Genomic DNA, 220,142 nt, shown 5'->3' on the forward strand with positions numbered 1-220,142 from the left:
AGCGTGGTCTTCCCCGCGCCGTTGGGCCCGATGAGGCCGACCAGTTCCCCGTGTCGACGTGCAGGTTCGCCTCGTAGACGGCGGTGAGACCGCCGAAGTTGCGGGTGAGTTTCGTGACCTCGAGCAGGCTCATGAGGCCACCTCCGCCGTCTTGTTCCGCTTGAACACCCTCCCGAGGATGGTGTCGCTGACCTCCTTGGAGCCCATCAGGCCGCCGGGGCGGAAGATCATGATGAGCACCAGCACGAGCGAGTAGATGATCATGCGCACGTCGGAGAACTGGGCGAGCAGCATGGAGACGATGGCGAGCAGGATCGCGGCGATCACGCTGCCCGACATCGATCCGAGGCCGCCGAGCACGACGATCACCAGGATGTCGATCGACTTCAGGAAGCCGAACTGGTCGGGCTTGAGGAGGAAGAAGTAGGACGCGTAGAGGCCGCCGCCGATGCCAGCGAAGAAGGCACCGATGGTGAACGCCTGCACCTTCGCCGCGGTGGTGTTGACGCCGATGGCCTCGGCCGCGATCTCGTCCTCCCTGACGGCGATGGCGCGGCGCCCCTGGGAGCTGCGGATGTAGTTCCACAGCACGATCAGGGTCACCGCCGTGAACAGGAACGCCCAGTTCCAGTCGACCACCTGCGGGATGCCGGAGAGGCCGGCCGCCCCGTTCGTGATGGGCAGGTTGAGCAGCGCGACGCGGATGATCTCGGCCATGCCGAGGGTCGCGATGGCCAGGTAGTCGCCGCGGAGCCGGAGCGTCGGTAGGCCGACGAGGGCGCCGATCAGGGCGGCGGCCGTGGCTCCGGCGAGCATGCCGATCAGGAATGCGGGAACCTGCCCGACCACAGGGCCGAGGTGGATGCAGATCAGCGCGCACGTGTACGCGCCGACCGCCATGAAACCGGCGTGGCCCAGCGAGAACTGGCCGGTGAATCCGGTCACCAGGTTGAGGCTCGTGGCGAGGATGATGTTGACGCAGATCGTCACGATGATCGCGAAGATGTAGTCGTTTATCACGCCGAGGTTCATCAACGCCAGCACGACGACGTAGACGGCCACGAACGGCAGGGCGCGGAGCCCGATGCGCTTGAAGCTCTCCATCACACCTTCTCCTTCCGGTTCTTACCCAGCAGACCGGCCGGCTTGATGATCAGGATGAGGATCAGGATGGCGAAAACGACGCCGTCCTTGAACAGCGAGAGGCCGATGCTGGACACCAGCGTCTCGGCGCCGCCGATCACATAGCCGCCGATGAGGGCGCCCGGGATGATGCCGATGCCACCGAACACCGCCGCCACGAAGGCCTTGAGGCCGGGGATGATGCCCATCAGGGGGTTGATCGAGTTGTAGTAGACGCCCACCAGGACGCCAGCGGCGCCGGCCAGCGCCGACCCGATGGCGAAGGTGAAGGAGATGGTCCGGTCGACGCTGATGCCCATCAGCTGGGCCGCGTCCGGATCCTGCGACACGGCACGCATGGCCTTGCCCATCCGGGTCTTCTTCACGACGAACTGGAGCACCAGCATCAGGAAGACGGACACGCCGATGATCATGAGCTGCTGGTTCTTGATGATCACGCCACCGATGTTGAACGACCCGTTCATGAAGTCGGGCATCGCCGGGTAGGCGCGCGGGTCGGCGCCCACGAAGAACATCATCGTGTACTCGATCAGGAGCGAGACACCGATCGCGGTGATCAGCGCCGCGATGCGCGTCGAGTTACGCAACGGCCGGTAGGCCACCTTCTCGATCACCACGCCGAGGACCGCGCAGATCAGCATCGCGAGGATCAGCGACTCGAAGAACCCCAGGTGCAGGAACGACATGCTCGCGTAGCCGACGTAGGCGCCGACCATGTAGACGTCGCCGTGCGCGAAGTTGATCAGCTTGATGATGCCGTAGACCATCGTGTAGCCGAGCGCGATCAGTGCGTAGATGCTGCCCAGCGAGAGGCTGTTGATGAGTTGCTGCAGGAACTCGGTCACAGGCTTTCACCCCTTTCACCGGCGAGGCGCGGCACGGAGGATTCCCGCGCCGCGCCCGCACACGGGAGTATGTCAGCCGATCTTCTCGCTGGAGGCCTGCACGCCGTCCTTGAGGCCGATCACGACGATCGACTTGACCGGGTTGTGGTGCTCGTCGATGTCGAAGGTGCCGGTGACGCCGACGAAGCCCTTGGTGGAGGCCATCGCCTGCTGGACGGCCGACCCGGTGAGCTCGGAGGCCCGGCCGATCGCGTCGGCGACGAAGTGGCCGAGGTCGTAGCCCAGGGCGTGGAACGCGTTCGGCTCCTCGCCGTTCTTGGCCTTGAACGCCTCGATGAACGCGGTGACCTTGGGGTCCTTGTCGATCGAGGAGTAGTGGTTGGTGAAGTACACGTCGTTCAGGGCCGCGGCGCCGCCGAGCTCGAGCAGCGTGGGGAGTCGAAGCCGTCGGCGCCGAGCACAGGGGCGGTGATGCCGAGGTCGCGGGCCTGCTTGATGATGAGGCCGGCCTCCGAGTAGTAGCCGGGGAGGAACACGACGTCGAAGCTCTGGCCCTTGATGCGGGTGAGGATCGTGTTGAAGTCGGTCTCGCCGGCCACGAAGGCCTCTTCGCCGACGATCGAGCCGCCGAGCTTGCCGAACTCCTCGGTGAACGCCGCGGCGAGGCCCTTCGAGTAGTCGCTCGAGTTGTCCTTGATGATGACGGCCGTCTTCGCCGACAGGTTCTCGGCGGCGAACTTCGCCATGATGGTGCCCTGGAACGAGTCGCTGAAGCAGATGCGGAAGGCATACTCCTGCAGCGTCTTCCCGTCCCATGTGACGTCGTCGGCGGTGGCGGAGCCGGAGACGACCGGCACCTTGTTCTTGTTCGCCACGGGGATGGTGGCCTTGAAGTTGCCGGACGTCGCGGGGCCCATGGCCGCGATGACGCCGTCGTTGGTCATCAGCTTGGTGGCGAGCGTGGTGGCTTCGGCCGCGTCGGACTTGTTGTCGTATTCGACCGGCTCGATCTTCTTGCCCGCGACGCCGCCGGCCTCGTTGATCTCGTCGATGGCCATCTTGATGCCGAGGACCGAGGCCTGGCCGTAGGTGGCGACGCCGCCGGAGAGCTCGTAGTTGAGGCCCACGCGGATCGTGTCACCGGCGGCCTTCCCGCCGCCTCCGCCGGGTGTGGCGGAGCAGGCGGTGGTGGCCGCGACGGCGGCGACGGCGCTGGCACCCAGCAGGGTGCGGCGACTGAGGTTCATGTGTCATTCTCCCAGGTCGGTGGGTGGGGATCTGTCACGCGGGGCGTGACGTTGGGGACATCTAAGCACCCGGGAGCCGGGTTCCGGACTGTGGTTACCAAAGCGAGACAACGCGATCCGATGTAACCAAACCCGTGTACCGGGGTTATGGGGCGCGTCCCGGGGGCCTCAGCTGAGGGCCGGGCCTCCACCGTGACACCGGCCTCGCGCAGCCGCAGGTGCACGGCACCGGTGGAGGCCGCGTGCACCGCGGCGGTCAGCGACGTCAGGACCGTGGTGCGGAAACCCTCCGAAGCCGCGTCCGTTGCGGTCGCCGCGACGCAGTAGTCGGTGGCGATCCCGCACACGTCGACGTCGGTGATCCCACGCAGGCCGAGCCAGCGGGCGAGCGGGACGCCGTCGGCGGTGGCGCCCTCGAAGCCCGAGTAGGCCGCCTCGAAGGTGCCCTTGTCGAAGACGGCATCGAAACCGAACCCGGCCAGCGCGGGGTGCAGTTCCTGGCCCGGGGTACCGACGACGCAGTGCGGTGGCCAGCTGTCGACAAAGTCGGGGGTGGCGGAGAAGTGGGCGCCGGGGTCGATGTGGTGGTCGCGCGTCGCGACGACAGCGTCGTAGCCGTGGCCGCCCGCGAGCAGTTCCGCGATGTCGGTCGCGACCCGGATTCCGCCGTCGACGCCGAGGGCGCCGCCCTCGCAGAAGTCGACCTGCACGTCGACCACGATCAGTGCCCTGCCATCGATACCTCCCGCTCCGGTGTCGCCCCAGCCTATCCGGCAGGGGCGCAGCGCCGGGGCGGCGACGCGGTAGCGTCACCCGGGTGACCCCTCAGATCCACGTTTCAGCCGTCGTCCTGACCGACCAGGTGGGCCGCGTGCTGCTGGTGCGCAAGCGCGGCACGGGGATGTGGATGAACCCTGGCGGCAAACCTGAGCCGGGGGAGTCCCCTGAGCGGTGCGGGGCGCGGGAGGTGGCCGAGGAGCTCGGGCTCACCCTCGACCCGGCCGAGTTGGTGCCGCTCGGGGAGTATGCCGCCCCGCCGCGAACGAGCCCGGCCACACCGTCGTGTCGCAGTGCTTCCGGTGGCCCACGCCGATCGGGCCGGACGTGCGCCCGGCGGCCGAGATCGAGGCCCTCCGGTGGGTCGGCCCCGAGCAGTTGGGCGACCCCACGCTCGCGCCGCTCTTCGTGGACGCGATCGTGCCTCTCCTGGGTGGGGTGTGGCTAGTGTGATGCCCATGCAGACAGTCAAGGGCGTCGTCGCCCGCGCAAAGGGTCAGCCGGTTGAGCTCGTCGACGTCCATGTGCCGGATCCCGGGCCGGGGGAAGCGGTCGTGGCCATCCAGGCGTGCGGCGTGTGTCACACCGACCTCCACTACCGCGAGGGCGGCATCAACGACGACTTCCCGTTCCTGCTCGGCCACGAGGCGGCAGGCATCGTCGAGGCCGTAGGGGCGGGTGTCACCAATGTGAGCCCCGGCGACTACGTGGTCCTCAACTGGCGGGCGGTGTGCGGCGACTGCCGGGCGTGCCGCCGCGGCGAGCCGCAGTACTGTTTCAACACCTTCAATGCCACGCAGAAGATGACGCTCACCGACGGTACCGAACTCACCCCCGCGCTCGGCATCGGGGCGTTCATCGAGAAGACCCTCGTCCACTCCGGCCAGTGCACCCCGTCGACCCGGCGGCCAGCCCCGCGGCCGCAGGGCTCCTCGGCTGCGGCGTGATGGCGGGCCTCGGGGCCGCGATCAACACCGGCTCGGTGACCCGCGGCAGGTCCGTCGCGGTGATCGGCTGCGGCGGCGTCGGCTGCGCGGCCGTGGCCGGCTCGGCGCTGGCTGGCGCAGGCACCGTCATCGCCGTCGATCTCGACGACCGCAAGCTCGAATGGGCCCGCGGGATGGGCGCCACCCACACCGTGAACTCCCGGGACACCGACCCCGTCGAGGCGATCAGGGAACTCACCGGGGGTTCGGCGCCGATGTGGTGATCGACGCTGTCGGCATCCCCGAGACCTGGAAGCAGGCCTTCTATGCGCGCGACCTGGCGGGCACCGTCGTCCTGGTCGGCGTCCCGCACCCGGACGCCAAGGTGCCGGACATCCCGCTGATCGACGTGTTCGGGCGCGGCGGCTCGCTGAAGTCGAGTTGGTACGGCGACTGCCTGCCCTCGCGTGACTTCCCGATGCTGATCGACCTGTATCTCCAGGGGCGGCTCGACCTGGATGCGTTCGTCAGCGAGGAGATCGGCATCGGCGACATCGACGCGGCGTTCGAGAAGATGCACCGTGGTGAGGTCCTCCGCTCGGTGGTGATCCTGTGATCACGCACGCCGTCACCAGCGGCAGCTTCTCCCTCGACGGGCAGACGTTCGACGTGGACAACAACGTGTGGCTCGTCGGCGACGAGCGTGAGGTGATCGTCATCGACGCCCCGCACGATGTCGACGCCATCCTCGCCGCGGTCGGCGGCCGCCGTGTCCAGGCGATCGTCTGCACCCATGCGCACGACGATCACGTGCGCTACGCCCCGAACTGGCCGACCGGACCGGGGCGCCGATCTGGCTGCACCCGGACGATGCGCCGCTGTGGGAGCTGACCCACCCGCACCGGCGGTGGGACCACGACCTCGCCGACGGGCAGGAGTTCGCCGTCGGCCCCGTGACACTGCAGGTGATCCACACCCCCGGCCATGCGCCCGGCGCAGTGTGCCTCTACTCGCCGACGCTCGGCTGCGTCTTCACCGGAGACACCCTCTTCAACGGGGGCCCCGGGGCGACGGGTCGGTCCTTCAGCAGCCGGCCCCAGATCGAGGACTCGGTCAGGAGGCGGCTCTTCGTGCTACCGGACGACACCGTCGTCCACACGGGCCACGGCGACGACACCACCATCGGTGCCGAGGCGGAGCTGCTGGGCAGGGGCTGAGCCCCGTCAGCCAACCGAGATCGTCATCGAGAGCCGCCTGTCGCCGCCGGCGGGCAGCTCGACCGGGTGGCCCTTGACGCAGCCGTACTCGACGCAGACGAAGCGTTCCCACTCGTCGCCCGGTACCTGTTTGTTGGCGGGGCCGGGGTTCCACACGATCAGCGACTCCGCGCCCTCCGACGAGAGTGAGAGGCGGCCCTCGGCGGAGTCGACCGTCGCGGGGCAGGCCGCGTCGTAGACGCGGTCGAGGTAGCCACCGAGCACAACCGGTGGGTCGGCCGCGCCACGCGAACCGTCCGTGAAGTCGGTGAACGGCACCCCACCCAGACCGTCGACGCGCCCCGAGCGCGTGTCGGTCAGGAGGTAGGGGTGCAGCGCCATCTCGACGGTGGCCGCCACGGACGGCGAGGTCACCGTCAGGTCGAGCCTCAGCCGGGTGGCGTCGGCCGCCACCTCGAGCTCGTAGCGGAGATCGGACGGGAACCGGTCGGCGCCGGGCAGGTGCGCGGTGGCGGTGGCGTCGGTGGCGTAACGCAGCCGGGCACCCGCGTCGTCCCCCGACGCGTCCAGCAGCCGCCACCTCACCCTGGGTACGACGCCGTGCACGAACGGGACCGCCCAGCCCCGGGGCCGCCCCGAACCAGGGAGCACACACGGGATGCCCCCGTGCCACATGTCGGCCGTGTCGATCACCGCGTCGGATGCGGTGAACAGCACCTCCCGACCGGCCGGCCGCCAGGACGTGACGGTCGCTCCGATCTCGTGCGCCGACACGTCGCCCCATGCGCCGCTGAGCATGGTGCAGCCCTCAAGCATCGTCATGGCGAAACGGTATCGCCCGAGGGTGCGTCGCGGTATCGTGCCGTGGCCAGCGCTCACTTAGGATTGCTCACATGCCTACGATCCGACCTGCCAACGCCAAGGACATCGAGGCGATCACCGCCATCTACAACGAGGCAGGAGTGGGCACGACGGCGTCCTACGCGCTCGAACCCGTCACCGTCGACGACCGCCGCGCCTGGTTCGACCGCCTCGCCGGCGGCAACTTCCCCGTCCTCGTCTTCGAGGACGGCGGCGTCGTGACGGGATACGCGAGCTACGGACCCTTCCGGTCGCTCGGTGGCTACGCCAACACCGTCGAGCACAGCGTCTACATCGCCTCCGGACACCGGGCCGCCGGGGCAGGACGGATGCTCATGATGGCGCTGATCGACGTCGCCCGCGGCGCTGGCGTGCACGTGATGGTGGGGGTGATCGACGGCGCCAACACCGAGTCCATCGCGTTCCACGAGCGGCTCGGGTTCGAGGTGACGGGGCGGTTGCCCGAGGTCGGCCACAAGTTCGGACAGTGGCGCGACGTGGTGTTCGTCACGCGGATCCTCGCCTGAGGCCACCGCTTTCCCGCCGGATCGGCGGCACACTACGATGGCACCCATGGCTTATCACGCGGACGCGACCGACCTCGACGAGAAGGAGATCCTGACCTGGGAGGTTTTCGGGTCCGCGACGCGGGAGCTCTCCCAGGATGTGGTCGATTCCGGCTTCACGCCGCAGATGATCATCGCGGTGGCGCGCGGTGGACTCACGCTGGCCGGGGCCATGACGTACGCGCTCGGAGTCAAGCTCAGTGACGCCATCAATGTCGAGTTCTACACCGACGTCAACGAGACCCTCGCCGATCCGGTGCTCCTCGCCCCGATGCTCGACACCGAGTCCATCGCCGGGCAGCGGATCCTGGTGGTCGACGACGTCGCCGACTCAGGCCGCACGCTCGGCCTCGTCATGAAGCTGCTGCGCGGGTTCGGGGCCGAGGTCCGCTCCGCGGTGCTGTACGCCAAGCCGCGCTCGATCGTGCGCCCCGACTTCGTGTGGAAGTCGACCGAGCAGTGGATCGTGTTCCCATGGTCGGCGCAACCGCCAGTCGTGAAGGGTGAGTGATGGCAGAGATCAGGAAGTTCGACCCCGACAGCGCAGACGAGTTGCAGCGGCTCGTCCGCGAGCAGATCGGCGACACGATGATGCCCCGCCCGGCGGGCGCCCCGCAGACCGACGAGGCGGAGCCGGAACCCCAGCCCGAGGCCGGGCCCGCCGCCGCAGAACTGGGAACGTACGGGTCGTTCCTGTCCTACGGAGGCGACTCCGCACCGTGAGACTGCCGAGGGCCACGTCCCGGCCCCGGCAGCTGACATGTAGGCTCACGCCCGTAAACGCCGCCCACGAACATTCCGCACAACAAAGTAGTTAGGACAAACTGTGACTCTCGAGTGGACCGAACAGGACGCCCGCGCGGTCGACACGGCACGCATCCTTGCCGTCGACGCGGTCGAGAAGACCGGAAACGGGCACCCCGGCACCCCGTGTCGCTCTCCCCGGTGGCATACCTGCTCTACCAGAAGGTGATGAACACCGACCCCGCGACCCGTCGTGGCTCGGTCGTGACCGGTTCATTCTCTCCGCCGGCCACGCGTCGGTCCTGCAGTATGCGCAGCTGTACCTCGGCGGCCTCGGCCTCGAGCTTGAGGACATCGAGAACCTGCGCATCTGGGGCTCCAGGACGCCCGGCCACCCCGAGTACGGCCACACCGACTTCGTCGAGTGCACCACCGGCCCGCTCGGTGCGGGCATCTCCAACGCCGTCGGCATGGCGATGGCCGCGCGCCGCGAACACGGCATCTACGACCCCGGGACCCCGCTCGGCGAGTCGGTGTTCGACCACTTCGTCTACACGATCGCCGGCGACGGCTGCATGCAGGAGGGCGTCGCCTCCGAGGCCTCCTCGCTGGCCGGCACGCAGAACCTCGGCAACCTCGTCCTCATCTACGACGACAACCGCATCACCATCGAGGGCGACACCGACATCTCCTTCAACGAAGACGTCGACGCGCGCTACGAGTCGTACGGCTGGCACGTCCAGCACGTCGACTGGACCGGCGGCGGCACCGCCTACGAGGAGAACATCCAGGCGCTCCACGACGCCATCGAGGCCGCGAAGGCCGTCACCGACAAGCCCAGCTACATCCGCCTCACCACTGTGATCGGCTGGCCGCTTCCCAACAAGCAGGGCCACCACTCGATCCACGGCTCCAAGATCGGCGGCGACGAGATCGCCGCGCTGAAGGACCTGCTGAAGTTCGAGCAGAAGCCGTTCGCCGTCGACGCCGAGGTCGTCGCGGCCTCGCGCGCCAACCTCGCCACCCGCGGCGCGGCCGCCCGCGAGGCGTGGGACGCGAAGTTCGCCGCGTGGGCAGCCGCCAACCCGGAGCAGGCGGAGCTCCTGCGCCGTGTCCAGTCCCGCAAGCTGCCCGAGAACTTCAGCCTCCCCGTCTTCGAGGAGGGCAAGAAATCGACCCGCGCCGCCTCCGGCGAGGTGCTGAGCGAGTTGGCCGACCAGTTGCCCGAGCTGTGGGGCGGCTCCGCCGATCTTGCTGGCTCGAACAACACCACCATGAAGGGTCAGCCCTCCTTCCTGCCCGCCGAGCGGGTCACGAAGGACTGGGCGGGCAACCAGTTCGGGCGCACGCTGCACTTCGGCATCCGTGAGCACGCCATGGGCGGCATCATCAACGGCATCAACCTGTCGGGCCTCACCCGCGCCTACGGCGGCACGTTCCTCGTGTTCGCCGACTACATGCGCCCCGCGGTCCGCCTCGCGTCGCTGATGAACCTCGACTCCATCTTCGTGTGGACCCACGACTCCATCGGGTCGGCGAGGACGGCCCCACCCATCAGCCGATCGAGCACCTGGCCTCGCTCCGCGCGATCCCCGGCCTGTCCATCGTGCGCCCTCGGACGCCAACGAGACCTCGGTCGCCTGGGGCGAGATCCTGCGCCGCACGGACCGTCCCGCCGGCATCATCCTGTCGCGGCAGGACCTCCCGACGATCCCGCGCGGCGACCGCTTCGCCTCGGCGGAGGGCGTCGCCCAGGGCGGCTACGTCGTCAGCGAGGCGTCCGGTGACGTCCAGGTGATCCTGATCGGCACCGGCTCGGAGCTGTCCGTCGCGCTGGCCGCGCAGGAGAAGCTCGAGGCCGACGGCATCCCGACCCGCGTGGTCTCGATGCCCTGCCAGGAGTGGTTCGACGAGCAGAGCGCCGAGTACCGCGAATCGGTGCTGCCCGCCGCCGTGACGGCGCGCGTCAGCGTCGAGGCAGGCATCGCGATGGGCTGGGCCAAGTACGTCGGGGCCAGGGCGCGTCCGTGAGCATCGAGCACTTCGGTGCCTCGGCCGCCGGCGGCAAGCTGTTCGAGGAGTTCGGCTTCACCGCCGACAACGTCGCGGCGACCGCGAAGGGCCTCATCGCCTGAGTTCGTTTCCGAACACAGAAGGCCCCTCCCTCGGGAGGGCCTTCTGCGTTCGGCGCGATCCGCAGCCGGGCGGCCCGGGGCATTGTGTCGATCCGTAAGCTGGACGAATGGGAATCAGCGACATCCTCAGCAGGGTCACAGGTGACAAGCCGATCGTCCTCGAACTGGACATGGCGCGGGCGTCCTGGTGGCCCGACCGTCCAACCCGCTGCAGGCGGTGCAGCTGATCAACTCGCCGACGCTCGGGGGCTCCGCGACCACCTCCGGGTGGCCGCCGACGACGACCGCGTCGTCGGCCTGATCGTGCACGCCGTGCCCTCGGGCACCGCGCTGGCCCACCTCGAGGAGATCGGCGGACTCGTCGAGGAGTTCGGCACCCGCAAGAAGACGATGGCATGGGCCGAGTCGTTCGGCGAACTGGTGCAGGGCCTCAGCTCGTACCACCTGGCCACCGCCGCGCAGGAGATCTGGCTGCAGCCGACCGGGTTGATGTCGATCGAGGGCGTCGAGCTCTCCATGACCCTCTACAAGGGCCTGCTCGCGAAGGTTGGCGTCGTGCCACAGTTCGGGCAGCGCCACGAGTACAAGACCGCCGCCAACACCTACGCCGCCGACGAGATCACCGGGCCGCAGCGGGAGATGACCACCAGGCTCGGCCAGTCGATCGTCGACTCGCTCGTCGGTGACATCGCGCGGCGCAGGGGACTTACCACCGAACAGGTGTGGGAGGCAGTCAACGCCTCGCCGGTCACCCCGGAGCACGCCCTCGAGCTCGGCCTGATCGACCACATCGGCTACCGCGACCAGGCCTACGGGTCGGCCTTGGAGAGGTGGGGCGTCGAGGCCGGGTCGCTCCTGTTCGCGCACCGCTACACCAACAAGGCCGAGCTCGTGAAGCGGCTGCGCGCGAGGCAACCGAAGGTCGCCGTCGTGCAGGTGCGCGGTGGCATCACCACCGGCCGTGGCAACCGGTCCATCGGCGGCGGTGCCTCCGTCGGCTCCGACGTGGTGGATGAGCACCTCCGCGCGGCTCTCCGCGACGACGACGTCAAGGCCGTCGTGCTGGCGGTCGACTCGCCCGGAGGGTCTGCCGTCGCCTCCGACTTCATCCGCCGCTCGGTGCTGAGGCTCCGGGAGGCGGGCAAGCCGGTGGTGGCGCACATGGAGACCGTGGCGGCCTCCGGCGGCTACTACGTGGCGATGCCCGCCGACGAGATCGTGGCCCATGCGACCACGCTCACCGGATCGATCGGCGTGCTCGCGGGCAAGATGGTCACCGAGGGCCTCTACGACAGGCTCGGCCTGCTCCGCGAGACCGTCGAGATCGGCGCGGCGGCCGGCACCTTCTCGTCGGCCCACGAGTTCTCCGACTCCGACTGGGAGCGGCTGAACGTGTTCCTCGACCGCGTCTACCGTGACTTCACGACATTCGCTGCCCAGGACAGGGGCATGGACCTCGACGACCTGGAGAAACTGGCCCGCGGCCGGGTCTGGACCGGGGCCGACGCGCTCGAGCGGGGACTCGTCGACCACATCGGCGGACAGCACCTCGCCGTCGAGCGGGCCTGCGCGCTCGCAGGCCTGCAACGCGACCGGACGCGGCTCACCCACATCGGCGATCCCGGCTTCGTGGCCATGCTGCGACCCGCCAACTCCTCCGAGCAGGCGGTCGGCGGGGCCAACCTCCCCACCCCCGAATCGATGCTCGCGGGCATCGCGGCGGGGCTCGGCATCAACGCCCCGGGGCCCTCACGATGCCCTGGTCGGTGCGCGTCAGGTGAGGCGCACGATTGGGACGACGACCCCTGCGTTCCGTACCATGGGTACGTTTTGGGTCGGTGGGGCAACGAGGAGAGCGCAGTGAAAAGGACCGGGAAGATCGTCCTCGGGTGGTCGGAGGTGCCGTCGTGCTCGTCGGTGGGGCATACGTCGCCTCCTATTTCGTGGCTGGCAGCCAGCTGCCCGCGAAGGCGGAAGTGGCTGGGGTGGCCATCGGCGGGATGAGCACGGAGGAGGCGATCGCGAAGCTGCAGGCCGAACTCGCACCCGCGGTCGACGCCCCCATCAGCGTCAGCGCCGGTGAGCGGTCCATCACCCTGACTCCCGCGGACTCGGGTCTCACCGTCGACTATGAGGCGACCGTCGCCGCAGCCGGCGGTGGCTACAGCTGGAACCCGGTTGAGATCTTCGAGTCGCTCACGGGCGGCGGCCCCGTCGACCTCGTCCGCGTCGTCGACCGTGGCACACTCACCACCGTCCTCGGTGACAATGCGACCACCTTCGCGGTTGACGGTGTCCCCGCCACCGTGGCCTTCGATGGCGAGAAGGTCGTGCGGACCCCCGCCGCGAAGGCGGAGGAACTGAACATCGACGAGACCGCCGACGACGTCTCCTCAGCCTTCGCTGAGGGGAAGGGCAACGTCGAGGCCACTCTCGACGAGTCCGATCCGGCGGTCACCGATGCCATGGTCGATGAGGTCATCGCCACCTTCGCGGCCCCGCTCGTCAGCGGACCCGTGACCCTGACCCACAACGACACCTCCATGGAGATCAGCCCGCCGCCCTGGCCGGGGCGGCCACGTTCGTCGAGGAGGGCGGGAAGGTCGTCGGGAAGCTCGACGCGGACAAGCTGTTCGAGTCGACGGCCGAGGCTCAGAAGTCGCTGAAGTTGAAGGCGGCCAAGGACGCCAGCTTCGCCTTCTCCGGCGGCGCGGTGAAGGTCGTTCCTGCCGTGGTCGGGGAGGAGCTCGACAAGGCGTCGTTCGTCGCCGCGGTCGAGAAGGCGGCCACCGCCACCGGCGAGGCCAGGACCGCGGCCGTCACCGTGACGACCAAGCAGCCGGAGTACACCACCGAGCAGGCCGAATCGCTCGGCGACCTCGTCAAGATCGGCTCGTTCACCACGCAGTACCCGCACGCCGCGTACCGCAACAAGAACCTCGGCAGGGCCGCGGAACTCGTGAACGGGACCGTCCTCATGCCGGACGAGATCTTCTCGCTCAATGACGCTCTCGGCGAACGCACCGCGGCCAACGGGTTCACCGACGGTTACGTGATCAACGGCGGCAGGCTCGTGAAGGAGTCGGGCGGTGGCATCTCGCAGGCCGCGACCACGCTGTACAACGCGGGCTTCTTCGCCGGCTACAAGGACATCGAGCACAAGCCCCACAGCCTCTACTTCGACCGCTACCCGGCGGGCCGCGAGTCGACGATCTACTACGGCTCGCTCGACATGCGCTTCCAGAACGACACGGAGTACCCCGCTGTCATCCGCGGTTACATCAGCCCTTCCAGCAGTGGGAAGAGGGGTTCGCTCGCCTTCGAGATCTGGTCGAAGCCGACCTGGGACAAGGTCACCTCGACCGACATCACCAAGTCCGGCTTCTACTCCGGCACCACCCGCACCATCAAGGGCGACCCGAAGTGTGAGGCGCAGGCACCCATCAAGGGCTTCACCGCCTCCTGGAAGCGCCTCTTCTACAAGGACGGCGTCGTCGTCAGGTCCGAGCCGTACTCCTGGAAGTACAGCGCCGGTGACCGCATCGTCTGCGAGTGAGTGAAGCGGTAAGCTAGCCGACGTCCAGCACCTCTGAAGGAGAAGAACAGTGACGTACATCATCGGTCTGCCATGCGTCGACGTGAAGGATCGGGCCTGCGTCGAGGAATGTCCCGTTGACTGCATCTACGAGGGCAACCGGATGCTGTACATCCATCCTGAGGAGTGCGTCGACTGCGGCGCCTGTGAGCCCGTCTGCCCCGTCGAGGCCATCTACTACGAGGACGACGTCCCCGAGGACCAGGCCCAGTTCTACGACGTGAACGTCCAGTTCTTCGACGAGATCGGTTCGCCCGGCGGTGCCGCGAAGCTCGGCGTCATCGACAAGGATCACCCCGTCGTCGAGGCTCTCCCGCCCCAGGGCGAGTGAGATGGGCCTCAGCTCCCGTCTGCCCGATTTCCCCTGGGACACGCTGAGCGAGGCCAAGCGCACCGCAGCCGCGCACCCCGGCGGCATCATCGACCTGTCCGTCGGTACACCTGTGGACGACACCCCCCAGTTGGCCGTCGACGCGCTCACGGCGCACGGGATTCCCCCGGCTACCCACGGTGTGGGGGCACCTGAGACGCGGCGCGCCATCGCCTCCTATCTTGAGCGCCGTTGGGCCTCCCTCCCGCTGACCGACGAGTCGGTCCTCCCGGTGATCGGCACCAAGGAGATCGTCGGCTGGCTGCCGACCCTGCTCGCCGTCGGACCGGGTGCCTCGGTGGTCTTCCCCGCGTGCGCCTACCCGACCTACGAGGTGGGGGCCCTCACCTCCGGGCGCGCCCCGTCGCGCTGGACGACCCCGCCGCCATCCCCGACGATGCGCGGATCGTGTGGATCAACTCGCCCGCCAATCCGAGCGGCAGGATCCTCGACCTCGCGGAGATGCGTGCCTTCGTGCAGGCCGCCCGCCGCGTCGGCGCGGTGCTGGCAAGCGATGAGTGCTACGGGGAGTTCGCCTGGGAGGCTGAGCCGTACTCCGTGCTCGACCCGAGGGTCAACGACGGCGACCTCACCGGGCTGCTGGCGGTCCACTCACTGTCGAAGCGCTCGAACGCCGCCGGCTACCGCGCCGGTTTCGTCGCCGGAGACCCCGCCGTCGTGCAGGAGCTCGTCGCGGTGCGCAAGCACCTCGGCATGATGGTGCCCCGACCGATCCAGGGAGCCATGATCGCCATGCTCGGCGATCAGGCCCACGTGGAGCTGCAGCGGGACCGATACCTGGCGAGGCGGGCGCGGTTGCGTCCCGCCCTGGAGGCGGCCGGTTTCCGGATCGACCACTCGGAGGGGTCGCTGTACCTGTGGGCCACCCGCGACGAGCCGTGCCGCGAGACCATCGACTGGCTCGCCGGACTCGGGATCCTCGCCGCCCCCGGTGACTTCTACGGACCCGCGGCGGCCCGCCACGTCCGGGTCGCCCTGACGGCCTCCGACGAGCGCATCGCAGAGGCCGCCGCCCGCCTGAGGGCCTGACGGTCGGCGGGCGGCGAGGGCGCTCAGCGGCCCGGGTCATCCCGCCAGCGTGACCGTCGCCGTCCGATCGGCCGCGGGGTGCGCGCGTCGTGCCAGCCCTGCGCGGAACGTTTCCATTCCTGGCCGCCGACCACCACGGACAGCACGCCTGCGTCGTAACTGTTGGCTACGACGTGTTGCGCGGCCGCCCACAGGCTGGTCTCGTCGGCCGCGGTGATGACGAGGGTGGTCCCGTCGGGCCTCGTGGTCACCGTGTCGCCGAAGGCGGCGAGGACCCGCTCGAAGGACGCCGGATCCGAACTCGTCGGGTCGTCGAAGCTCAGGCATGACAGCGACGCCGGTGCCGTGCCGCGCAGGGCGGCGGCGACGGCCCGTGCCTTGGCCTCATGCTTCCGGTACGCCTCAGGATGGCCGCTGCGCTGAACCTTCTGGGCGATGTCGTTGACGTCGGTGGTCTCCCAGTTGTCGAACTTCACCAGCTCCTCGTAGAAGCGGTTCGAGGAGTACCACGGGTCCTGGATCTCCTCCTCGGTACCCCAACCGTAGGAGGGCGCTGCTGGAAGAGCCCGAGCGAGTCACGGTCACCGTAGTCGAGGTTGCGCAGCCCCGACTCCTGGTAGGCCGTCGCGAGGGCCACCACGGCGGCCTGCTCCGGCAGCCCGCGCTCGAGCGACACGGCCACGATGATGGACGCGTTGACCGCCTGCTCACGCGTCAGGGTGGTCGGGTCGGAGCCGGGGACCAGAACCTCGCAACGCTCGGGGTCACCCGCTCGTAGACGTAGCGGTAGGCGCGCCAGCCGCCGTAGCCCAGGGCGCCGAGCAGGATGGCGACGACGAGGGTGATGACGACGGGTCGCCTCATCAGTTCTTGTGCAGATCTGAGTTGAGCGCGACCTTCGAGCCACGGCGGTGCTTCACGACGACCGCGCCGGACTGGGAGTCACGCAGGAACAGCAGGTCGTTCTGGCCTGCCAGTTCGCGGGCCTTGACGATCCCGCCGTCGGTCAGCAGCACCTTGGTGCCCGCCGTGACGTACAGGCCGGCCTCGACGACGCAGTCGTCGCCCAACGGGATCCCGATGCCGGAGTTGGCGCCGAGCAGGCAGCGCTCGCCGAGCGTGATGACGTGCTGGCCTCCGCCCGAGAGGGTGCCCATGATGGAGGCACCGCCGCCGACATCGGTGCCGTCCCCGACGGTGACGCCAGCCGAGATGCGACCCTCGACCATCGAGGTGCCGAGGGTTCCGGCGTTGAAGTTCACGAAGCCCTCGTGCATGACGGTGGTGCCCTCCGCGAGGTGGGCTCCGAGGCGGACACGGTCGGCGTCGGCGATCCGGACGCCGGCGGGCACGAGATAGTCGACCATGCGGGGGAACTTGTCGATCCCGTAGACGGTGAGCTGTTCGCCACGGGCCCGCAGCAGTGTGCGGACGCGGTTCACGTCGGCCACCCGCACCGGGCCGGCGGTGGTCCACGCGTTGTTCGGGAGCACCCCGAAGAGGCCGGTGAGGTTCTGGCCGTGCGGCGCAACGAGACGGGCGCTCAGCAGGTGGAGCCGCAGATAGGCGTCCTCGACGGTGGCGGGTCGGCGTCCAGGTCGATCTCGACCCGCACGATCTTCGTCTGGACCTGCCGGATCTCGTCGACGTACTGGGCCTCGGCAAGCAGCGACGGCGGCTCATCCGTGACCTCGGTGCCGAGGTGGGGCTCGGGAACCAGGCGTCGAGCACGGCGCCGGTGGTGTGGACGGTCGCCAGGCCCAGGCCCAGGCGTTGCGGGTCTCGTTGGTCATGCGGGCAAGTCTAGTGTTTCCGTCAGTCGACGACCTTCGCGGTGGAACGGGGGCAGCGGGAACCCGTCAGGTGAGGACCTTCTCGGCGGCCGCCTCGATGGCCATCTCGACGGCCGACTTGCAGATCGCCTGCGCGGGTGGGATCCAGCCGAGCGATGCGCCGTAGGTGGCGGGGATGGCCGCGATCGCCGACCAGTACTGGGCGCAGAACACGGACAGGTCGACGATCGAGATGATCTTCAGCACGAGGATCGCGGCGCCGATCACGAGCAGGCAGGTGCCGGTGACCTTCGCGGCCTTCGACAGGTTCCGGGAGACGTCGAGCGGGGAGGAATCGCCCTCGAAGTTGGCGCTGAAGGCCTCGCGCGCGGCGCCCTGGTTGTGCTCCAGGACGTGGTCGGCGGCCCTCTGGGTGGTGTCGACCAGTTTCGTCACCGCGTCGGAGAACCGCTGCCACTTCACGGCCCACTCCATGATCTCGGTCTCGCGTCCCTCGGGAAAAGTGAAGCCGATCAGCTGCGTGAACATGGTCAGCGCGCCGGGCAGGTTGATGCTCACCTCAGTAGTCCTTTCCGATGAGGGAGGCCAGCGACGTCGCGGCCTCGGATGTGTCCCGGTAGAGGTCGCCGACCATCCGCAGGGTCTCCGACTGGTCGAGCAGGCCGTCGACGAGGCCGTGGACGATCTGGCGGAAGGCCTCGATGAAGGCGCGGTACAGCTCGTTGGCGAGCCGCCCGACGATGTCGTTGGTGCCGAGCAGCTGGAAGTCGGTCACCGAATCGAGGAGCCTGTCGATCTCATCCTTGATGAACCGGGTGGCCTCCTCGATGATCCCGCCGGCCCTGCGGTACGACTCGGGCGAGAAGACGATGTCGCTCATCGGGCCTCCCGGGCGGCGGTCGACTCCATCATCTCGGTCATCAGGTCGAGATAGTCCGTGAGCGTGCGCTTCGCCTCGCCCGCCACCTCGTCGAGCTGGGTGCGTAGGCTCGCGGGTCGGGGCCTCCTCCCGCATGGCATGCATCAACGCGGTCGCGTGCGCCTCGAGCGCGGCGTTCATCGCGACCCGGATGTCGTCGGCGAGTTCGACGCTAGACCGGCGCATCGAGCGTGGATCGATCGTGATGTCGGTCATCCGGCCGCCCGACACGGTGATCCGTACCAGCGAGTCCTCCGACTCGCCACGGCCCTCCACGGTGGGGATCTGCGGGGTGGGAGGGGCTGTGCGAGTTCCCGGCCGAGGCGGCCGAGGAGTTCTTCGAGTTCGTTCATGGTCCGTCAGGTCCTTACTGGGTGGTGGCCAACACGGCGTCGAACAGGTCGCCGAAGCTCTGGAAACGCAAGACGGTGTGCCAGCCGTAGCGCGACACCGCCTTCCACTGGCGCTCGCCGGTGTCGTAGGCGAACAGCAGGTCGCCCGTCTCGCCCACGAAGCGCAGGGCGGTGTCGACGGAGGCGACGCCGTGGATGAGCCGCTCGTTGGAGTCGAGGAGGCCGGGTAGGAAGCCGCCCGCGTCGTCGCGGTCCCGGAGCCCGAAGATGACGATGCCGTCGAAGTCGAAGCCGTCGCTGACGCGCAGGAGGTCCGCGTAGTCGCCGGGCAGGTCGATCCCGAACTGACGGGTGAAGGCGGGCGGATCTGGTTGAGCCCCGCCTCGGATGCGCCGCCGCGCTGCGGGAAGCCCCGGGCCTCCGCGTGCCGGACCCAGTCGCTCATGGTGCGCATCTCAGGCCACCATCGCGGCGCCGCCGAGCACGATCGTCACCTGGGTGCCTCCGATGGGCAGCGTGATCACCGTGACGCCGCCGCTCTGCGACGAGCGGAGCTGGTCGTTGACGGCGTTGCAGTTGCACTGGGACTGCGCCGTCGTCGGGTGAGCTGGTAGTGCGACGGTGCCGCGGCGGAGGCGGGCACCCGTTCCATCTGGTAGCCGGCCGGCACCCGGCCGTCGCCTGCCTGGCTGACCTGACGCTCGTCCATGCCGGCCCCGCGGAGGACCCCGGATCGGCGGCGCGGAGGGCGTCGGCGCGGGTGGCGCGCTCGTGGCTGGTCCACATCGCCGCGAGACGGGCCTCGAGGCCGGCCGGGTCGTAGGTGGCCGAGGTGCAGGGCAGGCCTCGGTGGTGACGCCGCGGTGCGCGCCGAAGTCGTCGCCGACGATGGCGGTCGCCCCGCGGGGGCCTCGACGGTCCGCGCCTCCCCGGCGCCGCGGTGCGCGCCGGCCGTCTCGCGCGACCGGTCCCGGTCGGGGCGCCCGGCGACGTCGCCGGGCACGGGGAGAGGGCCGGGGTCGCGGACGACCCCGTGTCGATGGTCCTGCGGACCCACTGGACGAGGAACTGGGAGACGAGCCGCGCGAAGATGCCGGTCCCGCCGCTCGGGCCTGAGGTGCTCACGCAGGTGATCCTAGGTAGCGAAGGGGTCCAGCCCGGGCGGTTTGTGACCGCTCTGGGTACCGCTACCTAGATGGGTGCTGAGCCTCCACCGCGCAGCCCCGTGTGACGGCCGTGTTACGGCCGCCCACAAACCGGTGGTTCCGGGGTGCGGGGTCGCCGGGGCACCGTAGGCTCGCTCCCATGACCGGACTGTTCGACGATTATCTGCGGGGTCAGGCCGCCTACGACGAGATGATCGACGGCAACGGGTGAGGCCGGAGCTGCGCTCCGTGGCAGCCGAACTCGAGCGACTCGGCCTTGAGGAGGTACGCACCCGGGCCGAGTATCTGCGGTCGGTCTACATCGACCAGGGCGTCACCTTCGACATCGGAGGCGAGGAGAGCCCTTCCCGCTCGACATCGTGCCGCGGGTGATGCAGGCCGCCGAGTTCGCCCACGTCGAGGCCGGTTGCCGTCAGCGGGTGAGGGCCATGGAGGCGTTCCTCGACGACATCTACACCGAGGGGCGCTGCTTCGTGGAGGGGGCCATCCCCCGCCATGTCGTGGCCTCCTCCCCGCACTTCCACCGGGTGATGGCCGGGCTCTCCACCGCCAACGGCGTGCGGATCCACATCGCGGGGATCGACCTGATCCGCGGCGACGACGGCGTGTACCGCGTGCTCGAGGACAACGTCCGCAGCCCGTCCGGGGTCAGCTACGTGATGACGAACCGGCGCGCCCTCAACTCGGCGCTGCCCGAGGTGGCGGGGAAACACCGGATCCGTCCGGTCGAGGACTACCCGAGCGAGCTTCTGAAGGCGCTGCGCGCGGCGGCGCCGTCCGGCATCTCCGAGCCGACCGTCGTGGTGCTCACCCCGGGCGTCCACAACTCCGCCTACTTCGAGCACGCGCTGCTGGCCCGCATGATGGGAGTGGAACTGGTTGAGGGGCGCGACCTCGTCGCCCACGGCGGTCGCGTGTCGCTGCGCACCACCCGTGGCCTGCGCCCGGTGCACGTGATCTACCGGCGCATCGACGACGAGTTCCTCGATCCGGCCGTTTTCCGCGCCGACTCTCTGCTCGGCTGCGCCGGCCTGCTCAACGCTGCGCGCGCGGGCAACGTCACCATCGCCAACGCCGTCGGAAACGGCGTGGCCGACGACAAGCTCGTCTACACCTACCTGCCTGACCTGATCCGCTTCTACCTTGCCGAGGAGCCGATCCTGGCGCAGGTCGACACGTGGCGCCTCGAGGAGGCGGCGGCGCGCGAGGAGGTGTTCGACCGCCTGCACGAACTGGTCGTCAAGCCCGTCGACGGCTCCGGCGGCAAGGGGATCGTGATCGGACCGCGCGCGTCGCAGGAGCAGCTCGACAAGCTGCGGCGCCAGATCCTCAAGGACGCGCGCGGCTGGATCGCGCAGCCGCTGATCCAGCTCTCCACCGTCCCGACGATGATCGACGGGCAGCTCCGGCCCAGGCACGTCGACCTGCGACCGTTTGTCGTCAACGGCGGTGCTGAGGGATCTACGTGCTCCCCGGCGGGCTCACCCGGGTCGCGCTGCCGGAGGGGAGATGATCGTCAACTCATCCCAGGGGGCGGGTCGAAGGACACCTGGGTGCTCGCCCGCTCCCGACCCACGCCCGGCAGGGCTGAGGTCCGGCCGCAGGCACGCCCCGCCTCGGTGCCCCTGAGCGACCAGATCGTCGACCGGGTGATCCGCCACCAGCACGAGCAGCAACAGCAGTCCGGCAGGGAGGAGGCGCCATGCTGAGCCGCATCGCCGACGCGCTGTTCTGGATCGGCCGGTACCTGGAGAGGGCCGAGGACACCTGCCGCATCGTCGAGGTGCACCTGCACCAGGGCCTCGACGACCCGACGCTCGACAAGACCCAGGCGGCCAACGACCTCCTGCTCCTGATGGGGCTGCCTGCCGAGGAACACCCCGACGTGCTGCAGCGCCTCTGCTACGACGAGACCTCGCCGGTCAGCTTCCTGGCGGCGCTCGGCCACGCCCGGGAGGCCGCACGGCGTGCGCGGGAGACAGTCTCGACGGAGGTGTGGGAGTCGATCAACACCACCTGGCTCGCGGTGCGCGGAGGCCGGCTCCAACGGATGCGCCCTGCCTCGATGTTCAAGTTCGTCCGCGAGCGGTGCGCCGTCATCGCCGGCCTCGCCGACGGCACCATGAGCCACGACGAGGGCTGGCTGTTCCTGACGCTCGGCCGCAGCATCGAACGGATCGACATGACCGCGAGGCTGCTGTCCACGCCGTCGTTCGCCTCGAATTCGCAGCGGGCCTGGGACCACGTGCTCAGCGGCTGCGGCGCGCACCACGCGTTCGTGCAGCGCTACGGGGCGCTCGCCTCCGACCGTGACGCGGCCGAGTTCCTGCTGTTGGACCGGTTGTTCCCGCGCAGCCTCATCTACACGTTGAACTCGGCGGTGACCGCGCTCTCGCAGCTGGGGCCGAGCAACCTGCGGATCCGCCCCGACGACCCGGCGCTGCGGCTGCTGGGCGCCGCGCAGGCCGGGCTGGAGTTCCTGCCGCCCGACGAGTTCCTCCGCGACCTGCCCGCCGAGATGGCGAGGCTCCAGGCCGTCTGCTCCGAGGCCACCCAGGCCATCTCCGAGCGCTACTTCGAGGGCTCCGCCGCCGCGGAGTGGGTTGGGGTGCCTGGTGAGCCAGTACCGCATCGTGCACACGACGGGCTACCGCTACGACGGCGGAGCCACCGACTCCTTCAACGAGGCGAGGCTGACGCCGCTGACATCGCGTCGCCAACTGGTGCTCTCCTCAAGGCTCGACATCAGCCCCGTCGCGTGGACGCACAGCTACCGCGACTACTGGGGCACGTCGGCCGTGGCGTTCGAGGTCCACGAGAGGCACTCCGAGCTGAAGGTCGTCGCGACCTCCACCGTCGACATCCACGAGGTGGAGCGCTCCGAGGAGCCCATCGGCTGGGAGGGCCTCGCCCAGCCCTGGCTGCAGGACCGCTACGGCGAGCTGCTCGCCCAGACCGACTATGTGCGGCCCCACCGTGACGTGCAGCGGATCGCGGACCAGGTGCGCCGCTCCGTGGACACCCGGGCGACGCCGTCGCCGAGCTGACGGCGCGGCTGCGCGGCACCGTCGGCTACGTGCCCGGCGTCACGCAGGTGCACACGCTCGCCTCCGAGGTGTGGGAACACGGGGCTGGCGTCTGCCAGGACATCGCCCATCTCACACTCGGCGGGCTGCGGGCGATGGGCATCCCGGCCAGGTACGTCTCCGGCTACGTCGTGCAGAAGGCCGAACCGGAGATCGGCGAGGTGCTGGTGGGCGAGTCGCACGCCTGGCTGCAGTACTTCGACGGCGAATGGCTCGGCTACGACCCGACGAGTTCGTCGGTACCGCGCGGCACCCACGTGGAGGTCGGGTTCGGTCGCGACTACTCGGACGTGCCTCCGCTCAGGGGCATCTACACCGGTTCCGGCGGATCGGAGATGTACGTCTCGGTCGAGATGACGCGCCTGACCTGAGCCGGGACCGGGGCCGGCGCCGTCCGGCGACTAGGGTTGCCTGCATGACTGAAGTTGGCCGTGACTCCGCCTCCCACGAGCTCGTCTGGGCACCCTGACGACGCCGGTCGACGGCGACGCCGGTTCCGTGGTGCTGCAGCGCTGGCTGCGGGGCGGGGCGTGGTCGCGGGCGTGCGCTCCGTCGACGAGGGGAGCTGCTGTTCCTCGTCGCCGTGGACGGTGACGATGTGCTGGTCGTCGACGGGAGGGGCGCTCACGCCCGGCCCTTCGGTCGATGACCTGGGTGCCGAGCTTGAGGCGGCGGGCCTCGCCGCCGACGTCACGCTGACCCGTGAGGACGACGACCTCGGAGACGACCTCGATCTCGACCTCGAGGTCGAGATCGAGATCGAACTGGGCGCCGACGGCGATGATGTCGACGACGTCGAGTGGCCGGACGAACCGGACTGGGCGACCTGGCGGTTCTCCGCCCAGGGTGAGGGCTGGGCGCACATCGTGGCGGCCGCCAGCCCGGGCCCGGTCACGTCCGCGGTCTGGGCGGCTGGTCCGCCATCGGTGGGATCGACCCTCTGCTGGAGATCGGCGATGTCGACCGCCGCGATCTGCCGGCGGTGATGCTGAGCCTTCCCGTCGAAGGGAGGGGCGTGGCTGGCTGGAGATCCGCTCGGCCCTGCTGGGGCGCGGCGATGCCGCCTACTTCCTCCAGGCCCGCCGGTCACCCGGGTCACGTTCGCGCCCGAGGAGGTGGACGCCTCGGCGGCCGACCTGCTGCGGGTGCTCGCCGACCCGGAGGCCGATGCCTCCTCCGACCTGAACCGCCTGTTGTCCGACCCGACGCTGGCCATTGATGCGGACGCACTGCGCGCGGCGCTGGCCCCGACCGACGACCCGACGCCCGGGTCGGTCGTCGCGGCAGCGGTCGCGATCGGAGTGCCGCCCAGCTCGCGCGCCTTGCGCTGCATGAGACCTCCGGCGTCGCCGCCGCCACCATCCTCGAGGGCGGAAGGGACCATCCCTGTTCGGCCTGCTCGACGGCGGCCTCGCGGGGCTCGCCCCGCGCAACCGCGACCTCAAAGCCGTCGAACGGGCGGGGATGTGGATCACGGAGCGACCCGTCGCGTCCCTTGCGCTGGCCGCCGCCGAGGCTCTCGCCGGCGCGCTGCTCGTCGGGCGCGGGCGGCGTCGGGTCGCGCGACTGGGCGGCGCGCTGCTCATCGTCGACGCCATGGCCGATGCGGCGCTGGCCGGACGGCGCCTGCTGCGGGCCCGCAAGGCCGGTTCCGCCGCCGTCGACGCCCGCTAAGCTGCCGCACATGACCCAACCGCTCGCGGCGCTGCTGCAGGAGATCATCGACGTCGAGTCCGTGTCGGGAAATGAGCGGGCCCTCGCCGACATCGTCGAGCGACGGCTCTCCCGCAACCCCACCTCAGCGTGCACCGCGACGGCGACTGCGTCGTCGCCCGCACCGACCTCGGCCGCCCGAGAGGGTCGTGATCGCCGGCCACCTCGACACCGTCCCCGTGCTGGACAACCTGCCCTCCCGATACGTCACCCGCGACGACGGCGACGTCGTGTGGGGCCGCGGCGCCTGCGACATGAAGGGCGGCGTCGCCGTCATGCTTGCGCTGGCCGACGAACTGGTCGCTCCCAACCGTGACATCACGTGGATCTTCTACGACCACGAGGAGGTCGAGGCGGCCCGCAACGGCCTGGGTCGGCTGGCGCGGAACAGGCCCGAGCTCCTCGTCGCCGACTTCGCCATCCTGATGGAGCCCACGTCGGCCCGCATCGAGGGCGGTTGCCAGGGCACCATCCGGGTCGAGATCGGCACCACCGGCGTCGCGGCGCACAGCGCCCGCGCCTGGATGGGCGTGAACGCCATCCACGACCTCGCACCTGCGCTGGCGACCCTGGCCGCCTACGTCTCGGAGGAGATCGAGGTGGAGGGCCTCGTCTTCCGCGAGGGGCTCAACGCCGTCGGCATCTCCGGTGGGGTCGCCACCAACATGATCCCGCCGGCCGCGAAGCTGACGGTCAACTACCGGTTCGCCCCCGACAAGTCGAGCGCCGAGGCGCTGGAGCGGGTGCGGGGCTGGTTCCCGGGGTTCGACCTCGAGGTCACGGACGTGTCACCGGCGGCCCGTCCGGGGCTCGACCGGCCCGCCGCGATGGCGTTCGTCGACGCCGTGGGCGCCGGTGCCGGGCCGAAGTACGGCTGGACGGACGTCGCGCGGTTCAGCGAGCTCGGCGTGCCCGCGGTCAACTTCGGGCCGGGCGACCCGTCCTACGCCCACCGGGCAGACGAGTTCTGCCCGGTCGCCGACCTCGAGACCTGCGCGGCGGGCCTGCGCCGCTTCCTCGCCTGACAACCCAAGGAGACCAACACTCATGACCGAACCGAAGCGCAGGCAGGGCGCAGTCATCCTCGGAGGACGGGAGCATGCGCAGCCGATGGCCGACCAGGCCCTCCTCGAGGGCAGGGAGAAGCACCACTGGAGCCAGCGCGACCCGTGGCGGGTGCTCCGCATCCAGTCGGAGTTCGTCGAGGGCTTCGACGCCCTGCACAAGCTCGACCCCGCCGTGTCGATCTTCGGGTCGGCCCGCATCCGGCCGACCGACCCCATGTACAAGGTGACCGAGGACATCGCCCACAAGCTCGTCGACAAGGGATTTGCCGTCATCACAGGCGGTGGCCCGGGTGTCATGGAGGCCGGCAACAAGGGCGCGTACGAGGCGGACGGCTGCTCGGTGGGGCTCGGCATCGAACTGCCCCATGAGCAGGGCATGAACGACTACATCAACATCGGCGTGAACTTCCGCTACTTCTTCGCCCGCAAGATGATGTTCCTCAAGTACAGCCAGGGCTTCATCACCATGCCGGGCGGGTTCGGCACCCTCGACGAGTTGTTCGAGGCGCTCACACTGATCCAGACCGGCAAGGTGACCCACTTCCCGATGGTGCTCTTCGGGAAGGACCACTGGGCCGGCCTCCTCGACTGGGTCCGGGGGAGCCTCGCGGGGAGCGGCTACATCTCGCACGAGGACCTCGATCTGATCACAGTCACCGACGACCCGGACGAGGCTGTCGAGGCGATGGGCGCGCCCGGCCAGTTCGACAAGGACTGACGCGCATGTGGATCGCGATCGTCGCCGTCGGGGTCGTGGTGCTCGGCCTGGCCGCCTACGCCGCGCTCGGCAACCTAGGCGAGATGCCCGCCGGGCCGGTGACAGACAACCCGAAGGGCCGAGTGCCTGAGGGCCCGGTGGACGGGGAGTTCCTGGCCTCCGCGGTGCTCCCGAGGCGGGTCAACGGGTACGGCCGCGACGAGGTCGATGCCTACCTCGCCTCCGTCGTGGCAGGCGAAGCGGCGCCGCCCTCGGAGGTGACGTTCCCCGTCACGTTCGCAGGCTACGACATGGCCGTGATCGACGAACTGCTCGAGCGGATCGAACAGCAACGGGCCTCCGACGCGCTCGGGCACGAGGCGTCCGACCTGGGCTCCGGACCCACGACCGGAGAAGGGGCGGCGCCGGAGCAGGGGCCGCCGAGGCGGCTCCCGGGGCCCGTCAGAGGACGCTCCCGGGGCGCCGGAGGCCTGATCCGGTGAGGCATCTTGGTCCCGTCCGCGCCGGGGCTTGGCTGGATAAGGAATAATGGGCAGAACCACAGTTCGGCAACACAAGAATGAGGGTGGCAGATGGCAGCGATGAAGCCCCGCACGGGTGACGGTCCCATGGAGGTCACGAAGGAGGGTCGCGGCATCGTGATGCGCGTCCCCGTCGATGGTGGTGGTCGGCTCGTCGTCGAGATGAATGCCACCGAGGCCACCGACCTCCTGAACGCACTCAAGGACATCGTCGGCTAGTTCGACGTCCCAAGCTCAGACGCCGGACGGGCGGCCCTCGAAAGGGCCGCCCGTCGGCGTCTCCGGGGTGGGTCAGCGCGAGGCGTGGGCGCGGACGGCCGCCTCGTAGACCCCGACCGTCTCCCGTGCGATCTTCGCCCACGAGAACTCGTCGATGCAGCGCTGCCTCCCGGCGAGGCCGAACGCGCGGGCCAGCTCGGGATCACGGGTCAGTGCGTTCACCTTGCCCGCGAAGTCGGCCTCGAAGGCCGCGACGAACGCGGGATCGCCGGCGCGCGCCGGGTCGTAGGCAACCAGGTAGCCGGTGCCGCCGTCGACGACGACCTCCGGGATGCCGCCGACGGCGCTGGCCACCACAGGCGTCTCGCAGGCCATGGCCTCGAGGTTCACGATGCCGAGCGGCTCGTAGATCGAAGGGCAGGCGAACACCGTGGCGTGCGTGAGGACCTGCCGCACCGCGGCCCGCGGGAGCATCTCCTGGACCCAGATCACCGGGGCTGAACGCTCGGCCTGGAGATCGGCGAACGCCTCCTGGAACTCGGCGGCGATCTCCGGGGTGTCCGGGGCACCGGCCAGCAGAACCACCTGCGTGTCGGCGTCGAAACTCTTGGCCGCCCGTACGAGGTGGACGAGGCCCTTCTGGCGCGTGATGCGCCCACGAAGGCGACCGACGGGCGGGTCGGGTCGATGCCGAGGTCCTCGAGCACGTCGGTGCCGTGGTCGGGCGGAACTCGTCGGTGTCGATGCCGTTACGCACGACGTGGACCTTTGCGGGGTCGAGGTCGGGGTAGCTGGCCAGCACGTCGCGTCGCATCCCCTCGCTGACGGAGATGACGGCGTCGGCCGCCTCGTAGGCCGTCTTCTCAGCCCAGGACGACACCCGGTAGCCGCCGGCGAGCTGCTCGGCCTTCCAGGGGCGGTGCGGCTCGAGGGAGTGGGACGTCACGACGTGCGGCACGTCGTGCATCAGCGCGGTCAGGAGACCGCCCATGTTGGCGTACCAGGTGTGTGAGTGGACGATCTCGACATCGTCGCCCACGGACGCCGCCATGGACAGGTCGGCGCCCAGCACGCGTAGTGCGGCGTTGGCCCCGGCCGGGTAGTCCTCGGCGTGGGCGGTGGCACCCTCGCGCGGCTCGCCCATGCAGTGGACCTCGACGTCGATCAGCTTCCTCAGCTGCGGAACCAGCTGGGCCACATGGACCCCGGCGCCACCGTAGATGGAGGGCGGATATTCGCGCGTGAGGAGGGCGAGCTTCATCGTCATGTACGGAATCGTCCCATACCGCTCAGGGACCCTCTGGACATTGGGCCACTATTTCGTGGATTAGCTTGATGGGCGGCCTCAAAAGGCAATAGGTTCGGGTCATGTCTTCACGTCCCGAGATTCTCTCCATCGTCCTGGCGGGTGGCGAGGGCAAGCGACTGATGCCACTGACCGCGGACCGGGCAAAGCCTGCGGTCCCGTTCGGCGGCACCTACCGGCTGATCGACTTTGTGTTGTCGAACCTCGCGAACTCCAACCTGCGGCAGATCGCGGTTCTGACCCAGTACAAGTCGCATTCGCTCGACCGGCACATCTCGAAGACCTGGCGCTTCTCCACAATGCTCGGCAACTACGTCGCGCCGGTTCCCGCACAGCAGCGGCTCGGACCCCGCTGGTACCAGGGAAGCGCCGACGCGATCCACCAGAGCCTCAACCTGATCCTCGATGCGCAACCCGACTACATCGTCGTGTTCGGGGCCGACAACATCTACCGGATGGACATCGGGCAGATGCTGGACGCGCACATCGACTCCGGCCTGTCCGCCACCGTCGCCGGGATCCGCGTGCCGCGCAAGGAGGCGTCGGCGTTCGGCATCATCGATGCGGGTGCGGACCACAAGATCAAGAAGTTCCTGGAGAAGCCGGCCGATCCGCCCGGTCTGCCCGACTCGCCCGACGAGTCCTTCGCGTCGATGGGCAACTACATCTTCAGCAGCCAGGCGCTCATCGAGGCGCTCAAGGCGGACGCGGCCGACCCGACCGCCCGACATGACATGGGCGGCGACATCATCCCGTGGTTCACCGACCAGGGGCAGGCGCAGGTCTACGACTTCAAGGACAACATGGTGCCGGGCGCCACCGAGAAGGACATCAACTACTGGCGTGACGTGGGCACCATCGACGCGTTCCACGAGGCGCACATGGACCTGGTCAGCGTCGACCCCGAGTTCAACCTGTACAACCGCGACTGGCCGATCTTCACCGACCAGGTCCAGGCACCCGGCGCGAAGTTCGTGATAAGGGTCGGGCGGAGGACTCGATCGTGACCCCTGGCTGCATCATCTCCGGCGGCGAGGTCGACCGGACGGTCCTCAGCCCCAACGTGCGGGTGGACAAGTGGGCCCAGGTCTCCGACTCCGTCCTGATGGACAACGTGTCGATCGGCCGCGACGCAGTGGTGCGCCGCGCGATCCTCGACAAGTTCGTGGTGATCCCCGACGGGGTCCAGATCGGCGTCGACCACGAGCATGACCGGGCCCGAGGCCTCAGCGTCTCGGAGGGTGGCATCGTCACGGTGGGCAAGGGCGTGACCGTCCCGCGCGACTGACCGTGACCAGGAGACATGACAGGAGCCCCGCACGTGGTGCGGGGCTCCCTGCTGTTTCCGTGGGCCCGCCGGTGAGCTGGAGCGCGGCAGCGTCACGGACCACCGGTCACGCAGGTGACCGGTGGGTGGGTGGTCCGCTCAGTCCTTGACCGCGACCAGCACGCCGTTGCCGACCGGGAGCATCGCCTGCGTGTAGGACTCGCTCCCTGTGATGGCCTCGAGCGCCTCCCGGATGATGATCCCCTCATCCGACTGGTCGTCGGGGTCGGCCACGTGGTCGTTCCACAGCACGTCGTTGACGATCAGCAGCCCGCCGTGGCGCAGCAGCCGCAGGGCGCTGGCCACGTACTCCACGTACTCCAGCTTGTCGCCGTTGATGAACACGATGTCGTAGGCCCCGTCGCGCAGCTTCGGCATGATCTCGATGGGGGCGCCCGCGATGAGGCGGAACCGCGAGGACGAAAAGCCTCCGCGGACGAACAGGGCGCGCGCCGAGATCTGGTTGTCGGCCTCCGCGTCGATCGACGTCAGGATGCCGTCGGGACCCATCCCCTCCAGGAAGGTGAGCCCGAGGCGCCCATCAGGGTGCCGACCTCGACGACCGCCTTGGCGTCGATCGCACGTGTCAACATCTTCAACGTGGCGGCGATGCCGGTCGAAATCGGGGTCAGGGTGTGGACGATGGCCTCATCACGGGCCTCGGCCACGTCAGGGGAGGGGCGATGTAGTCCTCCGCGAAGGACCAGCTCGCCGCGTTCGGGGAATGCACTGGGTTGCTCACGCGGCCAGCCTACTAAGGCCCAAGCGGTCTTGACCTAAGATGTCGGGCATGAACGACGACGATATGTCGCCCGTGTTCGGACGGGTGCTCTCGGCCATGGTCACTCCCATGACTCCCGACGGCTCCGAGGTGGACTATGCGCAGGCCGCGAGGCTGGCCGCCCACCTCGTCGACGACCTCGGCCACGACGGCCTCGTCATCAACGGCACAACGGGCGAATCCCCACCACCAGCGACGTGGAGAAGCGTGCCCTCCTCGACGCGGTGGTCACCGCTGTGGGTGACCGGGCGAGCATCGTCGCCGGCGTCGGCACGTTCTCCACCGCGCACACCATCGAGCTTGCCCGCCAGGCCGCCTCCGTCGGCGTCGACGGCCTGCTCGTGGTCACGCCGTACTACTCGCGGCCCCGCTCGACGCGCTCGAGGCCCACTTCCTCGCCGTCGCCGACGCCACCGATCTGCCCGTGATGCTCTACGACATCCCGCACCGGGCCGGTATCCCGATCCTCGAGGACTCGCTCATCCGCCTGTCCGACCACCCGAACATCCGTGCGGTCAAGGATGCGAAGGGTGACGTCGCCTCCTCCTCGTATGTGATGGCCAACTCCGGGCTCGCCTACTACGCGGGCGACGACGCCATGTTGCTGCCGCTGCTCGCCGTCGGAGGTGTGGGCGTGGTCGGTACCTCGACCCACTTCACCGGCCTCGCCGCACGGGAGATCATCGAGCACTTCCTCGCCGGAAGGGTCGACGAGGCGGTCATGGCCAACCGGCACGTACTCAACGCCTTCCGTGGGGTGTTCGCCACCCAGGGCTGCATGATGGTCAAGGCGACGCTCGGGCTGCGCGGCTTCGATGTCGGCCCCTGCCGGGCCCCGATGGGGTCGTCGCCGACGGCGTCGCCGAGGCCTACGCCGAGCTGCTCGAGAACCTGGGGTACGGCGCCTGAGGGAACAATTCGGCGCCGCCACTCGTTGAACGTGTGAACGGCTTCACAGCTTCCTCACAGGAGGATCTGTCAGCCTTGAGGCATGGAGAGGCGAAACGTGTTCAGAGGTGGCAGGACGGCGAAGCCCGTCAGCGACGCTTCATGGACCGCGCCCACGTGGCAGGAGCTCGTCCGCGACCACTCGGCCCAGGTGTACCGGCTGGCCTACCGGCTGACCGGTAACCGGTACGACGCCGAGGACCTGACGCAGGACGTCTTCGTGAAGGTGTTCAAGTCGATCCACACGTTCCAGCCGGGCACGCTCGAGGGTGGCTGCACCGCATCACCACGAACCTCTTCCTGGACCAGGCCCGCCGCAGGCAGCGGATCCGGATGGACGCTCTGAGCGCCGCGCCCGAGGGTGTCTGGGGCTCGGCGACCGGCCCGGCCGAACTGCACGACGACCTCGAGTTGGACGCCGACGTCGCGGCCGCGCTGAAGGCGCTCAACCCGAGCAGCGGGTCGCCGTGGTGCTGTGCGACATCGAGGGACTCAGCTACGAGGAGATCGCGAAGGTTCTCGACGTCAAGCTCGGCACCGTCCGCAGCCGCATCGCCCGAGGCCGTGCCGCCCTCCGTGAGGCCCTCGCCCACCGTGCGCCCACCGAGGGCGCACCCGCTACGCCGGGGTCAACTAGATGGCCTCACCCACCTGCGAACGTTTCCGCGACGACCTGTCGGCCTTTGCCGACCGCACGCTGGCGCCGCGCAGGTGGGATCAGGTGGCCTACCACCTGGCGGGCTGTCCCGATTGCCGCTCCGAACTCGCCGCGATCAACGCCGTCTGCAGTGAACTCAAGCGGTGCCGCGCTGCCGACCCGTCCGACACCCTCGCCGCCCGGCTCGAGTCGATCGCGGGCGAGATACCGGAGGCCCCGCTCTACATGGCCTCCGGAGTCGGTGACCTGCCCTCGGCGCGCCGCACCAGGAGCCGCAGGGTCGCTCAGGGCTCCGTCGCCGCCCTCGTGGTGATGATGTCGGCCGTCGTGATCGCCGTGCTCATCGCGCCCGAACCCGCGCGCCTCACCAACGCCGTCAAGGCTGCCCGTGAGCAGTTCTCGATGGCCTCGTCCGCGATCAGCGTCAGCGACGCGATCGGGCGGTGCTCCTCGCCTCCGAGCGGGGCGCCGACCTCGGTGAGTCCATCAGCTACGAACCCCGATCCTCTGACGGTGCCATGGAGACCGTCAGCGACGCCCGCGCTGCGGCGCTGCTTCTGCGTGCCACGGAGTCCGAATCCAGCTTCACCGGGATGCAGCGCGTCTGGATCTCGGACGGCGAGGGCCGGTACCGCACCGCGGAGGTCCGCACCACCAAGGTCGCAGGCGACGGCGCAAAGCTCGAGGTCTTCGACGCGAGGGCGGCCGCTTCCTGGCGAGCTTCCTCCCGTCGTTCGGGTCGCGTCCGGTCGAGGCCCCGATGGTTGGAGCTTCTCCGAGTCGGTCGCCCCGAGGCCGTGGGGAGCGCACCGCGCACCACCTCACCGCCTGGCAGGATGGGCGCCGCGTCGCGGGCTGGTGGTTCGACACCGAGACGGGGGTGCTGCTGTGGGCCGAGCGCTACCAGCCGACGGGCGACGTCTCGATGGCCATCGGGTTCAAACAGTTGAGCTTCGGGACGGCGACGCTCGACCACTCGGACGCGCAGCTGATCGCCCTGCAGCCTGCCAGGCGGGATGACGGTGGCGGTTGGTGTGTCGGACTCTCGGAATGTCCCTCGGAGCTCGCGGGCTGCCCCTCGTCGCGCACTCCTCCTCGACCAACGCCGGAAGGCGGTCGATGACGCTCGTCTACTCCGACGGATTCGAGTCAGCGGTGGTCGGCTGGTCTGAAGGCATCCTCGATGAGGGTGAGAGCGGCACGCTCAGCCAGGCCATCGGCGCGCCGACCGTCGCCATGTGGCAGTGCGGAGACGCGGCCATCTGGGTGTCGACCAACGGTTCGCCGGAGCTGGTTGCCGAGCTGCAGGACGGGCTGCCGAGGGAACTTCCCTACAGCGTTTCGATGCTGGACAAGGTGGTCGCGGGATCGACCGACTGGTCCCGGGCGACTGATCCGATGAGTTACAGGTAACCTGTCCTCCGTGTTCGGCATCGACGCTATCGACCTGGTCATCATCATCGTGCTGGCCGTCGTCCTATTCGGCCCAGAGAAGCTTCCGCAGTACTCGCGGAAGGCGGCGCGCGTCTTCGTGTACCTCCGTGACATCGCAAACAACGCCAAGAACACCATCGGAACCGAGCTCGGGCCGGAGTATGCCGACCTCGAGCTGAAGGACCTGAACCCCAAGGCGTTCCTCGCCAAGCAGCTCCAGAACGAGGTTGCCCTCATCGATGAGGCCAAGCGGGAGCTGAAGGACGCCGAGCAGCTGCTGAAGTCCGGGTCAAGGACGTCAAGGACGCGGCCTCGGTGGATGCCACCACGGCTGGTGTGCCTGCCCTCGAGGCGGCGGGCCCGAAGCACTCACCGTTCGACCCTGAGGCGACCTGACTCAGAGGTCCTGCAGGGTGAGGGTCTCGTAGCAGTGCCAGGCCGGCTCCTCGTATGGGTGGGCCGCCAGCAGCGCCTCCACGGCCGCCCTGGCCCCCTCGCGAGGGCACACACACTCGATCCGCACCTCGTCGACGACGCTGAGGCCACCCACCGCGCCGATGAACGGTGTGGCACCGTCTCCCGGCGGAACCGCCCTCACCCGGTGAGGTGAAGCTGCACGCCGTGTAGGCGCCCAGGGCGCCCGCCCCGGCCCCGCCAACGCCGCACGCACGGCGTCGGCGTGGTCGAGGGGCACGAAGCAGACGATGACCAGCATGGGTCAGCTGGTCGCGAGCCGCAGCCGTTGACCGACGAGGCCACGCTTGCGGTCGACGACCTTGACGGCCAGCTCGGTGAGGGCGACGGCCGCGGCGTGGTCGGGGCCGAGTCGACGATCGGGGTGCCCCGGTCGCCGCCCGCCAGCAGGCTCTCATCGAACGGGATCTGCGCGAGCAGCGGAACCTCGTAGACGAGGCGCTCGGTGAGGGCCTCGGCGACCGTCTCGCCGCCGCCGGCGCCGAACAGCTCGATCCGGTGCGTCTCGTCGCAGCTGGGGCACGTGTGCTCCAGCCAGCTCATGTTCTCGACGACACCCAGCACCCGCTGCTCGAGGATGTGGGCCATGGTGCCGGCGCGCTCGGCAACCTCTGCGGCCGCCGTCTGCGGGTGGTCACCACGATCACCTCCGACTCGGGATCTTCTGCCCCAGCGACATGGCCACGTCGCCGGTGCCGGGCGGGAGGTCGAGCAGCAGGTAGTCGAGGTCGCCCCAGTAGACGTCGGCGAGCAGCTGGGTCAGCGCACGGTCGAGGATCGGGCCGCGCCAGGCGACGACCTGGTCGCGGGAGGGCTTGAGCATGCCGACCGAGATCACCTTCAGGCCGCGGGCCGCGGGCACAGGCATGATCATGTCGTCGACGACGGTGGGGCGTGCGTCGCCCAGGCCGAGCAGGTCGGGCACCGAATGGCCGTAGATGTCGGCGTCGAGGATTCCGACGGAGCGGCCCTGGGCCGCGAGTGCCAGCGCGAGGTTCACGGTGACGGACGACTTGCCCACGCCGCCCTTCCCCGAAGCGACGGCGATCACCCGGGTCAGGTTGCCCGGCTGGGCGAACGGGATGACGCGCTCGGCCACGCCGCCGCGCAGCATGGTGCGCATGGCGTTGCGCTGTTCGTCGTTCATGACGCCGAGCTCGACGTCGACCGAGGTGACGCCGTCGACCTTTGACACGGCATCTGTCACCCGGGTGGTGATCTCGGACCGCATGGGACAACCGGACACCGTCAGCAGGACGCGGACAAACACCGCGCCCGAGTCGTCGGCGCGCAGGTCATCGACCATGCCGAGCTCGGTGATGGGCGGCGGATCTCCGGGTCTTCGACCTCGTGGAGGGCCGCGCGAACGTGGGGCAGGAGGGGTTTTCGCTCACGGGTAACGACTCTACCCGCCGTCCGGCGGAATGCTGCCCCGCCCGGAGCGGCGATCAGGCCTGGGAGCGGACGTTCAGGGCATCGCCCAGCAGCACGATGCTGAGGGCAAGCAACCCCGGCAACCACAGGGATGCGAGGCTGCCGAGCACGATGACGGCGGGACCGACCACGACGTTGGCGGTGAACCGTTCCCGGTAGCGCAGTCGACGCGGTGATCCCGGAGCGAGCCAGACCCACCACATGGCCGCGAAGGCGAGCACGAAGAGCCCGGCCGCCGCGGCGCCGACCCACCAGCCGCCCGCGATCCGCCACAGCGAGACGGCGCCGATGATGAGCAGCGCGAGGTGGCCCACGAACAGCAGCAGCCCGAACCAACGGATGCCGCCGACCTGCCCGGCGCCGTCAGACGCCTCGTTTTCGACGTTGGTCACGCGCCCTCCTCCGGATCCTCGGTTGATTCGAGTCGCTCCGCCAGTTCGCGCAACTCGTTGCGCAGTTCACCGCGCACGAAATCGCGGGTGGCGAGTTCGCCCAGGTGCATACGGATGGCGGCGATCTCGCGGGCAAGGAAGTCCATGTCGGCCCGGGACTGCGCCGCGATCCGGCGATCCTCGTCGAAGCTCAGCTTGTCGCGCCGCTCCTGCCGGTTCTGTGCGAGCAGGATCAGCGGCGCCGAGTACGACGCCTGCGTCGAGAAGAACAGGTTCAGCAGGATGAACGGGTAGGGTCCCAACGGAACCCGAACAGCCCGACGAGGTTGAAGGTGATCCACAGGATCACGAAGACCGTCATGTAGACGAGGAACTTCGCGGTGCCCATGAAGCTGGCCACACCCTCGGCGAAGCGGCCGAACGTCTCGGAGTCGACCGAGACCTTCGGCAGCCAGCGACGCTCACCGGGCTGCGACAGCGGGTTGCGCTCAGCCATCACTCACCTCGACCTCGTCCATCTGGTCGCCGCGCCAGTCGGCGGGCAGCATGTGGTCGAGCACGTCGTCGACCGTGACCGCGCCGAGCAGGTGGTTGTCGGGGCTCACCACCGGCGCCACGACGAGGTTGTACGTCGCGAAGAAGCGACTGACCTGCGCCAGCGGGAGTCAGGCGCCATGGCCTCCAGATTGTCGTCGAGGAGCGTCGCCACCAGTGTCGTGGGGGCTCACGCAGCAGCCGCTGCGTGTGGACGGCGCCGACATAGCGCCCGGAAGGGGTCTCCAGTGGCGGGCGACACACGAAGACCATTGACGCGAGCGCCGGCGTGAGCGACTCCTCGCGCACATTGGCCAGCGCCTGTGCGACCGTCGCGTCTGTGTCGAGGATCACCGGCTCGGGGTCATCATGCCGCCAGCGGTGAACTCCGCGTAGGTGAGCAGCCGGCGCACGTCAGAGGCCTCCTCCGGCTCCATCCGCTGCAGCAGGTCCTCGGCCACGTCGCTCGGGAGGTCGCGGATGAGGTCGGCGGCGTCATCCGGGTCCATCTCCGCGAGCACGTCCGCGGCGCGGTCGGTGTCGAGTTGCGAGATCAACTCGATCTGCTCGTCCTCGGGCAGTTCCTCCAGCGCCTCAGCGAGCGTCTCGTCATCCAGGGCCTCGACGACGGCGGCCAGTGACTCCGGCTCGAGGTCGTGCAGTTCCTGGGCGATGTCGGCGGCCTTCATGTCGGAGAACTGCGCGATCAGATGGGCCGGGTCCGGCCGGTCCGCAGGATGAGTTCGGGGATCTCGCGCCAGGAGACGACCCGCGCCTCTACCCGGCCACCGAAGCCGAACCGACCGACCCGGGTGGAACTGCGTAACGCCACCGACGCGAGTTCCCACTCGCGGTTGCGCACCTGATGCATGGAGATGTCGGAGATCCGGGTGCGCTGCTCGTGGCCCATGCTCCGGTCGAGCAGGTCGGCGGCGACGAGGAGCTCGGTCTCCCTGCGCTGGAACCTGCGGGTGTCGACCTGACCGAGGATGGCCACCTGGTTGGGGAGATGTTGTGCACGCGCACCATGGGCACGAAGATCCGTGCCCTGGCGAACAGCTCGATGACAAGCCCTTGACCCTGGGTGCGCGGCCCTCGGCGCGCAGATGGCACACCACGTCCTTGACGCGGCCCACCTGGTCGCCCGCTGCATCGACGATCGGTAGACCGACGACACGTGAGATGAAGACCTCGGAGTCCTTGGCGACCATGCGCCCAAATCTAGTGGGTGAGACCGCGGCCCGTCCTCGTGCGTCGGCGTAGAGTTGACCGGACCCGGTCGATCACCCTAGGAGGATGTCCGTGAGCGAGTCGCCGTCCGCAGGCCCGAAGGCCTTCCGGCTCGAGTACCCGCAGCATCTCGCCGAGTACTCCTCGTATGAGGACGCGCAGGCCGCCGTCGACTTTCTGGCAGACCAGAAGTTCGCGGTTCAGAACCTGCTGATCGTCGGCACCAACCTCAAGCTCATCGAACGCGTGACGGGGCGCCGCACCTGGGGAACGGTCCTGCTGCAGGGAGCCGTCTCCGGCATCACCACCGGCCTGCTCGTCGGGTTCATGCTCGTGCTGTTCTTCCCGAGCGGCTCGATGTCGATGCTGTTCGTCGGCCTCGCGCTCGGCATCGTGTTCGGCATCATCGCCGCAGGGCTCGGCTACGCCATCAGTGGAGGCAAGCGCGACTTCAACTCGGCCAGGCAGACCGTCGCCACGAGCTACGAGATCCTCGCCGAGCACAAGGTCGTCGCGCAGGCGAGGGAACTGCTAGCCAAGCGCCCCGGCGCGAGGGCGGCGTTGTTCGAGTGAACTCCGAGTTCTGGGACGACCGCTACTCGCACCCCAACTACGTCTTCGGTTACCGGCCCAACGACTTCCTGAAGGCCCAGGCGAGGCTGCTGAGGCCGGGCACCCGCGTGCTGTGCCTCGGCGACGGTGAGGGACGTAACGGCGTGTGGCTCGCCGAGCAGGGCACGACGTGGTGAGCCTCGACTTCTCCCGGGTGGCCCTCGACAAGGCCGAGGCGTTGGCGGCGGAGCGCGGCACCTCCATCGAGACCTGGCAGGTCGATCTGGCCGAATGGGTGGATCATCCCGATCCTGAGCGTCCGTGGGCGCGGTGGTGGCGATCTTCGTGCACCTTCCCGGGCCCTGCGACGCAGGGTCGCGGAGGTGGCCACGAGACAGTCGGCACCCGGCGCCAAGCTGATCCTCGAGGCGTACACGCCCGCCCAGCTCGCGCTCGGTACCGGCGGGCCCTCCGACCCGGCGCTGCTGATGACCCGCGAGGACGTGCTCGCGGACTGGCAGGGTTGGAAGCTCGACGTGCGTCTCGTGGAGCGTCGCATCTTCGAGGGCATGGGGCACCAGGGTCTGAGCTCGGTGGTGCAGGCCCTCGGATTACGGTGACCGGTGGACCGCGCGCCTGCCGCGTCGGGTAGGTTCGTGCACGTACCTGCACAGCGAGTCGAGGAGGATCCCATGGAGCTGAACACCACGATCTACAACCGCACCCTGGCGGCCGAGCGCGTGCTCCTGGTCGGGCCGAGTCTCGGCGGCAACGCAACCCACCAGTGGACCAAGGTGGCGGCCGCGCTGATCGACGACGCCCGGGTCGTCTTCGTCGACCTGCCCGGCTCGGGACTGAGTGAGCCGTGGAACGACGGTGACGAGGCCACCCTCGACACCGTCGCCGCCGCGATCGCCGATGTCGCCCGGGCGCAGAAGGCAGAGCTCGGTGATGTCCCCGTCTACTACGCCGGGCTGTCCATCTCGGGCGCAACTGGCCTGCACCTGGCCCGCGACTACGACGACCTGTTCGCGGGCATCATCGTCGTCGCCTCGGCCGCGACCGTCGGTGAGCCGGCCCGTTGGATTGCGAGGGCCGAGCAGGTCGAGGCGACCGGAACCCAGCAGTTGGTCGACGAGACCACCAAGCGCTGGTTCACCGCCGACTTCCGCGCGGAGCAGGCCGACACCGTCGCGATCATCATGGAGGGCCTGTCCTCGAGTGAGGATCACTCGTACGCGCAGCTGTGCCGCGCGCTGGCTGTCCACGACATGCGCGCCGACCTGCCTTACATCCAGACGCCGGTCATGATGATCGCCGGTGAGCGCGACTCGTCGACCCCATCGAGAACGTCGAACTCGTGGCCGAGACGGCGCCGCGCGGCGAGCTGCACATCGTCGAGGGCGCCGCCCACCAGGTGCCGGTGATGCGCCCGCTCGAGGTGGCCGCCCTGATCCGCACGATGCTGGACCGTCCGCGCTGGAACCGCGTGGTCAGCGAGTCCGGCGACTGAGCCTCACCACCCGAGACGCGAGGGAGAGGGGTTCCGGCTTTCGAGCCGGGGCCCCTCTCTGCACGCGCTCCGCTGGGCCTTCTCGACGAGGAACGAGTCGTCGCCCGTGTCGACACGACCCCGGTCGATGGGCTGGTGCTGGACCGGTGCTCCTGGTCTTTTGCCGAGGTGGGGCTTCCTGCGGTGCATGCGCTTCTGCGGTGCACGGCTTCTTGTTGTGGTCGGGTTCTTGCACCGGGTCGGGCTGTTCGTCGGGGTCTGCCATCAGCAGTCGGTTGAGCCGGGCCGGCGGCGAGGAACGAGACGTCGCCCGTGTCGAAGCCACTCCGGTCGATGGGCGGGTACTCGACCTGCGCTTTTAGTCTTCTGCTGTGGTGGGCCTCTGCGGTGCCCGGGCTCCTTGCTGTGCCCGAGCCTCCTGCTGTGGTCGGCTTTCGGCTGTGCCCAGGGTTCCTGCTCTGCCCGGTTCCTGATCGTGGTTGGGATCCTGCACCGAGAGAGGGACCCCGGCGCGATGCCGGGTCCCTCTCATCTCGTGGGGCGGGTCAGCCCATCAGCTCGGCCATCCAGGCCTCGACCGCGTCGGGGTCGCGGGGAGGGCGGCGGACAGGTTGACCGGGTCGCCATCGGTGATCAGGATGTCGTCCTCGATCCGGATGCCGATGCCGCGGTACTCCTCGGGACGAGCAGGTCGGTGGCCTTGAAATAGATGCCCGGCTCGACAGTGATCACCATGCCCTCATCGAGGTTGCCCTCGCGGTACAGCTCCGAGCGGGCCTGTGCGCAGTCGTGCACGTCGAGGCCGAGGTGGTGCGATGTGCCGTGCACCATCCAGCGGCGGTGGAAGCCACCTGTCTCCGGGTCGAGGGACTCGGCGGCGGTGCCGGCAGGATGCCGAGCTCCTCGAAGAAGTCGGCGAGCACGGCGATGGCGGCCTGGTGGGATCGGTGAACGCGTTGCCCGCGCGGCACGCCTCGATGCCGGCGGTCTGCGCGGCGAGGACGACCTCGTAGACGCGACGCTGGGCCGGGGTGAAGCGGCCGCTGATCGGCATGGTGCGCGTGATGTCGGCCGTGTAGAGGGAGTTGACCTCGACGCCGGCGTCCATCAGCAGCAGGTCGCCCTCGGAGAGTGCGCCGTCGTTGACGATCCAGTGCAACGTGTTGGCGTGGTCGCCGCCGGCGGCGATCGTGTCGTAGCCGACCGCGTTGCCGAGGTGGCGGGCGTGCAGGCCGAAGATCCCTCGACCCAGCGCTCGCCGCGGCCCTGACGCACTGCCTCGGGCAGCTCGGCGACAACGGCCTCGAAGCCGACCTTGGTGGCGGCGCAGGCCAGCTTCAGCTCGCCGACCTCGAACTCGTCCTTGCGGAACCGGGCCTCGGAGGCGGCGCGAGCCAGAGCGGCGTCGCCGTCGTCGTCGATGGAGCCGCGGATCCGGTCGACCAGCCCGGCCACGTCGTCATCCGCCTCGCGGATCACGAGAAGGTCGTGGCCCTGCAGCTCGGCCTCGACGTCGAGGATGGTGTGGCAGTCGAAGCCGACGGCGGCCGCCATCTCCTCGAGGGAGTCACGCTGGCCGACCCACATCTCGCCGTAGCGGGCGTCGGCGTAGAACTCGCGGTCGGTGCGGGGGCGCGAGGCCGGAAGTACAACGTTGCGGCTTCGTCCCTGAGCACCAGAACCGCGTCGGGTTCGCGGTCCTCACCGAGGCCCGTGTAGTAGGCGAAGGCGCTGTGGGGACGGAACCGGTAGTCGGTGTCGTTGGACCGCGTCTTCAGCGGGCCCGCGGGGATAACCAATGTCCTGCCGGGGAAGGCGGCCGCGAGGGCCGCCCGGCGGTGGCGGCGTAGCCGGCCGACGGCAGCCGCTCAGGCAGTTCCTCGGAGTACGGCGCCCAGTCGCGCACGATGAAGGTCTTGAAGGCTTCGGAGAACGGATCCCTCCGGTTTCCGTTGCGGTCGTTGTTTTCGCTCATGGCGTCAACCTTACGCCGCCGCTCCTGGAAGCCTCCTGCCGGGCGTGGTCGGCATGAGCGTTCAGGACCAGCCGGTGAGGAACCAGCAACCGAGGGCGACGATAACGAGCCCGCCGAACATCAGCATGGAGAGGAACGTGCTCTCGATGCTGCTGGGGGTGTGTGCTGGGCCTGGTAGGCCTCGACATCGAACTCGGGTTCAGGGGTGGTGGTCATGAGATGGCTCCTAGTCGGCTGAGGTCGGATACGAGGGCGACGGTGAGGATCGCGAAGATCACAGCCATGAACAGGGTGTAGGTCCAGCGCTGCGGATGGTCCGCCCGCCAGAACCGCCGCATGCTGATGACGCCGTTGACCACTGCCACGACGCACAGGGCGATCCCGACCGGCGCCGCCACCCAGCCGGACAGGCTGAGCAGCGGGACCAGGACCGGGATGAGCAGGTAGGTGATGAGACAGCGGACGGCTGAGATCAGCACGGCGACCCGGAAGGCTCGGTGGGCCCCGCCTCGCCGTGTCGGTCGGGCGGCCCGACCCGGAGGAGTCGGCGCATGAACCGGTCGGCGGCTCCATCGGAGCGGAATCCGGCGCTGGAGACGCTCGGAGGTGCGGCCCGCGAGGAAGTGCGGTGTCGTTGCTCACAGCTCGGCCTCCGTCCGGCGGTCACGGCTGCTCCGCCAGAGCCGCACGCCGCCGAGGACGGCGCACAGCACCCCGACGGCGCCGATGATCACCCCGCCGAACAGTCCCCAGTAGAGGGGATCGATCGAGACCTCGCTCGCGGGGCGACCCAGCATGGAGCCGGTGAGGAACCCGAACAGCGGGCCAGGGCGGCCAGGGCGACGCCCAGCACCGTCATCCAGAAGCCGGCAGGGTGGGCACGAGCCGCACCGGACGCCCGGGCATGACGAGGTCGGTTTCGGAGTCGGTCATCGGGATTCACCTTCCACATTGCGGTCGACGACGGCCAGCCCGGTTTGCGGTGGGGCCGGGGCGGTGCCCTCCGGGGATGGGAGGTCACCTGGTCGACGGCCCGCACCAGCGGGCCGATGATGTCCATCGGGAGCGGGAAGACGACCGTCGAGTTCTGGTCGGCCCCAACTCCAGGAGGGTCTGCAGGTAGCGTAGCTGCAACGAGGCCGGGGCCTCGCTCAGCGTCAGGGCGGCGTCGCGGAGTTCGTGCGAGGCCTGCAGCTCGCCGTGGGCGCTGATCACCTTCGCACGTCGTTCCCGTTCGGCCTCCGCCTCCCGGGCCATGGCGCGCTGCATCATCTCGGGGATCTCGACATCCTTGATCTCGACGACCGGAACCTCCACGCCCACTGGGCTGCCTGCTGCGCGATCGAGTGTGCCAGGTCCTCGTTGAGATCGGCGCGGTGGGCCAGCAGCGTGTCGAGGTCGGCGCGGCCGACCACTGAACGGAGGGTGGTCTGGGCGAACTGCGACGTGGCGACGGCGTGATTCTCCACCGACATGACCGCCTGGACGGGATCGGTCACCCTGAACATCACGACCGCGTTGACGCGGGCCGTCACGTTGTCCTTCGTGATGACCTCCTGCGGGGGATCGTCAGCGTCACGACGCGCAGGTCGACGCGCACCATCCGGTCGAGGAACGGCAGCATCACGACGACGCCGGGTCCGAGCGGGCCGCGGAGCCGGCCGAGGCGGAACGCGACGACCCGCTCGTACTCTCGCACCACCCGGATGGACGCGATGGCCAGCGCGAGCAGCACGAGCACGATGATGAGGATGACGACGACCTCAGTCGGCATGGGTGGGCCTCCTGTCGGATGCGTAGGTGGTGCGGCGCCTCGCAAGAGCGGCGGCCGCCGCCTCCCGCTCGACGATCGTCTCGTCCGCCGTGCGCACCACCGCGCCGAACGGGTCGGCGGGGTGCGGCGCAGGTGCGACCACAGCGGCAGGGAGCCCGCCGCCACGGCCACCGCCGTCACAAGCAGCAACAGCTGACCCGCCCACCCCGCGACGGTCAACGCCGTCGCGGCGGGCCACGCCACCGCGAGCACGGTGACGGCGCAGGCGATGCCCCGGTGGAACCTGGCAGCCTCGGACGCGGGCCAGGAGTCGACCAACCGCTGCATCTCACGGCCGTCGTTGGAGCTGGTGCACGAGTCCTTCACGGGGCACGAGTTGCACACCGTCGGGCTGCCCCGGTAGCGCATCACGCGGTTGTCCGGGTCGAACGACTGTGGCCACAGCCACTGGTCCTCCGGACACAGCCAGGCATCGTGGTCCTCGTGGTAGACGAAGCCGCCGCTCCGCTGCTCCTGGAGCCGGGTGTGGGCGCGCCGCGCCAGCCGGTCGATCCCGTAGGCAACCACCAGCAGCACCACGCCGTACCCGGCGGCGAGCCACGCTGTGATCGGGATGATCATGTGCCGGCCCCGGCGACTCATCCCGGCGTCGGTCGGACGCGTAACGGCTGGGCGGCAGCTCGTCGGATCCCTCGACCACGGTTGCCGCGAGCCCGGTGCGGTCCTCGCGGGCCTCCTCGTGCTCGATGACGAACAGGGTCTCGGGCTCCATCACCGTGACGGTGGGCTTGATCCCGTGCCGGATTCCGAGCCACGTCAGCCAGACGAACGGGAGGATGCCTGCGATGAACACCAGATCACCCGGCATGCGCATCCACTCCAGGACGACATTGCCGGGGTGGCGATGTAGCCGAGGGTCCGCGCCTCGTAGTAGCCCTCGTTGACCGAGTGCCACAGCTGCAGCACGCCGAGCGGCAGCAGGGTGGCGAACACCATCCACGCGAGGCCGATGTTCAGACACCAGAAGGAGAACTTCGCCAGCCGGTCGGACCACTTCTCCGGCGGGATGATGTAGCGCAGCGCGAACAGGGCCAGGCCGACCGCGAGCATGCCGTAGACGCCCATCATCGAGGCGTGCGCGTGATTCGCGGTCAGCGCGGTGCCGATCTGGTAGTAGGAGACGATCGGCAGGTTGATGAGGAAGCCGAACACGCCCGCCCCGACGAAGTTCCAGAAGCCGACGGCCACCAGGAACATGACCGCCCAACGGTGCGGGAACGGGGCGCTGCTGCGCGACTCCTGACGGGCACCGAGCTGCAGGAACGTCCAGGCCTCCACCGTCAGGAACGTCAGCGGGATCACCTCGAGGCGGAGAAGAACGCGCCCAGTGCCATGTGCTCCACCGGAGTGCCGGAGAAGTACAGATGGTGCATCGTGCCGATCACGCCGCCCACCGAGTACAGGATCACGTCCATGAAGATGATCTGGATGGCGATCTTGCGTCGCACCACGCCCAGCATCACGAAGATGTAGGCCACCATCACGGTGGTGAACAGCTCGAGGAAGTCCTCCACCCAGAGGTGAACCACCCAGAAGCGCCAGAACTCGGCCACCGTGACGTGGGTGTCGTTGGTGGCAAGCAGGCCGACGCCGTAGAACGCGGGGATGGCGAGGCCGGAGTAGAAGAACAGCCACGGCAGGTTGAACTTCGACTCGGTGCGCAGCCGCGACCGGATCGCGCGGAAGATGATCGCGATCCACAGGAACAGGCCGATCACCAGCAGGATCTGCCAGAAGCGCGGCAGGTCGAGGTACTCCCACTGCTGGGAGAAGAAGATCGAACCCTGTGCCCAGGAGGGCCGAAGATCGACACGGCGGTGCCGACCACGGTGCCGAGCACCACGATGGCCAGCGCACCGAGGAGGCCGTACGTGAGCCAGTGCTGCCTCTTCGGCTCCCGGCCCGAGATGATGGGAGCCAGGAAGATGGCCGCGGCGAGGAAGGAGGCCGCGGTCCACAGCAGCGACAACTGCAGGTGCCAGGTGCGGGCCAGGTTGTACGGCAGCACTTGTGCGAGGTCGAGGCCGAAGAAGCTGGAGAGCTCCGCCCGGTAGTGCTCGACGGCGGCCCCCAGCAGGGTCTGGCCCAGGAACAGCACGGACACCACGAAGAAGAACCACGCCGTGGCCTTCTGTGCCTTCGTGATGCCGACCTCGCCGGGCTGCTTGAACGACAGCGAAGGAACCTCGCTGCTCTTCCAGCCGATCTTCCTGCTCCAGCGGCCGTACACGGCGAACAGTGCACCCAGGCCTGCGAGCAGCGCGATGAGCGACATGGCCGACCACACGAGGATGTCGGCGGTGGGCTTGTTGTCCACCCGCGGTTCGGCGGGCCAGTTGTTCGTGTAGGAGTAGTCCTGGTTCGGTCGGTCGGTGGAGGCGGCCCACGCCGTCCAGCTGAAGAAAGCGGTCAGATCGTGGATCTGCTGCGGGTCGGTGATCATCGATGGGAGCAACCCGTACCTGGTGGTCGGGGTGCCGAAGTAGTCGGCGTAATGGGTGACGATCTCCCGGAAAGCACTGATCTGTTCGGGCGTGTAGACCAGCGTGCCGGAGGCCTCGTCGTAACGGTTGGTCCGCATCATGTCGACGGTGGCCCGTGCCGGGTCCTGCACCCCGGCGTCCGCGAGGGCCGTCGTGACGTGCTCACTGGCCAGGCGGAGATACTCGGCGGTGTAATCGGGCCGAGGTAGGCTCCGTGGCCGAGGATCGACCCGTACTGCTGAAGGCCGCGGCTGAGGAAGACTTCCTGGCCGGCCGTGATCTCCTCGCTGGTGAAGATCACCTCACCGCTCTCGGAGGTGACCTTCGTCGGCTGCGGCATCGCGTCGGTGTAGGTGCGATAGGCCAGGAAGCCCATCACGAAGAAGCCGAAGAGCAGGACGAGGGCAACCCCTGGACCCAACCCTTGGAGATGACCAACTCGGCCTTGGCCGGTTTGAGGTCTGGATTGTCGTTGATGAGACTCACTTGTGACACCACCTGTTCCGTCGTTGGAGCCTGGCGATCGGACGTGTTCCTATTTCGGGACACTAATCACAGACGGTTTGGGTTTTCCGGGGTCACTCGAAGTGCATCATCGCGTGATTCCCGGCGTGTCGCGCTCAGATCGGGGCGTCCGGCCTGCTCGAGGGGACGGATCAGACGGCGGGGAACAGGCCGAGGGCCCGGTCCAGGCACTCCCTGCCGTGGGCCTCGAACGCCTCATTGCCCGTCTGGAATGCCCAGGCGGCTGTGCCGACCGCCTCGCGCAGCAACTCGACCGGCCAGCGTTCCCGGTCCCTCGGATCGGAGCCGTACCCGTCGAGGAAGGCGTCCTCCAACTCGGGGTGTCCCGCCACTGCTGCGTGGCGAGGCGGCACAGGTCGGTGGAGGCCGGACGGAACGCAAAACGTCCGAAGTCGATTACGCGCAGCCAGTTGCCGTCGGCGAGCCAGTTGCGTGGCTGCCAGTCGCCGTGCGTGGGAACGACCCGCACCGGCACCGGGTCCAACCCGCCCAGGATGTCGCGGATCCGCGCAACGGCTTCATCCCCGATCCGATGCGGCGTGTCCAGCCAGGCAAGCGTGCGGGCGGTGGCGCGGCGCTCATGCTCGTCGTCGACGAGGCAGGCCTCGGAATGGAAGGCGCTCAACACCCGCCCGGCCTGACGGTGGAAGTCGGGGAGAGCTCATGTGTGGTGCCTGCCGACAGCTCGCCCGGCTGGTACCGGACAACGAGGACGTTGGCCTGCTGGTCCCAGCCGACGACCGGTGCCGTGCGGTCGAGGTGCACGAGCGTCGTGGTCCAGGCGCCGTGGGCATTGATCTCGCGGCTGATGTGATGGTTGCTCTGCGTCCCGGCCTTGACGATGTAGCTGGTGCCGCGCGCGGTGACGTGCAGGACGCGCGAGGTCTCCTCCTGCCAGGTGTGGTCGGCGATGAGGGTGAAGGGGCCGATCAGGGCGATGACGAACTGCTCCTGGGCGGCATCGAGGCCGTCCATGCCTCAGACCTTGCGGATCCGGATCGACTCGACCATGTGGTCGGGGCCCTTCACGAGGATTGCCGTCGCCCTCTCCCTCGTCGGGGCGACGTTCTGGCGCAGGTTGGGGCCGTTGATGGTCTCCCACACCGTCGATCCGTACTCGAGGGCCTCCTCGTCGGAGAACCGGGTGAAGCTCTTGAAGTAGCTGCGGGAATCGGTGAAGGCGGTGCGTCGCAGTTCCATGAAGCGGTGCAGGAACCACTCCTTGATGTGGGCCTCCTCCGCGTCGACGAACACCGAGAAGTCGAAGAAGTCGCTGACGGCGAGGCCTGCGGTGCGGTCATGCTCCGCCCGCGCAGGCTGCAGGACGTTGAGGCCCTCGATGATCAGGATGTCGGGGCTCTCGACCACGATGTGCTCGTCCTCGACGATGTCATAGACCATGTGACTGTAGACGGGCGCCAGCACGCGGGCTGACCCGACTTCACCGCCATCACGAACTCGAGCAGGGCCCGCCGGTTGTACGACTCGGGAAGCCCTTGCGTTCGAGGAGGCCGCGCCGCTCGAGCTCGGCATTGGGGTAGAGGAAGCCGTCCGTGGTGATCAGGTCGACCTTCGGTGCCCCGGCGCCCGGCGCAGCAACTCCTGCAGCACACGGGAGACGGTCGACTTGCCGACGGCCACCGAGCCTGCCACGCCGATCACGAAGGGGGTGCGCCGCACATCGAGGTGCAGGAAGTCCCGGTTCTGGGCGAACAGCCGCCCCGTGTTGACCATGTAGAGGTGGAGCAACTGGCACAGGGCCGATAGACCTCCTCAACGTCGAGGCCCGACGTCGGGTCACCGATACCGCGGAGCCTGGTGAGGGTCTCTTCGTCGAGGTCGATGTCGGTGGCGTCTGCCAGGGCCGCCCATGCGCGACGTTGCAGCGAGACGTACGGTCCGGACACGGGCTCCTTCTGTGCTGGTCACGCACGTGACTGGTGCGAGGACTCCGAGAAGCCTAACGGAGGTCGGCATGGGCCGTGGCGGCGGGGCGCAGGGTTTTTCGGCATGGCACGCTCCGGCTTCGGACGCAGATCGGATCCATGCCGAGTCGAATGTCAAGAAGTGCGCACTGGTCATGTACATTTCTCGCCGTGTGCGGAATTGTTGGATACCTGGGTGAACGTGACGGACTCGACGTGGTGCTGAGCGGCCTGCGTCGGCTCGAGTACCGCGGATACGATTCCGCGGGAGTGGCGATGCCGGTTGACGGCGCGATCGAGTGGCGCAAACGCGCGGGCAGGATCAGCAACCTCGAAGAGGAGATCGCGCGACGCCCGCTGCCGTCGTCGCGCACCGCGATCGGCCACACCCGTTGGGCCACCCACGGGGCGCCGACCGACGCGAACTCGCACCCCACGTGGCGGGCAGGGTCGCGGTCGTGCACAACGGCATCATCGAGAACCATGATCAGCTGCGCTCCGAGTTGGACGGCGCCGTGTTCGCCTCCGAGACCGACTCCGAAGTGGCGGCCCACCTGCTGCGACGCGAGGTCGACGGCGGTCTGCCGCTGACCGAGGCCATGCGCAAGGTCGTCGCCCGCCTCGAGGGAGCCTTCACCCTTGTCGCCGTGGACGCCGACGACCCCGACCGGATCGTCGCCGCGCGCCGGAACTCGCCGCTGGTGGTCGGCGTCGGTGACGGCGAGTACTTCCTCGCCTCCGACGTGGCAGCCTTCATCGCCTACACCCGCGACGCCATCGAGCTGGGCCAGGACCAGATCGTCGAGCTCACCCGTGACGGCGTCACCGTCACCTCGTTCGACGGCGGGCCCGCCGAGACGCAGGACCTGCATGTCGACTGGGATCTCGAGGCCGCGCAGAAGCAGGGCTTCGACTGGTACATGCGCAAGGAGATCTTCGAGCAGCCGAAGGCCGTGGCCGACACGCTCCTGGGCCGCCTCAACGACCGCGGCGAGCTGCAACTCGATGAGCTGCGGATGAGCCCGGAGCTGCTGCGTCGGGTCAACAAGATCGTCATCGTGGCATGTGGCACCGCCTTCTATGCCGGCCTCGTTGCCAAGTACGCCATCGAGCACTGGACCCGCATCCCCTGCGAGGTGGAGCTCGCCTCCGAGTTCCGCTACCGCGACCCGATCATCGACCCGATGACGCTCGTCGTGACGATCTCCCAGTCTGGTGAGACGGCCGACACCCTGATGGCGATCCGGCACGCCCGCGAGCAGCACGCCAAGGTGATCGCGATCTGCAACACCAACGGCGCCACCATCCCGCGCGAATCCGACGCCGTCATCTACACCCACGCCGGCCCCGAGATCGGGGTCGCGTCCACCAAGGGCTTCACCACCCAGCTCGTCGCCTGCTACCTGCTCGGCCTCTACCTGGCGCAGGTGCGCGGCATGAAGTACGGCGACGAGATCGCCGCACTGCTGGCTGAGTTGGAGCGGATGCCCGACGCGATGCAGGCCATGCTCGACGGCAAGGACTCGATCTACTCACTGGCCTCCGACCTCGTTGACGCCACCTCGGTGCTGTTCCTCGGCCGCCACGTCGGCTACCCGAGCGCGCTCGAGGGGGCGCTCAAGCTGAAGGAGCTGGCCTACATCCACGCTGAGGGGTTCGCGGCGGGGAGCTGAAGCACGGCCCGATTGCGCTGATCAGTGAGGGCCTGCCGGTGTTCGTGGTGGTCCCCCCAAGGGCCGCGACCAGCTGCGCGACAAGGTGATCTCCAACATCGCCGAGGTGCGCGCCCGCGGTGCCCGCACGATCGTGCTGGCAGAGGCCGACGACGAGGAAGCCCGCGCGGCGGCCGATACCCTCATCGAGCTGCCGAGGGTGTCGACCCTGCTGCAGCCGATGGTGGCGATCATCCCGTTGCAGTTGTTCGCCTGCGAGTTGGCCACGGCGAAGGGCCACGATGTCGACCAGCCCCGGAACCTGGCGAAGTCGGTGACGGTCGAGTGATCGCTGGCCAGGGTCGGCTCAACTGAGCCCTGTCGCGACGAAGCCTCTCGGGTGCGGAGCGAGGTTCCCGGGCTTTGGTTCCGGGCTGCCGCGGTCGGTCGCCCGGCGGCGTTGCGCCCGGGTTCGGTTCCTTGTTGCTGGTCTTGCTCTGGTTGGGGTGTTGAGGCCGCCGGTCGTCCGTCCGAGTCAACCCTCGTTGCCCGGTTGTGCGTGGTCGGGGCGTGGCCAAGTCGCCGCGGCCCTGCGGGCCCGGCAAGTAGGGTGGCGCCATGATCGTTGGTATCGGCACCGACCTCGTCGTGATCGAGCGGTTCAGGGAGATGCTGGCCAGGCGGCCCCGACTCGCCGAGCGGCTCCTCACCGATGGGGAGCGGGCGCTCTCCATCGAGTCCCAGGCCGCCCGGTTCTCGGCGAAGGAGTCGCTTGCCAAGGCCCTGGGCTCACCCGGCGGCATGCGCTGGCTCGACTGCGAGGTCGTCAAGACCGACGACGGGTGCCCTCCTTCCGCAACACCGGCACGGTGGCCGCGCGGGTCGAGGAGCTCGGCATCGGCCGCATCCACCTCAGCATCAGCCACGACGGCGGCTACGCCACCACGATGGTGGTGTGTGAGAAATGAGGCATATCCTCACCTCTGCCCAGATCCGCGCGGCGGAACAGCGCGTCTTCGACACCCGGGAGGACGTCGACCTGATGGGCCGCGCCGCGGCCGGCGTCGCCCGCGTGACCTCGACCGTGGCGCCCGAAGGCACCGTGCTGGTGGTCGTCGGCCCGGGCAACAACGGCGGGGACGGTCTCTTCGCGGCCGCGCTGCTCGCCACCCGCCGCCCCGTCCTGCTGTGGCTCGTCACCGGGGCCGCACACGAACCCGGGCTCAAGGCCGCCGTGCTCGCGGGCGCGCAGGAGGTGGGTGCCGTGGCCGCGATCTCCGCGCTGTCCGAGTGCGCAGTCGTGATCGACGCCTTCACAGGGTTGGGCTCCAGGCCCGGGCTCCCGCGACGGTGGAGACCTTCGCGGCCGCCTGTGAGGCCGAGGGGTGACCGTGGTCTCCGTGGACCTGCCGTCGGGTCTCGATGCGGACGACAACCGGCTCCATCGCAGCTTCCGCGCCACCCACACCGTCACCTTCGACTCGCCCAAGCCGTGCCACGCCCAGCAGCCCGCCTCCGGCCGTTGCGGCGCGGTGCACGTCATCGACATCGGCCTGGAGAGGGACGCCACCAACCTGCGCATCGCGGAGGAGTCCGACGTCGCGGCATGGTGGCCTACCCCGATGAGGGCTCCGACAAGTACTCCCGCGGCGTCGTGACCCTCGACACCGGGTCCGAGACCTACCCGGGGCCGCGCTCCTCAGCTGCGCCGGGGCCCTGCACGCGGGCGCCGGCATGGTCCGCTACACCGGCCGGGCCCCGTCCGGGCTCATTCTTTCACGGTTCCCCAGCGTCGTGATCGGCGACGGCAGGGCGGAGGCCACCGTCCTCGGCTCCGGTTGGGGCGACGCGGAACACTCCGCGTCCCGCGTCGAGTGGGCGAAGCTGCACCGGATCCCGGCCGTCGTCGACGCCGACGCCCTCTACGCGCTCCCACCGGGCGGCTCGACGGCTGGCTGCTCACACCCCACGCCGGGGAGTTGGCCAGGATCCTCGGCTGTACCCGGGCCCACGTCGAGCTCGAACCGCTGTCCTGCGCCCGTGAGGTCGCCCGCGCAACAGGGGCTGCCGTGCTGCTGAAGGGGCGACCCAGTATGTGGCCGAACCCTCCGGCCGGGTGACCATCGCGGTGGCGGGGCCCGCCTGGACGGCGCGTGCCGGGTCGGGTGATGTGCTGGCCGGAATCTGCGGGGCGCTGCTGGCGGCCGGGATCCCTGCCTGGCGGGCGGGCGTCCTCGGCGCGAGCATCCAGGCCATCACCGCACGGCGCAACCCCGGCCCGTACACGCCCGACGAGTTGTCCGCCGGATGCCGGCCGTGATCGCCGATCTGACGCTGCGGCGCTGAGCCCCGCTCAGGCCGCGAAGCTCTCGTCGCGCACGGAGAGCCCGATCGCCTTCTCGTAGTGGCCCATCAGCTCCGAGCACACATTGTTCCAGGTCCGACTGAGCGTCGAGGCGCGGGCAGCGCGGCCGAAGGCCTCCCGTTTCAGCGGATCGCCGACCAGGTCCTCGACGCTGGCGCGCAGGCCCTGCAGATCGCCGGGCCGATAGAGCCAGCCGGTGCGCGACGGATCGATGAGATCGATCGGGCCGCCACGGCGCGGCGCCACCACAGGCAGGCCCGAGGCCTTCGCCTCCTGGATCGCCTGGCAGAACGTCTCCAGTTCGCCGGGATGCACGAACAGGTCCATGCTCGCCATCGCCCGGGAAGCGCCTCCCCTCGAGCTGGCCGAGGAAGAGCGACCGGGGAGCGACCGCTCCAGCTCCTGGCGCATCGGACCATCACCGATGACCACGAGTCGGGTGCCCGGGATGTCGGCGACGGCCGCCAGGTCCTCGACCCGCTTCTCGCTGGCGAGGCGCCCCATGTAGCCGATCACGGTCTCGCCCCTCGGCGCGAACCAGGCCCGCAGCCCTTCGTCGCGCTTCGCAGGGGTGAACCGCACCGAGTCGACGCCGCGGCCCCACACCCCGACGCGGGGATGCCCTGGGAGACCAACTGGTCGCGCGCGAAGGTTGACGGCGCGAAGTTGAGAGACGCGAGTGTGTGCACCCGGCGCACCCGGCTCCACAGCAGCGGCGTCACCTGGGGAACCCGTAACGGGCCGCGTAGGTCGGCACCTCGGTCTGGTAGATCCCGACGATCGGAATGCCGAGCTTCGCCGCGACGGAGGCTGCCTTGTAGCCGACGATGAACGGGGCCGCCAGGTGCACCACGTCGGGCTGGAACGTGGTGAGGATCTTCTCCACGGTGGAGGCGGAGGTCATCACGACGCGGACCTGACCGTAGAAGGGCAGACCGATCGACTGGACCGTCTCGACGGGGAAGCCGCAGTACTGCGTGGGGGTGCGGTCGCCGTCCTGGGGAGCGATGACAAGGGCCTCGTGCCCGTTGGCCTTCAGATACTCGAGGATCCGTAGGACCGAGTTCGTGACTCCGTTCAACTGTGGGAGGAAGGACTCCGCAACAATGGCCACACGCACGGCGCCCATGTTACTCCGCAAATAGCGTTGCCCCGGCCACGTGGGTGCCAACAGGGGGTGACCACCGGGTGACGTTTAGTTTAATCCGGCCACACCGCGTACACTCATATGGCCCGGCCGAGGCGATTCACGCCTGAGTGACACATGAGCGGGCACGAGCCTGCGACATTTTGCGGGCGGAATCCCAGTGTTTAGGACACCTACATAGATGAATGCACCACGCCGCAAGGAACGTTGGTCAACAGAGAAGCGCGCAGCCAAGGGCAATGCCCCTCAGCGCAGGCGCCCAGAAGCCCCGTCGGGCATGAACCGCAAGCAGCGCCGCGCGCTGCAGTTCGGTGAGGCGGCACGAACAACCGGGCAGACGCCCAGACCCGCGACGACAGCCGCGGAAACGACAACCGCAACGAGTCGAGCCGCTCCACCGAGCGCGGCGACGACCGTCGTGGCGGTGACCGCTACTCCGAGCGTCGCGCCGACGACCGCTCCTCGGGTCGCAGGGACGACCGGTCCCAGGGCCGCCGGGACGACCGCGGCCCCGTGACGACCGCTGGTCGGGGCGCAGAGACGACCGCTACGCGGATCGCCGCAGGGAGGACCGTCCCTCGGACCGATCAGACGATCGCGGCCCCCGCGACAACCGCTGGTCGGACCGCCCCCGCGACGACCGGTCCTCCGACCGTCCCCGCGACGACCGTTACTCCGAGCGTCGCAGCGACGACCGTTACTCCGAGCGTCGCGACGACCGCGGCCCCGCGATGACCGTCGCCGCGACCAGTCGTACCGGCCCGCCAACCGGTTCGACTCACGCCGCACCCATGAACCCCACGGACGCGAGGACCGTCGCCGTCGCGACGACTTCCGTGGCGGCGACCGCGACCCGCAGCGCGGGGCGCACAACAGCTTCGAGGACGACAGCGACCAGATGAGCTGGACCGGCACGACTGTCGAGGCCGTGCAGGGCGAGGTCACCTCCGGCTTCTTCGAGCTCGGCGTTGCCGAGCCCCTCGTCCGGGTCCTTGCGGGCCAGGGGATCACCAACCCTTCCCGATCCAGGCCGCCACCATCGGTGACGCCCTCGAGGGCCGTGACGTGCTCGGCCGCGGACGCACCGGCTCGGGCAAGACGCTCGCGTTCGGTCTCCCGATGCTGACCCGTCTCGCCAAGGGCACGCCGGTGGGGTCGCCCCGGGCGATGATCCTCACCCCGACCCGCGAGCTCGCGCTCCAGATCGCCGACAACCTGTCGCCCCTGGCGGCCGCCGTCGGGATCGACCTGACGCTGATCGCCGGTGGCATGTCGTATGGCCCGCAACTGCGCGCCTTCGAGCGTGGCGTCGACGTCATCGTCGCCACCCCGGCCGCCTGATCGACCTGCTCGAGCAGGGCGCCGCCGACCTCAGCCAGGTCGACATCGCCATCCTCGACGAGGCCGACCACATGGCCGACCTCGGGTTCATGCAGGACGTGCGCACGCTGCTCGACGCGTGTGGCGACGGCCAGCGCCTGCTGTTCTCGGCGACGCTCGATGCCGCCGTCGACAAGCTCGTCAAGCAGTACCTGCACGATCCCGTCACCCGCGAGGTCGACTCCGAGAAGGCTTCGGTCACCACCATGGTGCACCGCCCCCTGATCGTGAAGCCGCACCACAAGAACCAGGTGACGGCCGAGATCGCCAACCGCGAGGGTCGCACCGTGCTGTTCGCCCGCACCCAGATGGGCACCGACCGCATCGCGGCCCAGCTGCGTGAGCAGGGTGTGATGGCCGGTGCGCTGCACGGCGGCCTGACGCAGGGCGCACGCGCCCGCATTCTCGGGCCTTCCGCGAGGGTCGGGTTCCGGTGCTCGTCGCCACCGATGTGGCCGCCCGTGGCATCCACGTCGACGACGTCAGCCTCGTGCTGCAGGTCGATCCGCCGCACGACCACAAGGACTACCTGCACCGCGCCGGCCGCACGGCCCGCGCGGGCAACGAGGGCGTCGTCGCGACCGTCGTGCTGCCGCACCAGCGCAAGCTGGCAAGGCGCCTGCTCGGCCAGGCCGGCGTCGGCGCGGAGGGCATCGAGGTCGAGCCGGGCACGCCTGAGTTGCGTGAGGCCACCGGAGCGCGCCCGACCTCGGGCGTGGCCATCGCCGAGTCCGATTACCAGAAGCTGATCGCGCCCAAGCAGCAGCAGCGTCGTCCCCGCCCGGACGGTCAGCGCGGCGGCCAGCGTGGACACGGTGGCTACCGTGGGCAGCGCAGGGGTCCGCGCTACTAGTATTCAGTTTCGCTATGGATACTGAAGCTGTGACCCTGAGGGTCGCGACACCCGCCGACGCGCCGGAACTGCTGCGTGTGATCCGCGCAGCCTTTTCGGCGCGTCGGCCGGTCGATCCCCCTGCGGATGCCCTCTCGGACGACGTCGCCGACATCGAACGCGCCCTCACCGAGGGGCAGGCGTGGTGGTCGAGGCCGACGGGGAGCCCATCGCGGGCCTCCTGCTCGACCTCGACGGCGACGTGGTGACGCTGCGTCGCGTCTCGGTGCTGCCCGACGCGGCGGGTAAGGGCGTCGCGAAGGACATGATCGCCGCCGCCCTGACGCTCGCCGCCGACCTCGGCGCCGCCCGGGCGAGGCTCACGGCGCGGGCCGAGTTCCCCGAGCTGATCTCCTGGTGGCGCGAACACGGCTTCGAGGAGCTCGAGCCGGCCGTCAACGGCGTGTGGATGGGGCGTGACCTGCCCGTGATCGTCGACGTGCCGACGGCAGAGGACATGCACGAGCTGGGCCGACGCATCGCCGACCTGCTCCGTGCCGGTGACGTCATCGTCGCCACCGGTGACCTCGGCGCGGGCAAGACCACCCTCACGCAGGGCATAGGGGAGGGGCTGGACGTCGAGGGCCCGGTGATCTCACCGACCTTCGTCATCTCCCGGGTACACCCCAACCGAGGTGCAGGGCCCGCGCTGGTCCACGTCGACGCCTACCGGCTCGGGGCGGCCTCCGAGCTGGCCGACATCGACCTCGACGCGTCTCTCGCGGACGCGGTCACCCTCGTCGAGTGGGGCAGCGGCCTGGCCGAGTGGCTCGCCGACGACCGCTTGGACATTGACATCGTGCGCGGCGTGGACAGCGATGCGCGCACCGTATATCTGACGGGCACCGGCGGCCGCTGGGTCGGGGCCCTCGAACCGCTGAGGAGGCGGCCGTGACCTGGACCCTGGGAATCGACACCAGCCACCACGTCGCCGTCGGCATCGCCGAGGACGGCAGGGCCGTGGCCCGGGAGGTGGTCGAGGACACCCGCGCGCACGTCGAGGAGTTGATGCCGACGGTGCTGCGCGCCTGCGCCGCCGCGGGCATCGCCCTGACCGACGTCGACGAGTTCGTGGTCGGCATGGGCCCAGGCCCGTTCACCGGCCTGCGGGTCGGGGTGGCGACCGCCTGGAGCCTCGCCCATGCCGCGGGAAGACCCCGCACGGCGTCTGTTCGCTCGACGTCGTCGCCCGGCAGTTCGCCGATCAGGGCGCGCCCGAGCGGTTCATCGTTGCGGCCGACGCCCGCCGCAAGGAGCTCTACTGGCGCGTCTACCGCGCCGACGGGGCCCCGAGGGCGAGCCGCAGGTCAGTGCGCCCACGTCACTGCCCGACCTGAGTGTCGCTGGTGCGGTGCCCGAGGCCTTCCGCCCGCTCGTGCGACTCGAGGGTCCTGACCGCCTCGACCCCGCGGCCCTCGCGGCCTCGTGGCGCTCGCTCGAGCCCGCAGGAGACGAGCCCTACTACCTGCGCCCCGCCGACGCGACCGTGCCGGGCAAGCCCAAGTCGGCCCTGCCCCGGTTGCGCGCCCGATGATCGTCGAACCGGCCCGGCCGGAGGATCTGGGAGGCATCGTCGCGCTGGAGGCGAACTTCGGGGTGCCCTGGTCCGAGGACTCCTGGCGCGCCGAACTCGAGGGCGACTCCCGCCTCGTGCTGGTGGCCCGCCGTGACTCGGGTGAGCTGGTCGGGGTGGCGGGCTTCCAGCTCGTCGACGACGTGGCCGACCTGCACCGCATCGTGGTGTCTCCGCAGCAGCGGCGCCTCGGCTTCGCCCGGGTGATGCTCGTCTCGGGCCTCCGCTGGGCCATCGCCCAGGGCGCCAGCCGGATGCTGCTGGAGGTCGAACACGACAACGATCCGGCCATCACGCTGTACCGCGGCTACGGCTTCCGTGAGGTCGCCCGCCGCTCCGACTACTACGGCCCCGGCGCGCACGCGCTGGTGCTGGAACGCTTCCTGGAAGGCGTCGACGCCGATTCCGTCGGCATGTGGGACATGGAGGACACACATGAGTGAGCCACTGGTTCTCGGGCTCGAATCCTCGTGCGACGAGACGGGCGTCGGGATCGTCCGCGGCCGTACGCTGCTCGCCAACGAGGTGGCCAGCTCGGTCGACCTGCACGTCCGCTTCGGCGGCGTGGTTCCCGAGGTGGCCAGCCGGGCGCACCTGTCGGCGCTGGTGCCGGCCCTCGAGCGGGCCGCTGCCACGGCGGACGTGGACCTTGCCGACGTCGACGCGATCGCCGTGACCGCGGGCCCCGGCCTGATGGGCGCGCTGGTCGTGGGAATCGCCTCGGCCAAGGCGCTCGCCACCTACCTCGGCAAGCCGCTCTACGGCGTCAACCACCTCGTGGGCCACGTCGCGGTCGACCTGCTCGATCACGGTGCGCTCCCGATGCCGTCGCTCGCGCTGCTGGTCTCCGGCGGGCACACCTCGTTGCTGTACGTAGAGGACATCGCCACGAGGATCACCGAGGTCGGCTCCACCATCGACGACGCCGCGGGGAGGCCTACGACAAGGTGGCCCGCATCCTCGGGCTGCCGTACCCCGGGGCCCGGTCATCGACCGGGCGGCCGCCGACGGCGACCCGACGGCGATCCGGTTCCCGCGCGGGCTCACCGCCCGCCACGACATGGAGCGGCACCGCTTCGACTTCTCCTTCTCCGGCCTCAAGACGGCCGTCGCCCGGTGGGTGGAGCAGCGTCGCCTCGACGGCCTCGACGTGCCGGTCAACGACGTCGCGGCCAGCTTCCAGGAGGCCGTCTGCGACGTCCTGACCGCCAAGACCGTCGACGCCGCACAGGAGTACGGGGTCAACTCGATCCTCATCGGCGGGGCGTGGCCGCCAATTCCAGGCTCCGGACCCTGCTGGAGGAGCGGGCCGCGGCCGTCGGCATCGAGCTGCGACGCCCGCGCCCGGCCCTCTGCACCGATAACGGCGCGATGATCGCGGCCGTTGCCAGCGAGGCAATCACTGCGGGCGTAGGGCCGTCCGGGTTGGGGTTCGCCGCCAACTCGGGCTTCCGGTCTCCACCATCGTGGTGCCGTAGCTCACCCGCTAGCACGGATCGGGTGTTGCTGCAACTAGGTAACGATCTGGTGTCAAAACCCGCTGGACCTTTCAGATTTGAACGTGTTCTCGCTAGGGTCCGTAATCACTGCGGCCCGTAGGGCCCTTACGTCGTGCAACGACAAGGAGATTCAATGAAGTTCAGGAGGACGAGCGCCGGAATCGGCCTCGCGCTGAGCGCCGCGCTGCTGTTCGGCGCGTGCACCAGCCCCGAAGCCGAGAACACCTCGGCACCCACCGCCGGAGGTGAGCAGACCGGCACCGCCACCCAGTCCGCTGCGCCGACCGGCCCGCGAGCTGCCTGCAGGACGTCGGCATCACCGAGACCAAGGCCGGGCAGGTTGCCTACACCGGCGGCCCCGGCGCCTGGAACGGGTACAACTCGGTCACGTCGAAGACCTACTCGACCTACAACTCGGGCGTCGCAGCCCACATGTTCTCGAGCTTCATCTACTTCGGCACCGACGGCACCGTCTGTAACAACTCCGACTTCGGCTCCTTCGAGGTCACCTCGGAAGACCCGCTGACGGTGAAGTACACCATCTCCGACGAGGCCGTCTGGTCGGATGGCACCCCGGTGACCATCAACGACTACCTGCTCGACTGGGCCGCCCAGAACCCCGAGTTCCTCGTCCCCGGCTACGCCAACGGTGAGGACCCCGAGGCCAAGGCCGTCTTCGACCACGTGTCGTCCTCCTTCGCCGAGTACGTGCTGAACGGCCCCGAGGGTGAGGTCGGAGGCAAGACCTTCACCGTCGTGTACAAGGAGGCCTACCCCGACTTCAAGCTGATGATCGGCTCCGCGCTCCCGGCCCACGTCGCCGCGACCAAGTCGGGCCTGACCCCGAGGCACTCGCCCAGGCGATCCTCGACAAGGACGCCACCACGGTCGCCAAGGTCGCGGAATTCTGGAACAACGGCTGGATGTACGACGAGGGCCAGCTTCCTGACCTCACCGAGACCCCGTCGTCCGGCCCTACAAGCTCAAGGAGGGCGGCTGGATCGCCGGCAACTCCCTGACGCTCGAGACCAACGACAAGTACTGGGGTACCCGGCGGGCACCGAGAACCTGATCTTCCGCTTCATCGAGGACGCCGGCATGGCGCAGGCCCTCCAGAACGGCGACCTCCAGGTCATCAGCCCCAGCCGACCGTCGACACCCTCGGTCAGCTCGAGGCGATCGGTGACTCGGTCAACGTCCACACCTTCGAGACCCTCACCTGGGAGCACCTCGACTTCAACTTCCGCTCCGTCAAGGATGCGCCGAAGAACGTGTTCGCAGACGACGCCGGCGGCCTTGCGCTGCGTGAGGCGTTCGCCTACTGCGTGCCGCGTCAGGAGATCGTCGACAACCTGATCAAGCCGATCAACCCCGACGCCGTCGTGATGAATGCCCGCGAGGTCTTCCCGTTCCAGGACAACTACGCTGACGTCGTGGCCGCCTCCTACGACGGTCGCTTCGACGCGGTCGACATCGAGAAGTCCAAGGCGAAGATCGCCGAGTCCGGCGTCGCCACCCCGATCGATGTCCGCATCGGCTACCGCGCGGGCAACCAGCGTCGCGCCGACCAGGTCGCCCAGATCGCGGCTTCCTGCAAGGACGCCGGCTTCAACATCATCGATGCCAACTCGGCCACGTTCTTCGACACCGAGATGCCCAACGGTGACTACGAGGTTGCCCTGTTCGCGTGGGCCGGTTCCGGCCAGATCGCCTCGGGTCAGAACATCTACGTGACCAACAAGGGTCAGAACTACGGCATGTACTCCAACGCCAAGGTCGACGAGGCCTGGGGCACCCTCGCGGGTACCCTCGACACGGCCGTCCAGCAGGAGCAGGTCAAGGTCATCGAGAAGGAACTCTGGGACACCCTCTTCGGTCTCCCGATCTTCGCGCACCCCGGTGTCGCGGCCTCCGACGCAAAGATCCAGAACGTCCGTCCGACGTCCACCCAGGATCAGATCGTCTGGAACGCCCCGCAGTGGGTCATGAGCTGACCAGCGACTCACCGAGTCACTGATCAACGCACAAAGGGGCAGGTGGCGCCAGGCCACCTGCCCCCTTTGCGTTGGCGGCTCGTCACATATCCACCCCTGGCGTATGATCGGCCGTTGATTGGCCTCCTCAAGGAGAGGCCGTCAACTGTGTTAACCGAAGGACCATAGTGATCAGATACATCGCGAAACGGCTGGGGATCTCTCTGATGATCCTCGTGCTCGGCTCGTTGCTGATGTTCGTGCTGACCATCAACTCCGGCGACCCGCTCGCCGAGTACCGCGAGTCGAACGCACAGAACCGCGAGAACCTCATCAAACAGCGGATCGAGCACATGGGGCTCGACGATCCCTGGTACGTGAGGTACTGGAACTGGCTCAGTGGGGTGTTCAGGGCGATCTCGGGCAGGACATCAACGGCCGCAACGTCAATGATCTGGTCGCCCAGGCGGCGGGTTCGACCCTCCGCCTCGTCGTCATCGCCACCGTCCTGGCCATCGTGCTGGGCGTGGTCCTCGGTATTCTGACCGCCATCCGCCAGTACAGCGGATTCGACTATGCGGTCACCTTCCTTGCGTTCGTGTTCTTCTCGCTTCCCGTGTTCTGGGCGGCGGTGCTCCTGAAGCATTACGCGGCCATCGAGTTCAACAACTGGATCGTGGACGCGACCTTCACGCCATTGCAGGTGGTGGCGATATCCGTTGTGCTGGGCTTCATTCTGATGGCGGCGCTCGGCGGCTCGATCAAGCGGCGCCTCATCACATTCGCCGTGTCCACCGCCGTCTTCGCCGGTGCGCTCTTCTACTTCTCCGCCGTCGCCTGGTTCCGTCGCCCGATGCTCGGAGTTCCGCTGTATGCGGTCGTCGTCGTGGCTGCCGGGGTCATCGTGTTGATGCTCACCGCCGGCTTCGACAACAAGCGGGTGCGTAACTCGATCGGCGTGACGGCGCTGCTCGCGATCGTCGGCTACGCCGTCATGCGCGGGCAGCTCATGGCGAACCCGTCGACCCTGATGCTGTTCCTGTGTCTCCTCGCGGCCGTCGCCATCGCGGTCGGCAGCGGATTCGCCTTCGGTGGGTTCAGCAGGAAGCAGGCGATCTCCACATCGGTGACCGTCGCGGTGCTGGCCTCCGCGGTCGCTCTCGTCGACCTGATGCTCAGCAACTGGAACGCCTACCTCAAGCAGAACCCGCGCCCGATTCCCACGATCGGCTCCGCGAGCCCGAACTTCACGTCCGACTACTGGGGCCACTTCATCGACGCGGCGACGCACCTGATGCTGCCGACGATCGTCCTGACGCTGGTGTCGGTCGCGAGCTACACGCGCTACACCCGCGCCTCGATGCTCGACGTCCTCAACCAGGATTACATCCGCACCGCCCGCTCGAAGGGTGTCTCGGAGCGCAAGGTCATCACGAGGCACGCCTTCCGCAACTCCCTGATCCCGCTCGCCACCATCGTGGCGTTCGACTTCGCGGGCCTCATCGGCGGCGCTGTCATCACCGAGACGGTGTTCGGTTGGCAGGGCATGGGCAACATGTTCAAGGTGGGCCTGACAGCCGTCGACCCACCACCGGTCATGGCGTTCTATCTGGTGACGGGCACAGCCGCCGTGGTGATGAACCTCGTCGCGGACATCGCCTACGCCTTCCTCGACCCGCGGATCGCGCGCTAGGAGCCGGCCATGACTGATCCCAACAACACGATGCCCTCCATCGAGCCCGAGGCAGATACGAAGTTCTCCGTGGAGGAGGACGTCGACACCACGAACACCAGGTCGTACTCCCAGGGCCAGCTGGTCCGTAGGCGATTCCTCCGGCACAAGGCCGCGATGGTCTCCATGCTCGTTCTGGTCTTCATCGTCCTGCTCGCCATCACGTCGATCGGCTACGGCCCGATCCCCGGCTGGTGGGACAAGACCTTCATCGACACCTACCCGAAGATCGGCAACGGCGAGCCCACCATCAAGCTGTGGCCACCGTCGCTGGGTGAGCACCCGTTCGGGCAGGACACCACAGGCAAGGACTACTTCGCCCTGGTGATGCGGGGCGTCCAGCAGTCGCTGCTGATCGCGTTCACCGTCGGCATCCTCGCCACCATCATCGGCACCACCATCGGCGCCATCGCAGGGTTCTACCGCGGCATCACCGAGGCCTTCCTGATGCGGATGACCGACCTGTTCATCATCATCCCGACGCTCGTGCTCGCTGCCGTGCTCGGCCGCATGACCGGCGGCAACATCTACATGCTGGCCATCGTGCTCGCGCTCGTGTCCTGGACCGGCCTGGCCCGCCTGGTGCGCGGTGAGGTGCTGTCGCTGCGTGAGCGGGAGTTCGTGATGGCGGCCCGCGCGCTCGGCACCCCCGGCCCGAGGATCATCTTCCGGCACATCCTGCCCAACGCGCTCGGCACGATCGTCGTCAACGCGACGCTGCTCATCTCCTCGGCGATCCTCATCGAGACCTCACTGTCGTTCCTCGGCTTCGGTGTCAAGGCCCCCGACACCTCGCTCGGTCTGCTCGTCAGCACCTACCAGACAGCGCTGACCGGCCGGCCGTGGCTGTTCTGGATCCCGGCATGTTCATCCTCGTGTTCTCGCTGTGCGTCAACTTCATCGGTGACGGCCTCCGTGACGCGTTCGATCCCCGCCAGCAGATGGACTGAGGTAGCCCGACATGACCGAAAGCAAGACCTTCACCGGGGAGAACCCGGCGCTCAAGTTCGACAACCTCGACGTCCAGTTCCGGACAGAGTTCGGCATAGTCCACGCGGTCAAGGGCCTGACGCTCAGCGTCGAGCCCGGTGAGGTGATGGCGCTGGTCGGCGAGTCCGGTTCCGGTAAGTCCGTCACGGCCACCACCGCGCTCGGCCTGCTCCCGAAGACCGCCCGCATCACCGGAGACACGGTCGTCAATGACCAGGTGATCGGCGACCTGTCGCTGCGCGACCTGCGGGCCATCCGCGGCCGCAAGGTCGCCATGGTCTTCCAGGAGCCGATGACCGCGCTCAATCCGGTCATCAAGATCGGCGAGCAGCTCACCGAATCCATGGAGGTGCACGGCGTCGCCTACGGCCGCGAGGCATGGGCGCGGGCGATCGACCTGCTCGCCGCCGTCGGCATCCCGGCGCCCGAGCGCCGCGTCACCCAGTTCCCGCACGAGCTGTCCGGCGGCATGCGTCAGCGCGTCGTGATCGCGATGGCGCTGTCGTGTGACCCTGACGTCATCATCGCCGACGAGCCGACCACCGCCCTCGACGTGACCGTGCAGGCCGACATCCTCGACCTGCTGCGCTCGCTCAAGGACAAGCTCAACACGGGCATCCTGCTCATCACGCACAACATGGGTGTCGTCGCCGACATGGCGGACAACGTCGCCGTGATGTTCAAGGGCAACGTCGTCGAGCGGGGACCGGTCAACGAGGTGCTGCTCAAACCGCAGCACCCCTACACCAAGAAGCTGCTGGCTGCCGTGCCGCACCTCGGCGAGGGCCCCGGCCAGTTCGGCATCGCGCCGGCCCCCGTCGCCGAGGGCGCGGAGACCGCGCTGGAGATCGGCAACCTCGTCGTCGAGTACAAGCGCACGGGCAAGAAGCCCTTCCGCGCCGTCGACGACGTGAGCTTCGACGTGAAGCGCGGCGAGATTGTCGGGCTGGTGGGCGAGTCCGGTTCCGGCAAGTCGACCATCGGCCGCGCGCTGCTCGGGCTCATCCCGTCGGAGTCAGGCTCCGTGTCGGTGCTCGGCGAGGACCTGCTCTCCATCCGTGGGGCGCAGCTGAAGCAGCTGCGCAAGCGCATCGGCGTGATCTTCCAGGATCCCGCCGCTTCGCTGAACCCGCGCTTCCCGATCGGCGACGTGATCGCCGAGCCGCTGAGCGTTCACGGGGTGGGGACGAAGAAGGACCGCGAGGCGCGCGTCCACGAGCTCCTCGAGGCCGTCCAGCTGCCCCGCTCCACGTACAACCGCTACCCGCACGAGCTCTCCGGCGGCCAGCGGCAGCGTGTCTCGATCGCCCGTGCGCTCGCGCTGCGTCCGGAGATCCTGATCGCCGATGAGCCCACATCGGCACTGGACGTGTCGGTCCAGGCCTCGGTGCTCGCGATGTTCACCAGCCTGCAGCGGGACTTCGGCTTCGCCTGCCTGTTCATCTCGCACGACCTCGCCGTGATCGATGCGCTGGCACACCGCGTCGTGGTGATGCAGTACGGCAAGATCGTCGAGCGCGGCACCCGTGATCAGGTGCTGCTCAACCCGCAGGAGGAGTACACCAAACGCCTCCTTGCGGCGGCTCCGGTGCCGAACCCGATCGAGCAGAAGGTGCGTCGCGACGAGCGGCACGCGCTGCTCAAGTCGCTCGGCGACACGGTCGCGGAACTGGACACCCGCGAGCTGCATCAGTAGTTCCCGGCACAACAACCGGGCGCCGACCGACAGGTCGGCGCCCGGTCGTGTTCCGGGTCGGTAGCCTGCAACTCATGAACCCGAAGCCCTCGAATCGGCCATGGCGGAGGCCGACCCGTCGTCACTGGCGGCGGGGAGCGACTGCGCCGTCGCTTCGGCCCGACGACGCGGCCTGGGCGCTGGGCCAGGCCACGCTCCGTCGCAGGGCGGCGGCGAAGTTCTCGCGGGCCGGCGAGATGCTCTTCACCCGCGACGGCCTGGAGCAGGCGAGCCGGGAGCCGGTCGCCCGCTGGCGCGCTGCCAGGTTCGCGGCCGCGGGCGTGCGGGAGGTCTGGGACCTGGGTGCGGGATCGGCTCGGACGCGATGGCGTTCGCGGAGGCCGGGCTGCGGGTGGTCGCGATCGATGCCGACCCTGAGACGGCCGCCGTGGCGGCGCACAACCTCTCGCTGGTGGGTGGCGGCGAGGCCCGGACGGGGCTCGCGGAAGAGGCCGGAGTGTCGGAGGGTGCCGCGGTCTTCCTCGACCCCGCGCGCCGCACCGCGAGGGGACGCACCTGGAACGTGGCCGACTTCACGCCTCCCTGGGAGTTCGTGCTCGCCCAACTTGCCTCAGCGCGGTTCGTGGCGGTCAAGCTCGGCCCCGGCATCCCGAAGGAGCTCATCCCCGACGGTGTCCTCGCGGGCTGGGTGAGCGAGCACGGCGACGTGGTCGAGGCCACCGTGTGGAACAGGCTCGGCACCGGCACCGAGGCCGTGGTGCTCCCGCACGAACTGCGTCCGCGGGTCGCCGTCCGGGCGCTCGACGTGCGCCCCCTCGGCCGTTACCTGATCGAACCCGACGGGCCGTCATCAGGGCAGGCCTGATCTCCGAGGTCGCTGCGGAAGCCGACGTGTGGCTGCTCGACGCCCACACCGCCTACCTGTCCTCAGACGCGCCGGTGGTCACGCCCTTCGCGACGACGTTCGAGATCGACGAGGTGCTGGCCTACGACGTGCGGGTGCTGCGCCGCTGGGTGGCCGACCGTGGGATCGGGACGCTGGAGATCAAGAAGCGCGCCATCGACGTCGACCCCGCCGAGTTGCGCAGGCGCCTCAAGCCGAAGGGGAGGGCCTCTGCAACGCTGATCCTCGCGCGGACCACCGCGGGCACCGTCGCGATCGCCGCGCACCGGCTCGGCCGGTAACGTGGCGCCCATGCCCTACTCGCCCGAGCTCACCACACTGGCCTACGTCACCGATCCGTCCCGCACCAGGGTGCTGCTGGTGCACCGGAGCGCCCGTGACACAGACGAGCAGCTCGGCAAGTACAACGGGCTCGGCGGGAAGGTGGAGCGTGACGAGGACGTCGTCGAGGCGATCCGCCGCGAGCTCCGCGAGGAGGCGGGCATCGAGGCGACCGGGCTCGAACTGCGCGGCACGGTGTCCTGGCCCGGGTTCAACGGCCGGGACGTGTTCGGCTTCGTGTTCCTGGTGACGTCCTTCACCGGAGAGGTCCCGGAGGCAAACGAGGAGGGCACCCTCGCCTGGCATGACGTCGCCACCATGATGGAGCTGCCCATGTGGGACGGCGACCGCCACTTCCTGCCGCTCGTGTTCGACGGGTCTGTCACCCAGTTCCACGGCACGATCCCCTACGACGGCGGGCACAGCGTCGGCTGGCAGGTCAGCCGACTGTAGCCGTGGCGCCGGACGTCGCAGACGACAACGGCCGGCCGATGGGGAGCGCCTGAACCGTCGCGGAATCCCTGTCACCGGCAGCCCGGTCAGGCGGCCGCGCCGGTGGCCTCCGCGAAGGTGCCGCGTCGGTTGGCCCGCCGCAGGATCCGCAGCATCGGCAGACCCACCACGCAGAGAGTGAGGATCGTCGTCACGGCCCGCCCGAGGTTCCAGGCCATGCTGGTGGCCAGGTTGAACAGCGCGAACCGGTGCAGGTTCTCGAGTACCGGGGCTCCGGCCACGTAACTGAGGTCGGTGGCGAGCCCCAGCGAGAAGGGCCACATCGCCAGATCGACCAGCGCGCCGTACAGGAACGCCGTGACGGCGGCGTAGGCGCTGAGGAGCGCGATCTCGGCCCACCCCTTCGCCCGCGGCAGGGCCCCGGCGCCCATCGCCACGAACGACGCGGCCAGCAGTTGGTAGGGCAGCCATGGGCCGACGCCGCCGGTCAGCACCGCGGAGGTGAACAGCGTGGTGCTGCCGAGCAGGAATCCGAACGTCGGCCCGAACACCCGCCCTCCGAGGATCAGCGGCACGAACACGAACTCGACCCCGCCGGTGCCCGCGCCGAGCGGGCGGGCCAGCGCCCCGAGCGCCGACAGCACTCCGAGCATGGCGAGGCTCTTGACGTCGATGGTGCCCCGGCTGAGTTCGGAGACCACGATGCCGAGCAGCACGGGAGCAGGATGGCGAACACGAACGGGGACTGGCTGTTGCCGTCCAGCGCGGCGGAGGGGACCACCAGGAGAGGCCAGGTGAAGGCCAGCAGCCCGGCGATCGCCGCCACCGTCAGCATGGTGGCCGAGACCCGGTCGATGCGGGTGCTCACGTCGGCACCATCTCGGCGGCGAGCGCCTCGCGCACCTCCGCCACCGTCAGCACGTCATGCGGGTGGAAGACCTTCGCGACCTGCGGGGAGAAGGCGGGTGAGGCGCAGCAGACGGTGCGGGTGGGGCCGTCTGCGACGATGTCGCCCTCGGCGAGCACGATGCAGCGTTCGGTGGTCTGGGCGGCGAACTCCACGTCGTGGGTCGAGATGAGGACGCAGGCACCCTCGGAGGCCAGCCGCCTGACGATCCCCGTCAGCTCCGCCTTCATCTGGTAATCGAGGCCGCGGGTCGGCTCGTCGAGGCAGATCACGGCCGGGCGCGCCGCCAACTGGATGGCCAGCACCAGGGCGAGGCGCTGCCCCTCCGACAGGTCGCGCGGGTTGCGGTGATCGGGCAGGTCGGCGCCCAGCCGGGCCAGGATCGCCCGCGTGGTGCCAGGCTCCGCATGGGATTCCCGGTCGGCCTGGCGCAGCTCCTCCCCGACGGTGGGCAGGTACAGCAGGTCGGCGGCCGACTGCGGCACCAGGCTGACCAGGCGGCGGGCCTCCTGGTCGGGCACCGTGCGGGGATCGGCGCCGGACACGTCGAGCCGACCGGAGCTCGCCACCGCACCCTGGAGCGCCCACATCAGCGACGACTTCCCGGAGCCGTTGCGGCCCATCAGGGCGACGACCGTGCCTGCCTGCAGCTCGAGGTCGACCTTGACGGCGCACAGGTCGCCGTAGTGGACGGCGAGGTCGGTCGCGGTGAGGACCGGCGTGAGTCCGTCCGTGCGCCAGGAGACCGACTCCTTCGGCAGATCGGGCAGGCGCACCCGTGGCCCTCGTCCGCCACCTTGCGGCGGGCGTTGCGCACGCTGGTGGCGACCGTCGGCCAGCCGAGCACCTCGGAGAGCTGGGCCAGCGGTGGCTTCACGTCGGCGATCCCCAGGATCTCGTCGGTCGGCCCGAACACGGCCCGACCGTCACCGGGCAGCCAGATGGCCGAGTCTGCCGCGTGCATGACGCGTTCCAGCCGGTGCTCGGCGAGCACCACGGTGAGGCCGACGTCGTGCACCAGGGTGGTGATGGCCGCGAGCACGTCCTGCGCCGCGGTGGGGTCGAGCGCGGACGTCGGCTCGTCGAGCACCAGCACCCGGGGCTGGGCCGCCAGCACCGCCGCGATCGCGACCCGCTGCTGCTGCCCGCCCGACAGTTCGACCAGCGGCCGCCGCCGCAGGTCGGCGATGCCCATCAGGTCGAGGGTCTCCTCGACCCGCTTGCGCATCGTCACGGGGCCGAGGCCCAGTTGCTCCATTCCATAGGCCACCTCGTCCTCGACGACATCGGTGACGAATCCGGAGAGCGGGTTCTGGCCCACGAAGCCGACGAGGTCGGCCAGGTCGCGGGGGCGGACCCCGGCCACATCCACGCCGCCGACCCGGACACCTCCGCTCATGGTCGCCCGGTGGTCATGGGGACCAGCGCATTGATGCAGCCGAGCAGGGTCGACTTTCCGGTGCCCGTCCGGCCCACCACGACACACAGGTCGGACTCACGGATGCGGCCGGTGACGTCGTGGAGGATGGGTTCCCCGGCGTCCGGCTGGGTGAGCGTGACGTGGTCGAACTCGATCATCGGGCCCTCCTCGGGGCGGGGTGGCGAAGCCTGGGACGGCGAGCGCGACGGCGGCGAGCACCGCGAGGGGCGGCAGCGTCGGCCACCTGACGGGAATCTGGTTCGCGTTCATCTCCGCGGGGACGCCGAAGCGTGAGATGAGCCAACCGATGATGCCGAGCGCAACGGCGCCACAGGCGAGGGTCAGCGTCTCGGGCACGCCCCAGGGGGCGGGCGGTACCGGGTGACACCCATCTGCCGGCCGGAGGAGTGCAGGCCCAGGCCGCGAGCACGAAACCGGCCGTGAGCAGGCCGAGGGCGAGCCAGATCGGCGTCGGGATCCCCAACGGGCCCGGCCGGGTGGCGGGACGGCCAGCAGCACGTAACTACCGAAGAGCACCGCGAGCAGGGCGCAGAGCAGCTGCCAGGTGCCCTTGCGCCCACGGTCGGCACCCCGGGTGCGGCCGTATCCGCGTGACTCCATCGAGGTGGCGAGTTGGAGCGATCCCTCGACAGCATCCTCTATCACCGGCATCAGGGTGCCGGGCAGGGCACCGAGCCCGCGCCGTCGCCCGCCGCGGAGCCGCTGGCCGCGCCGCACGCGGTGGATTGAGGCGATCAGCTGGGGGATCAGGGCGAGCGCTATCACGACGGCGGTCGAGATGTCACGCAGCGCCGCGGGGACCGACTTCAGCGCGGTGCGGGGGTTGGCCAGCGAGTTCGCCGCGCCCACGCACAGCAGCATGGCGGCCAGCCGGATCGCATCGAACATCGCCACCGCGATCGCGTCGACCGTCACAGGGCCACCCAGCGTGACGCCGGCCGCCCAGGCGGGCAACTCGATCGATGGCAGGGTGAAGAGCACGGTGCCGGTGCGCACTCCGCCGATGGTGAGCTGGAAGAACAGTCGCATCCCCACGATCACCAGGGCGAGGACCAGGTAGATCTTCAGCGAGCGGGCCCAGGGGGCATCCGTCCGGCGGAGCAGCACCACCGCTACCACCGACGCCACGATCAGGCCGATGACGAGGGGGTTGGTGGTGAGGCTGACCGCGGCGCTCGCGCACAGCGCCCAGCCCCACCAGGCCCAGGGTGGAGCTGTCGCTCGGGCCGGCCGGGATCGATCCCGGTCACGGCCGCATCGGGTTGGGCCACCCGGGCGACTAGGCGCGACATGGTTGCTCAGCGACCGCCAGCGGTCTTCGGAGCGCCGGAGCGGCGGGTGCGCTGCCACAGCAGCAGGCCCACGGCGGCGAGCGCCACGACAACGCCACCGGCGATGAGCCCCACGGGGTTCCGCCCCCGTTCGCGTCGTCGGCCGGTGCGTCGTCGGCCTGGCTCTGGCCCGTCAGTTCCACATCGACCGCGGTGGCGCCGGCCGGGGGAGCGACCTGCGCGCCGCCCTGGATGATGTTCAGCTGCGGGGGCATGCACTCGCCGGCCTCCGCGGTGGCGAAGCACCAGGCCTCGATGGTGCCGCCGACAGGCTTCGATTCGGTGGGGCCGACGGTGGCGTAGGTGTACTCCTTGCCGGGGCGCCCTGGTAGGAGGACCAGTAGGAGCCGTCGAAGACGGCGGGGCAGGTCTCGGGGTGGCCGTCCATGGTGCAGATCATCTCGCCCTTGCCGAACTGCAGCGTGATCCCCGCATTGGTGAGTGCCTCCACGCCGCTGGCGGGGTTGCCGACGCACTCATTCGCGATGGGGGCGCCGTCGTCCTTCATGACGAGGAGCCACACCTGGTCGGCGGCGAGGCAGGCGCCGATCTCGTTGCTGTCGCCGTCGGCGTGGGCAGGGAGGGCGCCGAGACCGACGAAGGTGAGCAGACAGACTGTGAGGAGGGAGAGGATGCGGCGCATGGGGCCTGGCCTTCGATGAGGGTGGCGGGAGGGCCGGTGCCACCGGCACCTACCAGAGCCACGCTGGGTATGTGGTGCGTCACACAGGGAGCGGCGTTCCGACTTGGGGCGTGGTCGCCCTCCACGGTTGCGGGTCAGTTCCGGGTTCACACCGGATTCCCCGACCCCTGCCCGGCCGACGCTATCACAAGGGGTATCGGCGCCGATCGGGGAGCCCCGGGCCCTCCCGGAACCGCGTGTGCGGCGCCCGACGTCACGCGGCCCGCCCCGGCGCGGTGTCGCCGGGCTAGGCTCGCGCCATGCGGATCGACCTGAATGCCGACGTCGGCGAGTCGTTCGGGCGGTGGCGGCTCGGCGACGACGAGGCCCTGCTCGACGTGGTGAGCAGCGCCAACGTGGCCTGCGGATTCCATGCGGGCGACCCCCTCACCATGACGAGGACCGTGCACCTGGCGGCCGCACGCGGCGTCCGTGTCGGCGCCCACGTCAGCTACCGCGACCTGGTCGGGTTCGGGCGCCGGTTCGTCGACGCCTCGCCTGCGGAACTCGTCGCCGACGTCGTCTACCAGATCGGTGCGTTGGCGGCGATGTGCCGCCGCTTCGATCTGCGCGTCGCCTACGTCAAGCCCCACGGAGCCCTCTACAACACCATCGCCCACCACGAAGGCCACGCCGCCGCCCTCATCGACGCGGTCCTCGCCTACGACAGGTCGCTCCCGGTGGTCGGGGCGCCAGGGTCGGTGTTCCTACGGCTCGCCGCCGAGTCGGGCCTCACCTGCGTGCGCGAGGGGTTCGCCGACCGCGGCTACCGGGCGGACGGCACCCTCGTGCCCCGTGACCAGCCGGGCGCCCTCCTCAACGACCCCGACAAGGTGGCCGAGCGGGTGCTCGCCATGGTGCTCGACCGCTCCGTCGTGAGCGTCGACGGCGGCCGGATCCCACTGGAGATCGAGACGGTGTGCCTGCACGGCGACACGGACGGGGCCACCGAACTCGCGCGAGCGGTGCGGGCGAGGCTCCGTGCGGAGGGCGTGCGGATCGAGGCATTCGCTCCGTGAGGCTCCTCCCCTGCGGGGAGCGGGCGCTGCTGATCGAGGTCGCCTCGCTCGACGACGTGCTCGCGGTCGAGGCGGGCCTCCGCGCCGCCACCGCCGAAGAGGGCTGGGGCCCCGCCGTCGACGTCGTTCCCGCCGCCCGCAGCGTCCTCGTCTCCGGCCCGCCCGTGGAGCGGTTGCGACCGCTGCTCGAGGCCGTGCTGCGCAGTGGGGTCGCCCCCGCCGCGGCCCGACCCGGGCGCGAGGTGGTGATCCCCGTCCGCTACGACGGTCCCGACCTGGTAGAGGTGGCGCGGATCACCGGGCTCTCCGAGGGGAGGTGGTGGCGCTCCACACCGGCGCGGCGTGGCGCGTCGCGTTCGGGGCTTCGCGCCCGGCTTCGCCTACCTCGTCGGCGGCGACCCGCGGCTGCGGGTGCCGAGGCGGCCGAGCCCCGGACGCGGGTGCCCGTGGGCGCGGTGGGGTTGGCGGACGGGTTCAGCGGCATCTACCCGCGCGCCTCACCGGGCGGCTGGCAGCTGATCGGAACCACCGACGCGGTGCTCTTCGACGCCACGGCCGAGCCCCGGCGCTGCTGTCACCGGGCACCAGGGTGCGGTTCGAGGCGACCGATGCCCCGCAGAGGCCCCACGGTGACCCAGCCGCGGCGCTCCCGCCCGTGCGGGCCCGGTGGCTCACCGTCGAGAAGGCACTCCTGCCGGTCCTCGTACAGGACGAGGGGCGCCCGGGCCTTGCCTCGGTCGGGGTCGGTGATGCGGGCGCTGCCGACCGGGAGTCCTACCGGCTCGGGGCGCGGCTGGTGGGCAACGGAGACGGGCAGGCGGCTCTCGAGATCACGATGGGGCAGGTGGAGTTGCGCGTCGAGGGGCCGCGCTCCTGGCGGTGACGGGGGCCGTCTGCCCCATCCGGGTCGACGGCCGGGCCGTGTCGGCCGGGGTCGCGATCCCCGTGCCCGACGGGGCGCTGGTGTCGATCGGCGCGCCGTGGGACGGCCTGCGCAGCTACCTGTCGGTGCGGGGAGGGATCGACGCCGTGCCGGTGCTCGGCTCCAGGTCCCGCGACACGCTCGGGGCCTCGGCCCCGCACCGCTCCTCGGGGAGACCGGGTCGCGCTCGGCGAGCCGACGACGCCCTGGATCCCCTCCATCGACTGGACGCCGCTCTCCGCGGAGCGCCGCGAGGTCGTCGAACTGCGCTACCTGCCCGGCCCGAGGCCCGACTGGGTCGCCGGGCTGGACAGGTCGGCCTGGCGCGTCGGATCCGCCGTCGACCGGGTGGGGGCCCGGCTCGTCGGCGCCCCTCTCCGCAGGCGGGCGGGGGAACTGCCGAGCGAGCCGATGGTGCGGGCGCCATCCAGGTGCCGCCGTCGGGCGAGCCGGTGCTCTGCCTCGCGGATCACCCGGTCACCGGCGGCTACCCGGTGGCGGGTGTGTTGACCGAGAGGGCGGCCGACAGAGCCGCCCAGCTGAGGCCGGGGCAGCGCTGCCGGCTGATCGCCGTCGGGCAGGTCAGCTGAAGCGCACGATCCCGTTGAACACCCACCCGTCGCGCCGCGGGAACGCTCCCCTCCGCCGGGTGCGGGGCGGCGGACAGCGTTGTGGCCGGAATGCAGGGTGCGGCAGCGGCTCCTTCCCGTGGCGGGGCGGCAGGGACGCGTGGGGCGGTAGGGAGTCCCGGATCCATTGGCACTCGGCTTGATTGAGTGCTAACGGCGCGATAGTTTAGGTGTTGGCACTCGACCACGTCGGGTGCTAACCGGCTGGGCGGCACCCGCGACGACGCCCAACCACCCCGATAACGAAAAACGAGCCGGGCAACCCGGATTCTGTAAAGGAAGGTGTTGACGTGGCAACCACGATCAAGCCGCTCGAGGACCGCATCCTCATCCAGCCCCTCGAGGCCGTTCAGACCACCGCTTCCGGCCTTGTCATCCCTGACACGGCCAAGGAGAAGCCGCAGGAGGGCAAGGTCATCGCCACCGGCCCCGGTCGCATCGACGACAAGGGCAACCGTGTTCCCCTCGATGTCGCCGAGGGCGATGTCGTCATCTTCTCCAAGTACGGCGGCACCGAGGTCAAGTACGACGGCCAGGAGTACCTCCTGCTGAACGCCCGCGACATCCTCGCCGTCGTCAGCAAGTAAGGACTCCAGATGCCTAAGACTCTCGCCTTCGACGAGGACGCCAGGCGCGCGCTTGAGCGCGGCGTCGACGCCCTCGCCAACACCGTCAAGGTGACGCTCGGCCCCAAGGGCCGCTACGTCGTTCTCGACCAGAAGTGGGGCGCGCCGACCATCACCAACGACGGCGTGACCGTCGCCAAGGAGATTGAGCTCGAGGATCCCTACGAGGATCTCGGCGCCCAGCTCGCCAAGGAGGTGGCCACCAAGACAAACGACGTCGCAGGTGACGGCACCACCACCGCCACCGTGCTCGCCCAGGCCATGGTCCACACCGGACTGCGCGCCGTCGCCGCCGGGGCCAACCCCGTCGGCCTGAAGCGCGGCATCGACAAGGCCGTTGAGGCCGTCGTCGAGAAGCTGCACGACATCGCCCGCCCCGTCGACACCACGGCCGACATGGCCTCGGTCGCCACCATCTCGTCGCGCGACGAGCAGATCGGCGACCTGATCGCCGAGGCGTTCGACAAGGTCGGCAAGGACGGCGTCATCACCGTCGACGAGTCGAACACCTTCGGAACCGAACTCGAGTTCACCGAGGGCATGCAGTTCGACAAGGGCTACCTGAGCCCCTACTTCGTCACGGACGCCGACCGCATGGAGGCCGTGCTCGAGGACCCGTACATCCTCATCAACAGCGGCAAGATCTCGTCGATGAACGAGCTGCTCCCGCTGCTGGAGAAGGTCATCGCCGCCAAGGGCACGCTGTTCATCGTGGCCGAGGACGTCGACGGCGAGGCGCTGTCGACGCTCGTGGTCAACAAGATCCGCGGCACCTTCACCTCGGTCGCGGTGAAGGCCCCGGCCTTCGGCGACCGCCGCAAGGCCATGCTCGAGGACATCGCGATCCTCACCGGCGGCCAGGTCGTCGCCCCCGAGGTCGGCCTCAAGCTCGACCAGGTGGGCCTCGAGGTGCTCGGCCGCGCCCGCCGCATCGTCGTCACCAAGGACAACACCACCATCGTCGATGGCGCCGGTGAGTCCGACGAGGTTTCGGCCCGGGTGGCGCAGCTGCGCGCCGAGATCGAGCGCACCGACTCCGACTGGGACCGCGAGAAGCTGCAGGAGCGGGTCGCCAAGCTCGCCGGTGGCGTCTGCGTGATCAAGGTCGGCGCCGCCACCGAGGTGGAGCTGAAGGAGAAGAAGCACCGCATCGAGGACGCCGTCTCCGCGACGCGCGCCGCGATCGAGGAGGGCATCGTCGCCGGTGGCGGCTCGGCCCTCATCCATGCGGGTGCGGTGCTGGCCGACAACCTCGGTCTCGTCGGTGACGAGGCCGCGGGCGTGCAGGTCGTCGCCAAGTCGGTCGTCGAGCCGCTGCGCTGGATCGCAGAGAACGGCGGCCAGGCCGGCTACGTCATCACGACGAAGGTGGCCGAGATGGAGGTCGGTCACGGCTACAACGCCAAGATCGACGAGTACCAGAACCTCATCGAGAACGGCGTCATCGACCCCGTCAAGGTGACCCGTTCGGCGCTCGCCAACGCGGCCTCGATCGCCTCGCTGCTGCTCACCACCGAGACCCTCGTGGTGGACAAGCGCGAGTCGGAGGACGACAACTGATCAGCTGAACCGTCAGCGCAGGCGGAGGCCCCGGACCCTTTGGTCCGGGGCTTTCCCGTCCCCGGACGGCCCCGGTGCAGGGCGGGACGGAACTGTCGGAGGCACGGGTTAGCCTCCCTTCCCATGGATGACACCCGGGCCGAGGCAGCACTGGACGACGCGCAGCGAGAGGCGGTCGAGCACGGCGAGGGGGCGCTCGTGGTGGCCGCCGGCGCTGGCACCGGGAAGACGCGCACCCTCACCGCGCGGGTGGCCCGCCTGATCGACTCCGGGGTTCCTCCCGAGCAGATCCTGCTCCTCACCTTCACCCGGCGGGCCGCCGCGGCCATGACCAGCCGTGCGGCGGCGCTGTGCTCGGACCCGTCGGTGACGCAGCGGATGTGGAGCGGCACCTTCCATGCGGTGGCACACAGGATCGTCGCCGAGCACGCCCACCACCTGGGGCTCGGGAGGTCACCGTCCTCGACCCGGGCGACGTCACCGACCTGATCGACCTGCTCCGGGAGGAGCACGGGCTCGGTGGCACGGAGCAGCGCCTCCCGACCAGCCAGACTCTGGCGGACATCTGCTCGCGCGCCGTCAACACGGGGGTGCCGACGCGGCAGGTGATGGCGGAGCAGTTCCCCTGGTGCCTGGACCACGCCGACCGGATCAACGAACTGCTCAAGGCCTACGTCGGGCGTAAGCGCGCCCGGGGGCTCCTCGACTTCGACGACCTGCTGCTCTACTGGCGGGCGCTGCTGGCCGACCCTGAGGTCGGCGACCGGTTGCGTGCCCGCTGGGACTGGGTGCTCGTCGACGAGTACCAGGACGTCAACCAGATCCAGGTCGACATCGTCCGGCTCCTCCGCCCCGACGGCGACGGGCTGACGGTGGTGGGTGACGACGCGCAGGCCGTCTACGGGTTCCGTGGCGCGACCTCGGAGCACCTCCTCCGGCTGCACAGGGACCTGCCCGGCTCGACGCTGGTGCGGCTGGAACGCAACTTCCGCTCGACCGGCCAGATCCTCGACCTCGCGAACATCATTCGTCCCGGAGAGTTGAGGCTCGATCTCGTGGCCGACCGCGGCCCGTCCGGACCCCGTCCCGTCCATGTCCGGTGCGCCAACTCCGACGACGAGGCGCGGGAGGTCGCCGACGCCGTCCTCGCCGCGCACCGCGACGGCCTCGCCCTGCGTGACCAGGCCGTGCTCTTCCGAACGGGGACCCACAGCGCCCAACTCGAGATCGAACTCCGGGTGCGGGGCGTCCCCTTCCACAAGTACGGAGGCATCGGGTACCTGGAGACGGCACACGTCAGGGATCTCGTGGCCGCCTTCCGGGTCAGCCTCAACCCGGCCGACGAGATCTCCTGGTACCGGATCCTCACGCGGCACCGGGCGCTCGGCAAAGTCACCGCCCGCAGGCTGGCCGCGTTGCTCGTCAAGGGCGTCGACCACGCCGAGGTGGTGGCGGAGGCGCCACCGAAATCGCGGACCACGCTTGCCAGGACGCTCGAACTGATCAGGGCCGCGAGCGCGGCGGGGGAGACGGCTCCGATGGTCGAGGCGTGCCACCTCGCCGTCGAACCGCTGCTGCGTCAGCACTACGTCGACTGGTCGCGTCGCGCCGCCGACGTGGAGGGGGTCGCCCGCGCGGCGGCCCTCCAGCGCGACCTGCGCACCTTCATCGCGGAGGCGACCATCGACCCCACCTCGGTCGCGGGGGACTGGGCGAAGAAGCCGCACCTGGATGAGGATCACCTCGTGCTGTCGACGATCCACTCGGCGAAGGGCCTCGAATGGAGCGCGGTGCACCTGCTCCGCGTGACCGACGGGTCGCTCCCATCGGACATGGCGCTCACCTCGGCCGAGGGGCTCGCCGAGGAACAGCGCCTGTTCTACGTCGCCACCACCCGGGCCCGTGAGAGCCTCCGCGTCTACACGCCGATGCGGCTGCCCGTGCATCCGACCAGCATGGGTTCGCGTCATGTCCTCTGCAAGCCGAGCCGCTTCCTGACCGGGGCCGCCCTGCAGGTGATGGACCAGGTCGCCTCTGCCGCGGTGCTTGCGCAGCCCGTGCCGCCGACGGGGACGCTGCCACGGCCACCGGCGGCACCGCTGATCGCGGTGCCCGACCTCGGCGGGCTCTTCGGGTGAACCCAACCCGAGCCGCTTCGCCGACAGGGGGTATCGGCGAAGCGGCCGCCTCGGGTGCGCATCGGTCGCGATCTGCTCGTGACGCGCACGATCTTCCCATCCACTGACCGACGGGTCGCGGATGTTGCACTGATGGCACATTCTTAGACGCGATCGGTTCACCGGACAAGGAACCGGGGCCACCGGTTGCACGCCACGCCGGACCGTCGTGACGGGTCGCTCCCGGCGGGGTTCCGCCCCGGGGAGGCCCGACGGAACCGTCAGGCGATCCGGTGCATCCAGCCGTGCCGGTCGAGGGCCAGCCCGTACTGGAGGGCGGTGAGCGTGTCGCGCAGGGTGAGCGTCACCCGGCCCGGGCTCCCGTCGCTGACGGTGTGGGAGCCGTCGACGTCGCGGAGGCTCCCGATCGGGGTGATGATCGCGGCGGTGCCGCAGGCGAACACCTCGCTGAAGCGCCCCGAGTCGATCCCCTCGAGCAGGTCGTCGAGGGCGATCCTGCGCTCCTCGACGCTCAGCCCCTGTTCGGCGGCGAGTCGCAGTACCGACGCGCGGGTCACGCCCTCCAGGATCGAATCCGTGAGCGCGGGGTGCTGAGCGTGCCGTCCCGGCCCACGACGAACAGGTTCATGCCGCCCAGCTCCTCCACATAGCGGTTCTCCACCGCGTCGAGGAACCCCACCTGGCTGCAGCCGTTGGCCTCGGCCTCCTGCTGGGCGACCATCGAGGCGGCGTAGTTGCCACCGCACTTGGCGAATCCGGTTCCCCCTGGGCGGCCCGCGTGTAGTCGCGCGTGAACCAGATGTCGACCGGTTGCACGCCGTCGCCACCGAAGTAGGCACCGGACGGGCTTGCGATGACGGCGTAGGTGACCTGCGTGGACGGCTTGACTGCGAGCACCGGCGAGCGGGCGAACATGAACGGCCTGAGATAGAGGCTCTGCTCGGCGCCGGTCGGGACCCAGTCCCGGTCGATGGCGACAAGCTCGTCGACGCTTGCGAGGAAGTCCTCGGCGGGAAGCTCAGGGAGCCCGAGCCGACGGCAGGAGCGGCGGAACCGCTCGGCGTTGACCTCGGCGCGGAACCGCCAGATCGACCCGTCGGCGTGCGCGTACGCCTTCAGCCCCTCGAACGCCTCCTGCGCATAGTGGAACACGGCGGCGGCGGGATCGAGGGCGATCGGGCCGTAACCGACGATCCGGTGATCGTGCCAACCGACCCCGGCCGTCCAGTCGATCAGCGCCATGTGGTCGCTGAACGTGGCCCCGAACCCGGGGTCGGCGAGGGCCGCCGACCGGTCGGCGGCGGAGGCCCTGGGGCGGGCTGGATGGCGAAGCGGGGCATGGTTCTCCTGCGTGTCCGGTGTGTCAGAGTGCGCCGCCGCCGGCGACGTCGATGGAGGCGCCGCTGACGTAGCTGGCGCGGTCACCCGCGAGGAACGCGACCACCCCGCAACCTCGTCCGGCTCGCCGAAGCGGCCGAGCGGGATGCCCGCGGCCTGGTCGGCGAAGAACTGCTCTGCGCTCTGCCCGGGCGCCCTCTTCGCGTGGATGTTGGCCCACTGCGGGGTGCGGACGCTTCCGATGTTGACGCAGTTGACGAGGATGCCGTCGGGTGCGAGCTCCTGCGCAAGCGCCCGCGTCAGGTTCAGCCCGGCCGCCCGGTTCACCGATGTGGAGAGGAAGCGGTGGTCGGGTGAGTGCGCGAACACAGAGCCGATGTTGATGACGCGTGGCGCAACCGACTCCCTCAGCCAGGGCAGCGCGGTGCGGACGGAACGGAACCAGCTGAGCACCTTGATGTTGAAGTCGGCCAGCAGGGCCTCCTCGGTCAGCGTCGCGAAGGTGCCCGGGTGGGCGCCGCCCGCGTTGTTGACCAGCACATCGAGGCCGCGCATGTCGGCGGCCGCCCACGCGATGAACTCTGCGAGCTGCCCGCCGTCGCGCACGTCGACGACCCGTCCGGCCGCGCCCGCCCCGAGGTCTGCGACAGCGGCGTCGACCTCCTCAGGGTTCCGGGCGCAGATCCGCACCGTCGCACCCTCGGCCAGAAGCTCCCGCGCGATGGCGAAGCCGAGGCCCTTCGAGGCACCCGTGACGATGGCGCGACGGCCACTGAGACCAAGATCCATGGTCCTCTCCTCTCCCTGCCCCGACCTTAGCGCCGGGAGGCGCCGGCCGAGGGTCACGGGCGCGTCTCACGGCCGCGATCCGACTTTGGGGTGACGCGGGCGATGAGTTAGGGTTTCCTCAGTCGCAATACCGCAATGCCCGTGTTGTCTAAATCGCGGGTGCTGCCGGGATGGAGGAAGCGCCGCATGACCATGTCGTTCGAAGCGCCACCGGTTGACGTGTCGGAGCGGGCCGGATCGCTCGCCCGGAGGCTGCTCGGGGTGCCGGGGCGGCCTCCCTGGACGCCTATCGACTCGGCCTTTCTCTCCCCTTCGTGGCGCACGGCATGACCTCCGACGGCGTCCTCGTGGTCGCCGCCCACGCCGGCGCCCTGCGCGGGGCGGATGGTCCAACCGATGTCCGGCTCGACGTCGTGCGCCAGACGGGCGACGCGACGTTGCCCGTCATAGCGTCGTCGATCCATGTGCTCGGAAGGTTGACCTGGCTCGATGAGGAGGCGGCCCGGTCTCTCGGCCTGCCGGACCTGGTGGCCGACCTCGTGGGGTGCCCGGGGTGTCGCTGGGGCGATCGCAGTCGGGCGCGCCGTCCTGCATGACATGCACGGGGCGACCGTGATCGACCCCACCGACCTGTTCCGGGAGCCTCGGCTCGACGATCATGCCGGCTACACCGCCGTCGCCTCGCACGACCAGGCGGCGCTCAGCGATCTCTGCTGGGCGGTGATGGTCGGCGCAGTTCCCGGCGAGGTCGTCTCGAAGGGGCCCCTGCCAGGGGTCTGCGCACACACCGCCGAACGGGTCCACTGTGTCGACGTCGACCCGTACGGCGTGACGCTGATGCTGGCAGGCGCCGAGGAGACCCTGATCGTGTTCGCGGCCTTCGGCGCCGGAGCCGGGGAGCCGACCGTACGGGTGGCGCGGCTGCTCGAGGGCGTGGCCGTCGCCGCCGCCTGAGTGGTCGCTCAGGCGATCTCGTAGGCCAGGCAGGTGGCCGAGTCGGATACGTCGATCCCCTCGGCGGTGCACATCAGGTTCGCGTTGTGCGTGCACTCGAGGCGCTGGCACGCGCCGACGTGACCGTCGGCAACCGGAAGGCCACCCGTGCGTCGAGGGTGATGAAGGTCGCGCAGGTAGCCTTCTCCCCGCCCGCGATGGTCACCGCGAACGCGGTGCAGCCCGACGAGTTGTAGGCGCACGAGGTGGTGGCGCAGGAGCGGACGGCGGTGACGGTGCTCATAGCGAACTCCAAAGGGTGGTATCCGGATCAATTTCGCAACATCCTAAGCGCCGTCCTCCCGCCGGACAAGGGTTTCCGGAAGGTCGATCCTGACGCCATGCACGCTTGTCAGGCCGGATGTGAAGCAGTCGCGTGTTGGCAAATTCCATATTGCGTAAATCGACGCGTCTTTCCCGCTGCCGGTCAGGGGCCCCGCGTGGCGCGGCCCCGCCTCCCGTCCCGGCGATGCCCGTAGTTAGGGCGCCCACGCGTGGCGGGGTTAGACTTGGGGCACGCCGCCCCACCCCTTTACGAGAGGTATCACGTGCACGACGAGCTGACCGGAGCAGGGTACCAGCCCCCTTTGCCGCACTGGGCCTGACCTTTGACGATGTGCTGCTGCAGCCGAACCAGTCCGACGTCATCCCTCCCAAGCCGATACCTCGACCCAGCTCTCGAGGAACATCAGGTTGAACATCCCGCTCGCGTCCGCCGCGATGGACACGGTCACCGAGTCGAGGATGGCCATCGCCATGGCCCGTGAGGGTGGCATCGGCATCCTGCACCGCAACCTCAGCATCGAGGACCAGGCGCACATGGTCGACCAAGTGAAGCGCTCCGAGGCGGGCATGGTCACCGAGCCCATCACGGTCGGCCCGGACGCGACGCTGCGTGAGGTTGACGAGCTGTGCGCCACCTACCGCATCTCGGGCGCCCCGGTCATCGATGCCGGGGTGCCCTCGTCGGCATCATCACCAACCGCGACATGCGCTTCGAGGACAACCCGAACCGCCCCGTCCACGAGGTGATGACCCGGATGCCACTGGTCACCGCCCGGTGGGCGTGTCCAACGACGGCGCGCTCGCCCTGATGGCCGAGCACAAGATCGAGAAGCTCCCGATCGTCGACGGCGCGGGCAAGCTCAAGGGCCTCATCACCCTGAAGGACTTCGTCAAGGCCGACAAGTACCCGAACGCCTCGAAGGACGGTCAGGGTCGCCTTCGCGTCGGTGCCGCCGTCGGCTTCTTCGGTGACTCGTGGGAACGGGCCATGGCGCTGGTCGCCGAGGGCGTCGACTGCATCATCGTCGACACGGCCCACGGGCACAGCAGGGCGTGGTCGACATGATCAGGCGCCTCAAGGCCGAGCCCTCGGCCGCGGGCGTCGACATCATCGGCGGCAATGTGGCGACCTACGCCGGAGCCAAGGCGCTCGTCGAGGCCGGCGCCGACGCGGTCAAGGTCGGGGTCGGCCCCGGCTCCATCTGCACCACGCGCATCGTGGCCGGCGTCGGCGTGCCCCAGGTCACCGCCATCTACGACGCGGCCCGCGCGGCCCGTCCCGCCGGCGTGCCGGTGATCGGCGACGGCGGCCTCCAGTACTCCGGCGACATCGCGAAGGCCATCGTGGCCGGCGCCTCGACCGTCATGCTCGGGTCACTGTTGGCCGGCTGCTCCGAGAGCCCCGGCGAGCTGGTCTTCATCAACGGCAAGCAGTTCAAGAGCTACCGCGGCATGGGCTCGCTCGGCGCCATGGCGGCCCGTGGGCGCAAGGCCTCCTACTCCAAGGACCGCTACTTCCAGGGCGATGTCACCTCGGACGACAAGCTCGTCCCCGAGGGCATCGAGGACAGGTCGCCTACCGCGGCCCCTCGCCGCCGTCGCGTACCAGCTCGTCGGCGGGCTGCGTCAGTCGATGTTCTACTCCGGTGCCGCTACGATGGCGGAGCTGCAGGAACGGGCCGGTTCGTCCGCATTACCAGTGCAGGCCTGCGTGAATCGCATCCCACGACATCCAGCTGACCGCGGAAGCGCCCAACTACTGGGCGCGGTAAAGGACGAGATTTGATGTACGAGCTTGGCTTGAGCAAGCGCGCCTCGCGCGCCTACAGCTTCGACGATGTAGCGATCGCTCCCACCCGTCGCACCCGCGGCGAGGACGAGGTGGATCTCACCTGGAAGATCGACGCGGTGACCTTCGACCTCCCGATCGTCGGGCCCCGATGGACTCGGTGATGTCGCCCACGACCGCCGTGAGGATGGGTGAGCTCGGCGGCCTCGGCGTCCTCAACCTCGAGGGCCTCTGGACCCGATATGAGGACCCGCAGCCGAAGTATGAGCTCCTCACCCAGGACTGCGACCAGGTGACGGCCACCCGCCGCCTCCAGGAGATCTATGCCGAGCCGGTCAAGGCGGAGCTGATCCGCGACCGCCTCGCCGAGCTGCGCACCGCGGACGTGCCCGTGGCCGGGTCCCTCTCGCCGTCGCGCACACAGGAGTTCGCCCCGGTGCTCGAGAAGGCGGGGATGGACTTCTTCGTCATCCGCGGCACCACCGTCTCCGCAGAGCACGTCGGCGGCGCAGACACGCTGAACCTCAAGGAGTTCATCTACCGCTTCGACACCCCGGTGCTCGTCGGCGGCGTCGCCACCTACCGCGCGGCCCAGCACCTGATGCGCTCCGGCGCGGCGGGCGTCCTCGTCGGGTTCGGCGGCGGTTCGACCCACACCACTGCCGATGTGCTCGGGATCGAGGTGCCGATGGCCTCCGCCGTCGCCAACGTCGCCGAGGCCCGGCGCGACTACCTGGAGGAGTCCGGGGCCGCTACGTCCACATCATCGCCGACGGCGCAGTGGTCGTTCCGGCAGCATCGCGAAGGCGATCGCCTGCGGCGCAGATGCCGTCATGGTCGGCTCGCCGTTGGCCCGCGCCACCGAGGCCCGGGTCGTGGCTGGCACTGGGGTCCGACGCCTGGCACGCGAGCCTGCCGCGCGGCGAGCGGTCGTTCTTCGAGCAGGTCGGCACCCTCGAAGAGGTCATCCACGGGCCGTCGAGCGTGCCGGACGGCACGATGAACCTCGCGGGCGGGCTCCGCAAGGCCATGGCGCTGACCGGCTACACGGACATCAAGTCGTTCCAGCGCATCGACCTCATCCTGCACTGATCATGACGCAGGACGAGGCCCGCGCTGAGCTCCTCCGCCTCCGGGGAGCATCGACAACATGGACTCCGCCCTGGTGCACCTGCTCGCGGAGCGGTTCAAGGTGACCAAGCGGGTCGGGGAACTGAAGGCCTCCGCGGGCTTCCCGCGGCGGACACCGAGCGTGAGACGCAGCAGATCGCGCGGCTGCGTGCCCTCGCTCTGGAGGCGGAGCTCGACCCCGAGTTTGCGGAGAAGTTCCTGACGTTCATCGTGACCGAGGTGGTCAGGCACCACGAGAAGATCGCGGCCGAGCAGGGGAGTGAACCCCGCCCGGCCGCGTCCGGAAGGGCTCAGGCGCGCGTGAGCGTGCCGATCTCGGTGCCCGCGGCGTCGTAGATGACGAGGCTGTCGCCGTCGACCCTGCCGGTGTCCAGCCGCTTGAGCCATTCGTCGACGCCCTCGCAGAACATCATGGTCGAGGCGATCCGTTCGAAGTGCACCGTGTCGCCCTCCAGGCTCCAGCCGCCCATCAGCCGGTTGCAGCCGTCGGTGCCGGTGAGCCGTCCGTCCTCGGCCAGATCCAGGGCGGGTGGCCGGTCGCCCTCGCCGCTCCAGGTGCCGATCGGCGCGGGGTTCCCGGGCGCGACCTCGGCATCGCTCTCTTCGTGCGCGTCGGCCTCGTCGTGGGCATCGTGCGGGTTGTCCCGTCCGGCAGCGTCATGCGGGTTGTCCCGTCCGGGAGCGTCCTGTGGTTCCTCCCGGGGCGCCGGCCCGTCGGCCGGGCCGACCATGAGCGTCGAGATGCCGATGCAGGCGAGGGCGATCCTGAGGGGTCGAAGCGGCTTCATGCCTGGTGCCTCCTGGGTTGAGCTGGTCCTGCCGCCACGATAGTGGTCCCGTGCCCGGGGCGCGGGATCCGTGCGCCGATTCCCGTGCCGGGTGTGGGCCGGGGCTGGCCCGGCCGGGTCGTCCACTACGACATGAGCCACAGCGGGATCCACCCTGCTCGATGTGTCCGGCAACAGCAGGCACGCATCCCTGACCGGAACTCGACGACGCGTCGTTCGTCGTCGCCGGGCGGACGACATCCTCCGCTTCCGCCGCGACGGGTACGCGCAGCTTCCCAAGGGCCCGTCACCGGAGCCGACAACAACTTCACGGTCGAGTACACCGTCGCCACCCGCACGGCGGCCAACCAGTTCGGCTGGGTGATCGGCGACGGTATCGGCAACTGGAACACGACCGTGCTGGGGAACTACGTCTTCGTCAACCCGCGCAGCCCTGAAGGGTCGCACCAGAACCAGGTGCTCGCGGGCATCCGGGTCAAGACCGACGCCGGCAACGGCGAGGTCAGGATGCCCGCGGGTGGGGCCTCAACGCCGGCCTGACCACGCTGACGCTCGTCGGTGAGGCAACCGGCTCACGCTCTACCGCGACGGAGCGCCCATCTCCACCGTCAGCCACGACCGCTCCATGAGCGCCATCGTGCCCACTGGGTCGACCCTCGGCTACCTGGGCCGCTCGCTGTACAACGGCGATGCCCTCTTCACCGGAGATGTCACCGACGTGAAGTTCTGGGACGAGTCGCTGACCGTCGCCCAGGTGATCGCCTCGATACCTGACGCAGGCGAGAAGGCCGCGTCCTCCGATGCCCTCGTCCGGCTCGACCTCGAACCGCTGCTGCTCGCGGACAACCGGTCCCTCGACGATGTCCGGAGCGACCTGTTCCTCCCGGCCCCGTCTCCGGCGTCCCCGTCACCTGGACGACGTCCGACCCCACGGTCGTCTCGCACACCGGCACGCTCACCCGCCAGGCCGCCGATGCGACCGTCGTCGTCACCGCGCTGCTGGATAGTGGGTCCGTGGTGCCCTTCACCGTCGACGTCAAGGCCTCCAGCGCCATCGATCACCTCGACCGTCGACGCCAAGGGCCTGCGCGATCCCTACATCCTGCGTTCCGCCCAGGGCGACAAGTACTACATGGTCGCCACCGACCTGTGCATCGGGTGCGGCACCGTCACCTTCACCGGTGAGGGCTGGAGCGCGACCGTCGGGCTCGTCGACGGTGTCGCGACCGTCGAGGTGCCCACGGGTGTCCCGGGATCACCGCGGCCTACGACGGCTACGGCGACGCCCTTGTCGCCGCCTCGGTCTCCGACAGTGTCGCGCTCGGAGGCGGGCGGCGTTGACGGTGGACGTCGCGAACCGCTGCGTGGCGGGAAAGGTCGTCCAGATCGTCTCGGTGACCGCCGACGAGGCCGCCACCGCCGTGAGGATCGCGTCGGACCACGGCTCCAAGACGATCGCCTCGATCGCGGAGGCCGGCGTGCCTCGACGAGCTTCTCCAGCCGCCTCACGGAGGTGCCCGCCGGGCAGGTGGTGGTGACGGCGACGCAGGACGGCGCGCCCGTCTCCGTCACGGTGGAGGCTCCGGGCTCCAGCTGCTGATCCGGTCGCCCGAGGCCGGGCGTCGTCACCCGTCCGGGTGACGACGCCCCTCGTCGCAGCGGGTCGGGAGGCTCAGTCGGCGTTGACCATGAAGTCGGCGGCGCGCACCAGGTACTCGCGCATGGTGTCGTCCTGCCCGGCATCGAGGTCGAGCGTGTCGACGGCGGCCATCATGTGGCGCACCCAGCGGTCGCGCATGTCGGGCGTGATGGCGTAGTGGACGTGCCGCATCCGCAGCCGCGGGTGGCCGCGCTGCTCCTGGTAGGTCCTGGGCCCGCCCAGTACTGCTCGAGGAAGAGTCGCAGCCTGTCCTCGGCCGGGCCGAGGTCGTCCTCCGGGTACATCTCCCGGAGCGGCGGATCCCCGGCCACGCCCTTGTAGAACTCGGCGACGAGCCTCCGGAAGACGGGGCTCCACCGACGGCGTCGTAGAAGGTCGGCTCGCTCATGCGCCGGTGATCTCCTCGCGCCAGGAGTGCCGCGGACGGAAGCCGAGGACACGGCGCGCGGCGGCGTTGCTCAGCAGCGTGCCGTACTCGCCCACGGTGGTGGGTACCTGCAGGTCAGGGTGGATGACGGCGAGGGCGTCGCGGGTGGGCAGGTCGAGGATGGTGTCGTCCGCCGCGATGATGAAGGCGTGGGCGCCTGTCAGGTGCGCGTTCAGGGCGTCCTCGCAGGCCTGCGCGACATCGCGGGCGTCGATATAGCCGAAGAGGTTCCAGCGCCTTGCCTCGGGGTCCTTCGCGAACCCGGCTGTGCGAGGTAGTCGTCGACGGTGAAGATGTTGGACAGGCGCAGCCCGATGAACGGGATCCCGGCCCACCGCGAGACCTGCTCGGCCATCGTCTCGGTCAGCACCTTGCTCAGGGAGTAGGTGGAGTTGGGGAACGGGTAGTGCCCCTCATCGACGGGACGTAGCCGACCTCGTCGAACGGCAGGCCCAGCGTCGTCTCGCTGGACGCGTACACCACGCGCGTCAGGCCGAGCTTCCAGGCGGCGAGGAACACGTTGTTGTTCATCGTCATGTTGGTGGTGAGGGTCAATGAGTCGGTGTGGATCCGGTCGGCGGGATGTTGGCCAGGTGGATCACCGCATCGGCATCGTGCAGCACCTCGACGGCCTCGCCGTAGTTGGTGAGGTCGGCCCGGTAGTACGTGCCCGAGAACCAGGCCGGGCGCGCGGCCACATCGGTGGCGATCACCTCGTGTGGGTGTGGTCGACGAAGTGGCTGAGGGTGGCCTGGCCTGCCTTGCCGGCGGCCCGGTGATGACGATCCGCATGGCCAGATCCTACCCAGCCCACGTCCCTATACGTCCGTATAGATTCTGATACGCTCGTATCATGAGCGATCCGAGGGCGAGGACAGGACGGCCGCCGCCCGCCTGCGTGACGCCGCCGTCCGGCTCATCGCCGGGGCGGGACGAAGGCCATGACGGCGCGCGCCGTCGCCGACCTCGCCGGCGTCTCGCAGGGCCTGATCCGGCACCACTACGGCTCCATGGCGGGCTGCTGCAGGCCTGCGACGAGTACGTCGCCGACGAGATCCGCTCGGGCAAGCGCGATGCGATCAGCCCGTCGCCCGGCTTCGACCCGCTCGCCTCCATCCGTGCCGAGGGCGCGAGCACATCGTCGGGTACCTCGCTGCGCGACTCTCCGAGCAGAGCGCCCACCTCGACGCGCTGGTCGACGCGCTCATCGCCGACGCGACCGGTTACCTCGCCGACGGGGTGGGGCCGGTGTCCTGACGGCGACGGCCGACGAGCACCGCCGGGCGGCCATGCTGACGATCTTCTCGCTGGGAGCGGTGTCGCTGCACAGGCACCTGGCGCGCCATCTCGGCGTCGACCTGAGCTCGCCGGACTTCGCGGTCGGCGACGCCTACCTGGAATACGTGCGGATCCAACTGGAGGTGTTCGCCTCCGTCTTCAATCCCGCGGTGCTCGAGGAGTACCGCGGCTACCTCGATTCCCTGGAGGACGAGTCATGAACGCAATCGAGACACGGGGCTCACCAAGCACTACGGGAGCTTCCCGCGCTGAAGGACCTGGACCTCGAGGTGCGACAGGGGGAGGTGTTCGGCTTCCTCGGCCCCAACGGTGCGGGCAAGTCGACGACCATCCGGCTGCTGCTCGGCGAGCTCCGGCCGACCGCAGGCACCGCCACGGTGCTCGGAGCGACCCCGCGGGAGGTGGATCACCGGCACACCATCGGCTACGTGCCCGCCGACCTGTCGCTCTGGCCGGCCATGACGGGCCGCCAGACGCTCGCCTTCTTCTCGAAGCTGCGCGGTGGTGTCGACCGCCGGCAGATCGACGCCCTCTCGGAGCGACTCTCGGCGGACCTCGACAAGCGCGTCGGGAACTCTCCAGCGGCAACCGGCAGAAGATCGGCCTCATCGCCGCCTTCATGCACCGGCCGCACCTGCTGATCCTCGACGAGCCCAACGCGGGCCTCGACCCGCTCGTCCAGCACGAGTTCTGGGCCATGATGCGCGAGGCCGCCGACGAGGGCGCTCCGTCTTCCTCTCCAGCCACACCCTCTCGGAGGTCGAGCGGGTGGCCGACCGCGTCGGCATCATCCGCACCGGGGAACTGATCACGGTCGAGGAGGTGGCGGCGCTGCGCCGCAAGCGGATGCGCCACATCGAGCTCGAGGTGGACGGCCGGCTGGAGGCCGCCGACCTGGAGAGCGTCGCCGGTGTCCGGGACGTCTCCGTGTTCGACGGTCGGGTCGAACTCAACTTCGACGGTGACATGGCGGCGCTGCTCGCGGCCGTCTCGGCGCGCGCCCGGCTGCGTGACATCCACACCTCGGAGGCCGAACTGGAGGACATCTTCCTCACCTACTACAAGGACGAGTCGTGAGCGCGGTCATCTTCGCCCGCGGGCTCGTGGAGAGCTGGCGGGGTTCGCCGTGACGGCGGTCAGCGTGGGGCCATGCTGTTCCTGGGGCTCTACATCTACCAGGGCATCGACCTGTCCATCTATGACGCCCTACCTGAGGCGGTGCGGGCCGTGATGGGCATCCCGGAGCACGCCGACGCCTCCGTGATGGCGTACAACGAGATGCTCGCCGCCATCGGGCACTCGCCTTCACCGGGGTGTCGCTGGCATCGGGGCCGCGTGCGTGACGGCCGACGAGGAGGCGGGGCGGTCGTCGCTGATCCTGGCGACGCCGACGTCGCGCGTCAGGTACGCCGTCAGCAGGGCGCTCGCCTTCGTGGCCGTGGTGATCCTGGGTGGGCTCGCCCTGTGGGCATCGCAGAGGTCGCCCCATCCTGTTGTCGGTCGACACGGGTGAGGCCCACGTCGGGCCCTCATGACGCACCTGGTGGCGAGCGGGCTGTTCCACGGGGCGCTGGCGTTCGCCATCGCGCTCGCGAGCGGGCGGCGCTCGCTCGGGTCGGGGATCGCCGCGACCGTGATGGTAGGCGGCTGGCTCGCGTCCGGGCTCCTGCCACTCTGGCGCGAGGGGCGGCCGACTGGGTGCCGTGGACGTGGTTCAACGGCAGCAAGCCGTTGGTAAACGGCATCGAGAGCGGGCAACTCGCCCTTCTGCTCGGCGGGCCCTGCTGCTGCTGGCGCTGGGCATCCTCGCCTTCTCGTTCAGGGAACTGCGCACCCGGGCCGCTGCGCCCGGCCTCCGTGAGCGGCTGCAGGCCATCCCCGGTGTCGAGAAGATCGTCCGGCCGACGGGGCGCGGCGCCTCGCTGCTGACCATCCGGCTGGCCGCCCACCAGGTGCTGGTCGGCTACGTCACCCTGCTGGCCGGCCTCGTGATGGGGCTCGCCATGCCACCGATCTACCACGTCCTGATGGGCGCGGTGGGCGACTTCGCCATCACCTTCCCCAGTCGATGGCCGACATGTTCGGCGGCGGTGACCTCACGACGCCGCCGGGTTCCTGCACCTCGAAACCTTCGGCATGGTCGCACCGCTGTGCGTGATCCTCGTCGCGACGGCGGCGTCCTCGGCGGGCATCGCGGGGAGGAGCGCGCCGGCCGGTTGAGTGTCCTGCTGGCCCAGCCCATCAGCCGCACCCGGATCTACCTCACGGTCGCCCTGACGGCCGCGGTGTACAGCCTCATCGTCGCCGGCGCCATGTTCCTCGGCACCTGGGCGGGCATCGCGCTGGCCCGCCTCGACGTTTCGGTGGCCAACCTCGCGGCCACCTGCCTGCTGCTCCTGCTGCTCGGCTGGTTCTTCGGGGCGCTGGCCCTCCTCCTGTCGGCGGCGACCGGACGTCCGTCGGTGGCCGTGTGGGTCACGACGGGCGTTGCCGTGGTCGGCTACTTCGGGTACACGCTGCTGCTGGCCGCCGGCGGCCCGAACTCGGGATCTGGTCGCCCTTCGCGGCGTACCTGAACGGCCCGGTCCTCTCCGAGGGCATGCGCTGGTGGCAGCCGGTGTGGCTAGGCGTCGGGCCCTCGTCCTGCTGCTCATCGGCCTGCCCATGTGGCTGCGCCGCGACATCAGGAGCGCCCGCGGCTGAGGCCTGGCGCGACTCGATCTCGGCCTTCACCTCCGAGACCGGGTCGACGAGCGCGTCGGCGTAGAAGTGTCGCGCCCTCCTCCCAGGGTGCGTCAGGGCGACGATCTCCTTGCGGGTCACCGTGACGAGCTCGGCGGTGGTGCCCTCCAACGGCCAGTCGTCGGCGGGGTCGTCGAAGGACTCGGGGAAGTGGATGACGGTGTCGCTCACGCTGAGCGGGTAGGGGCCCTGCATGGAGACGGTGTCGCCGTCCGCCCGGCGGAGGCCCCGGCGCTGGCTGTCGGCCTTGCGGAACGCCATCACGGCCGCGCCTCCGAGGATGATGAGGCCGGCGAGGAACTGCAACTGGAGCGGCTGCGTGGTCACCAGCACGACGAAGCACAGCGCGGCCAGCACGCCGAGCGCGGCCGTCATGATGAAGCCGAGCCTGATCCGCTGCTGCACCTCGGCGACAGACGTCTCCGGCGTGGCATTGACCCAGTCCCGGTACTCGAACACCCGTGGTTCCATGCGGCAAGCCTATGGCCTCCCCGTCATGGACGCGCGCCGGGCCTTCCGTGCGTCGTCAGGGTGGCATCACCCTGCCGTGGGGAGCCACCCGCCCAGGGCGGCCGACCGGAGCCGACGCGGACACGCCGAGGGCCCGGAACCTCCATAGGTCCCGGGCCCTGAGGTGCAGGATCAGGCGTCCAGCAGGCCCTCGAAGAGGACCGTCGACAGGTAACGCTCGCCGAAGTCCGGCACGATCGCCACGATGGTCTTGCCCGCGTTCTCGGGGCGGGCGGCGATCTCGGCGGCGGCCGACAGCGCGGCGCCCGATGAGATGCCCACAAGCAGGCCCTCCTCGGTGGCGGCACGGCGGGCGAACTCGAGGGCCTGGTCGATGTTGCGCGGGAGCACCTCGTCGATGATGCTGCGGTCGAGGATCTCGGGATGAAGTTCGCGCCGAGGCCCTGGATCTTGTGGGGCCGGGCTGCCCGCCGCTCAGCAGGGGCGACTCCGCGGGCTCGACGGCGACGATCCTGACCTCGGGCTTGCGCTCCTTGAGGATCTGGCCGACACCGGAGATGGTGCCGCCCGTGCCGATGCCTGCCACGACGATGTCGATCCCGCCGTCGGTGTCGTTCCAGATCTCCTCGGCGGTAGTGCGGCGGTGGATGTCCACGTTGGCCTGGTTGGCGAACTGGCGGGCGAGGACGCCGCCGCGCTCGGCCGCGATCTCGGTGGCCTTCTCGACGGCGCCCGCATGCCCGCCGGGCCGGGGTGAGGACCAGTTCGGCGCCGAATGCCTTCAGCAGGGCGCGCCGCTCGAGCGACATGGTCTCGGGCATGGTGAGGACGACGTTGTACCCGCGGGCGGCGCCGACCATGGCCAGCGCGATCCCGGTGTTGCCGGAGGTACCCTCCACGATGGTGCCGCCCGGCTTCAGCTCTCCGGAGGCCTCAGCGGCATCGACGATGGCGACGCCGAGGCGGTCCTTGACCGAGTTGGCCGGGTTGTAGAACTCGAGCTTGGCGGCAACGGTTGCGTTGTCACCCGCGATGCGGTTCAGCTTGACAAGGGGAGTGCGGCCGATCAGGGCCGTCACGTCGGGGTAGATGCTCATGACTCGGGCAACCCGGCCCCATGGAGGTTTATTCCCGGCCGTAGGAGATTTCTCCGACGGGGCGGTCGCGCGGACCCGCTGCGCACGCATGTGGCCTTTCGCCCGGAGACAATAGACTCCCTCCCATGACTGCCCATCAGACGGTTCTCGTCGTCGACTTCGGCGCCCAGTACGCGCAGCTGATTGCCCGCAGGGTGCGGGAGGCCTCGGTCTATTCCGAGATCGTCAGCTCCAAGATGCCCGTTGAGGAGATGCTCGCCAAGGAGCCCGCAGCGATCATCCTCTCCGGGGCCCGTCGTCCGTGTACGAGGACGGCGCTCCCCAGATCGATCCCTCGCTCTTCGCGGCCGACGTTCCGGTGCTCGGGATCTGCTACGGCTTCCAGGTGATGGCCAAGGCACTCGGAGGCAACGTCTCCAGAACCGGCCAGCGCGAGTTCGGTCGCACGTCCCTGTCCATCGGTGATGGTGGCACGCTCCTGCAGAGCATGCCCAACACCCTCAACGTGTGGATGAGCCACGGCGACGCCGTCGCCCGCGCCCCAAGGGGTTCCAGGTGCTCGGCCGCACGGCCGGCGCGCCGGTGGCCGCCTTCGAGGACGTCAACCGCAAGCTCGCGGGTGTCCAGTGGCACCCCGAGGTGCTGCACACGCAGTGGGTCAGCAGGTCATCGAGCAGTTCCTCTTCGAGATCGCGGGGCTGTCCCCGAGCTGGACCCCGGAGAACATGGTCACCGAGGCCATCGACGACATCCGCGCCAAGGTGGGCGACCGCCGCGTGCTCTGCGCGCTGTCCGGCGGCGTCGACTCCGCCGTCGCGGCGGCCCTGGTGCAGCAGGCGATCGGTAAGCAGCTCACCTGCGTGTTCGTCGACCACGGGCTGCTCCGCGAGGGTGAGGCCGAGCAGGTCAAGAAGGACTTCGTGGCGGCCACGGGCGTCGACCTTGTCGTCGCCGACGAGACCGACCGGTTCCTCGGCGCGCTCAAGGGCGTCAGCGACCCCGAGGAGAAGCGCAAGATCATCGGGCGCGAGTTCATCCGCACCTTCGAGTCCACCGCGCGCGACCTCGCGGGCGAGCGCGGCATCGACTTCCTCGTCCAGGGCACGCTGTACCCGGACGTCGTCGAGTCCGGCGGCGGCGAGGGAGCCGCCAACATCAAGAGCCACCACAACGTCGGCGGGCTCCCCGACGACCTGCAGTTCACGCTCATCGAGCCGCTGCGCGCCATGTTCAAGGACGAGGTGCGCGCCGTGGGCCTGCAGCTCGGTCTCCCCGAGGAGATGGTGTGGCGCCACCCGTTCCCCGGCCCGGGCTCGCGATCCGCATCGTCGGCGAGGTGACGGCCGAACGGCTCGACATCCTGCGCCAGGCCGACGCGATCGCGCGTGCGGAGCTGACCGCTGCCCGGCTCGACCGGGAGATCTGGCAGTTCCCGGTGGTGTTGCTCGCCGATGTCCGCTCTGTCGGAGTCCAGGGTGACGGCCGCACCTACGGACACCCGATCGTGCTGCGCCCCGTCACGTCCGACGACGCGATGACCGCCGACTGGGCCCGCCTTCCCTACGAGGTGCTCGAGAAGATCTCCAACCGGATCACCAACGAGGTGCCCGAGATCAACCGCGTCACCGTGGACATCACGAGCAAGCCCCGGGCACCATCGAGTGGGAGTGAGCTGAAGGGGCCGGCCCGCGAGGAGAGATCCTCGCGGGCCGGCCCCTTTCGGCTGTGCCCGTCCGACGACAGGGCTGGTGCCGCGTGTTCAGGAAGGTGTCGGCAAGAGGGCCGGTGTCGGCGACCTGACGGTCACCTGCCCGGGTTGTGCTTCCGGTCGTCGTACCAGTCGCGGGCCTTGCCGAGGCCGTCCTCGGCGAGGGTCCTGCTCTCGCCCTCCTTGGGATGATGATCCACAGGAGCCCGTAGATCAGGATCCCGCCGCCCGCGAACAGGGCCACCAGCACGAAAACGATGCGCACGATGGTGGGATCGACCTTGAGGTACTCGGCGATGCCCGCTGCGACGCCACCGATCATGCCGTTACGGCTACGGGTGAGACTCATGAAAGTTCCTTTCGGTTTTTCTTCTTGTTGGTCCGGCCACGGCTGAGTAGGAGTCCGATCGTGCCCGCCGCGGCCAGGATGAGGGCGAGTATCGGTTGGATGGCGGGTGCGGCGATGTACCGGGAGACCAGCAGCACCGTTGCGAAGCCGAGGGTCGCGAGGCCCATCGAGACCATCGCGAGGTCGACGGGTGGTCTATTCATCGGAGCCCTCCACGAGGTTGACGGTGGACGCGAGCGCCGTGACGTGGACGGAGACCCCGGGCCAGTCGGCCGCACCGTCACCGATCGTCGAGACGGTGCTGACGGTCCGCGAGACGTCGACGCCGTTCCCGGGGCACCGGGAGCAGGACGTCGACCGTGGAGGCGATGGCGAGGATCTCCACCTTGTCGATGCCGCTCAGATCGGTGTCACGGAGATCGACGGTGGTCGTCTGGGCGATCACCCGCACGGAGTGGGTGCCCACCTCAGGAGTGAGGGCGCCAGCAGTGCCGGCAGAGAGCCAGCCGCAGGCGACGAGCGGCACCAGCAGCAGCCCCAGGAACGACCGGGGAAGCCTGCGCCGGCGGCCGACGATCGCGAAGACCACGACCGCGAGGCCGAGGGTCGCGCTGCCGATCGCGATGGCGACGAACGGGTCGACCCCGAGCAGGAGGCCCGGGATCAGGCCGGCGGCGATGGAGCCGAGAGTGATGAACAGCCCCGCCAGCCATCCCGACTTCACCGGTTCGGTCGCGGCCGGCCGGGCACGGGCAGGGGCCGGGGAGAAGAGGTCGACGACCGGCAGTTTCGGAGCGACCTGGTGGGCCCCGGCGGCTGTCGACATCCGTCGCCGCCAGTCCTCGACGAGCGACTCCTCGTCCATGGGTACCGACGGATCGGCGACCTCGGGGCTGCCGAGGAGTTCGCGGTGCCGCGCCAGCCACCACAGCAGCAGGGCGCCCGCGATCAGCGCGAGCCCCACGGCAGCGACGTGAGCGACCCGACCAGCGCCACGAAGGCGATGGTGGTGCCGATCACGACGCCGAGCCGCGCGCCGTTCGACCAGGCGCGCATCGTCGGAAGGACCTGATCGATGGGCGCCGTCCGGTCGGGCCGGGCTCAGGGCGGTGCCCCAGGCGTAGAGCGCAACGCCGAGGCCCGAACAGAAGGCGAGCACCACGAACGCGACCCGCACCAGGACGACGTCGATGCCGATCCGGGTTGCCGTCGCGCGGCTGAGTCCGGAACCGAATCCGGAGGAATCGCGACGCCACAGCGAGTCGAGGCTCTGATCGAGCCAGCTGGGTTCCAGGCGTTGCGTCATGCATCCAGTGTGTCGTGTCGCGGGGCTCCAGGTATCGGGAGTCTCCCTGAAGGGTCCCTGGTGTCGGCCCCGGGGACTGGTCCGGAGCCGGTGCGCGTGTCAGGCTGGTTGGCATGACCGATCTTCCGGTGCCCCAGAGCGCGCCCCCGCGCGTGCCCCTGCGCCGCACGCACGACGGCAGGATGATCGCCGGGTGGCCTCCGCGCTCGCCCGGCACCTCGGGATCTCGGTCGGCCTCGTGCGGATGGCCTTCGTCATCTCCGCGCTGTTCTCCGGGTCGGGGCGATCGCATACGGCGCCCTGTGGGTGCTGGTGCCGCGGGACGTGGGGCTCCCGGTTGAGGCCCCGGCCTCGAGAGCGCCCGCCGCAAGGGCATGCGCCCTGCGCTCACCTCCCTGGCGCGCCCCGACGACGGGTGCTGGTCTCCGGAGGGCTGCTCGTGGTCGGGCTCCTCTGGCTGTTCGTGTCCGGGGGACCGTCCCGTCGGGACTCTTCTGGCCCGTCGTGATCGGTGGCGCCGGTGTGATCGTGATCTGGCTGCAGGTCGATGAGGGGCCGCCGCCGACGCCGCCCGGGGTCGCTGTGGCAGCGGGTCACCCGGGCGGTGGTGCGATGAGCATCGTGCGCCTCGTCGGCGGCCTCGTGCTCGTCGTCACCGGCATCGCGCTGATCCTCGCCACGCAGATCGGCCTCACGCAGCTGCCGGGGTGCTCGGCGCCTCGGCTGTGCTGATCGCGGGCCTGCTCGTGGTGGCCGCGCCCTGGCTGTACCAGCAGCGCGCCCGGGTGCGGCGCGCCGACGCCGACCGGCTCCGGGCCGAGGCTCGCGCCGACATGGCCGCGCACCTTCACGACTCCGTCCTCCAGACCCTCGCCCTCATCCAACGCCAGGCGGACGACCCCGCCACCGTCGCGCAACTCGCCCGCCGGCAGGAGCGCGAGCTGCGCACGTGGCTGTACGGGGAGACGACGCGGGCCTCGTCGCTGCGTTCGGCGCTGCGCGAGCTGGCCGCGGATGTCGAGGGCCGCTTCGAGGTCGACGTGGAGGTGGTCTGCGTCGGCGACGCGCAGGTCGACGACGCGCTGCAGGCCCTCATCCAGGCCACCGGTGAGGCGATCACCAACGCCGCCAAGCACTCGGGGCCCCCGGGTCGACGTCTACGCGGAGGTTGAGGGCACGCGGGTCGAGGTCTTCGTTCGCGACCGGGGCAAGGGGTTTGACCCTCAAGTGTTCCCCGGGTCGCATGGGCGTGCGAGAATCGATCTCGGCACGGATGGAGCGACACGGGGGCATGCGTCGATCCGGTCCGGGCCCGGCAATGGCACCGAGGTGAAACTGGAGATCGGCTGATGAGCGAGCAGGCGCCTGAGGCGACCGCAACCCCCGAGGCGAGCGACCTGCGCGTCGTGATCGTCGACGACCATGCGATGTTCAGGGCGGGGTCCGCCACGAGATCGGTCAGCTCTGCACCGTGGTCGGCGAAGGGAGGACGTCGCCACCGCCGTCGCCACCATCATCGAGACCGAGCCGGACGTGGTCCTCCTCGACGTGCATCTCCCCGGCGGCGGCGGCGCGGAGGTGATCAAGCAGGTCCTCCCGGTCAAGCCCGAGGTGAAGTTCCTGGCGTTGTCGGTCTCCGATGCGGCGCAGGATGTGATCGGTGTGATCAGGGCCGGTGCCCGCGGGTACGTCACCAAGTCGATCAGCTCGGAGGAGCTGATCGAGGGCATGACCCGCGTCGCCGGCGGTGACGCCGTCTTCTCCCCGCGGCTGGCGGGTTCGTGCTGGACGCCTTCTCCGGTTCCGTGGACGTGTCATCCATCGATGAGGATCTCGACAAGCTGAGCGCCCGCGAACGCGAGGTGCTCAAGCTGATCGCCAGGGGCTACTCCTACCGGGAGGTCGCGAAGGAGCTGTTCATCTCCATCAAGACCGTCGAGACGCACGTCTCCAGCGTGCTGCGCAAGCTGCAGCTGTCGAACCGGCACCAGTTGACGAAGTGGGCAACGGACCGGCACCTGGTCTGATCGGGCTCAGCCCGCAGGTCCGGGCGGGCTCCGCAATCCGGCACACCCGCGTGTCCGCGGGCGGTGCTCCGTCACGTCCTTGACAGCCCCCTGCGGTCTCGTACGATCAGGGCACCGGTGGATCCAACCGCCGATCCACAAGCACGATCGTGCTTCTCTCCCGGGAAGCCAGGGTAAAGATGAGACATCACAGGGCACTCATCGCGGCGCTGGTCGCCGCCATGTTCATCTCGGGGTTGAGCCCCAGGTCAGCCTCGGCCGCGGCGCCGGACGGGGCGCAGCTGGTCGCACCGGCCGACGGCGCGACCGCACCCGCCGTCGACATCCCGCTCTCGGTGCGGGCCACCGATCCGGACGGCGGCACCGTGCAGGTGCGGTTCGAGGGTCGCCCGTTCGGGGCGACGGTCCCCACACCGGGATCGGGAGACCCGTTCACCCTTGTCGCCCTGCCGGACCTGCAGAACTACACCTACAACAACCGTCAGGGACCATCCGCCAGCAGGCCGAATGGGTGGTCAGCAGCCGCGGCCAGTTGAACACCGCCATGGTCGTCCAACTGGGTGACCTGGTGAGTGAGGAGGAGAACCACACGCAGTGGGCCACACCTCCACCGGGCTGAAGGTGCTCGACGACGCCCAGGTGCCCACCACGGTGGTCGCAGGCAACCACGACTTCTACACCGCGACCGGCGCGTTCGCCGAGTACGACCAGTACTTCCCGCCGAGCCGGTACGCGTCGGCCACCTGGACGCCGGGCACGGCCCGCTACGGGGCTACCTCGGGCAGAACCTCTTCGGGCCGGACCCGGTCGACCGCCGCAACATGGACAACTTCGCCCTCTTCTCCGCCGGCGGGCGCGACTTCCTTGTGCTCAACCTGGAGTGGGAGGCGCCGCAGTACGCCCTGGATTGGGCGACCAAGGTGCTTGCCGCCTACCCCGACCGGATCGCCATCGTGACGACGCACAGCTTCCTGGGGCTCAACGGCCTTCGGCGCACGACGCCGGAGCGACCCGGCGGCACGGCCGCGAACACGGTGTGGACCGAGTTCATCTCGCAGCAGTGCTCCATCAAGCTCGTGCTCAGCGGCCACTTCCACAACGGCGACGCCGGCGAGGCCAACCGCTCCGACCTCAACCGGTGCGGACAGCCCGTGCAGCAGGTCCTCACCGACTACCAGGACCGGGCCAACGGTGGGGACGGCTGGCTGCGCTACTACACATTCGATCCGGCCGCCAACACCATGACCGCGCACACCTACTCGCCCAAGCTGAACCAGTTCGAGACCGACGCCGACTCCGCGTTCACCGTGCCCTTCAGCCTGGCGGGCACCCAGCCGGCCCCCTTCACCACCATCGGAGAGGCCTCGGTGACCTCGGGCGACACGGCGCAGCAGACCTGGACCGGGCTCAACCCCGACACGCTCTACGAGTGGCGCGCGGTCACCAGCGACGGCACCGGCAGCACCGTCTCCAGCACGTGGCGGGTGCGGACACCGCCGAGCACCGAGGTGGTCGACGACACCTTCGCGCGCAACGTCACCAACGGATGGGAGCCACCGCGGCCGGGCAGGCGTGGCAGTTCACCTCGGGCGCCACCTCCTACTCCGTCGACGGCAACGTCGGCCGGATCGTCGCGCCGGCGGGCTCCACCCGTGGGGTCCGGCTGGCGGGGGTCACCGTCGCGGATGCCGGCATCGTCACCGACCTCGCCGTTGCACCCGTGGCAACCGGCTCGGGGACCTACGTCTCCGTGCACGGCCGGATCGTCGGCTCGTCCAGCTACCGGGCGAAGATCCGCTACCTGGCCGGCGGTGGGGTGAACCTCTCACTCATCCGCTACACGGGCACCGAGGTCTCCCTGGCCTCCACCACCCTGCCCGGCATGACCGTGGGCAGCGGCCAGTACCTCCGGCTACGGTTCGAGCTCGAGGGCTCCGCCCCCACCCAGCTGAGGGCAAGGCTCTGGCCCGCGGACAGGCCGAGCCCACGGGCTGGACGACCACGGCGACGGACACGACGGCGGCCCTGCAGACCGGGGAGGCCTCGGCATCGACGTCTATCCATCGAGCTCGGCGACCGGCCCGGCCACCACGACCTTCGACCGGTACACCGTCACGAGGCTGGACGCGACGCCTCCGCCGGCGAACCAGGCTCCGACCGCCGTCATTGCCGATCCGACGGTGGATGGGCGTGCCGTCACCCTCACAGGCAGCGGTTCCACCGATCCGGACGGCACGATCGCCGGGTACAGCTGGGAGTTCGGTGACGGCCAGTCGGCCACGGGGCGACGGCGAGCCACACCTACGCTGCCGACGGCACCTACACCGTCAGGTTGACCGTCACCGACGATGACGGTGACACCGGGACGACCACCCGTCAGGTCACGGTGGCTGCGACGCCTCCGCCGGCGAACCAGGCTCCGACCGCCGTCATTGCCGATCCGACGGTGGATGGGCGTGCCGTCACCCTCACAGGCAGCGGTTCCACCGATCCGGACGGCACCATCGCCGGGTACAGCTGGGAGTTCGGTGACGGCCAGTCGGCCACGGGGCGACGGCGAGCCACACCTACGCTGCCGACGGCACCTACACCGTCAGGTTGACCGTCACCGACGACGACGGTGACACCGGGACGACCACCCGTCAGGTCACCGTGGCTGCGACGCCTCCACCAACCGCCGAGATCGCGGCCGATTCCTTCGGCCGCTCGGTGAACAACGGGTGGGGCGCGAGCCAGACCGGCGGCGCCTGGACCCTGCTGGGCAGCGCCAGCCGGTACTCGGTGGCCGACGGCACCGGCAACCTCCTGCTGGCCACCCCCGGCACCACCGCGGAGTCGGTGCTGCGTTCGGTCGCGGCGCGCGACGTGGACCTGCGGACCACGCTCTCCTGGAGCCGGTCGGCATCGGCGGGCGCGCTCTACGCCACGCTCGTCGCCCGTCGGCAGACCAACGGCAGCGACTACCGGGTCAAGGTCGTCACGGCGACCTCTGGCGCCATGCAGCTCGTGCTGGCACGGAAGGTCGGCACCACCGAGACCACCCTGCGGGCGGTGAGCGTCCCCGGCCTCACGATGAGCGCCGATGTGGCGTACCGGGTGGCCTTCCGCGTGGTGACGACCGGCGGCGCCACAACGCTGTCGGCGAAGCTGTGGCGGGTCGGCACAACCGAACCGGCGGCCTGGACGACGACGGCGAGCGACTCCACCGCCGCCCTGCAGAGCGTCGGATCGGTCGGCATCAACACCTACGTGTCCAGCGGTTCGGCCTCCGGCGTGACCGTCCGGGTCGACGACCTGCTCGCGGTCGACCCGGACGGGGCCTGACGGGCGGGCGTCGGCGGCCGGAACGGAGAACGTGAAAGGGCGCCGACCCCGCGGGGGTCGGCGCCCTTCCGGGCCGGGGTCAGGCCTTGCGCTTGTTGACCAGCCCGTAGATGAACAACACGAGGAGGGCGCCGACGACGGAGAAGATCAGTCCCTCGAGCGAGAAGACCTTCGTATAGCTGACGCCGAGGAGCGCGCCTCCGAGGAAGCCGCCCACGAGTGCGCCGACGATGCCTAGCAGCATCGTGGCGACCCAGCCGCCACCCTGTGAGCCGGGCATGATGGCCTTGGCAATGGCCCCACCGAGGAGGCCGATGACGATGTATCCAATGATCGTTCCCATGTGTCCACTCTGCCCTGTCATCGGGTCACGCACAATGGTTTCGTCCCTGAACGACCCCGGCCTCCCTGGTCACGGTGGTCAGGGGATACCCCTAATAGGTATCGTGCAGGCATGGAAATCGTGATTCAGGTCCTTGTCCTGCTCCACCTCGTCGGGTTCGCGGCCCTCTTCGGCGGCGCCTTCGTCCAGCTGAAGGGGCCCGACCGCGTCATCAACCCGGCGATCCTGCACGGCACCCTCACCCAGGTCGTTTCCGGCCTGCTGCTGGTCGGCGCCCACGAGATGAGCGACGGTGAGGTCAACAACATGAAGATCGGCGTGAAGACGCTCGTGCTCATCGCGATCCTCGTGCTCGTGCTGATCAACCGGAAGAAGGGCAACGTGCCTTCCGGCCAGTTCTTCACCATCCTCGGCCTCACGCTGCTGAACGCGGGCATCGCCGTCTTCTGGTGAGTCGCACAACCTCGGGAGGGCGGCGTCGGGCAACCGCCGCCGCCCTGTTTCCTGCCCGCGGTCAGAAGAGGGGGCGCCAGGGGAGAGGAACGCCTCGGTCGCCTTCGCGACCAGCGAGCGGGCCCGCCAGCGCTCCTCGTCAAGCTCGAAGCAGTTGGAGAGGTCGACCCGGTAGATGTCCTCCATCTGGGCCGCGAGGCCGGGGTCGGTGATCTCGAGGTTCACCTCGTAGTTGCCCCACAGGCTGAGCCGGTCGAGGTTCGCTGTCCCGATCGTGGCCCAGTGCCCGTCGATCGTGCCGGTCTTGGCGTGCACCATGGCGTCCTGGTACAGGAACAGCCGGATCCCTGAGCGAAGCAGCAGGTCGTAGAAGCCGCGCGACAACCAGTCGGCCACCACGTGGTTGGACCGCTCCGGGACGATGATCCGCACGTCGACGCCCCGCCTGGCTGCGTCGCGGAGGGCGGCCACGAAGTCGTCGTCAGGCAGCAGATAGGCGTGGGTGAGCCAGATCCGCTCCTGGGCGCGGTCGATGGCCTCCAGGTACATGTTGCGGATCGGGTACACCTGGATCCGCGGGTGTTGCGGTGCACCAGTAGGTGGTTGGCCCAGGTCCGGCTCGGGTTGTCCCCGATCGGGCTGCGGCGCCTGCCGGTGTTCTGGTTCCAGAGGTCGATGAAGGCATTGTCCAACTCCGCGGCCTCGGGACCGACGACCCTGGCGTGCGTGTCACGCCAGCCTGTCGCGTACAGGTCACCGATGTTGTATCCGCCGATGAAGCCGACCTGGCCGTCGACGCAGAGCAGCTTGCGGTGGTCGCGCCCCAGGTCTTCGGTCGCCACGGCACCGGGAAGACCGGGTACTCCATGGCACGCACCCTGGGGAGAGCCCGCGGTAGAACGACCGGGGCACGACCAGGTTGGCGAAGCCGTCCCACACCGCGTACACCGCGACGCCGCGGTCGGCGGCCCTGTTGAGTGCGTCCAGGAATCGCTGGCCTATCCGGTCGCCCTTCCAGATGTAGGTCTCGAAGTAGACGTGACGCTCGGCGGCGTCGATCGCCTCCAGCATCGCTTCGTAGAGGTGTTCCCCGAAGGTGTAGACGGTCACCTCGTCGCGCTCCACCTCGAGCGGGGGTTGCGGGTGATGGGGAAGCGCCGCAGCCTGCGGTGCTTCTTGCGCAGCGACTCGAAGAGCGTCATGGTGAGCATCGCGAGGATCTGCAGCCCGAGAACACCGGCCGTCACCCGGTTCAGGACCCGACCGGCTTTCGCGAGGGAGGAGCGCATGGCCTCATCGTAGCGACGCCGTCGGCGCGAAGCGGGTTCCGGGGTGGGGACAGGTAGGCTTGGCCCTCGACATGAGCGACTCCCTTTTTCCCGATCTCTTCGCAGCTTTCCAGCCGACGACGACGCCTCCGCCACCGCAGGACTCCGAGCGCCGTGAGGTGAGGTCCACCGCGAAGAAGGTGCCGGTCGAGGAACTGCTCGAGGGCCTCAACCCGCCTCAGCGGCAGGCCGTACTGCACACCGGAGGGCCGGTGCTTGTGGTGGCGGGTGCCGGATCGGGCAAGACGCGCGTGCTGACCCGGCGGATCGCCTACCTCGTCTCCGAGCGCAACGTGCACCCCGGCTCCATCCTCGCCATCACGTTCACCAACAAGGCCGCGGCCGAGATGCGCCAGCGGGTGATCGATCTGGTGGGCAACCGCGCGAAGCTGATGTGGGTCTCCACGTTCCACTCCGCGTGCGTGCGGATCCTGCGCGCCGACATCGACCGCTTCGGCATCTCAAAGACCTTCTCGATCTACGACGACGCCGACTCGAAGCGGCTCATGTCGCTCGTCCTGCGCGACATGGAGGTCGATCCCAAGCGGTTCCCGGTGCGGGCCGTGATGAACGCCGTCAGCAACTTCAAGAACGACCTCGTCGACCACGAGACGGCCGCCGCCGATCCGGGCGGCCCACAGAAGCAGGTGTACGCCGAGGCCTACTCCGAGTACCAGCGGCGGCTGCAGGCCGCGAACGCGCTCGATTTCGACGACCTCATCATGACAACGGTGTTCCTGTTGCGCGCGTTTCCCGACGTGCGGGAGAAGTACCGCCGCCGGTTCCGTCAGGTGCTCGTCGACGAGTACCAGGACACCAACCACGCGCAGTATGCCCTCATCCGCGAGCTGTGTTCGGACGACATCGGTGGCCCCGTCGTCGAGGGCACGCCGCTGGTCGAGGGGCCGAACTGATGGTGGTCGGCGACTCCGACCAGTCGATCTACGCCTTCCGCGGCGCCACCATCCGCAACATCCTCGACTTCGAGCAGGACTTCCCGGCGCCGAGACCATCGTGCTCGACCAGAATTACCGTTCCACGCAGAACGTGCTCACCGCCGCGAACTCCGTCATCTCCCGCAACCAGGGCCGGCGCGAGAAGCACCTGTGGTCCGACCTGGGGAGGGCGAACTGATCGTCGGCTGGGTGGCGGACACCGAGCATGACGAGGCCCAGTTCGTCGCAGACGAGATCGACCGGCTCTCCGACCAGGGCGTCAGCCAGTACGGGGACACCGCGGTGTTCTACCGCACCAACGCCCAGTCGCGCGCCTTCGAGGAGGTGTTCATCCGGGTCGGCATGCCGTACAAGGTCGTCGGCGGCGTGCGCTTCTACGAGCGCCGCGAGATCCGCGACGCGATCGCCTACCTGCGCGCCATCGTCAATCCCTCTGACGACGTGTCGGTGCGCCGGATCCTGAACGTGCCCAAGCGCGGCATCGGCGACCGCGCAGAGGCCGCGATCTCGTCGCTGGCCACCGCCGAGCGGTCCTCGTTCTTCGACGCGCTGCAGAGGGCCTCCGATGCCCCGGGGCTCGCCACCAGGTCGCTCAGGCAGATCCAGGGCTTCGTGGACGTGCTGAACATGCACCGTGCGATGGTGGCGCAGGGCAGGCCTGCCGACGAGGTGCTCACGTCGATCCTGAAGGAGTCGGGCTACCTGCCCGAGCTCGAGGCCTCCACCGATCCGCAGGACCTCACCCGGATCGAGAACCTCGTCGAACTCGTGTCGGTGGCCGCCGAGTTCGTGGCCAACGCCAACACCGTGGACCTCGACGAGGAGACGGTCGGCCTGGCCGCAGGCATGCCGGAGCCCGACGACTCCCTGGCCGCCTTCCTTGAGCGGATCGCGCTGGTGGCCGACTCCGACCAGGTGCCCGAGCACGAGGAGGGTAAGGGCGTCGTCACGCTCATGACGCTCCACACCGCGAAGGGCCTCGAGTTCGACACGGTGTTCCTCACCGGCATGGAGGAGGGCATGTTCCCGCACATGCGGGCACTCACCGACCCCGACGAGTTGGAGGAGGAGCGGCGCCTCGCCTACGTGGGCATCACGCGTGCGCGCAGGCGGCTCCACCTGAGTCGCTCCCAGGTGCGGGTCACGTTCGGCCAGCCCGCCTACAACCCGCCCTCGCGCTTCCTGGACGAGATCCCGCAGCATGTGCTCGACTGGCGCCGCACCTCCGCGGCGACCACCACCTGGGCGGGCCAGAGCGCCACGCGTAACCGTCAGACCACGGCGTCGCTGCACTCGTTCGGTAAGGGGAAAGCCCCCGTCAAGACCGTTGCGAGCCTCGCGGTGGGCGACAGGGTGCTGCACGCGAGCTTCGGGATGGGCACCGTGCTCGCCGTCACGGGTTCCGGCGACGCGACCAAGGCCGACGTCGACTTCGGATCGGCGGGCAGCAAGAGGCTCAGCCTCAAACACGCCCCCATGGAGAAGCTCTGAGTCGCTGAAGGGCGTCGACTCCTCAGAACCGGACAACGTGTGAGGGCGGGTGAACCGGGCAACGCGCGAGGGGCGGGCCGATGGCCCGCCCTCACGCGTTGTCGAGTGCTGTGTCGCTCGTCAGCGGACGCCGAGCGAACGCAGGAACGTCATCGGGTTGGAGGCCTGGTAGACCTTGCCCGGGTGACGCCCGCCTTGTAGTACTCCATGTGCAGGTGTGCGCCGAAGCTGCGGCCCGAGACGCCCACGTAGCCGATGAGCTGGCCCGCCTTGACGGTCTGCCCGGTGCTGACGACCTTGCGGCTCATGTGCGCGTACAGGGTCGAGCCACCGTTCGCGTGCCGGATCACGACGTTGGTGCCCGCCCAGCCGCCCGCGGTGGGGCTCAGGATGACGCCGGAGGCGACCGCGTAGATCGGGGTGCCGATGGGGCCGGGAAGTCCTGGCCGGTGTGGTAGCGCGACCAGGAACCGGTCTGGCCGAAGCTGGCGCCGATCCGGTAGTTGCTCTTCAGGGGCATCGAGCCACCGGTGGAGCTGAGGTTTGAGATGTCCTCGGCCGAGAGCTCGGTGGAGCCTCCCGCGCCGTTGGCGGCCGCGGCGGCGGCGCGCTTGGCCTCCTCGAGCCTGCGGGCGGCCTCCTCGGCCTCCTTCTTGAGCTTCGCGCTCTGCGCCTCGACCAGTTGCATGTCCTCGTCCATGAGGCGCTGGCGCTCCTCGGCGCTCATCTCGGCATAGGCCTTGACGGCGTCCTCGGAGGAGACGCCCATGTTGGCGGCGCGGTCCTTGGCCTTCTCATCGGCTACGGCGGCGCTCAGGTCGGAACGGACCTGGTTGCGGCTCGTCTCCTCGCTGCGGTCGGCGAAGCCCTCCTCGACGGCGGACACGGCGGCCGCGGGGACCGCCACACTGGCGTTGGGCGAGTCGGACGCCTCCAGGTTGGTGTCGCGGCTCGCGAAGGCAAACGTGAACAGGGTCGCGGCGGCGACCGCGCCGGAGACGCTGAGGGCGAGAAGCTTGCGGCTGAACCCGAAGGCGGCTGCTCCGCGGCGCGCCCTGGTGGGGCGCTCACCCCGAGTTCGGCAACGTCGTCGATTTCGACCTCGGCTGCACGCCGTGCGGGGCGCGATGCGGTGTCGTTCACCTGTCTCCTGACGTCTGTCGTGGGGTCCCAGTCGGGAAGTCCCCCGAACCTTAACAACTTCTCAGGATTCTCTCAAACTCGGGTCCCCGGTTGTGGACAAGTGTCACCCCTGAAACCCTGTCGGGCTGCTTGAGCCGGGCGGTAGTGTGTGCGGCGTCAGTCATCGCACAGACCCAAAGGAACAACGTGGATCTCTTGGAGTATCAGGCGCGCGACCTGTTCGAGCGGAGCGGGGTGCCCGTGCTGCCAGGCAGGACGGCCACCACCCCGAGGAGGCGGTAGTTGCGTATCGCGCCCTCGGCGCGGACCTCGCCGTGATCAAGGCGCAGGTGCGCACCGGTGGACGGGGTAAGGCCGGGGAGTCAAGCTCGCCCGGGTGAGGAGGCGGTCGCGAAGACGGCCGCCGAGATCCTCGCCCTCACGATCAAGGACCACCCGGTCGAGACGGTGATGCTGAGCCCCGGAGCCGACATTGCGGAGGAGTTCTACTTCTCGATCCTCCTCGATCGCGCCGCGGCGGCTACCTCGCCATGTGCAGCATCGAGGGGGTGTCGAGATTGAGACCCTCGCCGTCGAGCGCCCCGAGGCGCTCGTGAAGGTCGCGCTGGACCCCGGCGAGGGCATCACGCCCGCCGTGGCCCGCCGCATCGTGGACGAGGCCGGGTTCCTGCCCGGCGACCACGAGTCCGTCGGCGTGGTGCTCCAGAAGCTGTGGCGGGTGTTCACCGACGCCGACGCCACCCTCGTCGAGGTCAACCCGCTCGTCAAGACCGGCGACGGCCGCATCATCGCCCTCGACGGCAAGATCACCCTTGACGGCAACGCCGGGTTCCGGCATCCGGAGTGGGAGGCCTACGACGAGGACACCGGCGACGTCGACCTCGAACGTCAGGCCCGTGAACTCGATCTCAACTACGTGAAGCTCGACGGCACCGTCGGCGTGATCGGCAACGGAGCCGGGCTCGTGATGAGCACCCTGGACGTCGTGGCCGCAGCGGGCGCCGACCTCCCCGGCTCACCGAGGCCCGCCAACTTCCTCGACATCGGAGGCGGCGCGTCCGCCGCCGTGATGGCCAACGGGCTGCGCATCATCATGGGCGACCCCAGGTGAGGTCGGTGTTCGTCAACGTCTTCGGCGGCATCACCGCCTGCAGCGACGTGGCCAACGGCATCGTCAACGCCCTCGACATGCTCGGTGACGAGGCCCGGCTGCCGATCGTGGTGCGCCTCGACGGTAACTCCGTGGAGGTGGGCAAGGCGATCCTCGCGGAAGCGAACCACCCGTTGATCACGGTCAAGAACACCATGGACGAGGCCGCCCGCACCGCGGCCCGACTCGCGGCCGAAGGGAACTGAGCCACTCATGTCGATCCTCATCAACGCGTCCTCGCGCGTCCTCGTCCAGGGCATGACAGGCAGGGAGGGGCGCAAGCACACCCAGCGCATGATCATGTCCGGAACCCGCATCGTCGGGGCGTCACCCCCGGCCGGTCGGGTGAATCGGTCCTCTTCGAGGAGGACCCGGTGCCCGTGTTCGGCTCCATGGTGGAGGCGGCCGCGGCCACCAACGCCGACGTCTCCGTGGTGTTCGTGCCCCCGAAGTTCGCGAAGGCCGCCGTCCTCGAGGCCGTCGAGGCCGAGATCGGGCTGTGCGTCGTGATCACCGAGGGCATCCCGGTGCACGACTCGATCGAGTTCCTCGCCGCGGCCAAGGAGTCCGGCACGCGCATCATCGGGCCGAACTGCCCGGGCCTCATCTCTCCCGGCAAGTCGAATGTCGGCATCATCCCCGCCCACATCTCCGGGCCGGGCGGATCGGGCTCGTGTCGAAGTCGGGCACCCTGACCTACCAGATGATGTATGAACTGCGCGACCACGGCTTCTCCACCGCCATCGGCATCGGCGGCGACCCCGTCGTCGGCACCACGCACATCGACGCGCTGCAGGCCTTCGAGGACGACCCCGACACCGACATCATCGTGATGATCGGTGAGATCGGTGGCGACGCGGAGGAGCGGGCCGCCGACTACATCAGGGCGGGGATCACCAAGCCAGTGGTCGGGTACGTCGCCGGGTTCACCGCGCCCCCGGCAAGACGATGGGCCATGCCGGCGCCATCATCACAGGGTCCGCGGGCACCGCAGCGGCGAAGAAGGAGGCCCTCGAGGCGGCGGGGTGCTGGTGGGGAGACCCCGTCACTCACCGCCCAGTTGGCCCGTGACGCCATCGCGCGCCTGCGTGGCAGCCGCGCCTGAGCGCACCCTGACACACGGTGAGGCGCCCCACGGTGACCCGTGGGGCGCCCACGCATGCGCTCCGGTGGGACGTCGAGGCTCAGGGGCCTGGGTGAGCCGGACGGCGGTCCGGTCGGCCAGCGCGGTGAGCTCTGCATCGGTGAACTTGTACGTGGCGTCGACGGTCACCAGCGAGTAGGAGACGCGGGTGCCCGCGATGCTGACGATGGCCTGCCAGGCGTTCTTCGTCGACGACGACTGCTCGCGGTTGATGGCGAAGATGCGGGAGGATCCCGCATGCCGTCGGCGCCGGTGGATGCGACGCCGGGAAGCTCGGTGATCGTGGAGCCGAGGAGCCGGGACTTGCAGCTGGCGATGTTGCCGCCCAGCTTGTTGACGAACGCCGCCGCATCCTCAGCGGAGGCGAACGTGAACACGGCCTGGTCGACGCCGAACAGCGAGGGGCCTGGTCGTCCTGCGTCAGCTGGAAGCGGGTCACCTGACGCTCGGTCGGACCCGCCTCGCTCGCCAGCGTCATATTCTCGCAACCGGTGCCGAACGTGCCGAGCGCGGACTGCGCCGAGGCGGACCACAGCCCGGCGCCCTCCCGGATGCGGGCAGGTCGGAGGCGATCAGCCAGCCGGGGGCTCAGCGGCGGGAACCACCGTGGGCGTGACCACCGGGCCACCTCGGCGGTGGTGCCCTGGGCCTCGTTGATGGCCTTCTGCGGCCTGGTCAGCGCGGCGGCCAGCGCATCCGCGGTCACCGGCTCCCCGACCCTGCGTACGTCGAGCAGCTGGAGGGTCGCGCCCTCCTGGGTCAGCAGCAGGGTGTGGAAGTCGCCCGCGACGTCGTCGCTGGCGAGGTTGATCTCGAACGCGCGGGTCGCGAGGCCCGTCACGGAGCTCGCCCCGACGATCCGCGCGGGCACCAGCTGCGCGGAGCAGTCCGACAGGGCCGCGATCCGCTCCTCCATCACAGATCCGGCGGCGGTCTCGTCGGCGTAGGCGTCGATCCGGTGCAGGGCGGCGAGCTTGTCGTCGGTGGCGGTCGAGAGCGTGCGCTGGAGGCTGTGGGTCGGGTTCACTTCACCCTTCAGGGAACTGAGGCAGAACGCGAAGCTCTTGTGGTCGGCGACGGCCTCGGTGGTGGCCACCTCGCTCCAACCGGAGGCGGCGGCGATCGGGGACAGGTCCTGCGGGGTGACCAGATCGTCCGTGGTGACGGGCTCCGCGATCGGCGACGCGCTGGCGCTCGGAGTTGCGGACGTGGAGACAGACGGGCTGGGACCCGGTCCGCCCTCGCGGACACCCCGCGCGATGAAGAAGGACGAGAGGCCGAGCACGAGGGCCGCGGCGAGTCCGCCGACCGCCCAGGCCGTCAGCCTCGGGCGGTGGGCCTCCAACCAGGACCCGTCAGGCGCGTGGTCGGCCTCGGCGGGCGTCGTGCCCGACAGGGCCGAACGGCGCGGCGCGGGGCTGGGGATGGCGGACGAACGGGGGAACACGGGCGCGGGAATGGGGGTCGACGCATCGGGAGCAACCCCACGGGCGCCCGACGGGGCCGGGCCCGACGCGGAGTCGCTCCCGGGCCGTGCGAAGGGGTTCGCGGCCGCACCGGAGGTCGGCTCATCGCCGAGACCGGGCTCGGGTTCATCCGGCGAGCCGCGTCGCGCGCTCTGTGCCGCCCCGGCTGGGGTATCGTCAAAGCCGTCGGTCTCCGGCTCATCGGACGTCCAGGCCCGGCGAGGTCGTTTCGCCTCACCATCTTCCATGCCGTCCACCTCCCATCGACCGGGGTCAGATCTCTTTCGTTGGGCAAGACTACCGTCGGAGCAAAAGAACATGCGAGACCTTCAAGGGGAGATTCGGGTTGGCAAGGACATCCACTAAGCCGAGAACCGTCGCTGTCGATGTCGACGAGGCCAGGTTGCGCACTCCGCGGCACTCGCCGGTGCCCTGGCAACTGGCCACGGTGGTCGGCCCCGTCGCGGTGCTGCTCGCCGGTTGGCTCGTCCTCGCCTCGCTCAGTGCGGTCGGCTGGTTGACCTCCCCGACGTGGGCATCGGCGAGGCGCTCGAGCTCGCCACCCGGGTGCTGCTGCTCGCCAACGGCGCGCCCACCGTCATCGGCGGCCTCCCGGTGGGGATCGTCCCGCTCGGCATCTCGGCACTCCTGATCCTGCTCGCCGTCCCCGTGGCCTCGTTCGCCGCCCGGCAGGCCGCCGGGCACGGTGGGGAGCCTGATGACACGGGAAGGCTGTGGGTCGATGGTGAGGCCATCACGCTCCGCGTCGGCGGTGCCTTCGCGGGCTCCTACTCCGTCTCCGTGCTGATTCTCGCGGCGATCATGGGTTCACTGTCTGCGCAGGCGGTCTTCGGGCGGTGGCGATCGGGGTCGTGTCGGGCCTGTGGGGCGCCGCCCGCGGCGTCGGCTACGACCCGACGCGCGGGTGGCCCGAATGGCTCCGCAGCGTCCCCCGCGCGATGGGCGCCGCCCTGCTCACCGTCCTCGCGGGAGGAGCTGTGCTGCTCACGGTCGCGCTCATCGCCGGCGGTGACCGGATCTCCGCGATCACCGACGGCCTCGGTGGGGGACCGGCCGCGGTTTTCCTGCTGACGGTGCTGCACCTGGCCTATCTGCCAAACTTCGTGCTCGCGTGCGTCGCGTGGCTGCTCGGCGCGGGGATCACGGTCGGCGAGGGGTCGCTGGTGACCATGGCCGCCTCCGACGCGGGCCTGCTGCCCGCCATCCCGATCTTCGGAGCGGTGCCACCCCCGACTCGGGATCCACCGCCAACTTCTGGTGGCTGCTGGTCGGGGCCCTCGCCGGCGCGGTGGCCGCCGCCGTCGTGACGCTCGCACGTCCGCGGGCCCGGTTCGACTCGACCGCACTGGTCGGCGCCCTCGCAGGCGTGCTGGCCGGGCTGCTCGTCGTGGTGGCGTGCGCCCTCGGCTCCGGATCGCTCGGGGCGGACCGACTCGCGGTGATCGGCGCCCGGACCGGCCCGCTCGCGGTGTTCGCGCCGACGTTGCTCGGGCTCTCCGGGCTCACTGTGGGCCTCGTGCTCGGGCTGCTCAGACGGCCGGACACCGCCCGGAGGCTGACGCATCCGCCGCCGCGGCGGAGGCCGTAGAGTTCGGGGAGTGAAAACCAAGGTCGTCGTTCTGCTCTCCGGCTCGGGCACTCTCTTCCAGGCTCTCCTCGACGCGATCGACGCAGGCGGGGTGGATGCGGAGGTCGTGGCCGTCGTGTCCGATCAGCCGTCGGCGCAGGGTCTGGAACGTGCCCGCACCCACGGGATCCCGGCCATCGCCCACCCCCTCGGGAAGGGCGGCGACCGGGCAGCCTGGGACCGTCGACTGACCGACATCGTCGCCGAATTCGAGCCGGATCTGGTCGCCTCGGCCGGCTTCATGAAGTTGGTGGGCGACGCGTTCCTCGATCGCTTCGGCGGCCGCACCATCAACACCCACCCGCGCTGCTGCCCAGCTTCCCCGGCATGCACGGCCCGCGTGACGCGCTCCGGGCAGGGGTGAAGGTGTCCGGGCCACCGTCTTCGTGGTCGACGCAGGCGTCGACACCGGTAGGATTCTGCTCCAGGGGCCGTCGACGTGTTGCCCGAAGATGACGTCTCGTCCCTCCACGAGCGCATCAAGGTGGTGGAACGCCGCCTCCTCATCCAGGCCGTCTCCGAATGGAAGAAGGAACACCAGTGACCGATCTGATCCCCTGCGCCGAGCGCTCGTCTCCGTCTACGACAAGACCGGGCTCCTCGAACTCGGCCGCGACCTCGCCGCCGCGGGTGTGGAGATCGTCTCCACGGGCTCCACCGCCGCAAAGCTCGCCGAGGCCGGCGTGCCTGTCACCCCGGTCGAGGCCGTCACCGGCTTCCCGGAGTGTCTCGACGGCCGGGTCAAGACCCTCCACCCCATGGTGCACGCCGGCATCCTCGCGGACCGCCGCCTTGAGAGCCACCGCAACCAGCTCGACGAGCTCGGGATCGCCCCGTTCGACCTCGTGATCACCAACCTGTACCCCTTCGAGGCCACCGTCGCCTCGGGCGCCACCGAGGACGAGTGCGTCGAGCAGATCGACATCGGCGGGCCGACCATGGTGCGGGCCGCGGCCAAGAACCACCCGTCGGTGGCCGTCATCACCTCGGCTGACCAGTACCGGGGCTGCGCGACGCGCTCGCCGCAGGCGGTTTCACGCTGCAGCAGCGCAAGGAACTCGCCGCCGCCGCGTTCGTGCACACGGCCACCTACGACGTCGCCGTCGCCAGCTGGATGGGCAACGTGCTCACCGATTCCTCCGACGGCACCGGGTTCCCGGCCTGGGTCGGCGGCACGTGGCGCAAGGTCAACGACCTGCGCTACGGCGAGAACTCGCACCAGGGGCCGCGGTCTACCGCAGCAACGGCATGCCCGCCGGGTTGGCGGAGGCCACCCAGCTCCACGGCAAGGAGATGAGTTACAACAACTATGTCGACGCCGACGCGGCCCGCCGCGCCGCCTACGACTTCGCCGGCCCGCCGTCGCCATCATCAAGCACGCCAACCCCTGCGGCATCGCGGTGGGCGCCGACGTCGCGGAGGCGCACCGCAAGGCCCACGCCTGCGACCCCGTCTCCGCCTTCGGAGGCGTGATTGCGGCCAACCGCGCCGTCACCGTCGCCATGGCCGAGCAGGTCGCCGAGATCTTCACCGAGGTGATCGTCGCCCCGGGTACGAGGACGGCGCCGTCGAGGTGCTGCAGCGCAAGAAGAACATCCGCATCCTGGTCGCGCCCGACGCCACCAACGCCGGCATCTCGCTGCGCCAGATCGACGGCGGCATGCTGCTGCAGCACAGCGACGCGATCGACGCCGACGGTGATGACCCGGCCAACTGGACGCTCGCCGCCGGTGAGGCGGTCGACGGGGCCACGCTCGCGGACCTCACCTTCGCCTGGCGCGCGGTGCGCGCCGTCAAGTCCAACGCCATCCTGCTCGCGCACGACGGTGCCTCCGTCGGCGTGGGCATGGGCCAGGTCAACCGTGTCGATTCCTGCCACCTCGCCGTCGACCGTGCGGGTGAGAGGGCCAGGGATCGGTTGCCGCCTCGGACGCGTTCTTCCCGTTCGCCGACGGACCGCAGGTCCTGCTCGACGCCGGGGTGCGCGCCATCGTCCAGCCCGGCGGGTCGGTGCGCGACCAGGAGGTCGTCGACGCCGTGAAGGCGGCGGGAGCACGATGTACTTCACCGGCACCCGCCACTTCTTCCACTGAGGAGCTGACGCATGACCGCAAGCAGGCTCGACGGCAAGGCCACCGCCGCCGCGATCAAGTCCGAACTCACGGCCCGCGTCGCGGCGCTCCGCGCAAGGGGGGTCGTTCCCGGCCTCGCCACCGTCCTGGTGGGGAGCGACCCGGCAAGCCAGAACTACGTCCGGATGAAGCACCGCGACTGCAACGAGGTCGGCATCGAGTCGATCCAGGTCGAGCTGCCCGGCGACGCCACGGCCGACCAGCTGCGTGAGGCGATCGGGGGCTGAACGCCGACCCCGCCTGCACCGGCTACATCGTGCAGCTGCCGATCCCGCGCCACCTGGACGAGAACTGGGCGCTGAGCCTGATCGACCCCGACAAGGACGCCGACGGGCTGCATCCGATCAACCTCGGCCGGCTCGTGCTGAACGAGCCGGCGACGCTCCCCTGCACCCCGCGTGGCATCGTCGAGCTCCTCCGCCGTCACGGTGTGCCGCTGAAGGGCGCGGAGGTGGTCGTGGTCGGCCGCGGCATCACCGTCGGGCGTCCACTCGGCCTCATCCTCACCCGGCGCAGCGAGAACGCCACCGTCACCCTCTGCCACACCGGAACCCGCGATCTCGCGGCACACACGCGGGAGGCCGACATCGTGGTGGCGGCGGCAGGCGTGCCCCACATGATCACGGCCGACATGATCCGCGAGGGCGCCGCGCTCGTCGATGTGGGGGTCAGCCGGGTCGACGGGAAGACGGTCGGAGACCTGGCCCCGGACGTCTGGGAGAAGGCTGCCTGGGTCACGCCGAACCCCGGCGGGGTCGGTCCCATGACACGGGCCATGCTGCTCAGCAACGTGGTTGACAGGGCTGAAATCCTCGATGGCCGATAGACCCGACAAGCCGGCGGAGTCGTATCCGCTGAACCCGTGGCCGCTGGTGGCGGTCGTGGGGGTCCTGCTCGCTGGGGTGGGCGCGGCGGTGCTCGGCCACTGGCGGACGGCCTCGCTGATGGCGGCCGCGGCCCTGCTGCTCGGCGCCCTGCTGCGCCTGATGCTGCCACGGCGCATCGCAGGCCTGCTGGTGATCCGGCGCCGGTGGATCGACGTGACGGTGATGGCGGTGCTCGCCGTGGCGACCTCGGCCGTCGCGGTCATCGTGCCCGCCGACTGACGCCCGGCCCCAGCGGAGACGTAAGAGAAAAAGGGGAGAGGCCCGTCGCGATGCGACGGGGCCTCCCGTGTCTGCTGCCGGAGGGGTGATCAGCCCCCGACCGGCAGGTACCAGGCGTTGACGCCGCCGCTTCCGGCCTGCCAGGACATGACGAGCGATCCACCGTCGCGCAGGGCCGCCGAGGCCTGCTTCGACAGCTTGAAGTGGACCTTGGAGTTGCCCGTCCTGACGTTCTGGGTGAGGCTCGCCAGCAGGTGGCCGCCCATGTCGTCGCCCCACGGGGCCGCGGTGATGTCGTCCGGCGAACAGGTGGAGAAGCCGAGCGTGTCGCCCGCGCAGCTGCTGACCCACACCGGGACCATGCCGAAGTCGCCGTGCCATGCGAAGACCCGCAGGGTCCCCGCCTCGGTTGCGCGCAGGTCGAACATCGCCTGTGCCGGGTTGACCTTCAGGTTGCTGACGGTGAGCGCCCGGTTCGGCTCGAGGCCGGAGATCGGGACGCCCCTGGTGGCCGACTGGAAGATCGTCTGCGGCGACTCCACCCCGCTCAGCGCGGTGTCGGGCACGATCGGCGTGGCCGGGGTCGTCGAGCGGTCGGCCGGGCCGTGTAGCCGTCGAGGTACGCGTGACCCCAGCGGTAGGGCTCGGACTGCTGGCTGCCGAACGGCGACCATGCGGTGCGGGTCTTTCCGATGTAGGTGTCGACGTCGGAGTCGTACGGCGTGACGTTCAGGCCCAGGTAGTCCGGGTCGACGTCGTTGGTCGCCTGCACGCCCGTCGGGGCGGTGCCGGTGACGACCGCGGCGGGCAGGTTGGCCAACGGGATCTTCGTCTCGATGGTGTAGCTACCGCCTGCGTAGGTGCCGTCCGCGTTGCGGGTCACCTGGACGGCGACCTGCTGCCCGGGCGAGTTGGGGGCGTCTTCGATGGTCGCTGCGAGCGGCCCCGACGAGAAGCCCTGGTGGTTGTCCGCGTCGCGGCTCCAGCAGGGCCGTCCACGCCGTTGCCCGCGGTGTTGCCCGGGTCGGTCGTGTACGGCATGATGCCCGACTTGAACGTCGTCGACGTGTCGCGCGACCCGCCGACGGGATCCAGCAGCACCTCGACGGAGTCGACGAGCCAGTGACCGAAGCACCGCTCCGGCGGCGCCGCGGCGCTCACCTTGTCGTCGACCACCTTCGCGATGACGTACAGGTCGTCACCGTTCCACGACATGCGCAGCGTGCTGCCCGCGCCGCAGTCGGTGCCGTCAGGGTTGCAGACCGCTCCCTCCCAGCGGCGACCGATGTTCAGCTCGGGACCGTAGGAGGCATCGGGCATGCCGTCGACCGTCGGCGCGGTCGCGGACTGTGGGATCACGGTGGTGGGCACGACGTACAACCCGAGGGTCTCAGTGCTGGTCGATCCTGCCGCCGTGGTGGTGATCGCCATGTTGGCGACGATGCCGCCCAGATCGGCGGGGTTTGTGTGGGTGATCACGAAGTCGACCGTGGTGCTCTGCCCGGCGGCGAGGCCGGTGTAGGCCTTCGTCGTCGCGTCCGCGGTCATGCCTGCGGGCAGCGTCAGGGTGACGTCGCCGGACTGGGTCGCCTCGGTGCGGTTGCTGACCACGACGGGCACGGTGATGGACTCGCCCGCGCCGATCTTGGTCACGGCGGCGGACCGGCCGCCGACCTGGGTGAACTGGGCCGCCCAGTCGTCGTACTCGGAGAAGTTGCCCCAGCGCTGGAAGCGGCCCTCCACGCCAGCGACGACCTCGACGCGGGTGTCGGTGTAGGCGGTGACGGAGCCGTTGTCGAACTGGGCGCTGATGGGAAGCAGTGCGAGGTCGGCGTCAGGGTGACCGACAGGGTGACGCTCGCGGTGCTGCCAGCGGTGATAGGCCCAAGCGTCGCGTCACCGGAGACGGTCCAGCCGGCGGCAGGCCGAGGGTGACCTGACCGGCGGGATGGTCCCCGCGCCGGAGCGTGCGCTGACGGTGACGTCGAAGGGTACGCCGGGCGCCTGGAAGTAGTCGTCGACGCTCAGCTTGTACGTGGAGCCGAGCGGCATGCCACCCGGGTCGGGCAGCACCGCGCCGTAGAGGATGGCCTCATCCTTGCCGTTGGCAGCGGAGCCGTTGGGCTGGAACGGGACGTTCGACTGGGCGATGCCGTAGCGCAGGCACTGGGGTGCGTAGACGCCGGTGAACTTGGGCCGGGCCTGGGTCGCGTGGGCCATGAAGCCCTCACGGCCCACCTGCGCCCAGGTCATCGGGCTTCCCGCAGGCAGCCCCTGGATGTTGCCGTCGAGCCACTTGTACGGTGAGTCGTAGCCGCTCCAGGTGCCGACCACCGTGTACGGGTTGTTGGCGGCGGGCACGAAGCCCGTCTGGCAGTCGGGCGTCGTGGTGCTTCCTCCGGTGCCGGTCGTGGATGCCCCGAGGTGATCGTCTTGACCTGCCACGGCTGCACCGCGTCGGGGCCGACCAGTTGCTCCGGGAACTTCGTCGGGTCGGCCGCCATGGCGGAGGCCTCCCAGATCACGCGCCCGGCGTACTGGTGGTTGCCGTGGCCGACGGCCATGGAGGGGAGAAGCCGACGAGGACGTCGGGGCGGGTCTCGCGGATCACGCGGACCACCTGGCGCTGGATGCGCTCGGAGCCCCACAGCTCCTCCGTCAGCGCGGCGCTGGTGTTGTAGAAGAAGTCGACGGCATCGATGTTGTAGATGTCGACGGTGCCGGAACGGTAGTGGGAGGCGCGGTCCTCATTCTCGCGTCGCAGGCCGAGGGCGGGACCGGCCTCACTGCCGACCGAGTTGGATCCGCCCTCACCGCGGGTGAGCATGATGATGCCGCAGGAGATGTCGTACCTGTCCTGCCAGACGCCGCACGGTGTGATGAAGCTCGCGTCGTCGTCGGGATGCGCCCAGAGGCCCATCACGTTGATCTTGGTGGCCGGAGCCTCGGTTGAGACCGAGCTGCCGGTTGTTGCGGCCTGGTCGGCGGTCGCCGGCAGGGCCAGCGACAATCCGAGCCCGATGGCCCTACGAGGGCGAGGAGACGCCTGCCCTGTGAGTGTTTCTGCATGGATGGATCCACCCTTCCGAACCCGGACTGCATCGTCCGCTTCAGCCTGTCTTGGACGTGTTCACCCTAGGCTGGGCATGCATGACAAAGCAATGGTTTGCACGGATTTGATTGAAAAAGTGTTATGCCTTGTCGGAGTGGGGTTCGGTCAGGCACCGGTGCCTGACAGGCGCTGCGTTGACGGCCTCCGGCGCGTCATGGTCGCAGAGCCGCATGCGGGGCCGTGCGCGACAAGGCCCGCCCCGGCTGAACGGTCGCGCGGGGCGGGTCGGCGGGGACGGTTGCGCCCCGCGGCCAGGGGGTTCCCCTCAGGCGCCCTCTGGCCGTCCGCGTCGGTAGCCGAGGTGGGAGGCGAGCGCGAAGGTGCCCTCGGCGCGACGCACCCCGTGCACCTCGTGGGTGGGGATCAGGTCGGCGAGGAAGGCGTAGTCGCGTGCGATGTAGGCCGCACGGAGGTCGCCATCGGTGGCCCGCTTGGACACGTCGCGCCACCAGTCGGCGATGTCGCCCCAGCCCGGGGCCGCGAGTGAGCCCCGAAGCGGCGAACCGCCATCGAGGCGCTGAGCGAAGCGAAGCGGAGCCTCATCTCCAGGGCCACCTGGCGAGCGTGCCGAGCACGATGGAGGCGGCGAACACGTCGCCGGCGCCGGTCGGATCGATCGCCTCGACGGGGACGGACGGGCAGTAGGCCTCCTCACCCGTGGTGCCGTCGATCGCGAAGCTGCCCCGACGCCGTCGGTGACAACGGCGAGCGGTACCCGCTCGGCCAGTTTGCGGACTGCGTCGGTGGGTCGTTCGGTGCGCGTGTAGGCCATCGCCTCGACCGCGTTGGGCGTGAATGCGTGGCAGAACTCCAGAGGGGCGAGCCTCGCCTGGTCCCACTCGCCGGTCTCGTCGAAGCCGATGTCGGCGAACAGGAGCGTGCCCCGCTCGCTGAGGGTGCGCCAGTGCGGGCCCTCGGAGTTCAGGTCGATGGCGGCCGCACGGGCCTGCGGAGCGGCCAGCAGGGCGTCCTCCAGCGATTCGGGCAACCCGTGGGCGTGTGTGACCATGCCGCGGTCGCCCCGGAAGGCCATCGAGACGGTGATCGCCGAGTGGAAGTTGTCGAAGCGGCGCGACGCGGACAGGTCGATGTGTTCATCCTCGGAGAGCACATCCCACATCCAGTCCGCGTAGGCGTCGTCGCCGAAGCCCGTCACCAGCCCGGTGCGCAGGCCGAGGCGTGCCGTGGCCGTTGCGAGGTTCGCGATCCCGCCGGGGCACGATCCCATGCCGGTCGAGTACAACTCCTCGCCCGGCTCGGGAAGCCGCGGCAGGCCCGAGAAGATGAGGTCGAAGAACAGCGGGCCGGTCGTCAGGACGTCCAGCGGTGGCTCCGACCCGGTACGGGTCGCGGCAAGCGGATCCCAGGTCCAGCACTCCTCGCACTGGATGTCATCGTGTTCGTGATCGTGGTGTCCGGTCATTCCTTCGCAGCCCCTCGAGCATGCCGTTGATGAAGTAGCGCTGCAGGAAGAGGAACGCCACGATGATCGGGGCCGCGATGATCACGCCGCCGCGGAGAGCAGGGCATGGTCGGCGGTGTACTGACCCTTGAAGATGGAAAGGCCGAGCGGTGCGGTGCGCCACACCCCGGACGGGCTCATGATCAGCGGGATGAGGAACTCGTTCCACGTCCACATGAACATCAACACGGCGACCGTCGCCACGGACGGCAGGGCGGGTGGGAGCATGATGCGCCGCAGGGTGCCGAACCCGCTCGTTCCGTCGATCGCGGCCGCCTCCACCAGGTTGGGTGGCATCGCCCGGAACTGGCTCCGCATCCAGAACGTGCCGAATGCGACGGACTGGGCGATCTGCGGGAGCGCTACCGCCCAGATCGTGTCGGTCAGCCCGAGCGAGCGCAGGTCGAAGAACAGCGGGATCACGATGGCCTCGGCAGGCACCATCATGCCGAGCAGGAAGAGGTAGAACAGCAGCGTCGAGCCGCGGAACTTCATGGTGCCGAAGGCGTAGCCAGCGAGGATCGACAGGGTCAGCGCCACGCTGACCACCAGGATGGCGACTAGCAGGGAGTTCAGCAGCGCGGGGCCGAACCTGCCCAGCTGCCAGGCCTCGACGAAGTTCTCGAAGTGGAGGCCGCCTTCGGTGACGCCGATGGCGGGGCGCACCGCGGTGATGGCGATCGTGAGGATCGGGGTGATCGCGTACAGGGCGAACAGGGACAAGATGACGTAGTTGAGCGTCTTCTCACCGGTCGAGACCTTCATCGCTTCTCCTCCCCGATCCGGGACACGACCACGTTGATCAGGAACACCAGGAGGGTCAGAACCACGGCGACCGCGGAAGCCGAGCCGACCTCCTTCAGGTTGAAGGCCCGGTTGTAGACCTCGTAGCTGGGCACGGTGGTCGCCGTGCCCGGGCCGCCACCGGTGGTCACGTAGACCAGGTCGAACGTCTTGAGTGCCGAGATGATCGTCAGTACCAGCGCGGTGGTGATCTCGGCCTTCACGGAGGGAAGCGTGATGGCGAAGAACTCGGAGATCGGGCCTGCTCCGTCGAGGCGCGCGGCCTCGTAGAGGTCGTTCGGGATGCGGCCCATCCCCGCGAGCAGCAGGAGCATCACGAGACCGGTCTGGAGCCAGAAGCCCACCATGCCGACCGCGGGGAGCGCGAAGATCGGGTCACCGAGCCAACCCGTGTCACGCTCTCGAGGCCGATCGCCTTGAGGGCCGCGTTCAGGAAACCGTTCGGCGCGTAGATCTGGTACCAGGCGACCGCGACGACCACCAGGGCGATCACCTGTGGCATGAAGATGACGGCGCGGAAGAAACCGAGCCCTTGACCTGCCCCTCCGCAGGATGGCGGCGAGCACCAGCCCGACGATCAGGGCAGGACCGAGTAGAAGATGATCAGGATGAGGGCGTGTGTGACGGCGGCGATGAAGCGGCGGTCGTCCAACAGGGCGACGTAATTGTCGAACCCCACGAAGGTCGATGGGCCGAAGCCCGGCCAGTCGTACAGGGAGAACTGCGCGGCCCGCAGCAGCGGGTAGAGCAGGAACCCTGCGTAGATCAGAAATGCCGGTAACAGATAGAGGTACGGCGTGAACCGCCCCGGACCACTGCCGAGGGCGATCCCCGTCGCTTCCGCGCCGCGTCGCTCACTATCCGTGAACCCCTTGTAGTCGGCCTCGAAGTCACCGAGCACCTGCTCGGGGTCCTCTGACCGCCGAGCACCTCCTGGAGGCCCTGGCCCGCGGTGTCCGAGAAGGTCGGCGTCGCGTAGTCGAGGTAGGGGAGCAGGGTGCCCTCCTGCGAGACCTTGTCGAAGGCCTCGAAGATGTCCTTGTTGACGCCGCTCGCCGGGGCGAGGGCCGCGGTGTCGAGGACGGGGAACCCGCCGTTCTGGGCGATCAGCTTCATGGCCTCCGACGTCGTGATGAAGTCGATGTAGGCCGCGGCTGCCGCCGTGTTCTTCGCCTTTGCCGGGATCGAGAACGGGATGCCGGTGCCGCCGGTGGTGGCGAGCTTGCCGTCGATCGCGGGCGGCGGGCCATGAACCGCAGGTCGTCGCCCATGACCTTCTCCATGTCGGTGCCGAGCCACGAGCCGCCAGGCAGGAACACGCCGGTGCCCTTGGTGAACTCGTTCCAGGCCGCGTCGTAGTCGGTGCCGTTCGGCGAGGAACCGAAGTAGCCCTTCGAGCCCCAGTCGGCGAACTTCTGCATGGCGGCCTTGTTTCCGTCACTCAGCCAGGAGGCCCCGCGTTGCCCATGCCCAGCTTGACGACGTCCGCCGGGTCGACGTAGTTGGCCTGGAGGGGCCGAAGACGTGCAGCGCGGGCCACTTGTCGATGTTGCCGAGGATCATGGGCTGCTCGCCCTTTGCCAGCGCGGCGTCGAGCTGGGAGAAGTACTCGTCCCACGTGGTCGGCACCTTGATGCCCAGTGCGTCGAGCTTCTTCTGCGAGTAGTAGATGCCGACGACCTCGCCGGTCTGGGGCAGGCCGTAGAGGTTGCCCTCGCCGAACGTCTTGCCGTCGGCGCTGTAGCGCACCTTCGACAGGACGGAGGTGGGGAAACGATCCTCCCAGCCGAACTGCGTCGCGTAGGCGGACAGGTCGGCGAGCTGGCCGGCCTTGACGAACTGGCCCATGTCGGCGCGCGCGTTGTTGACCTGCACGACGTCAGGCACGTCGTTGCCGCTGAGGGCGAGCGACACCTGCGCCTTGAGGTCGTCGAACGACTGGCTCTTGCGTTCGATCTTGATGTTGGGGTACTTCTCCTGGAACGCCTTGTTCAGCGCCTCGAGCGCGTCGTTCTGGCTGCCGCGGACCTCCTGGTCCCAGACGACGAGCGTGATGTCGCCCAGTGCACCCGGGTCCTGTGACGCTGCGGGGCGGTCGGGCTGTTGGTTGCGCCCGGGGTAGGGGCGCTCTCTCCGGGCGCGCAGGCGGACAGGGCGCCTGCGCCTGCCACGCCGGCCACGCCGAGCACGAAGCTGCGGCGGGTAAACGGACGAGATGACATGGGTGGTCCTCCTTGACGACTCTGGTGGCTTGATTCTGCCATGAATTGGCGGATTGTGCTCGAACTTTGTCCATCTTGCTTCAAAAACGCTGATAAGGTCGACGCATGCTGACCGATGTCCGTCAGCGACGGACGGTCGAACTCGTGTACCAGCAGGGGTCGGCATCCGTTCCGGAGCTGGCAAAGATGCTTGGTGTGTCCGAGGCGACCGTGCGTCGTGACCTGGACCAACTCGCCGGGAGCGGTCTTGTGGACCGTGTCCGGGGAGGTGCCTGTCGACCCCGCAACGTGCGCGCCGAGGCCGACGCGGCGGCCTTCAATGTGGTGGCGACGCAGGAGCCCGCCGAGAAGCAGGCCATCGCCCGCGCCGCGGCGCGGCTCGTCAATGACGGCGACGTCATCGCCCTCGACATCGGAACCACGGTGCACGCCATGTGCCAGTACCTGCGCACCCGGGAGATCACGGTCGTGACCGCTTCGCTCGCGGTGGTGCGTTCGCTGGCCGACGCGCCCGGTGTGGACCTGGTGGTGATGGGCGGTGTCCTGCGCCCCAACTACGAGTCGATGGTCGGTGTGCTGACCGAGTCGTGCCTGCGCCAGGTGCGGGTCGACATCGCCTTCCTCGGAGGAGCCGGTGTGCGCCCCGACGGTTCCGTCGTCGACTCGACACCCAGTGAGGTCCCCATCAAGCGGGCCATGATGGACATCGCCTCCGCGAAATGGCTGCTGGTCGACCACGCCAAGTTCCCGGGCGTCGGGTTCCTCGAGGTGAACAACATCGAGGCCTTCACGGGACTGATCACCGACCGTCCCTTTCCCCGGAACAACTCATCCTTCCGCCCTCATCCACCTTGGAGGTCCTCGTCCCATGAAACTCGTGATCCTGGGAGGCGGGGGCTTCCGCGTCCCGCTCATCTACGACGCCGTCGCGTCCAACGTCCTCGGCGAGGGCTCAGTGGCCATCGACGAGATCGTGCTGCACGACAACTCGTCCGCGCGGCTCGAGGCCATCGCGAGCGTGATCGACCGGCACGCGGCCGACTTCGACGACCCGCCCCGCGTCGGCTATTCGACCGACCTCGCGGAGGCGCTGCAGGGCGCCGACTTCGTGTTCAGCGCCATCCGCGTCGGCGGCACCGAGGGCCGGATCCGCGACGAGAAGGTCGCGCTCGACCTCGGGCTGCTCGGCCAGGAGACCATCGGTCCCGGCGGCCTCGCCTACGCGCTGCGCACCATCCCCGTGATGCGCGAGGTGGCCCGGACGATCGCCAGGGTCGCTCCCGACGCCTGGACCATCAACTTCACCAACCCCGCCGGCATCGTCACCCAGGCAATGCGCGAGTTCCTCGGCGACCGCGTCGTCGGGATCTGCGACACGCCCATCGGGCTGGTGCGCCGCGTCTCCCGCGTCCTCGGCGTCTCGCTCGAGCGGGAGCACAGCCGCGTCGACTACGACTACGTGGGCCTGAACCACCTCGGCTGGCTGCGGTCGGTGACCATCGACGGCGAGGAGGCGCTGCCGCGCGTGCTCTGCGATGACGCCCTGCTCGATCAGATCGAGGAGGCGCGCGTCGTAGGCAAGGACTTCGTGAAGGCGATGGGGTCGCTCCCCAACGAGTACCTCTACTACTACTGGAGGACCGAGGAGGCGATCCAGAACATCCTGGCCGCCGACGAGACCCGCGGCGAGTACCTGGCGCGGCAGCAGGCCGACTTCTACCGCATGGTGGAGGAGGCAGGCTCCCCGCTGGACGCCTGGCGCGAGGCCCTGCATGAGCGGGAGTCCACCTACATGGCAGAGTCGCGGGACGGGGATGAGGAGCGCCGCGAGGAGGACATCGCCGGCGGCGGCTACCAGGAGGTCGCGCTGCGGCTGATGAACGCGCTCGCGACCGGCCGACCCGAGCGCATGATCCTCGACGTCGGCAACGGGGCACCCATCCGCGGTGATCCCGGAGTTTCCAGATGACGTCGTCGTCGAGGTTGGCTGCATCGTGGACGGCGACGGTATCCACCCCATCCCGGTGGCCCCGCTCGGGCTGCGGGAGCTCGGCATCATGGCGCGGCTGCGCGGCTCCGAGCAGGCGATCGCCGACGCCGCCGCCTCGGGAAACGAGGAGCTGGCGTGGGTCGGGTTCTCGCTGCACCCGCTCGTCGACTCGCCGCGGCTGGGGCGCCAGCTCCTCGACGGCTACCTCGAGGCGCACCCGCAGCTGAGGGAGATCTTTCCTCGGGAGAGGTAGGGATCGGGTCTCTCCGGCGGGCTGACGGTGCCTCCGTCAGGAGCGGTGCGGATAGGTCCCGAAGTTGTCGCCGGGGCGGCCCGCAACGGGCCGCCATGACGGCGACGGTCCGAGGGCGCGGTCGACCTCGCCACGCTGGGCGATGATGAGACCGACCAGTTCTCGGTGCAGCTGCAGCCACTCGGATGGCGGCTGGCCCGAGCGGTCCCGGCCGAGCCGTCCCCGCAGCAGCGCAAGCTCGGTCGTGTTCTGGACGAACCCGGTGAGCTGCGCCCTCGCGGGACCCGCCTCCGCCAGCACCGCCTTCCTCGCGCCGAGGTCGGCGAGCCATCCCGCCTCGAACGGGGTGAGCCAGCCGAGGTGCACCATGACCGGCAACTGCTCGCGCACCGTTGCCCGCTCCCAGTTGCGTGAACTCACCCCGATGACGATCAGCCCGGTGAAGAGGAGCACCTCGATGCCCGCGGTCATCAGGAACCCGGAGCCGCCGAACAGTGTGGTTGATGCGTTGTGCAGGAAGTGCAGCGCGACCGCCAGGCACCAGAACGCGAAGGGGAACACAATTCGCATGGCGCCGCGGACGTTGAGCCCGAGCCAGATGCCGATCGAGACGACGATGGTCAGCATCGGGTGGAGGAACGCGACCAGCAGCAGCCGCACGACGATCATCTGCAGGCTCTCGCCGACCGTCCCGGGTTGCAGCGCGTATCCGATGTTCTCGATCCAGGAGAACCCGAGCCCGACCATGCCGCCGTAGACGATGGCGTCGGTGAGCGAGTTGAACTCCGCCCGGCCCCTCCTGGAGGTGAGCAGCACCAGCACGAGGAACAGCGCCTTTGTCGTCTCCTCGATGAAGGGTGCCGAATACATGGCCGTCGCCTCCATGTCGCCGGTGGCGGCGAGGTACACGGTGTTGACGATGCCGCTGATCAGCGCGGACACGCCCGCGCCCCAGAGGAACGCGCCGACCGTGAAGAGCGGCGGCTCGGGCTCCCACCGGTCGAGCCAGGTCAGGAACCACACGCCGAGCAGCGCCACCAGGGAGAACACGCTCACCGAGAGGAACGAGGCCACGGGCGGCCGGTCGAGCACGACGAGCATTCCGATCAGCGTGCCGAGCGCGCCCAGGATCACAGCGATCAGCGGGACGACGAACGCCTGTGCCTTGCGTCGTGGCGCAACCCGCGGGGCGGTGCCCATGACGGCACGGAAGGTGGCCCTTGCGGGGCGGGACCGGCTGGTACGGGTGAGTCACGCGGCACAGCCTACGGCCGGTCGATGCCACGTTTGAGCGGCGCAACGGGCCCACTAGGATTGCGCCATGTCATCTGCCACCCCCGGTCCGGTGCTGCGACGACGGGCCGGGGCGACGAACGCCCGATGCCGTCCGACCGGTCCCGCTACATCCTCTTCGGCGAGATGCTCGTGTTCGCGACCATCAGTCTGATCGCCTCGTTCGTCCTCGCCTACGATGCGCTGATCCTCGCGGCCGACCCGGACGCCGTCCTCGCCTGCTCGATCAACGCGATCTTCGACTGCGCCAAGGTGGGGTCCACTCCGCAGGCCAACGTCTTCGGGTTCCCCAACGCGTTCCTCGGCCTGATCTCCGAGCCGGTGGTGATGACGATCGCCGTCGCGTCGCTGTGCCGGGTGCGGTTCCCGAAGTGGTTCATGTTCACCGCGAACGTCGTGTACCTGCTCGGCGTCATCTTCGCCTACTGGCTGCTGTTCCAGTCGACCTTCGTGATCGGGGCACTGTGCCCTGGTGCCTGACCGTCACGCTGGCTACGACCTTCGTGTTCTTCTCCATGACGCACTGGAACATGCTCGAGGGCAACATCTACGCCCCTCCCGCCGTCCAGGAGAAGCTGCGCGGCTTCGCGCGCGGCGGTTGGCTCACCATCATCCTGATGGTGTGGCTCGTGATCGTCGTGCTCCTCGAGGTGCTCAAGTGGGGTTTCCGGCTGTTCTGACCATGCCCTGCAGGCCGCCCCGACCCCTGGGGTAAAGTCCTTCGCACAGGACCTATGAGAGGAAATGAAGTGAGCACTGAGGCTCCCGTCAAGATCGCCGTCACCGGCGCGGCAGGTCAGATCTGCTACAGCCTGCTGTTCCGCATCGCCAGCGGTTCGCTGCTCGGCGACCGTCCCATCGAGTTGCGTCTCCTCGAGATCACGCCCGCGCTGAAGGCGCTCGAGGGTGTGGTCATGGAGCTCAACGACTGCGCGTTCGGCAACGTCGTCAACATCGAGATCGGCGACGACCCGCGCAAGGTCTTCGACGGGGTGAACCTCGCCATGCTCGTCGGCGCCATGCCCCGCAAGGCAGGGATGGAGCGCGGCGACCTTCTCTCGGCCAACGGAGCGATCTTCACCGCGCAGGGTAAGGCCCTGGGCGACGTGGCCGCCGACGATGTCAAGGTGCTGGTGACCGGCAACCCGGCGAACACCAATGCGCTGATCGCCATGAAGAACGCCCCCGACATCCCGGCCGAGCGGTTCAACGCGCTGACCCGCCTCGACCACAACCGCGCCATCTACCAGTTGGCCGCGAAGGTGGGCGTGCCCGTCACCGACGTCAAGCACATGACCATCTGGGGCAACCACTCGGCCACGCAGTACCCCGACCTGTTCAACGCGCTCGTCAACGGCGAGAACGCCGCCGAGAAGGTCGCGGACCAGGCCTGGATCGCCGACACGTTCATCCCGACGGTCGCCAAGCGCGGCGCCGCCATCATCGAGGCCCGTGGTCTGTCGTCCGCGGCCTCGGCAGCCAACGCCACCGTCGAGCACATGCGCGACTGGGTCCTCGGCACCCCGACGGTGACTGGGTCTCGATGGCCGTGCCGTCCGATGGTTCCTACGGCGTGCCGGAGGGGCTCATCTCCTCGTTCCCCTGCATCGTCAAGGATGGCAGGTACGAGATCGTCCAGGGCCTCGAGCTGAACGACTTCTCGCGAGCGAAGATCGACGCCTCGGTCGCCGAGCTGGTCGACGAGCGCAACGCGGTCACCGAACTCGGCCTCATCTGAGTACCTCCGGTCTCATCTGAGTACCTCCGGTCTCATCTGAGTACCTCCGGTCTCATCTGAGTACCTCCGGTCTCATCTGAGTACCTCCGGTCTCATCTGAGCCGGTCCCAACCCACCGCACGCAGGCGGCCCGCCCCGAAGGGGCGGGCCGCCTCGCTCTGCAGCGACTCAGTGGTCGAGGGCGCCCTCGGCGCCTGCGCCGGTCATCGACCGGACCTCCATCTCGGCCGCCTGATCGGCGTAGGCGTCGCCGTCGGGCTTCAGCACCGAACCGAGCCAACCGAGGAAGAAGCCGACCGGCACCGACACGATCGCGGGGCTGTCGATCGGGAACCAGGCGAAGTCCGCGTTGGGGAACATCGACGACGGCGTGCCGGACACGGCGGGGAGAAGACGATCAGGACAACGGCGGTGATGAGGCCGCCGAAGATCGACCAGACGGCGCCGGCGGTGGAGAACCGACGCCAGTACAGCGAGTACAGGATCGACGGCAGGTTCGCCGACGCGGCCACCGCGAAGGCGAGCGCCACCAGGAAGGCGATGTTCTGCCCGTTGGCGACGATGCCGCCGACGATGGCGAGCAGGCCGATCGTGACCGACGTGGCCCGCGCGACCTTCACCTCCTTCTCCGGCGAAGCCTTACCGTCGCGCAGCACGGAGTTGTAGATGTCGTGCGCGAACGAGGCTGACGCGGTGATGGTGAGGCCCGCCACGACGGCGAGGATCGTGGCGAACGCGACTCCCGCGATGACCGCCATCAGGACGGTGCCACCCAGTTCGTAGGCGAGGGCGGGGCGGCCGCGTTCGCGCCACCCGGCATGTCCTTGATGGCCTCCGGGCCGACCAGCCAGGCCGCGCCGTACCCGAGCACCATCGTGAACAGGTAGAACCCGCCGATGAGCCCGATGGCCCAGGTCACCGAGCGGCGGGCCTCCTTCGCGGTGGGCACCGTGTAGAAACGCATCAGCACATGGGGAAGGCCGGAGGCGCCGAGCACGAGCGCGATGCCGAGTGACACCAGCGCCAGCGGATCCTTGTACCGCTCCATCGGGGCGAGCAGGTTGATCTCCGAGCCGTCGGCCTTCGTCGTGGCCATCGCCTGGGTGAGCAGTTCGGAGAAGTTGAAGCCGACCATGGCGAGCACCCAGATCGTCATCACGGCCGCGCCGAGGATCAGCAGGATCGCCTTGATGATCTGCACCCACGTCGTGCCCTTCATGCCTCCGATGAGGACGTAGCCCACCATCAGCAGGCCCACGATGGCGATGACGATGTTCTGGCCGATGGGCGATGAGATACCGAGCAGGAGCGACACGAGCGCGCCGGCGCCCGCCATCTGGGCCAGGAGGTAGAACAGGGAGACGGCGAGCGTCGAGATCGCGGCCGCGAGGCGCACGGGCTTCTGCCGCATCCGGAAGCTGAGCACGTCGGCCATCGTGTACTTGCCCGTGTTGCGCAGCGGCTCCGCCACGAGCAGCAGCGCGACGAGCCAGGCCACGAGGAAGCCGACGGAGTAGAGCAGGCCGTCGTAGCCGTAGAGGGCGACGGCGCCGACGATGCCGAGGAACGAGGCGGCCGACAGGTAGTCGCCGGCGATGGCGAACCCGTTCTGCCTGCCGTCGAAACGGGCGCCACCGGTGTAGAAGTCACCCGCCGTCTTCTTCCCGCCGCGGGTCACACGGATCACCACGAACATGGTGAAAACGACGAAACCGGCGAAGATGCTGATGTTCAGGACGGGGTTGCCCAGGCGGGTCTCGAGGAGTTCGATCATGCCCGTCCCTCCTCAAGCTCGGTGCGGATCTGCTCGGCGATCGGATCGACCCGCTTGTTGGCGTGCCAGACATACAGGCCGGTGATGACGAAGGTGCTGATGAACTGGCCGATGCCGAGAAGCAGGCCGAAGGTGACCTCCCCGATGACGGGGTCATCATGAGGTCCCTCGCGAAGATCGAGCCGAGGACATAGAAGAGGTACCAGGCGAGGAAGACGGCGGTCATCGGGAAGGCGAAGGAGCGGAACCGACGCTTGAGTTCGGCGAAGTCCTTGGACTGCTGGACCCTGTGGAACTCGGCTGCGCTGATGGGGGCTCGGAACCGCCCACGCTGTGATCGGACATGTGTGGTCTCTTTCCTGTGCTGCGCGACGCTGCGCATGCGAGACATTAACCCTATCGCGGCCGATTCGGCCGATTGCGACCGATTTGCGCGTTCCGGTGGCCGAACGGCCAACGCGCTGGTGCCGCTAGCATTGCGCCCATGTCGCAACTCGTCGTGACCCTCGACTGCCCTGACCGCCCCGGCATCGTGCATGCCATCACGGGGGCCATCATCGCCTTCGGCGGCAACATCACGGAGCTGCAGCAGTTCTCGTCGCCCGACTCGGGCACTTCTTCACCCGCATCGAGGTGGAGGGCTCCGAGAAGGCTCCGCTGGAGGCCGGCATCCGGCAGGCGACCCAGCGGTTCGGCGCGCACCTGCGCGTCGACGACGCCGAGCGACCCGTGCGCACGCTCATGCTCGCCTCGAAGGCCGGACATGCCCTGAACGACCTGCTGTTCCGGTGGCAGGGCGGCGAACTGCCGATCGACGTCGTCGGCATCATGGCCAACCACGACGTGCTCGCGCCGATGGCCCAGTTCTACGGCGTGCCGTTCGAGAGCCGCCAGGTCAGCCCGAGACGAAGCAGGAGTTCGAGGCGGAGGTGCGCAGGGTCGTCGAGGAGCAGGACATCGAGCTGGTGGTCCTCGCCCGCTACATGCAGATCCTCAGCCCTGAGCTGTGCGAGTTCCTGGCCTGGCGCGCCATCAACATCCACCACTCCTTCCTGCCCGGCTTCAAGGGTGCGAACCCTACCGGCAGGCCCACACCCGCGGCGTGAAGCTGATCGGCGCCACCGCGCACTTCGTGACCAGCGATCTCGACGAGGGCCCGATCATCGAGCAGAACGTGGTGCGGGTCGACCACTCCATGAGCGTGGCCAAGCTGATGCGCAAGGGCCAGGCACAGGAGTCCCAGACGTTGGCCGAGGCGGTCCGGCTGTTTGCGGAGCACCGCGTGCTCACCGACGGTGACCGCACCGTCATCTTCCGATAGGGGGCATGCCACCCGTGTGGAGCGACATCGCGCTGATCTTCGTGTTCATCCTGATCGGCGGCACCTTCGCCGCCGCGGAGATGGCGCTCGTCACGCTGCGCGAGAGCCAGGTGCGGCAACTCGCCACGAAGGGTAGCCGCGGAAGGGCGATCGAGCGCCTCACCGGCAACCCCAACCTGTTCCTCTCCGCCGTGCAGATCGGCGTGACCGTCTCCGGGATGCTGTCCGCCGCCTTCGGTGGAGCGACGATCGCCGACCAGCTCTCGCCGGTCCTCGTGGCGTGGGGGTGCCCGCGGCCTTCGCACGCCCGGTGGCGCTCGTCGTGGTGACGGGCATCATCTCCTACTTCTCCATCGTGATCGGCGAGCTGACGGCCAAGCGGCTCGCGATGCAGCGGGCCGAGTCGTTCGCGCTGGGCCTCGCGCCTCTGGTGTCGGGCATCGCGACGCTCGCCCGCCCGCTGATCTGGTTCCTCGACGTGTCCACCAACTTCCTGGTCCGGCTGCTGGGTGGGGATCCGGAGCTGGCGCGCGACGAGGTGACCGACGAGGAGTTGCGCGTCATGGTCTCGAACTCGTCGACGCTCGGCCTCGAGGAGCGGACGATCCTCGACGAGGTGTTCGTGGCGGGGGAACGGTCGCTGCGCGAGGTGATGGTGCCCCGCACCGAGGTCGACTTCCTGCCCGCCGACATGCCCATCGGGCTGGCCTACCGGGAGGTTCGGGGTGCCCGCGTTCCAGGTATCCGGTCACCGACGGATCGACCGACAGCATCGTCGGTTTCATCCACGTGCGGGACCTGATGGACGTCGAGGGCGCGGCCCGCAAGGGCGATGTCCGCTCGCTCGCCCGTGACGTGCTGTTCCTTCCGGAGACGGTCAGGATCCTGCATGCGCTGAGCGTGATGCGCGGCGCCCGCTCGCACATGGCCATCGTGCGCGACGAGTACGGCGGCACCGCAGGCATCGTCACGATCGAGGACCTCCTCGAGGAGCTGATCGGCGACATCACCGACGAGTACGACGTCGATGCCGACGCCGCGCGCCGCGAGGTGAACGAGATCGACGGCCTCACCACCATCGAGGAGTTCGCCGAGCTCACCGGCTTCATGATGCCGGAGGGGCCCTACGACACCGTCGCCGGCTACTTCATGGCGGAGTCCGGCAGGGTGCCCGTCGCCGGGGACACGGTCTCCTTCAGCCTTCCGCCGGAGCGCGACCCGGAGGGCCCGCACGCGCGGTTCACCCTGCGCGTGAGCGCCGTCGAGGGCAGGCGTGCCGCCTGGTTCACGCTGCGCCGCGAGGCGGTTGTGGAGGGGGAGCCCGATGCCTGACGACGGTGCGAGGCTGCTCACCGGACCCGAGGTCGAGCCCCTCCTGCGGGCGGCCGTCGAGCATCAGGGTGGCGTGCTGCAGAGCTGGTCGCTCGACCATGTCGACGCCGCGCCCGAGCATTCGACCACCGCCACGTATGTCGCGATGGTGCGCTGGCCGCACGGGGACAGGACCGAGCTGCTCGGCGTCTCGGCGCGCACGGGGAACTGCTGCCGACCGACGGCCGGGCGCTGATCTTCGAGGACGGGCACCGCAAGGTGGCGGTGTGGCTCTACCCCAACGACCCCGACCTGCTCGGTCTGCCCCGCGCGGCCTTCCCCGACCAGATGGCCGAGACGCTCAATGCGGGGCGGTGCTTGCGCGCCCCGTCACGGCCGGGCAACTGTCGCTGTCGATGATCGCCTACCGCCCCCGACGGCGCGCGGTGGTGAAGGTGGTCGTCAACGACCCACGCGAGGTGTTCTACGTCAAGGTGCTCCGGGAACGGGTGTTCTCGGAGATCCACCACAAGCACCTGCTGCTGCGACAGGCGGGTCTCCCCGCGCCCGAGGTGGCGCTGACCACGCCCGACCACCTGCTCGTCACCCGTGAACTGCCGGGCATGGCGCTCGCGAGGGCGCTGTTCGAGCCGGGGACCCGTGCATCGCGGAGGACCTGATAGCGCTCCTCGACGCCATGCCGCCGGCGGTCGCGTCGCTCGAGCGACGACCCCGTGGTCCGATGCGGTGGCGCACTATGCACGGATGGTGTCGGCGACCCTCCCCGAACTTGCCGACGAACTCACATGGCAGTCGTCACGCATCGCCGCGGGGCTCGCGGTCTTCCCGCCCGGGAACGAGCCGACCCACGGTGACTTCCACGAGGGCAGTTGCGGGTGGCAGGGGCCGTATCGTCGGCGTGCTGGATGTCGACACCATCGGCCCGGGCCGCCGCGCCGACGACCTCGCCTGCCTGATCGGGCACCTGTCGACCATCCAGCGGATGAACCCGCAACAGGAGGCCAAGGTCCGCGACCTGCTCGCCCGTTGGGTGCCGGTGTTCGATCGCAGGGTCGACCCCGTTGAGTTGAGACTGCGGGCCGCTGCGGTGGTCATCTCGCTTGCCACCGGGCCCTACCGGAGCCAGGAGATCGACTGGCGGCAGCAGACGATCGCGATGGTCCGCTCGGCGGGTGCCCTGGTGCGCCAGGTGACGACTTCCTGAGTGATCTCAACGAGGCCGAATCTCATCCACTGGGATCGTCGACGAAACTGAAATTCGTCTGCCTATTATTTCAGGTTCATAACTTTCTGTCCTCCGATGTGCGTTGCGCGGGCCCACAGGTAGGGTCACTGTTGCCAACGTCATCTCCTAGGAGGATCCTTCGTGAAGAAGTCCCTGCTGAGCATCCTGGCGGTCGCCAGCGCTTCCGCCCTCGCGCTCTCCGGCTGCGCCCAGCCGCCGAGCACCACCAGCCCTTCGGCCACCGGGGGCGCGTCGGCCCCGGCCACGTCCGCGCCCGCAGCCACGGAAGGTGCCGGAGCCAGCGACTTCCTCGCCTGCATGGTCTCCGACGCCGGCGGCTTCGATGACAAGTCGTTCAACGAGACCGCCTACAACGGCATGATGAAGGCCAAGGACGAGCTCGGCATCCAGACCAAGCAGATCGAGTCCAACGCCGAGGGCGAGTACGCCGGCAACGTCCAGTCGATGATCGACGCCAAGTGCAACATCGTCATCACCGTCGGCTTCGCCCTTGCGACCGCCACCGAGGCCGCCGCGAAGCAGAACCCCGACGTCCAGTTCACCATCGTCGACAACGGTTCCTTCGAGGGCGTCGACAATGCCCGTGGCCTGATCTTCAACACCGCCCAGCCCGCGTTCATGGCCGGGTACGCCGCCGCCGCAATGTCCACCTCGGGCACCGTCGGCACCTTCGGTGGCGCGAAGTACCCGACCGTGACGATCTTCATGGACGGCTTCGCGCAGGGCGTTTCGTACTACAACGAGACCAAGGGCGCCTCCGTCAAGGTCATCGGCTGGGACGAGGCCGCGCAGGACGGCCAGTTCGTCGGCGGCAACAACCCGTTCGGTGACATCCCCGGTGGCAAGAACACCGCCGCCACGCTGATCGCCCAGGGCGCCGACATCATCATGCCGGTTGCCGGCCCCGCCGGCCTCGGCGCGCTGCAGGCCGCCCAGGAGTCCGGTGGCAAGGTCAACGCCGTCTGGGTCGACACCGACGGCTTCATCTCGGCCCCGAGTTCGGCCCCAGATCGTGACCTCGGTCACGAAGGCCATGGACCTCGCCGTGTTCGACTCGATCAAGGCCTCGCTCGAGGGCACCTTCAGCTCCGACCCGTTCGTCGGCACGCTGGAGAACGACGGCGTCGCGCTCGCCCCGTTCCACGACTTCGAGTCGAAGATGCCCGAGGCCTGCAGGCCGAGCTCGATCAGATCAAGGCCGACATCATCAGCGGCACGATCGCGATCACCTCGCCGTCGCAGCCCAAGTGATGCACGCACACAACTGAAATCACACAGCCGGAGGAGGGCGCTGGGGACAGCGCCCCTCCTCCACTGTCTGACAACGCGGGTCACAGCCGACCCGCTACGCTGGCCCCAACGGAGGGCTAAGGGAGGACAAACCCGTGAGCACAACTGAACCGGCGACCGGATCCGCGGTGCTGTCGCTCCGCGGCATCACCAAGAGATTCGGGACGCTGACTGCCAACGACCAGATCACCGTGGATGTGGTCCCGGGCCGGATCCACTGCCTGCTGGGTGAGAACGGCGCAGGCAAGTCGACCCTGATGAACATCCTCTTCGGCCTGCTGCAGCCCGACGAGGGTGAGATCACGCTCGGTGATCAGCAGCTCGCCCTCACCAACCCGAAGCAGGCGATGGCCGCGGGCATCGGCATGGTCCACCAGCACTTCATGCTGATCCCGGTCTTCACCGTCGCGGAGAACATGGTGCTCGGCCACGAGCCGAGCCGGGCGGGCATCCTCGACCTGGAGTCGGCGCGTCGCAAGGTCCGTGAGCTGAGCGAACGCTACAAGCTCGACGTCGACCCGACGCGCTCGTCGAGGACCTCCCCGTCGGCATCCAGCAGCGGGTCGAGATCCTCAAGGCGCTCGCACACGACGCCAACTACCTCATCTTCGACGAGCCCACCGCCGTCCTCACCCGCAGGAGATCGACGAGCTGATGCTCGTGATGAAGTCCCTGCGTGACGAGGGCCGGGCGATCGTGTTCATCACGCACAAGCTCCGCGAGGTCCGTGAGGTCGCAGACGACATCACCGTGATCCGCCGCGGGAAGGTGGTCGGCATGGCGGAGCCGGGTACCTCCGAGGGTGAGTTGGCGGCCATGATGGTCGGCCGCTCCGTCTCCCTGACCGTCGACAAGACACCCGCCGTGCCCGGCGCGGACCGCATCGTGATCGAGAACCTCACGGTCGCCTCGCCCTCCGGTGCGGTCGCCGTCGACGACCTCAGCCTCACCGTGCGCGGGGAGAGATCCTCTGCATCGCGGGCGTGCAGGGCAACGGGCAGAGCGAACTGGCCGAGGCGATCCTCGGCACCATGTCGCCCAGCTCAGGCCGCGTTTCGCTCGACGGCGTCGACATCACCCACGCCAAGCCGGCCAGGACGATCAAGGCCGGTCTCGGTTACGTGCCCGAGGACAGGCACCGTGACGGCTTCGTCGGCGAGTTCTCCATCGCCGAGAACCTGGTGCTCGACAACCTCGACGAGTTCTCGAAGTTCGGGTCGCTCCACCTGCGGGCCATCGCCGACAACGCCGTGGCGCGCATCGAGGAGTTCGACATCCGGTCGAGCTCGCATACCCAGCCTGTGATGTCGCTCTCCGGCGGCAACCAGCAGAAGGTGGTGCTGGCCCGCGAGCTTTCGCGGCCCCTCTCGCTGCTGCTCGCCTCGCAGCCCACCCGCGGTGTTGACGTCGGCGCCATCGAGTTCCTGCACACGCGCATCGTTCAGGAACGCGACCGCGGCACCGCCGTCATGATCGTCTCCACCGAGTTGGAGGAGGTCGAGTCGCTCGCCGACCGGATCGCCGTCATGTACCGCGGCCGTATCGTCGGGATCGTCGACCCGGACACGCCGCGTGACGTGCTCGGCCTCATGATGGCAGGCGTGCCCTACGAGGACGCCGTCGCAACCACCCAGGAGGGAACCCATGTCTGAGCGCTCGACAGGCAGGCCGGCCTGGGTGCAGAACACGATCATCACGATCGCATCCCTCCTGCTTGCGTTCCTCGTCGGTGCCATCGTGATGGTGTTCGCCGACGCCGAGGTCGCCGCGAAGTGGACCTACTTCTTCACCCGCCCGGGCGACGCGCTCTCGGCGTCGTGGGACAAGATCGCCACCACCTTCCACGCCATGTGGGTCGGCTCGGTCGGATCGTGGGGCGCCATCACCAACACCACCCGTGAAGCAGCCCCGCTGATCTCCGCGGGACTCGCCGTCGCGGTCGCCTTCCGCGCAGGGCTGTTCAACATCGGTGCGCAGGGCCAGGCCATGGTCGGTGCGCTGTTCGCGGCGTACGTCGGCTTCACCGTGAAGGGCCTCCCGCTGTTCGTCCACCTGCCGCTGGTGATCCTGGTCGGCATGCTCGCGGGCGCGATCTGGGGCGGCATCGTCGGCATCCTGAAGGCGAAGTCCGGCGCGCACGAGGTGATCCTCACCATCATGATGAACTACGTCGCCTCCAGCCTGCTCGCGTACTTCATGCTGCAGCCCGCATTCCAGGCACCCGGCCGGGCCGATCCGATCTCACCGGTGCTCGAGTGGTCGGCCACCATGCCGCGCATCGCGGACAGCAGCCTGCACCTCGGCTTCCTGCTCGCCCTGATCGCGGCCTTCGTCATCTGGTGGCTGCTTGAGCGCACGAAGTTCGGCATCAACCTCAAGGCCATCGGCCTGAACCCCAACGCCGCCGCGACGGCCGGTGCATCCGTCAGCAATGTCACGATGGCCACCATGGCCATCGCCGGCGCCCTCGCCGGTCTCGGCGGCGTGATGATGGTGACGGCGCCCGAGGCGCTCACCGGCACCCCGCCGCAGATGACCGGCACGATCATCGGCACGCTCGGATTCGACGCCATCACGGTCGCCCTGCTGGGACGGTCACGCCCGCTCGGGTCATCTTCGCGGGCCTGCTGTTCGGGCCCTCAAGGCGTCGCGCCGCACCATGGTGACGATGGCCGACACCCCCGACAAACTCACCGACCTGATCCAGGCCCTCGTGGTGCTGTTCGTGGCGGCCCCGGCCTTCGTCGTGTGGCTGTTGCCGTTCCTGAAGGAACGTAGGTCCAGGCCCACCCGGAACGAGCCCAAGAAGGCGGAGGTGGCTGCGGCATGAGCAGCGAAACGGTTGTCATCACCCCGAGATCGCGGCGATGGAACGGATCGAGTCGCCGGCCGCCAAGGCCCAGCGCCTCTCGACGGGATCGCTCGTCACGGTGATCGGGGTCGCGCTCCTCGCGATGGCCTTCACCCTCACCAAGTCGGGCATCATCGCGCTGTCCGACGCGTTCGACGACGTGCAGCTTCCGAGCATCGAGGTGCCGGGCACCCCGACGGTCGCGATCTGCGCCCTGCTGGTGATCGCGTCCGGCATCGGAATCCTGTCCGGCAGGCTTCCCAAGGGATGGCGCAACGTCGCGGGCATCGTGGCGGGCCTCGGGGTGCTCGTCGGATTCCTGGTGTGGATCGCGGCCAGCTCCACCCTGCCCTTCACACTGACAAGCCAGCTCAACCTGACCCTCGCCTACGCCACGCCGCTGTTCTTCGGCGTGCTCGGTGGCGTGCTCGCTGAGCGGGCCGGTGTCGTCAACATCGCGATCGAGGGCATGTTCCTCACGGCCGCCTTCGCGGCGTCGCTGACCTTCTCCCTGACCCAGTCGTTCATCGCGGGCCTGTTCGCCGCCGCGCTGGCGGGCGTCATGATGGCCGGCGTGCTCGCGCTGTTCACGCTCAAGTACCTCGTCGACCACGTCATCATCGGCGTCGTCATCAACGTGCTGGCCACGGGACTCACGGGCTTCATCTACCAGCAGCTTGTCGCCAAGGACCTGGCCACCTACAGCAACGTGCGGCCGATGATGCCGATGGCTGTTCCCGGTCTCGACAAGATCCCGTTCATCGGGCCGATCCTGTTCAACCAGCGGCCGCTGACCTACATCGCGTTCTTCTCGATCATCCTCGTGTGGTTCCTGATCTACCGCACGAAGTGGGGACTGCGGGTCCGCGCGGTCGGGGAGCACCCGCACGCTGCAGACACCGTCGGCATCAACGTGGTGGGCACCAAGGCCTCCGCGGTGCTGCTGGGAGGTGTGTTCGCCGGCCTCGGCGGCGCATACTTCACCATCGGCTCGGTGGGTGCCTTCCAGGACAACAACCCGACCGCCGGCAACGGCTTCATCGCGCTGGCCGCCGTGATCATGGGCCGCTGGAACCCGATCCTCGGCGCGCTCACCGCGCTGTTCTTCGGCTTCCTCCGGGCGCTCGCGCAGACCACCAAGCCGATGGCGCTGCCGATTCCCAGCGAGTTCATCGAGATGCTGCCCTACATCGCGACCATCGTCGCCGTCGCCGGGCTCGTGGGTCGCGTCCGCGCGCCCGCGGCCGACGGCGCCCACTTCGTCAAGACACACTGACATGGGCATCGACTGGGAGGCCCTGCGGGCTGAGGCGGTCGCCCTCGCCGCCCGCGCGTACGCGCCCTACTCCGGGTATCCGGTGGGGCGGCGGCGCTGGTCGACGACGGGCGGATCGTGTCGGGCTGCAACGTGGAGAACGCGGCCTACGGCGTGGTGCTGTGCGCAGAGTGCGGGCTCGTCTCCTCGCTGTTCGCGGGCGGCGGGGCCGCCTGGTGGCCTTCACCTGCGTGAACCGGCTGGGCGAGGTGATCACGCCCTGCGGACGCTGCAGGCAACTGCTGTTCGAGCACGGCGGATCGGATCTCCTGCTCGAAACCCCGGCGGCATCGTCACGATGGCGGAGCTGCTTCCCAGGCCTTCGGCCTGACGACCTCACCCACGCCAGGAGCTGAAGGAGCCGCCTTGCTGAGCACCGGGACGATCAGGACGCTGCCGAAGGTCGCACTGCACGACCACCTCGATGGTGGGCTGCGGCCCACCACGGTGGTGGAGCACTGCGCCGAGGTGGGGCACACCCTGCCGAGCACCGATCCCGCGGAGCTGGGGAGTGGTTCTACGAGGCGGCCGACTCCGGGTCGCTCGTGCGTTACCTCGAGACGTTCGAACACACCGTCGCGGCGATGCAGACCGCTCCGCACCTGGCCCGCGTGGCGCGTGAGTTCGCCGTCGACCAGGCCGCCGACGGGGTGGTCTACGCCGAGGCCAGGTGGGCACCGGAACAGCACCTGCAGCGTGGGCTCAGTCTCGAGGGCGCGGTGGAGGCGGTGCGGGACGGTCTGGCCGAGGGCATGCGGGAGGCCGCGGCCGCAGGCAACCCCATCGTCGTGCGGCAGATCGTCACGTCCATGCGGCACGCGGAACCCACCCTGGCGATCGCGGAACTGGCGCTCGCCTACCGCGACGACTCGGTGTGCGGCTTCGACATCGCGGGAGCCGAGGACGGCTTCCCCCACGGCGGTTCGCGCCCGCCTTCGACTTCCTGAAGCGCAACAACATGTTCTTCACCATCCATGCGGGGAGGCCTTCGGGCTCCCGTCGATCTGGGAGGCCGTGCAGGTGTGCGGCGCGGACCGGCTCGGGCACGGCGTACGGATCGTGGAGGACATCCGGATCACCGACGGCATCGCGAAACTCGGGAGGCTGGCCGCCTACGTGCGTGACAAGCAGATCCCGCTCGAGGTGGCCCCGTCGTCGAACCTCCAGACGGGCATCGCGGCCGTGCTCTCCGAGCACCCCGTCGAGCTCCTCAAGGACCTCGGCTTCAACGTCACCATCAACTGCGACAACCGGCTGATGAGCGCCACCACCATGACGGCCGAGTACGCCCGCCTGGTGGAGACGTTCGGCTGGGACCTGGACGACATCGAGCAGACGACGGTCAACGCGATGCGTGCGGCGTTCCTGCCGCACGACCAGCGCGAGACCATCGTCCGCGAGGTGATCCGGCCGGCCTACGAGGCCGCCCGGAACCGCTGACGTGGACGCCCGCGGATCATCCCGGCGCCCGGCCCGGACACGAGACGGGTGAGCGTGCGGCGGGTGTCCCCGACCGGCGCGGCCGGTGATGTGGTGGGTCACCTGGTGGCCGCCAACGACGAGTGGCTCGTGGTGCTCCCCGACGACAGGGCGCCGTCTGGGTGCCGCGGGCCGAGGCGACCGCCATCCGGGCCATCCCTGTGCGCACCGTGCTGCCCGCCTCCGACGCGGAGGCCGTGGAGCGCGTCCTCGACCTGACCTGGCCCGGGCTGCGGCGCGCCCGCCTGGGCGGCTGGCTGCTGCGCGAGGGGCGGGGGCCACCGGGCGCGCCAACTCGGTGCTCGCGGTCGGCGACCCGGAGCTCCCCTTCCCGGAGGCGCTGGCCGCCGCGGCCGACTGGTACGGCCGGCCGGCCACGCTGCAGGCCGTGCTCGGTGGCCGGACGGCGGACGCGGCGCTCGCCGCGGGGATGGCCGTCACCCGGGAGACGCTGGTGCTGGTGCGGGCGGCTCCGGAGGGCCGGATGCGTCGGACGCGATCCTGACGGACGCGCCGGACCGGGCATGGGTCGCGGTCGCGGAGCAGGAACCCGGGAGGCTGGAGGAAATGGGCGGAGCGCCCGCCTCATACCTGCGGATCGGTGATGACGCCGTCGGGAGGGTCGCCGTCAACGGGCGGTGGGCCGTCCTGACCGACATCGCGGTGCGGCCCGATCGGCGGGGAGCGGGCTCGGGCGGGCCGTGACGCGCGCACTGATGGCCGAGGGCACCGCGGGGTGCCCGGTACCTCGCCCTGCAGGTCGAGGCGGGCAACGAGGAGGCGCTGGGCTGTACGGGTCGCTCGGGTTCGTCGAGCATCACCGCTACGGCTATCTGACCGGCAGCCCCTAGTCCCTCAGCTCCGCGAGGCGAACACCACCAGGTTCGGCTGGGCGGCGAGCGCGACCCCGGGTCGATCAGGCAGGTGAGCACCACGAGGTCGTGCGCGCCGTCCGCCCAGATCCGCGCGTCCTCCGCGGTGGCCTGCTTGCCCTGCACCTCCACGGCGGTCACCACGAAGGATGCGTCCTCCAGCAGGATCGGATCGCCGGGCCGGATGTGGATCTGCGGCTCGTCGCCGCCGGCGACCCGGTCGGCGAACGCGTTGCCCGGCCCATGGCCTCCGCGCACGGAGTGCAGGCCGACGATGACGGTGTCGCCGGACGGGTCCGCGGGATCGCTGAAGTCGCGGTACCAGTAGGCGTCCGTGAGGGTGGGTGGGTTGATCGTCCCTCCTGTGACCACCGCGGAGCGCAGCGGCACGGAGAGCCCCTGTGACGGGGCGTCGAACGTGAGCCCGGTGTCCTCGGCCTGTGCCTCGGCCTCGGTCGGCAGGTCGACGGCGATGCGGGTCCCCGCGAGATCGCGGGCGCATCAGACGGAAGCGGCGGTGCCGACCGGAACCAGGTTCCGGCCAGCACCGCCGCCACCACCGCGGCCGTCAGGGCGAACACCGTCCAGGTGACGGTGCCCGCCCTGCGGCCTCGGGTCACGCGCGTCGGCGACGCAGCGCCATGAGGCCACCGAACGCGGCCAGCAGGGCCGCCACGCCCGCGCCGATGAGCGGGGCGACGGGGCGTCCCGCGCCCGCCTCGGCACCGGTCTCCGAGTCGGGGCCCAGCGGCTTGGCGTCGAAGGTGTTGAGCACGGTGAACTCCGCGTCCTCACCAACCGTGACCGTCTCCGGGAGATGGTCGAGGAGGCCGCGCCGCCGGTGACCGGTTCGGTCAGCGAGCAGCTCGCCCCCAGCGGCAGGTCCACGTACGTGGCGGTCAGGGCGGTGCCCTTCGACAGCGTCACGCGTCCCTCGTCCTCCAGCTCGATGCCGTAGGTCTCGCCATCCACCACGGCCGTGCACTCCAGCTGGACCACGAACTCGGTGTCGGCGGGAACCTGGGCGGCGCCGGTACCCCCGATGAGCTTGGACACCTCAACCTGGCCGAGGTCGAACCGGTTGGTCACCTCGACCGCGGTGGCCTCGTCGGGGTTCAGGGTGACGGGGCCCTCGGGGAGAAGGTGGTGCTGGTCGCACCGCCGGTGACCGGCTCGGTGACGGTGCAGGTCGCGTCGGCCCACAGGTCACGGATGGTGGCCTCGAGGCCGTGCTCGCCGCCGAAGGGATGTCGGCGTTGAAGACCTCGCGGTCGTCCGCGTCGACACACACCACGTTGAGCAGGAACTCGTCGGTGCTGTAGAGCTCGACACCGTCTCCGACCACCAGCTTGCTCAGTGCAAGCTCGGAGGTGCGGAAGGCGTTGCGGAACTCCACCGCGTTGGCGGTGCCCTCCTCGTCGTCGGCCACCAGGATGCCCGAGTTGACCGGCCCTCCACGGAGCCGTCCGACGGCTCCTCGCCGGGCTGCTCTGTCGGCTCGGTGGTGGGCTCCCCGGTGGGCTCAGTGGTCGGCTCGGTGGTCGGCTCCCCGGTGGGCTCGTCGGTCGGCTCCCCGGTGGGCTCGTCGGTCGGCTCCTCGACCACGGCGGTCAGCCAGGTCGACTCGACGCTCTCGAGGTTCAGGGCCTCCGCCTCGGTCACCTCACACGAGGTACCCGCGACGAAGCCGGTCAGCACGCGCGTCTCGCCGTCGGCCAGGCTGAAGCGCATCGGCTCACCCGGCTCGAAGCCCTCGGCCACGACGGCCCGGTCGAGGAAGGTGCACTCGACGGTGAAGTCGAACGACCCGTGGTCGACCGGTTCCCCGTCGGCGTCGAACGCCGACCTCGTGATCAGCTTGCTCACCTCGAGCGAGGCGAGGTCGTAGTCGTTGGTGACGGTGATCTCCGCGGGCTCGTCGCCCACGGTGACCGTCTCCGGCGTGATCTCGGTGCGTGCCGCGCCACCGTCGACCGGCTCGGTGAGGGTGCACCGCGCGCCGACCGGCAGGTTGTCGTAGCTGACGCTCAGCCCGTGGCCGGGGAGAGGGTCGCCAGGCCGTCGCCGTCCAGCGCGACGTCGACCGTCTCGCCGTCCACGTCCGCCACACAGGCGAGCTGGACCTGGAACTCGGTCGACTCCGGCAGGAACTCTGCGCCCGTGCCGTCGATCACCTTGGTGACGGCGACGGAGCCGACGTCGAAGGTGTTGGTGACGGTCACCTCGGCCGGGCGGCCGGGTCGAGCGTGATCGGGCCCTCCGGGAGAACGTGACGTGCGTCGCGCCGCCGGTGACCGGCTCCGTGATGGTGCAGGTGGCGTCGGCCCACAGGTCGCCGATGGTGGCCTCGAGGCCGTGTTCGCCGCCGAGGTTGACGGTGCCGTTCCACACCTCGCGCTCGTCACCGTCGACGCACACCACGCCGACGACGAACGCGTCGGTGCTGTAGCGCTCCGCCCCCTCACCGGTGACGACCTTGGTGATCGCCAGCTCGGAGGTGGTGAACGCGTTGCGGTACGTCACGGAGTTGCCCACGCCGTCCTCGGGATCGGCGACCAGCGTGCCGGTCGCATCCGGGCCCTCGGTGGTGGCGGTCCATTCCTCGGCGGCCCACGTGTTCTCGACGGAGTCGAGGTTGTGGGCCTCACCCTCGGTGACGTCACAGGCGCTGCCGGTGGGCAGGCCGGTGAGGACGCGGCTCTCGCCGTCGGCCAGCTGGAACGTCATGGGGTGGTGGTGAAGCCGGTCGCGAGGACCGGACGGTCCTGGAAGGTGCACTCGACCGTGAAGTCGAACTTTCCGTGGTCGACCGGCTCACCCGAGGCGTCGAGCGCCGACTTCGTGATGTCCTTGGTCACCTCGAGCGAGGCGGCCGTGAACGTGTTCGTGACGGTGATCTCGGCCTGCTCGCCGCCGACGACGACGGTCGCGGGCGTGATGTCCACGGCGACCGCGCCTCCGTCGCCGGGCTCGGTCAGCGTGCAGCTGGCGCCGATGGGCAGGTTCTCGTAGGTGGCCTCGAGCGAGGTCGCCTGCGACAGGGTGACGAGGCCGTCGTCGGGCAGCGGCAGGGTGACCTGCTCGCCGTCGATGTCGGCCACGCACTCGAGCTGGACGGAGAACTCGATCTCGGGATCGATCAGGTTCGCGCCGTTGCCGGCCAGGGCCTTGGTGACCCCGATGGAGCCGACGTTGAAGGTGTTGGTCACCGTGACGGCGGTCGGTTCGGACGGGTCGAGCGTGACCGGACCCTGGGGGCGATCACCGTGTCGGTGGCGCCGCCGTTGCGGGTCTCGGTGACCGTGCAGGTGGCGTCGGCCCACACGTCGCTGATCTTGTAGGTCAGGTCGTGTTCGCCGCCGAGCGTGATGCCCTCCTTGTACCAGACGCGGTTGTCGTCGCCGTCAACGCAGGAGACGGTGAAGGTGAACTCGCGCTGGCCCCATTCGTCGGCACCGTCGCCGGTGACGATCTTGGTGAGCCACAGCTCGGAGGTGGCGAAGTCGTTGGTCCACGACTGGGTGTTGGCCGGCTTGCCCTCTGCATCCGGGGCGAGCGTGATCGACTCCGACAATCCGGTGCCGGTGCCGCTCTCATCCCCGGCGGTCCACTCGGTGGTGACGGTGTCGATGTTCAGCGGCGCGGACTCCGTGACGGTGCAGGCGGCGCCGGCGGGCAGGCCCGTCAGCTCGCGGGACCCGCCGTCGGCCAGGGTGAACTTCATGGGGAGGCGTCGAAGCCGTCGGCAACGACCACCTCACCGAGGAAGGTGCACGTCGCGGAGAAGTCGAAGGTGCCGTGGTCGAGCGCGTTGCCGTCCTGGTCCTTCGCCTTCGTGCCCACCGTCTTGTCGACCACCAGCGAGGCGAGGTCGTAGCGGTTGGTGGCCGTGATGGTGGCCGCGTTCTCCGCGTCACGGGAGGTGACGGTGACCTCGGTCGCCTCGAAACCGGTCGCGCCGGAGCCCGGCTTCTCGGTCACGGTGCAGGTCGAGCCCCACGGGATGTCGCTGACAGTGACCGGCTCGCCGGCCTTCAGCGTCAGGTTGGCGCGGTCGCCGAGCACGACGTCCTCGCCGACCGAGACGCACGACAGCGTCAGGTCGAACGAACCGGGCGCAAACGAGGCTGCCTCGCCGGTGACGACCTTCTCGATCGTCAGCGGCGCGACGGCCAGCGCGACGCCGACCTTGTTCGACTCGTTGCGAGGGATCCACCTGGTGCTACCGCCGTCGACCGCGCGGGCCGCCTGGGCGATGTTGTTCCAGGCGATCGTGTCGCCGTCGACGATGGGGACTGGGCCGGGGTGGTGGTGGTGATGTCCATCTTGACGGTCCCTGCGGGGCCAGTTGATCCTTGAACTCGAACTGGAACTTCAGCGCCTGCGTGTCGGCGGGCAGGCCGACGCTCCAGCCGTTGGCAGGGGACACCTCCTCGTCGGCCAGCACCCACGCGACATCCGGGCAGGATCCACCCTGGTTGAGGTCGTTGGGGCAGATGTCGGCGTTGGTGGTCGTCCAGACGGTCACCTTGCTGACGGACCCGCGTTCGGCTCCGACGAGCGAGACCGACTTGGGGATCGGCCGCCACTGCGAGCCCCGCTTGTTGTCGACGATCACCGTGGTGTCGTTGACTGCGGGCAGTTGGTCGAGGGCCGTGAGTTGGTCGTAGGGCAGGTTGCCCGTGTTGACCCAGGTGAGTCGCCAGACCTCATCGCCGCCGGGCTTGGTGACGGGCACGCAGCCACCGACGTAGAAGCCGTCCTCGTCGGCGGTGCAGCCGGTATTGCGGGTGTCGAGGACGCCGAGCTGGGTGTCGATTGCCCGGACAGCCTTGAAACCTCGTAGGGCACCTGCGGAGCTCATCTTCACGGTGGAGGTGTTGGTGCACTCCCTACCGTCCAGCGTTCCATCGCACTCATCCCACGGGCGCTCCCCGGAGATACCTGTGGTGTTGGTGACCGAGGTGTTCGCGGTGAGATTGGGTCGTGACTTCATCGCGACGGTGACGGTGTAGGTCTGGCCCACCTCGAGCACGGTGCCCTTCGGGAACGTGAAGGTGAGCTTCGTGGGCGTTACCGCGACGTCGACGTCAGTCGGGTCGACGGGCATGGCCGGGCCGTTGGGCGGGGTGGGGCGAGCCCCAGCAGGGAGTACCCGTAGGGCTGGGATGCATCCTCATCGAGGAGCAGCAGCGGGCCCTCGGCATCGCTCGGGAGCGTGTCCGTGATCACCGGGTCGGTGATCGCGATCTCGCCGCTGTTCGTGAAGGTCAGCGTGTACGTGATGGGTGAGTCAGGGCCCGGGATTGCGCGCTCGCGGACTTCTTGACCGTAACCTTGCTGCGGCGATGCGCGTATGTGTACTCAGCGTCGTCCGTGGCGTCGGCGTGCAGGCGGTGGCCGTCGGCGGAGGGGCCCCAGGTGTCCGCGGTCGCGGTGTTTTCGAAGTGGCCGGGGCCGCCTCGCCGGGGCGGCCTGGTTGCCGAGCAGTGTGCTCGGGACCGCGCCGCCGGTGCGCAGGTCGTCGCGCCGGGTGACGGTGAACGCCGCCGGCTGGACCGGGTTGGCCGGGTTCTCGATGATGGAGCCGTCCTGCTTCGTGAACACGAAGCGCACGCCGCGCACCTGGTCGGTGGTCACGCCGGCCGGAAGCGTCGGGGTGGTGTCGTCGGCGGTGATCGCCTGACCCTCCACCCAGCGGCCGCCCTCGGCGGCGACGTCACCGTCGACCACGGTGTACTCCGCGTCGACGAGCACGTCGACCCGTGCCTTGTTGATGGGCGAGGTGAACCTCACCGGGCTGAACCCCGTGAAGTCGAACGCGTTCCAGAAGGTGGCGTCGGTGTCGGTGATGTGCAGCTCGTCGCTGCGCGAGGGACCGGCGGGCTGACCGGTCAGATTGACCGTGACGGGCCGCGGTCGGGCTCCCGCTGGCTCCCGGGGTCGATCTGCTTGGTCACCTTGACCGAGATCTTCTCGGTCACGGTCTCGATGGTGGCGTCGTCGGTCTTGGTGACGCTCTCCTTGGGGTACTTCTGCTGGTCGTAGCCGATCAGGTCGCTGACGGTGCCACGGGCCTCGTTCGGGACGGTCAGGCCGGTGGTCACCCGGGTCTCACTGCCCCGGACGAACTCGCGCAGGCGTGTGTCCAGCGTGACGGTGCCGGTGGTTCCCGCGCTGATGCGGCCCAACCAGTCGACGTGGAGGCCGACCACGTTGTCCAGCTGGGCGGCCGTCAGGTCGGCGGCGTCAGCGGTCGTGAACTTCCCGGTCGTGCCGTCGGCGTAGGTGAGCGTCACGGTGCCGGAGACTCCGGCGCCGGCGGGGTTGGCGATGCGGATGGCCGTGATGTCGAACGTGTCGAACGGGTTCGGCGTGTTGACGGGTTCCAGGAGCTCCATCCGGTCGACGCGGGCCGGGGTGGCGTTCTTGACTCCGATCGTCAGCTTGGCGCTCGGCCAGCTCTCCTTCGGGGTGCCGGGGGCGGGGACGGCGAGCGGGCCGCCGGTCCACTCCTTGGTGACGTCGATGGCGGGGGCACGTCCGTGACGCTGATCGTGGCGTCATCGGTGTCGTTCACGGCGGGCTGATCGCCGTTGCTGGGCAGGCCGGTGATGCCGGCCGCGTTGGCGACGATGCCCTTACCTCCGCTGAGCGTCGAGGTGGAGAGCACGGGCTCGGGCTTACCGCTGGGGGAGACGCGCAGCTCGTCGCGCAGCTGGAAGCGCAGGTTCAGCTGACGCACGGTGCCGTCGTTGGAGCGGGCGACTCCGCTTCCGACCGCCGGGGCCAGCGGATCGTTCGCGCTGATCGCGAGGCGGTTGGGGCTCTCCTCGAGGACGAGGCGCACGCCGATGGTGTCGGCGCGCTCGCCGTCGGTCAGGTTGATGGTGGGCAGGGTGCCGTTGCAGGCGGTGGGGCAGGGTCGTTCGCCTTCCTGACCCACGTGTCCTGCGACAGGGAGTAGAGCTCGACGCGCGCGACGCGGTCGTACTTCATCAGCGGGTCGGATCCGAGCCAGATGTTGACCAGATCGAAGCTGTTGAACACCGAGCCGGCGATCTTGCGAGCGGTGGGGCGACCTCGTCGGAGACGGTGACCTGCTTGAGGTTGGAGCGGTAGGCACCCCACTTCAGGACGGTCGTCGACTGGCCCTGGGTGCGCTCGCCGACCGAAGAATCCGACCAGGACTTGTCGATGCCGACGGCGCCGCCGTTGCCGGGGCCCTCACCGACGCCCTCGGGGAACACGGTGAGCTGCGGGCACGGGTCGGTGGTGACGGCGGAGGCATCGATGTCGCCGTCGGCGGAGGCCTCGGTCACGGCGCAGTTCTGGAGCCGGGTCTCCTCGGTGACGGGTTCTTGAGCTCGAAGCCGAGGTTGGGGGCGAGCGAGGAGTCGGGCACGAAGCCCTCCTCGCTGGTGTAGACGAAGCGGATGCCGAGGGCCGAGGCACGCACGTCGTCCGGGAAGGCGATGCTGTGCACGCCGCCGGGGAGATCGACCATGTTGGGGACGTCGATCCAGACCCCACCCGCCAGGTACTGGACGGTCAGGGTGGCGTTGGTGGGCACCGGGGTGGAGGCGATGCGGGTGGGGCGCATCGCGTCGTACCACTCGGAGGTGGAGTCGGTGATGATCATCTCGTTGGCCGGGACGCTCGACTGGGGAAGGGCAACACCTTGCCCGTGAGGCGCACGACGACGTCCTCGCCGGCGACGCCGGTGATGGAGGAGGGGCGATCGTCTTTCCGGTGTCGACGGCGACGCGACGCTCGTAGGTGAGGAGGTCGTCCTCGGCGGTGGCGCTGCCGGAGTAGCCGCCGGGGCGACCGACGACGCGGCGATGTCGTTGTGGTGGGTGTACTCGTCGGCGTCCTGGGCGGGATCGGAGGTCACGGTGAAGGGGATCTTCGCCTCGGCACCGGCGACGATCGCGCCGGTGTAGGTGGCGGTGAAGCCGACGACGCGGCCCTCGGGACGGCGGGCATCCGGCCGGGGGTGCTCGACTCGATGGTGACCTCGGAGGTCACGCCGTCGACCTCGACGAGGTAGGTGACCCTCAGCGCGGTGGCGCCGTTGGGCCACTGGGCGCCGTTGGCCCAGCCGCCGTAGGTCAGCGTGGTGCCGAGCGGGGCGGTGCCGGTGCCGGGTTCGCGGATGGTGAGCGACTCGAGGACGCGGGTGCTGGTGTTGGTCGCCGTCAGGGTGACGGTGCTGCTCTCGCCGGCTGCCGTGACGTCGGGGTTGAACGTCTTGGTGGTCTGCAGCGGGATGGTGGCGGCGGCCGGGGTGAAGACGCCGGTGTCGGTGCCGGGATCGGAGGAGTCCTCGCCGACGGTGACGGTGGCGGAGACCGTGTTGTCGATGCTGGTGACGCCCGTGATCGACTCGCGGGCAACGAGGTCGAGCTCGGCGGTGCCGGTGGCCATCGGCTCGATGTCGGCGCCGTCGGTGCTCAGGTACGAGATGCGGATCCCGGCGACGGTCGCGGGATCGACGCCGTCAGGCAGCTGGGCGGGGAGGGGCCCGCGACGCCGCTGACCCATGCGTCGTCGACGTAGACGTCAACCTGCGCCGCCTCGGCGCCGGGGGAAGCGTCAGGGTCGGGGCACCGGTCAGGCCGAGGTGCTGGAACGGCCTGGCGGCCGGGTCGGACGGATCGGTCAGCGTGATGGTCTCGACCGGGACGTTTGACGTGTTGGCCGCCGTGGCCTTCAAGGTGGTCTTGGTACCCGCGGCGGCGAGCCCGGTGTCGGGCACGAACTCCTTGGTGGGCGTCGCCTCGAGGTCGACGTCGACCTCGGGGATGACGCTGAACGAGGCCTCCGCCTCGGGCGCGTTCGTCGCGTCGGCCGTGGCGGTGTTGACCAGCGGCTTGCCGCTGTCGGCCGGGGTGAGGTTCGGGTCGACCTTGACCGGCACGGTGATCGTGATCGTGGTGCCGTGGGTGATCCCCTTACCAATGGGGGTGTCCATCGCGAACTTGACGCTCAGCGTCTGCGGATCCACGATCTCCATCGTGCGATCGCGCTCGTTGACGCCCTCGATCACCGGGTCCCCGGTAAGGATGAGTCCGCTCGGGATCGGGTCCAGAAGAAACGCGTCCGTGCAGCCGCCGAAGGTGGCGTTATTGCACGTGACGGAGATCGAGTACTGGAACTCCTGGCCGGGGAGACCTTGTGGTCGGCCTCCCAGCCCTTGACGGTCTTTGTGAGATCTAGGCCGGCGTCTTCGGCGCTGGCGGTGGTGCCCAGTACCGCCTGGCTCGAGAACAGCATCAACACCGATGCGCTCAACGCCAGGAACCTGCGGAGTCCTTGTGGTCGATTTCACGAAAAACACAGCCCTTGGCCGCCGGTCTAGGGGATAGCGGCGGTTAGTGAGCAGGCTGGCCGGTCGGCCGGTATCCGTCGAACCCGACCCCAGTAAGGCTCAATGTGGACTTGAGGACGTGCGTACCGCCCCTCAACCCTCCAGATAGGCCGCCAGATGACGCCCCGTCAGGGTCCCTGACTCCGCGAGCCCGGCAGGTGTGCCCTCGAACACGACGAGGCCGCCGTCGTGGCCTGCGCCGGGGCCGAGATCGATCACACGGTCGGCGTGCGCCATCACGGCCAGGGAGTGCTCGATCACGATGACGGAGTTGCCCTGCTCCACGAGCGTGTCCAGCATGCGCAGCATCGCGTCGATGTCGGCCATGTGCAGGCCGGTGGTCGGCTCATCGAGCACGTAGATGCCGGGCCCCTCTCCCATCCTGATCGCCAGCTTGACGCGCTGCCGCTCACCTCCCGAGAGGGTGGAGAGCGGCTGCCCGAGCTTCAGGTAGCCGAGGCCGACGTCCATCAGCCGGCCGAGGATCTTCCCGACGTTGCCGGTGTGGAACACCGACGCCGCCTCGGCGATGGGCAGGCCGAGCACCTCGGAGATGTTCAGCCCGTGCAGCGTGTAGCGCAGCACCTCGTCGGTGTAGCGGCGCCCCTCGCACACCTCGCAGGTGTTGGCGACGCCGGCCATCATGCCGAGGTCGGTGTAGACCACGCCGAGGCCCTTGCAGTTGGGCACGCCCCTCCGAGTTGGCGCTGAAGAGGGCGGGCTTGACGCCGTTGGCCTTCGCGAACGCGGTGCGCAGCGGGTCGAGCACGCCGGTGTAGGTGGCCGGGTTGGAGCGGATCGAACCGCGGATCGCGGTCTGGTCGACCACCCTGAGGTCGCCCGCCCGGGCCATCGAGCCGTCGGCGATGGAGCCGTGGATGAGGCTCGACTTGCCCGATCCCGCCACGCCTGTGATCACCGTGAGCACGCCGAGCGGCAGGTCCACGTCGACGCCGCGGAGGTTGTGGGTGGAGGCGCCGCGGATCGCGAGGTGCCCGGTGGGAAGCGGGGGCGCCGCGCAGCCGGGGCCTGACGTCCAGGTGCTCGCCGGTGACCGTTCCGGAGCCGCGCAGCCCCTCCAGGGCGCCGACGTAGGTGATGGTGCCTCCGTGCGTGCCGGCGCCGGGGCCGATGTCGATGATGTGGTCGGCGCGGCGGATCACCTGCGGCTTGTGCTCCACCACGAGGACGGTGTTGCCCTTGTCGCGGAGGCGCTCGAGCAGGCTCACCATCTTCTCGATGTCGTGGGGGTGCAGGCCGACGGTGGGCTCGTCGAACACGTAGGTGATGTCGGTCAGCGCGGAGCCGAGGTGGCGCACCATCTTCACGCGCTGTGCCTCGCCGCCCGACAGGGTGCCCGACTCCCGGTCGAGCGACAGGTAGCCGAGGCCCACCTCCACCAGCGAGCCGAGCAGGTCGGCCAACGCGGTGAGGACGGGGCGGGCGCGGTCGCCGTCGGGGAGTCACGCAGGGCCTCCACCCAGACGGCGAGGTCGGAGATCTGCCAGCCGAGCGCCTCGGGCAGCGTGACGCCCAGCACGCGGGCCGAACGGGCGGCCGCGTTGAGCCGGGTGCCGCCGCAGTCGGGACAGGCCTGGAAGGTGCCGATCCGCTCCGCGAACTCCCGGGCATGCTTCTGCCCCGGTGCCTTCTCCGGGTTGAGGAACATCCGCTTCACCCGCGGGATGAGGCCCTCGTAGGTCATGTTCATCCCGAGGGCCTTCACCTTGGTGGGCTCCTGGTACATCAGGAAGTTCCACTGCTCCTCCGGCATGTCCCGCAGCGGCACCGACGCGTCGATGGTCGGGTTCTCCGCGTAGCCCTTCCAGTACCAGGTGCCGACGCCGAAGCCGGGGCGAGCAGGGCACCGTCGTTCAGGGAGAGCGACCGGTCGACGATCAGCGACTCGTCGACGGCCGAGACCCGCCCGTTGCCCTCGCAGGAGGGGCACATGCCCTGCGGGGTGTTGAACGAGAAGAAGAAGCTGGGGCCCACCTCAGGCGTGCCCAACCGCGACCACACCAGGCGCATCAGGTTGTTGACATCGGTGGCGGTGCCCACCGTGGAGCGCGAGTTCGCACCCATCCGCTCCTGGTCGACGACGATCGCCGCCGACAGGTTCTCCAGCGAGTCGACGTCCGGCCGCGCCGGGCTCGCCATGAAGGACTGCACGAACGCCGGGTAGGTCTCGTTGATGAGCCGCTGCGACTCGGCCGCGATCGTGCCGAACACCAGCGACGACTTGCCCGAGCCGGACACGCCGGTGAAGACGGTCAGCCTCCCTTGGGGATGTCGACGTCGATGCCCGCAGGTTGTTGACGCGTGCGCCGCGGACGCGGATCTGGTCGTGCGGTGTCTCGGGCGATGTCATGGGGCGAGTATTCCACCGGGGCGCGGCAACCTTCCCGCGATGCCTCCGTGCGGGCGGCCACTATCCTCGTGTCGTGATCGTTGCCGCAGCTGATGGTTCCTCCCTCTCCAATCCGGGCCCGCGGGGTGGGCCTGGTACATCTCCGACGATGCCTGGGCCGCGGGCGGTTGGGAGCACGGCACCAACAACATGGCCGAGTTGATGGCCGTGCTCGACCTGCTGCGCTCCACCTCGCACGTCGAGGAGCCGTTGAAGGTGCTGTGCGACTCGCAGTACGTGATCAACTCGCTCACCAAGTGGCTGCCCGGCTGGAAGCGCAAGGGATGGCGCAAGGGCGACGGCAAGCCGGTGCTGAACGTCGAGCTGATGAAGGAACTCGACGCCGAGCTGAGGGCCGCGACGTCACCTTCGAATGGGTGAAGGGCACGCGGGCCACGCCATGAACGAGGCGGCCGACGTGCGGGCCCGCGCCGCGGCCACCGCCTACCAGGCGGGCGGCGAGCCCGACTCCGGGCCGGGCTTCCCCGACGTGGCGCGGCCGACGGCCCGCACCGACTTCTCCGTCGGCCAGGTCGACGAGCAGCCCGACCTGTTCTCCCTCGACCCTTCCGCCGAACCCGCCCCCAACCGGTCGTGGGCACCGCGGGCCCCCGCGCCAAGGCCGCCGTGGTCCGCGCCGTCAAGGCCCTCGCAAGCGACCGGGGGTCGGTGCGACTCCACCCCGACCTGCTCGTGGTCGGCGGCGGCGCTGAGTCGGCGACGCTCGGCTGGGCCGACGGCGTGAGCATCGCGATCCGCTCCGTCGACGCAGTCGGCGAGGAGGCCTGCCTGGCCCGCGTCACCGTCGACGGCAGGCCGGTTGCGCTGCTGTGGCAGCAGGTGCCCGGCGCGTGGGCGCTGCGGCTCGTGGCAGACTGACGACGATGCCCACCGAAAGAGACACCCCATGATCGAGATCCTGAACGCCGCCCAGCTGGAGAAGGGCCGCGTCACCGGCGCCCTGGTGGCCGACATCCTGCAGGCCTGCCGGTCGCGGGCGAAGGTCGGGGTCAACCTGCTCGACATCGACGGATGGGTCAAGGAGATGATCCTCGAGGCCGGGGCCGAGTCCTGCTACGTCGACTACGCGCCGTCCTTCGGCAACGGACCCTTCGGGCACTACATCTGCACGGGCGTCAACGACGCCGTGCTGCACGGGCTGCCGCACGACTACGCGCTGCGCGACGGAGACCTGCTCTCCCTCGACCTCGCCGTCCTGAAGAACGGGATCGCGGCCGACTCGGCCATCAGCTTCATCGTGGGTGAGGCCCGGCCGGCTGAGAGCGTCGCGCTGATCGAGGCCACCGAGGAGGCCCTCGCGGCGGGGATCGCGGCGGCCAGGCCCGCCGGGCGACTCGGCGACATCTCGCACGCCATCGGCGAGGTGCTCACCTCCCGCGGGTACTCCGTCAACACCGACTTCGGCGGCCACGGCATCGGCTCGACGATGCACCAGGACCCGCACATCCCCAACGTGGGCCGCGCGGGCGGGGCTTCCGGCTGCGGCGCGGGCTGATGCTCGCCGTCGAGCCGTGGGTGATGACCGATACCGATGAGCTGAAGGTCGATCCCGACGGCTGGACGCTGCGCAGCGCCACCGGTTGCCGGACGGCGCACTCGGAGCACACCATCGCCATCACGCCGGCCGGGCCGGAGATCCTGACGCTGCCCACCAACCCCTGAGGGTGGGGCCCGGCGGCGGCCTCTAGTAGGTGCCGTCGTAGTAGTACCAGCGCCCGTCGTCGAAGAAGAAGCGGCTGACCTCGCGCAGCTGCCCCTTCCCCTCGGGTGAGGTGTAGGAGGCGGTGAAGGTCACGGTGCCCGCGTCGTCCCAGGCCTTGCCGTCGGTAGTGGCGTCGATCCGCAGCCCCGTCCACTCGGTGTCGACCTCGAGATCGACGGAGCCGGGGCGGGTATCGGGATGCCAGGTGGCAAGCAGGTAGTCCTCGAACTGCAGCGCGAAGGCCGTGTAGCGCGAGCGCATCAGGGCCAGCGCGGTGGGCGCCGGCCGGCCGGAGTGCCAGCGGCCGCAGCATTCGTCGTAGAGCTTGCCGGTGTCACAGAGGCAGGAGGTCGTCATGGTGCGACCAGTCTAGGCGGCGAACCGCTGCAAGCCCTGCCCCGAATATGCAGATATTTTATATAATGGGGTCGCGGCGGGCCAGGCCCGCTCTGCGGGCGGTCAAGGGAGATTTTCGTGGACGGAAATGCGGTTCCGGTGGGGCGTGGGTTCGCGCCACGCGGCAACGAGGAGGCGGTGTTGCCGCTGTTGCGGGGGCCGCCTCGCTGAGCCTTACCGAGCTGGTCGGTCTGACCCGGCTGTCGCGCCCGACCGTGGAGGAGGCCGTGTCGGGACTGGTCGGACGGTCCCTGGTTCGCGTGATTCCACCGGAGTCGGAGGATGGGCGCAAGGCCGGGCGCCCCGCCAGGCGGTTCGCGTTCCGGCCGGAGGTCGGGCATGTGGTGGCGTGTGACATGGGGGTGGAGTTGGCCCGTGTCCTGGTGACCCGGCTTGACGGTGGCAGCGTCGGGCGTGGCGAAGTGGCCCTGGCGGCCACCCTTGGCGTGAAGGAACGGCTCGCGGCCGTGGTGGAGGCGGTCGATGCTCTGCTGGGTAGGGCCGGGCTCTCCCGGGACGAGGTCTGGGCGGTCGGGGTTGCCACAACCGGCATCGTGGACGCCGCAGGCACGGTCGTGCTCAGCTCCCGACTTCCGGGCTGACCGGGTGAGCCTGGCCGACCTGTGGGCCGAGCGCTTCCCGGGAGCCGTGGTCCGCGTCGGAAACGATGCCCGCTGTGCTGCTCTTGCCGAGCACTGGATCGGGGCGGCGGTTGATGTGGATGACTCGGTGACGGTGCTGGCGGGAACGGCGCTCGCCGCCGCGATCACGCTCGGTGGAGAGCCCTACCGGGATCGCACGGGCGTCGGGGAGGTTGGGGAGTCGCCGAGCTCGGGTGGTCGCGCGCCGTCGTCGCGCTGCGGGAGCTCTACTCGGCGGCGGGACCAGATGAGCTGCCGGCGGGGGAGCCGAGGTTGACTACTCCGATCCGCAGGTTAGGGCTCTGCTGGCCGCGTTCGTCGAGGCGTTGACGCCGGGCCTGGTGACATTGGTGTCGGTCATCGACCCGCTGCGGGTGATCTTCGGCGGCGAGGTCGCAGCCGCCGGGGCCGCCCTAACCGGCCCGCTGCGTGACGTGCTCGCCGCGGGGTGCCTCTTTCCCGTCGAAGTAGTGGCCTCCAGCCTAGGTGACGACTCGAGCCTGCTCGGAGCGCTGCGCGAGGCGCTCAACGAGGTGGATGCGGTGCTCGGGCGACCACTGCCCGCCTGAGCCCGGTCGGTGGCGCCCCGCCGGGGTGTGGCATGCTGGTTGCATGGTTAGTTACTCAAGTAACACACCGGATAGCCAGGACGGTGCCCTTCCGCTCTTTCAGCAGGTGGCAGCCCGCGTCAGCGACGACATCGTCGCGGGCGTGCTCGCCGAGGGCGATCAGGTGCCTTCGATCAATGAGTTCGCCTCGTTCTGGCGGATAAATCCGGCCACGGCACTCAAGGGGATCGCCCAGCTCGTGAGCGACGGCGTCCTCTACAAGCAGCGCGGCATCGGCACCTTCGTCGCCGACGGGCCCGGGAGCGTCTGCTGGAGCGGCGCCGTGCCGACTTCGCCCAACGCTTCGTCGCTCCGTTGCTGGCTGAGGCCGACCGGCTCGGCCTGACCAGCCAACAGGTCATCGACATCATCAACCAGGAGCAGCCATGAGCGGCACCATCACCGCCACCAGCCTCAACATCGACTACCGCGGCCTGAGGGAGGTGTGCGGGCGCTCAGCGCCGTCGACCTCACCCTCGACGGCCCGGCGATCGTCGGCCTGGTCGGCCGCAACCGCGCAGGCAAGTCGACCCTCCTGCGGGTGCTGGCAGGCTGGGAGCCGCGCTTCAGGGGCGAGGTCAGCGTCTTCGGCCTGCCGCCGGCACGGGCCTTCTCCCGCACCATCCTGGCCGGCGACCGCTGGCCCCACGCCGGTGGGCAGAGCTTCCGCACCCTGGCCCGGGCGCTCTCGCGCGTGCACTCCGGCTTCGACCATGACCGCTTCGGCGAGCTGATGCAACGCTTCGGGGTCGACCCCGGCGCCTCGGCGCAGAGCCGCGGCTCGGTCAGTTCCGGGCTCGTCTGCCTTGCCCTGGCCGCCCGTGCGCCCCTGACGATGCTGGACGAGCCGACGCTCGGCATGGACGCCCCGTCGCGCCGCACCCTGGCCGAGGTGCTGGTCGAGGAACAGCTGGACGACCCGCGGCGGTTCATCGTGTCAACTCACCTGATCGACGAGCTGGCCGACCTTTTCGAGCGTGTCATCGTCCTCGAGGCGGGCAGGATCCGCGCCGACGCAGACCCCTCGACACTGACCGGCGGCTACCGGCAGGTCGAGGGCCCCGCGATGTCGTCGAGCGGCTGCAGCCGCTCGGTCGGGTGGCCAACATCGGCAACCTGGCGCAGGCCATCGTGCCCGCAAACCCCGTGCCCGCCGCCCTGCGGTCCCAGCCGGTCGGGCTGCAGGACCTCGTGACGGCGCTCACCGAGCCGGAACGGCCATGAGGGAAACCCTGGCAATCGTGGCCGCCCTCGGCGGCCGCCACGGATGGCGCTGGTGGTTACCGCTGGGCGTCTACGCGGGCGTCGCGGCGCTCGCCAGGGTCTGGTTCGAGGCGCCGTTCCACGGCCTCGTCCGTGTCTCCACCAGCGCGGCGGAGGCGTTGCTGCTGGCGACCGCCGTGTCCTGCGTGGTGCTCTCGCTGGCGGGGCGGTTCGCATTGTCGCTGGGGCATCGGCGCTCCGTCGTCTGCGCCGTGCTCATCCTCACCACCCTCGTGCTCCCCTCGCTCGCGATCGGGTAGCCCATACCGCTGGCTGGTTGGAGCAGAGCATCGTAGGCCAGACCGGATACCGGGTGCTACCGCTGGGAGCCGATGCGCTCACCTCCGGGTTGCGGCGCACGGCCGGCTTCCTCGTGAAGGTCACCACGGTTGCCATGGCCGTCTCAGTGCTCAGCGTGCTGGCGCTGCGTTGGGCTTCGGAGGGGCTCGGCCGTGGATGGGGCCCTCCTGTCCGGTCTCGCCGTGACAGCCGGCACCGCGGCCATCAACCAGGCCGGTTTTCCTGCCATTTCCGCCTGGCCGGCCCTGCTGCTCCTGTTGTTCCTCTGCGCCGCCCTCTGGCGCGTCTTCAAGGAGGTTCCGGTATGAATCAGAACGACCTGAGCCGCAGCGGCGGCCCTGCCCTACCCCGCGCGGGTCCCGGCTGATCGGAGTCCTCTCCGCCCTCGGCTGGCGGTTCGGCCTGCTCTGGTGGGCGCCGTTCGCGCTCTTCCTGCTGATCGCGGCCTACAAGCGACTCACGCTCTCCTCAGAGTGGGTCATCACCCCGGGCTACTTCGAACACTCCGACGTCGCGGCCACCTGGTTGCTGTACCTGACCGGATTGCAGGTCGTGCTGCTGTGGTGGCGGACCCCGTACGCGGTCTCGCTCGGTCACCGTCGCGGCACCGTGTTCCCGGTCATGGCCGTCGTGACGCTGGGCGTGTTCGTGCTGCAGGCCTACGCCGGGGAGTGGTCACGCTGCTCGAGGCACTCGCGCTCGGCGGAGAACAGGGAGTGCTTGTCACCTCGTCGGGTGGCGGCAAGGGGCTGAGCCCGGCCTTCCTGCGGTGGTCGGTTTCGGCGAGATGCTGACCATCATCTACGGGCCCATGATCGCGGCGATCCTGGCGACGATGACCATCTCGGCCCGCCGCTGGGGAATCATCGGTGGGATTGCCGGCCTGCTCGGAGCCTGCGGGCTGATGTATGGCTGGCTCTTCGCGTGGGCCAGGTTCGAACTCAGCGACCGGCAGACGATGGCCGGCCCCGCCCTGCTGCTGCTCGGCTGCTGGTTCGTGTTTCGCAGGCAGCCGGTCTGAGCGTCAACCGCGGCGCGGGGAGAATGGCGCCGCGGCGATAGGATGGCGTCCATGAGTCGTATTCTTGCCGCGGTCGCCTGGCCGTACGCCAACGGTCCTCGCCACATCGGTCACGTATCCGGTTTCGGGGTTCCCTCCGATGTTTTCGCGCGTTACATGCGGATGGCAGGCCACGACGTGCTCATGGTGTCCGGCTCTGACGAACACGGCACCGCCATCCAGGTGAAGGCCGACTCCGAGGGCTGACCGCCCGCCAGACCGCGGACAAGTACCACTCGCAGATCGTCTCCGACCTGCAGGGTCTCGGGCTCTCCTACGACCTCTACACGCGCACCACCACGCCGAACCACTACGCCGTGGTGCAGGAGATCTTCACCGCGCTCTACGAGAACGGCTACATCTTCGCCAAGAAGCAGATGGGCGCCATCTCGCCGTCGACCGGCCGCACGCTGCCCGACCGTTTCATCGAGGGCACCTGCCCGATCTGCGGCTACCACAATGCGCGCGGCGACCAGTGCGACGAGTGCGGCAACCAGCTCGACCCGGCCGACCTGATCAACCCCAAGTCGAAGATCAACGGCGAGACGCCCAACTTCGTCGAGACCGAACACTTCTTCCTCGACCTGCCGAAGGTCGCCCCGCAGTTGGGCGCCTGGCTCGACAGCCGCGAGGACTGGCGCCCCAACGTGCTGAAGTTCTCCCACAATCTCCTGAAGGAGATCCGCGAACGCGCCATCACCCGCGACCTCGACTGGGGCGTCCCGATCCCGCTCGACGGCTGGCGCGACGCGCCCATGAAGCGCATCTACGTGTGGTTCGACGCCGTCATCGGTTACCTTTCCGCCGCCGTCGAATGGGCCGCCCGTTCCGGTGACCCGGAGGCCTGGCGCGCGTTCTGGAACGACCCCGAGGCCCTTTCCTACTACTTCATGGGCAAGGACAACATCGTCTTCCACTCCGTCATCTGGCCCGGCATCCTGCTCGGCGCCAACGGCCAGGGGAGGCCGGCGGCACCATCCGCCCGTCGCTCGGCGAGCTGCGCCTTCCCACCGAGGTGGTCAGCTCCGAGTTCATGACGATGAAGGGCTCGAAGGTCTCCTCCTCGCGGGGCGCCTCGATCTTCGTCGGTGACTTCCTCGCCGAGTTCGGCCCCGACGCCCTGCGCTACTACATCGCGGTGGCCGGGCCCGAGAACCAGGACACCGACTTCACGTGGGACGAGTTCGTCCGTCGCACCAACTACGAGCTGGCCAACGAGTGGGGCAACCTGGTCAACCGCTCCATCTCGATGGCGCACAAGAACAACGGCGCCATCCCGGCTGCAGGTGAGCTCACCGACGCCGACCGCGCCCTCCTGGCCGAGTCGGCCGCCGCGTTCGACGTCGTGGGGAGCACATCGCCGCCCGTCGCTTCAAGGCAGGCATCACCGAGGCCATGCGCATCGTCTCGCTCGCCAACAAGTACATCTCCGACATGGAACCGTGGAAGTTGAAGGACGACCCGGCCCGGCGCGACACCGTGCTGCACGTCGCGCTGCAGGTGGTCTCCGACGCCAACACCCTGCTCACCCCGTACCTGCCGCACTCGGCGCAGCGGATCTTCGAGGCGCTCGGCGGAGAGGGCACCTGGGCCGCGCAGCCGCGGATCGTCGAGGTGACCGACGAGGACCTGACCTACCCGACGCTGCAGGGTGACTACACCGCGCAGTTGGCGACGTGGGCGTCACGCCCGATCGTGGCGGGCACCCCGCTCGCCAAGCCGAGCCCGCTGTTCGCGAAGCTCGACGACATGCTCGGGCAGACGGGCCCGAGCTGGGCACCGATCGCCGACTGACTCAGGTGGTGAGGCGGCCGAGCGCCGCCCGCATCGACACCGGCTGGAAGCCCTGTGACAGGGCCTCCCGTCGGAGCCCCGGCTCGCCCCGGTACAGGGCAGCCCCCGGCGCAGCAGCACGGTGGGGGTCTTCCGCCGCTCCCGGAGGTCACGGGTGAGCCGGCGGGAGAAGTTCGCGACCCGGCTGCGGTCCAGCCAGAGCCCCTCCGCTTCGATCCCCGACGCGAGCGCCGGCCCGAGGGCGTCGATGGCGAAGATGCCCTCCGCGACGATCGTCGACGCGTCGCCCATCTGCACCCGGCGGTGCCCAACACGACGCGAGAGCGAGATGTCGTAGACCGGCACTTCACACGATCCCTCGGTGAGAAGCGTGGAGATCGCCCGGAGAGCGAGTTCCAGATCCCAGGTCTCCACCCGGTCCCAGTCCGGGATCCCCATCGGCGTCATGGGCAGGTCGGGATGGTCGGCGTCGTGGTAGAAGTCGTCGAGCCGGAACGCGAGCGCCGAGGAGGCCTCGGCGGCCAGCCTTGTCAGGCGCGACTTTCCGCTTCCGGAGGGCCGGCGATCAGCAGCAGGCTCCGACTCATGCGCGGAAGCCTACCGCCGGGTCGCGGTGTGCGCGACCCGGAAGGTCACCAGGAGCCGCCTCCGCCGCCGCCGAAGCCGCCGCCGCCGCTGAAGCCGGACCCGCCGGAGGAACCGCCGGTCGCCGCCGACATGCCCGCCGCGCGGGCCGCCTGGAAGGCGCTGGACATCTGCGAGGTGAGCCCGTTCATCGCGTTGGCGAAGGCGTAGCCGTGCATGAGGTCTGCGCCGATGTACCAGGAGGTGTCGGCCCGGTAGACGCCCTCGGCGCCCAGTTGGGCGAACAACTTCGACCAGCGGTCCGCCACTCCGAACACCATGGCGTAGGGAGGTACTTGGAGAAGATGTCCTCGCCCTCCTCGAACCTCAGGGTCTCCTTCTCCGCGGTGCGCAGATACATCTCGAAGCCCTTCGCCTGGGCGAGGTAGGCCGAGCCCTGCGCGGTGCGGGTGCGGAACTTGCCTGACATGACGATCAGGCCGAGGCCGAACACCGCCAGCGGGATGGCGATGAGGCTCCAGCCCAGGCGCGACAGCATGAAGGCGACGACACCAGCACCGATCAGCGAGACCAAACCGATCGTGACGGGCTTCGCCTGTGCCGTGTTGGGGTTCGCCTTGAACCAGCCCTTCTGCACGACGGCGCCGTAGAGCCCGGAGCGGGCGTTGCCGAGGTCGTGCTGATGGCTCTCCGTGCGGAGCTCCTTGTGGGTCACGCTGGGGGCGCCCTCGAAGAGGTCGGCGAGCAGCTTGGCCTCGTAGGAGGCGAGCCGCTCACCCTGCGGCGGGTTGGTGGCGTAGAGCGTGAAGCCCTTACCCTGCGACTCGATCTTCAGGAAGCCCCGTACCGCGAGGTCGACGATGGTGGCCGACACGTCGACGTCGTCGGCAGTGGTGTCGAAGAGGGTGCCGATCTCGCCTGGAGTCGCGCCCTTCGGGGGATTGAACTGGACGGCGACGGGCGCCCTGCCGGAAGCGCGGCCGATGTTGGCCTGCTCGTTGCCCGCCGGCGTCAGGCCGGGGGTGAGGCCGAGGTAGATGTCGTCGCGGGTGTGCCTGCGACGGATCGCCACGAGGCCGGCGAGGGCGGCAAGGAGACCGCCGCCAGCCACGATCCCGGTGCCGGGGTGAGGCCGAAGGCGTTGGACAGCGACGGCTTGAGTTCCTTCTCCTGCTCGACGCCGGGGAAGGTGCCCGCGGGGAAGCCGGCGACGACCTGCATCGGGTTGCGGCTGCCGAGGTCGGCGACAGAGAAGTTCGCCGTGTCGCCGGAGGTGGAGGCGGTGCACGGCTGGTCGTAGGAGCGGCCGTAGAAGCACGCGGCCTGCTGCACCGCGGCCGGGCCGGTCACCTGGACGGAGACGTTGCTGATCCGCGAGTCCCAGGCGGGGCCGATGGCGTTCCAGTTGAACTCATCCATCCCGCTCTCGGGGTGGTCGCCGACGATGAAGCCGGTCACCTTGTAGGAGATGGTGTAGTCCTCCGGGCCCTCGTTCCAGATGTTCTCGTTGCCGATCCGCAGCCCCACGGCGTCGGACTCGTCCGACAGGTCGGTCTGGGTGTTAGCGCCGCTTGCGGAGCTCACGGCGAAATCCGAGTAGCGGAACACGTACTGCTCGTTCGGGTTCGCGCCGTCATCCTGCCTGGTGGGAGGATGACGATGGGCCCGCGGCCGCGCACCACGCCGAAGTCCATGGTGAAGTCGATCGTCACCTCGGCCACACCCTGAGGGGTGAGGTTCACCTTCGCGTCGTAGCGGGTGATCGGGGCGTCTGTGTCGGCATGCGCGGGCAGCACCACCGCCCACGTGGACAGGAGTGCGAGCAACAGTGCGGCCAGTCCTGTGCGGAGCTTCGTCATGCAATCCAGAGTAGCCACCCCGACGTCCACGGCGTCGGGGTGGCGCTCAGTGCGTGGCGGTCAGGCCTCGACCCCAGCGCGGTGGCCATCTCGGCGCGCAGCGCCGCCAGCCGGTCGGCACCCTCGACGCGCGCCGCGGACACGTCCTGCGAACGGTCTGCGGGTAGGCGCACCTCCAGGTAGCACTTCAGCTTGGGCTCGGTGCCGGACGGGCGGGCCACGACGTGCAGGCTCTCCCCGGTCAGTTCGATGCCGTCGGTGGGGGCAGCGACGCGGATCCCTCCGCGAGGTCGACCACCGTGACCGGCTCGCCGAGCAGGGTGGCGGGTGGGTTCCGGCGAAGCCGGGCCATCGCGTCGGCGATCAGCGACAGGTCGGCGACGCGGACCGCAAGCTGCGACGTCGACGTCAACCCGTGGGTACGCGCGATGTCATCGAGCCGGTGGGCGAGCGTGCGGCCCTTCGCCTTCAGCTCGGCCACGATCCGCAGCACGTTCACCGCCGCGGTGATGCCGTCCTTGTCCGGGACCGCCCTCGAATCGCAGCAGTATCCGATGGCCTCCTCATAGCCGAAGGCGAGATCGGGCACCCGGCCGATCCACTTGAAACCGGTCAGCGTGGTGGTGTGGGAGCGACCCGCAGCCACCGCCATCCGGGCCAGCAGCGTCGACGACACGATCGAGTTCGCGAACGTGCCGGGTACCCCCGGCGGATGGCGTCGTCGCCCAGCAGCGAGCCCAGCTCGTCACCGGTGAGCATCCGCCATGCCCCGTCCACGACGGCGGCCACCGCGCAGCGGTCCGCGTCGGGATCGTTCGCGATGACGACATCCGCCCCGACCTCGGCAGCCCGCTTGAGGGCGAGGTCGATGGCGCCCTTCTCCTCCGGGTTGGGGAATGCGACGGTGGGGAAGTCCGGGTTCGGCTCTGCCTGTTCCGCGACCTCGTGCGGCGCGGGCAGGCCGATCGCCCCCGCCACGCCGCGTACAGTCTTGGCACCCACCCCGTGCAGGGAGGTGTGGACCCACACCAGGTCGCGGGGCGCCCTGGCCGGATACAGCGATGCGGCGCGGGCGACATAGGCCGCAAGCAGGTCGGCGGTCACGTCGGTGCGAGCCTCGCTGCGCGGCAGCGACGCCCACCCTCCGGCCGCGACGGCCGCGATCTCCTCGGCGATCTGGCCATCGGTGGGCGGCACGATCTGCGAGCCGTCGCCGAGGTAGACCTTGTAGCCGTTGTCCTGCGGCGGGTTGTGCGAGGCCGTCACCACGACTCCCGCCACGCAGCCGAGGTGTTGGATGCCGAAGGCGACGACGGGGGTCGGGACGGGTTCGCCCGTCCACAGCACCTCGAAGCCCGCCCCGGCCATCACCTGCGCGGTGTCCTCGGCGAAGGCGGCGGAGTTGTGACGCGCATCGTGACCGATCAGCACCCTGCCACCGCGGTGGCCGTTCGCCTTCAACCAGGCGGCGAAACCGGCGGCGGCCTGCGTGACGACGACGCGGTTCATCCGGGCGGGCCCGGGCCGATCGGGCCGCGGAGGCCAGCGGTTCCGAACTCGAGCGGCCCGGCGAATGCCGCACCGAGCTCTGCGAGCGCGGCGGTCCGCACCGTCTCGTCGTTGGCCTGGGACTGGACGATCAGGTGGTCGAGTTCTTCGCGCGTCTCGGGATCGGGATCGGCGTCGCGCCAGGCTGCGGCGGTGTCGAGCAGGGCGCTCATCAGAGGGCCCCGACAATCCCGGACAGGAGCGCCGCGAGCCGCGGTCCCGCGTCGCGGCCGGCCTGAAGCACCTCGGTGTGGTCGAGGTTGGTCTCGCTCAGGCCCGCTGCGGCGTTGGTGACGAGCGACAGACCCAGCACCTCGAGGCCCGACTCGCGTGCCGCGATGGTCTCCAGCGTCGTGGACATTCCGACGAGGTCGCCACCCAGGATGCCCGCCATCCGCACCTCGGCCGGGGTCTCGTACTGCGGGCCGCGGAACTGGACGTAGACGCCCTCGGGCAGGGAGGCGTCGATGCTGTGGGCGACATCTCGCAGCCGCTTGGAGTAGGCCTCGGACAGGTCGATGAAGGTCGCCCCGCGCAGCGGCGTGTCGCCGGTCAGGTTGATGTGGTCGTTCAACAGCACCACGGTGCCGGGGCCCAGGCCGGGTTGAGGCCCCGCAGCCGTTGGTCAGCACGACGGTCGAGGCCCCCATGCGGCCGCGGTGCGCACCCCGTGCACGACGGGCCCGGTGCCGCGGCCCTCGTAGTAGTGGGTGCGGCCGGTGAAGATCGCCGCGACCTTGCCGCCCGCGGTCCGGACCAGCTTCAGCGCACCGCCGTGGCCGCTCACCACCGGCTTGCTGAAGCCGGGCACGTCGCCCAGCCCGATCTCTCCCAGAGGATCACCGAGTTGATCGGCGCCCGAGGACCAGCCGGAGCCGAGCACCAGCGCCAGGTCGATGCGGTCCACGCCGAAGTGGATCGGAGGTAGTCGGCCGCTGAGGCCGCAAGGGCAAATGCGTCATCGTTCACCCGGTTCAGCATACTTGCGGCCGACACCCGTGCGGGGAGGTGTGGGAGGATGGGGCCGTGACCAAGGTTGTGATCATCGGTGGCGGACCCGGCGGCTACGAGGCGGCACTCGTCGCGAACCAGTTGGGGGCGAGGTCACCCTCATCGAGAGGGACGGGCTCGGGGGAGCCGCCGTCCTGAGCGACTGCGTCCCGTCGAAGACGCTGATCGCCACCGCCGAGGTGATGGTGCGCATCGAGAACGCGAGGCAGCTCGGCCTGCACATCGCAGGCGCTGACGTCAGCGACGTGGTGCGCGTCGACCTGGAGGAGGTCAACCGCAGGGTCCTCGACCTGGCGATCGCGCAGTCCGACGACATCCGGCAGCGGCTGCTGCAGGACGGCGTGCACCTCGTGGAGGGCCAGGCCAGACTCGACGGCGAGAGCCGCGTGGTCGCCCTGACCGGGGCCGGCGAGGAGGCCTTCGACGCCGACATCGTCCTCGTGGCGACCGGCACCACGCCCCGCGAGCTGCCCGACGCCCCGTGCGACGGCGAGCGGATCCTGAACTGGAAACAGGTCTACAACCTCTCGGAGTTGCCTGAGCGACTGATCGTGGTCGGTTCGGGTGTGACGGGGCCGAGTTCGCCTCCGCCTACGACGGGCTGGGTTGCGAAGTGGTGCTGGTCAGCTCCCGCAGCCAGGTGCTGCCCGGCGAGGACCAGGACGCCGCCGCCGTGCTGCAGCGGGCCTTCGAGAGCCGCGGCATGACGATCATGAGCGAATGCAGGGCGGTGGCCGCCAGGCGCGAGGGCGACGGTGTCGTCGTCACGCTGGCAGACGGGCGGGAGGTGCGGGGCTCGCACTGCCTGATGGCGGTGGGGTCCATCCCGAACTCTGCGGGCCTTGGCCTCGAGGAGGCCGGTGTCGAGCTCCTGCCGTCGGGTCACATCAAGGTCGACAAGGTTTCGCGCACCAGTAACCGCCACATCTACGCCGCCGGCGACGTGACGGGCGTGTTCGCCCTCGCCTCGGTGGCCGCCATGCAGGGTCGGGTGGCCATGTGGCACTCGCTCGGCGACGCCGTCACCCCGCTGGACCTGCGCCTCGTCTCGTCGAACGTCTTCACCACCCGGAGGTCGCCACCGTCGGGGTGTCGCAGCGTGAGGTGGACGCGGGCGAGGTGCGCGTGACCTCGGTGCTGCTGCCCCTCGCGCCCAATGCCAGGGCGAAGATGCAGGGCTTCACGGAGGGTTTCGTCAAGCTGTTCTGCCTGCCGACCACCGGCATCATCATCGGTGGGTGGTCGTCGCCCCCGCGCCTCCGAGCTCATCCATGCGGTGTCGGTGGCCGTCTCCCAGAAGGTGACGGTTGACGACTTCAGCCACGCCTTCACCGTCTATCCGTCGATGTCCGGATCGCTCGCGGAGGCGGCCCGCCGCCTGCACAAGCGCGACGGCGCCATCCTCACCAACTGAGCCGATGTCTCGTCACTGGTGGGCACCCTGGGTGGCGCTGATGCTCGTCGGATGCGTGGTCTTCGGGTGGCGGGTTCGGCCGCGTTCGACGCGGCGGACGCCTCGGACGGAGGCACCTGGCCCCGACGGCGTGGGTGGCGGCGACCGGTGCGCTGGCGTTCGTGGTCGGTTTCATCCGGCTCCTGTACCTCGCGGGCGAGGTGCTGCGCAGGCGGGAGCGGGGACGATTCAGCCCCGCAGCTCCGGGAACGACTCGTAGCGGAAGTCGACGATCTCGACGGACGGATCGTGTTCGCGGGCCCGCAGCACGACGCGGCGGATTTTGCCGCTGACCGTCTTGGGCAGCTCGGCGAACTCGATGCGTCGCACCCGCAGGTACGGGGCGAGGTGTTCCTTGGCGTGCCGGAGGATGGACAGCGCGGTGTCGGCCGTCGGCTCGAAGCCGGGGCGAGCGCCACGTAGGCCTTCGGGACGGCCAGGCGCAGGGGTCGGGGCGGGCACGATCGCGGCCTCGAGCACCGCCGGATGCGTGATCAGCACCGACTCGAGTTCGAACGGTGACACCTTGTAGTCGGAGGCCTTGAACACGTCGTCGGTGCGGCCGACGTAGGTGAGGTACCCGTCCGCGCCGACCGTGACGAGATCGCCGGAGTGGTACCGGCCGTCCGGCCCCGCAGTGGGGAGCCGTCCAGATAGCCGGGGTGAGGTTGAACGGCCACGGCTCCAGCGGCAGGGTGATCTCTCCCTGCGGGCCTCGAGGCCGGTGTCAGGGTCGATGATCTCGATCCGCATCCCGGGCATCACCGCGCCCATCGCCCCGGCGCGGACGACCTCACCGGGGCGTTGCCGATGCTGCAGGTGGTCTCGGTCTGGCCGTAGCCGTCGCGGATCGTGAGGCCCCAGGCCCGCTCGACCGTGGAGATGACCTCGGGGTTGAGCGGCTCGCCTGCACCGACCGCCTCGCGCAGCGCGGAGGGCCGTGTGCCGAGGTTCGCCTTGATCATCATCCGCCACACGGTCGGCGGCGCGCAGAGTGTGGTCACCTTCCGTTCCTCGAGCTCGTGCAGCAGCCCGGCCGCGTCGAACCGCTCGTAGGCGTAGCTGTAGACGGTCGCCCCGGCCAGCCACGGAGAGAAGAAGCTCGACCAGGCGTGCTTGCCCCAGCCGGGGATGAGATGTTCAGGTGCACGTCGCCGGGCGCACCCCGATGAAGTACATCGTCGAGAGGTGCCCGACGGGGTAGCTCAGCTGGGTGTGGACCACCAGCTTCGGATCCTTCGTGGTGCCGGAGGTGAAGTAGTAGAGGCACGGGTCGGTGGCGTCCGTGACGACGGCGCGGGGGTGGCGGGTGCATCGTCGGCCTCGGAGATCGAGCGCCACCGGTCGTGGGCAGTGCCGGTGGTGACGGTGATGATGTCGTCGATGCCGTGGAACTTGGCCTCGTCCGCCGGGTTGGAGATGACCGCCCTCACGCCGGCGCGCGGCGCGCGCAACTCGAGGTCGAAATCCTGCAGGGCCTCCGCCGTCGGGAGCACGACCGCGCCCAGCTTCATCACCGCGAGCATCGCGTCCCAGAGCTCCACCTGGTTGCCGAGGATCAGCATGACGGGTCGCCCTTGCCGATGCCGAGGCCCTCTAACCAGCCCGCCAGGCGGTCCGAGCGGCGGACCATGTCGTCGTAGCTGTACCGTGTGTCGCGGCCGCCGAGGTCACGCAGCCACAGCGCGGTGTCGGGTTGCCGCGGCCCACCTCGTCGAACCAGTCGATGGCCCAGTTGAAGGGCCGGAGATGGTAGGCCAGGTGAACTCACGTCGCGCCCGCTCGCCCTGCCCGCGGAGGCGAGCAGTTGATCGCGGGCGGTTCGGATCGCTTCGGTGGCGGCGTTCATCTGGCTCCTCGCTCGGCCAACCTACGCAACCGTAGGTTCGCTTTCCACGCTACCCCCGTCGATCGCCGATGCCGCTGTGCGACCGGCCCAAGATGACGGCGCCTCCGCTGTGGGATTCCAACAACGGAGGCGGGGTGCGGAGCGCGGGCGGTCAGTCGTCCAGGAGACCCATCAGAAGGGAGAAGCCGCCGATCATGAGGGCGCCGTGGGTGATGGTGCGCAGCGCCGGATCGCCGCCGTAGCGGCCGTAGTAGCCCTGCGCCCACGCGGACTGCTGGGCATCCTCCCAGTAGGGCACCTGCCGCTGCCCGGCGTAGACCATCCGGATCGACGGGTCGTTGCCGGTGCGGACGCGCTGCGCGTCGGCCGCGCAGGCGGGCACCTCACGGCCGCGCCTCCGGCCGGCGCCCATGACACGTTGGCGACGGACACCCCGTGGGACGGGTCGAAGAAGCAGGGGGACGACGCTCGGGGACGGGGTTGCCCTTCGCGCGGGCGCGGACGCAGGCCGCCGCGTAGCGGCCACCCTCCATCACCTCGGCGATCTGGCGGACGTCGGCGTTGGTGCGCGCCGCTGCGAGCCGCTGCTTCGCGCCGTCGTAGGCGTCGAGGGCCTCCGTGTAGTCGGCCTGGGTGGCCTCATCCAACGCGAGGCCGACGACCTCGAGGTCGAGGTCGCGCAGTTCCTCACCGAAGCTGGTGATGTCGCGGTTGATCGCTTCGCGTGAACCCTCGGAGATGGGCTGGTGGGCGGCCGGGTCGTAACCCTGCCTGACGGGCAGCTGGCCGAAGGGCTGCATGCCGAACTGTTGGGCGTAGGGTTCGGGGCTGCATGCCCCAGGGGTGATCTGCTGCCGCGGAGCCATGTCGAGCGGGCGGGTGGGCATTCCCGAGTCGCCGAGGCGTCCACGGTTGCCCCGGGTCACGCCAAGGATCATCGAGATCATCACGAAGATGAAGAGCATCGTGAACAGCCCACCGAACATCACCATCACCTCTTACATCTATGCGTGAGTTCCCTTCCCAGGATAGGCAGGCACGCAAGGGCCGGCGGGAACCCCCGCCCGGCCCTCCGGAAGCCTCTCTACTCGGCGTCGAGGATCTCGCAGAGCACCTGGCCCGCGACCACGGCATCGCCGGCGGCGACGCCCAGTGACGCCACCACCCCGCCGCGGTGGGCCTTCAGAGGCTGCTCCATCTTCATGGCCTCGATGACGGCGATCGGGTCGCCTTCGGCGACGGTCTGGCCCTCCTCGACGTTGACCTTCACGATCGTGCCCTGCATGGGTGAGGTCAGCGCATTGCCGCTGGGGGCGGACACCTTGCTTCCGCCCGGTCGCGGCGCGTGGGCGCTGCGCGGTCTTGGTGGTCTTGGCCCTCGCGCCCAGTCCGCCGGGAAGCTTGACCTCGACGCGCTTGCCGTTGACCTCGACGGTGATGATCTCCGGCTCGACCTGGTCCTCGGGCTCGCCGAGTTCCCCGGTGTACGGGGCGATCTCTCCGGTGAACTCGGTCTCGATCCAGCGGGTGTGCACGTCGAACGAGCCGTCGGCGGCGGTGTAGGCCGGGTCGTCGAGCACGGCCCTGTGGAACGGCACGACGGTGGGCATGCCCTCGATCTGCAACTCGCCGAGCGCACGCCGGGAGCGTCGGATCGCCTGGTCGCGGTCGGCGCCGGTGACGATCACCTTCGCGACCAGCGAGTCGAATGCGCCGGGCACCGTCATGCCGACGTGGTAACCCTCGTCGACGCGGACGCCCGGGCCGCTCGGTGCGTGCCACCGGGTGAGGGTGCCGGGGCGGGCATGAAGTTGCGCCCCGCGTCCTCGGCGTTGATGCGGAACTCGATCGAGTGACCGTGCACCTCGGGATCGCCGTAGCCGAGTTCCTCGCCTGCCGCGATGCGGAACATCTCACGCACGAGGTCGAGACCCGTGACCTCTTCGGAGACGGGTGCTCGACCTGGAGGCGGGTGTTGACCTCGAGGAACGAGATGGTGCCGTCGAGGCCGACCAGGAACTCGCAGGTGCCTGCGCCGACGTAGCCGGCCTCCAGGAGAATGGCCTTGCTCGAGGCGTACAGCCGTTCCATCTGGGCGTCGGTCAGGAACGGCGCGGGGCCTCCTCGACGAGCTTCTGGTGCCTGCGCTGGAGTGAGCAGTCGCGCGTCGACACCACGACGACGTTGCCGTGGGAGTCGGCGAGGCACTGGGTCTCCACGTGGCGCGGCTTGTCGAGGTAGCGCTCGACGAAGCACTCGCCCCGGCCGAACGCCGTGACCGCCTCGCGGGTTGCCGACTCGAACATCTCGGGCACCTCTTCGAGGGTGCGGGCGACCTTGAGGCCGCGGCCGCCGCCACCGAAGGCGGCCTTGATGGCGATGGGGAGCCCGTGCTCGCTGGCGAAGGCGACGACCTCGTCGGCGTCGGCCACCGGGTCCGCCGTGCCCGGCACGAGCGGCGCTCCGACCTTCTGCGCGATGTGGCGGGCCCTCACCTTGTCGCCCAGGGACTCGATCGCCTCGGGCGGTGGGCCGATCCAGGTGAGGCCTGCACCGATGACGGCGCGTGCGAAGTCGGCGTTCTCGGCGAGGAAGCCGTAGCCGGGATGCACCGCGTCGGCCCCCGTCCGCTCGGCGACGCTCAGTAACTTGTCGATGTTCAGGTAGGTGTCGGCAGGGGTGGCGCCATTGAGCGCGAAGGCCTCGTCGGCCAACCGCACGAACAGCGACTCCGCGTCAGAATCGGCGTATACGGCCACCGAGCCGATGCCTGCGTCTCTTGCGGCGCGGATGACGCGCACTGCGATCTCGCCGCGGTTAGCGATCAGAACTTTCGAGATGGCGACGTTGCCCACTGTTCCTCCTGGCTAGGACTAAGGCGAGTCTAATGGGGCTGCGGGCGTGCCGCGTGCACTGGTCCAAAAGCCTGTGACAAGGTTGGCCCATGCCGACACCGCCCTTCATCACCGAACTCCGCAGCCACATCGGGCATGCGCCACTGTGGCTGATGGGCGCGAACGCGCTGATCCTCCGCGACGGTGAGGTGCTGCTGGTCAAGCGCTCCGACAATGGCGACTGGTCGGCCGTGAGCGGCATCGTCGACCCGGGTGAGCATCCGGCGGAGGCGGCGGTGCGCGAGGCGATGGAGGAGGCGGGGTGGTGATCGAGATCGAACGGATGTTGTGGACCGACGTGATGGACGAGATCACCTACCCCAATGGCGACCGCTGCCGGTTCCTCGACCACGGGTTCCGGGCCCGCTGGGTCTCCGGAGAGCCGGTGGTCGGTGACGAGGAGTCCACGGAGGTCGCCTGGTTCCCCGTCGACGCGCTGCCCGAGCCGCGTCAGAAGCGCCTCGACGCCATGGTGCGGGTGGCGCTCGAGGACCCCCGCGACGTCGTGTTCTCGCTCAGTCCTCGACGCGGGGAATGATCCGGGTCGCCCGGAGGCCTTCCTTCTGCCCGGCGGCGCCCTCGGCGGGGCCGTCGGCTCGTCGTCGATGCGGGCAGCTCGCCCGTGCGGAGTCTCCGCTCCGCCGTGCGCTCCCGCTCCTCCATGTCGGCCGCGCTCGGGCCGGACATCTTGCGGTTGCGTTCCTCGGCCTCCGGTGAGCCGGAGTAGAGGCGCGCCTCCGGGCTCTTCGACGACAGGGTCGTCTCGGCGGGGTCGCCTGCTCGGGGCGGGTCTCCCCGGGCTTGCGGCGCTGCCCGAGCCAGGACTGGAGCCACTTCGGCAGGGCGCCCTCGTCGAGGTCGTCGTCGGCCTCCGGGCCGGCATCAGCTGGGTGGCCTCGACCGCCTGTTCCTTCTCCCACTCGTCGACGACGTGCTCGACGAAGTCCTCGCGCTCCTCGTAGGAGGGGCGGCCGTCGTCTCCGGCTCGAGGCGGGTGCGGGCAGGGCGTAGACGGCGTGCTCCTGGACCCAGTGGATCATCTCCTCGCGGACGTAGCAGCGCAGGTCCCACAGCTCACCGGAGGTCGCCGCGGACACCACCGCGCGTAGCCGCACGTGGCCGCCGGTGGACTCCGTCACCTGGAGCGCCGCGCTGCGGCCGTCCCACAGGTCGCTCGCGCGGACCAGCCGCACCAACTCGACGCGCATCGCCTCGACGGGGGCCAGCCAGTCGAGGTCGAACTCGACGGTGCCGAGCAGCCGGGGTTCGCGGCGCGTCCAGTTCTCGAACGGCTGGGTCGTGAAGTGGCTGCTGGGGACGATCCAGCGTCGGTCGTCCCAGGTGCGGACAACCACGTAGGTGAGGGTGATCTCCTCGACCGATCCCGTCTGCTCGTTGAAGACGACGAGGTCTCCGACGCGCAGGGCGTCGGAGAACGCGATCTGCATGCCGGCGAAGATGTTCGACAGGGACGACTGCACCGCGAGGCCGGCCACGATGGACAGCAGGCCCGCCGACGCGATCAGCGACGTGCCGACCGTGCGGAACGACGGGAACGTCAGCAGGGCCCCGGCCAGCGCACACATCCACACCACGGCGATCAGGACCCGCACGATGATCTGGGTCTGGGTGCGGACCCTGCGGTAGTGCGGGTCTCCTCGACCGTGTCGCCGCTGTCGCCGGAGCGGCGCGCCACGATGGAGGCCTCGACCGCCTTGATCAGGCTGGTCAGGAGGAACGCGCCGGCGAAGATCACCACGATGATGAACCCGTGCCGGAACCCGTCACGCCAGGCGGGCGCCGGCGCGACCGCCGTCGGGCGGGTGGCGATCATCACGGCGAGTCCGCCGCCGAGCACGATGAGGAAGATCCGCATCGCCAGGCGCATGTGCCGGATCAGGATCCGGACGTTCTCGCGGCGGCGCACGAGGATACGGGTCAGCAGCGTGACGAGGATGGAGGCGAGCCCGCCGACGACGATGCCGAGCGCGCCCCAGCCGATGATGGTGAGCGTGTCCAGTGCGACGTCCTCGGGCATGGCGTGAGCCTACCGATCCGTGCGCAGGGTGAGCGCGGAATAGCCGCTGGTGGTGGTGAAGGCACCCTCGTAGCCCCGCCGCTGAAGATCAGGGAGTTGCGGTCGTCGCCCGTGATGGTGAAGCCGAGCTCGGGAAGGGTGCGGCGCAGGTAGTCGATGACGGTGAGGCCGTCAGGGCCGTCATCACGACGGTGACGTTGTTCGCGCTGTCGACGCGGTCTGAGATCAGCGCACCCCGGGGATCGACAGCCGGCGGGCGCGTTCACGAACCCGAGGTCGCTCAGGGCCTGCCCGTCGTCCGGGACTGCCGCGGCCGTCAGCGTCGGTTCCGGGACGGTGCGTCGACGGGGCGGCCGAGCAGCCGGCCAGCGTGAGCACGCCGACCAGGCCGATCGCGATGCGACGGAGAAGGGGCCGATCGCGATGCGACGGAGGAGGGGAGAGCCACGCACGCCCACAACTCTACCGACGGATCCCAGCGGGCCGGTCCGCGGACGCGGCCGTCATCAGGTGGGGGTGGGCGCCCAGAGGCTCTGCCACGCAACCCGAGGTCGATCACCATCTGGCGCACCCGAGGCAGCGAGAGGCCTATCACGTTGTACGGATCGCCGACGATGGAGGTGACGAACGCGGCACCCCGTCCGTCGATCGTGAAGCCCCAGCCACCTTGAGCGGTTCGCCCGTCGCCGCGTAGGCGGCGATCTCCTCGTCGGAGACGTCGGCGAAACGCACCTGCGTGGAGCCGACGCCACTCGCGGTGCGGAGGTCGTCACCCTCGCGGACGGCGACGAAGTGGCCGGTGTGGAGCAGGCCCTCCCGCCCCGCATGCGTTGCCAGCGTCGCACCGCCTCCTCGACGGTGCCCGGCTTCCCGTGGGCGCGCCCTCGAACTCGAGGACCGAGTCGCAGGCGAGAAGCACGAAGTCGCCCTCGACCCTCGGCACGACCGCTTCGCCCTTCAGCGTTGCGAGGCGCAGCGCGAGCGACGTCGGCACCGGGTCGCGCACCTGGCGCTCGTCGAACCCGGAGACGATCACCTCCGGCGCAAGGCCCGCGCTCCGCAGCACGGCGAGGCGCGCCGGTGACTTCGACGCGAGGATGACGCGCATGTCAGATCCTGTGATGGGTCCGCCAGGCGTCCCGACCGCCGACGAGAGAGGGACGCACCGTCCGGTAGTAGGAGTTCCAGCCGCCCGCGAGCGGCCGGTCGTCCGGGGTGCGGAGCCTCTCCTCGCGCAGCGAGATGGCCAGCGCGGCCGTCACGGCCGCAATCTCCTCCTCCGTGAGCTGGGCCCCGGAGAAGCTGAGGCGTGGCGCTTCCCCGGTCACAGCGGGATGTTCCCGTGCTTCTTCGGAGGGAGCACCTCGCGCTTGGTGCGGAGCAGCCGCAGCGCCCGGATCACCTGGGCGCGCGTCTCGTGCGGGTAGATGACCTGGTCGACGTAGCCGCGGTCGGCCGCCACGTACGGGTTGGTCAGCTCGTCGTCGTACTCCTGCACGAGCCGGGCCCTCTCGGCCTCCGGGTCGGCGGCCTCCGAGATCTGCTTGCGGTACAGGATGTTGACGGCGCCCTGGGCGCCCATCACCGCAATCTGGGCGGTGGGCCATGCGAGGTTGATGTCGGCACCCAGCGCCTTGGAACCCATCACGAGGTAGGCGCCGCCGTAGGCCTTACGGGTGACGACCGTCAGCAGCGGCACCGTCGCCTCCGAGTAGGCGTAGATGAGCTTCGCGCCGCGGCGGATGATGCCGTTGTGTTCCTGGTCGACGCCGGGCAGGAAGCCTGGCACGTCCACGAATGTGAGCACCGGGATGTTGAACGCGTCACAGGTCCGCACGAAGCGGGCGGCCTTCTCGGCCGAGTCGATGTCGAGGCAGCCGGCGAACACGGTTGGCTGGTTCGCGACGATGCCGATGGAGCGGCCCTCGATGCGGCCGAAGCCGACGATGATCGAGCCGGCGAACAGCTCCATCACCTCGAGGAACTCGTCGTCGTCGAGGACGTTGCGGATCACGTCGCGCATGTCGTAGGGCTGGTTGGCCGAGTCGGGGATCAGCTGGTCGAGTTGGCGGTCGTGGTCGGTGATCGTGAGATCGACCTCGTCCTCGTCGTAGACGGGGGATCCTCGAGGTTGTTCTGCGGAAGGTAGCTGAGCAGTTCGCGCACGTACTCGATGGCGTCGGCCTCGTCGGCGGCGAGGTAGTGGGCGTTGCCGGACCGGGTGTTGTGGGTCCGGGCACCCCGAGATCCTCGAGCGTGACGTCCTCGCCGGTGACCGTCTTGATCACCTCGGGGCCGGTGATGAACATCTGCGACGTCTTGTCGACCATCACGACGAAGTCGGTCAGCGCCGGGCCGTAGACGTGGCCGCCCGCGGCCGCGCCCATGATCAGCGAGATCTGCGGGATGACGCCGGACGCGAGGGTGTTGCGCTTGAAGATCTCGCCGTAGAGCGCGAGTGAGACCACGCCCTCCTGGATCCTGGCGCCACCGCCCTCGTTGATCCCGATCAGCGGCACACCCGTCTTCAGGGCGAAGTCCTGGATCTTGACGATCTTCTCGCCGTAGACCTGGCCGAGGGCACCCCCGAAGATGGTCACGTCCTGGCTGAACACGCAGACAGGCCTGCCGTGGATGGACCCCGTGCCCGTGATGACGCCGTCGCCGAAGGGGCGCTTCGCGTCCATCCCGAAGGCCGTGGAACGGTGTCGCGAGAACTGGTCGAACTCGGCGAAGCTGCCCTCGTCGAGCAGCGCCATTACGCGTTCGCGTGCGGTCATCTTGCCCTTGGCGTGCTGCTTCTCGACGGCTGCCGCGGACCCGGCGTGGATAGCTTCGTCGATGCGCACCCCGAGATTGGCGATCCTACCGGCGGTGGTGTGGATGTCGATCTCCATGGTCGTCACCTTAGTCGCCGGAGGGTGGGGTGCGGTCCATTGCCCGCGAAATGCTTCCTACGATGGGGTTCGTGACCCGACAGCACCCTGCCGCCCGCGCCATTGCGAGCCGACTCGCGCCCGACACCATGTTCCGCACCGTCGAACTGGTCGCCTCGACCGGCTCGACCAACGCCGACCTCGCCGGGCGCGCCAGGGAGGGCGAGGCCGAGGGGTCGCCCTCGTCGCCCTGGAGCAGACCGCCGGTCGGGGACGGCTCGACCGGCAGTGGGTGAGCCCCGTGGCTCGTCGGTGGCCCTGTCGGTGCTGCTGAGGCCGCGTCCCGATTTCCCCCAGTGGGGTTGGCTCTCCATCCTCGCCGGCATGGCCGTGTCGGCCGCGTTGGCCGACCTCGCGCCCGACCCTTCCCGGGTCACCCTGAAGTGGCCCAACGATGTGCTGATCGGCGGGCAAAGGTCTGTGGGATCCTCTCCGAGCGCATCGAGCGACCCGACGGGGCGCGGGCCGTCGTCGGGATGGGGATCAACGTGGCCCTGACCCGCGACGAACTGCCCGTGCCGAACGCGACGTCGCTCGCGCTCGAGGGCATGCCGACCGACGTCGAGCCGCTGGTGGCCTCCGTGCTCGGCCACTTCGAGCGCTACTACCGGAGCTGGTCGCTGCGGGTAGCCTCCGCGACGAGTATGAGCGGCTCTGCGCCTCCATCGGGGCCGAGCTCACCGTGGTGGTCGACCAGACCCGTTCCGTGCGCGGCATCGGCCGGGGGTCGACGGGTACGGGCGCCTCGTCGTCGCCACCCCGGACGGGCTGGAGACCTTCGCCGTCGGAGATGTGGTGCACGCCAGACTCGGGCGATGACGCATGCCACACTTGGCGCATGGCTATCGACAAGGACCAACTGGGGCGTGACGAGACGATCGTGATGTCGATGCGGACACACACCAAGCGGCTCATCGTCCCGGCACTGATCCTCGTGGTGCTCGGCGCCGCGTTGGGGGTCGCGATAGCGTTCTTCCCGCCGGAATCCCGGCCGTGGTCGACGTACGCGTCCGTCGCCGTGTTCGTCCTGCTGGTCGTCATCTTCTCGGTGGTGCCGTTCCTGCGCTGGCACACGTCGACCTACACAGTCACCGACCGCCGCATCATCACCCGCAAGGGCATCATCACGAAGGTCGGCCACGACCTCCCACTCAGGCGCATCAACAACGTCAACTACCAGCGCGGCCTGCTCGACCGGATGCTCGGCTGCGGCACCCTGATCCTGGAGACGGCCGCCGGCCAGCCCTGACGCTGTTCGACGTGCCGCACGTCGAGCGGGTCCACGTCGCCATCACCGAGCTGCTGTTCGCCGTCCACGAGGACGACAACGACTGAGGGTGGCCCCTGTTAGGCTGCACCGGTGACCCGCCGCTACACAGTCGCCATCGCAGGGGGCGGGCAGCTCGCCCGCATGATGCAGCAGGCCGCGATCCCGCTGGGGATCGATGTGCGCCTGCTCGCCGAGGGCCTGATGTGTCCGCCGCCCAGGTCGTTCCCATGACGACGGTCGGTGACTACCACGACCTGGATGTCCTCACCGACTTCGCATCGGGTGCCGACGTGATCACCTTCGACCACGAACATGTTCCCACCCGCCACCTCGAGGCGCTCGAGGATTCGCTGGCGGTACGTCCCGGCCCGGCAGCGCTCGTCTACGCGCAGGACAAGGCCCAGATGCGCGCCCGGTTGAGCGGCCTCGGGGTCGCGTGCCCGACCTACGCCATCTGTGACGGCCCGGAGCAGCTGGCCGCCTTCGGTGACGCCACCGGATGGCCGGTCATCGCGAAGACCTCCCGTGGCGGCTACGACGGCAAGGGCGTCTGGAAGCTCGATGACGCGTCGCAGGCCGGCGTCCCCTTCACGGGGCTCGCCGAGTCCTCGGCGGGCGAGACCGTGCGCATCGTGGCCGAGGAGTTCATCGATTTCACCCGCGAGCTGTCCGCCATCGTCGTCCGCTCCCCGTCCGGCCAGGTGGTCGCCTACCCGGTCAGCGAGACCCGGCAGGCCGACGGCATCTGCGTCGAGACGATCACGCCCGCGCCCGGGCTCGACGAGGCCACCGCCTCGGGGCTGCAGGAGATGGCCATCAGGATCGCGGGGGAGCTCGGGTGGTCGGGGTGCTCGCCGTCGAGCTGATGCAGGCCCGCGACGGGCGGATCGTCGTCAACGAGTTGGCCATGCGGCCCCACAACACCGGTCACTGGACGATCGACGGCGCCCGCACCAGCCAGTTCGAGAACCACCTCCGCGCGGTGCTCGACCTGCCGCTCGGCTCTCCCGACCTCCGCGACCCCGTAGTCGTGATGGCCAACGTGCTCGGCGGCTCCGAGCAGGACCTGACCGGCGCCCTGCTGCACGTGTACGCCCGCGACCGGGCGGCACGCGTCCACCTGTACGGCAAGGAGGTCAGGCCCGGGCGCAAGGTCGGGCACGTGACCTGCTCCGGAACCGACCTCGATGCCGTGCGGCGCCGTGCCTGGCACGCCGCGAACTACCTGATGGGAGACCCCGATGCCTGATCCGCTCGTCTCGATCGTGATGGGTTCCGACTCCGACTGGCCCACCATGAGCGCCGCGGCCGAGGCCCTTGCCGAGTTCGGCATCGGCTATGAGGCCGACGTGGTGTCCGCGCACCGGATGCCGGAGGACATGGTGCGGTTCGGGCGGACGGCCCATGAACGCGGCGTCAGGGTGATCATCGCGGGGGCCGGCGGCGCCGCGCACCTGCCCGGCATGCTCGCGGCCCTGACCCCGCTGCCGGTGATCGGCGTCCCCGTCGCGCTGAAGTACCTCGACGGCATGGACTCGCTCCTGTCGATCGTGCAGATGCCCGCCGGGGTGCCGGTGGCTACCGTCGCGATCGGCAACGCCCGCAACGCGGGTCTGCTTGCCGTCCGGATGCTCGCCACCTCCGATGAGGCGCTCATGGAGCGGATGCTCGACTTCCAGGAGTCGCTGCGTGACGCCGCCCACGCGAAGGGTCGGATCGTCCGCGACGCGTCGGCCTGACGGGGCAGGGACGCGCAAAGGGGCCGGTGGATCATCCACCGGCCCCGCTGCTTCTGCCGATATCAGCCGAAGGTGACGTGCATCGAGCCCTCGGCGTAGCCGTCGTCCGCGACGTTGCTCACCATGCCGATGGACGTGATCGGCGCGAGGGCCTCCTCGATCCCGGTGCCCATGGAGCCGACCAGGTCGCCGTACTCGGGAGGGCCTTGAAGGCCTGGACGTTGAGGAAGACGACCTGCTGGGCCTTGCCGTCCACGACCCTCTTGAAGGCATCCAGGTCGCCGAGCGTCGAGCCGGGGCGGAGACGTCATCGGCGCTCTGGCCGTAGGCCACGATGCCGGTGTCGCCGTGCTGCGTGAGGGTGAGGTCGGGAACCTCACCCATCGCCTCGAGGATGGCGTCGAAGATCTCCTGCTGGCGGGCGGGGTTGCCCGACTCAAGCTTGGCCCCGACGCTCGGCATGCCGTCGCTCAACCCCACGGTGATGGCCGCCCGGTCGCCCACGAGGGCGGCCAGGTCGTCCGCGCTGCCGATGCCGAGGAAGCCGAGCGACTCGGACAGGTCGCCCTGGGAACCGAGCAGCTCCCAGTACTGGTCGAACAGCGCGTCGTTGGTGCCGAGCGCGAAGACGCCCAGCGCGTCGGCGGACAGGCCGGCTGCGAGGTCGGAGACATCCGCGCCCTCGGCCGTGGGGCGTTCGGCGTCTGGAACGCAGCCTTCATCGTCAGCTTGTCCGTGCTCACCTGGAGGCCGGCGGCACCGTGCATGCCTTCGAGCACGGAGAGGTCGATGGCCGAGGCGTCGAGGGTGCCTGCGTCCTCAACCTGTCGGAGGCTCGCGTCGATCCCCTCAGGGCCGAGCCAGAACGTCGCGAGGTTCGAGTCGCCGAGCCTGGCGATGTCGGCCTGGTAGGTGGGCGAGTCGGCCAGGGGGCCGCCTTGATCTCGTCGATGCTGAGGGTCGAGGAGGCATGGGTGACGACCATCAGGTTGTCGATGAACTCGACCCGTGCGTCCTCGCCCTCGGCCTTGATGAAGGCCTCGGCCTTGCCCTTGTCGGTGGTCTCGATGGCCATCACGATGTTGGCCGGGTCGCTCAGATCGCCCGATCCGTCGCCGGTGATGCCGAAGGCGATCGAGTCGCCGAGCCACGGCTTGATCTCGGTCTCGTAATCGGGGCGTCCTCGGAATCACCCGCGATCACCGCGAAGAGGGCCGACTTGTAGTCGGTCTCCATGTCTCCGGAGCTGAGAGAGGGGTAGCGGTCGGCGATGCCCTTGAGCGCGAGCTTCTCGACGTTGGACGGGGCCAGGTTCACCTCGGCGGCGAACAGGACGTCGGCGGGCAGCCCCTGGGCCGCGACCGGGGTCGATCCCTTGAAGAAGAACATGCCGAGCCCGACGCCCGCACCCAGCACGGCGGCGCCCAACACGCTGGCGACGATCACCTTCGCCTTCGACTTCGGCTTGGCGGGCGCGCCACCCAGCGGGGGCTCCTGACCGACGGGCTGGGTCGGCTGCTGGCCGAAGCCCTGGGCCGGCTGCTGGCCGTAGCCCTGCGGGGGCTGCTGGCCGTAGCCCTGGGACGGCTGCGGGCCCAGCCCTGGGCCGGCTGCTGGCCGAAGCCCTGGGCCGGCTGCTGGCCGTAGCCCTGCGGGGGCTGCTGGCCGTAGCCCTGCGGGGGTTGCTGGCCCCAGCCCTGGGCGGGCTGCTGCGGTGGGTAGTTCGGGGGTGGCCCCTGGGGGCCGGCTGGCCGTTCCACTGGGGGCCCGGTCCCTGCGGACCGCCCTGCCAACCTGGGTTGGGTGGGGTCTGGCTCACGTCTTGCTCCTCTGCGCTGCTGGGTGGGAGTTACCGCCCAAGTTTAGAGGCGGGGCAGGCCAGGGCCCTCAGACCGCGGTCTGAGGAGTCCGGGCCGGCCGCCACCGCGGTCGCTACCGGCGATACTGCTCGAGGCCGGTGGTGTCGCCCGAGGCGATCGCGCCGAACACCTCGGCGCTGGCCTCCTTGTCCCACCGCATGACCGAGCCGACTCCGTCGACCCGTGCATTGGGATCCGACACCGGCACGGTCATCGAGATGCCCGACCCGCCATCACCGAGACGAATCCCATCCCGATGCCCGGCATCGCCATCAGCCCGGTCTCGGCACCCCTCCGGAGGGAGGACGCGGCTGCCATGTTGACCTGCCACCAGCGCACCGGGTTGAGGACCGTCACCGGGTTCAGGATCTCCTTGCCGAGCGCGCCGATCACCTCGCGCTGGCGCTCCATCCGGCCGAGGTCGCCGCGGGGATCGTCCTTCCGCATCCGGACGTAACCGAGAGCGGTGGTGCCGTCGACGATCTGGCAGCCCTTCGACAAGGTGAGGTGCGAGTCGCGATCGTCTATGTCGAAGGTCGGACAGACCTCGATACCGCCGACGGCGTCCACCAGATCGACGATGCCGAGGAAGCCGATCTCGAGGTACCCGTCGATCCGGATGCCGGTGTTGAGTTCGACGGTCTCGATGAGCAGGGGAGCGCCCCGAAGGCGTACGCCGCGTTGAGCTTGTTGCGCTTCCTGCCCGGGATGTCGACCAGGGAGTCACGCGGGAGCGAGAGCAGGACGGGATCGCCGTTGGTAGGGGTGTGGAGCAGCATCATGGTGTCGGTGCGGCGGCCGGACGTGCTTCCCGTTCCCAGGGCCTTCCGTTCCTCGGCCGTCATGTCCTCGCGGGCATCCGAGCCCACCAGGAGCACCGTGGTTCCCGGCTGCGCCGCGGGTCGTTCCCCGGCCGGCGCGGTGTCGACCTTGGTCGTGACGGACCAGGCGTACAGCGGCGTGCCGATCAGGAAGACCAGCCATGCGAGCAGGAGGATGCCCAGCGTGCGGAGCATCGGACGGCGCCGCTTCGGGCGGCGTTTCCCCGACGGAGCGTCGGGCGCGGTCGGCGGTGCCGGGGGAGGGGAGGCGTCGCTCCGCCGCGACGGACCCGACCGTCCGCGCGCCTCAGGCGCTCGAGCTCGTCGGGGGCATCACGCTGGTCGGCTCCGGCTCATCGCTGCGGTAGAGCCAGTCCATGTCCTCTTTGCCTGGGGCCATCTTCACTACTCCCTTCCCCGGAGACACAGTACCGAGCCACCCGAAACCGGGCCTTTCCGGCGTGGCGGGCCGGAACCGACCGGCCCGTAGGGTGAGATTGAACGCACCCTTCCCCGAGGAGTCGACACGTGCCAGCCACCCCGCCGACCGATGCCCAGCGCGTCCAGCAGCGACGCGCCGTGGGCTTCGTGCTCATGTCCGCACTCCTGCCCGGGTCTGTGCAGAGTTACGCGGGGAACCGGCGGCTCGGGCGTCTCGCGAGCCGCGTCTTCGGTGGCGCGGTGGCGCTCCTGATCCTCGCCCTCGTCGGCATGGTGTTCGCGCGGGCCTCACCACCGGCATCCTGCTCACGCCCTGGGTCGGCCTCGTGCTGCGGGCTCTGCTGTGGATCCTCTTCACCGGCTGGGCGCTCCTGCTGGTCGACGCCTGGCGGCTCGCCCGCCCCACGCAGCTCGCGCGGCGCGGTCGCCTCGGGCTGACGCTGACCACCCTGCTGCTTGTCGTGGCGCTCGGAGGCGTCACCAATGCGGCCGCGAGTGCCCTGACCGGCGCCGTCAACGTGGGCGAGGTGTTCCAGGGTGGTGGTGACACGGACATCAAGGACGGGCGCTACAACATCCTGCTGCTCGGGCGGACGCCGCCGCATCCCGCGAGGGGCTGCGGCCCGACTCCATCAACGTCGCCTCGGTCGACGTCGCAAGCGGCCGCACAGTGTTGTTCGGCCTGCCCGGAACCTGCAGCGCGTGCGCTTCCCGCGCTCATCGCCGCTGCGGGAGCTGTACCCCGACGGGTTCCGCTGTGAGGACAACGGGTGCATGCTCAACGGCATCTGGACCCTCGGCGAGGACCACGCCGACCTCTATCCGGGGCGCGAGGCCGGCCTCGAGGCGATGAAGGAGGCCGTCAGCGAGACCCTCGGGCTGGATCTCAACTACTACGCCATGGTCGACATGCAGGGCTTCTCCAGCCTCATCGACGCCATGGGCGGCATCCGCCTCGACATCTCGAAGCCCATTCCCATCGGCGGCGTCAGCACCAAGATCAGCGGCTACATCGAGCCGGGCGAGGACGTGCTCCTCGACGGCTACCATGCGCTCTGGTTCGCCAGGTCGAGGGCGGAGAGCAGCGACTACGAGCGCATGGTCCGCCAGAAGTGCGTCATGTCGGCCATGGTCAGGCAGCTCGACCCCGTCACTGTGGCGACCCGCTTCGTCGAGCTCTCGGAGGCGGGCAGCAACATCCTGCGCACCGACGTGCCGCGGGCGGAGGTCATGTCTCTGGCGGAGCTGGCGCTCAAGGCGAAGGACCAGAAGATCGCCTCGGTCAACTTCGCCCCACCGTTGATCACGTCGGCCAACCCCGACTTCGACCTGATCCGCTCCACCGTCAAGGAGAAGATCGAGGCATCGGAGACACTGGACAAGTCCCGCCCCAAGCCGAAGCCGAAGGCGACGAAGTCGGCGTCCGCCTCCCCGGCCGGGCCGGAGTCCTCCTCCTCGTCGAAGTCCGCCGAACCCCGACGGTCGGCATCGGCCGAGCCCGCCGCCGACCCGTCCAGGAACGGCGGCGACCCGGACGCCCCCTACACCCAGACCGAGGACCTCGACGCCGTCTGCTCCGTCAGCGGCTGACCCGATAGAGTTGTCCGGGATCTGAGGAGGTCAACCCTTGCCGTCGAGCGTCAGCGTCGTCATGCCGGTCCGCAACGAGGAGCGTCACCTGCGCACAGCGGTGGAGCGCGTCCTCGGGCAGGGGTACCACGGCCCCCTCGAACTGATCATCGCAGTGGGTCCGAGCGCGGACCGCACACGCGAGATCGCCGACGAACTCGCCGCCGGTGATGACCGGGTCGTCGTGCTGGACAACCCGACCGGGTACACCCCGGCGGCACTCAACATCGCCATCGCCGCCGCGCGTCACCCCATCATCGTGCGCGTCGACGGACACGGGGAACTCAGCGACGGGTACATCGACACCGCGGTGGAGGCGATGGAACGCACCGGCGCCGCCAACGTCGGTGGCCTGATGGACGCGCAGGGCGCGGGCCCGTTCTCCGACGCGGTGGCGGCCGCCTACAACTCCCGTCTCGGCCTCGGCGGTGGTGGCTTCCACCTCGAGGACACGCAGGAGGGCCCGGCGGACACCGTGTTCCTCGGCGTGTTCCGGCGCGAGGCGCTGCTGGAGATCGGGGGCTTCGACGAGACGCTGCACCGCGCCCAGGACTGGGAGCTCAACTACCGGCTCCGCCGGGCAGGCCACACGGTCTGGTTCTCCCCGGACCTGCGGGTCGTCTACCGGCCCCGTGACAGCGTCCCGGCCCTGGCCCGCCAGTTCTACACCACCGGGCAGTGGCGCAGGGAGGTGGGCAGGCGGCACCCGGAGACGCTGTCGCCGCGCTACCTCGCGCCGCCCGTGACCGTCGTCGGCATCGGCGTCGGGATCGTGGGAGGACTGCTGGGGCTGGCGCTGCGGAGCCGCCTCCTCACGGCGATGCTGATCGCGCCCCTGACGTACCTCGCCTTCCTCGCGGCGGCCACCGCGACCATGCCCGGGCTGTCGGCAGCGGCCCGGCTACGACTTCCGCTGGTGCTCGCCGTCATGCACATGGCGTGGGGTGTCGGATTCCTCACGGGGTCCGCCCGGCAACGGCCCAGGGAGGCGGAAACCGGGCGTGAGACGTTTCCTTTTCCGTGCCAAGATGGACGCATGCAACCAGGGTCGGCACGGATGACGAACTCCGCGGCGGCCACCGATGTGCTGCTGCAGGCACAACTCCTGGCCGACCGCATCCGGGAGGAGGCCGACGCCGCGGCCGCGGAGGCGCGCGGCGAAGCGGACGCGGCGGCCCAGGAGCGTGATGACGCGCTCGCCGAGTTGGATTTCGCCAGACACAGACTGGCCGAGGCGCGCGCGGACGTGGCCAGGATGCTGTCCGAGGCCGCCGAGCAGGCGGGACCATCACAGGCAACGCGGAGGCGACGGCCGACGAGATGATGGCCGACGCCCGTGCGGAGGCTGAGCGCACCGTCGAGCAGGCCCGCGCCGAGGCGCAGAAGCTGGCAGCCGACTCCGCTGCCCTCGCCGAGGAGCAGCGGGCCGAACGGGAGGCGCAGGCCGCCGCCCACACCGCCGCGCTCGCCGTCGAGCGGTCCGCCCACGACGGGGAACTTCTGGCCGAGGCGGAAGCGCACCGCCGCAGGATCGAGGACGAGTGGGATGCCGTGCGTTCCCGCGCCGACGACCTGCTCGAGCGGGCCGCCCGTGACGCGGACGCGGCGGCGGCGGCAACGGACGCGGCCCGCGCGCTCGCCGAGGCGGGGACGGCCCGCCTGATCCGTGACGCACAGGTGCGGGCGGCGCGGCTCGCAGAGGAATCGAAGGGTGAGGCCGAGGCCCGCCTCGCCGAGGCCGCCGAGCAGCTCCAATGGGCCCAGGAGACCGTCAGCCGCCTCCTTGAGGGGCGAAGGCGGAATCTGCGCGCTCCACCCGCGCTGCCCACCTGGCCGTGGCGCGTCGCGCCAGCGAGGTCCGCGGCAAGCTCTCGGGGGCGTGGCGCGTTCCGTCGACATCGCCCGGCAGCGGATCCGGGCCGCCGAGGTGGGCGCCGCCGATGTGCGGGCCCGCGCGGACGCTGAGCTCGCCGCCGCCAACGAACATGCCACCCGGACCAGGGAAGCCAGCGACGCGAGGGCTGAGGACACGCTTGCCCGTGCCCGTCGCGAGGCGCAGGCCATCGTCATGCGGGCAGAGGAGCGCATCGCTGACGCCGAGTCGAACGCGACCCTCGTGCGGGAACGGCTGGCAGCCGATCTCGAGGCGTCGCAGCGCGCCTCCTTCGAACGCACCAGGGCGACGCGTGAGGAGGCGGTCGAACTCCTCAGCACCGCACGTGTCGAGGCCGACCTGCTCCGCACCCAGGCCCGGACGGCGCTCGATGAGGCGCGCGCCGAGGTGGCTGCCCTCGCGCAGCGCCGCGACAACATCACAAGTCAACTGAACCACCTCTCGGGCGTGATCGAAGCGCTCGCTGTCCCGGGAACCACCACATCGAACGAGGATGCATGATGACCCCCACCTTCCGCACCGTCCTGCGCGGCTACGAACCCGCCCAGGTCGACGCCGAGCTCTCGACCCTGCAGCAGGCGTTGGACGCCGCGCGCGCAGAGCTCGGTGAACTCACCGTCCAGCTGAAGGAGGCGCGACAGGAACGGATCGAGGTGGAGGCCCGCCTTACCGAGGCCCAGGCGCGCGCCGAGGAGGCCGCCCGCGCCCGGTCCATCGCATCGCGCCCGTCGTTCCAGGAGCTCGGCGAGCGGATCGGTCAGATCCTCAGCCTCGCCGAGGCCGAGGCTGAGGACCTCCGCCGCGCGGCCACCATCGATGCCGAGAAGCTGGTCGCCGAGGCGACCAGGAAGGCCGAGGCACAGACGGTCGAGGCCGACCGCTACGCCGTCGACACCCGCAGCTCAGCGGAAGCGGACGCCGAGGCGCGCCTCGCGGGCGCCCAGCGCCGGTCGGACGAGCTGATCGACCACGCCGACCGTGAGGCAGCGGCGCGTCGTGAGGAGGCGGAGGCGGTCTACGAATCGCAGCAGGCGCGCGCGGCACAGGCCGCGGCCGACTTCGAGCGCACGCTCGCCGAGCGCAGGGACGCTGCCGCCGCCGACTTCGCCGTCGCAATGGCCCAGCGCGAGGACCAGTTGAAGGCGGCGGAGGAGAACCTTCGCGCGGCCGAGACCGAGGCTCAGCGGGTCGTCTCCGACGCGGCCAGCCAGGCCGAGGCGCTCAAGGCCAAGGCGACCCGGGACTCGGATGAGCTGGTCGGCGAGGCACGCACCAAGGCCGACCGGGTGCGCCGCGACTCCGAGCGTGAGCTCGCCGCCGTGTCGCAGCGCAGGGACTCGATCACCGCGCAGCTGTCGAACGTGCGTCAGATGCTCGCCACGCTCGGCGGGGGAGCTGCACTGGTTGAGGCCGATCTCGCCGTGGAGCCCGAGCCGGACGTGGCAGTCGGGGAGCCCCTGCCGGCGGAGCCCGAGGTCGGGGACGCCGACGGGGACGCGACCGCCGAGGATGGCCACAAGGCCTGAGCGGGCTCAGCGCAGGAGCGCATGCTCCGCGGTCGCAACCTGGATCAACAACTCATCCGGGCAGTTGACCGCCACGACTGTCGATCCCTCACCCAGCACGGGGGCGACCAGGGCCTCGAGCACCGTCTCGAGGCCGGGCACGGGGATGGGCAGCAGCAGCCGCGTGTCGCGTGGCGGCACCGAGCCCGGGAGCGCGACACCGTCGAAGATGTCCTGCTGCGCCCAGCCCGCCACGTCGTGCACGTCGGGCTGGCCGAACACCTCCACGTAGTCGATGGCGCCGACCGGCGCAGTCGTGAAGCCCCTGCCGAGCGGGTGCAGGGAACAGGCGACCGTGATGTCGGAGCGGCGCTCATCGTCGGGGCCGACCACGAGGAGTTCGGACCCGGTTGCCGTCGAGTACACCGGGCAGCCGCGCTGCCAGGCCGCCGCGATCCACACCAGCGTGACCCAGTGGCCAGGGTGTGACCCCGCCAAGGTGATGTCGATCGGCTCGCCGTCCCCGTGGCCGAGGTCGGCGATCAGGTTGGCAGTCTTGTCCACCCAGTTCGCGAACGTCCGGGCGCTCAGCTCGGTCCTGGTGTCGGCAGCCCCGTCGTAGTGGGTGAGCAGCGGGCGGGCTCCCGAGGCTGCGACGCGTCGGGTGAGGGCGGGATGAACATGGGACCGATCTTAGGCCGCACGCCGCGGGCGGGCTGTGATCGGATCGGAGACGACAGGTAGCCTCTGCCGCATGCAGTACGTAGTCATCATGGCCGGCGGCTCGGGAACCCGGCTCTGGCCCCTGTCGCGCCAGGGGCGCCCGAAGCAGTTGCTGGCCCTCTTCGAGGGTCGCTCCCTCCTGAGGTTGGCCTACGAGCGGCTCGAGGGGTCGTCCCGGCGGAGAACATCCTGGTGTGCACCGGGCGCGCCTACGCCGACGACGTCGCCGAACAGATCCCGAGCTGGCGCCCGGCAACATCCTCGGCGAACCCGAGGGGCGCGACTCCCTCAACGCGGTCGCCTGGTCAGCCGCCGAGGTGACGCGCCGCGATCCCGAGGGCGTCGTGGCGATGGTCACGGCGGACCAGGTCATCGAGCCCGTGGCTGAGTTCCGGGATGCCCTCCGACGCGCCTTCGACGTCGCGACCCGGGTACCGAATGCGCTCGTCACCCTCGGAGTCGTGCCCACCACGCCGCATGTCGGATATGGGTACCTGCACCGCGCCGAGGAGCTCGACGGGTTCCCGGGCGTGCACCGGATCGCCGAGTTCAAGGAGAAGCCCTCGCTCGAGGTGGCCCGGGACTACCTGGCCGGCGGCGAGTACTGGTGGAACGCGGGCATGTTCGTGTGGCGGGCAGCGACCCTTCTGGGGCAGCTCGACCAACTGCTGCCCCACACCTCCGCAACGGTCCGCGAGATCGCGGCCCACCCGGAGCGGATCGACGCCCTGTTCCCGACCCTGCAGAAGATCTCCGTCGACTACGCGGTGATGGAGCCCGCGTCCATCGGCCGCACCGACGCCGTCGTCGTGAGCGTCCCGCTGCAGGTCGAGTGGCGCGACGTGGGCGGCTACGTCTCGCTCGCCGAGCTGCTGGGCACCGACGGGCACGGCAACGTCGTGGACGGCCGCACGGTGTCGCTCGATTCGCGCGGATGCATCGTCATCAACCATCGCGGACCCGGACATCTGGTCGCGACGCTGGGCCTGAGCGACTGCCTGGTGGTCGCCACCCCGACGGCGACACTCGTGGCGCCCCTGTCCGACGCCGAGAGGATCAAGGAACTGGTGGGGCTGGTGCGAACCGGTGTTGGGGCAGAATTCGCCTGACACCATCCGGGAGGAACCTCACATGGGCAAGCTGTCCGATCAGCCGAGGGCGGCGGCCATCGCCGCCGTGGTCGGCGTGCTGTTGGTCGCAGGGGCCGTCGAGACGGTGGGGCGGGACTCCTGCTGGCCTCCGACGGCGCGCGCGCCGTCACCGCGCTCGGCGCCCCGCAGGCGCTGCTGCCGCTCACCGGCGCCGCCATCGCTGCCGGCCACGGCGGCCGCAGGTCGCGGATCGCCGCCTTCCTCGGGGCGACCGGTGGCCTGATCGCGCGCGTGGTGTTCGCGTCTCTCCTCGTGGTTCCGGGTGGGGGTCGGCACCGGCGAACTGCTCGGGGTCGTTGCGGGCCTGCTCACCGGCGTCGCGCTCGTCGGCTGGACCCTGTACCTGGTGCTGCACCACCGCGACCTCTCCGACCCGGAGGAGGCCGATCCTCGCAGGGACACCCGCCCCCGGGCGGGGAGGCGACTGCGACGGGGCAACGCCCCAGCCATGCGGCGCCGGTGACCGGTCATCCCGGCTCACCTTCGGCCCGATACCGGGCGACCAGGTGGGGAGAGGGCGGCCCAGTGGGCCACCGCCTCGACGCCGTGGCCGCGTGCAGATGAGAACGATCCCGATGGAACTTTGATCAGGCCCCCGCGTAGATAGGCCTGGCAACGTCGTTGATTTACCGTTTCCACTTGACCGATCAAAACCACTCGTGTGTAATTCTGGCCAGGGAAGGAGGGTTTCATGGACGACGAGCTGTTCGCAATGCTTGACGACGCGCAGTATGCATGGCAGGCGGAGGCCCTCTGCGCCCAGACCGACCCCGAGGCGTTCTTCCCCGAGAAGGGCGGATCGACCCGTGAGGCGAAGCGCGTGTGCCTGAGCTGCACCGTCCGCACCGAATGCCTCGAGTACGCCCTGTCCCATGATGAGCGGTTCGGCATCTGGGGCGGCCTGTCCGAGCGTGAACGCCGCAAGTTGAAGCGGGCCGCCAGCTGAGCCTCGCTGGTACTGTCGAGGCTCACCAATCGGAGGATCCGTGACAGACGAAGCGCAGCACGGGCACGAGGGCGACGACCTCTGGGCCTGGATCGATCAGGTCGATCCCGCCCCCGATGTTCCCGAGATCGACCCCGACGCGGTCGTGGCCGTGATGGTCGTCCACGATGCCGCCGAGTGGCTGCCCAGACAACTGTTGTCGCTGGCGAGGCTGCATCCGCGCCCCGGCCGCCTGATCGCCGTCGACACCGGGTCAACCGACGACTCCCCACAACTGCTGGCCCGGGCCCGCGACGAGGGGGTCATCCACGAACTGCTGGAACTCGGCCCCGAGGTCGCCTTCGGGCAGGCCGTCGGCGCCGCGCTCGAGGGCCGCGAGGCCGAGTGGGTCTGGCTGCTGCACGATGATTCCTCCCGCACCGTGACGCGCTCGCCCGCCTGCTCGAGGGCGCCCGCCACAGCGACATGGTGGTGCCGAAGCTGCTCGAGCCGAAGCGCCGCAACTATCCCGAGACCCTCTCCGAGGTCGGCCAGGCGATCACGGCGGGTGGGCTGCGGGTGCCGCTGGTCGAGGCCGGCGACATCGACCAGCACCAGAGCGAGTCGCGCGACGTCCTCGGTGCCTCCACGGCCGGCGTCCTCGTGCGCGGCGACGTCTGGCGTGAGGTGGGAGGCATCGCCCCCGAGATCGCCCGGCACCGTGACGGCGTCGACCTGGGGTGGCGCATCAACGCACACGGATACCGCGTGCTCACCTGGCCCGACGCCGCGCTCAACCACCTCGCGGCGGGTCGCGTGGGGCGTCGCCCCGGGCAGGGGCATCCGCACGTGGCCGACCGGCTCGCGGCGCTGCGCATCGCCGGCTCGCGGGGCGCGAGCGGCCCGGGCCTCACAGCCGCCTCCCTCATCCGGTCGCTCGGGTTCCTGCTCGCCAAGTCGCCCTCACATGCCGCGGCAGAGCTGCGGGCCCTGCGGCAGTTCCGGGCCACGCCCGGGAGACGGCCTCGCTCGCAGGGCGGGTTCCGGAGGAGGACCACACCCCGAAGACCTGCTCCCGAACCGCTACTGGCCGCTGCGTCACGCCGTCGACCGGATCGGGGCCGGGCTGTCCGAGCGGTACCGCACCCTCACCGAGGCCCCGGCCGGGGCGTCCATCGACGAACTGACCAGCGACGACTATGCGGCTCCGACGCTCCGCAGCCGCGTGCTGGCGCCGTCGACGCTGCTGGTGCTGGTGCTTCTGGTCACGGCCGCTGCCGCCGCCCGCACCCTGCTCGGCGGGGGCCGGTCTCCGGCGGCGGGTTGCTGCCCGCGCCCGCGTCGCTGGCGCGCGCCTGGGAGACCTACCTGCACGGCGACGCCCCGTGGCTGGGCCTCGCGGCCGTCTCCTCGCTCGCGGGCTTCGGCAGCCCCGGCTGGTTCTCATTCCTCGCGCTGGTGCTCACGCCCCTGCTCGCCGCGCTCTCCTGGCTCGCCCTGTTGCGTCGCCTCGGGTGGGGCGGCGCCCGCATGTGCCTCGGCCGCAGCCTGGGCGGGCGGCACGGTTCTGCTGGGGCTCGTCACCGCCGGCGACGTCACCGGCATGGTGCTGTCGGTCGCCGGGCCACTGCTGATGCGTGCCATCCACGCCATGGCCGCCAACCAGGCCACCGGCGCGGAGCGGCTCCGGGCCCCGCAGGGTGGCCTTCTGGGTGGTCGTGGTCGCGGCGGTGTGGCCCGTCGCGCTCCCACTGCTGAGCATCTGGGGCATCGTGTGGGCCGGCCGGAACCGTGAGCGGACGACCGAGGCGGCCGTCGCGCTGGCCCCGCCTGGGTGTTCCTCATCCCATGGCTTCCCGGGCTCGCGGCACATCCGGGGCGGCTGCTGACGGGCGTCGACCCCCTCGCCTGGCCCGACTACCCACCAGCCTCCTACGCGCTCGTCGTCGGCCGCATCCTGCCGTCCGGCCTGCCGCTGTGGGCCAATGTCGCCTTCTTCGCTGTCCTCGGGCTCGCGGCCGTCGTGGCCATGGCGCGCCTCAGTCGACCGGCCTGGATCTGGTCGGTCGTCGCGCTCGCCACGCCGCTGATCGTGGGAACGCTGCTGTCGCGACTCACGGTCGCGGTCGACGGCGGTGTCGTGCGACCGCTGCTGTCCCCGTGGGCGCTGCTGGTGCTGGCCGCCCTCCTGGTGCCGGTCGCGCTCCCCGCACCGACCAGGTGGCTGCCGATCGTGCCCGTCGCACTCGCAGGTGCGGTGGCGGTCGGTGTGTGGGCGGTGGTCGGTTTCAACGGCCCCGTCGGGTCGGTCACAACCGTGCTGCCCGGCTACGTCCGCGACGTGCTCGCCTCCCAGCGTGACCCGCGTGCCCTCGCCATCCGGATGGGGATCAGATCTCCTGGAACGTGATCGACGCGCGACAGCCGCAGTGGGGCACCGGAGAGCGCAACCCGCTCGGATCCTTCGACCGGCAACTCACCGCAGTCGCCCACTCGATCGCCGCTGGCGACCCGCCCGCGGACCTGGCTGAGCGGCTGCGGATCATGGGTGTGTCGCACGTCTTTGTGGGTGGCGTCGAGGTCGACCAGCGCGCGGCGCTCGACAACCTGGACGGCATGGTCAGCAACCCGGCCGACGACGCCTCCGTCGTGTGGACCGTCAGCGGGCTGGTCTCCCGGGCCTCCGTGGACGGCGACGACCCGTTCATCGTCGACGGCGAACTGCCGGCGGGCAATGGCGAACGGATGCTCTACCTCGCCGAGTCGCCCGCCGCAGACTGGACTGCCAGCGTCGACGGTGTGCGGATCCCGCGGGTGGCTGATACCCCCAGGCCGCTCATCGACGACTCCGTCGTCACGTTCGGGCCCCTGCCCGCCGAGGGAGGCGCCCTGGAGTTGAAGCCGACCGGGCATCCCTGGCACGCATGGCTGCAGGCCCTGGTGCTGCTGGCGCTCGCGGTGCTCGCCGCGCCGACTCTCGGTGGCGCCGCCGTCGCGAGGAGGGGCGCTGATGGGCCGCCGACTGCTGTACTCGTTCCTGGCCGTGGCGCTTGCTGTCGGCATCGCCGTCGGGCTGTCGCTGCTCAGCCCGCTGCGGCGGCCCCCGGCCCAGACGGTGGACCTGGTGCGTTCGACGCGCCTTACCTGCCTGCCCGCAGGGCGGGCCCTCGTGCTCGGCGACTCGACGATCTCGCTCACCCCGCTGGGCGGCGAGGTCGGTCCCGGGGCGTCCGGCCCGATCGACACCGTGATCGCCGGGCCAACCGTGCTGACCTCCAACTCGCTCATCGTCGGTGGCGTGCTCACCGGGTCGACGCCGCCCGGATATGTGCCGTGCACCGCCCCTATGCCGACGGGTATCCTCACGGTCACCGACCCGGCCAGCAGCGAACTGCTGCTCGTCAACACCGACGCCAACGAGGCGGTCGTCGATCTCACTCTGCTGGGGTCCGACGGCGAGATCGACGCGGTGGGGGCGCGAGGCATCGCGATCGCGCCGGGTGCGAGCCGCACCATCGCCTTGTCGGTACTGGTCCCCGACGCCCCGGTGGGGTCGAGTACGCCACCAGCCAGGGGCGGGTCGTCGTGCTCGCGCAGCCGCTCCCGGGGCGCGCCGTCGCGAACATCGGCGCGGCGGCACCGGCCAGCGAGCACCTGATCGCGGGCATCCCGGCGGGGGCGGAGTCGGCGCGCATCGTCCTGACGAATCCCGGCACCGAGCGACTCGACGTCGCCGTCAGCGCGCTGGGCGCCACGTCGAGCTACGAACCGGCGCCGGCCGCCGGGTTGTCGCTGGAGCCGCGCTCGTCGGTGGTGGTCGACCTCGGTTCGTCGCTCGGGGAGAGGCGAGCGCCCTGCGGCTCACCGCGGCCGAACCGTTCGGGGTCGGCGTGGAGACGTCCGCCGCAGGCGTCCGCCGGATGCTGCTGCCCGCCGCCGCGGGCCGGAGCCTCGGGGTGTCGGCCGACGAGGTGGGCTCGGTGCTGGTGAGCAATCCGGGCATCGCGTCGGTGTCGGCGACGGTCACCGTCGCCGGCACGTCGCAGCAGGTGCAGATCCCCGTCGGAACGACCCTCTCCGTCGCGGCTGCCGGCACCGGGCCGGTGCTGGTCGAGGCGGATGCGCCCGTCGTGGCCGCGGCACTGTCGAGCACCGGGTCGGTCGGTTACCCGCTGTCGCCCACCAGGGCCGAGGAGTCGGAGGACAGACTATCGTCGCCGACCCGACCCTGCGGTAGGGGACGCGGGAAAAATCGGCCAGTAGCCGATTCTGATCGGTCTGCCTGGAAAAGGCGCCCACTGATCCGATGCGCTGCGGTCGGGGTTCTTGGCAGCAACGGGAACGGTGGGGTGCTCGCCGGCTTCCGTTGGCGGCCCTCAAGGCTGTGACGGGGCCTGAACGGTTGTTGAGGCTGGGTCTGTGGTCACTATTTCCAGCGGGACCGACCAGAATCGGCTACTGGCCGATTTTTCCGGACGGGCCCGGGGTGGGGTGTGCGTCGAGGGGAGGGCGTGAGCGGTTGTTGGGGCTGGGTCTGTGGTCACTATTTCCAGCGGGACCGACCAGAATCGGCTATTGGCCGATTTTTCCGGACGGGCCCGGGGAGCGACCGAGGGACCGAGGGACCGAGGGACCGAGCGACCGAGCGACCGCCCCTAATCCCAGCCGGGGTCGCCGCCGAGTTCCTCGATGCTGCGGCCGGTGAGCGCGCTCAACTGCTCGACGATGGTCTGGTGCACGAGGTCGCGTAACTGCGAGCGCGAACCCGCCCGGTGCTCCAACGGCCTCTCGAAGATCACGATCTGCGCCTTCCTACCCGCCCCGCCTCGAGCGCGGCCGACAGCGGCACCCGGTCGCCCGACCATGCGACGTTCAGGTGCGGCACCTCCTCCACGCCGACGATGATGTCGCGCAGCGCATCGGGAGCGACCTCGGCGATGTCGGCCATCGCGGTCGTGACGCAGTCGTTGAAGAACGCGATCCGCGACGGCCGTGCCAACGGCACCGGATGCTTGGTGAACGGGTTCGGCGAGGCGAGCGGGCCGCGGATTCCGCGTCCATGACGGTCTCGTCTGCGTGGCATGCGGCCACTCTAGTCTCCGGTGAGCTAGGTTGGCGCGGTGCGTACCTGTTCCCGTACCGCCTGCTCGTCCACGGCGGTTGCGACCATGACCTACGTGTACGCCGACTCCACCGCCGTGCTCGGCCCGCTCTCGCTCGACGTGGAACCCGGCGCCTACGACCTCTGCTCCCGCCACGCGGAGCGCACCAGCACACCCAAAGGCTGGGACATCATCCGGCTGCCCCTTGACGGTGCCGCCCCACCACCGCCCGCGCCATCGGACGACCTGATGGCCCTTGCGGACGCCGTGCGCGCCATCGGCCTGCGCGAGGACGACCCCGCTCTGCGCCCCCGGGGCCACACCCGGTCGATGCGGAGCCGCCCACCGCGCGCGGCGGCCACCTGCGGCTGGTGCCGGTCGCCGACTGACCAGCCGGTAGGGTTGGCCTGTGCTTGACCCCGTGATCTTCAAGGCCAACGACATCCGAGGCGTCATCTCCGGCGACCTCCCCGAGTGGGATCTGGACGGGGCGAGGGCCCTCGGCGCGGCCTACATCGACCTGGTGGGCGCGGACGAGTTCGTCGTCGCCCGCGACATGCGCGGCCAGGGCCGCGAGTTGCTGCTCGCCTTCGTCGACGGCGCCCGTCGCGCCGGCGCATCCGTGGTCGACATCGATCTCGCCTCCACAGACGAGCTGTGGTTCGCCTCCGGGTGGCTCGGCCTCCCCGGCGTGCAGTTCACCGCAAGCCACAACCCTGCCCAGTACAACGGCATCAAGTTCTGCCTCGCCGACGCAAGGCCCGTGCCCGCCGACTTCATGACCCGCCTGCGCGACCGTGCCGCGGACATCACCATCGGGGCCGAGGTGACGGGTGGGCACCGCACCCTCGATGCGCTCCCCGCCTACGCCGCCAAACTGGGCGACCTCGTGCCGCAGCGCGGCGACCGCACCCTCAAGGTCGTCGTCGACGCGGGCAACGGCATGGCCGGCCACACCGCGGAGGCGGTGCTCGGCGGCCGCTGCCTCGACCTGGTCGGCCTGTTCCTCGACCTCGACGGGTCGTTCCCGAACCACCCCGCCAATCCGTTGGAGCCGGAGAACCTGCGCGACGCGCAGGCCGCTGTCGTGGCGCACCGGGCCGACCTCGCCCTGGTGTTCGACGGCGACGCCGACCGCTGCTTCATCATCGACGAGCGCGGCGAGGTGGTCGACCCGTCGGTGGTGACCGCCATGATTGCCGTCGCAGAGCTCGCGAAGGATCCGGGCTCGACCATCATCACCAACACCATCACCTCCTGGTGCGTGCCGAAGGCCGTCGAGGCGGCCGGCGGCACGGTCGCGGTGTCGCGGGTGGGTCACACCTACGTCAAGGCGATGATGGCAGAGACGGGCGCCGTGTTCGGTGGCGAGCACTCCGCGCACTACTATTTCCGCGACTTCTGGTCGGCCGACACCGGCATGCTCGCCGCCCTCCACGTGCTCGAGCTGCTGCGTTCCTCCGCGGCCCCGCTGTCGGAGCTGGCGGGCGTCTACGACGGGTACAGCCGCTCCGGCGAGATCAACTCGACGGTGGCAGACTCGGGCGAGTGCATCGACCGCGTCACCGACGCCCTCGGGGCCTCGGCGAGGTGGAGCTCGACGACGGGCTCACCATCCGCAACCGGGGCGAGGGTTGGTGGCTGAACCTGCGCCCCAGCAACACCGAGCCGCTGCTCCGGCTCAACGTCGAGGCGGCCGATCCGGCCACGATGACCGCCCTGCGCGACGAGGTGCTCGCCCTCGTGCGTCGGTGACCCGAGGGTTGCGGCAGGCGATAGGCTCGGAACAAGTCGGCCCACCCTCGTCAGGAGAAGACATGGCAGAAGATCAGATGACGCTTTCGCCGGAGTTTCTGGCCATCGCCGCGTGTCCCGCGTGCCACGCCAAGTTCGCCGTCGACTACGACGAGCATGAGCTGGTCTGCACGAACCAGGCCTGCGGGCTCGCCTACCCGGTGCGCGACCAGATCCCTGTGCTCCTGATCGACCAGGCCCGCAGCACGTTGTGAACGGCTCCGAGTTCGACGACGCCCGCCTGGAGGAGGCGGGGCTCGAATCGCACGAAGGTCTGCGCTGGCTGGCCCTTGCCGGTGCCCGGATCCGACGCGCCGCCCTCACCCAGCCGACGGGCGCGCTCACGCTGGCCGACCGGCCCCGCGGAATCCTCGTGATGGGTTCCGAGGCCCGGCTCGTGCGCGCCGTCCTGGAGCCGGTGTGCCCGTCCCGTTCATGGCATGGCCCGGCCCGACGCTTCCGGCCTGGGTCGGCCCCCTCGACATGGTTGTCGTGCTCGGCGGCTACAACTCCCCGGAGTGGGTGCTGCACTGCGCCGGTGAGGCCGCCCGCCGTGGCGTCGCGCTCATCGTCACCGCGCCCGAGGACTCCGCCCTTGCCGCGGCCGCCGCCTCCGGAGGCACCACCCTGATCCCGACCTTCGAGGACGACCCGGTCGCTGCGGCCGTCGCGGCCCTCGCGCTGCTGGGCGACCTGGGCCTGGGACCGATCGTGCACCCCGAGCACGTGGCCGACGCCGCCGATCTCGTGGCCGAGGCCTGCGCGCCGCGGCTCGACCTCGCGGCCAACCCGGGCAAGGAGTTGGCCCTCGAACTGGCCGACGGGATCCCGCTGGTCTGGGGCGGCACGGTGCTCGCCGGTCGGGCCTCCCGCAGGATCGCCGAGGCGCTGCGTCGGGCCAGCGGAAGGCCAGCGCTCGCCGCAGATGCCTCCGAGCTCGACACGCTGCTGGGCGCGGTCCCTGTCCGCGACCCGTTCGCCGACCCCTTCGACGACGCGGGCGACAGCCGCCCCGTCGTGGTGCTCCTCGACGACGACAAAGTGCCCGCCCCCACCGTGACACCGCCACCTCGCTCGTGGAGCGGGCCGAGGCCGTCGGCGTCCGGATCGCCCGGATCTCCTCGGGCGATGCCGAACTGCGGGCCACCGACGTGGAGCGCTACGTCACGCTGCTCCAGCGCGGCCGCTACGGGGCCACGTACCTGGAGATCGGGCTCGGATGGGACGTCGACCTACGCGGGCTGGCAGACTGACCACCCATGAAGGTTCTCGTCCTCAACGGCCCCAACCTCGGTCGACTCGGCTCCAGGCAGCCCGAGGTCTACGGCGGCACCACGTACGCCACCCTCGCCGCCCACCTGGTGGAGACGGGCCGCGGGCTGGGGCTCGACGTCGAGGTGCGTCAGAGCGACAGTGAGGCGGAGATGATCGGCTGGCTGCACGAGGCGGTCGACATCCGGGCCGACGTCGTGCTGAACGCGGGCGCGTGGACGCACTACTCGTACGCGATCGCCGACGCGGCCGCCCTGGTGCCGCGTTACGTCGAGGTGCACATCTCCAACGTGCACGCCCGCGAGGAGTTCCGCCACACCAGCGTGCTGTCGGCCAGGGCGGCGGGCATCATCGTCGGCTGTGGGGTGGGCGGCTACGATCTGGCGCTCGCGCACCTCGCATCGCTGGCGGGATCTGACGGCCCGGCCGGATAGGTTCCCCGGAGCGCCACGGGTAGAGTGACGCCCGTGGATTTCCGTGTAGCTGACCTGTCCCTTGCCGACTTCGGACGTAGGGAGATCACCCTCGCCGAGCACGAGATGCCCGGCCTGATGGCGATGCGGGAGCGCTACGGCGACTCCAAGCCGCTGAAGGGGCCCGGATCGCCGGTTCGCTGCACATGACCGTGCAGACGGCCGTCCTCATCGAGACCCTCGTCGCGCTCGGCGCGGACGTCCGCTGGGCGTCCTGCAACATCTTCTCCACCCAGGACCACGCGGCCGCCGCCATCGCCGCGGCGGGGATCCCTGTGTTCGCCTGGAAGGGCGAGACGCTGGAGGAGTACTGGTGGTGCACCCGCCAGATCCTGCAGTGGCCCGACGGTGGCCAGCCCAACATGATTCTCGATGACGGTGGCGACGCCACGCTGCTCGTGCACCAGGGCGTCGCGGCCCAGGATGCGGGCGAGGTGCCCGCCGACGCCGACGACGACTCCCATGAGTTCCTCATCGTCAAGGCGACTCTGCGTGAGGCGCACGGCGTCATCGACTGGAAGGCGCTTGCGGCCAGTGTGCAGGGCGTCACCGAGGAGACCACCACCGGCGTCCACCGCCTCTACGAGATGGCCCGCGACGGCTCGCTGCTGTTCCCCGCGATCAACGTCAACGACTCGGTCACCAAGTCGAAGTTCGACAACAAGTACGGCTGCCGCCACTCGCTCATCGACGGCATCAACCGCGCCACCGACGTGCTGATCGGCGGAAAGGTCGCCGTCGTGTGCGGCTACGGCGACGTCGGCAAGGGCTGTGCCGAGTCGCTGCGCGGCCAGGGCGCCCGCGTCATCGTCACCGAGATCGATCCCATCTGCGCGCTGCAGGCCGCCATGGACGGCTACCAGGTCGCCGCGCTCGACTCCGTCGTCGAGACGGCCGACATCTTCGTCACCGCCACCGGCTGCTGCGATGTCATCACCAATGGGCAGATGGCCCGCATGAAGCACCAGGCCATCGTCGGCAACATCGGCCACTTCGACAACGAGATCGACATGGCGGGCCTCGAGGGCCGCGCAGACGTCACCCGCATCGAGATCAAGCCGCAGGTGCACGAGTGGCGCTTCGACGACGGCCACTCGATCCTCGTGCTGTCCGAGGGCCGGCTCCTCAATCTCGGCAACGCCACCGGTCACCCGTCGTTCGTGATGAGCAACTCGTTCACCAACCAGGTGCTCGCCCAGATTGAGCTCTACACCCGCCCGGAGGAGTACCCGGTCGGCGTGTACGTGCTGCCCAAGCACCTGGATGAGGAGGTCGCCCGCCTGCACCTCGGCTCGCTCGGCGTCGAGCTCAGCACACTCACCGACAAGCAGGCCGGCTACCTCGGGATCCCGGTGTCGGGCCCGTTCAAGCCCGACACCTACCGCTACTGACGCCCACTCACTGCCCGGGGTTCAGGGACTCCCAGATCTCCTTGCACTCCGGGCACACCGGGAACCGGTCGGGGTTCTTGGTGGGTACCCACACCTTTCCGCACAGCGCCACCACGGGGTGCCGTTGACCATCGCGGCCATCAGCTTGTCCTTCGGCACGTAGTGGGAGAACCGGTCCTGGTCTCCGTCCTCGAACAGCTCGGTGCGTTCGTCGACGACGGTCTGTGATCCGGGGGCCATTTCAGTCATGCCGAAGATTGTACGCGTCAGTCCCGTCCGGCAGGATGGGCGACGACGAGGGAGACGCGACGGGCGAGGAGGCTCATGGACACCGCGCGGGCCGCAGGGCGCTGATCGTCGGCATCATGTTGTCTGTGTTCGCCGTCGCGTTCCAGTCGATCGGGCTTGCGACCGCCCTCCCCACCCTGATGGCGTCCTTCGATGCGCAGCACCTGTACCCGTGGGCGTTCACCACGATGATCTCCGGCATGCTGCTGGCCACCATCATCGCGGGCGGATCGCCGACCAGCGAGGCCCGGCGCTGCCGATGTGCATCGGGTTCGCCATGTTCGCTGTCGGCCTCGTGCTCGGCTGGGTTGCCCCGTCGGTGTGGGTGGTGCTGCTGGCCCGCCTCGTGCAGGGGCTCGGGCAGGTGCCCTGAACCTGACGCTGTCGGTGGTGGTGGCGCACGCCTTCGCCGCCGAGGAGCGCCCGCGCGTGATGGCGCTGGTTTCGTTCTGCTGGCTGCTGCCTGCCTTTGTCGGCCCACCGTTCGCGGCCTGGCTGACCCACTACTCCTGGCGTCTGGTGTTCGCCACCATGATCCCGCTCGCCGTGGTCGCCTTCCTCATCACCCTCCCCGGCCTGCGGGAGGTGCAGCGGCACTTCTCCTCTGACGGCGAGGTAGGCCCGGTCCGGGTCGCTCCGACGCTGTGGGTCACCGTCGCTCCCTCGCTCATCCTGCTCGCGGGCCAGGGGCTCGGCGCGTGGAGTGTCGCGTCAGCCGTGGTCGGGGTCGCGGCGCTCGGATGGGGGCTGCCGCGGATCGTGGCTCCTGCGGCCCGCGGGTGGGGCCCGGGATCCCGAGAGTGGTGCTCACCCGTGCGGTGCAGGCGGGCGCGTTCTTCGCGGCCGAGACGATCCTGCTCGTAACGCTGCAGGACCTTCGCGGCTACAACCCCTTCCAGGTCGGGTGGGCCCTCACGGTAGGGAGCATCGGCTGGACGCTCGGGTCCTGGCTGCAGTCGCAGCGGTGGGTGAGGTTGAGCCGCGACGCGTTCATCACCGTCGGCAGTGCCCTCTCGGTGGTCGGCATCGCGGGCCTCGCCGCCTTCGCCTGGCTGCCCTCCCTGCCGATCGGCGCCGCACTCGTGGCGTGGATCGTCGCGGGGACGGGGATGGGCCTCACCATGCCGAGCTCCGCGGTCGCCGTGATGAGCCTGTCCTCGAGGTTCGAGCAGGGCCGCAACCAGTCGTCTCTGCAGGTGGCGGAGTCGGTCGGCAACTCGGTGGTGACGGCGGTCGCGGGCGGCATCTACACGGGCCTGCTGCTGGCGGAGCCGGAGCGGTTGAGCTACACGGCGGCGCTGTCGGCCAGTCTCCTGGTGGCGGTGGCCGCGCTGGTCGTCGGCCGCAGGATCGGCCGGATCGACAACGACCTGCTCAGTTCGTGAGCACGTAGATGGTCAGGAAGATCGTCAGCGCGAGCAGCGCGATGGCCGAGGTCGTCACGAGCGCGTAGAACCAGGGGAGTGCGACTCCCTCGCCTTCTTCGGCTGGTAGCGGCCCTTGCCGATGTAGTTGTCGAGCATCGAGACGGGTGTCTCGCTGCCCGGCGTCAGGCTCGCCTGCTGGCGTCCGCCGCTGATCAGGGCGCCCGCGGGGGCGGGGCGTTCGGGATCGACCCGAGCGTTGTGGGCGTCGCCGACGACGTCAGCGGCAGCGGCCGGTACGACTCGCCGCCCGGGAGCGCGTCGGCAAGCCGGTCGAGCACCTCGGCGAACTGCGCCGCGGTCTGCGGCCTGCGGTTCGGGTCGGGGGAGAGCGCGGAGGCGAGCACCTGGTCGAGCAGTTCCGGTGCCCCGAGCTGCGCGGCGATGGGAGCGGGGCCGATCGCGTGGTTGCGGCCCAGCAGTTCCGCGAGCGTCTTGACGGGGAACGGGGGCCTGCCGGTGAGCAGCGCGTACGTGACGCAGGCGAGCGAGTAGATGTCGGAGCGCTGGTCCAGCTGTGTCGAGTTGGCCTGCTCGAGGGCCATGTAGGCGGGGGTGCCGGCCGTCATGGTGTCGCGGTACTCGTCGAGCAGCGACTTGGCCACGCCGAGGTCGGCGAGCATCACGCGCACGCCCTGCGCGGTGTTGGTCAGGAGGATGTTGCCCGGAGTCACGTCGCGGTGCACCAGTTGGTTGCGGTGCAGGACCTCGAGGGCCCTGGCGGCCTCGGCCACCAGTCGCAGCGCGAGCCCGGGGCGACCATCGACCTGCGGAGCTGCTCCAGGGACCCGCCGTTCGCGAGGTCCATCACGAAGTAGGGCTGGCCGCGATCGGTGGTGCCGATGTCGTAGACCCGCACCACACGTTCGTCGGAGATGCGGCGCAGGAGCCTGGCCTCGGCGAGGAAGCGGGCCCGGACATCGTCGTTGGTCGACCAGTTGTCTGCGAGCACCTTGACCGCCACCGGCACGTCGAGGGTGTCGTCCTGGCCGCGGTAGACCGTCGCGAAGGAGCCGGACCCGATCCGCCCGGTGATCCTGTAACGCCCGATCATCTCCATATCGGTGAACATTGTTGCCCAAAACCAACCGATCCGGGAATCCCCGGGTTCTCTGGCATCCTTAGACCCATGACCAACGCGCCCCATCAGCCACCCGCCGGGTGGTATCCCGACCCCGCCGGATCCGATGGGGAACGGTACTGGGACGGCATCGCCTGGTCGCAGGCGACGAGGGACAAGGTGGCGGCCGAGGTCGCCCCCCAGCCGCAGCCGCAGGTTCCGACCTACGGCCAGCCCCCGCTCGCCGACACCGGTCTCGCGCCGTTCGGCCGCCGCCTCGGCGGGTTCGTGCTCGACTTCATCATCGTCTACATTCTGGCCACCGTCGTGTTCGCCCTCACGGGCGTCGATCAGCGGATGGCGGGCGAGATGCAGCGGTGGCTCGATGCCCTCGCGCTGTGGGCCGAGGGCAACGGTGCCGGGCAGATCCCGATGCCCGCCACCGCCTTGTGGACCGCGCTGGCGGTCGCGTCGCTGATCAACATCGCCATCTACGCGATCTACCGCACGGTGCTGCTCGGCACGATGAGCGCCACCCTCGGGCAGCTGGCGCTGGGGCTGCGCACGGTGAAGGTCGGCGAGCCCGTCACCTCCAAGCTCGGGTGGGGCACCGCAGCGGTCCGGGGCATCGTCGGCGCGATCCTCTACCAGCATCTCGTGATCGGTTTCGTCAACGGCATCTTCGCCGCGTTCACGTCGAACAGGCAGACGCTCTCCGACATGATCTCCAGGACCCAGGTCCTCAGGACCCGCTGAAGGACGACCCGTGACTGACGTGTTTCCCGGCCTCGCCCGCCTCGCCGACCGGTTCGGCATCGCCCAGGAGTTCTGGGACTGGAAGGGCCGGCATGTGCCCATCCCCGCCGAGACGGTCGTGCGGGTGCTGCGCGCCTTCGACATCGACGCCTCCACCCCCAGGCCGCCGACGCAGCCCTCCACGCCCTCGAGGAGGAGCGTTGGCTGCAGGTGCTTCCCCCGTGCACCGTCACCGAGCAGGGAACCGGCGTGCATGTCGACGTGCACGTGCCGTCCGGGACCGGCGTGCACGTCCACATCCAGCTCGAGTCGGGCGAGACCCGACCCGCCTGGCAGTCCGAGAACCTCACCCCGGACCGTCTGGTCGCCGGGCGGATGATGGGCGAGGCCACCTTCTGGCTCGGCGAGGACCTGCCGACCGGGTACCACCGCATCATCGCAGAGGGTGTCGAGGGCCGTCACCAGGCCAGCCTGATCGTCACGCCGTCCTTCGTCGGGCTCCCCGCCCGGATGCGCGACCAACGCGTCTGGGGGTACGCGACGCAGCTCTACTCCGTCACCTCCGACGAATCCTGGGGCGTCGGTGACCTGACCGACCTCGCCGACCTCATCACCTGGTCCGGCACCCGACAGTTCGCGGGTTACGTGCTCATCAACCCGCTGCATGCCGCCGAGCCCGTCACACCGCTGGAACCGTCCCCCTACCTGCCGGCGTCGCGTCGCTTCATCAACCCCATCTACATCCGACCGGAGTCGATCGCCGAGTTCGCCACCCTGGGCAAGGGCGACCGGCACGACATCCACGCCCTGCAGCGGCGGGCCCGCGTGCTGGCCACTGCGGGTGCGGCGATCGACCGCAACGGCGTGTGGCCGCTGAAGTTGGAGGCGCTGCGCGTGGTGCACCGCGCCGGGATGCGCGTGGCCAGGCGGATCGCCTACGACGACTTCCGCAGCCGCGAGGGCGTGGGACTGCGCAACTTCGCCGTCTGGTCGGCGCTCTGCCTCGAGCACGGGCAGCGTTGGACCGACTGGCCGACGGACCTGCAGCGGCCGAGCTCCCCGGAGGTGGCCGCGTTCGCGGAGCAGCATGCCGAGGATGTGGACTTCTTCGAGTGGCTGCAGTGGATCGCCCAGGAGCAGCTCGCCGACGCGCAGTCCACCGCGACCCGGATCGGCATGCCCGTCGGCATCATCTCCGACCTCGCAGTCGGTGTCCACAAGACCGGTGCCGAGACGTGGATGATGCCTGACGTCTTCGCAACCGGGATGAGCGTCGGGGCCCCGCCTGACCAGTACAACCAGGCGGGTCAGGACTGGGGTCAGCCGCCGTGGCGCCCCGACAAGCTCGAAGAGCTGTCCTACGCCCCTTCCGTGCCATGGTCTCGGCCGCGCTGCGCGGAGTCGGCGGCCTGCGGGTCGACCACATCATCGGCCTGTTCCGGTTGTGGTGGGTGCCCGAGGGTGCCGGACCGACCGTCGGCACCTACGTCCGCAACAACCACGAGGCGATGGTCGGAATCCTCGCGCTCGAGGCGCAGCGCGCTCAGGCCCTCGTCGTCGGCGAGGACCTCGGCACCGTCGAGCCCTGGGTGCGTGACTATCTGTCGCGCCGCGGGATCCTCGGCACCTCCGTGCTGTGGTTCGAGGGCGACGGGCACGGCGGGCCGCTGCCCGCCGACCGCTGGCGTGGCTACTGCATGGCGTCGGTGACGACGCACGACCTGCCGCCGACCCTCGGCTACCTGGCGGGCGACCACGTCCGGCTCCGCGAGGACCTCGGGCTGCTGACCGAGCCGCTCGGGGCCGAGCTGGAGCATGCCCGCCGTGAGCAGTCCGCCTGGCTCGACGAGCTGGTCGGCTGCGGTGTGCTCGCCGCCGACGCGGTGGGCGACCCCGTCGAGGTCATGCTGGCGCTCCACCGGTACCTGCTCCGCACGCCGTCGAAGGTGCTGCTGGCCAACCTCACCGACGCGGTGGGGAGCGGCAGGCACAGAACCAGCCCGGTACCGTCGACGAGTACCCCAACTGGCGTGTCCCGCTGCACGACGTGGAGGGGCGCCGCATCCAGTTGGAGGACGTGTTCGCCGCGGAGCTGCCGAGACGGCTGGCCGCCGTCATGAACGACCTCCAGGTGCAGCCCGACTCCAGGTACGGAGCCTGACGTGGACTCCGCCTTCGTCTACGGGGACCGGATCGCGGAGGCACTGCGTGACGGCGAACGACTCGACGGCGCCTTCATGGTCGCCTACATGGCGGGTGAGGAGCGCATGGGCCTGCCCGATCCTGGGCCATCGTTCGATCTCGTCAACGGCCTCGACGTGCCCGCCTGGAACGCGGCCGCCGAGCGGCTCGTGGCAGGGGTTTCTCTCGTCGGCGCCCCGGGCACCCTCGCCCACTCGGCGAAGGGCGCCTTCTCGGGCGGCGAGGCCGACCACCTGCTGATCACCGGCGAGCGCATCGCCGCTGCCCACGTCGACGGTCAGCGGGCGTCGCTGGTGTGGGAGGCGCCGCGCGCGGCGCTGCTCGGGGCACGGCGGAGCCCACGACTGCTGCAGCGCGGACGCGTGACTCTCGCCTGGTCCGACGGGTCGCTCCTGCGCCTGGTGGCGGGCATGGTGTTCACCAGGGAGGCACACCGACTGGTTGCCTTGCTCGGCTGACGTGTCGCGTCAGGAGATGGCGCCCCGCTCCACGAGGAAGGCCCGGTACTTCGGGTCCTCATCCTCGAAGATCTCATCGCCTTCGAGCATGTAGGCGCTGACGAGGGCGTCGGCCGCCCGCTGCCCGGCTCCGAGCTCGAAGGCCGCCTGCCCGAGACGCAGCCAGACGAACGGATTGCCCGTCCCTCCGACGGCGAGGGCATCCTGCTCGGAGGCGAGCGCGGAGGAGAAGTCCCCGAGCTGGAACTGGGCGTCGCCGATGCTGGCGAGCAGCCAGAACCGGAGGTCCTCGTCGACCGGTGAGGCGGCGGCCAGGGCACGCTTCCACAGCTCGAGGGCGCCAGCGACGTCACCGGCGTCGGACAGATCCTCCCCCTTCTCGGCCAACTCGTGCGGGGAGCCGTCCGCCGAGGGTGTCGACCCGCGCTCGAAGAACTCCAGGTAGCGCCGGTCCTGCCCGCGAATGCCTTCGGGCCCGTGACGGCGACCGCCCTCTCGAAGAACGCGCGTGCCTCGTCGGGCCGCGACTCGTGGAACGCGATGGTGCCCGCGACGAAGTCGCACTGGGCCATACCGCCCGTGCTCTCCTCGCCGTAGGCGCCCCGGGCCCGTTCGAGCCAGTGCGTCGCGTCGGCCGTCGCGACGGGGACCGCGCGGCGCGCGATGATCAGTGACAGCTGCGCCGCAAGTCGGTCCCCGTCCGTCTGCGGGGCTGAGGCACCCCGGCCCAGAACTCCTCGCCCGCCGAGCGTGCGGCGGCGACCTCACCGCGTCGGTAGAGGGCCATCGCCTCCTCCGCCAGGGGAGTGAGCTGGTCGAGTGTCTCCATTCCGGTGATTTCCACTGCAGCCCTTCTACGAGGTGGGGTCTCGGTGCTGGACGCCGAGCTTAGCGCCGTCGGATCTGTCGCACCAGGGTGGTTGGAGCTGGTGCATGCCCGGATCGGGCATCCACCTGCGGACCTCGTCCGACCGGGCCTCGTGCCTTGTCCCGTCCGTGTTCCGGTATGTGACCGCGTCGACGCGGCGCTTCGGGACACGCCGACCAACTGGCCGATCGCGTCGCCCCAGTGGTCAGATGTTCGTGACCGGGGCGGCCTGGTAGGGGTTCGTGGTGATGTCGCCGGACTCGTCGAGGATGATCGTCTCGAGGGCCGGATCGCCCTTCGAGATGCGGCGTGCCGCCAGAGGCAGCTCGGCGAGCGACTCGACGTGCCTGCGGCGGGCATCCCCGAGAGTGGCGTGGTGGACGAGCCTGCCCCCGGTGATGATCGGGACGAGCAGGTCGCGGTCGTTCCCGTCGTTGGCGGGCGGCGCGCCCAGCCCGATCACCTCGGACTCGGCCCTCCCGTCCTCACCCAGTCGGCGCATCGCGAACTTGCGGCCGCCCAGCGTGTTCTTTCCCTTGGAGCGTTTGCCCACCGACACCCACCCGGCGTCGGGGGCGTCGGAGTCTGCGCGCGCCACGAGCTTGTAGACGAAGCCGCACGTCGGGTGCCCGGATCCGGTGACAAGGGAGGTGCCGACCCCGTATCCGTCGACCGGCGCCCCTGGAGGAGCGCGATCTGCCACTCGTCCAGGTCGGAGGTGACCATGATGCGCGTGTCGTGCGCCCCCAGGTCGTCGAGCAGGTCGCGTGCCTCCCGCGCCATGATGGCCAGGTCGCCGGAGTCGAGCCGGATCGACCCCAGCCGGCCGCCGGTCAGCTCGACGCCCTTGCGGATCGCGGCCTCGACGTCGTAGGTGTCGACGAGCAGCGTGGTGTCCTCGCCGAGGGTGGCGAGCTGTGCCCGGAAGGCATCCTCCTCCGTGTCGTGCAGCAGCGTGAAGGAGTGCGCCGCCGTGCCGATGGTCGGGATCCCGAAGAGGCGGCCCGCCTCGAGGTTGGAGGTGGAGGCGAAGCCCGCCACGTAGGCGGCCCGGGCCGCGGCGACGGCCGCCCACTCGTGGGTGCGCCGCGATCCCATCTCGACGCAGGACCGGTCGCCCGCCATCGCCGTCATGCGGGAGGCCGCGGCGGCGATGGCCGAGTCGTGGTTGTAGATCGACAGCAGGATCGTCTCGAGGATGCAGGCCTCGGCGAACGTGCCCTCCACGGAGAGCACCGGGGAACCGGGGAAGTAGACCTCGCCCTCGGGTAGCCCCAGATGTCGCCGGAGAAACGGAAGTCCGCGAGCCACTGCGCGACGTTGTCGCGGATCACGCCGCGGGAGAGCAGGAACTCGAGCTCCGCATCGCCGACGCGGAAGTTCTCGACGGCCTCGATCGCCCGCCCGAGGCCGGCCACCACGCCGTAGCGGCGGCCGCCGGGCAGCCGCCTCGTGAACAGGTCGAAGAGGCTGCGTCGGTTCGCGGTTCCCGCGTCCATCGCGGCCTGCACCATGGTCAGCTCGTAGTGGTCGGTCAGCAGTGCTGTGGTCATGCCCGCACTCTAGTGTTTCTGTGCCGGAGGTTCGTTGATGAGGTGGCGCTCCCTTGGGGTTCAACCCAGGGCCGATGACCGCGGACCCGCTCCGCAGCGCACGTGGACGGTCGGAGGCGTGCGAAACGGGTCGCCGGTGGCGCTCCGGCGAACGGGTGGCACAGTTTGGCCCGACGGGGCAGAGTATGGCCATGAGCACAACGCCGGGCACCGAGACCTTTGAGGCGGCCGCGGTCGATCAGTTGCCGGCCACCCCTGGGTGACCATCGTGTGGGACGACCCCGTCAACCTCATGAGTTACGTGACCTACGTGTTCCAGGAGTACTTCCATTACCCGCGCCACAAGGCCGAGGACCTGATGCTGCGGGTCCACCACGAGGGCCGCGCCGTGGTGTCTGCCGGCAACCGCGAGGAGATGGAGCGCGACGTGCTCGCCATGCAGGGCTACAACCTCTGGTCGACGATGGAGCAGTCATGATGCTCGATCCGACCGACATCGTCTGGGCCTTCGACGGCCGCGACGGCCGCGACGGGGCCTGAAGGCCATGCTCGGCTTCTACATCTCCCACCTGCGGGATCTGCTGCCCTCCGAGCCCGCCTCCACCGGCGACGCACTCGACCAGTTCCTCGCCGAGTTCGCGGACGACCCCACCAACCGGATGCTCGGCAACCCGAGGCTGTCGCGGCTCTTCCCGGCCGCGCTCCGGGACGAGAAGCAGGCCGACGAGTTCTGGCGCGACTCGATCCACACCCAGACGCGCGCACGGATCGCCGCAGCCGAGGTGGTGCTCGCCGACCTGGAGGGCACCCGGGCTTCGTGCCGGTGACGCTCGACAGCGTCGATGCGTGGGCCAAGGCGCTGGGCGCCCTCCGACTCTTCTGGTACGCCGAACTCGCCGGGCCGGAGCGACTCGCTGAGCCCCTGGAGGCCGTCGTCGAGGCGAACCCCGGGCTTGCCGACCTCGTCGACTGGCTCGGCTACCTGCTGGAGGACCTCCTCGAGTCGCGGGGGTGTGCCTCGCGACGGGGCAGAGCCTCGACCCTGACCAGTTCGACGGGCAGGAGTGAGCTGGAGGCATAGGATGGTCGGTTGTGACTGACCTGCTGGACCGCCCGATCGGTGTCTTCGACTCCGGATTCGGCGGACTGACCGTGCTGCGCTCCCTCGTGGAACAGCTGCCCAATGAGGACTTCCTCTACCTCGGCGACACCGCCCGTGCACCCTACGGGCCCCGGTCGATCGCCGAGGTGCGCAGGTTCGCGTTGGAGGGACTCGACCACCTCGTGGAGCGGGGGGTGAAGGCGCTTGTCATCGCATGCAACTCCGCCTCGTCGGCCGTCCTGCGTGACGCCCGCGAACGCTACGACGTGCCCATAACCGAGGTCATCCTCCCGCGGCCAGCCGGGCGGTCGCGGCCACCCGCAACGGAAGGGTCGGCGTCGTGGCCACCGAGTCGACCGTCAACTCCCGCTCCTACGACGACGCATTCGCCATCGCCCCGCACATCACGCTGACCGCGCAGGCATGCCCCGGTTCGTCGAGTTCGTCGAGGCAGGCATCACCGGCGGGACGAACTGCTCGAGGTGGCCGAGGAGTACCTTGCGCCGGTCAAGAAGGCGCAGGCCGACACGTTGATCCTCGGATGCACGCACTACCCACTGCTCGCTGGCGTCATCGGTTACGTGCTCGGCAACGGGGTGACCCTGGTGTCGTCGGCCGAGGCGTGCGCGCAGTCGACCTACGCGCAGCTCACCCAGGCCGGCCTGCTGCGCCACCAGCCCGCGAGGCCACCCGGACATTCCTGACCACCGGCGATGCCACCGACTTCCAGGGAATCGGGCGTAGATTACTGGGAGGATTCGTGAGCAACGCGACGACGGTGGTCATCGCAGAGAAGGAGGAGACCGATGTGTCAGAAGGTGACCTGTGACAGGTGCGGCAAGCCGACCTGGGCCGGCTGCGGCGAACACATCGAGCAGGCGCTGGTCGACGTTCCTCCGCCGAGCGCTGCACCTGTCCCGCTGAGAACCGCTCGGGCGCCCCGGCGGCGTTGAGGTAGGTTTGGGCCCATGACCCGCATCGATGGACGACGCCCCGACGAACTCCGCCAGGTGCGGATCACCCGCAACTGGCTCGATCACGCCGAGGGCTCCGTGCTCGTCGAGTTCGGCCGCACCCGCGTGCTCGTGGCCGCCTCCGTGACCACCGGCGTGCCGCGCTGGCGCACCGGGTCCGGCCTCGGCTGGGTGACCGCCGAGTACGCCATGCTGCCTCGCGCCACCCACAGCCGCTCCGATCGTGAGTCCATCAAGGGCCGGATCGGTGGACGCACCCACGAGATCTCCCGCCTCATCGGCCGCTCCCTGCGGGCCGTCATCGACTACCGGGCGCTCGGCGAGAACACCATCGTGCTCGACTGCGACGTGCTGCAGGCCGACGGCGGCACCCGCACCGCCGCCATCACCGGCGCCTACGTGGCGCTGGCTGACGCCGTCGAGCACCTCCGCGGCCTGAAGGCGTTGAAGGGCGAGCCGCTGAAGGACTCGGTGGCCGCCGTCTCGGTCGGCTTCAACCGCGAGGGCACCGCCCTGCTCGATCTCCAGTACGAGGAGGACTCGGCGGCCGACACCGACATGAACGTCGTGATGACCGGTTCCGGCGCCTTCATCGAGGTGCAGGGCACCGCCGAGGGCACCCCTTCAGCCGCGACCAGTTGAACGTCCTGCTCGACCTCGGCACCCAGGGCTGCGTCGAGCTCACCCGCCTCCAGCGGGAGGCCCTGGCGTGAACCTGCCCGGGCGGATCGTGCTGGCGACCAACAACCCGTTGAAGCTCGCTGAGCTGCGCCGGATCATCGAGGCCTCCGGGCTCGCCGTCGAGGTGCTCGGGCTCGGCGACTTCCCTCGCTACCCGAGCCGGAGGAGACCGAGCGCACCTTCGAGGGCAACGCGCTGCTGAAGGCCGCGGCCGCGGCCCGCGAGACGGGGCTCGTCGCCGTCGCCGACGACTCGGGTCTCGAGGTGGACGAGCTCAACGGCATGCCCGGGGTGCGTTCCGCCCGCTGGTCGGGCCCCGCCTGCGACGACGAGGAGAACAACGCGCTGCTGCTCGCCCAACTCGACGGCGTGCCGCGCGTCCGCAGGCGCGCCCGGTTCGTGTGCGCGCTCGCGATGGTCGCCCCCGACGGCGAGCGTCGCGTCTGGCACGGCTACCTGCCGGGCCACATCACCGATGCCGCCCCCATGGGCGACAACGGCTTCGGCTACGACCCGCTGTTCATCCCGGCGGGCCTCGACGTCACCTCGGCGGAGCTGACGCCCGCCGAGAAGGACTCGATCTCGCACCGCGGCGCCGCCGTGCGCGAGTTCGTCGGCTACCTGGGAGGCCTGGCATGAGGCAGTACACCGACCTGCTGCGGCTGATCATGGACACAGGGGTCGACAAGTCCGACCGCACAGGCACGGGCACCAGGTCGATCTTCGGCCACCAGATGCGCTTCGACCTGCGCGACGGCTTCCCGCTGCTCACCACGAAGAAGGTGCACACCCGCTCGGTGTTCGGCGAGCTGCTGTGGTTCCTGCGGGGCGACACCAACATCGGCTGGCTGCACGACAACGGCATCACCATCTGGGACGAGTGGGCCGACGCGGAGGGCAACCTCGGGCCGGTCTACGGCTACCAGTGGCGCTCCTGGCCCACCCCGACGGCCGCCACGTCGACCAGATCGCCAACGTCATCGCCGCGCTCAGGGCGAACCCCGACTCGCGCAGGCACATCGTGTCGGCCTGGAACGTGGCCGACGTCGACGACATGGCGCTGCCGCCCTGCCACGCGCTGTTCCAGTTCTATGTCGCTCCCGCTGACGACGGAGGCCCGGCATCCTGAGCTGCCAGCTGTACCAGCGCTCCGCCGACGTGTTCCTGGGTGTGCCGTTCAACATTGCGTCCTACGCGCTGCTCACGCACCTCGTGGCGCAGGTGACGGGGCTGCGGGTGGGCGAGTTCGTGCACACGCTCGGCGACGCGCACATCTACTCCAACCACTTCGAGCAGGTGGCGCTGCAGCTGGGCCGCGACGAGCGTCCGCTGCCGCGGCTGGTGCTCAACCCGAGGTGACAGAGATCGACGCCTTCGAACTCGGCGACATCGGCGTCGAGGGCTACGACCCGCACCCGGCGATCAAGGCCCGATCGCCGTCTGAGGACGGCGCAGTGACAGGAGGACGGATGAGGATCGTCGCCATCGCGGCGGTGGCCGACAACGGTGTGATCGGCTCCGGCGAGGACATGCTGTGGCACATCCCCGAGGACTTCAAGCGGTTCAAGCGGGTCACCACCGGCAACACCGTCATCTTCGGGCGCCGCACGCAGGACCAGATCGGCCTACTGCCGAACCGTCGCATCATCGTCGTCACGCGCGACCCGGACTGGTCGGCCGAAGGGTCGAGGTGGCGCACTCCGTCGAGGAGGCACTCGAGCTGGCGGCAGGGACGCCCGAGCGGGTCTGCTACGTGGGCGGCGGGGCCAGATCTACCGCGAGGCGTGGCCCTACCTCACCGAACTCGACCTGACGATCGTCCACCAGTCGCCCGAGGGGCCGCCACCTTCCCCTACATCGGGCCGGGGAGTGGACCGAGGTCTCCCGCGAGCAGCACGTCGGCTTCGACTTCGTGCAGTACCGCCCACGCCCCAACCTGCCTGAAACCCCTCCACCGTGCGGCTCCCGCGCCTATCATCACCGTCAGCGGTGATCGGTTGGAAGGGGAGCGGCACCATGGGGGATCGGATCTGCATCATCGGGGCCGGGCCGGCGGGCCTGGCGATCGCGCGGGCCATGCGGGAACGCGGCGTCGACTACGACCATCTGGAGCGCGCCAACGGCGTCGGCGGGATCTGGGACATCGACGCGCCCGGCACCCCGATGTACGAGTCGGCGCACTTCATCTCCAGCCGGACGGCCTCGGCGTTCAGCGGCTATCCGATGCCGGAGACCTATCCCGACTACCCGGGCACCGGCAGATCCTCGCCTACCTGCGCGGCTTCGCCGACGCCTACGGGCTCACCGACGCGATCACCTTCGGGGCCGACGTCACCGCGCTCGACAAGGCCGGTGACCGGTGGCGGGTGAGGGTGGCCGACGGCACCGTCACCGACTACCGCGCCGTCGTCGTGTGCACCGGGGCGCAGTGGACCCCCAACGCCCCGGCGGTCGATGGGTTCACCGGCGAGGTGCGCCACAGCGTCGAGTACCGCTCCCGCGGGAGTTCGAGGGCCGCCGGGTGCTGGTGGTCGGGGCGGCAACTCGGCGTGCGACATCGCCTGCGACGCCGCGACCACCGCGGCCGAGGCGTCCATCAGCATGCGGCGCGGCTACTGGTTCATCCCCAAGCACGTGTTCGGCATCCCCTCCGACGTCGTCGGAGGCAAGGGTCGTTCCTGCCGAAGCGCGTCGAGCGGGCCCTGCTGCAGCCGCTGCTGCGGCTCCTCGTGGGTGATCTCACCAAGGCCGGCCTGCAGCGGCCCGAGCACAAGCTGTTCGAGACGCACCCCGTGATGAACGACCAACTGCTCCACCACCTGCGCCACGGTGACGTCACCGCCCGCGTCGGCATCCGCTCGGCGAGCGGCAACACGGTGACGTTCGCCGACGGCACCTCCGCCGACTTCGACCTGATCCTGCTCGCCACCGGCTACCTGCACGCCGTCCCGTTCGCGCAGCGGTGGTTCGGCGATCCGCAGCACCCGACGACCTGTATCTCAACGCCTTCTCGCGCAGGCATCCCGGCCTGTTCGCCGTCGGGTTCATCGAGACGAACTCCGGCGCCTACCAGTTGTTCGACCGGCAGGCGCACCTCGTCGCGGGATACCTGAGCGAGCCCGATCCGAACAAGGTCGACCTGTTCACAGGGAGGATCCGCAGCGACCGCCCGCGTTGGACAGCGGGCTGCGCTTCGACCGTTCGCCCCGCCACAAGGGCTACGTCGACTCCGATGCGTTCGTCGACTACATGGAGGCCACGGGCCGGGAGTTCGGCTGGTCACTCGAGGGCGCGGAGCCGACCCGATGAGCTATGACTACCGCGGGAAGGTGATCGCCGTCACCGGCGGCGCAGGAGGCATCGCGGGTGCCTTCGTGCCGCACGCCGCCCGGCGGGGCGCGCGGCTGGCGATCATCGACCTGCGCGGGCCGGCGGCCGAGCGGGTCGCCGCCTCGCTGCCCGGCTCCGGCCACCGTTCCTATGCCGTGGACCTGACGGACGAGGCGCAGGTGGTCGCGCTCGTCGAGGAGCTGGACCGCGACTTCGGACGGCTCGACGTCCTGATCAACAACGCGGGCATGAGCAGCCAGGAGCGCTTCGACGAGCGCGACGTCGCGAGCATCCGTCGGGAACTCGACGTGAACCTCCTGTCGCCCCTGATGCTGACCCGCCTCGCGATGCCGCTGCTGCGCGCCGCACCCGACCCGCGCGTGATCAGCACCGTGTCGCTCGGCGGCATCTTCCCGCTCGGCGAGACGCCCATCTACACGGCCTCCAAGTTCGGGCTGCGGGGGCGATGCTCGCGATCGGGCTCGACCTCGCGCCGAAGGGCATCACCGTCTCGTCGGTGCTGCCGTCGGCCACCGACACCCCGATGCTGCGCCGGGAGGCCGTCGAGGGCGGCAACTCGCTGCAGTTCCAGGACCCGCCCCAGCCGCCCGCCGCCGTCGCGGAGGCCATGATGCGGGTGCTCGACAAGCCCCGCCTGGAGGTCTACCCGAGGTTCTCCGAGTCGCTCCTGGTGCGGTTCGCCACCCTGTTTCCGAACCGCCTCCCGAGGCTCATGACGCTGTTCCGGGGCAAGGGCAGGCGCGGCGAGCAGGCCTACCTGCGTCGCCTCGAGGCCGAGGGGCATGTGCGCCGTGTCGGCGACGGATGGGAGCTGACCGAGCGGCGGTAGGCTCGTCCGGTGGCCCGCCGGATCCTGCACCTCGACCTGGACGCGTTCTTCGCGGCCGTCGAGCAGCGCGACAAGCCGTCGCTGCGCGGCAGGCCCGTCGTCGTGGGCGGCTCCGGGCCGCGCGGCGTGGTGGCCACCGCCTCCTACGAGGCGCGCCGCTTCGGGGTGCGTTCGGCCATGTCGGGGCCGAGGCGAAGCGCCGTGCGCCGCACGCGGCCTTCCTCGGCGGCCGGTTCGAGGCCTACCGGGAGTCGTCGCGGATCGTGATGGGGCTGCTGCGCGAGGTGTCGCCGATCGTGGAGCCGCTGAGCTTCGACGAGGCGTTCGTCGACCTTGCGGGCACCGACTGGGCTGACGGAGACCTGACCGACCGGGTCGCCTGGCTGCGTGCCGAGCTCACCCGCCGCACCGAGGGCCTGACCGCCTCGGTCGGCGTCGGCTCGGCGAAGTTCCTGGCCAAGCTCGCCAGCGAGGCGGCCAAACCCGACGGCGCCAGGATCCTCGACCCCGCCGAGGAGCTGGGCTTCATCGCGCCGATGCCCGTGCGCGCGATCCCGGGTGTGGGGCCGGCCACCGAGCAGCGGCTCATCACCATCGGCCTCTACACCGTCGAGGACCTGCGCGGCGTCGACCGCGCCGAGCTGGTGCGGGAGCTGGGCTCCTCCGCGGGCGAGTCGCTCGCGTCGCTGGCCTGGGGAGGGACGAGCGTCCCGTCGAGGGATCGCGCGACCCGAAGTCGATCTCGACGGAGGACACGTTCGCCGTCGACCTCACCGACCGGGCCCAACTCCAGGCGATCCTGCGCCGCGACGCGGGACAGGTGGCCTCGCGGCTGGCCCGCGCCGGCCTGTTCGCCAGGACCGTGACGGTGAAGGTGCGCTTCGCCGACTTCACCACCCGCACCATCGCCCGCGGTCTCGGCGGCGCCACCGACAGCCTCGACGAGATCACCTCCGCGGCGCTGACGATCTTCGACGAGGTCGACCCGAGGCCCGGTGTGCGCCTGCTCGGCATCGGCGTGTCCAACTTCGCCACGTCGGCGCAGGAGAAGCTCTTCGGGACGAGCCGACTCTCGACGGCGGGGAGGACGTCACGACGGACGAACCGGTCGAGCTCAGCGGAGTGCGGGGCGGAGCACGTTCTACCCTGGCGCCGACGTCGTCCACGATGAGCTCGGCCGCGGCTGGGTGTGGGGTTCGGGGCTGGGTCGCGTCACCGTGCGCTTCGAGACCCGCTCGAGCGGGCCGGGTCCGATCAGGACCTACGGGGTCGACGACGGCTCGCTGCATCCTGCCGGGATCGACCCGCTCCCGCTCGCGCCGCGCGACGAGGATGACTAGGCAGAGCCGCGCTCGACCAGGGTGGCGTTCAGCACGGTCAGCGGTGCGGCGGTGCCGCCGTCGAGGATGCGCAGCAGTTGGCGCGCCATCTCGGCGCCCAACTCCGCCATCGGCTGCGACATCGTCGTCAGCGGGGCTCGGACGTGGCACTGAACGGCGAGTCGTCAAAGCCGATGACGGCCACGTCATCGGGGATCCGCAGCCCTGCCTCGCGCAGTACCGGGTAGCCGCCGAGCGCCATCTGGTCGTTGGCCGCGAACACCGCGTCGAACGGCAGGCCGGTGGCCAGGAGTTCGCGGACGGCGGTGCCTCCCGACACCGTGGTGAAGTCGCCGAACGCGATCGGCCCCGGCGTGAGGCCCGCCTCACCCAGCACCCGCAGCCACCCGTCGTGCCGGTCGATGCCGGGGCGCATGTTCTGCGGGCCGGCGATCGTGGCGATGCGCGTGCGGCCGCGGTCGATCAGGTAGCGCACCGCCGCCTCCGCGGCGGCCACGTTGTCGACGTCGACGCTGATCGTGTCGACGGGGCCGTCGACCGGCCTGCCGCCGAACACCACCGGGACCGACTCGGTGACCGCGTCGAAGAACACATCTCCCGTGTGGTGCGACACGACGAGCGCGCCGTCGACGTTGCCGGTCGACAGGTAGCGCAGAGTCTTGCCGCTGTTGGCCGCCGATTGGATGAGCATGGTCAGCGTGAAGTCGGTGTCCTCGAGCACCGACGAGATGCCCTGCACGACCGAGCCGAAGAACGGATCCGTGAACACCTTGTTCGCAGATTCGGGGACGACCAGCGCGATGGCCCCGTCCGGTTGGAGGCCAGCGTGCGCGCGGCCCGGTTGGGCACGTAGTTCAGCGCCTCCACCGAGCGCAGCACCCGCGACGCGATCGTCGGTTCGACGGTGCTCGCGCCGTTGACGACCCGCGAGACCGTCGCCCTGGAGACGCCGGCGTGCTCAGCTACCATCTCGAGCGTCGGTTTCTTCACTGCGCGCACCCCGGTTCTCATTTCGCCGTCTGCAACTTCGTTGCTGCAATCAGGGCAGCGTAGTTCTCCGCGCTGAGTTTCGGTACCCGGCCTGGGTGTCGTAGTCGACGT

General features: G+C 69.8%; 226 protein-coding genes and 87 pseudogenes (3 of these 313 running past the window's edge). 184 read left to right on the top strand and 129 right to left on the bottom strand.

Annotation, left to right across the window (positions count from 1 at the left end; translation table 11 throughout):
• Positions 1-44 (bottom strand): annotated as a pseudogene (locus G7085_RS36425) (ATP-binding cassette domain-containing protein) (its annotated part extends 130 nt beyond the left edge of the window); the annotation flags it as partial.
• Positions 1-133: the 5' portion of a hypothetical protein gene (locus tag G7085_RS36430; RefSeq protein ID WP_197511831.1), read on the bottom strand. It extends 14 nt beyond the left edge of the window; the window shows 133 of its 147 coding nt (coding positions 1-133); its start codon is at positions 131-133; the stop codon falls past the left edge of the window. The gene G7085_RS36430 and the pseudogene G7085_RS36425, both read right to left, overlap by 58 nt.
• Positions 130-1,104: a branched-chain amino acid ABC transporter permease gene (locus G7085_RS16880; RefSeq protein ID WP_197511832.1), complete on the bottom strand. Its 975-nt coding sequence runs from the start codon at positions 1,102-1,104 to the stop codon at positions 130-132. Before G7085_RS16880 ends, G7085_RS36430 begins: the two co-directional genes overlap by 4 nt.
• Positions 1,104-1,988: a branched-chain amino acid ABC transporter permease gene (locus G7085_RS16885; RefSeq protein ID WP_197511833.1), complete on the bottom strand. Its 885-nt coding sequence runs from the start codon at positions 1,986-1,988 to the stop codon at positions 1,104-1,106. The genes G7085_RS16880 and G7085_RS16885 overlap by 1 nt, the downstream gene beginning before the upstream one ends.
• A 72-nt stretch (positions 1,989-2,060) precedes the next feature.
• A complete protein-coding gene (locus tag G7085_RS30935; RefSeq protein WP_197511834.1) occupies positions 2,061-2,381 on the bottom strand; it encodes an ABC transporter substrate-binding protein in 321 nt (106 codons plus the stop codon).
• 5 nt (positions 2,382-2,386) lie between these two features.
• The gene (locus G7085_RS16895; RefSeq protein WP_197511835.1) at positions 2,387-3,235 is read right to left on the bottom strand and encodes an ABC transporter substrate-binding protein; all 849 of its coding nucleotides are present in this window, start codon (positions 3,233-3,235) and stop codon (positions 2,387-2,389) included.
• A gap of 188 nt (positions 3,236-3,423) precedes the next feature.
• A pseudogene (locus G7085_RS16900) lies at positions 3,424-3,975 on the bottom strand (isochorismatase family protein); the annotation flags it as partial.
• 77 nt (positions 3,976-4,052) lie between these two features.
• On the opposite strand from G7085_RS16900, the gene G7085_RS16905 reads away from it, so the two are divergent.
• From G7085_RS16905 to G7085_RS33010, 5 genes and pseudogenes are all read left to right on the top strand, one after another.
• Complete coding sequence (locus G7085_RS16905; protein WP_197511836.1) at positions 4,053-4,460, top strand: NUDIX hydrolase; 408 nt, start codon at positions 4,053-4,055, stop codon at positions 4,458-4,460.
• A 10-nt stretch (positions 4,461-4,470) separates the two neighbouring features.
• Positions 4,471-4,959, top strand: a complete 489-nt coding sequence (locus G7085_RS36435) for an alcohol dehydrogenase catalytic domain-containing protein (RefSeq protein WP_231979640.1) — start codon at positions 4,471-4,473, stop codon at positions 4,957-4,959.
• Positions 4,959-5,554 (top strand): annotated as a pseudogene (locus G7085_RS36440) (zinc-binding dehydrogenase). Before G7085_RS36435 ends, G7085_RS36440 begins: the two are co-directional and overlap by 1 nt.
• The gene (locus G7085_RS33005; RefSeq protein WP_331715751.1) at positions 5,551-5,829 is read left to right on the top strand and encodes an MBL fold metallo-hydrolase; all 279 of its coding nucleotides are present in this window, start codon (positions 5,551-5,553) and stop codon (positions 5,827-5,829) included. The pseudogene G7085_RS36440 and the gene G7085_RS33005 overlap by 4 nt, the downstream one beginning before the upstream one ends.
• Complete coding sequence (locus G7085_RS33010) at positions 5,817-6,155, top strand: MBL fold metallo-hydrolase (protein WP_331716018.1); 339 nt, start codon at positions 5,817-5,819, stop codon at positions 6,153-6,155. Before G7085_RS33005 ends, G7085_RS33010 begins: the two co-directional genes overlap by 13 nt.
• 6 nt (positions 6,156-6,161) lie before the next feature.
• Here G7085_RS33010 and G7085_RS16920 read toward each other — a convergent pair whose 3' ends face one another.
• Complete coding sequence (locus G7085_RS16920) at positions 6,162-6,971, bottom strand: aldose epimerase family protein (RefSeq protein WP_197511837.1); 810 nt, start codon at positions 6,969-6,971, stop codon at positions 6,162-6,164.
• 77 nt (positions 6,972-7,048) lie between these two features.
• Here G7085_RS16920 and G7085_RS16925 point away from each other — a divergent pair, with 77 nt between their 5' ends.
• The 9 genes and pseudogenes from G7085_RS16925 (at position 7,049) to dapC (ending at position 15,476) form a co-directional block, all read left to right on the top strand.
• Positions 7,049-7,543, top strand: coding sequence for a GNAT family N-acetyltransferase (locus G7085_RS16925; RefSeq protein ID WP_197511838.1), 495 nt, complete (start codon positions 7,049-7,051; stop codon positions 7,541-7,543).
• A gap of 46 nt (positions 7,544-7,589) precedes the next feature.
• A complete protein-coding gene (locus tag G7085_RS16930; RefSeq protein ID WP_197511839.1) occupies positions 7,590-8,093 on the top strand; it encodes a phosphoribosyltransferase in 504 nt (167 codons plus the stop codon).
• Positions 8,093-8,305 carry a hypothetical protein gene (locus tag G7085_RS16935; protein WP_197511840.1) on the top strand — a complete coding sequence of 71 codons (213 nt, stop codon included), beginning with the start codon at positions 8,093-8,095 and terminating at the stop codon, positions 8,303-8,305. Before G7085_RS16930 ends, G7085_RS16935 begins: the two co-directional genes overlap by 1 nt.
• A 103-nt stretch (positions 8,306-8,408) precedes the next feature.
• Positions 8,409-10,461, top strand: a pseudogene (gene tkt, locus G7085_RS16940) (transketolase).
• A gap of 267 nt (positions 10,462-10,728) precedes the next feature.
• On the top strand, positions 10,729-12,465 hold the full coding sequence (sppA, locus tag G7085_RS16945) for a signal peptide peptidase SppA (RefSeq protein ID WP_197511841.1): 1,737 nt from the start codon (positions 10,729-10,731) through the stop codon (positions 12,463-12,465).
• Entirely contained in the window at positions 12,462-13,127 is a 666-nt protein-coding gene (locus G7085_RS16950; RefSeq protein ID WP_197511842.1) for a peptidoglycan binding domain-containing protein, read from the top strand. Before sppA ends, G7085_RS16950 begins: the two co-directional genes overlap by 4 nt.
• 2 nt (positions 13,128-13,129) lie before the next feature.
• Positions 13,130-14,017, top strand: coding sequence for a VanW family protein (locus G7085_RS16955; RefSeq protein ID WP_197511843.1), 888 nt, complete (start codon positions 13,130-13,132; stop codon positions 14,015-14,017).
• A gap of 49 nt (positions 14,018-14,066) precedes the next feature.
• On the top strand, positions 14,067-14,387 hold the full coding sequence (fdxA, locus tag G7085_RS16960; RefSeq protein ID WP_197511844.1) for a ferredoxin: 321 nt from the start codon (positions 14,067-14,069) through the stop codon (positions 14,385-14,387).
• A 1-nt stretch (position 14,388) separates the two neighbouring features.
• A pseudogene (gene dapC, locus G7085_RS16965) lies at positions 14,389-15,476 on the top strand (succinyldiaminopimelate transaminase).
• 23 nt (positions 15,477-15,499) lie between these two features.
• Here dapC and G7085_RS16970 read toward each other — a convergent pair.
• The 8 genes and pseudogenes from G7085_RS16970 to G7085_RS17000 all read right to left on the bottom strand — a co-directional run bounded on the left by G7085_RS16970 (position 15,500) and on the right by G7085_RS17000 (position 19,598).
• Entirely contained in the window at positions 15,500-15,952 is a 453-nt protein-coding gene (locus G7085_RS16970; protein ID WP_197511845.1) for a hypothetical protein, read from the bottom strand.
• Positions 15,949-16,158 (bottom strand): hypothetical protein, encoded by a 210-nt coding sequence (locus G7085_RS16975; protein ID WP_197511846.1) that lies wholly within the window; start codon positions 16,156-16,158, stop codon positions 15,949-15,951. The genes G7085_RS16970 and G7085_RS16975 overlap by 4 nt, the downstream gene beginning before the upstream one ends.
• Positions 16,159-16,190: 32 nt before the next feature.
• Entirely contained in the window at positions 16,191-16,340 is a 150-nt protein-coding gene (locus tag G7085_RS16980) for a hypothetical protein (RefSeq protein WP_197511847.1), read from the bottom strand.
• A pseudogene (gene dapD / locus G7085_RS16985) lies at positions 16,340-17,246 on the bottom strand (2,3,4,5-tetrahydropyridine-2,6-dicarboxylate N-succinyltransferase). The gene G7085_RS16980 and the pseudogene dapD overlap by 1 nt, the downstream one beginning before the upstream one ends.
• Positions 17,247-17,335: 89 nt before the next feature.
• Complete coding sequence (locus G7085_RS16990; protein WP_197511848.1) at positions 17,336-17,827, bottom strand: WXG100-like domain-containing protein; 492 nt, start codon at positions 17,825-17,827, stop codon at positions 17,336-17,338.
• Between the two features lies 1 nt (position 17,828).
• Positions 17,829-18,464, bottom strand: a complete 636-nt coding sequence (locus tag G7085_RS35410; protein ID WP_408647221.1) for a YbaB/EbfC family nucleoid-associated protein — start codon at positions 18,462-18,464, stop codon at positions 17,829-17,831.
• Positions 18,465-18,555: 91 nt separating this feature from the next.
• Positions 18,556-18,978 carry a YrhA family protein gene (locus tag G7085_RS35415; RefSeq protein ID WP_408647222.1) on the bottom strand — a complete coding sequence of 141 codons (423 nt, stop codon included), beginning with the start codon at positions 18,976-18,978 and terminating at the stop codon, positions 18,556-18,558.
• A gap of 83 nt (positions 18,979-19,061) precedes the next feature.
• Positions 19,062-19,598, bottom strand: a complete 537-nt coding sequence (locus G7085_RS17000) for a hypothetical protein (protein ID WP_197511850.1) — start codon at positions 19,596-19,598, stop codon at positions 19,062-19,064.
• Positions 19,599-19,935: 337 nt separating this feature from the next.
• Between G7085_RS17000 and G7085_RS27255 the strand changes: the two genes are divergently transcribed.
• From G7085_RS27255 to G7085_RS17050, 11 genes and pseudogenes are all read left to right on the top strand, one after another.
• The gene (locus G7085_RS27255) at positions 19,936-20,079 is read left to right on the top strand and encodes a hypothetical protein (protein ID WP_231979642.1); all 144 of its coding nucleotides are present in this window, start codon (positions 19,936-19,938) and stop codon (positions 20,077-20,079) included.
• Positions 20,079-21,416 carry a circularly permuted type 2 ATP-grasp protein gene (locus G7085_RS17005; RefSeq protein ID WP_231980609.1) on the top strand — a complete coding sequence of 446 codons (1,338 nt, stop codon included), beginning with the start codon at positions 20,079-20,081 and terminating at the stop codon, positions 21,414-21,416. Before G7085_RS27255 ends, G7085_RS17005 begins: the two co-directional genes overlap by 1 nt.
• Positions 21,410-22,225, top strand: a pseudogene (locus G7085_RS35420) (alpha-E domain-containing protein); the annotation flags it as partial. The gene G7085_RS17005 and the pseudogene G7085_RS35420, both read left to right, overlap by 7 nt.
• 115 nt (positions 22,226-22,340) lie before the next feature.
• Positions 22,341-22,754 (top strand): transglutaminase N-terminal domain-containing protein, encoded by a 414-nt coding sequence (locus G7085_RS35425; protein ID WP_408647223.1) that lies wholly within the window; start codon positions 22,341-22,343, stop codon positions 22,752-22,754.
• Positions 22,739-23,164, top strand: a pseudogene (locus G7085_RS17020) (transglutaminase-like domain-containing protein); the annotation flags it as partial. The gene G7085_RS35425 and the pseudogene G7085_RS17020, both read left to right, overlap by 16 nt.
• Positions 23,165-23,335: 171 nt before the next feature.
• Positions 23,336-23,779, top strand: a complete 444-nt coding sequence (locus G7085_RS17025; protein WP_197511851.1) for a hypothetical protein — start codon at positions 23,336-23,338, stop codon at positions 23,777-23,779.
• Positions 23,780-24,257: 478 nt separating this feature from the next.
• Complete coding sequence (locus G7085_RS17030; protein ID WP_197511852.1) at positions 24,258-24,467, top strand: hypothetical protein; 210 nt, start codon at positions 24,258-24,260, stop codon at positions 24,465-24,467.
• Positions 24,468-24,655: 188 nt separating this feature from the next.
• Entirely contained in the window at positions 24,656-25,531 is an 876-nt protein-coding gene (gene dapE / locus G7085_RS17035) for a succinyl-diaminopimelate desuccinylase (protein WP_331715752.1), read from the top strand.
• 22 nt (positions 25,532-25,553) lie between these two features.
• Positions 25,554-26,291: an LOG family protein gene (locus tag G7085_RS17040; RefSeq protein WP_197511853.1), complete on the top strand. Its 738-nt coding sequence runs from the start codon at positions 25,554-25,556 to the stop codon at positions 26,289-26,291.
• A gap of 5 nt (positions 26,292-26,296) precedes the next feature.
• Entirely contained in the window at positions 26,297-26,773 is a 477-nt protein-coding gene (locus tag G7085_RS17045; protein WP_197511854.1) for a hypothetical protein, read from the top strand.
• A 90-nt stretch (positions 26,774-26,863) separates the two neighbouring features.
• Positions 26,864-27,031, top strand: coding sequence for a DUF3117 domain-containing protein (locus G7085_RS17050; protein ID WP_197511855.1), 168 nt, complete (start codon positions 26,864-26,866; stop codon positions 27,029-27,031).
• Between the two features lie 72 nt (positions 27,032-27,103).
• Here G7085_RS17050 and glgA read toward each other — a convergent pair.
• A pseudogene (gene glgA / locus G7085_RS17055) lies at positions 27,104-28,292 on the bottom strand (glycogen synthase).
• A gap of 107 nt (positions 28,293-28,399) precedes the next feature.
• Here glgA and glgC point away from each other — a divergent pair.
• Positions 28,400-29,625, top strand: a pseudogene (gene glgC, locus G7085_RS17060) (glucose-1-phosphate adenylyltransferase).
• Between the two features lie 138 nt (positions 29,626-29,763).
• Here the strand turns inward: glgC and G7085_RS27260 are convergent.
• Together G7085_RS27260 and G7085_RS27265 are read right to left on the bottom strand one after the other, a co-directional pair.
• Positions 29,764-30,174 carry an O-methyltransferase gene (locus G7085_RS27260; RefSeq protein WP_231979644.1) on the bottom strand — a complete coding sequence of 137 codons (411 nt, stop codon included), beginning with the start codon at positions 30,172-30,174 and terminating at the stop codon, positions 29,764-29,766.
• Positions 30,153-30,332, bottom strand: coding sequence for a hypothetical protein (locus tag G7085_RS27265; RefSeq protein ID WP_231979645.1), 180 nt, complete (start codon positions 30,330-30,332; stop codon positions 30,153-30,155). The genes G7085_RS27260 and G7085_RS27265 overlap by 22 nt, the downstream gene beginning before the upstream one ends.
• A gap of 137 nt (positions 30,333-30,469) precedes the next feature.
• Here G7085_RS27265 and dapA point away from each other — a divergent pair.
• The 6 genes and pseudogenes from dapA to G7085_RS17090 all read left to right on the top strand — a co-directional run bounded on the left by dapA (position 30,470) and on the right by G7085_RS17090 (position 34,095).
• A pseudogene (gene dapA, locus G7085_RS17070) lies at positions 30,470-31,391 on the top strand (4-hydroxy-tetrahydrodipicolinate synthase).
• A gap of 45 nt (positions 31,392-31,436) precedes the next feature.
• Positions 31,437-32,030, top strand: a pseudogene (gene sigE, locus G7085_RS17075) (RNA polymerase sigma factor SigE).
• Positions 32,031-32,102: pseudogene (locus G7085_RS35430) on the top strand (hypothetical protein); the annotation flags it as partial.
• A 392-nt stretch (positions 32,103-32,494) separates the two neighbouring features.
• Entirely contained in the window at positions 32,495-33,001 is a 507-nt protein-coding gene (locus G7085_RS27270) for a hypothetical protein (protein WP_231979646.1), read from the top strand.
• A 169-nt stretch (positions 33,002-33,170) separates the two neighbouring features.
• Positions 33,171-33,464: a hypothetical protein gene (locus tag G7085_RS17085; protein WP_197511857.1), complete on the top strand. Its 294-nt coding sequence runs from the start codon at positions 33,171-33,173 to the stop codon at positions 33,462-33,464.
• Between the two features lie 10 nt (positions 33,465-33,474).
• Complete coding sequence (locus G7085_RS17090) at positions 33,475-34,095, top strand: Sec-independent protein translocase subunit TatB (RefSeq protein WP_197511858.1); 621 nt, start codon at positions 33,475-33,477, stop codon at positions 34,093-34,095.
• A gap of 108 nt (positions 34,096-34,203) precedes the next feature.
• Here the strand turns inward: G7085_RS17090 and G7085_RS17095 are convergent.
• The 4 genes and pseudogenes from G7085_RS17095 to G7085_RS17110 all read right to left on the bottom strand — a co-directional run bounded on the left by G7085_RS17095 (position 34,204) and on the right by G7085_RS17110 (position 37,530).
• A pseudogene (locus G7085_RS17095) lies at positions 34,204-35,336 on the bottom strand (Mrp/NBP35 family ATP-binding protein).
• A 71-nt stretch (positions 35,337-35,407) separates the two neighbouring features.
• Complete coding sequence (locus G7085_RS17100) at positions 35,408-35,785, bottom strand: hypothetical protein (protein WP_197511859.1); 378 nt, start codon at positions 35,783-35,785, stop codon at positions 35,408-35,410.
• A pseudogene (locus tag G7085_RS17105) lies at positions 35,782-36,281 on the bottom strand (DUF1003 domain-containing protein). The gene G7085_RS17100 and the pseudogene G7085_RS17105 overlap by 4 nt, the downstream one beginning before the upstream one ends.
• Positions 36,274-37,530, bottom strand: a pseudogene (locus G7085_RS17110) (magnesium transporter MgtE N-terminal domain-containing protein). The pseudogenes G7085_RS17105 and G7085_RS17110 overlap by 8 nt, the downstream one beginning before the upstream one ends.
• Positions 37,531-37,615: 85 nt before the next feature.
• Here G7085_RS17110 and G7085_RS17115 point away from each other — a divergent pair.
• The 4 genes from G7085_RS17115 (at position 37,616) to G7085_RS17130 (ending at position 39,528) form a co-directional block, all read left to right on the top strand.
• Positions 37,616-38,122: a general stress protein gene (locus G7085_RS17115; protein ID WP_197511860.1), complete on the top strand. Its 507-nt coding sequence runs from the start codon at positions 37,616-37,618 to the stop codon at positions 38,120-38,122.
• Positions 38,119-38,298, top strand: a complete 180-nt coding sequence (locus G7085_RS17120; protein WP_197511861.1) for a hypothetical protein — start codon at positions 38,119-38,121, stop codon at positions 38,296-38,298. Before G7085_RS17115 ends, G7085_RS17120 begins: the two co-directional genes overlap by 4 nt.
• 186 nt (positions 38,299-38,484) lie before the next feature.
• The gene (locus G7085_RS17125; protein WP_197511862.1) at positions 38,485-38,721 is read left to right on the top strand and encodes a hypothetical protein; all 237 of its coding nucleotides are present in this window, start codon (positions 38,485-38,487) and stop codon (positions 38,719-38,721) included.
• 72 nt (positions 38,722-38,793) lie between these two features.
• Positions 38,794-39,528, top strand: coding sequence for an alpha/beta fold hydrolase (locus tag G7085_RS17130; RefSeq protein ID WP_197511863.1), 735 nt, complete (start codon positions 38,794-38,796; stop codon positions 39,526-39,528).
• A gap of 631 nt (positions 39,529-40,159) precedes the next feature.
• Here the strand turns inward: G7085_RS17130 and G7085_RS17135 are convergent.
• The 9 genes and pseudogenes from G7085_RS17135 to coaA all read right to left on the bottom strand — a co-directional run bounded on the left by G7085_RS17135 (position 40,160) and on the right by coaA (position 48,338).
• A pseudogene (locus tag G7085_RS17135) lies at positions 40,160-41,589 on the bottom strand (aminopeptidase P family protein).
• A 212-nt stretch (positions 41,590-41,801) separates the two neighbouring features.
• Positions 41,802-42,068 (bottom strand): hypothetical protein, encoded by a 267-nt coding sequence (locus tag G7085_RS17140; RefSeq protein WP_197511864.1) that lies wholly within the window; start codon positions 42,066-42,068, stop codon positions 41,802-41,804.
• 159 nt (positions 42,069-42,227) lie between these two features.
• A complete protein-coding gene (locus tag G7085_RS17145) occupies positions 42,228-42,386 on the bottom strand; it encodes a hypothetical protein (RefSeq protein WP_197513110.1) in 159 nt (52 codons plus the stop codon).
• Positions 42,387-42,622: 236 nt separating this feature from the next.
• Positions 42,623-43,363, bottom strand: a pseudogene (locus G7085_RS17150) (SPFH domain-containing protein); the annotation flags it as partial.
• 742 nt (positions 43,364-44,105) lie between these two features.
• A pseudogene (locus G7085_RS17155) lies at positions 44,106-46,383 on the bottom strand (nitric-oxide reductase large subunit); the annotation flags it as partial.
• Between the two features lie 179 nt (positions 46,384-46,562).
• Positions 46,563-46,745 (bottom strand): hypothetical protein, encoded by a 183-nt coding sequence (locus G7085_RS27275; RefSeq protein WP_231979647.1) that lies wholly within the window; start codon positions 46,743-46,745, stop codon positions 46,563-46,565.
• A gap of 56 nt (positions 46,746-46,801) precedes the next feature.
• A pseudogene (locus G7085_RS35435) lies at positions 46,802-47,059 on the bottom strand (aminoglycoside phosphotransferase family protein); the annotation flags it as partial.
• The gene (locus G7085_RS17165; protein WP_197511866.1) at positions 47,053-47,406 is read right to left on the bottom strand and encodes a hypothetical protein; all 354 of its coding nucleotides are present in this window, start codon (positions 47,404-47,406) and stop codon (positions 47,053-47,055) included. The gene G7085_RS17165 and the pseudogene G7085_RS35435, both read right to left, overlap by 7 nt.
• 3 nt (positions 47,407-47,409) lie before the next feature.
• Positions 47,410-48,338 (bottom strand): annotated as a pseudogene (gene coaA / locus G7085_RS17170) (type I pantothenate kinase).
• A 189-nt stretch (positions 48,339-48,527) separates the two neighbouring features.
• Between coaA and glmS the strand changes: the two are divergent.
• The 6 genes and pseudogenes from glmS (at position 48,528) to G7085_RS27290 (ending at position 52,328) form a co-directional block, all read left to right on the top strand.
• A pseudogene (glmS, locus tag G7085_RS17175) lies at positions 48,528-50,357 on the top strand (glutamine--fructose-6-phosphate transaminase (isomerizing)).
• A 320-nt stretch (positions 50,358-50,677) separates the two neighbouring features.
• Positions 50,678-50,791, top strand: a pseudogene (locus G7085_RS36445) (holo-ACP synthase); the annotation flags it as partial.
• A gap of 59 nt (positions 50,792-50,850) precedes the next feature.
• Positions 50,851-50,976, top strand: coding sequence for a hypothetical protein (locus G7085_RS36450; RefSeq protein WP_331716056.1), 126 nt, complete (start codon positions 50,851-50,853; stop codon positions 50,974-50,976).
• Complete coding sequence (locus G7085_RS36455) at positions 50,973-51,806, top strand: NAD(P)H-hydrate epimerase (RefSeq protein WP_456300402.1); 834 nt, start codon at positions 50,973-50,975, stop codon at positions 51,804-51,806. Before G7085_RS36450 ends, G7085_RS36455 begins: the two co-directional genes overlap by 4 nt.
• Complete coding sequence (locus G7085_RS27285) at positions 51,743-52,087, top strand: carbohydrate kinase family protein (protein WP_231979648.1); 345 nt, start codon at positions 51,743-51,745, stop codon at positions 52,085-52,087. Before G7085_RS36455 ends, G7085_RS27285 begins: the two co-directional genes overlap by 64 nt.
• A 16-nt stretch (positions 52,088-52,103) precedes the next feature.
• Positions 52,104-52,328, top strand: coding sequence for an NAD(P)H-hydrate dehydratase (locus tag G7085_RS27290; protein ID WP_331715753.1), 225 nt, complete (start codon positions 52,104-52,106; stop codon positions 52,326-52,328).
• Positions 52,329-52,361: 33 nt separating this feature from the next.
• Here the strand turns inward: G7085_RS27290 and G7085_RS17190 are convergent.
• Positions 52,362-53,493, bottom strand: a pseudogene (locus tag G7085_RS17190) (glycosyltransferase family 4 protein).
• 304 nt (positions 53,494-53,797) lie between these two features.
• Here G7085_RS17190 and G7085_RS17195 point away from each other — a divergent pair.
• From G7085_RS17195 to G7085_RS17265, 18 genes and pseudogenes are all read left to right on the top strand, one after another.
• On the top strand, positions 53,798-54,037 hold the full coding sequence (locus G7085_RS17195) for a hypothetical protein (protein WP_197511867.1): 240 nt from the start codon (positions 53,798-53,800) through the stop codon (positions 54,035-54,037).
• Between the two features lie 381 nt (positions 54,038-54,418).
• Entirely contained in the window at positions 54,419-54,646 is a 228-nt protein-coding gene (locus tag G7085_RS35445; protein WP_408647131.1) for a hypothetical protein, read from the top strand.
• A pseudogene (locus G7085_RS35450) lies at positions 54,586-54,977 on the top strand (DEAD/DEAH box helicase); the annotation flags it as partial. The gene G7085_RS35445 and the pseudogene G7085_RS35450, both read left to right, overlap by 61 nt.
• A gap of 374 nt (positions 54,978-55,351) precedes the next feature.
• Positions 55,352-55,753, top strand: coding sequence for a helicase-related protein (locus tag G7085_RS35455; RefSeq protein ID WP_408647132.1), 402 nt, complete (start codon positions 55,352-55,354; stop codon positions 55,751-55,753).
• A gap of 29 nt (positions 55,754-55,782) precedes the next feature.
• Positions 55,783-56,001, top strand: a complete 219-nt coding sequence (locus G7085_RS17205) for a hypothetical protein (protein ID WP_197511868.1) — start codon at positions 55,783-55,785, stop codon at positions 55,999-56,001.
• A complete protein-coding gene (tsaE, locus tag G7085_RS33030) occupies positions 55,938-56,687 on the top strand; it encodes a tRNA (adenosine(37)-N6)-threonylcarbamoyltransferase complex ATPase subunit type 1 TsaE (RefSeq protein WP_408647133.1) in 750 nt (249 codons plus the stop codon). Before G7085_RS17205 ends, tsaE begins: the two co-directional genes overlap by 64 nt.
• A pseudogene (gene tsaB / locus G7085_RS17215) lies at positions 56,684-57,326 on the top strand (tRNA (adenosine(37)-N6)-threonylcarbamoyltransferase complex dimerization subunit type 1 TsaB). Before tsaE ends, tsaB begins: the two are co-directional and overlap by 4 nt.
• A complete protein-coding gene (locus tag G7085_RS17220; protein WP_197511869.1) occupies positions 57,323-57,808 on the top strand; it encodes a GNAT family N-acetyltransferase in 486 nt (161 codons plus the stop codon). The pseudogene tsaB and the gene G7085_RS17220 overlap by 4 nt, the downstream one beginning before the upstream one ends.
• Positions 57,801-58,814 (top strand): annotated as a pseudogene (gene tsaD / locus G7085_RS17225) (tRNA (adenosine(37)-N6)-threonylcarbamoyltransferase complex transferase subunit TsaD); the annotation flags it as partial. The gene G7085_RS17220 and the pseudogene tsaD, both read left to right, overlap by 8 nt.
• 183 nt (positions 58,815-58,997) lie before the next feature.
• Positions 58,998-59,390 carry a hypothetical protein gene (locus G7085_RS17230; RefSeq protein WP_197511870.1) on the top strand — a complete coding sequence of 131 codons (393 nt, stop codon included), beginning with the start codon at positions 58,998-59,000 and terminating at the stop codon, positions 59,388-59,390.
• Between the two features lie 652 nt (positions 59,391-60,042).
• Complete coding sequence (locus G7085_RS17235) at positions 60,043-60,858, top strand: ABC transporter substrate-binding protein (RefSeq protein WP_197512954.1); 816 nt, start codon at positions 60,043-60,045, stop codon at positions 60,856-60,858.
• A 206-nt stretch (positions 60,859-61,064) separates the two neighbouring features.
• Complete coding sequence (locus G7085_RS17240; protein ID WP_197511871.1) at positions 61,065-61,382, top strand: ABC transporter permease family protein; 318 nt, start codon at positions 61,065-61,067, stop codon at positions 61,380-61,382.
• Entirely contained in the window at positions 61,364-62,530 is a 1,167-nt protein-coding gene (locus G7085_RS33035) for an ABC transporter permease (RefSeq protein WP_197511872.1), read from the top strand. Before G7085_RS17240 ends, G7085_RS33035 begins: the two co-directional genes overlap by 19 nt.
• A 30-nt stretch (positions 62,531-62,560) precedes the next feature.
• A pseudogene (locus G7085_RS27320) lies at positions 62,561-63,376 on the top strand (ABC transporter permease); the annotation flags it as partial.
• A gap of 154 nt (positions 63,377-63,530) precedes the next feature.
• Positions 63,531-65,255 carry a dipeptide ABC transporter ATP-binding protein gene (locus G7085_RS17250; protein ID WP_197511873.1) on the top strand — a complete coding sequence of 575 codons (1,725 nt, stop codon included), beginning with the start codon at positions 63,531-63,533 and terminating at the stop codon, positions 65,253-65,255.
• A 364-nt stretch (positions 65,256-65,619) separates the two neighbouring features.
• A complete protein-coding gene (locus tag G7085_RS17255) occupies positions 65,620-66,120 on the top strand; it encodes a hypothetical protein (RefSeq protein ID WP_197511874.1) in 501 nt (166 codons plus the stop codon).
• Positions 66,121-66,146: 26 nt separating this feature from the next.
• A complete protein-coding gene (locus G7085_RS17260) occupies positions 66,147-66,440 on the top strand; it encodes a THUMP-like domain-containing protein (RefSeq protein WP_197511875.1) in 294 nt (97 codons plus the stop codon).
• A 10-nt stretch (positions 66,441-66,450) separates the two neighbouring features.
• A complete protein-coding gene (locus tag G7085_RS17265) occupies positions 66,451-66,933 on the top strand; it encodes an NUDIX hydrolase (protein ID WP_197511876.1) in 483 nt (160 codons plus the stop codon).
• A gap of 86 nt (positions 66,934-67,019) precedes the next feature.
• Here G7085_RS17265 and G7085_RS17270 read toward each other — a convergent pair.
• The 5 genes and pseudogenes from G7085_RS17270 to G7085_RS17290 all read right to left on the bottom strand — a co-directional run bounded on the left by G7085_RS17270 (position 67,020) and on the right by G7085_RS17290 (position 71,255).
• Positions 67,020-67,768, bottom strand: a pseudogene (locus G7085_RS17270) (ECF transporter S component).
• Between the two features lie 29 nt (positions 67,769-67,797).
• Positions 67,798-69,418: pseudogene (locus G7085_RS17275) on the bottom strand (ABC transporter ATP-binding protein).
• Complete coding sequence (locus tag G7085_RS17280; protein ID WP_331715754.1) at positions 69,336-70,631, bottom strand: CbiQ family ECF transporter T component; 1,296 nt, start codon at positions 70,629-70,631, stop codon at positions 69,336-69,338. The pseudogene G7085_RS17275 and the gene G7085_RS17280 overlap by 83 nt, the downstream one beginning before the upstream one ends.
• Entirely contained in the window at positions 70,561-70,827 is a 267-nt protein-coding gene (locus tag G7085_RS17285) for a hypothetical protein (RefSeq protein ID WP_197511877.1), read from the bottom strand. The genes G7085_RS17280 and G7085_RS17285 overlap by 71 nt, the downstream gene beginning before the upstream one ends.
• A complete protein-coding gene (locus tag G7085_RS17290; RefSeq protein WP_197511878.1) occupies positions 70,812-71,255 on the bottom strand; it encodes a hypothetical protein in 444 nt (147 codons plus the stop codon). Before G7085_RS17290 ends, G7085_RS17285 begins: the two co-directional genes overlap by 16 nt.
• A gap of 299 nt (positions 71,256-71,554) precedes the next feature.
• On the opposite strand from G7085_RS17290, the gene G7085_RS17295 reads away from it, so the two are divergent.
• From G7085_RS17295 to G7085_RS17325, 7 genes and pseudogenes are all read left to right on the top strand, one after another.
• The gene (locus G7085_RS17295; RefSeq protein ID WP_197511879.1) at positions 71,555-72,313 is read left to right on the top strand and encodes a LamB/YcsF family protein; all 759 of its coding nucleotides are present in this window, start codon (positions 71,555-71,557) and stop codon (positions 72,311-72,313) included.
• 56 nt (positions 72,314-72,369) lie between these two features.
• A pseudogene (locus tag G7085_RS33040) lies at positions 72,370-72,816 on the top strand (carboxyltransferase domain-containing protein); the annotation flags it as partial.
• Between the two features lie 293 nt (positions 72,817-73,109).
• Positions 73,110-73,825: pseudogene (locus G7085_RS17305) on the top strand (5-oxoprolinase subunit C family protein).
• Positions 73,826-74,154: 329 nt separating this feature from the next.
• Complete coding sequence (groES, locus tag G7085_RS17310) at positions 74,155-74,451, top strand: co-chaperone GroES (RefSeq protein ID WP_068750747.1); 297 nt, start codon at positions 74,155-74,157, stop codon at positions 74,449-74,451.
• Between the two features lie 9 nt (positions 74,452-74,460).
• On the top strand, positions 74,461-76,050 hold the full coding sequence (gene groL, locus G7085_RS17315; RefSeq protein ID WP_197511880.1) for a chaperonin GroEL: 1,590 nt from the start codon (positions 74,461-74,463) through the stop codon (positions 76,048-76,050).
• A gap of 123 nt (positions 76,051-76,173) precedes the next feature.
• Positions 76,174-76,539: a UvrD-helicase domain-containing protein gene (locus tag G7085_RS17320; protein ID WP_197511881.1), complete on the top strand. Its 366-nt coding sequence runs from the start codon at positions 76,174-76,176 to the stop codon at positions 76,537-76,539.
• Positions 76,431-78,188: an ATP-dependent helicase gene (locus G7085_RS17325; RefSeq protein ID WP_197511882.1), complete on the top strand. Its 1,758-nt coding sequence runs from the start codon at positions 76,431-76,433 to the stop codon at positions 78,186-78,188. Before G7085_RS17320 ends, G7085_RS17325 begins: the two co-directional genes overlap by 109 nt.
• Before the next feature lie 260 nt (positions 78,189-78,448).
• Here the strand turns inward: G7085_RS17325 and G7085_RS17330 are convergent.
• Positions 78,449-79,490, bottom strand: a pseudogene (locus tag G7085_RS17330) (branched-chain amino acid aminotransferase); the annotation flags it as partial.
• Between the two features lie 153 nt (positions 79,491-79,643).
• Positions 79,644-80,315 (bottom strand): annotated as a pseudogene (locus G7085_RS17335) (SDR family NAD(P)-dependent oxidoreductase); the annotation flags it as partial.
• 326 nt (positions 80,316-80,641) lie between these two features.
• Here G7085_RS17335 and G7085_RS17340 point away from each other — a divergent pair.
• Positions 80,642-80,911 carry a hypothetical protein gene (locus G7085_RS17340; protein WP_197511883.1) on the top strand — a complete coding sequence of 90 codons (270 nt, stop codon included), beginning with the start codon at positions 80,642-80,644 and terminating at the stop codon, positions 80,909-80,911.
• A 1-nt stretch (position 80,912) separates the two neighbouring features.
• On the top strand, positions 80,913-81,269 hold the full coding sequence (locus tag G7085_RS17345; RefSeq protein ID WP_197511884.1) for a hypothetical protein: 357 nt from the start codon (positions 80,913-80,915) through the stop codon (positions 81,267-81,269).
• An 8-nt stretch (positions 81,270-81,277) separates the two neighbouring features.
• Here the strand turns inward: G7085_RS17345 and G7085_RS17350 are convergent.
• Positions 81,278-81,552, bottom strand: a pseudogene (locus G7085_RS17350) (DUF1540 domain-containing protein).
• Between the two features lie 449 nt (positions 81,553-82,001).
• Between G7085_RS17350 and G7085_RS30960 the strand changes: the two are divergent.
• The 5 genes and pseudogenes from G7085_RS30960 (at position 82,002) to G7085_RS17365 (ending at position 84,849) form a co-directional block, all read left to right on the top strand.
• Positions 82,002-82,340 carry an IMP dehydrogenase gene (locus G7085_RS30960; protein ID WP_269451902.1) on the top strand — a complete coding sequence of 113 codons (339 nt, stop codon included), beginning with the start codon at positions 82,002-82,004 and terminating at the stop codon, positions 82,338-82,340.
• A 34-nt stretch (positions 82,341-82,374) separates the two neighbouring features.
• Positions 82,375-82,659: an IMP dehydrogenase gene (locus tag G7085_RS27335; protein ID WP_331715755.1), complete on the top strand. Its 285-nt coding sequence runs from the start codon at positions 82,375-82,377 to the stop codon at positions 82,657-82,659.
• Positions 82,656-83,333: an IMP dehydrogenase gene (locus G7085_RS27340; protein WP_231979652.1), complete on the top strand. Its 678-nt coding sequence runs from the start codon at positions 82,656-82,658 to the stop codon at positions 83,331-83,333. The genes G7085_RS27335 and G7085_RS27340 overlap by 4 nt, the downstream gene beginning before the upstream one ends.
• A gap of 45 nt (positions 83,334-83,378) precedes the next feature.
• Positions 83,379-84,474, top strand: a pseudogene (locus G7085_RS17360) (GuaB3 family IMP dehydrogenase-related protein).
• A 58-nt stretch (positions 84,475-84,532) separates the two neighbouring features.
• Positions 84,533-84,849: pseudogene (locus G7085_RS17365) on the top strand (chorismate mutase).
• Here G7085_RS17365 and G7085_RS17370 read toward each other — a convergent pair.
• Positions 84,804-85,244, bottom strand: a complete 441-nt coding sequence (locus G7085_RS17370; RefSeq protein ID WP_197511885.1) for an META domain-containing protein — start codon at positions 85,242-85,244, stop codon at positions 84,804-84,806. The pseudogene G7085_RS17365 and the gene G7085_RS17370 sit on opposite strands and share 46 nt — an antisense overlap.
• A gap of 189 nt (positions 85,245-85,433) precedes the next feature.
• Here G7085_RS17370 and G7085_RS17375 point away from each other — a divergent pair, with 189 nt between their 5' ends.
• Together G7085_RS17375 and G7085_RS36460 are read left to right on the top strand one after the other, a co-directional pair.
• Positions 85,434-85,841 carry a hypothetical protein gene (locus G7085_RS17375; RefSeq protein WP_197511886.1) on the top strand — a complete coding sequence of 136 codons (408 nt, stop codon included), beginning with the start codon at positions 85,434-85,436 and terminating at the stop codon, positions 85,839-85,841.
• 85 nt (positions 85,842-85,926) lie between these two features.
• On the top strand, positions 85,927-86,901 hold the full coding sequence (locus G7085_RS36460) for a hypothetical protein (RefSeq protein WP_197511887.1): 975 nt from the start codon (positions 85,927-85,929) through the stop codon (positions 86,899-86,901).
• Between the two features lie 72 nt (positions 86,902-86,973).
• On the opposite strand, the pseudogene G7085_RS33045 reads toward G7085_RS36460, so the two are convergent.
• The 4 genes and pseudogenes from G7085_RS33045 to G7085_RS17400 form a co-directional block, all read right to left on the bottom strand.
• Positions 86,974-87,401: pseudogene (locus G7085_RS33045) on the bottom strand (globin domain-containing protein).
• Entirely contained in the window at positions 87,346-87,723 is a 378-nt protein-coding gene (locus G7085_RS17390) for an NAD-dependent epimerase/dehydratase family protein (RefSeq protein WP_197511888.1), read from the bottom strand. Before G7085_RS17390 ends, G7085_RS33045 begins: the two are co-directional and overlap by 56 nt.
• Positions 87,724-87,763: 40 nt before the next feature.
• Positions 87,764-87,943 (bottom strand): hypothetical protein, encoded by a 180-nt coding sequence (locus tag G7085_RS17395; RefSeq protein ID WP_197511889.1) that lies wholly within the window; start codon positions 87,941-87,943, stop codon positions 87,764-87,766.
• The gene (locus G7085_RS17400; protein WP_197511890.1) at positions 87,940-88,101 is read right to left on the bottom strand and encodes a hypothetical protein; all 162 of its coding nucleotides are present in this window, start codon (positions 88,099-88,101) and stop codon (positions 87,940-87,942) included. Before G7085_RS17400 ends, G7085_RS17395 begins: the two co-directional genes overlap by 4 nt.
• Before the next feature lie 228 nt (positions 88,102-88,329).
• Here G7085_RS17400 and G7085_RS17405 point away from each other — a divergent pair, with 228 nt between their 5' ends.
• From G7085_RS17405 to G7085_RS17420, 4 genes are all read left to right on the top strand, one after another.
• On the top strand, positions 88,330-88,887 hold the full coding sequence (locus G7085_RS17405; RefSeq protein WP_197511891.1) for a hypothetical protein: 558 nt from the start codon (positions 88,330-88,332) through the stop codon (positions 88,885-88,887).
• Positions 88,888-88,956: 69 nt separating this feature from the next.
• A complete protein-coding gene (locus tag G7085_RS17410) occupies positions 88,957-89,328 on the top strand; it encodes an ATP-binding cassette domain-containing protein (RefSeq protein WP_197511892.1) in 372 nt (123 codons plus the stop codon).
• Positions 89,307-89,495 (top strand): hypothetical protein, encoded by a 189-nt coding sequence (locus G7085_RS17415; RefSeq protein WP_197511893.1) that lies wholly within the window; start codon positions 89,307-89,309, stop codon positions 89,493-89,495. Before G7085_RS17410 ends, G7085_RS17415 begins: the two co-directional genes overlap by 22 nt.
• On the top strand, positions 89,456-89,764 hold the full coding sequence (locus G7085_RS17420; RefSeq protein WP_197511894.1) for an ATP-binding protein DrrA1-3 family domain-containing protein: 309 nt from the start codon (positions 89,456-89,458) through the stop codon (positions 89,762-89,764). Before G7085_RS17415 ends, G7085_RS17420 begins: the two co-directional genes overlap by 40 nt.
• A 228-nt stretch (positions 89,765-89,992) precedes the next feature.
• On the opposite strand, the gene G7085_RS17425 is transcribed toward G7085_RS17420, so the two are convergent.
• Positions 89,993-90,271, bottom strand: coding sequence for a hypothetical protein (locus G7085_RS17425; protein WP_197511895.1), 279 nt, complete (start codon positions 90,269-90,271; stop codon positions 89,993-89,995).
• Positions 90,272-90,396: 125 nt separating this feature from the next.
• Here G7085_RS17425 and G7085_RS17430 point away from each other — a divergent pair, with 125 nt between their 5' ends.
• Positions 90,397-91,263: an ABC transporter permease subunit gene (locus G7085_RS17430; protein ID WP_197511896.1), complete on the top strand. Its 867-nt coding sequence runs from the start codon at positions 90,397-90,399 to the stop codon at positions 91,261-91,263.
• On the opposite strand, the gene G7085_RS17435 is transcribed toward G7085_RS17430, so the two are convergent.
• Positions 91,163-91,888 (bottom strand): hypothetical protein, encoded by a 726-nt coding sequence (locus G7085_RS17435; RefSeq protein WP_197511897.1) that lies wholly within the window; start codon positions 91,886-91,888, stop codon positions 91,163-91,165. The genes G7085_RS17430 and G7085_RS17435 overlap by 101 nt on opposite strands.
• A 183-nt stretch (positions 91,889-92,071) precedes the next feature.
• Positions 92,072-92,997, bottom strand: a pseudogene (gene cysK, locus G7085_RS17440) (cysteine synthase A).
• 125 nt (positions 92,998-93,122) lie between these two features.
• On the opposite strand from cysK, the pseudogene guaA reads away from it, so the two are divergent.
• Positions 93,123-94,668: pseudogene (gene guaA, locus G7085_RS17445) on the top strand (glutamine-hydrolyzing GMP synthase).
• A 278-nt stretch (positions 94,669-94,946) separates the two neighbouring features.
• On the opposite strand, the pseudogene G7085_RS27345 reads toward guaA, so the two are convergent.
• The 4 genes and pseudogenes from G7085_RS27345 to G7085_RS35465 form a co-directional block, all read right to left on the bottom strand.
• Positions 94,947-95,054: pseudogene (locus tag G7085_RS27345) on the bottom strand (PspC domain-containing protein); the annotation flags it as partial.
• Positions 95,051-95,221: a hypothetical protein gene (locus G7085_RS17455; RefSeq protein ID WP_197511898.1), complete on the bottom strand. Its 171-nt coding sequence runs from the start codon at positions 95,219-95,221 to the stop codon at positions 95,051-95,053. The pseudogene G7085_RS27345 and the gene G7085_RS17455, both read right to left, overlap by 4 nt.
• Before the next feature lie 113 nt (positions 95,222-95,334).
• Positions 95,335-96,018, bottom strand: a complete 684-nt coding sequence (locus G7085_RS17460) for a hypothetical protein (protein ID WP_231979653.1) — start codon at positions 96,016-96,018, stop codon at positions 95,335-95,337.
• Between the two features lie 144 nt (positions 96,019-96,162).
• Positions 96,163-96,360 (bottom strand): annotated as a pseudogene (locus G7085_RS35465) (PspC domain-containing protein); the annotation flags it as partial.
• Between the two features lie 193 nt (positions 96,361-96,553).
• On the opposite strand from G7085_RS35465, the gene G7085_RS17465 reads away from it, so the two are divergent.
• The 8 genes and pseudogenes from G7085_RS17465 to G7085_RS17505 all read left to right on the top strand — a co-directional run bounded on the left by G7085_RS17465 (position 96,554) and on the right by G7085_RS17505 (position 101,711).
• Entirely contained in the window at positions 96,554-96,868 is a 315-nt protein-coding gene (locus tag G7085_RS17465; protein WP_197511900.1) for a PspC domain-containing protein, read from the top strand.
• Between the two features lie 20 nt (positions 96,869-96,888).
• Positions 96,889-97,092 (top strand): hypothetical protein, encoded by a 204-nt coding sequence (locus G7085_RS17470; RefSeq protein ID WP_197511901.1) that lies wholly within the window; start codon positions 96,889-96,891, stop codon positions 97,090-97,092.
• Positions 97,068-97,532, top strand: a complete 465-nt coding sequence (locus G7085_RS17475; protein ID WP_197511902.1) for a sensor histidine kinase — start codon at positions 97,068-97,070, stop codon at positions 97,530-97,532. The genes G7085_RS17470 and G7085_RS17475 overlap by 25 nt, the downstream gene beginning before the upstream one ends.
• 177 nt (positions 97,533-97,709) lie before the next feature.
• Positions 97,710-98,387 (top strand): annotated as a pseudogene (locus tag G7085_RS35470) (response regulator).
• 179 nt (positions 98,388-98,566) lie between these two features.
• Positions 98,567-98,923, top strand: a complete 357-nt coding sequence (locus G7085_RS17485) for a hypothetical protein (RefSeq protein ID WP_197511903.1) — start codon at positions 98,567-98,569, stop codon at positions 98,921-98,923.
• Positions 98,924-99,208: 285 nt separating this feature from the next.
• Positions 99,209-100,207 (top strand): metallophosphoesterase family protein, encoded by a 999-nt coding sequence (locus G7085_RS17490; protein ID WP_197511904.1) that lies wholly within the window; start codon positions 99,209-99,211, stop codon positions 100,205-100,207.
• Between the two features lie 242 nt (positions 100,208-100,449).
• Positions 100,450-100,982: pseudogene (locus G7085_RS35475) on the top strand (PKD domain-containing protein); the annotation flags it as partial.
• 3 nt (positions 100,983-100,985) lie between these two features.
• Positions 100,986-101,711, top strand: coding sequence for a hypothetical protein (locus G7085_RS17505; protein ID WP_197511907.1), 726 nt, complete (start codon positions 100,986-100,988; stop codon positions 101,709-101,711).
• A 79-nt stretch (positions 101,712-101,790) separates the two neighbouring features.
• Here G7085_RS17505 and G7085_RS17510 read toward each other — a convergent pair whose 3' ends face one another.
• Entirely contained in the window at positions 101,791-102,054 is a 264-nt protein-coding gene (locus G7085_RS17510; protein ID WP_197511908.1) for a GlsB/YeaQ/YmgE family stress response membrane protein, read from the bottom strand.
• A 111-nt stretch (positions 102,055-102,165) separates the two neighbouring features.
• On the opposite strand from G7085_RS17510, the gene G7085_RS35480 reads away from it, so the two are divergent.
• The gene (locus G7085_RS35480; protein ID WP_408647135.1) at positions 102,166-102,507 is read left to right on the top strand and encodes a hypothetical protein; all 342 of its coding nucleotides are present in this window, start codon (positions 102,166-102,168) and stop codon (positions 102,505-102,507) included.
• Between the two features lie 61 nt (positions 102,508-102,568).
• Here the strand turns inward: G7085_RS35480 and G7085_RS33050 are convergent.
• A pseudogene (locus tag G7085_RS33050) lies at positions 102,569-103,796 on the bottom strand (phospholipase D-like domain-containing protein).
• Positions 103,797-103,867: 71 nt separating this feature from the next.
• Here G7085_RS33050 and pcrA point away from each other — a divergent pair.
• Positions 103,868-106,282: pseudogene (gene pcrA, locus G7085_RS30985) on the top strand (DNA helicase PcrA).
• A 149-nt stretch (positions 106,283-106,431) separates the two neighbouring features.
• Here the strand turns inward: pcrA and G7085_RS17525 are convergent.
• Both G7085_RS17525 and G7085_RS17530 read right to left on the bottom strand, forming a co-directional pair.
• Positions 106,432-106,749 carry a M23 family metallopeptidase gene (locus G7085_RS17525; RefSeq protein WP_197512958.1) on the bottom strand — a complete coding sequence of 106 codons (318 nt, stop codon included), beginning with the start codon at positions 106,747-106,749 and terminating at the stop codon, positions 106,432-106,434.
• Complete coding sequence (locus G7085_RS17530; protein ID WP_197511909.1) at positions 106,668-107,189, bottom strand: hypothetical protein; 522 nt, start codon at positions 107,187-107,189, stop codon at positions 106,668-106,670. Before G7085_RS17530 ends, G7085_RS17525 begins: the two co-directional genes overlap by 82 nt.
• Before the next feature lie 422 nt (positions 107,190-107,611).
• On the opposite strand from G7085_RS17530, the pseudogene sucC reads away from it, so the two are divergent.
• A pseudogene (gene sucC / locus G7085_RS17535) lies at positions 107,612-108,781 on the top strand (ADP-forming succinate--CoA ligase subunit beta).
• 7 nt (positions 108,782-108,788) lie between these two features.
• Positions 108,789-109,680 (top strand): annotated as a pseudogene (gene sucD / locus G7085_RS17540) (succinate--CoA ligase subunit alpha).
• Positions 109,681-109,759: 79 nt separating this feature from the next.
• Here the strand turns inward: sucD and G7085_RS17545 are convergent.
• Complete coding sequence (locus tag G7085_RS17545; RefSeq protein ID WP_197511910.1) at positions 109,760-111,433, bottom strand: hypothetical protein; 1,674 nt, start codon at positions 111,431-111,433, stop codon at positions 109,760-109,762.
• 319 nt (positions 111,434-111,752) lie between these two features.
• Between G7085_RS17545 and G7085_RS27380 the strand changes: the two are divergent.
• The 6 genes and pseudogenes from G7085_RS27380 (at position 111,753) to G7085_RS17580 (ending at position 116,071) form a co-directional block, all read left to right on the top strand.
• Positions 111,753-112,513, top strand: a pseudogene (locus G7085_RS27380) (cell division protein PerM).
• Positions 112,471-112,794: a cell division protein PerM gene (locus G7085_RS30990; RefSeq protein ID WP_269452210.1), complete on the top strand. Its 324-nt coding sequence runs from the start codon at positions 112,471-112,473 to the stop codon at positions 112,792-112,794. Before G7085_RS27380 ends, G7085_RS30990 begins: the two are co-directional and overlap by 43 nt.
• A 10-nt stretch (positions 112,795-112,804) precedes the next feature.
• Positions 112,805-113,377, top strand: a pseudogene (gene purN / locus G7085_RS17565) (phosphoribosylglycinamide formyltransferase).
• Positions 113,286-114,926: pseudogene (gene purH, locus G7085_RS17570) on the top strand (bifunctional phosphoribosylaminoimidazolecarboxamide formyltransferase/IMP cyclohydrolase). Before purN ends, purH begins: the two co-directional pseudogenes overlap by 92 nt.
• Positions 114,927-114,937: 11 nt before the next feature.
• A pseudogene (locus G7085_RS17575) lies at positions 114,938-115,791 on the top strand (bifunctional methylenetetrahydrofolate dehydrogenase/methenyltetrahydrofolate cyclohydrolase).
• Positions 115,781-116,071, top strand: coding sequence for a DUF3017 domain-containing protein (locus tag G7085_RS17580; RefSeq protein WP_197511914.1), 291 nt, complete (start codon positions 115,781-115,783; stop codon positions 116,069-116,071). Before G7085_RS17575 ends, G7085_RS17580 begins: the two are co-directional and overlap by 11 nt.
• Before the next feature lie 89 nt (positions 116,072-116,160).
• Here G7085_RS17580 and G7085_RS17585 read toward each other — a convergent pair whose 3' ends face one another.
• From G7085_RS17585 to G7085_RS27400, 11 genes are all read right to left on the bottom strand, one after another.
• Positions 116,161-116,637 (bottom strand): hypothetical protein, encoded by a 477-nt coding sequence (locus G7085_RS17585; RefSeq protein WP_197511915.1) that lies wholly within the window; start codon positions 116,635-116,637, stop codon positions 116,161-116,163.
• A complete protein-coding gene (locus G7085_RS17590) occupies positions 116,619-116,954 on the bottom strand; it encodes a sugar-binding protein (protein ID WP_197511916.1) in 336 nt (111 codons plus the stop codon). Before G7085_RS17590 ends, G7085_RS17585 begins: the two co-directional genes overlap by 19 nt.
• Complete coding sequence (locus G7085_RS33055; RefSeq protein WP_197511917.1) at positions 116,951-117,814, bottom strand: sugar-binding protein; 864 nt, start codon at positions 117,812-117,814, stop codon at positions 116,951-116,953. The genes G7085_RS17590 and G7085_RS33055 overlap by 4 nt, the downstream gene beginning before the upstream one ends.
• 153 nt (positions 117,815-117,967) lie before the next feature.
• Entirely contained in the window at positions 117,968-118,516 is a 549-nt protein-coding gene (locus G7085_RS17600) for a hypothetical protein (protein WP_197511918.1), read from the bottom strand.
• Positions 118,517-118,592: 76 nt separating this feature from the next.
• Complete coding sequence (locus tag G7085_RS17605) at positions 118,593-119,081, bottom strand: PIG-L family deacetylase (protein ID WP_197511919.1); 489 nt, start codon at positions 119,079-119,081, stop codon at positions 118,593-118,595.
• 367 nt (positions 119,082-119,448) lie between these two features.
• A complete protein-coding gene (locus G7085_RS35485; protein ID WP_231979657.1) occupies positions 119,449-120,606 on the bottom strand; it encodes a carbohydrate kinase family protein in 1,158 nt (385 codons plus the stop codon).
• An 81-nt stretch (positions 120,607-120,687) separates the two neighbouring features.
• Positions 120,688-121,410, bottom strand: coding sequence for a carbohydrate ABC transporter permease (locus tag G7085_RS17615; protein ID WP_231979658.1), 723 nt, complete (start codon positions 121,408-121,410; stop codon positions 120,688-120,690).
• Positions 121,407-122,015, bottom strand: a complete 609-nt coding sequence (locus G7085_RS17620; protein WP_197511920.1) for a carbohydrate ABC transporter permease — start codon at positions 122,013-122,015, stop codon at positions 121,407-121,409. Before G7085_RS17620 ends, G7085_RS17615 begins: the two co-directional genes overlap by 4 nt.
• Before the next feature lie 199 nt (positions 122,016-122,214).
• Complete coding sequence (locus tag G7085_RS27390; protein WP_231979659.1) at positions 122,215-122,565, bottom strand: hypothetical protein; 351 nt, start codon at positions 122,563-122,565, stop codon at positions 122,215-122,217.
• Entirely contained in the window at positions 122,562-122,870 is a 309-nt protein-coding gene (locus G7085_RS27395; RefSeq protein WP_231979660.1) for a hypothetical protein, read from the bottom strand. Before G7085_RS27395 ends, G7085_RS27390 begins: the two co-directional genes overlap by 4 nt.
• 16 nt (positions 122,871-122,886) lie before the next feature.
• A complete protein-coding gene (locus G7085_RS27400) occupies positions 122,887-123,837 on the bottom strand; it encodes an ABC transporter substrate-binding protein (protein WP_231979661.1) in 951 nt (316 codons plus the stop codon).
• On the opposite strand from G7085_RS27400, the pseudogene G7085_RS35490 reads away from it, so the two are divergent.
• From G7085_RS35490 to G7085_RS30995, 3 genes and pseudogenes are all read left to right on the top strand, one after another.
• Positions 123,777-124,421, top strand: a pseudogene (locus tag G7085_RS35490) (DeoR/GlpR family DNA-binding transcription regulator); the annotation flags it as partial. The gene G7085_RS27400 and the pseudogene G7085_RS35490 overlap by 61 nt on opposite strands.
• Positions 124,422-124,539: 118 nt before the next feature.
• The gene (locus G7085_RS17640; protein WP_269451905.1) at positions 124,540-125,640 is read left to right on the top strand and encodes a family 4 glycosyl hydrolase; all 1,101 of its coding nucleotides are present in this window, start codon (positions 124,540-124,542) and stop codon (positions 125,638-125,640) included.
• Positions 125,641-125,665: 25 nt separating this feature from the next.
• Entirely contained in the window at positions 125,666-125,914 is a 249-nt protein-coding gene (locus G7085_RS30995; RefSeq protein WP_331715763.1) for a family 4 glycosyl hydrolase, read from the top strand.
• Between the two features lie 36 nt (positions 125,915-125,950).
• On the opposite strand, the gene G7085_RS17645 is transcribed toward G7085_RS30995, so the two are convergent.
• On the bottom strand, positions 125,951-127,114 hold the full coding sequence (locus G7085_RS17645; RefSeq protein ID WP_197511922.1) for a PrsW family intramembrane metalloprotease: 1,164 nt from the start codon (positions 127,112-127,114) through the stop codon (positions 125,951-125,953).
• A 180-nt stretch (positions 127,115-127,294) separates the two neighbouring features.
• Between G7085_RS17645 and G7085_RS17650 the strand changes: the two genes are divergently transcribed.
• From G7085_RS17650 to G7085_RS17660, 3 genes and pseudogenes are all read left to right on the top strand, one after another.
• Positions 127,295-127,687, top strand: coding sequence for a vitamin K epoxide reductase family protein (locus G7085_RS17650; RefSeq protein ID WP_197511923.1), 393 nt, complete (start codon positions 127,295-127,297; stop codon positions 127,685-127,687).
• Positions 127,672-127,887, top strand: a complete 216-nt coding sequence (locus G7085_RS17655; RefSeq protein WP_197511924.1) for a hypothetical protein — start codon at positions 127,672-127,674, stop codon at positions 127,885-127,887. Before G7085_RS17650 ends, G7085_RS17655 begins: the two co-directional genes overlap by 16 nt.
• Before the next feature lie 54 nt (positions 127,888-127,941).
• Positions 127,942-128,945, top strand: a pseudogene (locus tag G7085_RS17660) (malate dehydrogenase).
• A gap of 260 nt (positions 128,946-129,205) precedes the next feature.
• Here the strand turns inward: G7085_RS17660 and G7085_RS31000 are convergent.
• A pseudogene (locus G7085_RS31000) lies at positions 129,206-130,719 on the bottom strand (solute symporter family protein).
• Positions 130,716-131,257 (bottom strand): annotated as a pseudogene (locus G7085_RS35495) (DUF485 domain-containing protein). The pseudogenes G7085_RS31000 and G7085_RS35495 overlap by 4 nt, the downstream one beginning before the upstream one ends.
• Between G7085_RS35495 and G7085_RS27425 the strand changes: the two are divergent.
• The 13 genes and pseudogenes from G7085_RS27425 to G7085_RS17725 all read left to right on the top strand — a co-directional run bounded on the left by G7085_RS27425 (position 131,204) and on the right by G7085_RS17725 (position 142,058).
• Positions 131,204-131,491 carry an ACT domain-containing protein gene (locus G7085_RS27425; RefSeq protein ID WP_231979664.1) on the top strand — a complete coding sequence of 96 codons (288 nt, stop codon included), beginning with the start codon at positions 131,204-131,206 and terminating at the stop codon, positions 131,489-131,491. The pseudogene G7085_RS35495 and the gene G7085_RS27425 overlap by 54 nt on opposite strands.
• 16 nt (positions 131,492-131,507) lie before the next feature.
• Positions 131,508-132,040 (top strand): annotated as a pseudogene (locus G7085_RS27430) (formyltransferase family protein).
• Positions 132,041-132,045: 5 nt separating this feature from the next.
• Positions 132,046-133,372: pseudogene (locus G7085_RS17680) on the top strand (hemolysin family protein).
• Positions 133,365-134,576 (top strand): annotated as a pseudogene (locus tag G7085_RS17685) (phosphotransferase). The pseudogenes G7085_RS17680 and G7085_RS17685 overlap by 8 nt, the downstream one beginning before the upstream one ends.
• A gap of 162 nt (positions 134,577-134,738) precedes the next feature.
• On the top strand, positions 134,739-135,869 hold the full coding sequence (locus tag G7085_RS17690) for a BMP family ABC transporter substrate-binding protein (protein ID WP_331715764.1): 1,131 nt from the start codon (positions 134,739-134,741) through the stop codon (positions 135,867-135,869).
• Positions 135,870-136,003: 134 nt separating this feature from the next.
• A pseudogene (locus tag G7085_RS33085) lies at positions 136,004-137,560 on the top strand (ABC transporter ATP-binding protein).
• Positions 137,553-138,686 carry an ABC transporter permease gene (locus G7085_RS17700; protein ID WP_197511925.1) on the top strand — a complete coding sequence of 378 codons (1,134 nt, stop codon included), beginning with the start codon at positions 137,553-137,555 and terminating at the stop codon, positions 138,684-138,686. The pseudogene G7085_RS33085 and the gene G7085_RS17700 overlap by 8 nt, the downstream one beginning before the upstream one ends.
• An 89-nt stretch (positions 138,687-138,775) precedes the next feature.
• Positions 138,776-140,035 (top strand): ABC transporter permease, encoded by a 1,260-nt coding sequence (locus G7085_RS17705; protein WP_197511926.1) that lies wholly within the window; start codon positions 138,776-138,778, stop codon positions 140,033-140,035.
• A gap of 1 nt (position 140,036) precedes the next feature.
• Positions 140,037-140,430: pseudogene (locus tag G7085_RS17710) on the top strand (cytidine deaminase).
• A 189-nt stretch (positions 140,431-140,619) separates the two neighbouring features.
• On the top strand, positions 140,620-141,021 hold the full coding sequence (locus G7085_RS33090) for a hypothetical protein (RefSeq protein ID WP_331715765.1): 402 nt from the start codon (positions 140,620-140,622) through the stop codon (positions 141,019-141,021).
• Positions 141,022-141,055: 34 nt separating this feature from the next.
• A pseudogene (locus G7085_RS33095) lies at positions 141,056-141,514 on the top strand (adenosine deaminase family protein); the annotation flags it as partial.
• Between the two features lie 63 nt (positions 141,515-141,577).
• Complete coding sequence (locus G7085_RS17720; protein WP_197511927.1) at positions 141,578-141,772, top strand: hypothetical protein; 195 nt, start codon at positions 141,578-141,580, stop codon at positions 141,770-141,772.
• 79 nt (positions 141,773-141,851) lie between these two features.
• On the top strand, positions 141,852-142,058 hold the full coding sequence (locus tag G7085_RS17725) for a hypothetical protein (protein WP_197511928.1): 207 nt from the start codon (positions 141,852-141,854) through the stop codon (positions 142,056-142,058).
• Here G7085_RS17725 and G7085_RS17730 read toward each other — a convergent pair.
• The 20 genes from G7085_RS17730 to G7085_RS27455 all read right to left on the bottom strand — a co-directional run bounded on the left by G7085_RS17730 (position 141,991) and on the right by G7085_RS27455 (position 154,057).
• Complete coding sequence (locus tag G7085_RS17730) at positions 141,991-142,815, bottom strand: sortase family protein (RefSeq protein WP_197511929.1); 825 nt, start codon at positions 142,813-142,815, stop codon at positions 141,991-141,993. The two genes, G7085_RS17725 and G7085_RS17730, sit on opposite strands and share 68 nt — an antisense overlap.
• 111 nt (positions 142,816-142,926) lie before the next feature.
• Entirely contained in the window at positions 142,927-143,514 is a 588-nt protein-coding gene (locus G7085_RS17735; protein ID WP_197511930.1) for a DUF5979 domain-containing protein, read from the bottom strand.
• Positions 143,483-143,854, bottom strand: a complete 372-nt coding sequence (locus G7085_RS17740) for a hypothetical protein (protein WP_197511931.1) — start codon at positions 143,852-143,854, stop codon at positions 143,483-143,485. The genes G7085_RS17735 and G7085_RS17740 overlap by 32 nt, the downstream gene beginning before the upstream one ends.
• The gene (locus G7085_RS17745) at positions 143,779-145,152 is read right to left on the bottom strand and encodes a DUF5979 domain-containing protein (protein ID WP_197511932.1); all 1,374 of its coding nucleotides are present in this window, start codon (positions 145,150-145,152) and stop codon (positions 143,779-143,781) included. The genes G7085_RS17740 and G7085_RS17745 overlap by 76 nt, the downstream gene beginning before the upstream one ends.
• Positions 145,149-145,634, bottom strand: coding sequence for a DUF5979 domain-containing protein (locus G7085_RS17750; protein ID WP_197511933.1), 486 nt, complete (start codon positions 145,632-145,634; stop codon positions 145,149-145,151). Before G7085_RS17750 ends, G7085_RS17745 begins: the two co-directional genes overlap by 4 nt.
• Positions 145,631-146,149: a DUF5979 domain-containing protein gene (locus G7085_RS17755; protein ID WP_197511934.1), complete on the bottom strand. Its 519-nt coding sequence runs from the start codon at positions 146,147-146,149 to the stop codon at positions 145,631-145,633. The genes G7085_RS17750 and G7085_RS17755 overlap by 4 nt, the downstream gene beginning before the upstream one ends.
• Positions 146,146-146,715: a DUF5979 domain-containing protein gene (locus G7085_RS17760; RefSeq protein ID WP_331716022.1), complete on the bottom strand. Its 570-nt coding sequence runs from the start codon at positions 146,713-146,715 to the stop codon at positions 146,146-146,148. The genes G7085_RS17755 and G7085_RS17760 overlap by 4 nt, the downstream gene beginning before the upstream one ends.
• Positions 146,648-147,535, bottom strand: coding sequence for a hypothetical protein (locus G7085_RS17765; protein WP_197511936.1), 888 nt, complete (start codon positions 147,533-147,535; stop codon positions 146,648-146,650). Before G7085_RS17765 ends, G7085_RS17760 begins: the two co-directional genes overlap by 68 nt.
• Positions 147,499-147,783 carry a hypothetical protein gene (locus tag G7085_RS27435; RefSeq protein WP_197512960.1) on the bottom strand — a complete coding sequence of 95 codons (285 nt, stop codon included), beginning with the start codon at positions 147,781-147,783 and terminating at the stop codon, positions 147,499-147,501. The genes G7085_RS17765 and G7085_RS27435 overlap by 37 nt, the downstream gene beginning before the upstream one ends.
• Positions 147,784-147,789: 6 nt before the next feature.
• Positions 147,790-148,221 carry a hypothetical protein gene (locus G7085_RS17775; RefSeq protein WP_197511937.1) on the bottom strand — a complete coding sequence of 144 codons (432 nt, stop codon included), beginning with the start codon at positions 148,219-148,221 and terminating at the stop codon, positions 147,790-147,792.
• Positions 148,222-148,319: 98 nt separating this feature from the next.
• On the bottom strand, positions 148,320-148,826 hold the full coding sequence (locus G7085_RS17780) for a hypothetical protein (RefSeq protein ID WP_197511938.1): 507 nt from the start codon (positions 148,824-148,826) through the stop codon (positions 148,320-148,322).
• Between the two features lie 41 nt (positions 148,827-148,867).
• Positions 148,868-149,371 carry a hypothetical protein gene (locus tag G7085_RS17785; RefSeq protein WP_197511939.1) on the bottom strand — a complete coding sequence of 168 codons (504 nt, stop codon included), beginning with the start codon at positions 149,369-149,371 and terminating at the stop codon, positions 148,868-148,870.
• A 52-nt stretch (positions 149,372-149,423) separates the two neighbouring features.
• A complete protein-coding gene (locus tag G7085_RS17790; protein WP_197511940.1) occupies positions 149,424-149,747 on the bottom strand; it encodes a hypothetical protein in 324 nt (107 codons plus the stop codon).
• Positions 149,744-150,322: a hypothetical protein gene (locus G7085_RS17795; RefSeq protein ID WP_197511941.1), complete on the bottom strand. Its 579-nt coding sequence runs from the start codon at positions 150,320-150,322 to the stop codon at positions 149,744-149,746. The genes G7085_RS17790 and G7085_RS17795 overlap by 4 nt, the downstream gene beginning before the upstream one ends.
• Positions 150,319-150,972: a hypothetical protein gene (locus G7085_RS17800; protein ID WP_197511942.1), complete on the bottom strand. Its 654-nt coding sequence runs from the start codon at positions 150,970-150,972 to the stop codon at positions 150,319-150,321. The genes G7085_RS17795 and G7085_RS17800 overlap by 4 nt, the downstream gene beginning before the upstream one ends.
• The gene (locus G7085_RS17805) at positions 150,929-151,477 is read right to left on the bottom strand and encodes a hypothetical protein (protein ID WP_197511943.1); all 549 of its coding nucleotides are present in this window, start codon (positions 151,475-151,477) and stop codon (positions 150,929-150,931) included. The genes G7085_RS17800 and G7085_RS17805 overlap by 44 nt, the downstream gene beginning before the upstream one ends.
• Before the next feature lie 414 nt (positions 151,478-151,891).
• Complete coding sequence (locus G7085_RS27440) at positions 151,892-152,464, bottom strand: ATP-binding cassette domain-containing protein (RefSeq protein ID WP_331715766.1); 573 nt, start codon at positions 152,462-152,464, stop codon at positions 151,892-151,894.
• Positions 152,440-153,222, bottom strand: a complete 783-nt coding sequence (locus G7085_RS27445) for a hypothetical protein (protein WP_231979666.1) — start codon at positions 153,220-153,222, stop codon at positions 152,440-152,442. The genes G7085_RS27440 and G7085_RS27445 overlap by 25 nt, the downstream gene beginning before the upstream one ends.
• Positions 153,123-153,587, bottom strand: coding sequence for a hypothetical protein (locus G7085_RS27450; protein WP_231979667.1), 465 nt, complete (start codon positions 153,585-153,587; stop codon positions 153,123-153,125). Before G7085_RS27450 ends, G7085_RS27445 begins: the two co-directional genes overlap by 100 nt.
• On the bottom strand, positions 153,545-154,057 hold the full coding sequence (locus tag G7085_RS27455) for a P-loop NTPase family protein (RefSeq protein ID WP_231979668.1): 513 nt from the start codon (positions 154,055-154,057) through the stop codon (positions 153,545-153,547). The genes G7085_RS27450 and G7085_RS27455 overlap by 43 nt, the downstream gene beginning before the upstream one ends.
• 185 nt (positions 154,058-154,242) lie before the next feature.
• Here G7085_RS27455 and G7085_RS27460 point away from each other — a divergent pair.
• From G7085_RS27460 to G7085_RS33100, 4 genes and pseudogenes are all read left to right on the top strand, one after another.
• A pseudogene (locus G7085_RS27460) lies at positions 154,243-154,800 on the top strand (ribonuclease H family protein); the annotation flags it as partial.
• Between the two features lie 149 nt (positions 154,801-154,949).
• The gene (locus G7085_RS17820) at positions 154,950-155,087 is read left to right on the top strand and encodes a hypothetical protein (RefSeq protein WP_197511944.1); all 138 of its coding nucleotides are present in this window, start codon (positions 154,950-154,952) and stop codon (positions 155,085-155,087) included.
• A gap of 28 nt (positions 155,088-155,115) precedes the next feature.
• Positions 155,116-155,724, top strand: coding sequence for a M24 family metallopeptidase (locus G7085_RS17825; RefSeq protein ID WP_331715767.1), 609 nt, complete (start codon positions 155,116-155,118; stop codon positions 155,722-155,724).
• Between the two features lie 23 nt (positions 155,725-155,747).
• On the top strand, positions 155,748-155,891 hold the full coding sequence (locus tag G7085_RS33100; RefSeq protein ID WP_331715768.1) for a hypothetical protein: 144 nt from the start codon (positions 155,748-155,750) through the stop codon (positions 155,889-155,891).
• Between the two features lie 22 nt (positions 155,892-155,913).
• Here G7085_RS33100 and G7085_RS17830 read toward each other — a convergent pair whose 3' ends face one another.
• The gene (locus tag G7085_RS17830; RefSeq protein ID WP_197511945.1) at positions 155,914-156,288 is read right to left on the bottom strand and encodes a YchJ family protein; all 375 of its coding nucleotides are present in this window, start codon (positions 156,286-156,288) and stop codon (positions 155,914-155,916) included.
• Positions 156,289-156,671: 383 nt separating this feature from the next.
• Here G7085_RS17830 and G7085_RS17835 point away from each other — a divergent pair, with 383 nt between their 5' ends.
• From G7085_RS17835 to metG, 10 genes and pseudogenes are all read left to right on the top strand, one after another.
• Positions 156,672-156,929 (top strand): hypothetical protein, encoded by a 258-nt coding sequence (locus tag G7085_RS17835; RefSeq protein ID WP_197511946.1) that lies wholly within the window; start codon positions 156,672-156,674, stop codon positions 156,927-156,929.
• Positions 156,930-156,933: 4 nt separating this feature from the next.
• The gene (locus G7085_RS31025) at positions 156,934-157,245 is read left to right on the top strand and encodes an ROK family protein (RefSeq protein ID WP_197511947.1); all 312 of its coding nucleotides are present in this window, start codon (positions 156,934-156,936) and stop codon (positions 157,243-157,245) included.
• 10 nt (positions 157,246-157,255) lie between these two features.
• A pseudogene (locus tag G7085_RS31030) lies at positions 157,256-157,537 on the top strand (ROK family protein); the annotation flags it as partial.
• A gap of 106 nt (positions 157,538-157,643) precedes the next feature.
• On the top strand, positions 157,644-157,922 hold the full coding sequence (locus tag G7085_RS17850) for a GntR family transcriptional regulator (protein WP_331715769.1): 279 nt from the start codon (positions 157,644-157,646) through the stop codon (positions 157,920-157,922).
• Between the two features lie 99 nt (positions 157,923-158,021).
• Complete coding sequence (locus G7085_RS17855) at positions 158,022-158,771, top strand: ATP-binding cassette domain-containing protein (RefSeq protein ID WP_197511948.1); 750 nt, start codon at positions 158,022-158,024, stop codon at positions 158,769-158,771.
• 25 nt (positions 158,772-158,796) lie between these two features.
• Positions 158,797-159,099 carry a hypothetical protein gene (locus tag G7085_RS17860; protein WP_197511949.1) on the top strand — a complete coding sequence of 101 codons (303 nt, stop codon included), beginning with the start codon at positions 158,797-158,799 and terminating at the stop codon, positions 159,097-159,099.
• Between the two features lie 192 nt (positions 159,100-159,291).
• Positions 159,292-159,447, top strand: a complete 156-nt coding sequence (locus tag G7085_RS17865; RefSeq protein WP_197511950.1) for a hypothetical protein — start codon at positions 159,292-159,294, stop codon at positions 159,445-159,447.
• Between the two features lie 217 nt (positions 159,448-159,664).
• Positions 159,665-159,892 carry a hypothetical protein gene (locus G7085_RS17870; protein ID WP_197511951.1) on the top strand — a complete coding sequence of 76 codons (228 nt, stop codon included), beginning with the start codon at positions 159,665-159,667 and terminating at the stop codon, positions 159,890-159,892.
• Positions 159,893-159,950: 58 nt separating this feature from the next.
• Positions 159,951-160,160: a hypothetical protein gene (locus tag G7085_RS17875; RefSeq protein ID WP_231979670.1), complete on the top strand. Its 210-nt coding sequence runs from the start codon at positions 159,951-159,953 to the stop codon at positions 160,158-160,160.
• A gap of 51 nt (positions 160,161-160,211) precedes the next feature.
• Positions 160,212-161,993: pseudogene (gene metG, locus G7085_RS17880) on the top strand (methionine--tRNA ligase).
• 632 nt (positions 161,994-162,625) lie between these two features.
• Here the strand turns inward: metG and G7085_RS17885 are convergent.
• The 6 genes and pseudogenes from G7085_RS17885 to G7085_RS17910 all read right to left on the bottom strand — a co-directional run bounded on the left by G7085_RS17885 (position 162,626) and on the right by G7085_RS17910 (position 166,966).
• A complete protein-coding gene (locus tag G7085_RS17885; protein WP_197511953.1) occupies positions 162,626-162,796 on the bottom strand; it encodes a hypothetical protein in 171 nt (56 codons plus the stop codon).
• Entirely contained in the window at positions 162,766-163,689 is a 924-nt protein-coding gene (locus G7085_RS31035) for a DUF2207 domain-containing protein (protein ID WP_197511954.1), read from the bottom strand. Before G7085_RS31035 ends, G7085_RS17885 begins: the two co-directional genes overlap by 31 nt.
• Positions 163,590-164,186 carry a DUF2207 domain-containing protein gene (locus G7085_RS31040; protein ID WP_197511955.1) on the bottom strand — a complete coding sequence of 199 codons (597 nt, stop codon included), beginning with the start codon at positions 164,184-164,186 and terminating at the stop codon, positions 163,590-163,592. Before G7085_RS31040 ends, G7085_RS31035 begins: the two co-directional genes overlap by 100 nt.
• A complete protein-coding gene (locus G7085_RS33105) occupies positions 164,159-164,455 on the bottom strand; it encodes a hypothetical protein (RefSeq protein WP_197511956.1) in 297 nt (98 codons plus the stop codon). The genes G7085_RS31040 and G7085_RS33105 overlap by 28 nt, the downstream gene beginning before the upstream one ends.
• 53 nt (positions 164,456-164,508) lie before the next feature.
• A pseudogene (locus tag G7085_RS17905) lies at positions 164,509-166,158 on the bottom strand (phospho-sugar mutase); the annotation flags it as partial.
• A pseudogene (locus G7085_RS17910) lies at positions 166,158-166,966 on the bottom strand (purine-nucleoside phosphorylase). The pseudogenes G7085_RS17910 and G7085_RS17905, both read right to left, overlap by 1 nt.
• 45 nt (positions 166,967-167,011) lie before the next feature.
• Between G7085_RS17910 and G7085_RS17915 the strand changes: the two are divergent.
• Positions 167,012-168,410, top strand: a pseudogene (locus G7085_RS17915) (NAD(P)H-quinone dehydrogenase).
• A gap of 228 nt (positions 168,411-168,638) precedes the next feature.
• Here G7085_RS17915 and G7085_RS27475 read toward each other — a convergent pair.
• From G7085_RS27475 to G7085_RS17945, 7 genes and pseudogenes are all read right to left on the bottom strand, one after another.
• Positions 168,639-169,223, bottom strand: a complete 585-nt coding sequence (locus G7085_RS27475; protein WP_231979671.1) for an AMP-binding enzyme — start codon at positions 169,221-169,223, stop codon at positions 168,639-168,641.
• The gene (locus G7085_RS27480) at positions 169,211-169,582 is read right to left on the bottom strand and encodes an AMP-binding protein (RefSeq protein ID WP_331716023.1); all 372 of its coding nucleotides are present in this window, start codon (positions 169,580-169,582) and stop codon (positions 169,211-169,213) included. Before G7085_RS27480 ends, G7085_RS27475 begins: the two co-directional genes overlap by 13 nt.
• A 72-nt stretch (positions 169,583-169,654) precedes the next feature.
• The gene (locus G7085_RS17925; RefSeq protein WP_197511957.1) at positions 169,655-170,014 is read right to left on the bottom strand and encodes a hypothetical protein; all 360 of its coding nucleotides are present in this window, start codon (positions 170,012-170,014) and stop codon (positions 169,655-169,657) included.
• Positions 170,008-170,298, bottom strand: a complete 291-nt coding sequence (locus G7085_RS17930; protein ID WP_197511958.1) for a hypothetical protein — start codon at positions 170,296-170,298, stop codon at positions 170,008-170,010. Before G7085_RS17930 ends, G7085_RS17925 begins: the two co-directional genes overlap by 7 nt.
• A gap of 151 nt (positions 170,299-170,449) precedes the next feature.
• Positions 170,450-170,710: a hypothetical protein gene (locus tag G7085_RS17935; RefSeq protein WP_197511959.1), complete on the bottom strand. Its 261-nt coding sequence runs from the start codon at positions 170,708-170,710 to the stop codon at positions 170,450-170,452.
• Positions 170,682-171,284 (bottom strand): hypothetical protein, encoded by a 603-nt coding sequence (locus G7085_RS17940; RefSeq protein ID WP_197511960.1) that lies wholly within the window; start codon positions 171,282-171,284, stop codon positions 170,682-170,684. Before G7085_RS17940 ends, G7085_RS17935 begins: the two co-directional genes overlap by 29 nt.
• A gap of 98 nt (positions 171,285-171,382) precedes the next feature.
• Positions 171,383-173,153 (bottom strand): annotated as a pseudogene (locus tag G7085_RS17945) (acetyl/propionyl/methylcrotonyl-CoA carboxylase subunit alpha).
• A gap of 89 nt (positions 173,154-173,242) precedes the next feature.
• Here G7085_RS17945 and G7085_RS27485 point away from each other — a divergent pair.
• Both G7085_RS27485 and G7085_RS27490 read left to right on the top strand, forming a co-directional pair.
• Entirely contained in the window at positions 173,243-173,461 is a 219-nt protein-coding gene (locus tag G7085_RS27485) for an NUDIX domain-containing protein (protein WP_231979672.1), read from the top strand.
• The gene (locus G7085_RS27490) at positions 173,458-173,730 is read left to right on the top strand and encodes an NUDIX hydrolase (RefSeq protein WP_231979673.1); all 273 of its coding nucleotides are present in this window, start codon (positions 173,458-173,460) and stop codon (positions 173,728-173,730) included. Before G7085_RS27485 ends, G7085_RS27490 begins: the two co-directional genes overlap by 4 nt.
• Here G7085_RS27490 and G7085_RS17955 read toward each other — a convergent pair.
• From G7085_RS17955 to G7085_RS17980, 6 genes and pseudogenes are all read right to left on the bottom strand, one after another.
• Positions 173,708-174,805, bottom strand: coding sequence for a mechanosensitive ion channel family protein (locus G7085_RS17955; RefSeq protein WP_197511961.1), 1,098 nt, complete (start codon positions 174,803-174,805; stop codon positions 173,708-173,710). The two genes, G7085_RS27490 and G7085_RS17955, sit on opposite strands and share 23 nt — an antisense overlap.
• Positions 174,793-175,230, bottom strand: a complete 438-nt coding sequence (locus tag G7085_RS17960; RefSeq protein WP_197511962.1) for a hypothetical protein — start codon at positions 175,228-175,230, stop codon at positions 174,793-174,795. The genes G7085_RS17955 and G7085_RS17960 overlap by 13 nt, the downstream gene beginning before the upstream one ends.
• The gene (locus tag G7085_RS17965) at positions 175,131-175,496 is read right to left on the bottom strand and encodes a hypothetical protein (protein WP_197511963.1); all 366 of its coding nucleotides are present in this window, start codon (positions 175,494-175,496) and stop codon (positions 175,131-175,133) included. The genes G7085_RS17960 and G7085_RS17965 overlap by 100 nt, the downstream gene beginning before the upstream one ends.
• Before the next feature lie 240 nt (positions 175,497-175,736).
• A pseudogene (locus G7085_RS17970) lies at positions 175,737-176,338 on the bottom strand (Maf family protein).
• A gap of 1 nt (position 176,339) precedes the next feature.
• Complete coding sequence (locus tag G7085_RS27500; protein WP_197511964.1) at positions 176,340-176,558, bottom strand: acyl-CoA carboxylase epsilon subunit; 219 nt, start codon at positions 176,556-176,558, stop codon at positions 176,340-176,342.
• Positions 176,555-178,127, bottom strand: a pseudogene (locus tag G7085_RS17980) (acyl-CoA carboxylase subunit beta). Before G7085_RS17980 ends, G7085_RS27500 begins: the two are co-directional and overlap by 4 nt.
• A gap of 71 nt (positions 178,128-178,198) precedes the next feature.
• Here G7085_RS17980 and G7085_RS17985 point away from each other — a divergent pair.
• The 6 genes and pseudogenes from G7085_RS17985 (at position 178,199) to purE (ending at position 181,175) form a co-directional block, all read left to right on the top strand.
• On the top strand, positions 178,199-178,402 hold the full coding sequence (locus G7085_RS17985; protein WP_197511965.1) for a hypothetical protein: 204 nt from the start codon (positions 178,199-178,201) through the stop codon (positions 178,400-178,402).
• Positions 178,395-178,664, top strand: a complete 270-nt coding sequence (locus G7085_RS17990) for a hypothetical protein (RefSeq protein WP_197511966.1) — start codon at positions 178,395-178,397, stop codon at positions 178,662-178,664. Before G7085_RS17985 ends, G7085_RS17990 begins: the two co-directional genes overlap by 8 nt.
• Positions 178,643-179,050, top strand: coding sequence for a hypothetical protein (locus G7085_RS36465; protein WP_197511967.1), 408 nt, complete (start codon positions 178,643-178,645; stop codon positions 179,048-179,050). Before G7085_RS17990 ends, G7085_RS36465 begins: the two co-directional genes overlap by 22 nt.
• Complete coding sequence (locus tag G7085_RS18000; protein ID WP_231979674.1) at positions 179,005-179,415, top strand: PH domain-containing protein; 411 nt, start codon at positions 179,005-179,007, stop codon at positions 179,413-179,415. The genes G7085_RS36465 and G7085_RS18000 overlap by 46 nt, the downstream gene beginning before the upstream one ends.
• Before the next feature lie 162 nt (positions 179,416-179,577).
• Positions 179,578-180,685 (top strand): annotated as a pseudogene (locus G7085_RS18005) (5-(carboxyamino)imidazole ribonucleotide synthase).
• Positions 180,678-181,175 (top strand): 5-(carboxyamino)imidazole ribonucleotide mutase, encoded by a 498-nt coding sequence (purE, locus tag G7085_RS18010; RefSeq protein ID WP_197511968.1) that lies wholly within the window; start codon positions 180,678-180,680, stop codon positions 181,173-181,175. The pseudogene G7085_RS18005 and the gene purE overlap by 8 nt, the downstream one beginning before the upstream one ends.
• 470 nt (positions 181,176-181,645) lie before the next feature.
• Here purE and G7085_RS18015 read toward each other — a convergent pair whose 3' ends face one another.
• The 5 genes and pseudogenes from G7085_RS18015 to G7085_RS35505 form a co-directional block, all read right to left on the bottom strand.
• On the bottom strand, positions 181,646-181,918 hold the full coding sequence (locus G7085_RS18015; RefSeq protein ID WP_197511969.1) for a hypothetical protein: 273 nt from the start codon (positions 181,916-181,918) through the stop codon (positions 181,646-181,648).
• The gene (locus G7085_RS18020) at positions 181,915-182,334 is read right to left on the bottom strand and encodes a hypothetical protein (protein WP_197512962.1); all 420 of its coding nucleotides are present in this window, start codon (positions 182,332-182,334) and stop codon (positions 181,915-181,917) included. The genes G7085_RS18015 and G7085_RS18020 overlap by 4 nt, the downstream gene beginning before the upstream one ends.
• The gene (locus G7085_RS18025; RefSeq protein WP_197511970.1) at positions 182,271-182,621 is read right to left on the bottom strand and encodes a hypothetical protein; all 351 of its coding nucleotides are present in this window, start codon (positions 182,619-182,621) and stop codon (positions 182,271-182,273) included. The genes G7085_RS18020 and G7085_RS18025 overlap by 64 nt, the downstream gene beginning before the upstream one ends.
• A 486-nt stretch (positions 182,622-183,107) precedes the next feature.
• Positions 183,108-183,236: a hypothetical protein gene (locus G7085_RS31045; RefSeq protein ID WP_269451908.1), complete on the bottom strand. Its 129-nt coding sequence runs from the start codon at positions 183,234-183,236 to the stop codon at positions 183,108-183,110.
• Between the two features lie 8 nt (positions 183,237-183,244).
• A pseudogene (locus G7085_RS35505) lies at positions 183,245-184,050 on the bottom strand (LCP family protein).
• Between the two features lie 333 nt (positions 184,051-184,383).
• Here G7085_RS35505 and G7085_RS18035 point away from each other — a divergent pair.
• From G7085_RS18035 to G7085_RS18065, 7 genes and pseudogenes are all read left to right on the top strand, one after another.
• Entirely contained in the window at positions 184,384-184,734 is a 351-nt protein-coding gene (locus G7085_RS18035) for a hypothetical protein (protein WP_197511971.1), read from the top strand.
• Positions 184,623-185,057 carry a hypothetical protein gene (locus G7085_RS18040; RefSeq protein WP_197511972.1) on the top strand — a complete coding sequence of 145 codons (435 nt, stop codon included), beginning with the start codon at positions 184,623-184,625 and terminating at the stop codon, positions 185,055-185,057. The genes G7085_RS18035 and G7085_RS18040 overlap by 112 nt, the downstream gene beginning before the upstream one ends.
• Complete coding sequence (locus tag G7085_RS18045) at positions 184,999-185,886, top strand: LCP family protein (RefSeq protein ID WP_197511973.1); 888 nt, start codon at positions 184,999-185,001, stop codon at positions 185,884-185,886. Before G7085_RS18040 ends, G7085_RS18045 begins: the two co-directional genes overlap by 59 nt.
• 37 nt (positions 185,887-185,923) lie before the next feature.
• A pseudogene (locus G7085_RS18050) lies at positions 185,924-186,889 on the top strand (glycosyltransferase family 2 protein); the annotation flags it as partial.
• A gap of 356 nt (positions 186,890-187,245) precedes the next feature.
• Positions 187,246-187,890 carry a hypothetical protein gene (locus G7085_RS18055; protein WP_197511975.1) on the top strand — a complete coding sequence of 215 codons (645 nt, stop codon included), beginning with the start codon at positions 187,246-187,248 and terminating at the stop codon, positions 187,888-187,890.
• On the top strand, positions 187,853-188,320 hold the full coding sequence (locus G7085_RS18060; protein WP_197511976.1) for a hypothetical protein: 468 nt from the start codon (positions 187,853-187,855) through the stop codon (positions 188,318-188,320). Before G7085_RS18055 ends, G7085_RS18060 begins: the two co-directional genes overlap by 38 nt.
• Positions 188,317-189,345, top strand: a complete 1,029-nt coding sequence (locus tag G7085_RS18065; RefSeq protein WP_197511977.1) for a coiled-coil domain-containing protein — start codon at positions 188,317-188,319, stop codon at positions 189,343-189,345. The genes G7085_RS18060 and G7085_RS18065 overlap by 4 nt, the downstream gene beginning before the upstream one ends.
• A gap of 6 nt (positions 189,346-189,351) precedes the next feature.
• On the opposite strand, the pseudogene G7085_RS18070 reads toward G7085_RS18065, so the two are convergent.
• Positions 189,352-189,984, bottom strand: a pseudogene (locus G7085_RS18070) (TIGR03089 family protein); the annotation flags it as partial.
• 94 nt (positions 189,985-190,078) lie between these two features.
• Between G7085_RS18070 and G7085_RS18075 the strand changes: the two are divergent.
• The 9 genes and pseudogenes from G7085_RS18075 (at position 190,079) to G7085_RS18120 (ending at position 196,511) form a co-directional block, all read left to right on the top strand.
• A pseudogene (locus G7085_RS18075) lies at positions 190,079-191,156 on the top strand (mannose-1-phosphate guanylyltransferase).
• A gap of 22 nt (positions 191,157-191,178) precedes the next feature.
• Positions 191,179-191,421 carry a hypothetical protein gene (locus G7085_RS18080; RefSeq protein ID WP_197511979.1) on the top strand — a complete coding sequence of 81 codons (243 nt, stop codon included), beginning with the start codon at positions 191,179-191,181 and terminating at the stop codon, positions 191,419-191,421.
• Between the two features lie 39 nt (positions 191,422-191,460).
• Positions 191,461-191,661, top strand: a complete 201-nt coding sequence (locus G7085_RS18085; RefSeq protein WP_197511980.1) for a hypothetical protein — start codon at positions 191,461-191,463, stop codon at positions 191,659-191,661.
• 228 nt (positions 191,662-191,889) lie between these two features.
• The gene (locus tag G7085_RS18090; RefSeq protein WP_231979676.1) at positions 191,890-192,144 is read left to right on the top strand and encodes a WhiB family transcriptional regulator; all 255 of its coding nucleotides are present in this window, start codon (positions 191,890-191,892) and stop codon (positions 192,142-192,144) included.
• Between the two features lie 40 nt (positions 192,145-192,184).
• Positions 192,185-193,918, top strand: coding sequence for a hypothetical protein (locus tag G7085_RS18095; RefSeq protein ID WP_197511981.1), 1,734 nt, complete (start codon positions 192,185-192,187; stop codon positions 193,916-193,918).
• A 39-nt stretch (positions 193,919-193,957) separates the two neighbouring features.
• Positions 193,958-194,533 carry a hypothetical protein gene (locus G7085_RS18100; protein WP_197511982.1) on the top strand — a complete coding sequence of 192 codons (576 nt, stop codon included), beginning with the start codon at positions 193,958-193,960 and terminating at the stop codon, positions 194,531-194,533.
• 600 nt (positions 194,534-195,133) lie between these two features.
• Entirely contained in the window at positions 195,134-195,781 is a 648-nt protein-coding gene (locus G7085_RS31050) for a DUF5719 family protein (RefSeq protein WP_197511984.1), read from the top strand.
• Positions 195,709-196,113 carry a DUF5719 family protein gene (locus tag G7085_RS31055; RefSeq protein WP_197511985.1) on the top strand — a complete coding sequence of 135 codons (405 nt, stop codon included), beginning with the start codon at positions 195,709-195,711 and terminating at the stop codon, positions 196,111-196,113. The genes G7085_RS31050 and G7085_RS31055 overlap by 73 nt, the downstream gene beginning before the upstream one ends.
• Positions 196,044-196,511 carry a hypothetical protein gene (locus tag G7085_RS18120; protein WP_197511986.1) on the top strand — a complete coding sequence of 156 codons (468 nt, stop codon included), beginning with the start codon at positions 196,044-196,046 and terminating at the stop codon, positions 196,509-196,511. Before G7085_RS31055 ends, G7085_RS18120 begins: the two co-directional genes overlap by 70 nt.
• Positions 196,512-196,778: 267 nt before the next feature.
• Here G7085_RS18120 and G7085_RS27520 read toward each other — a convergent pair whose 3' ends face one another.
• Positions 196,779-196,922 (bottom strand): metallopeptidase family protein, encoded by a 144-nt coding sequence (locus G7085_RS27520; protein ID WP_331715771.1) that lies wholly within the window; start codon positions 196,920-196,922, stop codon positions 196,779-196,781.
• Positions 196,919-197,206 (bottom strand): hypothetical protein, encoded by a 288-nt coding sequence (locus tag G7085_RS18125; protein ID WP_231980829.1) that lies wholly within the window; start codon positions 197,204-197,206, stop codon positions 196,919-196,921. The genes G7085_RS27520 and G7085_RS18125 overlap by 4 nt, the downstream gene beginning before the upstream one ends.
• A gap of 85 nt (positions 197,207-197,291) precedes the next feature.
• Here G7085_RS18125 and G7085_RS18130 point away from each other — a divergent pair, with 85 nt between their 5' ends.
• The 7 genes and pseudogenes from G7085_RS18130 to ahcY all read left to right on the top strand — a co-directional run bounded on the left by G7085_RS18130 (position 197,292) and on the right by ahcY (position 202,155).
• Positions 197,292-197,642 (top strand): DUF3499 family protein, encoded by a 351-nt coding sequence (locus G7085_RS18130; RefSeq protein WP_231979678.1) that lies wholly within the window; start codon positions 197,292-197,294, stop codon positions 197,640-197,642.
• Positions 197,635-198,870: a phosphohexomutase domain-containing protein gene (manB, locus tag G7085_RS18135; RefSeq protein WP_331715772.1), complete on the top strand. Its 1,236-nt coding sequence runs from the start codon at positions 197,635-197,637 to the stop codon at positions 198,868-198,870. Before G7085_RS18130 ends, manB begins: the two co-directional genes overlap by 8 nt.
• Positions 198,816-198,980, top strand: coding sequence for a hypothetical protein (locus G7085_RS33115; RefSeq protein ID WP_331715773.1), 165 nt, complete (start codon positions 198,816-198,818; stop codon positions 198,978-198,980). The genes manB and G7085_RS33115 overlap by 55 nt, the downstream gene beginning before the upstream one ends.
• Before the next feature lie 62 nt (positions 198,981-199,042).
• Positions 199,043-199,234: a Trm112 family protein gene (locus G7085_RS18140; protein WP_197511988.1), complete on the top strand. Its 192-nt coding sequence runs from the start codon at positions 199,043-199,045 to the stop codon at positions 199,232-199,234.
• A gap of 205 nt (positions 199,235-199,439) precedes the next feature.
• Positions 199,440-200,282, top strand: a complete 843-nt coding sequence (locus G7085_RS18145) for a phosphoheptose isomerase family protein (RefSeq protein WP_197511989.1) — start codon at positions 199,440-199,442, stop codon at positions 200,280-200,282.
• Complete coding sequence (locus G7085_RS18150; protein ID WP_197511990.1) at positions 200,279-200,725, top strand: type II 3-dehydroquinate dehydratase; 447 nt, start codon at positions 200,279-200,281, stop codon at positions 200,723-200,725. Before G7085_RS18145 ends, G7085_RS18150 begins: the two co-directional genes overlap by 4 nt.
• A 33-nt stretch (positions 200,726-200,758) precedes the next feature.
• Positions 200,759-202,155 (top strand): annotated as a pseudogene (ahcY, locus tag G7085_RS18155) (adenosylhomocysteinase).
• Positions 202,156-202,162: 7 nt separating this feature from the next.
• Here the strand turns inward: ahcY and G7085_RS18160 are convergent.
• Together G7085_RS18160 and G7085_RS18165 are read right to left on the bottom strand one after the other, a co-directional pair.
• A pseudogene (locus G7085_RS18160) lies at positions 202,163-202,395 on the bottom strand (DUF3039 domain-containing protein).
• Between the two features lie 82 nt (positions 202,396-202,477).
• Entirely contained in the window at positions 202,478-202,645 is a 168-nt protein-coding gene (locus tag G7085_RS18165) for a hypothetical protein (RefSeq protein ID WP_197511991.1), read from the bottom strand.
• Between the two features lie 191 nt (positions 202,646-202,836).
• Between G7085_RS18165 and G7085_RS18170 the strand changes: the two genes are divergently transcribed.
• Together G7085_RS18170 and G7085_RS18175 are read left to right on the top strand one after the other, a co-directional pair.
• On the top strand, positions 202,837-203,307 hold the full coding sequence (locus tag G7085_RS18170; RefSeq protein WP_331715774.1) for an MFS transporter: 471 nt from the start codon (positions 202,837-202,839) through the stop codon (positions 203,305-203,307).
• Positions 203,262-203,828 carry an MFS transporter gene (locus G7085_RS18175; protein WP_231979679.1) on the top strand — a complete coding sequence of 189 codons (567 nt, stop codon included), beginning with the start codon at positions 203,262-203,264 and terminating at the stop codon, positions 203,826-203,828. The genes G7085_RS18170 and G7085_RS18175 overlap by 46 nt, the downstream gene beginning before the upstream one ends.
• A 194-nt stretch (positions 203,829-204,022) precedes the next feature.
• Here the strand turns inward: G7085_RS18175 and G7085_RS27525 are convergent, their stop codons facing one another.
• A complete protein-coding gene (locus G7085_RS27525; RefSeq protein ID WP_197511994.1) occupies positions 204,023-204,601 on the bottom strand; it encodes a serine/threonine-protein kinase in 579 nt (192 codons plus the stop codon).
• Positions 204,538-204,921, bottom strand: a complete 384-nt coding sequence (locus G7085_RS31060; RefSeq protein ID WP_197511995.1) for a protein kinase — start codon at positions 204,919-204,921, stop codon at positions 204,538-204,540. Before G7085_RS31060 ends, G7085_RS27525 begins: the two co-directional genes overlap by 64 nt.
• A gap of 75 nt (positions 204,922-204,996) precedes the next feature.
• Here G7085_RS31060 and G7085_RS18190 point away from each other — a divergent pair, with 75 nt between their 5' ends.
• The 4 genes and pseudogenes from G7085_RS18190 to G7085_RS18200 all read left to right on the top strand — a co-directional run bounded on the left by G7085_RS18190 (position 204,997) and on the right by G7085_RS18200 (position 208,343).
• Positions 204,997-205,683, top strand: coding sequence for an RDD family protein (locus tag G7085_RS18190; RefSeq protein WP_197511996.1), 687 nt, complete (start codon positions 204,997-204,999; stop codon positions 205,681-205,683).
• Between the two features lie 10 nt (positions 205,684-205,693).
• Positions 205,694-206,062, top strand: a complete 369-nt coding sequence (locus tag G7085_RS27530; protein ID WP_231979680.1) for a hypothetical protein — start codon at positions 205,694-205,696, stop codon at positions 206,060-206,062.
• Positions 205,951-207,803: pseudogene (malQ, locus tag G7085_RS18195) on the top strand (4-alpha-glucanotransferase). Before G7085_RS27530 ends, malQ begins: the two are co-directional and overlap by 112 nt.
• A gap of 42 nt (positions 207,804-207,845) precedes the next feature.
• The gene (locus G7085_RS18200) at positions 207,846-208,343 is read left to right on the top strand and encodes a hypothetical protein (RefSeq protein ID WP_197511997.1); all 498 of its coding nucleotides are present in this window, start codon (positions 207,846-207,848) and stop codon (positions 208,341-208,343) included.
• A gap of 9 nt (positions 208,344-208,352) precedes the next feature.
• On the opposite strand, the gene G7085_RS18205 is transcribed toward G7085_RS18200, so the two are convergent.
• Together G7085_RS18205 and G7085_RS18210 are read right to left on the bottom strand one after the other, a co-directional pair.
• Positions 208,353-208,730 carry a tetratricopeptide repeat protein gene (locus G7085_RS18205; RefSeq protein ID WP_197511998.1) on the bottom strand — a complete coding sequence of 126 codons (378 nt, stop codon included), beginning with the start codon at positions 208,728-208,730 and terminating at the stop codon, positions 208,353-208,355.
• A gap of 686 nt (positions 208,731-209,416) precedes the next feature.
• Positions 209,417-210,764: pseudogene (locus G7085_RS18210) on the bottom strand (nicotinate phosphoribosyltransferase).
• Positions 210,765-211,023: 259 nt separating this feature from the next.
• Between G7085_RS18210 and clpS the strand changes: the two are divergent.
• The 13 genes and pseudogenes from clpS to G7085_RS33135 all read left to right on the top strand — a co-directional run bounded on the left by clpS (position 211,024) and on the right by G7085_RS33135 (position 219,041).
• A complete protein-coding gene (clpS, locus tag G7085_RS18215) occupies positions 211,024-211,242 on the top strand; it encodes an ATP-dependent Clp protease adapter ClpS (protein WP_197511999.1) in 219 nt (72 codons plus the stop codon).
• A 67-nt stretch (positions 211,243-211,309) separates the two neighbouring features.
• Entirely contained in the window at positions 211,310-211,591 is a 282-nt protein-coding gene (locus G7085_RS18220; protein ID WP_197512000.1) for a DUF2017 family protein, read from the top strand.
• Positions 211,588-211,845: a DUF2017 family protein gene (locus G7085_RS18225; protein WP_197512001.1), complete on the top strand. Its 258-nt coding sequence runs from the start codon at positions 211,588-211,590 to the stop codon at positions 211,843-211,845. The genes G7085_RS18220 and G7085_RS18225 overlap by 4 nt, the downstream gene beginning before the upstream one ends.
• Positions 211,846-211,856: 11 nt before the next feature.
• Positions 211,857-212,695: pseudogene (murI, locus tag G7085_RS18230) on the top strand (glutamate racemase).
• A gap of 139 nt (positions 212,696-212,834) precedes the next feature.
• Positions 212,835-213,553 (top strand): annotated as a pseudogene (rph, locus tag G7085_RS18235) (ribonuclease PH).
• 2 nt (positions 213,554-213,555) lie between these two features.
• Positions 213,556-214,160 (top strand): annotated as a pseudogene (rdgB, locus tag G7085_RS18240) (RdgB/HAM1 family non-canonical purine NTP pyrophosphatase).
• Positions 214,157-214,951, top strand: a pseudogene (locus G7085_RS33120) (thymidylate synthase); the annotation flags it as partial. The pseudogenes rdgB and G7085_RS33120, both read left to right, overlap by 4 nt.
• A 39-nt stretch (positions 214,952-214,990) precedes the next feature.
• Positions 214,991-215,514: pseudogene (locus G7085_RS18250) on the top strand (dihydrofolate reductase).
• A 4-nt stretch (positions 215,515-215,518) separates the two neighbouring features.
• Entirely contained in the window at positions 215,519-216,634 is a 1,116-nt protein-coding gene (locus G7085_RS36470; protein ID WP_269451909.1) for a hypothetical protein, read from the top strand.
• A gap of 61 nt (positions 216,635-216,695) precedes the next feature.
• Entirely contained in the window at positions 216,696-216,830 is a 135-nt protein-coding gene (locus tag G7085_RS31075) for a hypothetical protein (RefSeq protein ID WP_269451910.1), read from the top strand.
• A complete protein-coding gene (locus G7085_RS18265; protein WP_197512004.1) occupies positions 216,827-217,483 on the top strand; it encodes an SDR family NAD(P)-dependent oxidoreductase in 657 nt (218 codons plus the stop codon). The genes G7085_RS31075 and G7085_RS18265 overlap by 4 nt, the downstream gene beginning before the upstream one ends.
• 5 nt (positions 217,484-217,488) lie before the next feature.
• Positions 217,489-217,701 carry a hypothetical protein gene (locus G7085_RS18270; protein WP_197512005.1) on the top strand — a complete coding sequence of 71 codons (213 nt, stop codon included), beginning with the start codon at positions 217,489-217,491 and terminating at the stop codon, positions 217,699-217,701.
• Between the two features lie 9 nt (positions 217,702-217,710).
• Positions 217,711-219,041 (top strand): annotated as a pseudogene (locus G7085_RS33135) (DNA polymerase IV).
• Here G7085_RS33135 and G7085_RS18285 read toward each other — a convergent pair.
• The 3 genes and pseudogenes from G7085_RS18285 to G7085_RS31085 form a co-directional block, all read right to left on the bottom strand.
• Positions 219,038-219,810 (bottom strand): annotated as a pseudogene (locus G7085_RS18285) (LacI family DNA-binding transcriptional regulator). The pseudogenes G7085_RS33135 and G7085_RS18285 overlap by 4 nt on opposite strands.
• The gene (locus G7085_RS18290; RefSeq protein WP_197512008.1) at positions 219,735-220,010 is read right to left on the bottom strand and encodes a LacI family DNA-binding transcriptional regulator; all 276 of its coding nucleotides are present in this window, start codon (positions 220,008-220,010) and stop codon (positions 219,735-219,737) included. Before G7085_RS18290 ends, G7085_RS18285 begins: the two are co-directional and overlap by 76 nt.
• A gap of 70 nt (positions 220,011-220,080) precedes the next feature.
• Positions 220,081-220,142, bottom strand: partial view of a family 1 glycosylhydrolase gene (locus tag G7085_RS31085; protein WP_331716026.1) — the 3' portion only. Its footprint extends 370 nt past the window's final position; 62 of the gene's 432 nt are visible here — the last part of the coding sequence; the start codon falls outside the window, past its right edge; its stop codon occupies positions 220,081-220,083.

The sequence above is a fragment of the Tessaracoccus coleopterorum genome (genome assembly GCF_011174705.1).
In the GTDB taxonomy this organism is placed as follows: Bacteria; Actinomycetota; Actinomycetes; order Propionibacteriales; family Propionibacteriaceae; genus Arachnia; species Arachnia coleopterorum.

Excerpts from the sequence above, each read along its gene's own strand:
- G7085_RS16880 (WP_197511832.1), bottom strand. The coding sequence starts at position 1,104 with ATGGAGAGCTTCAAGCGCATCGGGCTCCGCGCCCTGCCGTTCGTGGCC.
- G7085_RS16895 (WP_197511835.1), bottom strand. The coding sequence starts at position 3,235 with ATGAACCTCAGTCGCCGCACCCTGCTGGGTGCCAGCGCCGTCGCCGCC.
- G7085_RS36435 (WP_231979640.1), top strand. The coding sequence starts at position 4,471 with ATGCAGACAGTCAAGGGCGTCGTCGCCCGCGCAAAGGGTCAGCCGGTT.
- G7085_RS16920 (WP_197511837.1), bottom strand. The coding sequence starts at position 6,971 with ATGCTTGAGGGCTGCACCATGCTCAGCGGCGCATGGGGCGACGTGTCG.
- G7085_RS16925 (WP_197511838.1), top strand. The coding sequence starts at position 7,049 with ATGCCTACGATCCGACCTGCCAACGCCAAGGACATCGAGGCGATCACC.
- G7085_RS16930 (WP_197511839.1), top strand. The coding sequence starts at position 7,590 with ATGGCTTATCACGCGGACGCGACCGACCTCGACGAGAAGGAGATCCTG.
- G7085_RS16935 (WP_197511840.1), top strand. The coding sequence starts at position 8,093 with ATGGCAGAGATCAGGAAGTTCGACCCCGACAGCGCAGACGAGTTGCAG.
- G7085_RS16950 (WP_197511842.1), top strand. The coding sequence starts at position 12,462 with ATGAGCACGGAGGAGGCGATCGCGAAGCTGCAGGCCGAACTCGCACCC.
- G7085_RS16980 (WP_197511847.1), bottom strand. The coding sequence starts at position 16,340 with ATGAGGCGACCCGTCGTCATCACCCTCGTCGTCGCCATCCTGCTCGGC.
- G7085_RS17005 (WP_231980609.1), top strand. The coding sequence starts at position 20,079 with ATGCAGGCCGCCGAGTTCGCCCACGTCGAGGCCGGTTGCCGTCAGCGG.
- G7085_RS17030 (WP_197511852.1), top strand. The coding sequence starts at position 24,258 with ATGTGGATCACGGAGCGACCCGTCGCGTCCCTTGCGCTGGCCGCCGCC.
- G7085_RS17040 (WP_197511853.1), top strand. The coding sequence starts at position 25,554 with ATGACCGAACCGAAGCGCAGGCAGGGCGCAGTCATCCTCGGAGGACGG.
- G7085_RS17045 (WP_197511854.1), top strand. The coding sequence starts at position 26,297 with ATGTGGATCGCGATCGTCGCCGTCGGGGTCGTGGTGCTCGGCCTGGCC.
- G7085_RS17050 (WP_197511855.1), top strand. The coding sequence starts at position 26,864 with ATGGCAGCGATGAAGCCCCGCACGGGTGACGGTCCCATGGAGGTCACG.
- G7085_RS27260 (WP_231979644.1), bottom strand. The coding sequence starts at position 30,174 with ATGGGTCCCGACGGCATCCTGACGTCGATCGACGCGGAGGCCGACAAC.
- G7085_RS17085 (WP_197511857.1), top strand. The coding sequence starts at position 33,171 with ATGACGCTCGTCTACTCCGACGGATTCGAGTCAGCGGTGGTCGGCTGG.
- G7085_RS17115 (WP_197511860.1), top strand. The coding sequence starts at position 37,616 with ATGTCCGTGAGCGAGTCGCCGTCCGCAGGCCCGAAGGCCTTCCGGCTC.
- G7085_RS17130 (WP_197511863.1), top strand. The coding sequence starts at position 38,794 with ATGGAGCTGAACACCACGATCTACAACCGCACCCTGGCGGCCGAGCGC.
- G7085_RS17145 (WP_197513110.1), bottom strand. The coding sequence starts at position 42,386 with ATGCTGGGTCGCCCCGCGAGCGAGGTCTCGATCGATCCCCTCTACTGG.
- G7085_RS17165 (WP_197511866.1), bottom strand. The coding sequence starts at position 47,406 with ATGGACGGCCTCGATGCCGCCCAGGAGCAGTTCGTCATCGCCCTGATC.
- G7085_RS36455 (WP_456300402.1), top strand. The coding sequence starts at position 50,973 with ATGAGGCATATCCTCACCTCTGCCCAGATCCGCGCGGCGGAACAGCGC.
- G7085_RS27285 (WP_231979648.1), top strand. The coding sequence starts at position 51,743 with ATGGTCCGCTACACCGGCCGGGCCCCGTCCGGGCTCATTCTTTCACGG.
- G7085_RS17195 (WP_197511867.1), top strand. The coding sequence starts at position 53,798 with ATGAACCGCAAGCAGCGCCGCGCGCTGCAGTTCGGTGAGGCGGCACGA.
- G7085_RS35445 (WP_408647131.1), top strand. The coding sequence starts at position 54,419 with ATGAGCTGGACCGGCACGACTGTCGAGGCCGTGCAGGGCGAGGTCACC.
- G7085_RS17220 (WP_197511869.1), top strand. The coding sequence starts at position 57,323 with ATGATCGTCGAACCGGCCCGGCCGGAGGATCTGGGAGGCATCGTCGCG.
- G7085_RS17230 (WP_197511870.1), top strand. The coding sequence starts at position 58,998 with ATGAAGTTCAGGAGGACGAGCGCCGGAATCGGCCTCGCGCTGAGCGCC.
- G7085_RS17240 (WP_197511871.1), top strand. The coding sequence starts at position 61,065 with ATGATCCTCGTGCTCGGCTCGTTGCTGATGTTCGTGCTGACCATCAAC.
- G7085_RS17250 (WP_197511873.1), top strand. The coding sequence starts at position 63,531 with ATGACCGAAAGCAAGACCTTCACCGGGGAGAACCCGGCGCTCAAGTTC.
- G7085_RS17255 (WP_197511874.1), top strand. The coding sequence starts at position 65,620 with ATGGCGTTCGCGGAGGCCGGGCTGCGGGTGGTCGCGATCGATGCCGAC.
- G7085_RS17265 (WP_197511876.1), top strand. The coding sequence starts at position 66,451 with ATGCCCTACTCGCCCGAGCTCACCACACTGGCCTACGTCACCGATCCG.
- G7085_RS17285 (WP_197511877.1), bottom strand. The coding sequence starts at position 70,827 with ATGCCCCCGCAGCTGAACATCATCCAGGGCGGCGCGCAGGTCGCTCCC.
- G7085_RS17290 (WP_197511878.1), bottom strand. The coding sequence starts at position 71,255 with ATGCGCCGCATCCTCTCCCTCCTCACAGTCTGTCTGCTCACCTTCGTC.
- G7085_RS17295 (WP_197511879.1), top strand. The coding sequence starts at position 71,555 with ATGCGGATCGACCTGAATGCCGACGTCGGCGAGTCGTTCGGGCGGTGG.
- groL (WP_197511880.1), top strand. The coding sequence starts at position 74,461 with ATGCCTAAGACTCTCGCCTTCGACGAGGACGCCAGGCGCGCGCTTGAG.
- G7085_RS17320 (WP_197511881.1), top strand. The coding sequence starts at position 76,174 with ATGGATGACACCCGGGCCGAGGCAGCACTGGACGACGCGCAGCGAGAG.
- G7085_RS17340 (WP_197511883.1), top strand. The coding sequence starts at position 80,642 with ATGACCTCCGACGGCGTCCTCGTGGTCGCCGCCCACGCCGGCGCCCTG.
- G7085_RS17345 (WP_197511884.1), top strand. The coding sequence starts at position 80,913 with ATGCACGGGGCGACCGTGATCGACCCCACCGACCTGTTCCGGGAGCCT.
- G7085_RS27340 (WP_231979652.1), top strand. The coding sequence starts at position 82,656 with ATGATCAGGCGCCTCAAGGCCGAGCCCTCGGCCGCGGGCGTCGACATC.
- G7085_RS17370 (WP_197511885.1), bottom strand. The coding sequence starts at position 85,244 with ATGGTCGGCCCGGCCGACGGGCCGGCGCCCCGGGAGGAACCACAGGAC.
- G7085_RS17375 (WP_197511886.1), top strand. The coding sequence starts at position 85,434 with ATGAGCCACAGCGGGATCCACCCTGCTCGATGTGTCCGGCAACAGCAG.
- G7085_RS36460 (WP_197511887.1), top strand. The coding sequence starts at position 85,927 with ATGAGCGCCATCGTGCCCACTGGGTCGACCCTCGGCTACCTGGGCCGC.
- G7085_RS17405 (WP_197511891.1), top strand. The coding sequence starts at position 88,330 with ATGACGGCGCGCGCCGTCGCCGACCTCGCCGGCGTCTCGCAGGGCCTG.
- G7085_RS17415 (WP_197511893.1), top strand. The coding sequence starts at position 89,307 with ATGCACCGGCCGCACCTGCTGATCCTCGACGAGCCCAACGCGGGCCTC.
- G7085_RS17425 (WP_197511895.1), bottom strand. The coding sequence starts at position 90,271 with ATGGCGAACGCCAGCGCCCCGTGGAACAGCCCGCTCGCCACCAGGTGC.
- G7085_RS17455 (WP_197511898.1), bottom strand. The coding sequence starts at position 95,221 with ATGGGCCTCGCGACCCTCGGCTTCGCAACGGTGCTGCTGGTCTCCCGG.
- G7085_RS17485 (WP_197511903.1), top strand. The coding sequence starts at position 98,567 with ATGAGACATCACAGGGCACTCATCGCGGCGCTGGTCGCCGCCATGTTC.
- G7085_RS17490 (WP_197511904.1), top strand. The coding sequence starts at position 99,209 with ATGGACAACTTCGCCCTCTTCTCCGCCGGCGGGCGCGACTTCCTTGTG.
- G7085_RS17510 (WP_197511908.1), bottom strand. The coding sequence starts at position 102,054 with ATGGGAACGATCATTGGATACATCGTCATCGGCCTCCTCGGTGGGGCC.
- G7085_RS35480 (WP_408647135.1), top strand. The coding sequence starts at position 102,166 with ATGGAAATCGTGATTCAGGTCCTTGTCCTGCTCCACCTCGTCGGGTTC.
- G7085_RS17545 (WP_197511910.1), bottom strand. The coding sequence starts at position 111,433 with ATGGAAGATGGTGAGGCGAAACGACCTCGCCGGGCCTGGACGTCCGAT.
- G7085_RS17580 (WP_197511914.1), top strand. The coding sequence starts at position 115,781 with ATGGCCGATAGACCCGACAAGCCGGCGGAGTCGTATCCGCTGAACCCG.
- G7085_RS35485 (WP_231979657.1), bottom strand. The coding sequence starts at position 120,606 with ATGACCGGACACCACGATCACGAACACGATGACATCCAGTGCGAGGAG.
- G7085_RS17615 (WP_231979658.1), bottom strand. The coding sequence starts at position 121,410 with ATGAAGGTCTCGACCGGTGAGAAGACGCTCAACTACGTCATCTTGTCC.
- G7085_RS27390 (WP_231979659.1), bottom strand. The coding sequence starts at position 122,565 with ATGAAGCTGATCGCCCAGAACGGCGGGTTCCCCGTCCTCGACACCGCG.
- G7085_RS27395 (WP_231979660.1), bottom strand. The coding sequence starts at position 122,870 with ATGCAGAAGTTCGCCGACTGGGGCTCGAAGGGCTACTTCGGTTCCTCG.
- G7085_RS27400 (WP_231979661.1), bottom strand. The coding sequence starts at position 123,837 with ATGCCGACCCCTGCTGGTACACGAGTTCGACCGTCCGTCGCTGACGGA.
- G7085_RS17640 (WP_269451905.1), top strand. The coding sequence starts at position 124,540 with ATGAAACTCGTGATCCTGGGAGGCGGGGGCTTCCGCGTCCCGCTCATC.
- G7085_RS17645 (WP_197511922.1), bottom strand. The coding sequence starts at position 127,114 with ATGGGCACCGCCCCGCGGGTTGCGCCACGACGCAAGGCACAGGCGTTC.
- G7085_RS17650 (WP_197511923.1), top strand. The coding sequence starts at position 127,295 with ATGCCGTCCGACCGGTCCCGCTACATCCTCTTCGGCGAGATGCTCGTG.
- G7085_RS27425 (WP_231979664.1), top strand. The coding sequence starts at position 131,204 with ATGTCGCAACTCGTCGTGACCCTCGACTGCCCTGACCGCCCCGGCATC.
- G7085_RS17700 (WP_197511925.1), top strand. The coding sequence starts at position 137,553 with ATGTCTGAGCGCTCGACAGGCAGGCCGGCCTGGGTGCAGAACACGATC.
- G7085_RS17705 (WP_197511926.1), top strand. The coding sequence starts at position 138,776 with ATGGAACGGATCGAGTCGCCGGCCGCCAAGGCCCAGCGCCTCTCGACG.
- G7085_RS17745 (WP_197511932.1), bottom strand. The coding sequence starts at position 145,152 with ATGACGTTCCAGCTGGCCGACGGCGAGAGCCGCGTCCTCACCGGCCTG.
- G7085_RS17755 (WP_197511934.1), bottom strand. The coding sequence starts at position 146,149 with ATGAAGTTCACCCTGGCCGACGGCGGGTCCCGCGAGCTGACGGGCCTG.
- G7085_RS17765 (WP_197511936.1), bottom strand. The coding sequence starts at position 147,535 with ATGCCCGTCGACCCGACTGACGTCGACGTCGCGGTAACGCCCACGAAG.
- G7085_RS17780 (WP_197511938.1), bottom strand. The coding sequence starts at position 148,826 with ATGGAGCTCCTGGAACCCGTCAACACGCCGAACCCGTTCGACACGTTC.
- G7085_RS17800 (WP_197511942.1), bottom strand. The coding sequence starts at position 150,972 with ATGGGTCAGCGGCGTCGCGGGCCCCTCCCCGCCCAGCTGCCTGACGGC.
- G7085_RS17825 (WP_331715767.1), top strand. The coding sequence starts at position 155,116 with ATGATCGAGATCCTGAACGCCGCCCAGCTGGAGAAGGGCCGCGTCACC.
- G7085_RS33100 (WP_331715768.1), top strand. The coding sequence starts at position 155,748 with ATGACCGATACCGATGAGCTGAAGGTCGATCCCGACGGCTGGACGCTG.
- G7085_RS17830 (WP_197511945.1), bottom strand. The coding sequence starts at position 156,288 with ATGACGACCTCCTGCCTCTGTGACACCGGCAAGCTCTACGACGAATGC.
- G7085_RS17860 (WP_197511949.1), top strand. The coding sequence starts at position 158,797 with ATGAGGGAAACCCTGGCAATCGTGGCCGCCCTCGGCGGCCGCCACGGA.
- G7085_RS17875 (WP_231979670.1), top strand. The coding sequence starts at position 159,951 with ATGATCGCGGCGATCCTGGCGACGATGACCATCTCGGCCCGCCGCTGG.
- G7085_RS17885 (WP_197511953.1), bottom strand. The coding sequence starts at position 162,796 with ATGCACGGCTACGCCTTCGCCAACGCGATGAACGGGCTCACCTCGCAG.
- G7085_RS27475 (WP_231979671.1), bottom strand. The coding sequence starts at position 169,223 with ATGGGCGCGGTGATGCCCGGGATGCGGATCGAGATCATCGACCCTGAC.
- G7085_RS17925 (WP_197511957.1), bottom strand. The coding sequence starts at position 170,014 with ATGCTGATCCTCGGCAACCAGGTGGAGCTCTGGGACGCGATGCTCGCG.
- G7085_RS17930 (WP_197511958.1), bottom strand. The coding sequence starts at position 170,298 with ATGAACGCCGCCACCGAAGCGATCCGAACCGCCCGCGATCAACTGCTC.
- G7085_RS17935 (WP_197511959.1), bottom strand. The coding sequence starts at position 170,710 with ATGGGCGCCGGCCGGAGGCGCGGCCGTGAGGTGCCCGCCTGCGCGGCC.
- G7085_RS17940 (WP_197511960.1), bottom strand. The coding sequence starts at position 171,284 with ATGTTCGGTGGGCTGTTCACGATGCTCTTCATCTTCGTGATGATCTCG.
- G7085_RS27485 (WP_231979672.1), top strand. The coding sequence starts at position 173,243 with ATGCCGACACCGCCCTTCATCACCGAACTCCGCAGCCACATCGGGCAT.
- G7085_RS17960 (WP_197511962.1), bottom strand. The coding sequence starts at position 175,230 with ATGCCCGAGGACGTCGCACTGGACACGCTCACCATCATCGGCTGGGGC.
- G7085_RS36465 (WP_197511967.1), top strand. The coding sequence starts at position 178,643 with ATGGGGATCAACGTGGCCCTGACCCGCGACGAACTGCCCGTGCCGAAC.
- G7085_RS18000 (WP_231979674.1), top strand. The coding sequence starts at position 179,005 with ATGGCTATCGACAAGGACCAACTGGGGCGTGACGAGACGATCGTGATG.
- purE (WP_197511968.1), top strand. The coding sequence starts at position 180,678 with ATGCCTGATCCGCTCGTCTCGATCGTGATGGGTTCCGACTCCGACTGG.
- G7085_RS18055 (WP_197511975.1), top strand. The coding sequence starts at position 187,246 with ATGATGGCCGACGCCCGTGCGGAGGCTGAGCGCACCGTCGAGCAGGCC.
- G7085_RS18065 (WP_197511977.1), top strand. The coding sequence starts at position 188,317 with ATGATGACCCCCACCTTCCGCACCGTCCTGCGCGGCTACGAACCCGCC.
- G7085_RS18080 (WP_197511979.1), top strand. The coding sequence starts at position 191,179 with ATGGGCAAGCTGTCCGATCAGCCGAGGGCGGCGGCCATCGCCGCCGTG.
- G7085_RS18090 (WP_231979676.1), top strand. The coding sequence starts at position 191,890 with ATGGACGACGAGCTGTTCGCAATGCTTGACGACGCGCAGTATGCATGG.
- G7085_RS31050 (WP_197511984.1), top strand. The coding sequence starts at position 195,134 with ATGGGCCGCCGACTGCTGTACTCGTTCCTGGCCGTGGCGCTTGCTGTC.
- G7085_RS18120 (WP_197511986.1), top strand. The coding sequence starts at position 196,044 with ATGCTGCTGCCCGCCGCCGCGGGCCGGAGCCTCGGGGTGTCGGCCGAC.
- G7085_RS18125 (WP_231980829.1), bottom strand. The coding sequence starts at position 197,206 with ATGCCACGCAGACGAGACCGTCATGGACGCGGAATCCGCGGCCCGCTC.
- G7085_RS18130 (WP_231979678.1), top strand. The coding sequence starts at position 197,292 with ATGACCTACGTGTACGCCGACTCCACCGCCGTGCTCGGCCCGCTCTCG.
- G7085_RS18140 (WP_197511988.1), top strand. The coding sequence starts at position 199,043 with ATGGCAGAAGATCAGATGACGCTTTCGCCGGAGTTTCTGGCCATCGCC.
- G7085_RS18150 (WP_197511990.1), top strand. The coding sequence starts at position 200,279 with ATGAAGGTTCTCGTCCTCAACGGCCCCAACCTCGGTCGACTCGGCTCC.
- G7085_RS18165 (WP_197511991.1), bottom strand. The coding sequence starts at position 202,645 with ATGCCGGAGATCATCGTGGTGAACGCCCACGGGTACAGGTGCTGCGCA.
- G7085_RS31060 (WP_197511995.1), bottom strand. The coding sequence starts at position 204,921 with ATGATCGGGCGTTACAGGATCACCGGGCGGATCGGGTCCGGCTCCTTC.
- G7085_RS18190 (WP_197511996.1), top strand. The coding sequence starts at position 204,997 with ATGACCAACGCGCCCCATCAGCCACCCGCCGGGTGGTATCCCGACCCC.
- G7085_RS18220 (WP_197512000.1), top strand. The coding sequence starts at position 211,310 with ATGCTCGGCTTCTACATCTCCCACCTGCGGGATCTGCTGCCCTCCGAG.
- G7085_RS18265 (WP_197512004.1), top strand. The coding sequence starts at position 216,827 with ATGAGCTATGACTACCGCGGGAAGGTGATCGCCGTCACCGGCGGCGCA.
- G7085_RS18290 (WP_197512008.1), bottom strand. The coding sequence starts at position 220,010 with ATGGTAGCTGAGCACGCCGGCGTCTCCAGGGCGACGGTCTCGCGGGTC.